Consider the following 223,130-nt stretch of genomic DNA (forward strand, 5'->3'; position numbering starts at 1 on the left):
CGGCCGACGTGTTGCGACCGAACAGCGTGCCCTGCGGGCCGCGCAGCACTTCGACGCGCTCGAGTTCGGGCAGTTCCGAAACGGCGACACCCGCACGGGCGCGGAACACGCCATCGATGAACACGCCGACAGCAGGTTCGAAGCCGGGATTGTCGCCGGCGGTGGTGATGCCGCGGATGTACAGGGTGGTTCCGGTCGCGGACGACTGGCCGGTCGAGCTCTGCAGCGAGGGAGCCAGCTGCTCAAGACCGCGGATATCCTTGACGCCCGCATTGTCGAGCAGTTCGGCAGGGACCGCGGTCACCGCGATCGGCACGTCCTGCACGGTCTCGTTGCGGCGGGTGGCGGTGATCACCACCTCGTTTGCGGACTGATAGTCGTCGGCATCGGCCTGCGCGGCTGGAGCAGCGTCCTGCGCGAACGCAGGAGCAGCCACCATCAGGGCAAGGGCGGACGCGGAATAGAGCTGAAGCTTGCGCATCGATGTCTCCTCTCTCTCGGCGCGCCGGGCGGGGGATGCGTTCCCGGGGCCGTTCTCGTTGTTATTGGGACGCACGCTACGCGCGGCGGAATCCTTACGTCAACGTCAAATCACGCTGGAAATACCGCGGAAATGCGCGCAATTTCTCGTTCCGATACCGCTTGTTGCCGATCGGCAACACCGGTGACGTGCTTGCCGTAGCGTCAAGCGTTAGGATAGGGACCGGGGCAAGATGAACAGCCACGAACATGACGAACCCGCAGATGGCGACATGGTCGCCCCCGCTCCCAAGATCCCCGTGCCCGATGATGTCGCGGACGCGGTGCGCACGTTGCTGCGCTGGGCCGGTGACGACCCGAGTCGCGAAGGATTGATCGATACGCCCAAGCGCGTGGCCCGCGCGTGGAGGGAATATTGCCAGGGCTATGGCGAGGATCCTGCACACCATTTGTCGCGGGTGTTCGAGGAAGTGGGCGGTTATGATGAGATCGTCCTGCTCAAGGACATTCCGTTCCAGTCGCACTGCGAGCATCACATGGCGCCGATCATCGGCAAGGCGTCGATCGCCTATCTGCCCGAAAACCTTGTCGTCGGCATCTCCAAGCTCGCGCGCGTGCTGCATGGTTTCGCGCGCCGGCTGCAGGTGCAGGAGCGGCTCACCGCGCAGGTCGCCGACTGCATCTGGGAGCATCTCAAGCCGCGCGGCGTCGCCGTGGTGATCGAGGCGAGCCATGCCTGCATGACCGCGCGCGGGGTGCGTACGCCGGGCGTCGGCATGGTCACCAGCCGCATGATGGGGACGTTCCGCGAAGATGAGCGCAGCCGCAAGGAAGTCCTCGCGCTGATGGGGTATTGAGCCGCGATGCGCATCCTCGTCACCGGCGGCGCGCGGCGGATCGGGGCGGCGATCGTCCGGCGCCTCGCCGCTGACGGGCATGCGGTTGCGGTGCACCATCATGACTCGCACGACGAGGCTGAGGCGATGGCCGAGGAACTCGGGGTGTCGCTGGTCACCGCCGATCTCGCCGATCCGGCGGAGACGCGCGGTCTGATCGCGGCAGCGGCCAATGCGCTGGGCGGGCCGGTCGAGGGGCTGGTCAACAACGCGTCGCTGTTCGCCTGGGACGCGATCCCGATCGCCGATTATGCGGGGCTCGACCGGCACATGCACGTCAATCTCGGCGCGCCGCTGGTGCTGGCCTCGGCGCTCGCGGCTCAGACGGACCTGGCAGGCGGGGCGATCGTCAACCTGCTCGACCAGAAGCTAGCCAATCCCAATCCCGATTTCCTGACCTATACGCTGAGCAAGGCGGCACTGGCGGAGGCGACGACGCTGCTGGCGATGCGGCTGGCGCCGCGCATCCGGGTGAACGCGGTGTCGCCCGGCCTGTCGCTCCCCAGCGGCGACCAGAGCGAGGCCGAGTTCGCGCGCGTCGCCACCGCCAACCTGCTTCAGCAGCAAGTCGATCTCGACGATCTCGCCACCACCGTCGCGCACCTGCTGACCGCGCGCAGCATCACCGGCCAGAATGTCTTTGTCGATTGCGGGCAGCGCTTCGTGCGGCGCGAAGGCGACGTTATGTTCGACGCGCGGGAGCGCCCGGATGCCTGACTATACCATTCGCCTGGACGGCCTGGTCGTCGAGATCGGTCTCGGCATCCACGACCATGAGCGCGCCGCGCCGCAGCGGGTGGAACTCAGCGTCGCGATGCGCTGCGTTTACGACGACGCGCCGCCGGACCGGATCGATGCGGTGGTCGACTATGATTATCTGCGTACCGGCATCCACGCGCTCGCCGCTCAGGGGCATCTGGAGCTACAGGAAACGCTGTGCGACGCCGTCGCCGGACTCGCGCTTGGCGCCGACCCGCGCATCGCCGAGGTCCGCGTGCGCTCGATGAAGCTCGACGTCTATCCCGACGCTCGTGTCGGCTGCGAAGTGGTGCGGGGTCGAGCAAATTGACGCGGCTCGACCCGCACTTGCCCGATCGCGGGCACGGGGCGCCGGTTCGGCCCGGGAACGATGGCAGGGTGATGCTCCTGATCCTCGCCGCCGGCGCAGCGATCCTGATGGTCTGGGGTGCGGTGGTGTGGGCCATCTCTGCACTCGGTCCGCCGCCGCCTGATCCGGCGCTGGCAAATCGCGAGGCGAGAGTTGCGAGCAGCCCCGGCGGCTGGATAACGCCTGACGATTATCCGATCGACGCGCGCAAGCTCGGCGAGACGGGGCGCGTCGCAGTGACGATGGTGATCAGCCCGCGTGGCCGGGTGACGGGATGCGCAGTGACGCAGAGTTCGGGGTCCGCCAATCTGGATCGTACGACTTGTGAGCTCCTCCAGCGTCGCGGACGCTATTTGCCGGCGCGCGATGCGAGCGGTGCCGCGATCGAAGGAAAGGCGGCCTTGCGCTTTCGCTGGCAGCTGGAGGACTGAACCGTCACGACTCTTTTGGACTTGGAGGAAGGCACCCCAACCCCTATGTCCGCACGGTCCGTCGTTCAGCGCCGGGCAACAAGGGGCCGTTTAACGGGTTTTCGCGTGCAATTGCTGCTGTTCATCTCTGCGCTCCTCGCGAGTCTCACCGGCGCGTTCGCCGGCGACCGTGACCTGCGCGGGATTCAGCAGCGTTCCGACACCCAGATCGCCCGTTCCGCCGATGCCGAGATCGAGGCGGTGGCGACCGTCGCCGCGGCCATCGCCGTGCGCCCTGTGGTCGCACGCGAAGTTCCCGTCGCCGCGTCCTTCGCGCTCCACGATGCTCCGGTCGGTCGTCCCGCCCGCCTGACGAGCGAGCGCCGGCTCGAATAGGCGCGCCGTCGCGCGTCCGTGACCGCGACCGCATCCATTTGGACTTCGAATCGTTCTGCGCTCGCAATCCGGGCGCGCACCCTGCAATTTCACACGACTGGAAATCATCATGTTCGGCGGCTTGGCCAAATCCCTGTTCGGCTCGTCCAACGACCGGTACGTCCGTTCGCTCAACCCCATCCTCGCCAAGATCGCGGGCTTCGAGCCTGCGCTTCAGGCGATGTCCGACGACGATCTCGCGCAGCAGACCGTCAAGTTCCGCGAGCGCCTCGCCAATGGCGAAAAGCTCGACGCGATCCTGCCCGAAGCGTTCGCGACGGTGCGCGAGGCGTCGCGCCGCGTGCTCGGCATGCGCCATTTCGACGTGCAGATGGTCGGCGGCATCGTCCTTCATCGCGGCGAGATCGCGGAGATGCGGACGGGTGAGGGCAAGACGCTGGTGGCGACGCTCGCTACCTATCTCAACGCGCTCCCGGGCAATGGCGTGCATGTCATTACCGTCAACGACTATCTCGCCCGGCGCGACGCGGAATGGATGGGTCAGATCTACCGCTTCCTCGGCCTCACCGTCGGCGTGATCGTCCCCAACCTCGCCGATCATCAGCGGCGCGAGGCGTATGCCTCGGACATCACCTACGGCACGAACAACGAATTCGGCTTTGATTACCTGCGCGACAACATGAAGTACGACCGCGCGTCGATGGTCCAGCGCCCGTTCGCAATGGCGATCGTCGACGAGGTCGACTCGGTCCTGATCGACGAGGCGCGCACCCCGCTCATCATCTCCGGCCCGACCGACGACAAGAGCGAGCTCTATATCGGCGTCGACGCGGTGGTGAAGCAGTTCGACGAGAGCCTGTACGAGAAGGACGAGAAGCAGAAGAACGTCGTCCTGACGGAGGAGGGCATCGAGACCGCCGAACGCGCGCTCGAAGCTGCGGGCCTGCTCCAGGGCGCGAATCTCTACGATTTCGAGAATACCCAGGTGGTCCACCACCTCAACCAGGCGCTGCGCGCGAACGTGCTGTTCAAGCGCGACACCGATTATATCGTCAAGGACGGCAAGGTCGTCATCATCGACGAGTTCACCGGCCGCATGATGGATGGGCGCCGCTGGTCCGACGGCCTGCACCAGGCGGTCGAGGCCAAGGAAGGTGTGACGATCGAGCCGGAGAATCAGACGCTCGCCAGCATCACCTTCCAGAATTATTTCCGCATGTACCCCAAGCTGTCGGGCATGACCGGCACCGCGGCGACCGAGGCGCCCGAATTCTTCGACATCTACAAGATGAACGTCGTCACCATCCCGACCAACGTTCCGGTCAAGCGGATCGACCAGGAGGACGAGTTCTACAAGACGCTGCAGGACAAGTTCATCGCCATCGCCCGCGCGATCAAGGAGCATGCGGCGAAGGGCCAGCCGGTGCTGGTCGGCACCGTGTCGATCGAGAAGTCGGAACTGCTGTCCGAATATCTCACCAAGGAAGGCGTCGACCACTCGGTGCTCAACGCCCGCTTCCACGAACAGGAAGCGCATATCGTGGCGCAGGCTGGACGCCTCGGCGCGGTGACCATCGCCACCAACATGGCGGGCCGCGGCACCGACATCCAGCTGGGCGGCAACCTCGAATTCCGCGTCGAGGCCGAACTGGCCGAGATGCCCGAGGGTCCGGACCGCGACGTCGCGATCGAACAGATCAAGGCCGAGATCGCCGCCGAAAAGCAGCGCGTGCTCGAAGCCGGCGGCCTGTTCGTCCTCGGCACCGAGCGGCATGAAAGCCGTCGCATCGACAACCAGTTGCGTGGTCGTGCGGGCCGTCAGGGCGACCCCGGCCTGTCGCGCTTCTACCTCAGCCTCGACGACGATCTGCTGCGCATCTTCGGCCCGGACACGCTGTTCGCGAAGATGATGCGCAACAACATCGCCGACGGCGAGGCGATCGGCAGCAAGTGGCTGACCAAGGCGATCGAGACCGCGCAGAAGAAGGTCGAGGCGCGCAACTACGACATCCGCAAGCAGGTCGTCGAATATGACGACGTGATGAACGACCAGCGCAAGGTGATCTACGAACAGCGTGCCGACATCATGGACGCCGAAACCGTCGGCGATGTGGTCGAGGATATGCGCGCCGAGGCGGTCAACGACATCGTCGGCCAGGCCTGCCCGCCGGAAAGCTATCCGGAGCAATGGGACGTCGAAGGGCTGAAGGCGCGCGCGCAGGAGATGCTGGGCGTCGAGGCGCCGGTCGAGGATTGGATTGCGGCGCAGGACGGTCTGGAGCCGGAAGACGTCGTCAACCGCATTCTCGAGCTCGCCACCACGCGGGTGACCGCCAAGTCGGACGAGCTGGATCCCGAGACCTGGACTTCGATCGAAAAGTCGATCCTGCTCCAGAATCTCGACCATCACTGGAAGGAGCATCTCGCGATGCTCGATGCGCTGCGCCAGGTCGTCCACCTGCGCGCCTATGCGCAGAAGACGCCGATCAACGAATATAAGCAGGAAGCGTTCGCGATGTTCGAACGGATGCTGATCGCGATCCGCGAAGACGTGACGCGCACGCTCGCCTGGGCCGAATTCCAGATGGCACCCCCGCCGGAACTGCCCGAGCTGCCCGACTTCCTGACCACGCATATCGACGCGCTGACCGGTCTCGACAACAGCGCCGACTGGGATGCCGGCGCCGCCGGTCTCATCTCGAACGAGCTGCCGCCGATGCAGATTCCGCGTCCGCAGGGTGAGGGGCTGAGCGACGATCCGGCGTCGTGGGAAGGTCGCGTCAACCGCAATGCACCATGCCCCTGCGGATCGGGCCGCAAGTACAAGCAGTGTCACGGCGCGGTCGTCTGATCGCGCGGCACTGCCGAATATAAGAAGGGCCGCCCGAACGGATCGGGCGGCCCTTTCTGTATCCGGTGCTCCCGCCTGGCGGGAACATCAGCTTAGCGCGGCCGCGGCGGCGCGATCGACTGGCCCAGATTGGCGATCACTTCGCGCGCGTTGAACGCACGGACATTGTCCGGCTTGCTCCCGCGTCCGACGACGATCTCGGCGCTCGCCTCATAGCGGTCGACCGTGCGCACGTCGACGCGGCGGTCCCAGAACGGATCGCCGCCCCACGGGCTCCACGCGCGCCAGCCCCAGCGCGGGCTGTAATAGCGCCACGACGGGCCCCAATAGCCGAACGGGCCGTCGTCGAACGGCCGGTCGACATAGGTCCGGCTCTTCTTTTCCGTGTCACGGTCGGCGAGCAGGAAATAGTCCCCGCCGCGCTCCACCGTCAGCTGCGCCGCGCGATAGAGCAGATAGCGCTCCACGGTCTCGCGCGACGTCAGGCTGTTGCCGGCAAAGGTGACGCGGAAGCGATCGGATTCGATCTGCTCGTCCCAATATCCGGTGCGATAGGTGCCGGATCCGGTGGCAGGCTGATAGGGGGTGGGCGTCGCGCAGGATGCGAGGACGGAAGCCGATGCGAGGGCGAGCGCAATGCCCGCGACCCGCCGCGGCCTGCGGGAAAGGCTGCTGTGCATGATGTTCCTCCTAAGCACTTGTTTTGCGGCGACTCGTGCCGCCAATGCTGCTGTAACGAATAGCATTGAGCAAATGTCCCTGCGCTGAACGATCCCACCCACCGCAGGGAGTCGCGCAGTCGCAGTGCGCCGCAAGAAGAACCCTGCCCGGCCGCCTCAATGGCTGTCGCGCGAAATGCCCCTGGTCTGTGCGATCCGCTGATAGCGTTCCGATCCTTCCAGAATCGCCCCGCTATCGAGCTGTCCCACCAGATTGCGCTGGATTTCCTGCCACGGCGTTTGCGACGGCGGATAAGGATAGCCACCTTCCGCTTCGAGCGCGGTGCGGCGCGCCGCGAGTTCGGCGTCGGGCACCAGAATGTTCGCGGTGCCCTGTCGGATATCGATCCGCACGCGATCGCCGGTGCGCAGCAGCGCGAGCCCGCCCATCGCCGCCGCTTCGGGGCTTGCATTCAGGATCGACGGGCTGCCGCTGGTCCCGGACTGGCGCCCGTCGCCGATGCAGGGGAGTTCGGTGATGCCTTGGGAGATCAGATAGGTCGGTGCCCGCATGTTCACGACCTCGGCCGCTCCCGGATAGCCGATCGGCCCCGCGCCGCGCATGAACAAGAGCGTTTCCGACGTGACCTCAAGCGACGGGTCGTCGATCCGTGCGTGGTAATCTTCCGGTCCGTCGAACACCAGCGCCGGGCCTTCGAACGCTTCCGGATCGTCGGGATTGCTCAGATAGCGGGCGCGGAAGGCTTCGGAGATCACACAGGTCTTCATGATCGCCGCGTCGAACAGGTTGCCGCGCAGCACGATGAACCCCGCCGCCGGCTTGAGCGGGCGCTCGAACGGGCGGATCACGGCCTCGTCCTCGATCCGGGCGTCGCGGCAATTGTCGCCGATGGTTCTTCCATTGGCAGTGATGACGTCCGCGTCGATCAACCCCTGTCCCATCAGCTGCGCGACGACCGCCGGGACGCCGCCGGCGCGGAAATAATCCTCGCCCAGATATTCGCCCGCCGGTTGCAGATTGACCAGCAGCGGGATGTCGTGCCCGACATCCTGCCAGTCGGTCAGCGGCAGGTCGACGCCGACATGGCGCGCAATGGCGGAAAGGTGGATCGGCGCATTGGTCGACCCGCCGATCGCCGAATTGACGCGGATGGCGTTGTGGAACGCGGCCTTGGTCATGATGTCGGAGGGCTTGAGGTCTTCCGCGACCATCTCGACGATGCGCTTGCCGGTCAGATAGGCCACTTCCTGCCGGTCGCGATGCGGCGCGGGAATCGCCGCCGATCCGGGCAGCGACATGCCCAGCGCCTCGGTCAGCGAGTTCATCGTCGTCGCCGTGCCCATCGTGTTGCAATAGCCGGTCGACGGGGCGGAGGAGGCGACCAGGCGGATGAACTCCTCGTCATCGATCTTGCCCGCCGCGAGCAGTTCGCGCGCCTTCCACACGATCGTGCCCGATCCGGTGCGCTCGCCGCGGTGCCAGCCGTTCAGCATCGGCCCGACCGACAGCGCGATCGCCGGAATGTTGACCGTCGCCGCGGCCATCAATGCAGCAGGAGTGGTCTTGTCGCACCCGATGGTGAGCACCACGCCGTCGAGCGGATAGCCGTACAGCACCTCGACCAGCCCGAGATAGGCGAGGTTGCGGTCGAGCCCCGCAGTCGGGCGCTTGCCGGTCTCCTGGATCGGGTGGACCGGAAACTCCAGGACGATGCCGCCCATCTCGCGTACGCCCTCGCGCACGCGGTCGGCGAGGACGAGGTGATGGCGATTGCAGGGGGACAGGTCGCTTCCGGTCTGGGCAATGCCGATGATCGGCTTGCCCGACCGTAACTCCTTGAGACTGAGCCCGAAATTCAGATAGCGCTCAAGATACAACGCTGTCATGTCGATATTGTCGGGATTGTCGAACCATGCGCGGCTGCGCAACCGAGGTGTGTCGCTCACTCGGCCACCTCGCCGCGCGCGACCGAAACCCGATAGATCATGCGGTGGCGATAGGGCTTGCCCGGTTCGACCCGTGCCGATCCGAAGGCGGGCTGGTTGGGCGTGTCGGGAAATTTCTGCGGCTCGAGCGCGATGCCGTCGCCCATGCGATAGACATGCCCGTTCTTGCCCACCATCGTCCCGTCGAGGAAGTTGCCCGAATAGAATTGCACGCCGGGCTCGGTCGTCAGCACCTCGAGCACGCGGCCCGACCGGGGATCCTCCAGCCGCGCCGCAAGCTGCGGCTCCGCCGTCGCGCCCTTGTCAAGGATCCAGTTATGGTCCCAGCCGCGGCCGATCACGATCTGCGGATCGCGTCCGTCGCGAAGGCCGTCGCTCAACATGCGCCCGTTCCGGAAATCGAAAACCGTCCCCTCGACCGCGCGCCGTTCGCCCGTCGGGATCAGGGCATCGTTTACCGGCAGATACTGGCTGGCCGGGATGGTGAGCCGCTGGCCGAGCGCGCCATAGGGCGATCCTTCGCCCGCCATGTCGAACAGCGCGTGATTGGTCAGGTTGACGATCGTCGGCCGGTCGCTCGTCGCCTGGAAATCGATGCCGAGCGATCCTGCATCGTCGAGCGAATAGGTGACGGTGACGTCCAGCTTCCCTGGATAGCCCTGATCGCCATCGGGGCTGGTCAGCTTCATCGTGACGCTGGCGACAGGGCCGTTCTTGACCTCGGTGATCCGCCACACCGCCTTGTCGAACCCACCCGGTCCGCCATGCAGCGAATTGGCCTTGTCGTTCTGCGCCAGCTGATAGGTCTTGCCGTCGAGCATGAACTTGCCCCCGGCGATGCGGTTGGCATAGCGGCCGATCGTCTGGCCCCAGTAATTGGGCTTGGCGACATAGCTCGCCAGATCGTCATAGCCCAGCGTCACATCGGCGACCTTGCCGTCGCGATCGGGCACTTCGAGCGCCTGAAGCGTCGCGCCGAAGGTGATGATCCGCGCGCGCACGCCGTTCTTGCCGACCAAGGTGACCGCATCGACCACCGTACCGTCGGGCATCTTCCCGAACGTCGCGCGCTCCGCCGTTGCCGCCGCAGCGGCAGCCGGCAGGAGTGCAATCGCGCAGGCTGACAGCAAGAGGCGCGTTCGCATCATTAAACTCTCCTGGAATTCCCCGTCATCCCGCATTGACGAGATGCTTGCCCGGCATATAGTCCTACATTTGAAAGTAACGCAACCCGGTGGTCGCCGGGGCAAAGGGAGAGAGACATGCCGGCTGCCCCGCCCACCACCGGTTCCGCCGGTGCCGTGTCCGATGCGCCACGCAGCTACACGGCGGCGCTGACGTTGCTCGCGTCGCTGTTCTTCATGTGGGGCTTCATCACCGTCATCAACGGAACGCTGTTGCCGCATCTGCGCAGCGTTTTCGACCTCAGCTATTTCGAAGCGACGCTGATCGAGAGCGTGTGGTTCATCGCCTATTTCTTCGCGTCGATCCCGTCGGCGAAGCTGATCGAACGGATCGGCTACCAGAAGTCGCTGGTGACCGGCCTGCTGATCATGGCAGCGGGATCGGCCGGCATGATGCTCGCGGCGAGCCTGCCCTCCTATGGCGTCACATTGTTCATGCTGTTCGTGATCGCGAGCGGCATCACGCTGCTGCAGGTCGCGGCGAACCCCTATGTCGCTGTCGTCGGCAAGCCGGAGACAGCGTCGTCGCGCCTGAATCTCGTCCAGGCGATGAACTCGGCCGGCACGATGCTCGCCCCCTTGTTCGGTGCCTATCTCATCCTCGGTCGCTCGAAGGGGGGTACTGCGGCACAGGGCACGGTGCTTACGCAGGCGGAGCGTCTCGCCGACGCGCAATCCGTGATCCTGCCCTATGGCATCGTCGCGGTCGTCCTCATCCTGCTGGCGATCGTCATCGCGCGTTTCCCGCTTCCCGCCATGGGGCAGGCGACCAACCGGGTCGCGCGCGAGGAGCGGCGCAACCATTCGCTGTGGCGGCACCGCAATCTCGTCCTCGGCGTGCCCGCGATCTTCATCTACCTGATCGCCGAGATCGGCGTCGGCAACCTGTTCGTGAACTTCGTCAGCCGTCCCGATATCGGCAACATGACCAACGAGCGGGCGGGGCATTATCTGACGCTGCTCTGGGGCGGGATGATGGTCGGTCGCTTCCTCGGCGCGCTGCTGATGCAGAAGATCCGGCCCGAGACACTGCTTGCAGCGTTTTCGATCGGCGCGTTCGTGGTGATGATGATCACCGTGTTCGCCAGCGGGCCGGTGGCGATGTGGTCTCTGATCCTGGTCGGACTTTTCCACTCGATCATGTTTCCCACGATCTTCACGCTTGGCATCCGCGGTCTCGGGCCGCTGACCGAAGAGGGTTCCGGGCTGCTGATCATGGCGATCGCGGGCGGCGCGCTGGTGTTCGTGCAGGGGATGCTCGCCGACGCCTATGGCTTGCAGATGTCGTTCCTTCTGACTGCGGCGTGCGAGCTTTATGTGCTGTTCTATGCGCTGTGGGGGGCGAAGCCGACCAATGCGCTGCCCGATGTGGTCGTGGAAGACGCCCCAGCCAATGCCAACTAACTAAGCTGCGCACCTTTTACTCGGACAAATGAATCGGCGACCGCTTCGCCGAAGAGGAGACATTAATGACGCTTCGCCTGTTGCAGCATCGTGCCGATGACGGACATCGTCGGCTGATCCTGGCGGAGGGTGCCGACGCGCTGTTCCTCGATGCTCCCGCCTCGATCGTCGAACTGGCGCAGGCAGCGATTGCCGAAGGGACCTCGCTCGCCGATGCCGCCCGCGCGCGGCGGAGCGGGGAAGGGGTCGATATCGAGGCCGAACTGGCCGCGGGCCGCCTCCTGTCCGCGATCGACCATCCCGATTCGGCGCGGGTGACGCTCTCCGGTACGGGCCTCACCCATCTCGGTTCGGCCGAGGGGCGCGACGCGATGCACAAGGCCGCAGCCAGTGCCGACCGACCCACCGATTCGATGCGCATGTTCCTTGAGGGCGTCGAAGGCGGAAAGCCGGCGGCAGGCGCGGTCGGCCAGCAGCCCGAATGGTTCTACAAGGGCGACGGCCAGCAACTCGTGGCGCCGGGGGCGCCGCTGGTCTCGCCGGCATTCGCACAGGATGGCGGCGAGGAGCCGGAACTGGCCGGCATCTATCTGATCGATGGCGACGGCCGGCCCCGTCGGCTGGGCATCGCGCTCGCCAACGAATTCAGCGACCATGTCACCGAACGTCACAATTATCTGTGGCTCGCCCATTCGAAACTGCGCGCGGCGGCGCTCGGCGCCGAACTGCTGCTCGGCGAGCCCCCGGCCGATATCCGGGGCACCAGCCGCATCGTGCGCGATGGCGCGCCGATTTGGGAAAAGCCCTTCCTGACCGGAGAGGCGAACATGTCGCATCACATCGCCAATCTTGAGGCGCATCACTTCAAATATGCGTGCTTCCGGCGTCCTGGCGACATCCATGTCCACTTCTTCGGCACCGCCACGCTGTCCTTCGCCGACGCAGTGCAGACCCAGGCCGGCGATATATTCGAGATCGCCGCGCCGCCCTTCGCACTTCCGCTGCGCAACCCGCTGGCGATCGCCGAGGCCGAGACTGTGGACGTCATTCCGCTATGAGTCAGCCCATCCGTCTCGCGCTGATCGGCCTCGGCAAGATTGCGCACGACCAGCATCTTCCGGCGATCGCGAACGACCCTGCGTTCGAATTGGTCGCCACGGTCAGCCGGCATGGTGAGGCGATCGGCTCGCTTCCCTTTTTCGCGACGATCGACGCGCTCGCCGAGAGCGGGATCGCGGTCGATGCGGTCGCGCTGTGCACCCCGCCGCAGGTGCGCCGCGCGTTGGCGGCCACGGCAATCGATCGTGGGTGGCATGTGTTCCTCGAAAAGCCGCCGGCCGCATCGCTCGTAGAAGCGTCGGCGCTGCGCGCGCTTGCTGCGGCGAAGGGTGTAAGCCTGTTCGCCAGCTGGCACTCGCGTCATGCGGCCGGTGTCGAACCGGCGCGGGCGTGGCTGGCCGAGCGCATGCTGCGTGATGCCACCATCACCTGGGCGGAGGATGTCCGCCACTGGCACCCGGGGCAGGACTGGATCTTCGAGCCCGGCGGGTTCGGGGTGTTCGATCCGGCGATCAACGCGCTGTCGATCGCCACGCGCATCTTTCCACGCGCGCTGTTCGTGGAGACGGCGGAGATCGAAATCCCCGCTAATCGTGCCGCCGCGATCGCCGCTACCGTTCGGTTTCGCGATGAGGCGGGGAGCGCGATCGACGCCCGGTTCGATTTCCTCAAACAGGGCACGCAGAGCTGGGACATCGTCGCGCATACCGATGGCGGGACGCTGACGCTGAGCGAGGGCGGCACGGCGCTGGCGATCGACGGCGATGCCAAGGCGAGCGGGGCTGATGAACTGGCGAGTGAATACCCCGCGCTGTACCGTCGCTTTGCCGAACTGGTTCGAGCCGGCGAGTCCGAGGTCGATCTTTCCCCGCTCCAACTCGTCGCCGACATCCACCTGAAGGCACGCATCCGGATCGTCGATCCGTTCGCGTGGTAGCGGGGCGTCAGCCGCGCAGCATCCGCATCACCATCGTGCGGATGCGCTGGTAGTTGCCGCCGCCCAGGCTTGCGAGAATCCCCCGGCGCTCTTCCGGCAGGAACCCCAGCGGATGGCCGTCGGGGCGGAAGACATAATGGTCGAACCACGCGCGCCAAGCGTCCCGCTCGGCCGCGGGACGCTCCGCGATCGCGATCATCGCGAGCAGCATCGCCGCATAGGGCTGGTCGGGGCCGCTGGCGAACCCGTCCCACCAGAAATTGGCGAGGACGTTGATGTCGTCGAGCGCCTCGACCTTGTGCCACCATAGTTTGGGGATGTAGATCGCGTCGCCCGGGCCGAGTTCCGCCACCAGTGCCTGGTCCCGGATCGCCTCGAACTTGGGAAAGCGCGGATCGCCGGGAGCGCTGTCGACCGCCAGTGCGACCGGCTGGCCCGCCATGGTGTGATCGACCGGGCCGACATAGAGATCGCCGATCGCCTGGGGCGGGTAGAGCGTGAAACGGCGACGCCCGGCCGTGACGCACGCGACATTGTCCATTATGTCATAATGACAGGCGACGCTGGAGGCATGGCCGATCCAGAAGCGCGGGCAGACCGTGGCGGGCACGAAGGGGAGGGGCGTCAGCGCCTCGGCGCCCGGAAAATAGCGTTCGGACGGCAGCGAGCCCATATAGAGCGTCTCGCCATCGGCATTGCCGGCGCGATCGAGGATGCGCTGCAGTGCATCGCCACAGGCCATCGCTTGCTGCGTGAAGTTGAAGCCCGACAGCGTGGCGTCGTAATAATAGCGACCGCCGGTCTCCGCCGTCCCGACGAACAGCCCGGCCTCCCGCCCGACATCGAAGCCACGCAGCGTGGCGATGACGTCGTGCGCGCCCGGCCGCGCGAGCAGCGGCCATTTAGCCACCGCACCCGGCATGACGACGGGGGTCGCCGCGCGCATCACCTCCGCGCGAAACGTCGCGTCGTCGCGCAACGCCGCGGGATCGACGATGGCGGGCGACACGGTCATGCAGGGGCGGCGGACAGGCGGTCGTTGCGCTGCTTGGCCATGCGCCGGATGTGCTGGATCGAAGCGGTCTGGGCATAGGCGAGCTGCAGGTCGCCGCGACGAAACAGGTCGAGCGCGTCGCGGTCCGACAGGGCGTGGAGCGCGTCGAGGCTGATCGAATAGAGCCCGTCGAGTCGCAGCCGCGACCCGTCATCGAAATTCAGCGCGATATCGATCGGCTCGATCAGCCGCAGCGCCAGGAAGCGCGCGATGATCGCGTCGGTCTCGGGCAGGCCGTGGTGAAGGATATGGGTGGCGCGCTGGACGCCGCGAAGCGCATCGCTCGGCTCCCCGTTCGCCTCGAACAGCGGAGTCCCGTCGGGCGTGAACACCGGTGCGTCCGGATCGATCGCCAGATTGCCTTCCGCGAGGAAAAATCCCTGCCGGACGAGATCGGCCGGTCGGTACGGTTCAACTCCGGCATTGTCCGACAAGGCGTCGCCCGGCTCGAGCGCCAGCAGCGCGCCGGCATAAAACGCGCCGGTTTCGGGGTGTTTGGTGAACAGGATCGGATGGTCCTGCATCGCCTGCAGAAATTCCGACGCCACGATCTGTGCGAAATGCGTGCTGAACCGGGGGGTTAGCCGCAGCCGCAGCCCGGCATGGGCAACCGGGTTCAGAAGTTCCAGCGTGGCCATGCGGCTATTTCCTCCCTGTGACGGCGTGCTGCGTGGCCGCCGCGTCGATTGTGATTTCAGTGATTCATAGCGCGAATGCGTTGAATCAGAAACTCCGACAAATAATTTGCCACGTCTCGGTTTTGCTATATGGTAGCGCTACCCTGACGACGCGACTCCGGCCTGACCATCGCCCGATGGAGTGGAAACCGGTCTGGTGCCGTCATCGACAACGACCAACCTGCACGCAAGCAGGTGGCGGGGAGAGGGAGAAGGACATGCCGGTTTCACAATCCAGAGGTCTGAAAGAATTTGTTAGCGGTACCAGCCTCTCGCTGGGCTGCGCCACCAGCGCGCTTGCGCTCGCATGGGCGGCACCCGCCGCGGCGCGGGAGAGCGTGACGGCCGATCCCCCCGATCAGCCCGCCGCCAGCCAGCCGGTTGCGGCGCAGGACACGCAGGCCACCGCAGGTCAGGCACGCGATGCCCAGGCCGAGGAAATCATCATCACCGGCCTGCGCGGATCGCTCCAGCGCAACCTCGACGTCAAGCGTACCTCGTCGGGCGTGGTCGACGTCATTTCCGCCGAGGATATCGGCAAATTCCCCGATTCGAACGTCGCGGCATCGCTCCAGCGCCTTCCGGGCGTGTCGATCCAGCGCAGCGGCGCGCGCGGCGAGCCGACCGGCATCACCGTTCGCGGCTTCGGCGGCGACTTCAACACCACGCTGTACGACGGCCGTCGCATCTCGACCGCGACCGGTGGCCGCCAGATCGACTTCAGCACCGTCGGCGTCGACTTCATCGGCCAGCTGAGCGTGCTCAAGACCCCGGACGTCACGCTGTCGTCGAGCTCGATCGGCGCCACCGTCGACATCGCCTTCCCCAAGCCCTTCGATCGTCCCGGCTTCCGTGTCGCAGCGACGGCATCGGGATCGGTTCAGGATCGCGCGGACGACATCGTCCCCACCGGCGGCCTGCTGATCAGCAACACCTTCGGTGACACGTTCGGCGTTCTCGGCAGCGTCATCTATACCCGCCGCGATACCGACACCAACCGCGTCTATGTCAACGGTTGGCCAGGCGGCAACTTCGCGCCCTGCCAGCTTCAGGGCAGCACTGCGGCAACCTGCGCGCCGGCGGCGCCCGCACCGGGCGTGACGGCATCGAACGCACGCACCATCCCCGGCTGGTTCCCGCAGCAATATGGTGCCGAGCAGCAACGCGTGAACGACGAGCGTATCGACGCCCGGCTCGCGCTGCAGTGGCAGCCATCGGACAGCGTGATGGTCACGCTCGACAATAATTTCTCGCGCCAGGAAGTGGTGTCCGAGAATTATGCGTTCGGCGTCTGGTTCAACCAGACCGACCTGCGCAACGTCCAGCTCGACGACAACGGCACTGCGATCAACTTCACCCAGGCGGGCAGCCCGACCGACTTCACCTCGGCGCTGAACACCGAAATCCTCAAGACCAACCAGACCGGCCTCAACATCAAGGTCGACGCGTCGGACAGCCTGAAGTTCGAAGTCGATGGCGCCTATGCCAAGAGCTGGCGCAACCCCGACGGCAATATCGGCAGCCAGAATGCCGATATCGGATATGGCGGGGCGCTCGGCACCAACCTGCAGTTCATCGTCGGCGGGGACAGCAGCAACGCCTTCCCCTCGGTCGCCAATTTCGGCCCGGCGGGCAACGGCGCGAACTGGTCGAACCAGGCGCTGATCGGGTCGCACGTCACCGTCAACCAGACGCAGCGCAACACCGACGAACTGTGGCAGTTCCGCGCGGTGGGAACCTGGGAGCAGGACGACCTGACCGTCAAGTTCGGCGGACAATATTATCAGGACACGTTCGACTTCCTCAACCAGAGCACGTTCACCAACAACTTCTGGCAGGCTTATGCCGGCTATGGTGCCCCCTCGGGACGCACCACCGGCATCGCGCCGCTGCCCGCCTCGCTTTATCAGGGCAGCATCAGCCTGTCGGACTTCATCCCCGGCTATGACGGCAACCTGCCGCCGTCGGTGTTCGTGTTCAGCCCGGTTGCGTATCAGAATTACCTGACCGGCCTCGGCAATCCGCAGACCCAGGTCATTCCTGGCTACAACTACGGATCGGTCACCGGCTTCACCGGCACGTTCGACGAGGCGGTCGATCCGGGCAGCGTGCTGAACGTGCGCGAACGGACCTGGTCGCTCTTCATGCGGGTCAATTTCAAGACCGAAATTGCGGGCATGCCGTTCTACTTCAATGCCGGCATCCGCAACGAGACGACCAACCTGCGCTCGACCGGACAGGGGCGCCTGCCGACGTCGATCGCCACCAGCACGGCGGACCCGACGCTGCTCACCGTCTCCTATGGCGCGACCCAGCCGATCGTCAGCGGCAGCGACTATTCCTACTTCCTGCCAAGCGTCGACGCGCGGCTCGAACTCGCGCCGGATTTCCTGGTGCGCGTGAGCGCATCGCGGACACTGACCCGACCCGCGCTCAATCTGCTCAATCCGGTGCTCAACGTGGGCTCGGGCCAGCGCGTCGGTGCGCTCACCGCCAATGGCGGCAATCCCAACCTGCGGCCCTATCTGGCCGACAATTTCGACCTCGCCGCGGAATGGTATTACCAGCGTAACTCCTATTTCTCCGTCAACGCGTTCCTCAAGAACGTCACCAACTTCATCGTCGGCGGCGTGACGACCCAGCAGATCAACGGCGTGGTCGATCCGACCACGGGCCAGCCGGCGATCTTCTCGGTGACGCAGCAGGTCAACGGGCCGGATGCAACGGTGCGCGGCATCGAAGTGGCGTGGCAGCATGTGTTCGGGGATTCGGGCTTCGGCTTCCAGGCCAACGCCACCTTCGTCGATACCAACCGCCCCTATGACGACCAGAACATCTCGCAGACCGGCTTCGCCGTGACGGGCCTTGCCAATTCGGCGAACTTCGTGGGCTTCTACGACAAGAACGGGTTCCAGATCCGCGCCGCGCTCAACTGGCGCGACGAGTATCTGCTTCAGTTCGGACAGAACCAGAATACCGGTTCGTTCGGCGCGGAGCCGACCTTCGTCGACGAGAGCTTCCAGGTCGATCTGAGCACGAGCTACGACTTCAACAAGAATTTCAGCGTCTTCGCCGAAGCGCTGAACCTGACCAACAACCAGCAGAGCACCCACGGGCGCTTCTCGAACCAGCTGCTGGACGTATTCGATTACGGGCGGCGCTACACGCTGGGCATCCGCTTCCGTTACTGACCATCCCCCTGTGGACGGGGCGCATCGCATCGCGCCCCGTCCATTTTTTGCATAGTCTGGGGCGCATGAATCAGGTTCAGCGAATTGTTATCGTCGGAGGCGGCACGGCCGGATGGCTGACCGCGGGGGTCATCGCGGCGCGGCATCAGGCCCGCCGGGCGCACGGGTTCAGCGTGACGCTGGTCGAATCCCCCAATGTGCCGATCATCGGGGTCGGCGAAGGCACCTGGCCGACATTGCGCACCACGCTGCGCAAGATCGGCGTCTCCGAGACTGAATTCTTCCGCCAGTGCGACGGCGCGTTCAAACAGGGCGCGCGCTTCAATCGCTGGACGACCGGGGCCGAGGACGACGGCTATTACCACCCGCTGATGCTGCCGCAGGGTTTCGCGCGCGTGAACCTGGCGCCGCACTGGCTGGCCGAGGGTGAGGGCAGCTTCTGCGACGCGGTGACGCCGCAGGGCCAGTTGTGCGACGCGGGCCTCGCGCCCAAGACGATCGCGACGCCGGAATATGAGGCGCTGGCGAACTACGCCTATCATCTCGATGCCGGTAAATTCTCCGCCTTCCTCCAGCGGCATTGCTGCGAAACGCTCGGCGTCGAGCATGTGCTGGCCGATGTGACGCAGGTGCGCATGGCCGACAATGGCGATGTCGCCGCGCTGGAGACCGCGCAAGGGCCGGTGGTCGAAGGCGACCTGTTCATCGACTGCACGGGGTTCCGCGCGCTGCTGATCGAGGGGGCGATGAACGTGCCCTTCCGCTCCTGCTCGGACGTGCTGTTCTGCGACACGGCGCTCGCGGTGCAGGTGCCCTATGCCGATCCGGCCGACCCGGTCGCGTGCCACACCATCTCGACCGCGCAATCGGCCGGCTGGGTGTGGGACATCGGCCTGCCGACGCGGCGCGGGGTAGGGCATGTCTATTCGAGCAGCCATGTCAGCGACGATCAGGCAGAGCGCGACCTGCGCGCCTATATCGGTCCGGCCGCGGACGGGCTGAACGTTCGCAAGATCCCGATCCGGGCGGGGCATCGCGAGACCTTCTGGAAGGGCAATGTCGTCGCAGTGGGGCTCGCCGCCGGGTTCCTCGAGCCGCTCGAGGCGTCGGCGATCGTGCTGATCGAGCTGTCCGCCAAGATGATCGCCGAGCAGCTGCCGCCCAACCGCGCAGTGATGGACGTACTCGCGCGGCGCTACAATGCGACCACCCACTATCGCTGGGGCCGGATCATCGATTTCCTCAAGCTCCATTACACGCTGACCAAGCGGACCGACACCGACTTCTGGCGCGACAATTGCCGGGCGGAGACGATCCCGGACCGGCTGCGCGAACTGATGGAGCTGTGGAAATATCAGGCGCCGTGGCTGCACGACGAGTTCGACCGCGCCGAGGAAGTCTTCCCCGCGGCGAGCTACCAATATGTCCTCTACGGCATGGGGCACCGCACGCACACGCCGCCGGGCGAGGGCGATGCGGAGGTCGAGCTGGCGCGGCGGGCGTGGCGCGAGAACCGCGTCCAGACCGCGCGGATGATGGAGGGGCTGCCGCGCCATCGCGAGCTGCTGGAGAAGATCGTCCAGCACGGCATGCAGCCGGTTTGAGCCGGATCAGGGAGAGAGAGATGGGACGGGGCATTCGGTATGCGGTGATCGCCGCGCTGAGCGGGGTTATGGCCTTGCCCGTAGCGGCCGGAACGCCGGCGCCGCAGCGGCAGGACGACCGTGCCGACGAGGCGACCCGGCTCGCGAGTGAGCTGGTCGCGAAGATGACGGTCGAGGAGAAGCTGCCGCAGCTGCTCAACACCGCGCCGGCGATTCCGCGCCTCAACATCCCCGCCTATAACTGGTGGACGGAATCGCTGCACGGCGCGCTCGGGCCGATCCCGACGACGAACTTCCCCGAGCCGGTGGGCCTCGCCGCCACGTTCGACGCGCCGCTGGTGCAGCAGGTCGCGGGCGCGATCAGCACCGAAGTCCGCGCGTTCCACACGCTCGCGCGGCAGACCGGGCGGTTGGGACGGATCGGCACCGGGCTCGACACCTGGTCGCCCAACATCAACATCTTCCGCGATCCGCGCTGGGGCCGGGGGCAGGAGACCTATGGCGAGGACCCGTTCCTCACCGCGCAGATCGGCAAGGCCTATATCACCGGCATGCAGGGGCCTAACCCCGACCGTCCGCAGGTGATCGCCACGCCCAAGCATTTCGCGGTGCACAGCGGTCCGGAGGCGACGCGCCATTCGGACAATTTCTACCCGACGCCCTATGATCTGGAGGACACCTACCTTCCCGCCTTTCGCGCTGCGATCGTCGAGGCGAAGGCCGGGTCGATCATGTGCGCGTACAACCGCATCGACGGCCAACCCGCCTGCGCCAGCGACCTGCTGCTCAAGGACCATCTGCGCGAGGCCTGGGGCTTCAGGGGCTATGTCGTGTCCGATTGCGACGCCGTGCGCGACATCGACGAGAATCACAAATATGCGCCCGATCCCGCATCGGGCGTGGCGATCGCGATCCGGTCGGGCGTCGACAGCGAGTGCAACACCAATACTCTATCCGACACCGCGGGGCTCGAGGACCGCTATCGCGACGCGCTCGCCCGCGACCTGCTGACCGAGGCGCAGATCGACGACAGCCTCGTCCTGCTGTTCGCCGCGCGCTATCGCACCGGCGACCTTCCCGGCCTCAAGAACGTGGCCGCGATGGTGCCGACGAGCGCCATCGGCCAAGCCGCGCACCGCGCGCTGACGCTGCAGGCGGCCGAGCGGTCGATGGTACTGCTGAAGAATTCGGGCGTGCTCCCGCTCAAGCCGGGCACCAGGATCGCCGTGATCGGTCCGCATGGCGATGCGACTCGCGTGCTGCGCGGCAACTACTCCTCAGGCCTGTCCGGGCCGCCCATCTCGGTGGTCGACGGCCTGCGCGCGGCGCTGGGCGCGGGCAATGTGACGCTGGTGCCGTTCGGTGAGTCGATCACCGACGGCGATCGCGTGCCGACGTCCGCCCTGCGCACGCCCGACGGCAAGCCCGGCGTGCTCGTCCGCTACTACAGCCCGACCACGCCGGTCCCGGCGAAGTTCGCACCCGGCGCGCGCGACGCATTTCTGGCCAAGGTCAAATATGCCGCCGAGCCGGTAGTGACGCGGATCGAGGCGGATGTGGGCGACCGCCAGCTCGAGCTGGCCAAGGTCTCGGACATTCACCGCCGCACCTTCACCGGTTTCCTGGTGGCGCCGGAGAGCGGCACCTATCGCGTCGGCCTGACCGGGCCGGGCGGGCTGCTGACCTTCGACGGCAAGGTGATCGCCGACCGGCGCAAGAGCCGGTACAATGATTTGCCTACGCTCGTGACGTTCGATCTCGTCGCCGGAAAGCGCTACCCCTTCACGATCGAAGGGGGCGGGTCGGATCTGGTGTGGAAGCGCATCTCGCGCACCCCCGACGCCGACCTCAAGCGTGCCGCCGCCACCGCCGACGCGCTGGTGGCGGTGGTCGGCCTCACGTCCGACATGGAAGCTGAGGAAACCGCCTTCAAGATCGATGGCTTTTCGGGCGGCGACAAGACCTCGCTCGACCTGCCGCGCGACCAGATCGCGATGCTGGACGCGGCGCGCGCGACGGGCAAGCCGATCATCCTCGTCGCGATGAACGGCAGCCCGATCAACCTGCAATGGGGCAAGGACAACGCCGCCGCGGTGATCGAGGCCTGGTATCCCGGCGAGACCGGCGGCACCGCCGCGGCCAACATCCTCACCGGTCGCGCCAATCCGTCGGGGCGCCTGCCGCTCACCTTCTATCGCAGCGTCGACGATCTTCCGCCGTTCGACGACTATTCGATGAGAGGACGCACCTATCGCTACTTCACCGGCACGCCCGTCTATCCGTTCGGGCATGGCCTCAGCTACACCAGCTTCCGCTATGGCGCGCTCGAGGTGCGGCCGGCATCGGGCGGCGCGCAGAACGGCCTCACCGTCACCACGCGCCTGACCAACAGCGGTGCGCGGGCAGGGGACGAGGTGGCGCAGCTCTATCTCGATTTCCCCGATTTGCCCGGCATGCCGCGCCACGCGCTGCGCGGGTTCCAGCGCGTGTCATTGAAGCCCGGAGAGACCAGGACGGTGCGGTTCGATCTGTCGCCGCGCGACCTGTCCAGCGTGACGCCCGAGGGGCTGCGTCGGGTGGCGGTCGGCAGCTATCGCGTGACGGTGGGATCGGGCCAGCCCGGCACCGGCGTCGCGGGCGAGGGCGCCGCCTTCGCGGTCGAAAAAGCGCGGGACCTGCCCAAATGAACCGGCGCCACGTTGCCTTGCTCAGTGCCGCGCTGATCGCGCTGTCCGGCCCCGCCTTCGCCCAGCGCGATCCGCTCGCACCGACCGGTCGCTGGACCGCCAACACCGCCGGGCACGCCCCGGTCCCGCCGATGGGCTGGAATTCGTGGAATGCGTTCAACAGCGATGTCGACGAGGAAAAGGTGCTCGCCTCCGCCCAGGCGCTGGTCGATACCGGCCTGGCGAAGATCGGCTATCGCTACGTCAACATCGATGATGGCTGGTGGCTGAAGCGGCGCGAACGCGATGGCCGACTGATCATCCGCGCCAGCCATTTCCCCTCGGCCGCCACCGGCCCGGATACGAGCTTCCGCCCGCTGACCGACCGCCTCCACGCGATGGGGCTGAAGGCGGGAATCTACAGCGATATCGGCCGCAACAGCTGTGGCCAGATCTATACGCCCGATTTCAAGAACCAGCCCGAAGGCACCCGCGCCGAGCGTGAGGTCGGCCTGTACGGCCATGTCGATCAGGACATCCGCCTGTTCTTCGCCGAGTGGAAGTTCGACTTCATCAAGGTCGATGGCTGCGGCGTGCGCGGTCTTCCGGCGGATGCGCCGCGAGTCAAATCGGGCCTGTACCGCGCGCTGCCGCCGCTGGTCGACATGCAGTCGCTGGGCGCCACGAACATCCCGGCGATGCGCGGACTGTACGAGGAGGTGGGAGCGGCGATCCGGCGCCATGCGACCGGCCCCTATGTCTATTCGCTGTGCCTGTGGGGTTCGGCGAATGTCCGCGCCTGGGGCAAGGATGTCGGCAACATGTCGCGCACCAGCGACGATATCCAGCCGAGCTGGGCGCGGATGCTGACCAATCTCGACACCGTGACCAGCCGCGCACTCTATGCCGGGCCGGGGGCGTGGAACGATGCCGATATGCTGTTCGTCGGCACCGGCGAGTTCGGCGGCGAGGATCTGACGGCGGCGCGCTCGCATTTCTCGCTCTGGGCGATGCTCAATTCGCCGCTGATCATCGGCTACGACCTGCGCAAGCTGACGCCGCAGCTGCGCGCGGTCTTCGGCAATGCGCAGATCGTCGCGCTCAATCAGGACCCGGCGGGCAATCAGGCGGTGCTCGCCTATCAGTCGGACGAGGTGCAGATCTTCGTCAAGACACTGGTGGACGGGACCAAGGCGGTGGCGCTGCTCAACCGCGGTTCGGCGCCGGTCGATGCGACATTGACGGCGGAGCATCTGAAGCTCTCGCCCGACGGCGAAATCGCGCTGCGCGACCTGTGGAGCGGCCAACGCCGCGGTTTCCGCAAGGAGTTGAAGCTGCGCCTCGCCCCGCGCGAGACGCTGGTGTTCCGCGCGACCGGCACGCGGCGGCTGGCGGGCGGCCTGTATCTTTCGGAGATGCCCGGATCGGTCAATCCGGCGGTCGATGGCGTCGTCGTCCCGCAGGTGGACCCGACGATCTTCCAGTCGATCACGCCCTGGATCGGTACGCACGGACCGGGCGAACATGCGCAATATGCCGGATGGGGCGGCGCGGAAGCGGATCGCGCGCCGTTCGGCAAGCTGCTGCGCGTCGCGGGCGCGCCGTTCGACACCGGGATCGGCGTGCTCGCCAATTCGCGGCTGGAGGTGCGCAATTCGGGGTTCCGGCGCTTCACCGCAACGGTGGGCGTCAATGACAGCGGATCGCCGGATGCCGGGGCGGTGGTGTTCGAGATCTGGGGCGACGGTCGGTTGCTCGCGCGCTCGGGGCCAAAGCGCTTCGGCGAGCCTGCCGCGCCGCTCGCTGCAGACGTCGCGGGCGTGAAGATCGTCGAACTGGTTGCGCGCGGACAGGGTGGCGCGCGCGCATGGACGCAAATCCAGCCCGCCACCTGGGGGGATGCCGCGCTGCTGCGCTAGCCCGCAGGGTACCCATTGTGAGTGGCGCCGGGCGGGTTCACGGTTGACTCGACGCCGCGCTTGGCCTTGATCGGGGGGATGAAGAAGGACGAGGCCGCCGCTCGGGCCGGGGACGTTGAAACGGGTGAGCGCGCAGCGCGCGTGCGCGGCCCGGGCCGGCGTTTGCGCGGGGCCGTGGCCAACAAGATCGGTACTGCCATCCTCTCGGGCGAGTTCGCTCCGGGCGACATCCTGTCGGGCGAGATCGCTGCGGCCGAGGCGCTCAACGTCTCGCGCGGTGCCTATCGCGAAGCGATGCAGGTGCTCGCCGCCAAGGGGCTGGTCGAGAGCCGCCCCAAGACCGGCACGCGCGTCCTCCCTCGCGAACGCTGGAACCTGCTGGATCCCGAGGTGCTTGCCTGGGCCTTTGCCGGCGATCCCGATGCGCGGTTGATCCGCAGCCTGTTCGAACTGCGGCTGGTGATCGAGCCTGCCGCCGCCGCCTTCGCCGCGCAGCGCCGCAGCAAGGCCGATATCAAGCGGATGCGCGACGCGCTCAACGGCATGCGGCGCCATTCGCTGGCGACGGCCGAAGGGCGCGCGGCCGACCGCGATTTCCACGACGCGCTGCTCCGCGCGACCAACAACGACGCGCTCGTCGTGATCAGCGCGTCGATCGGCGCGGCGGTTTCCTGGACCACGCATTTCAAGCAGCGCACGCGCGAATTGCCGCGCGATCCCATTCCCGATCACGCCCGCGTGCTCGACGCGATCGTCGCGAGCGATGTCGCGGCGGCGACCGAAGCGATGCGTGCGCTGGTCGAACTGGCGCTCGACGACACGCGCGGGGTCATGGACGACGAGGACATGGCGGGGGAGCCGGCGCCCGCCTGATCACGCGGTCAGCGACGACCCCCGCAACCGAACCGGCTTTCCGGCGGAAAGGGGCACCGACACCGTAATCTTGCCGCACGAAACGCGCCGCGTTCCTTCGATCCCCGCGGTCAGCACGACCTCCTCCAGCGCGCCGTTGCGCCAGCGCAGGTCGACCCGACACTGCCCGCGCGCGCGCAGGCCGCCGACCGATCCATCAGGCCAGGCGGCGGGGAGGGCAGGGAGCAGCGCGATGGCGTCGCCCCGGCTCTGCACCAGCATCTCCGCGATGGCGCGGGTGCCGCCGAAATTGCCATCGATCTGGAATGGCGGGTGGGCATCGAACAGATTGGGATAGGTCCGCCCCGGGCCGAGCAGGAAGGCGAGGATCGCATGCGCGCGGTCTCCGTCGCGCAGCCGCGCCCATAGCGCGATGCGCCACGCCGTCGCCCAACCGGTGGATTCGTCCCCGCGCAGTTCGAGCGAGCGGCGCGCCGCCGCGGCCAGTTCGGGCGTACGCACGGGGTCGATCTGGTCGCTGGGGAACAAGGCGTAGAGGTGCGAGACATGGCGGTGGTCGGGCTCCGGCGCGCGGGCGTCCCAGTCTTCGCGCCATTCCTGCAACTGGCCCTGCGCGCCGATCCGGTCCTCGGGCAGCCGAGCGCGCGCCGCCTTCACCTGCGCCGCGAACTCCGCATCCACGCCCAGGATCGCCGCCGCCTGCGCCACCTGATCGAACAGGTCGCGCAGGATCTGGCTGTCCATCGCCGGCCCCGCGCAGACCGATGCCCCCATCGGATGTCGGTTCTCGGGCGAGATCGACGGGCTGGTGACAAGCGCCCCGGTCGCCGGATCGGTCTGCAGCGTGTCGAGGAAGAACAACGCCGCGCCCTGCATCACCGGATAGATCGCGCGCAGAAAATCGCGGTCGCGGCCATAGTCGTACCGCTCCCACAGATGCGTGCACAGCCACGCGCCACCGGTCGGCCACATGCCCCATTGCGCCCCGTCGATCGGCGCGGTCGCGCGCCACAGGTCGGTATTGTGGTGGCAGACCCAGCCGCGCGCGCCGTACATCTCCCGCGCGGTGCGGGCACCGGTAACCGCCAGTTCGCGCACCATGCGCAGCAGCGGCTCGGTACATTCGGGCAGCGCTGCGACCTCGGCGGGCCAGTAGTTCATCTCGGTATTGATGTTGACGGTATATTTGGACTGCCACGGCGGATCATTGCTGTCGTTCCAGATGCCCTGCAGGTTCGCGGGCTGCGTACCGGGACGCGACGATGCGATCAGCAGATACCGCCCATAATCGAAGTAGAGCGCCGCAAGCGCCGGGTCCTCGGCGGGCCGGTTGCGGCGGACGCGTTCGTCGGTGGGCAGCTGCGCGGCGGGACTCGTGCCGAGGTCGAGGCTGACCCGGCGGAACAGCGCGCGATGCGCCGCAATGGCGTCGCGCCGCAACCGCGCGAACCCACGCCGACGCGCGCGGCGTAGCGTCGCCAGCGTCGCCGCCTCCGGATCGCCCGACACATCGTCGGGGCCGCGATAGCTGGTCGCCATCGCCAGCAGCAGCGTCACCGCGCGCGCGCCGGTCACCGCGATCGCCTTGTCCCGCGCGTCGGTCGCTCCGTCCTCGGCCATGACCGCCACCCGCGCGGCAAAGCGCAGCGCACCCGCGATCCCCGCGCGCTCCGAGTTGCGACCGGTGAGCGTCAGCATGTCGCCCGCTGCAACCGACCGTGCCTCGGGCTGCTCGGACGCGAAGCGGACGGTGAGATCGAACGGCGCGTCGGCACTCAGCCGCACAACGATCACGTCATCGGCTGCCGAGGCGAACGCCTCGCGGCGATGGCCGCTGCCGTCGCGGTCGAAGCTGACGCCGGCGAGCGCGGAGTCGAGATCGAGCTCGCGGCGGAAGCCGGTGACCGCACCCGCGCCGGGCAGGTCGATCAGCAGGTCGCCCAGCGCCTGATAGGCCATCTGCGTACGCGGCGTGCCGATCAGCTTTGCATCGGCCAGCGCCTCGGCCTCGGCATAACGGGCCGCCGCGATCAGCCCGCGCACCTCCGGCAACGCCGCGCGCGCCGCCGGGTTCACCGGGTCATAGGGGCCGCCCGTCCACAGCGTATCCTCGTTGAGCTGCAGCCGCTCCTGCGCCACCCCGCCGAACAGCATCGCGCCGATCCGGCCGTTCCCGATCGGCAGCGCCTGAGTCCATTCCGCCGCGGGTTGCCGATACCATAGTCGCGCACGGTCGCTCGCGGCCGACGCCCCCCCCGCCGCCCCCGCCGCCCCCGGGACGGCAGCGAGCGCGGTCGCGGCTCCCAGCACGGTGCGGCGGGAGACCGCGGTCGGATCGCTCACCGGGTCACCGTAGCTTGAGCACCACGACCGACTTGGCGGGCAGGGTGACGTTGAGCTTGCCGTCGGACACGGTCGCGCCGTCGAACGCGGCCGGCGCGACGACACCGGGTGCGTCGAAGCTGTTATGCGCATCCATCGCTCCGGCGGTCAGGACGCGCCCGCTCGCGCCGCTCGCCGTGATGCCGCCCAGGTCGATGCTGATCGGCTGCGCGCGGTTGGGATCGACATTGACCAGTGCGACATGCACCGCGCCCGCCGTGTCGCGCACCGCCGAGACGCTGACCGCGGGGATCGCGACATCGTCCTTGTGATACCAGGGGCTGTCGAGCGTCACTGGCAGGCTGGTCGCGCCCTGCCACGGTACATACAGGTCGAACACCCAATAGGTCGGCGTCTTCACTATGCGCGGCCCGTCGGTGAGCAGCATCGCCTGCAGCACGTTCACCATCTGCGCGATCGCGGCCATCTTCACGCGTTCGGCGTGCTTGGTGAAGATGTTGATGTTGAGCGCCGCGACCATCGCGTCGCGCAGGCTATTCTGCTGCTGCAGGAAGCCGGGGTTGGAGCCGGGGGCCGGATCGTACCACGTGCCCCATTCGTCGACCGCGAGCATCACGCGCTTGTCGGGATCGTACTTGTCCATGATCGCCGAATGCTTGGCGATATATTCGTCCATCTGCAGCGTGTGCTGCAGCGTCGACGCCCATTCGCTTTCGGGGAAGCCGAGCGCCGGACCCTTGTCCTCCCACTTCTGGTCGCGCGGGCGGGTGTAGAAATGCAGCGCCAGCCCGTCGATATGCTTGGCCGACATGCGCATCATCGTCTCGGTCCACTCGTAATTGGCGTCCGAGGGGCCGCTGGCGATCTTTAGCATCTTGCCGTTGCCCGACTTGGCGAAGGTGATGAAGCGGTTGGTCACGTCGGCGGCATATTCGGGTCGCATGTTGCCGCCACAGCCCCACAGCTCGTTGCCGATGCCAAGATAGTCGAGCTTCCACGGCTCCTTGCGCCCGTTGGCGGCGCGTTCCTTGGCCAGCACGGTCGTGTTCGCCGGCGCGGTGATATAGTCGACCCATTGTGAGGTCTCGGCGGGCGTGCCGCTGCCGACATTGGCAGAGACATAGGTGCGCGCGCCCAGCCGCTGCGCAAAGCCCATGAACTCGTGCGTGCCGAAGCTGTTGTCCTCGTTCACCCCGCCCCAGTTGGTGTTGATCTTGACCGGGCGGCGGCTGCGCGGGCCGATGCCGTCGCGCCAGTGATATTCGTCCGCGAAGCAGCCGCCGGGCCAACGCACCATCGGCACCTTGATCGCGTTCAATGCGTCGAGCACGTCGCGACGATAGCCCGCATCGTTGGGGATCGACGAACGCTCGCCGACCCAGATCCCGCCGTAGATGCCTGTGCCGAGATGCTCCATGAACTGGCCGAAGATGTCGGGATTGACCACCGGGCCGGGGCGATTCGCGTCGATCTTCGCGCTGGCCTCCTGCGCCTGAGCCGGTGTCGCCAGCGGGGCGGTTGCGAGCAGAAGGGCTGAGAACAGCGAAAACCCGCTCAGCCGGCCATAGGTGCGCCGCCGCGCGTTGCTCGACATCATCACCCGCATCTCTCCCTGTCTTCGCTCGGTCCGTGCTGTACGGAAACGGCATTGCATTTGTTGGAGTAGTTTGCGCATTGTCCGCTCGTCAAGTGCGCAGCCGACAATCCCGCCTGCGCGCCCGAAGGAGACCCCGATGCAGCGCGCGCAATCGATCCTGCTGGCCGTTCTGGCACTCTATGGTCCCGCCGTGCCAGCAACCGCGCAATCGCTCCCCTCGGGTCCGGCGCTTCCCCAAATGTCGGTGCCGCCCCGCGATCCTGACGCGCGCCATTCGATCGTCATTCCGATCCGGCCCGCTCCGGAACCGGTGATCCTGCATTTGTCTCCGACCGGCTCGGACAGTGGCGACGGATCCGCGGCACGGCCGGTCGCCGGTTTTGCCCGCGCCCAGGCGCTGGTGCGCAGCTTGAGCGAGACGCACGATGTCACCATCCGCATCGCGCCGGGGACCTATCGCCTGGCCGCGCCGCTGCGCTTCACCGCCGACGATGGCGGACGCAACGGCTTCGTCGTGCGCTGGGAAGGCGCGGCGGGAGCCTACCCGGTGATCTCGGGCGGAGTCCCTGTCACGGGATGGCAGCTTGCCGATCGCGCGCGCGGAATCTGGCGCGCGCGCATCCCCGCCGGGCTCGATCCGCGCCAGCTGACCGTCAATGGCGCCCTGGCGCCGCGGGCGCGCATCGAAATCCCGCGCGCGGCGGTGAGGTTCCATCCATGGGGGCTGGAGATTGTCGACCCGGCATGGCGGTCGCTCGGCGCACTGACCGCCCAGCGCCGCATCGAGGTCGAGGGGATGAGCTGGTTCACCCATCGGCACGCGATGGTCGACCGGATCGACGGCGATCGCATCGTCATGCAGCAACCGGGCTGGCGCAACAATCTGGTGGGCTATGACACGCTCGCGCGGCCGGTATCGGCCGACGTGGCGCGGCTGTTCCTGGTCAACAACATCGCCTTCCTGCGCGAACCCGGCCAATGGGTCGCCGACCCCGCGGCAGGCCTGCTCTACTACCGCCCACGCGTCGGCGAGGACATGGCGAAGGCGGAGATGGTCGCGCCCCGGCTCGATCATCTCATCTCCATCGGCGGGACCATCGATAGGCCGGTCCGCGATCTCGAATTTCGCGGACTGTCCTTCCGTCACACCAGCTGGCTGCAGCCATCCGGCCCCGAAGGCTATGTCAGCCAGCAGAGCGGCGCCTATCTTGCCGGGGAGTTGGCGGGCTATCCCGCCGATCCGATCCGCGACTGCAGCTGGGGCTGCCCGGCGTTCGAGCGGATGCGCAACCAGTGGCGCCAGCAGCCTGCCGCGATCCAGGTCTCCGCCGCCAGCCGCATCGTGTTCGACGACAATCGCTTCGGACAACTCGGCCAGATCGCGCTGGGCATCGGCAACAATCCCGAGGCGAACGCCACCGGCATCGGGCTGGCCGCCACCGCGATCGAGGTGACCGGCAACGAATTCCGCGACCTGGCCGGCGGCGCGATCATGGCGGGCGGAATCTCGCGCGACGCGCACCACCCGTCTCGGCCCGAACTCGCCGTGCGCGACATCCTGATCCGCGACAATCGCATCGCGCACGTGTCCCACGACTATAAGGAACAGGCGGCGGTGCTGGTCACCTACGCCAGCGGCGCCGTCATCACCCACAACGACATTTCCGATGCGCCCTATGACGGGATCGATGTCGGGTGGGGATGGGGCATCAACGATCCCGGCGGCAGCGCGGAATATTACCGCCGCCACCGATCCTATTACGACCAGCCGGGCAATATCGTCTACGATACCCCCACGATTCTGCGCGACACCGTCATCGTCGGCAACCGCGTCGGTCGCGTGAAGCAGTGGTTCCCCGACGGCGGCGCGATCTATCATCTCTCGGCCGACCCCGGTGCTCTGATCGCGCGCAACTATATCTACGACGTCGCCGGGGCGGGGGGCATCGCCATCTATCTCGACGAGGGATCGCGCTATGTGACGGTGCGGGAGAATGTGGTCGACCGCGTCGGCGGTGTATGGCTCACCCTCAATTCGCAGGACGCGATCGCGCCGCGCCGTACCGCGCTCGACAATCGCGCGACTGGCAACTGGTACAACTCGGGGCGCATCCAGGGAAGCTGGACCGACTATCTCAACAATCGCGCCGAAGACAATGTCGCGGTGACGGGCGAAGCCTGGCCGGAAGCGGCGCGCACGGTGATCGCGGAGAGCGGGGTGAGGCCCGCTGCCACCGCCGCACCGTAGCGATTTGCGCTTTAAACTCCGACTAATCTCAAAGCATATTGGCCAAATACGATGTTAGCGCTATCACGGCCGCAACGCCGGTTCAAACCGGTGACTGAGGAGAGAGAGACGATGCGATACAAAACCCTTCCGCTCGTGATTCTGGGGGCGTGCTTGGCAGCCTGCAACGCCGGAACACCGGCGAATCAGGCCGAGCCCGAAGCCAATGCCAGCGTCGCCCGCTCGCCCGAGGGTCGCGAATATCTCGCCCAGCCGCTGGTCAAGGATCTGTTCTTCGCCGACCCCTCGGCGCACGTCTTCGACGGCAAGATCTATGTCTATGCCAGCCACGACATCGATGCGGGCATCGCCGACGACGATCTCGGCAACCAATATGCCATGCGCGACTATCGCGTGCTGCGCATGGACAAGATCGGCGGCCCGGTGACGGTCGGCCCGGTCGCGCTCGACGTAAAGGACGTGCCCTGGGCCTCGCAGCAGATGTGGGCGCCCGACGCCGCGTACAAGAACGGCACCTATTATCTCTATTTCCCGGCACGCGATAAGACCAAGGACAAGAACGGCCTCGGCGCATTCCGCATCGGCGTCGCGACCTCGAAGAACCCGATGGGCCCGTTCAAGCCCGAGCCCAACTACATCCCCGGCAGCTTCTCGATGGACCCTGCCGTCTTCACCGACGCGGACGGCACCAGCTACATGTATTTCGGCGGTATCTGGGGCGGGCAGCTCCAGCGCTGGAAGGACGGCGTCTACGACCCCAACGGCTCCGACACCGATCTGATGCAGGACGACAAGCCCGCCATCTCGGGCAAGGTCGTCAAGATGAACCCCGACATGAAGACCTTTGCCGAGCCGGTGCGCGACGCGGTGATCCTGGACGAGAAGGGCAATCCGATCCTGGGCGGCGACCATGACCGCCGCTTCTTCGAGGCGGCCTGGGTCTTCAAGCGCGGCGGCAAATATTACTACACCTACTCGACCGGCGACACGCACTTCGTGAACTATGCGATCGGCGACAACCCCTATGGCCCGTTCACGTTCAAGGGGCACATCCTCAAGCCCGTGCAGGGCTGGACCTCGCATCACTCGATCGTCGAGTGGAACGGCAAATGGTGGCTGTTCTACCACGATACCCAGCTCAGCGGTAAGAACCACCTGCGCAGCGCCAAGGTGACCGAGCTGAAGTTCAACGACGACGGCACCATCCCCACGATCGATCCCTTCCGCTGATGTTTCTGGGAATCGATATCGGCACGTCGGGGGTGAAGGCGGTGGCGCTCGACGAAACGGGCGCGGTCGCGGGGCAGGGGACGGCCGCGCTCACCGTCCAGCGTCCGCACCCCTGCTGGTCCGAACAGGACCCGGCGGCATGGTGGCTCGCCACGACCGCGGCGGTGCAGGCGATCGACCCGGCCGTTCGCCGCTCGATCCGCGGCGTCGGCATCGCCGGGCAGATGCACGGAGCGACGCTGCTGGGTGCGGACGACAAGCCGCTGCGCCCCGCGATCCTGTGGAACGACGGGCGCTGCGACCTGGAGTGCGAGGAGCTTGAGGCCGCGGTCCCCGACCTGCGCACGGTCACCGGCAACATCGCCATGCCCGGCTTCACCGCGCCGAAACTGCTATGGGTGCGCAAGCACGAGCCGGAGCTGTTCGCGCAGGTCCGCAGCGTGCTGCTGCCCAAGGACTATGTCCGGCTGATGATGACCGGCGACAAGGCGTCGGACCTGTCGGATTCTGCGGGCACTTTGTGGGTCGACGTCGCCCGGCGCGACTGGAGCGACGACATCCTCGCCGCCACCGGCCTGTCCCAGGCGGCGATGCCAAAGCTGTTCGAAGGCAGCGAGGTCACCGGTACGCTGCGTCCGGAGGTCGCGGAACTATGGGGTATGCCCGCAGTGCCGGTGGTCGCGGGCGGCGGCGACAATGCCGCGGGCGCGGTCGGCGTGGGTGTGGTCGGCGATGGCGATGCGCTGCTGTCGCTCGGCACGTCGGGCGTGATCTTCGTCGCGACCAGCGACTTCCGGCCCAATCCGGCGCGCGCGGTCCACGCCTTCTGCCACTGCTTGCCCGGCATGTGGCACCAGATGAGCGTCCACCTCTCGGCTGCCTCGTGCATCGACTGGGTGGCCCGCCTGACCGGCGCGGCCGGCGCGGCCGATCTGTTCGCCCGCGCCGAGGCATCGGGGCCCGGCACCGGCGGCGAGCTGTTCCTGCCCTATCTCTCGGGCGAGCGGACGCCGCACAACGACGCGCAGGTCCGCGGCGCGTTTCTCGGCCTCGACAACGATACCGATCCGGGCCGGCTGGCGCAGGCCGTGCTCGAGGGCGTCGCCTTCGCCCTCGCCGACGGTCTCGACGCCTTGCGCGACGCAGGGACGCAGGTGTCGCAGCTGTCGGTCATCGGCGGCGGCGCGCGCTCGGGCTATTGGGGGCGGATCATCGCCGCCGCGTTCGAAGTGCCGCTGGTCTATCTCAAGGGCGGCGAGGTCGGGCCCGCGCTCGGAGCCGCCCGGCTCGCCCAGCTCGCGGTCGACGGTGGCGATCCTGCCAGCGTCTGCGCCGCGCCGCCCGTGTCGCAGCGGATCGAACCCGAACCCGACCTCATCGATCGCCTCGCCCCGCGCAAGGCGCTGTTCCGCCAAGCCTATCCCCGCATCACGCCCAAGAAAGGTCTCTAAATGCCCGCCGCCAACGATTATTTCGCGCAGTTCCCGACCATCGCCTATGAAGGGCCGGACAGCGACAACGAGCTCGCCTACCGTTTCTACGACAAGAACCGCGTCGTGTTCGGCAAGACGATGGAGGAGTATCTCCGCTTCGCCGTGTGCATGTGGCATACCTTCTGCTGGCCCGGCTCCGACGTGTTCGGCGCGGGCACGTTCGATCGCCCGTGGCAGTCGCACGCCGACGCCACCGAAGCGGCCGCGATGAAGCGCGAGACCGCGCTCGGCTTCGTCCAGAAGCTCGATCTGCCCTTCTACTGTTTCCACGATGTCGATGTGATGGAGCCCGCGAGCGACGTCGCCTCCTACCAGCGCAACTTCGCGACCGCGGTCGACCATCTCGAAACGCTGCAGGGCCAGACCGGGCGCAAGCTGCTGTGGGGCACCGCCAACCTCTTCTCCGACCCGCGCTACGCCGCGGGCGCGGCGACCAGCCCCGATCCCGAAGTCTATGCTTGGGCGGCGCTGCAGGTGCGCTCTGCGCTCGACGCGACCAAGCGGCTGGGCGGCGCCAACTATGTGCTGTGGGGCGGCCGCGAGGGCTATGAGACGCTCACCAACACCGATCTCAAGCGCGAGCTCGACAATTTCGGCCGCTTCCTCAGCCTGGTGGTCGAGCACAAGCACAAGATCGGCTTTACCGGCACGATCCTGATCGAGCCCAAGCCGCACGAGCCGACCAAGCATCAGTACGATTTCGACACGGCGACTGTGTACGGCTTCCTCAAGCGCTACGGGCTCGAGAAGGAAGTGTGCGTGAATATCGAGGCGAACCACGCCACGCTGTCGGGCCACACCTTCGAGCATGAGATCGCGACCGCCGCGGCCTTCGGCATCTTCGGCTCGATCGACGCCAATCGCGGCGATCACCAGAATGGCTGGGACACCGATCAATTCCCCAATTCGGTCGAGGAGACGACGCTGGCGATGCTGGAGATCGTCCGTGCGGGCGGCTTCACCACCGGCGGCTTCAACTTCGACGCCAAGGTGCGCCGCCAGTCGGTCGATGCCGACGATCTGCTCCACGGCCATATCGGCGGGGTCGATGTCGTCGCGGCGGCGCTGCTCAATGCCGAGCGGATCATCGCTGACGGCCGCATCGATGCGTTCAAGAAGGAACGCTATGCCGGCTGGGACGGCGATCTGGGCCAGATGATCCATCGCGACGGCACCAGCCTGTCCGACATCGCCGACCATGCCGTCAGCGCCAACCTGTCGCCCAAGCATCGCTCGGGCAAGCAGGAGCGGCTGGAGAACCTGATCAACCGCTTCGTGTGAGCGACGCGGCGGCTGCGGTCCGGCGGATCGCAGCCGCCGTTCGCATCATGGTTGCATGAACCGCCAGCGCCCCGCGTCGCTGCGCGGATCGAACTTGGCCAGCGTCGGCGTGCTGGTGCCGATCGCCATCAGCGCCAGGTCGGCCTTGGCGCCGCGCTTGGGCGTGATGCGATAGCTGCCGTCGGTCAGCTGATCGATCCGCCACAATTGCGCGTCGGCGCCGGTGAAGGCCGGCACGGCCTCGACCTCGTTCGCTGGCGTCGCCGCCAGTGCGCGTTCGGTGCCGGCGATGGTGATCTTGTAGAACGGCGCGCCGAACCAACCGCCCGCCTCCGGAACGGGCGTGATCGTCCAATGCTGGTTGGGCCGGACCATGTAAGCCGACAGGTCGACCCGCACCGCGTCCTTCGGCCAGCCCGCCTGCACGTCGGCCAGCGTCTGGTCCGCAACCGGCGACACCGGATCGCCCGGCTTGGCCATCCATGCCCGCCGCGCGTCGAACGGGATGCGCACGAAATCGACCTTGAGCTGCAGCGCATTGCCGCTGCGCTCGGACTTGATCTCATAGGTGCCGGGGCGGACATTGCTCCCCGCGACCGGCCAGCCGTCGCGCCACAGCAATGGCTCGATCGCCAGCACGCTGCGCCCGCTGCGATCCATGTCCGCCTCGTAATGCAGCGAGAATTTCTCGATTCCCCCGCCCAGGTCGATCAGGCCGAAATGCCCCGCGCCGATCATCCGACCGCGCGCGCTGACCACCAGCTTCCCGCCGCCCCTGAGAAGGGGAATCCCCATATTGTCGACATAGGGGCCGAGCGGGCTGCGCGACCGGCCGACGCGGATATTATAGGTCGAGTTGGGCCCGTCGCAGCAGGTGCCGTGCGTGCCGAGCAGATAGTACCAGCCGTCGCGATACATCAGCGCGGTGGCTTCCATGTCGATGGCGATCTCGACCGGCTGGTTGCCCGCGACGCGCATGCCCGTTGCGGGATCGAGCTCGATCATCCGGATCGACCCGAAATAGGTGCCGTAGCTCAGCCACAGCCGCCCGTCGTGATAGAGAAAGGCGGGGTCGATCGCGTCGTGATTTTCGACGCCGTCGCTCGACGCGACGATGCCGACCTCGTGATATTTGAAGTCGGGCGACTTGGGGTCGAGCGACTTGGTCCACATGATCTTGACGTCGCTCTTGTGCCCGCCGGACATGCCCCCGCCGCCGACCGCCCAGGCGACATAGTAACGGTCGCCGATCTTGATCACGTCGGGCGCGACGCCCCCGCCGGGGCGCACCGGGCCGCTCGCCCACGTCCACCCGTCGGACGAGACCAACCCGCCGCCACGGGTGCCGAACGTATACCATTTGCCATCGGATTCGACGATCGTGGAGGGGTCGTGGATGAACACCTCGCCGGCCAGCTGGGCCGATGCGGGGGCGGCGAGGGCGAGGGCGAGGCCGAAGCCGAGCGTGAGCGCGATGCGGATCATTTCACATCGATCCGAAGATCGCGGATCGGCCGGCCGTCTTCGTCGACGAAGCGCAGGCAGAAGTCGCTGAGGCCGGGCCCGTTGATCACCGCGCCATACACCAGGTTGCGTCCCTTCTTCAGCGTCACGCGATCCGACAGCACATCGTCCATCACCATGCGCCGGTCGTCGAACAGCGTCGCGGTCTCCTCGCCGTTGAGCCACCAGATCGATGCCGCGTTGGACCCGACCGCCATCCGCACGTTGCGCATCTCGCGCGGGCTGTCGATCACCGTCACCGCCCAGAAGACGACGCCATATTTGGGCTTCCCCAGCGCCTGCGCGAAGTTGAACAATTTGACGTCCCACAACCGCGAATCGAGCGCGTGCCAGCGCAGCGTCCCGCCCGCCTCGACCGTCTGCCCATCGCGCGGCACGGTGCCGAACTGGCCGGGAAAGGTACCGGGATTGAGCGCGGCGCGGACATAGCTGCCGGTGAACACCGTATTGGTCGGATTGGGCTTGACGACCGGTTCGAGCAGCAGCCATCGGCGGATGAACCCGTCCGCGTCGGGCGTCGTCGGGGCGTCCGCCGCCGGCTGGAAGAACGCGGTCAGCGGCGGAACGGCGGGGCTCTGCTGCGCACTCGCGGACATGGCCAGCCCCGCAATCGCCGCGGCCCCCAGTACCGCGCGCACAAGCTGCTGCGCTGTCGGCGTCATACGCTCTCCCTCATTTCCGCACCGTCACGGTGCCGCGCTCCACATAAACCTGACGCAGCGCCTGGCTCTCGTCAACTTGTCGGACAAAATATCCAGCGGTGCGTTAGTTTTACCTTGAAACAATCGCGCGGACCCGTCTTAATTGACCAACAAATAGAGAGGGAGAGTTGCCATGGCCGAACCAGATCACTTCAGCTTCGGAATGCGAAATGCCGGTCGATGGGCGGCGGCGGCGCTGCTCGCGCTGGCCCCGATCGGCACCGCGGCGGCGCAGGACGACCGGATGACCCCGATCGAGATCCCGGCGCAGCCCGGTGCGATCACGCTCGACACCGGCCCGCTTCCCGACGCCAAGGCGAACGAATCCTGGCACAGCCAATATGGCAGCCGGTTCGCGCGCAACGTGACCGTCGCCACGCTCACCCCGTTCCTGCCCGATCCGGCCAAGGCGACCGGCGCCGCGGTCGTCGTCGCGCCGGGCGGCGGCTTCCGCACGCTGTCGATGGAAAATGAGGGCTGGGACGTCGCCAAGGCGCTCGCCGCGCGCGGAGTCGCGGCGTTCGTACTCAAATATCGCCTCAACCAGACCCCCGCCGACATGCCCGGCTTCGAAAAATCGATGCGCGAGATGTTCTCCGGCACCGCCGCGCGTCCGCCGCGCCCCGATCCCGAAACCGCGATGGCGGCGATCGCGCCCCAGATCGCGGATTCGCGCGCCGCGTTCGCGCTGATCCGTCGCCGCGCGGGCGAATGGCGCATCGATCCCGACCGCGTCGGCATGGTCGGCTTTTCGGCAGGCGCGATGCTCACCATGGCGACCGCGCTCGCCGGGCAGGATGCCAAGCCCGCCTTCATCGCCAACATCTATGGCCCGATCGCATCGATGAAGGTGCCCGCCGACGCGCCCCCGCTGTTCGTCGCGCTGGCCGCCGACGATCCGTTCTTCGCTAATAGCGGTTTCGGCCTGATCGACAGCTGGAAGGCCGCAAAGCGCCCGGTCGAATTCCACCTCTACGAACAGGGCGGCCACGGCTTCGGCATGTATCCCAAGGAGACCACCAGCACCGGTTGGTTCGACGCCTTCGCCAACTGGCTGACGATGCGCGGCTATATGAAGCGCGCAAGCTGAACGACAGTGTCGGGAGCGGAGACCTGGCTCGGCTCCCGGCAATTCGTCGAATTCGCGTGGACCCCGATCGCGTTCCGGAAGTTTTTTGGCGGATGGAACGCTTTCGCTTCAATGTGTTCAACCGCACCGGCAACTCGCTCGACGAGGAAGGGAGCATGCTGGATGGCGTCGACGCAGCCCGCCGCAAGGCGATCGACAGCATTCGCTCGATCATCCGTTCGGAAGCGGCCGAAGGCATGATAGACTTGGTCGGCCATATCGAGGTGCTCGACGACGCCGGGAATTGCGTCCTGGACATCTCCTTCGTGGAGGCGTTCGAGCTGCACCTCCCCGGGCCCGAATGATCGAAACGCACTTTGCCCGTATCCGTGCGCGGCACGCGCTGAGCACCGAAGAAGAAGCCGCAATCCGCAGCGCGATGGGCACCTCCCTGTCGTTCGAGGCGCATCATACGTTTGTCGAGGCCGACACGCTGCTCGACGTCAGCATCCTGATCGTCGAGGGGATCGCCGGCCGCTACAAGGATCTGCGCGACGGCCAGCGCCAGATCACCGAACTCCACGTACCCGGCGACTTCACCGACCTGCACAGCTTTACGCTGAAGCGGCTCGACCACAATCTGATCGCGCTGACGCCGTGTCGCGTGGTCCTGTTCCCGCACGCCAAGCTGGCCGAGCTCACCGAACGCTATCCGCGCATCGCCCGGCTCTACTGGTTCTCGACCAATCTCGACGCTGCGATTCATCGCGAATGGGTGCTGTCGATGGGTCGGCGCTCCGCGATCGCGCGGACCGCGCACCTGTTCTGCGAACTGCAGGTGCGGCTGTCGCTCGTGGGCCGGGCGGACCCGGACGGGTTCGACTTCAGGCTCAGCCAGGTCGATCTTGCGGAATGTCTCGGAATGACCTCCGTCCATGTCAACAGGTCGCTCCGGCGCCTGCGCGAATTGGGACTGATGACGTTTCGAAACGGCCGTGCCGAACTGCATGACGTGCCCGGCCTGCGCGAACTCGCCGAGTTCGACCCCTCCTATCTCTACCTGGACCCGCCACCGCTTTAGCGCTGGGCATTTACCCAGATTAATGACGGTCCTTCTGGCCACCGCCTAACTGGGGGTGGGGCGGGCATTGAATGCCGGAGACAGGCCGTGCCGATGGACGACAGGGACTATTACCGTGAACGCGCCGCACGCTCGCGCGAGCTTGCGCAAGCGTCGAAGGATGCGTCGGCGCGGCACGCGCATCTGACGCTCGCGGAGCGCTACGATCGGCTTGCGTCCGGCGAAAAGGTCGAACTCACCATCGTCGAACGCGGCTGAGTCGCGCATCGAAAGACCTGCACGCAAGGAGCATCTTTCAGAGGAAAGCTGGCGATGGGGAGGGGGGCGCGCGCCCGGTCGCGGGCTTCGGGGGAGATCAGGCCGACCGGATCGGCAATGATCGCCCCTGAATGAACGCGCTGGCTCCCTGAGTAGGATTCGAACCTACGACCGTCCGATTAACAGTCGGATGCTCTACCGCTGAGCTATCAGGGAACACCAGCGAGGGCGCGCCTATACGAAGGGGTTTCCCGCATTGCAAGCGGCGAAGAACGTTTTTCGCATGTCGGTCCGGTTAGCGAAACCCACCGATCCAATCACGCGATGAACTGTTCCATCGTGATCCGCTCGTCCAGCGCATGTTCGGGGTCGAACAGCAATGTCAGGTCGCGATGATGGTCGATCTGCACGTCCACCTGCGCCACGTCGCGCACCTCGCGCTGGTCGGCCACCGCGCTCACCGGGCGCTTGCCGGGATCGAGCACGCGCAGCGAGATGCGCGCCTTTTCGGGCAGGATCGCGCCACGCCAGCGGCGGGGGCGGAACGGGCTGATCGGGGTCAGCGCGAGCAGTTGCGACCCCAAAGGCAGGATCGGTCCGTGTGCCGACAGATTGTACGCGGTCGATCCGGCCGGGGTCGCGATCAGAATGCCGTCGCACACCAGTTCGGGCAGCACGACGCGGTCGTTCACCCGCACCTCCAGCTTGGCGGTCTGGCGCGTCTCGCGCAGCAGCGACACCTCGTTGATCGCCGGCATGACATGCGTCTCGCCGTCCATCGTCGTCGCAGTCATCGTCAGCGGGGTCACCTTGAACGGCCGTGCCCGCGCCAGCCGCTCGTCGAGGCCGTCAGGGCGCCAGTCGTTCATCAGAAAGCCGATCGTGCCGAGGTTCATCCCGAACACCGGCACGATCTTCCGCCGCTCCAGCATCGCATGCAGGGTCTGCAGCATGAAGCCGTCCCCGCCCAGCGCGACCAGCATTTCGGCCGCGTCGATGGGCGCCCAGTCGCCGCCCGCCAGCAGTTCGGTCGCCGCCGTCTCGGCGGGCGTGGTGGGGGAGGCGACCAGCGCCCGGCGCGTCTCGCTCATCCGCCGGTCACGCTCATATGCCGCGCCACGGCCGGACTCGCGCCCTGTGAAACATCGAAATCGTGCCGCGCGGGCTTCGCACCCAGCGCCGCGTCGATCGCGGCGTCGACCGCCGCCAGCCCGCCCTCGCGAATCGCCGCGCGCAGGTCGACATGATCGTCATGGCCAAGGCACGAATAGAGCTTGCCGTCGGTGGTCAGCCGCACGCGGTTGCATGTCGCACAGAAGTTGCCGGTGAGCGGCGAGATCAACCCCAGCCGCGTTGCGCTCCCGCCGACGCGCCAGTAACGCGCCGGGCCGCCGCTGTCGTGGCTGTCGGGCGCCAGGTCGAACCGCGCGCGCAGATCATCGAGCACGGCGGTCAGCGGCACGAAGCGGTCGGCACGATCCTCGTTGATCATCCCCAGCGGCATCGTCTCGATCAGCGTCAGGTCCATCCCCTCGCACGCCGCCCAGTCGAGCATCGCCGGGATTTCAGAGTCGTTCAGGCCCTTCAGCGCCACCATGTTGATCTTCACCCTCAGCCCGGCGTCGCGCGCTGCGGCGATCCCGTTCAGCACCTGCGCGACATCGCCATGGCGGGTGATATGACGGAACAGCGCCGGGTCGCGGCTGTCCAGGCTGACATTGATCCGCCGCACCCCGGCATCGGCCAGCGCCTGCGCATGATCGGCCAGCCGCGTGCCGTTGGTAGTCAGCGTCAGTTCGTTCAGCCCATGCCCGACCGATCGCCCGAGCCGCCGCACCAGGTCGAGCGCGTCGCGGCGCACCAGCGGCTCGCCGCCGGTCAGCCGGATCTTGGTCACCCCACGCGCGACGAAGCGTTCGGCGATCAGTGCGATCTCCTCCAGCGCCAGCAATTCGCTGCGCGGCAGGAAGGTCATCTCCTCGGCCATGCAATAGCGGCAGCGCAGGTCGCACCGGTCGGTCACCGATACCCGCAGATAGCGGATCGCACGGCCCTGCCCATCGACAAGGCGCCGATCCACGGGGGACCGATCGGTCGGGGCGGGCACAGGCTCCATCCTCGCGGAGCTAAGCTGTTCGGGGCCGCGCGACAACCCTTTGGTTCCGGATCGCCGTTGCGCTAGGAAGGATGCGATGAGCGATGTCGCGCCCGCCCCAGCACACCCCATGACCGGGCGGGACCGACCGGTCTTCCTGCTGTCCTTCCGTCAGCGCGACGAACTCGCGACGCTCGCTGCGGGCGCGGGGTGGCGCGTGGTCGCGGCGCGCCGGGGGGAGGGGGCCGACCGTCGCTTCCTCGCCAGCGGCGCCAGCGTCGCGGTGGTCGATGCGCGCGGCGCGGTGGACGACGGGTTGGCGGCGGTGCGTGCGCTCGCCGGTGTTACCGGCGCCAATGGCGGCGCGCTGCTCGTGCTGGTGTCGCGCGGCGATGCCGGGCGGCTCGGCGAATTCTACGATGCGGGGGCAACCCAGTTCCTCGCCAGCCCGATGCGCGAGGTCGAATTCGTGCAGGCGCTGCGCTTCGCCGCGCGCCATGCGCAGCGCGTCGCCGGCGATCTGCCGCCGCTCGCCGGCGGGGGTGAGCCGCTCGGCTGGCGCTACGATCCCGCGCTCGGCTCGCTTCAGGTCACGCCCGCGCTCGCGGCGATGCTGGGGTTGTCGCAGGCGCCGTCGCTGCGCGCAGTGCTGCGCCATGTCGAGGCGGTGGACCGCGGCGCGATGCGCGCGGCGCTCGCCCGGCTGCGCGCCGGGATCCAGGCCACCGCCTTCGCCCACGAACTGCCCGGCGCGGGTCGCGTGGTCGAGCATCTCCAGCTCGACGCACGCACCGGCCGCATCCACGCGCTGATCGAGCGATTGGGCGAGGTCGACGCCGGCGCCGTCGTGCGCGACGCGCTCACCGGCGTGCGCGATGCCGCCGCCGCGCGCCGCTGGATCGCGCGCAAGCTCGAATCCGGGGGACAGGTCGGCCTCGCGCTCGCGGCGCTCGGGCGGTTCGAGATGGTCAACACCGCCTATGGCCGCGACGCGGGCGATGCCGTGTTGCGCGCCGCTTCCGCCCGCATCGCAGAAGCCGCGCGCGAGGCGTTGGGCAAGCGCGTGCTGCTGGCGCGGATGGGCGGCGCCGAATTCCTCGTCGCGGTCGAGGGCGTGGAGGAAGCCGAGCTACGCTCGGCGCTGGCGCGGATCGAGGAAGCGCTCGCCCGGCCCTTCGTGATCGGCGACGCGATCGCCCCGATCGGCGCGCGGATCGCGATGACGCTGTCGCGCGACGGCGACGATGCGCCCGCGATGCTGCGCCGCGCGAGCGAAACGCTGGCCGGCACCGGAAGCGAGCAGGGCGCCGCGCCGCTCGACCGCCTCGCGCTCGACCTGCGCCGGGCGATGGATACGGGCGAGATCGAGCTGCGCTTCCAGCCCCAGGTCGCGGTCGCGACCGGCACGATCGTCGGGGTCGAGGCGCTGGCGCGCTGGCGCCACGGCGAATTCGGCGTGGTCGGCGCCGAGACCCTGTTCGCCGCCGCCGAGCGCGCGGGGCTGGAGATCGCGCTGTCCGAACATGTCCAGCGGCTCGCGCTCGCCGATGCCGCGCGCTGGCCTTCGCCGCTCCGCGCGTTGCGCCTCTCGGTCAACGTCACCGCCGCCGATGTCGCGCGCGCGGGCTTTGCCGACCTGTTCCTCGACTGGGTCGACAGCAGCGGCTTTCCGCGCGGGCGCCTCACCGTCGAGATTACCGAAGGCGGCCTGATCGACGATCTCGGCGAAGCCTCGCGCCTGCTCAGCGAGCTGCGCTCGGCCGGGTGTCGCGTCGCGATCGACGATTTCGGCACCGGCTATTCCAGCCTCGCCTATCTCAAGGCGCTCCCGCTCGACTATCTCAAGGTCGATCGTAAGCTCACCCAGGACATCACCGGCAGCGCGCGCGACCGCATCGTCGTGCGCGGCGTGATCGACATGGCCCGCTCGCTCGGGCTCAGCGTGATCGCCGAGGGGGTGGAGAATGGCGAACAGCTCGAATTGCTGGCGAAGGAGGGGTGCCAATATTATCAGGGCTTCCTGTGCGCCGGTCCGCTGACCGCCGCCGAATTGACCGACTTGATGGAAAGCCGATGAACGATCCCCGGGACATGAGCGGCGTGTGGTACGGGCGCTATTTCGCGACCAGCTGGGGCGTGCCTGAGAATGGCTTCATCGCGCATCTCGAGGAAGCGGGCGGGGTGGTCACCGGCATCATCACCGAACCCGACGACAGTGGCCTCGCCGACATCCGCCGCGCCTTCGCCGACGGCAGCCGCAGCGGATCGGCGCTCGACTTCATCAAGCAATACGACCCCGCCGGGCCGCTGGCGCACAGCGTCGCCTATACCGGCACGGTCAGCGACGACGGGACCGAAGTCACCGGCGAATGGCGCTTCTCGGGCTATCACGGCAGCTTCGTGATGAACCGCGAGATCTTCCGCGCCGAGGAGCTGGAGGACGAAGCCGCCGTCGACGAGGACCTCGTCGTCGAACTGGACACTCCGCAGCCGGACCGCTGAGTCCGGTCAGACGGATCAGTGCGCGCGCTGGGGCGTCACGCTCTCGAGCAGGCGGCGAAGCTCGGCGATGTCGGGCGGCTTGGCCATCAGCGCATCGACATTGACCGGCTTGCTCTTCCCCTTGGGCATGTGGTTGCCCCACCCGGTCAGCATGATGACGAAGGTGCCCGGCGCCATCTCCTTGACCGCACTGGCGACGCGGTCGCCATCGATGTGCGGCATGCCCAGATCGGTGATGAGCACGTCGAACGCCTGGCCGGCTGCGACCGCCTGGCTTGCCGCATCGACACCCCGCCGGCCGCCCTCCGCGGCGGTGACGTCGAACCCGATGATCTTCAGGTAATTCGCGGTGGATTCGAGCACCGCCGGATCGTCGTCGACGATCAGGATGCGGATCGCCGGAGTCCCATAGTTGGTCGACAGAACTCCGGCACGCGGATGCGCTGCCACCACCGGGTCCGCCACGGGCAGCGACATGCGCATCGTCGTTCCGCGACCCGGTGCGCTGTCGATCTCGAGCTCTGCGCCATGGCGACGCGCTGCGCCGACCACCATCGCCAGCCCCAGGCCCGTGCCGCGATTCCCCTTGGTGGTGAAAAACGGGTCGAGACAGCGTTCGCGCGTTTCCGCGTCCATGCCATGGCCGCTGTCGGTGACCTCCAGCAGGATGCGGTCGTCCGCCGCCGGGTCGTCGGCTGTTTGCCGGCGGCCGCGTACGAAGATCATCCCGCCGTCAGGCATCGCGTCGACGGCATTGAGCACCAGGTTGGTCAGCGCGTCGCGGATCGACGCCGCATCGATCAGCGCGTGGGGCAGGTCGGCATCGAACTCGGCCTCCACCCCGATCACGATTCCCTGCTGCATCGCCATGTCGCTCCAGCGCGCGCGCGTCAGCTCGATCACGTCCGACGTCAGCTCGCGAAGGTCCACCGAAGACCGCTCCAGCTCGGCATTCTCGGGCCGATAGAAGTCACGCATCCGCGCAATGGTGGCGGACATGTCCCCGATGACGCGATCGACCATCCGCAGATAGGACTGGATTTCGGGCGGCAGGTCGCGACCGCTTTCGCGTAGCGCTTGGGTGTGAATGCTGATCGGGGTCAGGCCGTTGTTCAGATCGTGGGCGATTCCGCTCGCCATCTGGCCGATCGCGGCGAGACGCTCGCGCGCCACCGCCGACGCCTGGCTCATCTTCAGGTCCTCGACCGTCCGCTGCAGCGCTTCGAGCATGATGCTCTGCTGCACCGACAGCCCGATATGATCGACCAGCTGTTTGAAGAACTCGCACTCGGTCGATGTCATCGCAGCCGAATCCCCGCGGCCGGCAATCATCACACCATAGGGAACATCGTCGACCAGGATCGGAACGAGGCAGATCGATCCCATCTGCTTGACGAAGGCGGGGGTCTCCGGCCGTACGTTCTGGGTGCGGCCATCGACATGGATGAGCGTGCGCTGCGCGATGCACTCGGCGACGGGATTGCCCTCGGCGCGGATCAGCCGGCCGATGCTCAGACCGAGTTTCTCCCGGTTCCGATGCGTGGCCGGGCCCATATGCGCCACCTCGACCCTGTCGCTCTTGGGCGGGATCAGGGCGATCACCGATACATCGGCGTTGAACAGGTCCTCGACCGCCACCACTGCTGCCTGAAAGATGCTGGCGATATCCTGGCGCTGCGAGATGGCGCGTGTGATTTCGCCGAGCAGTTTCAGTCGCTGGACCTTGTTCTGCAGCCGGGCGGAAACCGACTTCAGTTCGGTGACGTCGGTCGAGATACCGACGATGCCGCTCGCCGCGCCATGCTCGTCCAGCAACGGTGCCTTGGATGACAGATAATGGTGGTTCCCACCCTGAAACTCGGCATATTCCTCTTCGACGATCGGCTCGCCCGACGCCATCACGCGCGCGTCCACGGCGCGATACGCGTCCGCCAGTTCTGCGGGGAACAGGTCGGCGTCGGTCCTGCCGAGCAGCTCTTCGCTGCTGCGCCCCATCATCTCGGCGAGGTGGCGGTTGACCCGCAGGTAGCGGCCCTCCCGGTCCTTCGCATAGATCAGCGCGGGCGTGTTCTCGACGATCGCGTTCAGCAGGTTCTGGCTCGCCATCGCGGTACTTTCGGCGCGCCGCAATCGCATCGCCACCAGGATGCCGATAATGGAGATGCTCACGACCGTCAGCACGATCGCCACGCCATAGCCGAACGGATAGGCGATCAGATCCAGCGCGCGTCCGCCCTGTACGATTGCGCTGATCGCCAGGGGGAGCGTGAAGGCGACGATCAGGAACCACCGCGCAGTCTGCCCGGAGGCGGACGATCGGGTTACGAATTCCATCCAGCCGCTCGTCGGTCGCAGGAACAGCGCGGCCGGAATCAGCAGGCCGATGCAGAATGTCGCGAACAGCGCCAGTTGCGAGAACATCGGCGTACTGAGCAGTGCGGGGGCATCCAGCCCATATCCGACCAGCGCGGTGAGCAACGCCGGGATCGGCGCCACAAGCAGCGTCGGATAGACATTGGAGGCCTTGAGCCGCTCGGGCAGCAGCAGCGCCGCCGCGATCACTCCGTTGCCGACCGCCGCGGCGGAGGACACGTGCAGCCAACCCGCGCCGAGTAACTCGTCAGCTCCGTCGATCGTGTCGCCATAGCCCAGCAGATGGCGCCCCACGCCGACAACGCCCAGCACCACCGCGATCCAGGCGGGAATCCGCACCCGTCGGGAGAATGCGGAGCGCCCTTGCTCGGTCTCCACGCCCGCCTGATAGAGCGCATAGGCGCAGAGCAGCGACAACAGGATCGCGCCGGGGAGCATCGGGGTACCGAATTGGGCACCGGCCAGGGTCGGAGCATCGAATACCCACCCGCCCAACGCCACGATCGCCAGCGCTGCCGCCAGTCCGATCAAACACCTTTGCACACGCAGAAGCATCGCGCCTCCAGGCTCTATGGTTGCCCTCCGGAGCCGTGCAAAGTCAACATGCGGGGATTAAAATCTTCCCCCATGAACGGGGTAAATATGCCGGATTCGCCCGGATTTGCGTTCTCCGCGCACCCGCGCGGCTTATCCGACCGCCTCGAACGCCCCCGTCTCGAAATCCGCTTCCAGCATCGCCGCGATCCGCTCCGCAACCACCTCGGGCGGTTTGACGCTCTCCGGCGCTTCGCCGGGATAGGCGCGCGCGCGCATCTTGGTGCGGGTGGCGCCGGGGTCGAGCAGCGCGACGCGCACCTTGGTCAGGTTGCGCACCTCGTCGGCATAGCTCAGCAGCAGATTTTCGAACGCCGCCTTGGTCGCGCCGTACAGGCCCCAATAGGCGCGCGGACGCCGCCCGACGCTCGACGTCACGGCGATCACGCGACCGCCATCGGACTTGCGCAGCAGCCCGTCGAACGCCCCGATCAGCGCGGCTTGCGCGCTGACGTTGAGCGCCAGCACCTTCGCCACTTCCTTGGGGTCGAATGCCGAAATTGCCGACAGCGTGCCGAGCGCCGCGGCATTCAGCACCAGAATGTCGAGCTTGCCCCAGCGTTCCGCGACGGCAGCGGCAAGGCGCGGGATCGAGTCGGTCTCGATCAGGTCCATCGGCGCGATCGTCGCCGATCCGCCCGCAGCATGGATCGCCTCTTCGACCTCTTCCAGACCGCCCGCGGTGCGCGCGGTCAGCACGACATGCGCGCCCTGCTTGGCCAGCGCGATCGCGGTCGCCGCGCCGATGCCCCGGCTGGCGCCCGTGACGAGCGCGATGCGCCCCGCAAGCGTCTGTTCGGTCATCGTGTCTCTCTCAGGCGGGGTGGTCGAGCAGGGCGAGCTGGCTGCTCGCCTGTTCGTCATGATCGGTCAGGTCGGTGGGATAGTCGCCGGTGAAGCAGGCGTCGCAATAGCGCGGCAGCACTTCGCCGCGCTTCGCTTCGCCGAGCGCGCGGTACAGGCCGTCGATCGACACGAACGCCAGGCTGTCGGCCTTGATGAACTCGGCCATCTCCGCGACATTGTGCTTCGCCGCCAGCAGCTTGGACCGCTCGGGCGTGTCGACGCCATAGAAACAGCTGTGCGTCGTCGGCGGGCTGGCGATGCGCATATGCACCTCCGCCGCGCCGGCTTCGCGCATCATCTCGACGATCTTCAGGCTGGTGGTCCCGCGCACGATCGAATCGTCGACCAGGATGATGCGCTTGCCCTCGATCAGCGCGCGATTGGCGTTGTGCTTGAGCTTCACGCCCAGCCGCCGCACTTCCGCGCTCGGCTGGATGAAGGTGCGCCCGACATAGTGCGATCGGATGATGCCCAGTTCGAACGGAATGCCCGATTGCTGGGCATAGCCGATCGCGGCGGGGACGCCCGAATCGGGGACGGGGATCACCAGATCGGCATCGACCGGCGATTCGATCGCCAGCTCGGCGCCGATGCCCTTGCGCACGGTATAGACCGACCGGTCCTGCGCGATCGAATCCGGGCGGCTGAAATACACCCATTCGAAGATGCACGGACGCGGCGCGATCGCGGTGAACGGGCGGATCGAGCGCAGATCGCCGTCCTGCACGATCACCAGCTCGCCCGGCTCGACGTCGCGGACATAGGTCGCACCGACCACGTCGAGCGCAACCGTCTCCGACGCGAAGATGAAGCTTTCGCCCAATTTCCCCATGACCAGCGGGCGGATGCCCAGCGGGTCGCGGCACGCGATCATCCCCTCGGGGGTCATGCAGATCAGCGAATAGGCGCCCTCGACCTGCTTGAGCGCATCGATGAAGCGGTCGAGCAGATCGCGATAGCCGCTGGTCGCGACCAGATGGATGATCGTCTCGGTATCCGACGTCGACTGGAAGATCGACCCGCGCCGGATCAGCTCGCGGCGGAGGTGCATCGCGTTCGAGATGTTGCCGTTATGCGCGATCGCGAAGCCGCCGTTCGCCAGTTCGGCGTACAGCGGCTGGACATTGCGCAGCGCGGTCTCGCCGGTGGTCGAATAGCGGACATGGCCGCATGCAACGGTGCCGGCCAGCGCGCGGATCACCTCGTCGCGGTCGAAATTGCCCGCGACATGGCCCATCGCGCGGTGCGTGTGGAAGTTGTGGCCATCCCAGCTGGTGATGCCGGCGGCCTCCTGCCCGCGATGCTGGAGTGCATGGAGCCCCAGCGCGACGAGCGCAGCCGCGCCCTCCGCACCGGAAACACCGAAAACGCCGCACTCTTCGCGCAGCTTGTCGTCATCGAATGGATGTGTGGTCAGCATCGGCCCTTCGGGGGAGTCGTTGGTCGATGGCCGCGCATATAGGGAGCCGATCCGGCTTTGTCGCCTGTTTGTCACATCAAATCGGGGATCATTGTGTTTCTCCGTAGGTTGGTAGCCGGTAAATCGGACAAGGAGACCCCTGATGGCAAAGGACCACGGACCCCAGGTCAAGGACGACGAGATGTACGAAATGCTGCGCGATGCGGGCGCTTCGAAGGAGAAAGCGGCGCGCATCGCCAATGCCCAGGCGAACCATTCGCTCGATCGCAACAGCACCCATCTCGAAAATCGCACCAAGGACGAACTCTATGACGAGGCGCGCGATATCGGCATCGAAGGCCGATCGAACATGACCAAGGACGAGCTGATCAAGGCGATCCGCTCACATTAACTTCGTCACCCCGGCCTTGTGCCGGGGTCCACTGCGCCTCGCGCGCGGCGATTGAGCCTCGAGCTTCACGCCAGCCTCCCGGTGGACCCCGGCACAAGGCCGGGGTGACGAGCAGGTGAAATCCTACCCCGTTCGTCACAATCGATGACACATCGATGACTTGATCGATTTCCTCACTCGCACTGACCTGTTTATCTCGTTTCAGCGCGCTGCACGGCTCCGATAGCTTCTGCACCACACCAACGATGAAAGATGGAGGGATTCCCATGGACGCCAAGACCGGATCGATCGACGGCGGCGGTTGCCCGATGCACAATGGCGGCGTCCGCGCGCTGCTCGGCCGCACCAACAAGGATTGGTGGCCCGAAATGCTGGCGACCGAGATCCTCAACCCCAACGGCGCGTCCAACCCGATGGGCGACGATTTCGACTATGCCGAAGCGTTCAAGTCGCTCGACTATCAGGCGCTGAAGCAGGATCTGCACGCGCTGATGACCGACAGCCAGGACTGGTGGCCGGCCGATTACGGGCATTACGGCCCGTTCTTCATCCGCATGGCGTGGCACGCCGCGGGCACCTATCGCACCGCCGACGGGCGCGGCGGCGCCAATAGCGGGCAGCAGCGCTTCGCCCCGCTCGACAGCTGGCCCGACAACGGCAATCTCGACAAGGCCCGCCGCCTGCTCTGGCCGATCAAGCAGAAATACGGCAGCAAGATCAGCTGGGCCGACCTGTTCATCCTCACCGGCAATGTCGCGATCGAGAGCATGGGCGGCCCGGTGTTCGGCTTCGGCGGCGGCCGCGCCGACGTGTTCGAGCCCGAACGCGACATCTATTGGGGCAGCGAGGACAAATGGGTGAATGAGGGCGTGCAGACCCGCATCGCCCCCGAACACGGCATGCACGAGCTCGAAGGGCCGCTCGCCGCGATCCAGATGGGCCTGATCTACGTCAATCCCGAGGGTCCCGGCGGCAATCCCGATCCGCTCCAGTCGGCGCGCGACATGAAGGCGACGTTCGAGCGCATGGCGATGAACCACGAGGAAACCGTCGCGCTCACCGCCGGCGGCCACACCTTCGGCAAGGCGCACGGCAATGGCGATCCCTCGACGCTCGGCCACGCCCCGGCGGGCGGCGACCTCGTCGCGCAGGGCTTCGGCTGGGTCAGCGGCGAGGAACATGGCGGCCGCGGCGAGCACACCGTCACCAGCGGGATCGAGGGATCGTGGGTCAACACCCCCACCGAATGGTCGGAGAATTACTTTCGCCTCCTGCTCGACTATGAGTATGAACTGGTGAAGTCTCCCGCGGGCGCGCAGCAGTGGCAGCCGGTGAACCAGAAGGAAGAGGACATGGCCCCCGCGGCGTGGGACTCGTCCAAGAAGGTCCCGACGATGATGACCACCGCCGACATGGCGCTCAAGATGGACCCCGAATTCCGCGCGATCAGCGAGAAGTTCCGCAACGATCACGAAGCGTTCAAGGACGCCTTCGCCCGCGCTTGGTTCAAGCTCACCCATCGCGACATGGGGCCCAAGGTCCGCTATCTCGGCCCCGACGTTCCCGCCGAAGACCTGATCTGGCAGGACCCGGTCCCCGCCGGCACCACTCCGTCGGACGACGATGTCGGCGCGCTGAAGGCCAAGATCGCGGACGCCGTTGGTTCTGGGGGCCTCACCGTCAGCCAGCTGATCAAGACCGCCTGGGCCTCGGCCAGCACCTATCGCAAGTCCGACCATCGCGGCGGCGCCAACGGCGCGCGCGTCGCGCTGGCCCCGCAAAAGGACTGGGAGGTCAACGAGCCCGACATGCTCGCCAAGGTGATCGACACCTTGAACGGCCTGCGCGGATCGATGAGCCTCGCCGACGCGATCGTGCTCGGCGGCGTGGTCGGGCTGGAAAAGGCGATCGAGGACGCCGGCTTCAGCGTGCCGGTCCCCTTCACCGGCGGCCGCGGCGATGCGACGCAGGAGCAGACTGACGTCGAGAGCTTCGCGGTGATGGAGCCGGAGGCCGATGCCTTCCGCAACTATGTCGGCAAGAAGAAGCTCGCGGTGAAGACCGAGGAGATGATGCTCGACCGCGCCTCGCTGCTCGGCCTGTCGGTGCCGGAAATGGTGGTGCTGATCGGCGGGCTCCGCGTCCTCGGCGCCAATCACGGCGAACGCGGCCATGGCCATTTCACCAAGCGCTCGGGTCAGCTCACCAACGACTTCTTCGTCAACCTCTACGACATGACCAATGTCTGGCAGGCCGCCGACGACCATGGCGAGGAATATACCGCGACCGACCGCAAGGAAGGCCACACCAAATGGCACGCCACCCGCGCCGACCTGATCTTCGGCTCGAATTCCGAACTGCGCGCGGTCGGCGAAGTCTATGCCGAGAAGGGGCATGAAGAGAAGTTCGTCAAGGACTTCGTCAAGGCATGGACCAAGGTGATGAACGCCGACCGCTTCGACCTGGCGGCGTAATCCTAAAAAACCCTCTCCCCTTCAGGGGAGAGGGTTGGGAGAGGGGCAGTTACAGCCTCGCAGAGAAATGGCCGCGACGGGACACCCCCCGTCGCGGCCGTTTCCTTACCGCCACCGCCCCACACCTATCGTCACCCCGGCCCTGTGCCGGGGTCCACTGCGCCTCCCGCGCATCGATCGAGCCTCAAGCCCCGCGCCCGCCTCCCGGTGGACCCCGGCACAAGGCCGGGGTGACGAACATGAAGATCGTTCAGTCCCAGTTGGCTTCCCAATCGCGCGCCCTTAAACTCTGCCCATGGAATCGATCGGCGGTGACCTCAGCACCATGGCCCCGCGCCCCTTCGCCGGGGCGCACCTCGCCGCAATCCAGGCGATCTCGACCACCCGCACCTACCAGTCCGGCGACATCGTCCTCGAAGCCGGCGCGCCGCAGGACCGCTTCGTGCTGGTCGAGGAAGGCGAGATCGAGATCGTCGATCCCGTCACCGGACAGCGCCTGCACGCATCCACGCTCGGCCCCGGCCAGTTCATGGGCGAGCTCGCCTTCCTCAACGGCGGCCCGCTCACGCTGGCGATGCGCGCGAGCGTCCCCACGCGTACGCTCGAGGCCCCCCGGCCCGACATGCTCCGCCTGATGAGCGCCGTGCCCGAGATCGGCGACCATATCCTCACCGTCTTCTCCGCCCGCCGCCGCCGCATCTTCGAATCCGGCGACAGCGGCCTCGTCGTCCGCGCCGCCGACCGCGACCCTGCGGTCGCGCGCGTCGCCAGCTTCCTCAACCGCAACCGCATCCCGTTCCATGAGGAGGCCGACGGCGAACCGCAGGTGACCTGGTCGGGCAACCCGATCGCCGATCCCACGCCCCGCGCGGTCGCTGCGTATCTCGGCCTCGACCTCAAGGCGCGCTCGACCGACTTGTTCGACCTCATCATCGTCGGCGCCGGTCCCGCCGGCGTCGCCGCGGCGGTCTATGCCGGGTCCGAAGGGCTGCGCGCGCTGGTGATCGAGGATTGCGCCATCGGCGGACAGGCCGGGACGAGCTCGCGCATCGAGAATTATATGGGCTTCCCCACCGGCATCTCCGGCGCCGACCTCACCTTCCGCGGGCAGGTTCAGGCGATGAAGTTCGGCACCTGCTTCGCCATGCCGCGCCGCGTCGAGGCGCTGGCCCGCCGCGACGACGGCTTCTGCGTCACGCTCGATGGCGGCGAGGAATTGTGCGCGCGCGCCGTGCTCGTCGCGACCGGCGTGCAATATCGCCGCCTTCCGCTCGACCGGCTCGAGGCGCTCGAAGGCGCCGGCGTCTATTACGCCGCGACCGAGATGGAGGCGCGGCTATGCGTCGCGACCGAGGCGGTCGTCGTCGGCGGCGGCAACAGCGCGGGGCAGGCGGCGATGTACCTCTCGCGCGTCGCCAAATGCGTCCACCTCGTCGTGCGCGGCGACAGCCTCGCCGACACGATGAGCGCGTATCTGCGCGACCGGCTCGAGGCCGATCCGCGCATCGTCATCCACACCAACAGCCAGCTCGAATGCCTCGAAGGCGACGACCATCTCGAACGCGTCACCTTCTCCCGACCCGCGGGCAGCATGGCAGTCGATTGCCGCGCCCTCTTCATCATGATCGGCGCCGCGCCCAATACCGGCTGGCTCTCGGGCCTGGTCGATCTCGATCGCAACGGCTTCGTCCGCACCGGGCACGAAGTCGGTGCCACGTCGACCTTCGCCACCTCATGCCCCGGCATCTTCGCGGTCGGCGACGTCCGCTCGGGCTCGGTCAAGCGCGTCGCGAGCAGCGTCGGCGAAGGCTCGGTCGTGGTCAGCGCGATCTGGACCCACGTCAACACGCGTCCCCCAGCCGAGGTGGGGATCGGCGGATAGATCCAACCTACACACGATCGTCTTCCGCGTGCCCACCGTGTCAGGGTTCATCTCATTCCAACGAACGCCCAACGGGCTATGACGTGCGGATGGAAACGACTGTCACCGTGATCAGCGACACGCACGGAAGGCATGAGGCGCTAAGCCTGCCCCCCGGCGACCTGCTCATTCATTGTGGCGATATGTTCAATCTGGGCGGCGACTCCGGCTCGATCCGCGAAATGGACGAATGGTTCGGCAGGCAGAAGTTCAAGCTGATCCTGTGCACCGGGGGCAATCATGATCGCGAACTGCAATCCGCACTCGCGCAAAATCCTCAACCCTTCGCCAACGCCCACCTCCTGAGCGATGCGCTCATCCGGTTTCAGGGGCTGAGCATTTATGGAGCACCCTGGGTCCCCGATCTGCCGGGCCACGCATTCTTCCGGAGCGCGGCGGCGCTGGTCGAGCATTGGTCGACCATCCCCGCTTCGCCCGACATCCTCATCACGCACACGCCGCCAAAGGATGTTCTGGACCGATCGAGCAGGGGGCGGTCGCATGGCTGTGGCGCATTGGCGCGCGAGCTGACACGCGTGGCGCCGCGTGTACATTGCTTCGGCCATGTCCACGCCAGCGTCGGCCAATCGAGCATCGGCGAGACGCTCTTCATCAACGCCTCCTCGATCGAAAGTGGGACGGGTCGGTTGAGACGCCCAGCCACATTCTCACTGTCGCCCCGGCCATGATGGCCGTTGGATCATCACGGGCCGGGCGCGGATCGCGGCCGCTGCGCTGAAAGAAGCCGGTCCTCGGCACCGAAGTAGCGGGCGAGCGCCGACCGAGAAGACAAAGTATCCGCACCCCCACGACCACCCGATCTTGGCACCCCCGCCACACCCCCGTAGAATCTCCCCATGCTCGCCCTGATCGCCCTTACGCTCGCCCAGTCCGCACCCGCCGCGACCGATGCCGACACCCGCGCATGGTGGGCGCTCACCGCCGAACTATCGAACGACAGCATGGAGGGACGCGACGCCGGTTCGCCCGGCTATGACCGCGCCGCGCAGCTCGTCGCCGATCGACTCGCCAAGGCAGGCGTAAAGCCACTCGGCAAGGACGGAAGCTGGTTCCAGCCCATCGCGCTGGAGCGCACCGACATCGCCCGCGCCGACATCCGCGCAGGCGGCACGCGGCTGCGCTTCCTCCACGACATCACCGCATCGCCCACCGGTGTCCCCGCCCAACTCGCCGGCAAACTCGCCTATCGCGGCTATTGCGGCGCCGACACGCTCGGCGATGTCCGCGGCAAGGTGGTGATCTGCCACAATACGCGCCGCGCCGGGCTGCCCAGCGCTGACGACCGCGAAAAGGCGCTCACCGCCGCCGGTGCCGCCGCGATGCTCGCCATCGCCGATCCCGGCTTCACCGTCGAACCACCGCGCTGGCCCTTCGCCTATGCGCGCAGCGTGCGCATCGCCGGCACCCCGGTCGCGCCGGTCGGGCTCCCGGTACTCACGATCAACGCCGACGCGCTCGGCAAGCTGGTGGGGAAGGGGCGCGACGCAGCCAGGCTGATCGCCGGCGGCAGCAGCGGCGCGCCGCTCCCCGCATTCGACATCGGCACCGACTTCACCGCGCGCTTCACGCTCGCCCACAGCAAGCTGACCTCGTCCAACGTCATCGGCATCCTGCCCGGCACCGATCCTGCGCTCGCCGATCAGGCGATCGTGCTCACCGCGCATCTCGACGGCTATGGCCATGGCACGCCGGTCGATGGCGACGGCCTCTATAACGGCACGCTCGACGATGCCGCCTATGTGGCGCTGATCGTGCGGCTGGCGGAGCGGCGCGCGGGGCAGGGGTTCCGCCGCCCGATCGTGTTCGCGCTCGTCACCGGCGAGGAAAAGGGGCTGCTCGGCTCGAAATACTTCGTCGCCAACCCGCCGATCCCGCTGTCGCGCATCGCCGGCAACATCAATCTCGATCAGCTGCGCCCGATCTTCCCGCTCGACCTGCTCACCGTCCATGCGCTCGACGACACCACGCTCGGCGACGATGCCCGCGCGGTGGCGACGTCGATGGGGATCGCAGTGCAGAACGATCCCGAGCCCGAACGGCGCCTGCTGATGCGCACCGACCATTGGAATTTCCTCAAGGCCGGCATCCCTGCCGTGAACTTCGTGTTCGGCTATCGCCCCGGCACCAAGAGCGAAGAGATTTACCGCCAATGGTATCGCACCGGCTATCACAAGCCGCAGGACGATCTGAAGCAGCCGATGGACTGGCAGGCAGCGGCCGACTTCAACCGCTTCTTCTACACGCTGACGCAGCGCGTCGCGGATCAGGATGCGCCGCCGCGCTGGAAGCCAGGCAGTACGCTCAGGCCGAAGTCCGACTGACCTCGAAGCGGTTCACTCGTCGCGGTTCGCGGCCGGGTCCCTGCGGGTAAACGTCATCTCGCCGTCCGGGCGGATCAGCGTCAACCGGTCGCCCGCGATCACCGCCTCGGCGCCGGTCAGGTCGACCACGCCGAAATCATTCGGCGTCAGCAGAAAGGTTGCGACCGTCCCGGCCCTGGCGTCGAGCGGCAGCCGTTCGGACCGCACGCGATAGGCGCGCATCGCAAAGGTGACGAAGCGCGGCGTGCGCCGCTCGTCCGCGGGCAGCGTCCACGGCCCGCCCGCCAGATAGGAGTCGATCGCCTCGCCACTGTCGAACTCGATCCGCAGATCGACCCCCGGCACGTCGCGCCCGCCCGGCGTCACCACGCGCAGCGCAAAGGGTTGTCCGGGCGCGGCCGCAATCGCGGCGGGGGTGATCGTCGGCGCGACCGGGCGCGGCACGCTGGTCAGCGCGATCCGGTCGCCCGATCGCGTCCAGCGCCCCTCCGCACGCTCGTCGAGCGATCCGACGGTCAAACCATATTGGAAGCTGCCGTCGGGATTGAGCCGGATGCCCGCGACCAGCTCCATCTCGCTGTGCACATAGTCCCCGGCGACGTCGGCGGGCGCGGCCTGAGGCTGCTCCTGCGCCATGGCGCTCACGGGCAGCCAGCCGAGCGCCAGCACGGCCAGAAGCGCCGTCCGGCATCGGCGGTCGAGCGCGGGGAAGGGTCGGTCATTCCGCATCGGCATGGCGACGACATAGCAGCCGACGCTGCGCGCCTGTCAAACGCATCGGCGTCCGCGCCCGCGCATGGCCGCACAATCGGTTGAAGCCGGGGCGGGGGAGCGGCTAACACCGCGCCATGTCCGAACCCGCCTCCGAACCGCGCGATTCAACGCTCGACCTCAATCCCAAATTCGACGCCGATGGCCTGATCACCGCCGTCGCCACCGATGCCGCGACCGGCGAGCTGCTGATGCTCGCGCACATGAATGCCGACGCGCTGGCGAAGACGCTGGAGAGCGGCGAGGCGTGGTTCTGGTCGCGCAGCCGCCAGCGGCTGTGGAAGAAGGGCGAGAGCAGCGGCAACGTGCTGCGCGTGGTCGAGGCGCGGATCGACTGCGACCAGGACGCGCTGTGGCTCAAGGTCGACGCCGCCGGCCCCGCCTGCCACACCGGCGAACGCAGCTGCTTCTTCCGCCGCGTCGAGAACGGCAAGCTGGTGCGCGGGTGAGGGGACAGCGCCCCCATCAACCCTCCCCCTGGCGGGGGAGGATCATGTCGACCGTCGCCGCCACCCTCCTCCTCGCCGCCTGCTCCGGCGGCGCCCCGCAACCCGCCGCCAGCCCCACACCGCCAAGCCTCGAATCCGCCGCGATCGACCGCGGCCTGATCCGCGACCCCGCCGACACCGACGTCAGCGGCCTGTACGCCCGCGATACCGACCGGGTGTGCGTCGTCCGCCAGGGCACCGCCTACCGCATCGGCGCGTTCGTCGATTATGGCGACGGCTTGAGCTGCACCGGCCGCGGCACCGCCGCGCGCTCCGGCTCCAGCCTCGCGGTCGAGCTCACCGGCAAGGGCGACGCCAGCTGCGCGTTCACCGCGAAGTTCGATGGCGAGCGCATCACCTTCCCCGCGACCCTCCCCGACGCCTGCGCCAAACTCTGCGGCCCGCGCGCCTCCTTCGCCGCGCTCGAAGTCGAACGCCTCAGCGAATCCGCCGCCGAAGCCGAAGCCCTGCGCACCGCCGAGGGCAAGCGCCTCTGCGCGGACTGAGATCGCGGTACCGGCCCGCTCCCCCACCCGGCCACCCATTCCAGACTATCCTGCCGATGGGTGGCCGGGTGGGGGAGCGGGCCGGTACCGAACCCCAAGCAAACAAAGTTGACGTTAACGTCAACCCATCCTAAATTCCCCTTCATGGCAACGAAACTGAAGGCCGTGGCCAGCTTCGCCCCGATCGAAGCCCGCCCGGACAAGGAGAGCTTTTCGATCTCGGACCTGTGCGCCGAGTTCGAGGTCACCGCACGCGCGCTGCGCTTCTACGAGGACGAGGGCCTCATCAGCCCCGAGCGCCGCGGCCTCCAGCGCATCTACTCGCACCGCGACCGCGCCCGGCTCGCCTGGATCCTGCGCGGCAAGCGCGTCGGCTTCAGCCTCGCCGAGATCCGCGAGATGATCGACCTCTACGATGTCGGCGACGAACGCCGCACCCAGCATCAGGTCACGCTCGACAAGTGCCGCGCCCGCATCGCGCTGCTCGAGCGACAAAAGACCGACATCGACGCCGCCATTGCCGAACTCGACGATTTCATCGCGGTCCTCGAAGGCCGCGCCGCCCCGATCAAATAAGAACAGGACCCGAGACGATGCCCCGCTACAATCCCCCCGTCCGCGACACCCGCTTCATCCTCGATCGCGTGCTCAAGCTCGACCGCTACGCCAACCTCCCCGGCTTCGCCGCCGCCACCCCCGACGTGGTCAGCGCGGTGCTGGAGGAGGGCGGCAAGTTCGTCGCCGAAGTCCTGTTCCCGCTCAACCATAGCGGCGACCAGCAGGGCTGCACCCGCCACCCCGACGGCAGCGTCACCACCCCCGACGGCTTCAAGGAAGCGTACAACCAATTCGTCGAGTCCGGCTGGGGCACGCTCGCCGCGCCCGAAGCGCTCGGCGGACAGGGCATGCCGCACGTCGTCTCCACCGCGTTCCAGGAGTATATGATCTCCGCCAACATGGCCTTCGCCATGTACCCCGGCCTCACCCACGGCGCGATCGAAGCGTTGCTCGCCAAGGGCAGCCCCGAGCAGCAGGAGAAATACGTCCCCAAGATGGTCAGCGGCGAATGGGGCGGCACGATGAACCTGACCGAACCGCATTGCGGCACCGATCTCGGCCTCATCAAGACCCGCGCCACCCCCAATGCCGACGGCAGCTGGTCGATCACGGGGACGAAGATCTTCATCTCCTCCGGCGAGCATGACCTCACCAGCAACATCATCCACCTCGTCCTCGCCAAGACCCCCGGCGCGCCGGAGAGCAGCAAGGGCATCAGCCTGTTCGTCGTCCCCAAATTCATGGTCAACGACGACGGCACCCTCGGCGCGCGCAACGCCGTCACCTGCGGCGCGATCGAGCACAAGATGGGCATCCACGCCAACTCCACTTGCGTCATGAACTATGACGGCGCGACGGGCTGGCTGGTCGGCGAGGAGATGAAGGGCCTCGCCGCCATGTTCATCATGATGAACGCCGCCCGCCTCGGCGTCGGCCTCCAGGGCCTCGGCATCGGCGAAGTCGCCTATCAGAACGCCGTCCAGTACGCCCACGACCGGCGTCAGGGCCGCGCGCTCACCGGCGCGCAGGACCCGGAGGAAAAGGCCGACACCCTCTTCGTCCACCCCGATGTCCGCCGCATGCTGATGGAGGGCAAGGCGATGACCGAGGGTCTGCGCGCGCTCTGCCTGTGGGGCGGCCTCCAGGTCGATCTGGCGCACAAGGCGGAGACCGAGGAGGAGCGCCAGCTCGCCGACGACCTCATCGGCCTGCTCACCCCCGTGATCAAGGGCGTCGGCACCGACGCGGGCTACAAGATCGCGACCGACAGCCAGCAGGTCTATGGCGGCCATGGCTACATCGCCGAATGGGGCATGGAGCAGTACGTCCGCGATGCCCGCATCGCGATGATCTATGAAGGCACCAACGGCGTTCAGGCGATGGACCTGGTCGGCCGCAAGCTCGCCCAGAATGGCGGCCGCGCGGTCCAGACCCTGTTCCGCATCGTCGCCGAAGAGGTCGCCGCCGCCAAGGCGAGGCCCGAACTCACCCACCTCGCCGAAGCCCTCGAAAAGGCCAACGGCCAGCTACAGGCCGCGACGATGTGGTTCATGGCCAACGGCATGAAGGACCCCAACCAGGTCGGCGCCGGCGCCTATTCGTACATGGAGCTGATGGGCACCGTCGCGATCGGCCTGATGTGGCTCCGCATGGCCGACGCCGCCGTGCAGGCACTGGCCGAAGGCGACGACGACAAGGCGTTCTACGAAGCCAAGCTGGTCACCGCCCGCTTCTACGCCGACCGCATCATGCCCAACGCCGGCGCGCTCCGCCGCAAGATCGAAAGCGGCGCGGAGACGATCATGGCGCTGCCGGTGGAGGCGTTTGGGGTTTGAGGGGAGGGGGCGGGCGCTTCGACGCTCGCTCGTTCACTCATTCTAAGATGGGCTGCCGACGTCTCGCTCTAAATCCTGAACTTCGTGAGCAATAACGCGGCCGAACTCACGCTGGACCCGTTCGATATCCCAAGTAGAAATCTCTTCTATGGTATGCCGAGTCATTGCTGAAATCGCAGTTGTCATTTGGTTTACGTCGAATTCATCGAAGTTCGGAATGTAAGATGTTTGGCTGAGATTGAATTTTATCTCATGATGCGACTTAACGAAACGCTTCACCTCTGGTCGTTTTTCCACCGGAAATCCGACCCTGGCCAACTGTCTGTCAATAAATATGTCTAAAAATTTCAATTGCGACAGGCACTCGGTGTAGGAAAAAAACATCATCCAGCCGCGTCGTCGTTTATCAACAATGCACCCAGTGATCTTGAGATTAAGGCGAAATAACGTCTTTTCAGTATCTCTCCGGTGCTTGAAGTCAGTTAAAACTCCTTGCAAGTTATTGAACATCCTCTTGTAGGATGATTCTCGAATGGAGACCTTGCCGCGAGTTATTCTGTAGCCCAAGAAGTCTACACCGTCTTGCACAGGCGATATTTCCGTCTTGCCCGCAGTTCCCTTCGCGTGAATTTTTAAACCACGCGCCCTTAACTTCGCAGAGACCGTGCGAAGGAGGTCATCTGCATCCTTCGTCGGGCAAATGTAAAGAATGTCGTCAACATAACGAAAGTATGACGGATTAGACCGTAGTTGCTGTTCGTCAAAGCGAAGCATGTAGAGCGCGGCTAGTGCTCCCGATATACTTAGTCCCTGCGGGACACCTCGATCTGGCAAAGGGCTTGGCGAGCCTGTGGGATTGGTGATTGCCATCGAGCACAGATTCTGAACCAGCGGGATAACGCCCGCCTTCCGAAGTTCCCTCTGCAAAATTGGATGTGAAAGGCTCGGGAAAAAATTCTCGACATCGATTCTCACGAAGGAGTTTGCAGCCTGGTCGCCTTCTCTGATGTGCGCGACAACTCGTTTCACAAGGGTGTGTGGAGTTACGCTACGGGTTGGGGGTATATGATCATGCAAGAGTTGGCAGATCGCACGCAGGGTGAGTCGATCGCGAACGGTGGGAATAGAAATCTGACGTGGTGCACGTTTAGCCCCGCGAAGAATTAGGCGCTCCTTATAGGTCGTAAACCGATAGGTTCCCGCCGAAATCTTTCTTGCGATCAACTGAGCTTCGGTAGCGAGCCTACCCTCAAACGCAGGTACGCGGACGCCGTCTTTTCCCGTGGCCTGAGACCGGACGATTTTTGAAGAGAATAGGTCGCGCAGGAAGGCCGCGTCAAAGTAGGCATCCTGCTCTCGAACAAAGCTTTCCAAATTGAGAATGTCGAGGAGTGTTAGCTGGGCCAAGTTTAGCTCTCAGGAGCGATCGTCACGAGAAATAGAATGATCGGTATTGAGGCTAGGGCAATGAATATTGCGTAGTTCAGTACGATGCGGCCCATGTGTAATGCGAGTGCCCACCCCTCAAATTTGATTGGACCATGTGCGTCGATTAGGTGAGTGCCGCGAACTTTCGCAGAAAGCAAAACGCTATCGTAATCGAAATTTGAATGATTCTCAAAAGGGATGAGTATATCATGATATTTTTTAAGTATGATTTCCGGGTGTTCCGTTGAGTCGTATAGTTCTTGTAATTTTAAATAACATTCTCGAAAACTTGCGGCCCTCAACTCAAAGCGTTGTGAATAAACGAAAACAGATGCGGTCAGCACAAGAACGGAAAGCGATGTTGTGGCAACGCCGCCATCGTTTACTCCGTAAAACGTAGATATGTCAGCCAGAGATACTATAATAATCGCAATTGAGTACCATGCGATCAGAATTTGTGACCAAAACGCGAGCCGATGCATCCGACATTCCGCCGCCACCCTGGCTTTGTAAGTCAGGTAAATCCGCTCCAGCTGACTTCGGTCGTTCACGGTGTGGGGGTGTGTGGTGGGCGCAGACATTGGATCACTGATTCTTCCGAAGAGGAAAGTGTATACTAGGGCGAACCTGGCAATAAGGACAACGGTGCTATGCACCGCTAACGGCTAACCGTTCCGCCCACCACAGTTGCTTGATAGTCAGTGAGTTGCGCTGAAGCAATTGCACTGAAAGCTCAGGACGCAGCATTAGGACCGCTGAGTAAGAACAAAAATAGAACTTTCCTACAGCCCCCGTTCCGGCATACCTAGACGGTCCTCTGCATCCCATCAGCAAAGGACCGGCCCAAATGAACGCTTTCACCGCGCCAGAACCGGCGCCCTACGACGTCTCGACCTTCAACCACGCCAAGTTCCACGAACTCGAACCCGGCGTGCCCGATGCCCAGCGTTACGACGGCTGGACCCCCGAAAAGCAGAAGCGCTTCCTCACCGCCCTGTCGCGCGGGCATAATGTCACGCAAGCCTGCGCCATCGTCGGCATGTCGCGCCAGACCGCCTATGCCCTGCGCGACAGCGCGCGCGGCGCGGCATTCGCGCTGGGGTGGAAGGCGGCTCAGCTGCGCGCCCGCGATTCCCTCGCCGACGAACTGATGGACCGCGCCTTCAACGGCGTGCGCGAAAGCGTCACCGACGATAATGGCCGCATCACGACCCGCCACCGCTACGACAATCAATTGGCGTGGAAGGTGCTGAACCGGCTCGACAAGCGCGCCGACGCCGCCTGTACCGACGGCGACGCCGCCGCCGTCCGCCTCGTCGCGGCCGACTTCGAACAATATCTCGATCTGGTCGAACAATCGGCGGCGCCGGGCCGCGCCGGCCTGTTCCTCGCCGCGCGCTTCGGGGCGGCGGGCATCGCGACCGAGGACGACCTGACCCCGATCCGCACGCTCGCCCGCGCCGATCGCTGGCTGCGCACCCATGTCGATGCCGGCGCCGCCGTGCCCGCCACCGATCTCGACCCCGCCGATCGCGCGACCTGGACCGACGAACAATGGCGCCGCGCCGAAGCCATCGGCCTCGTCGCGCTCGCCGCCGAAGCCCCGCCGGAGGAGGAGGCTGATCGCCCGTCGGAAACCCGCGATTCTTGTCAGGATCGTCCGGACAGTGATGCCGATATCGACGACGAACTCGGCATCTGGTGGAGCGAAGAGGAGGGGGTCTGGCGCACCAGCTTCCCGCCGCCGCCCGATTTCGAGGGCTATGAACGCGGCGACCCCGGCGATTCCGACTATCAGCGCGAACTGAGCGAGGAAGAGGCAGAGGCGCTCGCGGCCGAGGAAGCCGCGGAACGCGCGCCCCGCATCGCCGCCGGCGCAGCCGTCCGCGACGCCTGGATCGCTCGCTGCCGCGCACTGGCGGAGGCGGGGGCATCCCAAAATCCTCCCCCGGAGGGGGAGGGGGACCGCCGCGAAGCGGGGGTGGAGGGGTGTCCCGGGTGAGAGGGCGCGCATCCGCCTCGACGGCGACACCCCTCCGTCGTCGCTGCGCGCCGCCACCTCCCCTTGCAGGGGAGGATCGCTGAGCCAGCCCATACCCCCTTGAGCCTTTCGCTCACCCCGCCATAACGGGGGGATGCTGCTCCCGGACACGCCGCTCCATCCGCTCGAACGCGGCCAGCTCAACGCGATGCGGCTCACCGCCGCCGCCTTCTGGTCGATCGCCACGCTCGTCTCGATCGGCCCGGGCTTTGGCCTCGGCACCGCGTTCGACTGGTTTCCGATGTGGCTGCCGCCGGTGGTCATCGCGCCGCTCGGCATCTGGTCGGTGCTCTATGCCGTCCCGCGCCGCTGGCGCCGCTGGGGCTGGGCGTGGACGGGCCGGGAGCTGCACGTCGCCTCGGGCTGGCTCACCCGGCGCCACACCATCGTCCCCGCCGCGCGCGTCCAGCATATCGACGTCACCGTCGGGCCGGTCGAGCGGATGTTCGGCGTCGCCACGCTGGTGCTGCACACCGCCGGCACCGCCAACAGCGAGGTGCATCTCCCCGGCATCACCCGCGAAACGGCCGAGGAGATTCGCGACGCGATCCGTGAACAGCTCACGGTCGACCCATGGTGACGCAGGACTTGCCCGACACGGCGACCGATGGCGCGGACGACCATCACGCCCGCCGCGTCCATCCGCTGACGATCCTGATCTGGTTCCTGAAGAAGGCGCCACAGAATGTCGTCGGCCTGCCCGCGCTGATCGGCTTCACCTCCGGTCGCGGTCTCGGCTGGATCGCCCTGGCGGCGGCGGTGGTGGGGCTGGGCAGTCTGGTCTGGACCTGGGTCAACTGGCGGCGCTTCACCTATGAGGTGACCGACAGCGAGCTGGTGATCGAACGCGGCCTGCTCAACCGCACCCGCCGCTCGATCCCGCTGGAGCGGATCCAGGATGTCGGGATCGAACAGGGGCCGTTGTCCCGCATCTTCGGCCTCGCCGAAGTCCGGGTGGAGACCGGGGGCGGGGAGAAGGACGAAGCGGTGCTCGACAGCGTGTCGCTGTCCGAAGCCGCGCGCCTTCGCGGAGCGCTGCGCGGCGCCCCGGCTCGCCGGGCGAGCGTCGGGCTCGAAACGGACGAGGGGGTGCTGGCGGCCGAGGACGCGCTGGCCGATGTGTTCGCCATGCCCCCGCAGCGGGTGTTGCTGCTGGGCCTGTTCAGCTTCTCGCTGGTGTGGATCGCCGCGCTGGCCGGTGCGATCCAGTTCATCGGCGATGCGCTGGGCTTCGGCTGGGACGACATCGCCGACCTGGCCCGCACCGCGCGGGGAGAGGTCAGCAACCGGCTGAACTACTCCACCGGCCTCGGCCTGTTCGGGGTGGTGGTGCTGCTGGGGGTAATCACCGGCATCGCCCGCACGGTACTGCGCGACTGGAACTTCAGGCTGCGTGCCGGAGGCGGCCGGTTCCGCCGGACAAGGGGGCTGCTGACCCGCAGCGAAGTGGTCGTGGCGATGCGCCGCATCCAGCTGGCGCTGGTCCAACGGGGTCCGTTCCGCGGGATGCTGGGCTGGAATGCGCTGAGTTTCCAGACACTTGGCGGCAGCAACGATCCCAGCGGTCGGCAGGTCATGGCTCCGCTGGCCCGCGACCACGAAGTCGCCGCGATCATCGACCGCGCCGGCTTGCCCCCCTTCGAAAGGCTCCCCCTCCGCCGCGTCGCCCCCGGCCACGTCCTCCGCGCCACCCTCACCGCCATGCCGTTCCCGGTGACGGTGGTGGCACTCGCCCTGCTGCTCACCCCCCTGGCCTGGCTCGGCTTGGCAGTGGCACTCCCGATGGTCGCCATCGCCCTGCTCCAGCGCAGCTTCCACCGCTACGCCGTCCGCGATTCCAGCCTGCAGGTGATGCGCGGCGTCCTGCTTCAGCAGGACTGGATCGTCCCGGTGGACAATATCCAGGTCGTGACCCTGTCCGAAACCCTGCTCCAGCGGCTGCTGGGTCTGGTGACGGTCCGGGTCGACACCGCCGGAGCCGGCGTCGGTGCCACCCCCGTCGTCGTCGACCTCGCCGCCGCCGATGCCCGGACCCTGGCCCGCGACCTCGCCGCTCGGGTCACTTAGGCCTGGGGGTCGGAACGGGCGATATCACGACCGAAGGCGGTACCATGATCTCACTTTTGCGCCGCACCCCGCTCAGCACCTCCGGCGCCGCCCGACCCGGCACCGCCGTCGGCGCAACCCTCGGAACCAGCGGCAGCCGTTCCGTCGGATCGACTACCACCCGCCGCATGCACTGGATCGGACTGGGCCGCTTGAATTCCCCGCAATTCCACAGCGCCTTGCCATAGCCCTGGGCGTTGTCCCGCAGATAGCTGAACGACATGCTCTCCAACTGTGCCGGGGTCAGCGTGGCGCCAGCCGGAGGTACCTTGCTTCGATCGGTCCAGCCCAGGAACTTGCAATAGGGCCGCTCGCCACAGGTCCGGATCGCCAACGCCGCAAAGCCATCTGCCCCCAGAGACGGGTCCAGAGCCACGTAGAAGCTGTCCCCGCCCACCGCCACAGGCTGAGGAAGCGCCGACTCCGGAATGGCCGCCGGGTCGAGTGTCGCTCCGGTGACGGTCTCCACAGGCTCTCCCGCTCCGGCATGAAATGGCGACAGCCGCGCCATCTTCGCAATCACCGGCTCGGCGCCGGCGTAGCTGCGGCGGAACGCCGGCGGCGTGCCCCACCACCCCGTCCAGCGAAAGAACAGGTGGGTGTTGACCTCCGCGACCTTGTCCAGACTGGCGCTCCAGTACGGCACGACCCAGTCGGTATGATAATGGGTCGAGTGTCCGACCTTTGCATACACAGCGCCGCTGAGCGCCTGGCGGGCGAGCGCCTGAGCCCGCGCCCATGCGGCGGGGGACGGGGTGCGCCGCATCGCGCCGTCGCAGGTGAAGGTGAACTGACATCCGGTGCGCCGTTCCTGCCCCTGGAACACCACCCCGCATACCGACTTCGGGAAAGCGGGGTGCCGCATCCGGTTCAGCACGACCTGCGCGACGGCGCGCTGGCCCACCGGATCGTCGCCCGCCTCGTACCACGTTGCCGCCGCGAGACAGTCGACCGCTCGCCCCTGATCCTCGGGCGTACCCGTCAGGACAAAGGCGCGAGCAGCAGGGTTCGGGGCGGTGGAGAAGGGAACCGCGGCGTTGAATTCCCGCGCTTCGAGCAGCGACAGGTCGGCGAGCACGACCGGCTCGACAGGCGGCAGCTCCGCCTTGGGAACGACGCGCTTGGGACGCGCAATTTCGGCGAGGATCGGCTTGCTCACGACGACACGTGGCGTTGTGGCGATCACCGCCAGCGGGCCTGCGATCGCCATCAGCGCGATGGTCGCGAGCGCCGCCCACAGGCCTGGCGCGATACGGGGTGAAGGTGCCGAAAGCGGAGAGGGCGTCACAGGCGCGCATTATCCTTGAGCGGCATTGGGCGCCAGTCCTTAGCGCAACGTGCGAGTGTGGAAAACAGACGCGCGAGGCCTTTGCGGGATAGCTGCCGCTACTCGCGCCGTCGAGGCTCAGGGCCAGAAGCCCGTTGCCTCGCACAGGTCCCAACTGTCCGCCACCTTCATGCGACACGCGATGTTTGTCGGCCCGCACATCGCATATTCGCGTTCATAGCGCTTGAAGCAGCTCTCCAGCGCTTTGGCCGGCGGAATTTCCGCAGCCCGTACGGACGTACGAATAAGCTTCGCCTCGGCCGCCCGTGCCGCCGGAACCGTTGCCTCCACGGTCGCGGCGCGCACCGCAGCAGCCTCGTTACTGCCGAACACCATCGGCCACGCCAGAAAGATCGCCAGCATGACGCTGACGCAGATCATCGCATCCCTCACGATTTCCCCCCGGAATCCGTGTTCCCCGACTCAGGTCAGCGTAACCGTTCCGGGACAGAATGCGAGTCTTTCAAGCCTCGGGAAGAAAGTCCGGAACGCTCAAATAGCGCTCACCTGTATCATAATTGAACCCCAGCACCCGCTTGCCCGCCGGAAGGTCGCCCAATTTCTTCGCGATCGCAGCCAGAGTGGCGCCGGACGAGATGCCGATCAGCATCCCTTCCTCGCGCGCTGCACGCCGGGCGAACTCTTTGGCATCGGCGGCATCCACCTGGATCGCCCCATCGATCGAATCGGTGTGGAGGTTCTTCGGCACGAAGCCGGCGCCGATTCCCTGGATCGGGTGCGGCCCGGGCTGGCCGCCCGAAATCACGGGCGAGAGTTCCGGTTCGACCGCATAGACCTTCAAATCCGGCCAGCTTTTCTTGAGCGTCTCGGCAACGCCGGTGATATGCCCGCCGGTACCGACACCAGTGACGATCACATCGGGCGGGCTGTCGGCGAAGTCCGCCAGGATCTCCTGCGCGGTGGTGCGGACATGGACGTCGATGTTCGCCGGGTTCTCGAATTGCTGCGGCATCCAGGCGCCCGGCGTCGACTCGACGACTTCGATCGCCCGCTCGATCGCCCCCTTCATCCCCTTTTCACGCGGGGTGAGGTCGAACGTCGCGCCATAGGCCAGCATCAGGCGGCGGCGCTCGATGCTCATGCTTTCGGGCATCACCAGGATCAGCTTGTAGCCCTTGACCGCGGCGACCATCGCCAGACCGACGCCGGTGTTGCCGCTGGTCGGCTCGACGATCGTGCCGCCGGGCTTCAAGCTGCCATCGGCTTCCGCAGCCTCGACCATCGCCAGCGCGATGCGATCCTTGATCGACCCGCCGGGGTTCGAGCGTTCGGACTTGATCCACACTTCCGCGTCCGGAAACAGCCGCTGGACGCGGATATGCGGCGTGTTGCCGATCGTTTCGAGGATCGTGTTCGCTTTCATGCCTTGATCTCCTCTTGCGGGGAATTTTCGAGCGACGCAGGTGGATCGAACGTCCGCGCGCGTCGCAATTCGGGAAAGATACGCGCCCACAGCGCAGTTACCAAGATCGCCGCGAAGCCGCCGCCCACGGTCGCGACCAACGGCCCGATCAACGCGGCGAGAAAGCCCGATCGTGCCTCGCCCAGTTCGTTCGAGCTGGAGATGAACAAGGTCGAGACCGATCCGACGCGACCGCGCATCGCGTCGGGCGTGTGCAACTGGATAAGCGAGGATCGGACATAGACTGAAATCATGTCGAACCCGCCCAACGCGATCAGCGCGCCGATCGACACGAGCACGGCGGGCGCGAGTTCGCTTCCGATCATCGCGGGGCCGAACCAGCGGCTCATCAGCGGCCCGGCCCAGCCGAATACGACCGTGGCCACACCGAAGCCGACCACAGACCACAGCATCTTGGTCCCGACATTCGATTTGAGCGGGCGCCACGAGAGAATCGCCGCGACCGCCACCGCACCGACCGCGGGGGCGGCGCGGAGATGGCCGAGGCCATCGGCACCGATCATCAGAATGTCGCGGGCATAGATGGGGAGCATGGCGGTCGCGCCCCCGAGCAGGACGGCGAACATGTCGAGCGATATCGCGCCGAGGACGAGGCGGTTGCGTCGGACATAGCGCAGGCCATCGACCATCTGGGTGAAGGGGTTGCCGACCTTTGAAAGCGCCGTGCGCGGCACCGGGGTGACCAGCAGCATCATCACGAACGAAAGCGCGAACAGGCCGGTCGACACCCAATAGGGAACCGACGGACCGGCGGCATAGAGATAGCCGCCCATCGCAGGGCCCCCGATCGATCCCACCTGCCAGGCGAGCGCGCTGAGCGCGATGGCGGTCGGGAGCGATGCGGGCGGAACCAGATTGGGCGCCAGCGCCTGCTGCGCAGGACTGACGAACGCGCGCGCGACGCCCAGCAGGGCGGCGATGGCGAAGAGCGCGGGCAGATTGATCGTGTCCGACCAGGTCAGCCAGGCGAGGGAAGCCGCGCAGGCGAGTTCGAGCGCGATCGAACCGCGGATGATCCAGCGCCGATCGAGGCGATCTGCGATCCACCCCGTGACCAGGGTCAGCGCGAGCAGGGGCAGAAACTGGACAAGCCCGACCAGACCGAGCTGAAGCGCAGCCTGTTTGATCCCCATCGTTTCGCGCGCGATGTCATACACCTGCCAACCGATCACCACCACCATGGACAAGCCACCCAGGGTCGAGGCGAGGCGGGCGATCCAGTAGGCGCGATAATTGGGGATGCTGAACGGATGGGCGGCCATAATATCCTGTCCGGCCGCCCATCCCGATGATCGGCAGCTCAGCGGGCCTCTACGGCCAGACCCGGCCGCTGCGCAACGAAGCTTTGATTGCCGCTACCGGCGATCGCCCCATCCCTGGCGGCCCGGATTTGGCGCGCCAGCGATGGAGTCCGATTGTCAGGCGAGCGAAACGTCCGCCACCTTGTCGGAATAATCCGCCTTGGGATCCGCGCCGAGCAGCATCTTGATCCCCGCGAACAGACTGTTCTCGTTGAGCCAAATCTGGCCGTGCTCGGTATCGAGACGCAGCAGTTCGAGGTTCGGATCGTCCTTTCCACCCTCGTACCAGGCAGCGACGAACGGGTTCCACAGGCGGTCGATGGTCTCGCGATCATGGTCGATCGACAGGTTGCCGTGGATCGTCGCCCACACTTCATGTCCCTTGGACGCGAAATGCGCCATCGCGCGATGGCCCTGCGCCAGCGCCGCGACCAGGCCGTTGTCCTTCGTCGTGAAGAACCAGATCGGCCCGCCCGCGCGATCGGTGTCGCGGAGCGCGGTCATCGGCTGGGCATGACCGTCGCGCGCGCCGTCCAGTCCCAGAAAAAGCGTGCGATCGTCATCAAGCGCTTTCCAGAATTTTGCGGCAAGTTCCTGAGGGGTGGGCATGGTTCAGCTCCTTGAAAATGAAAGTCGGAGCGGGAACGGGTGGACGCGGGCGGCGGTTCCGCTGTCGTCGTATCAGGGGCGGTTCGGCGGCGGTACGCGCCCGCGAATATAGGCCGTTGCGGGATGCTGCATCGGAAAGCCCGCCTGCGCCAGCCGCCCGATCAGCTGGCGCGTCCGATTGGCGATCGCAACCCGGCATGCCTCGGCGATGTCATCGTCTGCGACAGGGGCCAGCCCCGCATCTGTCCGTCGCAGAAGGCCCTCCTTCACCAGACCCTCGATATTGCGGGAAGCGGTTGCGTAGGGAAGTCCGAGGATACGGGCCGCGACGCTGGTGCGGATCGCCGGTTCGCTCGTCAGATCGTCGATGCGGGCGCGACGGCTGTGATCCGCCCAATCGATCGCCAGAAGCAGGGCCAACCGCGTCAACTGCGCTTCACGTCTGCCGTGACATTCGACCGCAGCAAGCATCAGATCCAGGGCAATGGCGATGCCCGAACGCGGGTCGTAGGCCGTGTCGGAACGTGGCCCCGGCAACGCGAAGCCCGATGCGCGACAATCTTCGATCAGGCGGACGAGTAGATCGTGAACATGATCGATCAGCCCGGCGATCCTGGGATCGGCGATGGTCTGCATCGTGACCGAAAGGCCGCCGGGCGAGCGGGTCAGAATACCCTGATCGATCAATGCGGTGGCATGGCGTCGAACGGTTTCGAACGGGCGGTCCAGCGATGCCGCAAGCGCATTGATACTTACCGGTCGCCGCCGCGCCGCCGTCTGATCGAAGGGGCCGCACGCCCGGGCCGTCGCGGCGAAGATCAGCGCGCTGTTGAGATTACCGAACGCCTCCACCGCGCCGGCCAATGCGGACGTCGTGAAGTCAAGGATGAGAAGGTCGAATGCGGACCCTTCGAGCGGCTGCGCCGCCCCGTGCTGCGGCTGCTGTTCAGGTGGCATCGTCCCGGTCCGCAGCAATGCAATCGATGAAGGAACGCAGCAAAATCTTCGATTTCTCCCGGTAGCGGGGCAGTGAGCGGGAAATGCGGACCGGCGCAATGCACCAGTTACCCATTCTGCGTCCCTGAATGTCTTCGCTTGCCCGGAATGGATAGGTTTCCCGTTACCCTTGATCGGGGGCGGCTAAAAACGCGGGTTTTACGCGCGTGTATCTACTTAAACGGGCGCAGATTCTCGCGCTAGGCGACAATCATGCCCCTGCGGGAATCAGAAGGGGCACGGCGGCGGGATGAGATATATTAAGCGAGTGCGCCCGCTCAGGTCTGGAGCTTGGCCATGATGGTCATCGCCTGCTCGCCCCCCGATTTGGGAACGATTTCGCCGGAGCGGTCGGTGATCCCGGCCCAGTGCCGGGCAACCCCCTCGGGGCTCAACTCGTCATTGGCCAGACGCACACCCTGGGTCAGGGTAAGATAGGCCGCCTGGAACACGCCGGCCCCCGCTCCGACGATTGCATTGGTCGGCGCATCGTCGCTGACCAGGAACAGCGCAGCGGGAGCCACGCTCTCCGGAGTAAAGGCCTTGAATGCCGCTTCCGGAAAGATATCCTCGGTCATCCGGGTGCCCGCGGTGGGCGCGAGTGTATTGACGCGGATGTCGTATTTGGCGCCTTCCAGATACAGCGTCTTTGCCAGTCCCAGCAGTCCGAGCTTCGCGGCGCCGTAATTGGCCTGGCCGAAGTTTCCGTACAGGCCGCTCGAGGATGCAGTCATCAGGATGCGCCCGTATCGCTGCGCGCGCATCGTTTCCCATACCGCCTTGGTGGCGTTGGCCGAGCCGTTGAGATGAACGTCGACGACGAAGCGGAAATCCTCCGGCTCCATATTCGCGAAGCTCTTGTCGCGGAGTACGCCGGCGTTGTTGATCAGGATGTGCACGCCGCCGAACGCTTCGGTCGCGCGGGCCACCATCTCCCGCATCTGGGCATAGTCGGTGACGCTGCCCCCATTTGCGAGCGCCGTGCCGCCTGCCGCTTCGATCTCGGCGACCACCGCCTCCGCGGCGTCCGAAGCGCCGGTGCCGTCGCGCGATGCGCCAAGGTCGTTGACGACGACGCGCGCTCCGCGCCGTGCGAGTTCGAGCGCATAGGCCCGACCCAATCCGCCGCCCGCGCCAGTCACGATTGCGACGCGCCCCTCGAAACCGATGCTCATATCCACTCCCGCATTGACGTTATCGTCAAGTCATAGAGTCTTTCGGGTGCAGGATACAATCGCAACGCTCACGCGATGAGGCGGTGTCGAATGGGGCGCGGTGAACTCACCGCGCCCCGAACGGTCTTCAACCGCCGCGCTGACGGCAATTGTCGTACTGGCCCTTCTTGCAGATGGGATATTCGGCCATCGGCGGGGGCGGGGGATAGGCCTCGGTCGGCGATTTGGAGGCCTGGAAGATCACCTGCTGGCCCGGCTGGGGCTGCGCGGACATCGCCGGCGTGGTCGGCTGATAGCCGCCCATCGGCTCTTCGACCGTCATGGTCTGCGAAGCGGCGGGGTCGGCAGGCGCGGTGGCATCCTGCGCGAGCGCGGCGCCGCCGGAAAGGGCAAGCGCGGCGGCAAGAGCGATCAGTTTCATCTGGGGTCTCCTGACATTCGTTACGCAATCGGAGCGCAATGCTCGGACCGCCAACGCCTCAGGCCCGGATTTTTTCCCTAGTTGCCCGCGTCGAGCGAATAGCCCGCCGATCGGACCGTTCGAATGATGTCGGGACGGTTGCCGACATTGATCGCCTTGCGCAGCCGGCGGATATGGACGTCGACGGTGCGGCTTTCGATGTCGCTGTCATGACCCCAGACCGCATCGAGCAGCCGCTCGCGCGAGAACACCCAGCCGGGATGCTCGAGGAAATGCTTGAGCAGGCGAAATTCGGTCGGGCCGAGCGGTACGACTTCGCCGCCGCGGCGGACCTTGTGGCCGACCGTGTCCATCTCGATATCGCCATAGGTCAGCGCTTCGCCGGCAAGGGCAGGGCGCACGCGGCGCAGCACCGCGCCGACTCGTGCGACCAGTTCTCGCGGGGAGAAAGGCTTGGTGACGTAGTCGTCGGCGCCGGTCTCGAGCCCGCGCACGCGATCCTCTTCCTCGCCGCGTGCCGTCAGCATGATGATGGGCACGTTCGCCGTCTCGCTCATCCGACGCAGGCGGCGGCACACCTCGATCCCCGACAGGCTCTCGACCATCCAGTCGAGCAGGACGATGTCGGGCGCGCTTTCCTTGGCGAGCAGCAGCGCTTCCTCGCCGTCCGGGGTGTGACGGACGTCGAAGTCCTCACGCTTGAAATGGTAGGTGAGAAGTTCGGCGAGCGCCGCATCATCCTCGACCAGCAGCATCCGGGCGCGGCTCATGTCAGCCCTCCGCCGCGCCGGGCGTCTCGCGCTCGGCCATATAATGGCCGGTCGCGGCGAAATAGACCATCTCTGCGACGTTGGTCGCATGGTCGCCGATGCGCTCGATATTCTTGGCGACGAACAGCAGGTGCGCGACCTCGCTGATCGTGCGCGGGTTTTCGACCATATAGGTCACCAGCGTGCGAAAGATGCTGTCGTAGAAATCGTCGAGCCGATTGTCGCGCTCGCACACCCGGATCGCCGCCTCGGCATCGCGCGCGGAAAAGGCGTCGAGCACGTCGTGGACCATTTCCGAGGCGAGCTGCGCCATCGCCGGGAGCACCGACACCGCGTCGATCCGCTCCTCGCCCTCGATATGGATCTTGGGGACGCGCTTGGCGATGTTCTTAGCATAATCGCCGATGCGCTCGACCACCGCGGCGATCTTGAGCGCGGCGACGACTTCGCGCAGATCGTCCGCCATCGGCGCGCGCAGCGCGATGACGCGGACGGCGAGCTTTTCGACCTCCGCCTCGATCGCGTCGATCGCCTTGTCCTTGTCGCGCACCTCCCGCGCGAGCGCGGTATCGTTGCGCGAGAGCGCCAGCATCGCGTCCCCGATCGCCTGTTCGGCGAGGCCGCCCATCTGCGAGATCAGCGCGCGCAGATGCTTGATGTCCTCGTCGAACGCCTTGACGGTATGTTCGTGGCCGGTCGCCATTATCCGTACCTTCCGGTGATATAGTCCTTGGTGCGCTCCTGCCGGGGCGCGGTGAAGATCTGGTCCGTCTCGCCATATTCGACAAGCGTGCCGAGGTGGAAGAAGGCGGTGCGCTGGCTGACGCGCGCGGCCTGCTGCATGTTATGCGTCACGATCACGATCGCGTATTTGCCGCGCAGCTCGTGGATCAGCTCCTCGATCTTCGCGGTGGCGATGGGGTCGAGCGCCGAGCAGGGCTCGTCCATCAGGATCACTTCGGGATCGACCGCGATGGCGCGCGCGATGCACAGCCGCTGCTGCTGGCCGCCCGACAGCGCGGTGCCGCTGTCCTGCAGCCGGTCCTTCACTTCCTCGAACAGGCCGGCGCGGCGCAGCGATCGCTCGACGATCTGGTCCATGTCGCTCTTGGAGCGCGCCAGCCCGTGAATGCGCGGGCCGTAGGCGACGTTCTCGTAGATCGACTTGGGGAAGGGGTTGGGCTTCTGGAACACCATGCCGACGCGCGCGCGCAGCTGCACCACGTCCATCGACTTATCGTAGATGTCCTCGCCGTCCAGCGTGATCTTGCCCTCGACCCGCGCGCTGGCGACGGTGTCGTTCATGCGGTTGAGCGTGCGCAGGAAGGTCGACTTGCCGCAGCCCGACGGACCGATGAAGGCGGTGACATTGTCCATGTCGACGTCGATCGAGACGTCGTTGATCGCCTGTTTCTCGCCATAGAAGACGTTGACGCCGCGCGCCGCCATCTTGGGGACCGCACCGTTGATCGCCGGTTCGGCGTTGGTCACGGCGGTGTTTGCATAATCGACTTGGGTCATCACCAGCGGGTCTCGAATCGGTTGCGAAGATAGATGGCGACGGCGTTCATCGCGAGGAGGAACACCAGCAGCACGATGATGGCGGCGCTGGTCTTCTCGACGAAGCCGCGACTGACCTGATCGGACCACAGGAAGATCTGCACCGGCAGCACCGTCGCGGGGTCGAATACGCCGCCCGGCGGGGTGACGATGAAGGCGCGCATGCCGATCAGCAGCAGCGGCGCCGTCTCGCCCAGCGCGCGCGCCATGCCGATGATCGTACCGGTGAGGATGCCGGGCAGGGCAAGCGGCAGGACATGGTGGAACACCACCTGGATGCGGCTGGCCCCGATGCCCAGCGCCGCGTCGCGGATCGACGGCGGGACCGCCTTGATCGCGTTGCGCCCGGCAATGACGATCACCGGCATGATCATCAGCGCCAGCGTCATGCCCCCGACCAGCGGCGCCGAACGCGGGAGGTGGAGGAAGTTGAGGAATACCGCGAGCCCGAGCAGGCCGAAGATGATCGACGGGACCGCGGCGAGATTGTTGATCGAGACCTCAATCAGGTCGGTCCAGCGGTTTCGCGGGGCATATTCCTCGAGGTAGATCGCCGAGAACACGCCGATCGGAAACGCGATCAACAGCGTGATCAGCATCGTCAGCAGCGAGCCCTTGAGCGCGCCCCAGATGCCGACCCCGGTCGGATCGGTGGCATCCGACCCGGTCAGGAAATCGATGTTGAAGCCCTGTTTCAGCGTGCCTTCGTCGCGCAGGCGAGCGGCGACCCGGGTCACCGCGGGATCGTTGCCATCGCCCTTCGCGGCGAGCGCGATCGGCGAGGAGGCGGGGACGTCGATCGACGCGCGCCCCTGCAGCAGCTCGGGCCGCGCCTTGAGTTCGTCGCGCACGGTCACCCACGCGCTTTCGGAGATATAGTCGGTGCCGTCAGGCCCGAAAGCCGCGACCGCCGCATTGGCGACGACGTCGTTCAGCCCGGCGCTGGCCAGCGCCAGATCGGCGCCCTTGCCGCGCAGCTGCTCGGGCGTCACCTCGAGCGCGGCGGCCTTGAAGTCGATCGGAAGCGCGATTTCCGCGCGCTGAAACCCGCCAATGCCCTGCCACAGCATCGTGACGAGCAGGAACGCGAGGAAGCCGGCCGAGCCGATGACGGCAGCCAGCCCCCAGAAGCGGAAGCGGCGCTCCTTCGCATAACGCGCGCGAATGCGTTTCTGCATCGCATCGGTCTTCCAGCCGGTCGGGGCCGCACGCGCGGGCTCCTCCGGGCCGGTCGGCAGCTGCGGGACGAGGGTCTCACTCATAGGCTTCGCGATACTTTTTGACGACGCGCAGCGCGACGATGTTGAGGACGAAGGTAATCATGAACAGCGTCAGGCCCAGCGCGAAAGCGGCGAGCGTCTTGGGGCTGTCGAACGCGGTTTCGCCGGTCAGCAGGTCGACGATCTGCTTGGTGACGGTGGTCGCACCCTCGAAGGGGTTGAGCGTGACATTGGCCGCGCCCGACGCCGCCATCACGACGATCATCGTCTCGCCGATCGCGCGGCTGACCGCCAGCAGGATGCCGGCAACCACGCCGGGCAGCGCGGCGGGGATCAGCACGCGCTTGATCGTCTCGCTGGTGGTCGCACCCATGGCGAGCGAGCCGTCGCGCATCGCCGTCGGCACCGCGGCGATCGAATCGTCGGCCATCGACGATACGAACGGAATGATCATGATGCCCATGACGAGGCCCGCCGACAGCGCGCTTTCGGCCGAGGCGAACTGGAACCCCAGCATGACCGCGAAGTCGCGGATCAGTGGCCCGACCGTCAGAGCGGCGAAATAGCCATAGACCACGGTCGGCACGCCGGCGAGGATTTCGAGGATCGGCTTCATCCACGCGCGGAAGCTGCGCGGGGCATATTGGGTGAGGTAGATCGCGCTCATCAGCCCGAACGGGATGGCGATGAGCATCGCGATGACGGCGCCAATGAAGAAGGTGCCCCAGAACAGCGGCAACGCGCCCAGATTCGCGCCGGGATCGTCGGCGCGGATGACCTGCGGGCTCCAGTTCAGGCCGAACAGGAAGTCGGTGATCGGCACGATCGAGAAGAAGCGGACGCTCTCGAAGATCAGCGACAGGAAAATGCCGAGCGTGGTCAGGATCGCGATCAGCGACGCGACCAGCAGCAGCAGCATCACCGCGCGTTCGAACTTGGTGCGCGCACGGAAATCGGGCTTTACCCGGGTGAAGGCCAGCGCGCCGAAGGCGAAGGCGAGGAGCAGCGCGATCGCGGTGCCGATCCAGTTGTAGCGGGCGATCGCCGTCGCATAGGCCGGGGCCAACTGCTCGGAGAGCGGGTAGAAGGCGCCCTGGCTGTTCCCCTGGGCGAGGCTGTAGGCTTCGTTGAGGATCGTTTCGCGTTCGAACCCGAAGCCCGGAAGCTGCGCCGCAGCGGGGGTCGACAGCACCGATTCGGTCACCAGCCCGGGGCTGATATTGGCCCAGACGACGATGAAGATCAGCGCCGGCACCACCGCCCAGGTGGCGACGTACCAGCCATGCTGGCCGGGCAGGCTGTGCAGGCGCCGTGCGGAGGAGGCGCCCGCCATCCGGCTGGCGCGCGCGCGCGCGGTCAGCCAGGCGATCAGCCCGAGGCCGAGGACGAGAAACAGGAGCGCGAAGACGTTCACCGGTCGAAGCCGCCTATCTGGTGACGAGGGGTCGAGCGAAGATGCGCGGGACTATTCAAGATCGCTGCGCTGCATCGCCGTGCCCTGCGCGATGACGTCGCTCGCCTTGGCACGATCCGCGTCCGACGACGCGATCATGCCGCGCTTGGTCAGCGGACCTTCGGGGTCCCACATCTTGATATACTGCGCCAGGAATTCGTTGATCCCCGGCACGGCCTTCAGATGCTGCTTCTTGACATAGATGTACATCGAGCGGGCGCCCGGATACTGGCCCGACGAGATCGCCTCATAGCTCGGCGAGACGCCGTTGATAGGCACGCCCTTCAGGCGACCGGCATTCTCCTCGAGATAGGAATAGCCGAACACGCCGATCGCATTGGGATTAGCCGCCAGCTTCTGAACGATCAGATTGTCGTTCTCGCCCGAGTCGACATAGGCGCCGTCCTCACGCACGCGGGTGCACAGCTCCTTGGCCTTGTCCTTGTCCTGCTTCTCGATCTCCTTGACCTCGGGATACGCTTCTTCGCAGCCGGGATGCATGATCAGCTCGTGCAGCGAATCGCGCGTGCCGCTGGTCGCGGGCGGGCCCATGATCGAGATCGGTACCGCCGGAAGCGCGGGGTTGATGTCCGACCACAGCTTGGCGGTATTGGGCTTGCCCATCGGGTTGGCCGCGAGCGCCTTATAGGCTTCGGCCAGCGTCAGCTGGATCTTCGGGCCGTTAACCGACTCGGCAAAGGCGATGCCATCCTTGCCGACCTGGACTTCCATGATGTCGGTCACGCCGTTGCGCTGGCACAGGTCGAATTCCGACGCGGTCATGCGGCGCGAGGCGTTGGTCATGTCGGGATGCTGCGGGCCGACGCCCGCGCAGAACAGCTTCATGCCGCCGCCGGTGCCGGTCGATTCGATCACCGGGGCCTTGAAGCTGCCCGAGTTGACGAACTGTTCGGCGACCATGGTGGTGAACGGATAGACGGTCGACGAGCCGACGATCTTGATCTGGTCGCGCGACGCCTGGCCGCCGCCTCCACCGCAAGCAGAAAGCGAGAGCGCGGACAGCGCGATCAGGGTGAGGCGGCGCATGTGATGATCCCCAGAATGAAATCGATTCGGCGGGACGACCTATCGGCCCCGCTCGCGCGGCCTCTGTTGCAAATCCGTGACGTTATGATGACACCGACCCAGGAATCGGGTCGGCAACCGGTGCCGTGGGCAGGAGGATGGTGACCGTCGTGCCCTCTCCCACGGTGCTCGCGATGTCGAGGCGGCCCCGGTGGCGTTCGACGATATGCTTGACGATGGCCAGGCCAAGGCCGGTGCCGCCCGCCGCGCGGCTGCGGCTCGAATCGACGCGATAGAAACGCTCGGTGAGGCGGGGCAGGTGTTCGGGCGCGATCCCCTCGCCGACATCGCGCACCGCCAGCCGCACCATCGCGGTGCCGGCACCGCGCAGCCCGACAGTGACCGGATGGCCGGGGCGGCCATATTTCATCGCATTGCCGATGATGTTGTGGAGCAGCTGCGACAGCTGGACCCGGTCGCCGCGCACCGGGGGAACGGCGTCGATGTCGAGCACGATATCGGCGGCGCGAACAGGCGCGAGTGCGGCGATTTCGTCCTTCACCTCGCCGATCAGCCGCGCGAGATCGATCGAATGATCGGGCGCGCGATATTTCTCCGCCTCGATCCGCGACAGCGACATGAGGTCGTCGATCAGCCGCTGCATCCGCCGCGCCTCGGTATCCATCACCTTGAGAAAACGCGAGCGCGTCTCGGGATCGTCGGCGGCATCCTCCAGCGTCTCGATGAAGCCGAGGATCGAGGCGAGCGGGGTGCGCAGCTCGTGGCTGGCATTGGCAACGAAGTCGACGCGGATCCGGTCTGCGGCATGCGCGCCGGTGCGGTCGCTGAGATGCACGATTCGCGTTTCGCGAGACAGGGCGCGGACGCGCATTTCCCAGCGCTGATCACGGGTTCCCAGCCCCACCAGATGGATCGGCGCGCCCGGCGCGCCGTCCTCGGGACTGAGCAGCCGCTCGGCCGCGGCCGGATGGCGGATCGCGACCCGCACATCCTCACCCAGAATATGGTCGCCGAGCAACGCGCGGGCCGCCCCGTTCGCCGCCGCCACGCGCTGCGTATCGACCACCAGCATCGGCTCGAACACCGCTTCGATCGCGTCGGCGATGTCGATGGGTGCGGGCAGGCCGGCCGGTTCGGCGGGGATGCGGGGCGTGTCCTCGGGCGGCGGGGAGGCGATCAGCGCAGCCAGCGCGGCGCCTACCAGCGCGATCGCCCCGGCCTCGGCGCCGGCGGTCAGCCAGGCGGCGATCGCGGTGGCAAGTATGGCGGCAAGGGCAAATAGCGTGCGCGGTTCGGTCAGGCTGGGCATCGGGCCATTCTAAACGATCGTGGCGAACCGGGCGAGCGTCGACGCCGACTCATGTGACGCTTGCGTGCGATTCATGTTTATGAAAGGCACTTGTGCGAGGGAAGGAGCATCATGGCCGACACCACGCCCCCCAAAGGACCGAGCCGGCGCGCGCTGATGCTTGGCGCCGCCAGCGCATCGGCGATCGTCTCGATCAAGCCGGCGCTCGCCCAGAGCGCGGGGTCGGTGCTCAATTGCGAGATCCCGGTTCCCGACGCCGGGCGCGCGGGCAACTATATCGCCGCCGACGGGTCGCTGGTTCCGGCGGGCACGCAGGGTGCGTTTCCGCCCGCAGGTCGGGCGTTCAAGGGGGAAGAGGTCAAGCAGGCGCTGAGCGGCGCGAACTTGCCCGGCACCACCTATGACCAGAGCCGCGCCTACACCAATTACATCCGCCGCCTGCAGCGCGGGACGAGCGGCTTTACCTGCTTCGCATCGCTCCAGATGCCACGCGGGTAATCCCCGCCGTGCGAACTCCCTCAACCGTCACCCCCGCGAAAGCGGGGGCCCATCTCCCGGACCTTTCACGCGACCTACGACTGTCGGTTCGTGGCGCGACGGCAGGAGATAGGTCCCCGCTTTCGCGGGGATGACGATATGGGAACAGCCATACCACGGTATCGCGCCGCGCCCGCCGCGACCCTGCGGGTCGAGCCGCTCGATGCGCTGACCCTGATCTATCACCGCGCGTCGGGCATCACCCATCTCGTAGACTCGCCGGTTCCCGAGCTGCTCGACCTGCTGTCGGGCGATCCGCTGACGCTCGAGCAGGCGCTGGCCGCGCTCGCCGATCGGTTCGATCTGGTCGATCCCGATGCCGGCGCGCTCTCCGCCCGGCTGGACGAGCTGGTCGCGTCGGGTCTGGTGGAGCGCGTGTGATGCGCCATGCCACCATGCTGCGCATCGGCCCGGTCGGTTTCCGCATCGGCAGCGACTGGCGCGCGCCGATCGCCGCGCTTGACGACCTCTATCGCGACTATCCGCAGCCGCAGGATGGAATTCCGGACTTCACCGTACGCCTGTTCGCTGCACGCTTCTGGCGGCGCTGGCTCCGCCCGGCGGTGCATCTGGGGGGCGACTTCGTGATTCCCGAAGCCGCGCCGCTGCCGCTCGCGCAGGGCGTGCTGGCCGCGGAAATGGCGATGAATTTGCAGATGGCGCTGGGGCAGCGGCGCTATCTGCTGCTGCATGCCTCAGCGGTCGAGAAGGACGGGCGCGCGCTGCTGATGACCGGCGAGAGCGGCGCGGGGAAGTCGACGCTGGCCGCATTGCTGATGGCGCGCGGGTGGCGACTGATGGGCGACGAATTCGCGCTGCTCGATCCGGCAACGGGGATGCTGCACGGCTTTCCGCGGCTGATCAGCCTGAAGAACGAAGCGATCGGGGTGATGCAGGGGGCGCTGCCCGATGCGCGCTGGGGGCCGTTGCTCAAGGGAACGCCGAAGGGCGATATCCGCCACCTCGTCCCCGATGCACAGGCGATCGCGGCAATCGACGCGCCGGCGCGGCCCGCGCTGATCCTGTTTCCCGCCTTTGGCCATGCCGTCGCCGAGCGTGCGGTCGAGCCGAGCGAGTGTTTCGTGCGGCTGACCCAGGCATCGACCAACTATGTGACTCTGGGTGAAGCGGGGTTCGATGCGCTGACCGGGCTGGTGCGCGGTGTGCCGGCGCGAGCGATCGATTATCCCGACACGGACGGGGCGATCGCGCTGGTCGAGCGGCTGTGGAGCGAATGGGCGTGAGCGGCGCGCTGGTCGCCCGCGCGTTGCGCGATCCCGCGTCGGTGTCGGCGCTCGATGCCGCGGGCTGGACCGCTTTGCTGTGCGCGGCGCGGGCGGAACAGCTGATCGGCAGCCTGGCGCACCGCGTTGCCGGACTCGAGATCCCCGAGGCGGCGGCGCGGGTATTGGAAGACGCGCGCGCGGCCGCGGAGCAGGGGCGGATGGCGGCGTGGTGGGAAGCGGAGATGGCGCGGCGCGCGCTGGCGCCGTCCGGCATGCCGGTGGTGCTGCTCAAGGGTACTGCCTTCGTCGCGGCAGGATTGTCGGCGGGGCAGGGGCGGCAGATCGGCGATCTCGACATTCTCGTCCCGCGGGAGCGGATCGAGGAGGCGGAGGCACTGCTGCTGGCGGCCGGGTGGGAATGGGTCAAGCCCGATCCCTATGACGACGCCTATTATCGCCGCTGGATGCACGAGCTGCCGCCGCTGATTCATCGCGAACGCGACCGGATGATCGATGTCCACCACACGATCCTGCCGCTGACCGCGCGGGTGACGCCCGACGCGGCGGCGCTGATCGCCGGCGCGGTGCCGCTAGGGAATGGCCTGTCGGTGCTGCCCCCCGAGGGGATGATCGTCCATGGCGCCGCGCATTTGTTCGCCGATGGCGATCTGCAGGGCGGCTTGCGCAATCTGTGGGACATCCACTGCCTCTTCAGCGAGTTCGGCGAGGATGGATTCGATCTCAAGCTGGCTGCCTGCGCGGCGCGGCACGGGCTGACGCGCGAGGTAGAACGGGCGGTGCGGCTGGCGGCGCATCTGTTTGGCGCGGGCGCGCGGCTGAGCCTTGCGGATCGCCCCTATATTCGCCGCCTGCTAGCCCGCGACGGGTGGGGGCAGCAGACGCGCAAGCTGACCGAATTCGCCTTTTACCTGCGCGGCCACTGGCTGCGGATGCCGCCGCTTATGCTGGCGAAGCATCTCTGGACGAAGTGGCGGAAAGGCTATCGCCCAGCCGGATGAGCGCCGGAACGAGTTCGTCATAGCCGTCGATCACCGCGTCCGCGCCGAGTTCCTCGACCGGCTGCATCAGGAAGCCGAAGCTGACCGCGATGCTGGGGATGCCGGCATTCTTCGCTGCCAGGATGTCGTAGATCGAATCGCCGACGAACGCCGCGCGCCCGCCGCCGCAGCGGCGCACCATCTCGTTAATCGGTTCGGGCGAGGGCTTCGAATTGCCGCGTCCCATCGTGTCGCCGCCGATCACGCAGGCAAAGCGGTGCGCCAGCGCGACTTCGCTTACCAGCTTCACCGCGAACCGTTCGAATTTGTTGGTGACGATCGCGACCTTGACCCCGCGCGCCTCGAGATCGTCGAGCGCCTCGCTCAGCCCGGCGAAGGGCACGGTGCCGCGCGACAGGTTGTCGCCATAATATTCGAGCAGCGCCGGGTAGGCCTTCGCCATCACCGCATCGTCATAGCCGCCCGATTCCTCCAACCCCTGTTTGAGCATGTTCTTCGCGCCGCCGCCGATCATCGACTTGATCCGGTCCGGGGCGAGCGTCGGGCGGTCGACCAGCGCCAGCGCATGGTTGGTCGCGGCGAGCAGGTCGGCGCTGGTGTCGAGCAACGTGCCGTCGAGGTCGAACCCGACGATGTCGAAAGGGAAATCGGGCATCGCCGGTCAAATGCCTGTACCACTATGGAAATTGCAACATGTTCATGGCAGTGCGCCCGCCGAGGGGAGTATTGCACCAATGACGACGCGCCCGATCGCCGCGATCATCCTTGCCGCCGGAAGCGGGACGCGGATGAAGTCCGACATGCACAAGGTGCTGCACCCGATCGCCGGCAAGCCGATGCTGCTGCACCTGACCGATACGGTGGCGGGTCTGTCGCCCGAACGCACCGTGGTGGTGGTCGGTGCGCGGCGCGAACAGGTCGAAGCGGCAGTTGCGCCCCGCGGCGTCGCGACCGCGCACCAGGCAGAGCAATTGGGCACCGGCCATGCGGTCGCGCAGGCGCAGACGGCGCTGGACGGGTTCGATGGCGATGTGCTGATCCTCTATGGCGATGTTCCGCTAGTGAGCGCGGAGACGATGCGTCGCATGGTCGACCGGCTGCACGGCGCGGATGCGCCGGCGGCGGTCGTGCTCGGCTTCCGTCCTGCCGACCCGGGCGCCTATGGGCGGGTGATCGCGGACGCGGACGGCCGGATCGCGAAGATGGTCGAATATAAGGACGCCTCGCCCGACGAGCGCGCCGAAACCCTGTGCAATTCGGGGCTGATGGCGGTGCGGTCGGGCGACCTGTTTGACCTCCTGGCGCGGGTCGGCAACGACAATGCCGCGGGTGAATATTATCTGCCCGACATCGTGATGCTTGCCGCGCAGGACGGGCGCGCTTCGGCGGTGATCGAGACGGGCGCGGTCGAAGTGGCCGGAGTCAACAGCCGCGCCGAACTGGCGGCGCTGGAGGCGCAGTGGCAGGCGGCGCGACGGGCGCAGGCAATGGCGGACGGCGTCACGCTGATCGCCCCGGAGACAGTGTGGTTCGCGCACGACACCGTGCTGGGGCGCGACGTGACGGTCGAGCCGAACGTCGTGTTCGGCCCCGGCGTCCGCGTGGCGGACCGCGTCATGATCCGCGCTTTCTGTCACATCGAGGGTGCGGAAATCGCGAGCGGTGCCGAGGTCGGGCCCTATGCGCGTCTGCGCCCCGGCACCGAGCTGGGCGAGCAGAGCAAGGTCGGCAATTTCGTCGAGATCAAGAAGTCGGTGCTGGGCAAGGGCGCGAAGGCCAATCACCTCAGCTATCTGGGCGATGCGCAGGTGGGTGAGGGCGCGAACATCGGCGCGGGCACGATCACCTGCAACTATGACGGCTTTTTCAAATATCCGACCGTGATCGGCGCCGGTGCGTTCATCGGATCGAACAGCGCGCTCGTCGCGCCCGTCAGCATCGGTGACGGCGCGATCGTTGGGGCGGGGAGCGTCGTCACCAAGGATGTCGAGATCGACGCTCTCGCGCTGGTTCGTCCCGAACAGACCTCGCGCGCAGGCTGGGCCAAACGGTTCCGAGCGGCGATGCGTGCACGAAAGGCAGCGAAATGAGCGACATCTACGCCGGAAAGCCGTTCCTGCGGCTGCTCGACAGCTATGTGCTCGACGCGATCGGCGAGCTGGATGCGGAGAGCGACGCAAAGCTGACCTCGATGGAGCCGAAGTTCCGCGAGCTTTTCGGCACGACCGGCGACTGGCGCTCGATGGTCGAGCAGCGCATGCGCTTTCCCGACGGCATGGCGGGCGCCATCAACGAAGTCTGGACCAAGGGGCGGACGAAGTTCATCACCGCCAATGGGCACGAGCCCGACCCCGTAGAATTTACGCGAACGTTCGTTGATACACACTTCCCGCATTGACATGATATCATGATATGATATCAATATATCAATGACCCGCATCCTTGCCGATTTGCCTGATGAGGACATCAAATGGCTAGACCAGCGCGCTGCCGAGCTGGGCAAGTCACGCGCGTCGGTGCTGCGGGAGGCCGTTTCCGCTTATCGCGCCGATGACGTCAGGGATGGAATCGAGCGGTATTTCGGCATCTGGAAAGGTCGTACCGATATCGGCGATGCGGTCGACTGGCAGCGACGATTGCGTGCCGAGAACACGCGCCCTTGGGACGCGGATTACTGGGAAGTTCGCGCCGAATTTCCCGACCTGTTCGACGAGGCGGATGACCGCGAAGCCGAACGGTACCGCAAGTGAGCGAAGCTGTCTTCGACTCCAACATTCTGATCGATACACTCAATGACGTCGCCGAAGCCCAGGCGGAGTTGCTGCGATACAAGCGTCGGTACATCAGCCGAATGACATGGATCGAAGTGCTTACGGGCGCCCTGCCCGATGACGGCGATCGCGCCGAAGGTTTCATGCGCCACTTCACCGTGATCGAAGTGAACGAGGAAATTGGCCGTCGTGCCGCCGTGCTACGATCCGAACGCAAGCGGCTGAAGCTTACGGACTCGATCATCTTGGCGTCGGCTCAGATCTCGGGCCGGATCCTCGTCACCCGCAATACGAAGGATTTTCCGGCGAACATGCCGGGCATCCGCGTCCCCTATACCCTCTAGCGTCGAGAGCAGACCATGTGTGGAATCGTTGGAATTCTGGGCCGCGAAGATGTCGCCGACCGCCTGCTCGATGGTCTCAAGCGGCTCGAATATCGCGGCTATGACTCGGCGGGGATCGCGACGATCGTCGATGGCGGCATTCAGCGCCGTCGTGCCTCGGGCAAGCTGGTCAATCTGGGCAAGGTTCTCGCCGAAAGCCCGCTGCCCGGCACGGTCGGTATCGCCCATACCCGCTGGGCGACGCATGGCGGTCCCACCACCAACAACGCCCATCCGCATGCGACCGGTGAGGTCGCGCTGGTCCACAACGGCATCATCGAGAATTTCAAGCCGCTGCGCGAGGAACTGCTGGCACGCGGCCGCACGTTCGAAAGCGAGACCGATACCGAGATCGTCGCGCATCTGGTGAGCGAACAGGTCGAGGCCGGGCTCGATCCGGTCGCGGCGGTCAAGGCGGTGCTGCCGCGCCTCCATGGTGCCTTCGCGCTCGCGATCCTGTTTCGCAGCCATCCCGACATGCTGATCGGTGCGCGGCTCGGCTCGCCGCTGGTCGTCGGCTATGGCGAGGACGAGACCTATCTCGGCTCCGACGCGCTCGCGCTCGCGCCGCTGACGCAGCGCATCTCCTATCTGGAGGAAGGCGACTGGGTCGTGCTCACCCGCGAGGGCGCGCAAGTTTATGACATCGAGAACAATCCGGTCGAGCGGCCGATCGTCAACTCGGGCGCATCGGGCCAGCTGATCGACAAGGGCAACCATCGCCACTTCATGGCGAAGGAAATCTACGAACAGCCGATCGTCGTGGCGCAGACGCTGCGCGGCTATCTCCAGCGGCTCGAGGAGGAAGTGACGCTTCCGATTCCCGAATTCGACCTGTCCGCCATTCGCCGCGTCACCATCGTTGCGTGCGGGACGAGCTACTATGCCGGCATGGTCGCCAAATACTGGTTCGAACAGTTCGCGCGCGTCGCGGTCGATATCGATGTCGCCAGCGAATTCCGCTACCGCGCGCCGGTGATGGAGCCGGGTGGCCTGATGATCGTCATCAGCCAGTCGGGCGAGACCGCCGACACGCTCGCCGCGCTGCGCCACGCCAAGGTCGAGGGACAGACGATCGCCGCGGTGGTCAACGTGCCGACCAGCACGATGGCGCGCGAGGCGGACCTGCTGCTCCCCACCCATGCCGGGCCGGAGATCGGCGTCGCATCGACCAAGGCATTCACCTGCCAGCTCGCGGTGCTCGCCGCGCTCGCCGCCAATCTCGCCAAGGCCAAGGGCCGGATGACGCGCGACGAGGAGAAGGAGATCGTCCTCCATCTCGCGGAAGCCCCGGCAGCGCTCAACGATGCGCTCAGCCGTGACGAGGCGATCGAGGCGATGGCCGGCGCCGTCGCCGGTGCGCGCGACGTCCTCTATCTCGGCCGCGGCACCGACTATCCGCTGGCGATGGAGGGCGCGCTGAAGCTCAAGGAGATCAGCTATATCCATGCCGAGGGTTATGCCGCGGGCGAGATGAAGCACGGGCCGATCGCGCTGATCGACGAGAACGTGCCCGTCATCGTCATCGCGCCGAGCGGTCCCTTGTTCGAGAAGACTGTCAGCAACATGCAGGAAGTGCAGGCGCGCGGCGGCAAGGTGGTGCTGATCTCGGACGCCGAGGGGATCGCGGCGGCGGGCGACAATTGCCTCGCGACGATCAAGATGCCCCGGGTCCACCCGCTGATCGCACCGATCGTCTATGCCGTGCCGGTGCAGCTTCTCGCCTATCATGTCGCGGTGGCGAAGGGCACCGATGTCGATCAGCCGCGCAACCTCGCCAAATCGGTCACGGTGGAATAGACTCCCGGCCAATGCCCCGCGCTTGACCGGTCGCCCGTGGCGGGCGAGGCGGGTGCATGGCGATTGGAGACTGATGTGACCGCGTATCTCATTTCCCTGGCCGCTGCGCTCGCCGCGGCTCCCGTCCAGGACAAGGCCCCGGATCGGACGGCGCAGGACGACACCCAGGTCATCGTCATCACCGGCCAGGTCGACAGCGCCCGCAAGGAATATGAAGCGTGCCTAGCGCGCAAATGCCCGCCGCTGGAGGACATGGCGGCATCGCTGCGCTACGCCGAGGCGCTGTTCGTCGAGGGCGAGTATCAGGACGCCCGCGGCGTGCTACGCGGTGCGACGGGACGCAATCGCAGCCATGCGCAGGCACATCCGCGCGAGGTGTCGGCCCTCTATCGCGCCGCATCGCGCATCGCCGCGCATCTGGGCGAAGGCCAGGAATATGAGCGGCGCGCCCATGGCATGGTTCGCGCGCTCAAGGCCGGGCTGCCCGAAGCCGCCCCCGAAGTTCTGCTCGCACAGATCGAGGTCGCGCGGACACAGACCAGCCTTGGAAATATTCCGGCCGCCATCGCGGTGCTCGAGGCGGCGCATAACGTCGCCGAGCGTTCGGGCCAGAAGGCGGTGCAGGGGATCGCGGCCGTTCGGCTCGCCGCGCTGGTCCACCTGCGCGGTGGGCGAAGCGATGCGCGCAAATTGCTGGCGCCGCTCCTCGAATGGGATGAGCCGGCGATGTCCCAGATCCGCCTCGCCGCCCGTATTCTCTCGGCGCGGTTCGATCGCGCCGAGGGCAAGCCCGACAATGTCGATGCGCTGATCGCGACGCTGCGCACTCAGCCGGGGCAGGCGCCGATGCTGCTCAAGATGGAGCCGCTCGACATCGAATGGTACGATCCGCGCACCGCGCGCCAGGCGGTCGGCGAGGCGACGACGGTCAAGGTCGAGCATTGGAACGAGCCCAAGGTCGACAAGCGCTGGGCGGACATCGGCTTCTGGGTGCGCCCGGACGGAAGCGTCGACGATATCGAGGTGCTGCGCGACAGCAATGCGTCGAAGGACTGGATCGATCCGGTGATCGCGCAGGTCAAGAGCCGTGTCTATGCCAAGTCCAGCGCGGCAGACGGGCCGGGGACGTACCGCGTCGAGCGCTTTACCCTGACCGCGCTCTGGGGCACCGTCACCGGAACCCATCGTCGCGTGCGCGAGCCCCGCTTCCGGGTCGAGCGACTCGACATGACTGCGGAACCTGCACCGTCGAAGGACAATGGGGGCTAGCGGGCGACTTGCCCGTCGCGGTTATTCGGGCCATAGTTTCCGCGAGCGATTAGCGCCGTTTCGGCGCCAATTCGGAGGGCCGAGTGAATCTGATCCCCGACGTCGCGCTGGCGGATAATACCAGCCAGCGATTGCCCTGCGTCGTCATTCTGGACGGTTCCTCCTCGATGGCGGAGGGCGGCGCGATCGAAGCGTTGAACGAAGGACTCCGGCTGCTCGAATCCGATCTCAAGGCCGACGATGTCGCGCGACAGCGCGTGCGCATCCTGGTGTTGCGGATCGGCGCTCCCAACGATGTTCAGGTGGTGACCGACTGGGTCGACGCGATCGATTTCGAGGCGCCGGAGATCGAGGCGAATGGGACCACCCCGCTCGGCCTCGCGGTGCATCGCGCGCTCGACGAGATCGAGGCCGAGAAGGAGCGCTATCGCGACAACGGTATTCCCTATAACCGGCCGTGGCTGTTCATCCTCACAGATGGTGAGCCGACCGACCTGGGCTGGGAACGCGCGGCCGCCGAATGTTGTGCCGCCGAAGAGGCAGGGCGCGTCAGCGTGTTCGGTGTGGGGGTCGGCGACGCGGGTCTCGACAAGCTTGCGCGCTTTTCCACCCGCCAGCCGCTCCGGCTCAAGGGTCTCGCCTTTCGCGAATTCTTCCTTTGGCTCAGCCGCAGCGCGCGGGTGGGGTCGCAGGCGGCACCGTCTGACGCGATCCAGATGGCCGCTCCGTCCGACTGGGCGGTGGTTCCAGGACGGGGCTGAGCGCGGCCGATGAAACCGCACTGGCGATTTGTCGGAACGTCAGTAGCGGGGCCCAGCCATGCCGCCGCGGGCCAGCCATGCCAGGACAGCCATCGCATCAAGACCACCGCGAACGGCGCATTGATCGCGGTCGTCTCCGACGGAGCGGGGTCGGCGCTATATGGCGGTGAAGGCGCAGCGACGATTTGCAAGCGCGTGATCGCGCATCTGGAGCCGGCGCTGGACTGGGGGCTGATGTGCCGCAGCCCGTTCGGCCAGCTGGCATCGGCTTGTCGCGCCGTCCGCGACGCGGTGATCGACGCGCGGATGCATCTCGCCATGGCAGCGCAGGATCGCGGCGTGGGGATCAATCACTTTCACGCCACGCTGGTCGGCGTCGCGCTGGTGCCTGGACGAGGGGGATTGTCCTTTCATATCGGTGACGGTGCTGCGCTCGCGCTTGCCGACGATTGGCGCTGGCGATTGTCGGCGCCTGCCAATGGCGAATATGCCGACACCACCTATTTCTTCACCGAGCCCGACTGGCGCACGCATCTGCGGTTCGCGCGGATCGATCCGGGGTTCGAAACGGTGTTCGTGATGACCGACGGCGTCACCGATATCGCGCTTCAGCGGCGCGGCGGCGCGAGCGAGCCGCATCGGCCGTTCTTCGAGCCCATCGCCCGGTTCCTGGCGGATGCGAGTTCCGAGGATGGCGAGCGCGCCTTGCACGCGACGCTCGACAGCCCTGCCGTGCGCAGCCGCACCACCGACGACAAGACGCTGGTCTGGGCCAGCATGCGCGCGGGATGAGCGGCGTCACCTTCTTCGCGGGACAGGACCCCGGCGCGCGTCGCATCCGGCTCGGCGAGCGGCTGGGAGAGGGCGCTGCCGGCACTGTCCACACCGTGCGCGGGCAAAAGGGCGTGGCGGCCAAAATCTATCATCCGGGCAAGGGCCTCGACGGGCTCGAGCGCAAGATCGACGCGATGCTCGCGCGCGCGCCCAAACTGCCCCCCGTCGATCACGAGGGGGTCGCCTATCCCCAGATCGCATGGCCTCAGGGCAAGCTCTATGACGGGCGGGGGAAGTTCGCCGGCTTCCTGATGCCCGAAATCGATTTTTCGCGCTCGACCAGCCTGGTGAACCTGCTCCAGCGGTCGAGCCGCCGGGCGGAGGGGCTGTCCGACTATTATGGCTATCGCGTCCTGGTCGCGCGCAATCTCGCATCGGTGTTCGCCCAGCTCCACGGCGCTGGGCATCACATGATCGACATGAAGCCAGCCAATCTGCGCTTCTACCCGGCGCTCAGCTGGATGGCGGTGGTCGATGCCGACGGGTTCAGCATCGCCGGCCGCAGCCGCCGCCTGCCCGCCGATCAGGTCAGCGACGAATATATCGCGCCCGAAAGCTGGCGGCGAAAGCCGGCCGAGCTTGGCGAACCGCAGGATCTGTTCGGGCTGGCGGTCATCATCTTTCAGCTGCTCAACAACGGCCTCCACCCGTTCGCCGGGAGCGGCGACGCGAGCCAGGCGAGCGACCTGCAAAGTCGCGTGCTCGCCGGGCTGTACGGCTATGGCCTGACACGCGTCGACGGCGCGCGTCCGGGCGCTGCGAGCATTCACAAGACGTTTCGCCGGTCGACGCGCATGTTGTTCGACCGCGCCTTCACCACGACCGACGATCGCCCGAGCGCGGCCGAATGGCGCGATCATCTCGACGGGCTCGTGGGGATGCTGATCCCGTGCGAAGCGAAGCCGCTCGAGCATGCGCATTTCGGCGGCGGCTGCGGCTTTTGCGCCCATGAAGCGCGGTTGCTGTCGGCAGCGGCCACCCATCGCGAGCGCGAGCGGCGGCGCGCCAGCGCGCGGGCGGCCGCCCGGCGCCCGGTGCCGCTGCACGGTTCGGGAACTCCCGGTGCGCCGTGGCCGGGCGCCGTCCGGCGGGGCGGCGGAGCGAGCGCCGCCCCGTGGGGGTCGCATCCCGGCACCGCAGCGGGATCGGCGACACCCCGTCCGGGTTCGCGGGTGGCCGCCCTGGTCTCGATCCTGCTTCCTCTCATGGCGCTCAGCGGAGTGATCGGCGGTGCGGCAAGCTTTTCGCGGGACAATCGCGGCGCGAACGTGGAGTCGCTGGACGACGCGTTCGCTATGGAATCGAGCGACATCCTATCGACCGCGCCCGTATCGCTGGAGGCGAGCGAAGGCGAGGCGGCCGTCGCGTCTGACGGATGCGCATCGCTGTCGGGGTGGATCGAAAGACGCCTGTGCGAACGGCCCCAGCTCGCGGCTGCCGAACGACAGGTCAGCGCTCAGTTCGATCGCGCCGCAGCGCGCCGTAGCGGCTGGTCGCGACGTGCGCTCACCGACGAGCATCTGCGCTGGCTCGAACAGCAGGGGCGGTGCGTGCTGATGCCGGACCCCGATCCCTGTCTCGCGAAAAGCTACGCCGAGCGCCTGGCCGTTCTGCAGGAGCGCGAAGCAAGCTGAGTCGAAACGGGTCGGCGCGGCGCTGGAGCGGGTGAAGGGAATCGAACCCTCGTCGTAAGCTTGGGAAGCTTCTGCTCTACCATTGAGCTACACCCGCATTTCAAGCGCCTGACGCCTGATGCCGCAGGCCCGTGCGGGCGTCTGACAGCGACGGCTCGATTGCCACCAAAGCCGCAGATGGTCAACGCACATGTTCGAGCCGAGCACAACCGGGCTCGATCGAGCGCAACCCTAGTCGTCGGTTGGCCTCATCGCGGCGTTTCGTCACGCAGGCGGCGAGGCGGAGTTCGATCCCTCACCCCGCCGTCGTACGATCGTGGCGACCTCGGCGTCGTGATCGGTCCCCCATTCGCAGAGCGGCGCGAGGCGCAGAGCCAGGCTTTGACCGAAATCGGTCAGTTCATATTCGACATGCGGCGGAACGGTCCGGAAATCGATACGGCGAATGACGCCGTCGTCGGTCAGTTCCTTCAAATGCTGGATCAGCATCTTTTCGGTGACGTTGGTAACCAGCCGGCGGAGTTGACCGGTGCGCTTCGGGCCCTCGGCGAGGTGGTACACGATCAGTGGCTTCCACTTTCCGCCAAGGATAGCGAGCACCGCTTCCAGGCCACATCGGAAGTTTCGCCCCGTCATGAAGTCTCCGAAATCCGACACTTACAAAATAGTCTGTACTGTAATTCAAGTCTGCCTCTGCTTACGTCGGTTCGAGGGCGATGTCCACGAACCGCGGCGTAACCGCGCCGCATCACTCTCAACGAGCGGAAGAAAGATTTCATGCCAAAGATCCTCGTCACGGGCGCGACCGGCAACATCGGCCGCCTGACCCTCGAACATCTTCTGAAGCGGGTATCCGCCACCGATATCGTCGGGCTTGCGCGCGATCCGGGGAGAGCAGCGGATCTCGCTGCCAAGGGAATTGAGGTGCGCCGAGGCGACTATTTCGATTCCGAGGGGCTCGTGCGCGCCTTCGACGGAATCGAAAGGATCATGCTCGTCTCGACCACGGCCTTTACCGATCGCAATGTGCAGCACGAAAACGTCATCGACGCGGCGAAACAGGCCGGTGTCCGGCACATCGTCTACATGCCGATCATCCGCAATGGCGGATCGACCTTCCGCCTGCCGCAGGTCACCGAGGAGGATCGGTTCGTCGAGGAAAGGCTGCAGAACTCGGGCCTCGATCACACATTTGTCCGTCATCCCCCATTCCTGGAGAATTTGGAGACCTATATCGGTGGCAATCCCCTGGAGAAAGGCGTGCGCACGCCCGAAGGGTCGGGCAGAGCAGGATATGCCAGCCGTAACGATCTGGCCGAGGCGCAGGCGGTCGTGCTGAGCGAACGCGGCCATGAGGGAAAGGATTACGCGTTGTACGGTGACCCGGCGGTCTCCTTTCGCGACATCGCGCAGATCCTGTCGGATGTCAGTGGCAAGCCGATCCCGCTCAGAACGGTTTCGGATCGCGACTATATCGCCAATCTCATGGAAGCAGGCCTGCCCGAGCCTGCCGCCAGCTTTGTCCGGCTCTGGGTCAAGGGCGTTGCCGCTGGCGAATGGGACGGCCAGACGGGCGATCTCGAGCGACTCCTCGGTCGCAAGCCGATGACCCCGGTCGAATATCTGCGCGCCCGCTATGCCGACCGCGAAACCTGACCTGCGGGGATCTGTTCGGATTCGCGATGTCGCGCGGGACGTGTGGAGCAGCCCTCACCCGCCGACCATGGCCCAACAGTGAAAGGAAAAGCGATGAAAGTCCTGAGATTCGAACCCGCCGATGCCATGTTCGAGCGCTCGCCCGGACAGGATGCCGATATTTTCGCCGCGAACCTGGCGGATCAACGGCAAGGGGGCCCGGTCACCGTCGGATATGGCAAATACGGCCCCGACCAGGTCCTGGAGACCGATATCGTCGTCGACGATGTGATGGTGGTGCTGGAGGGGCGGATTTCGGTCGAATCCGGTGGCGAGACCCTGACCGCTGGACCCGGCGAGATCATCTACATGCCCAAGGGGAACGCCGTGAAAATCCGCTCGCATGCGCACGGGGCTCTGACCGCCTATGTGACCTACCCCCACTGGTCGGAGGCGGAGTAGCAGCGCGCGGAACCCGCGCGGCGCCACCCTCCCGGCCAAGCGCAGCGGTCAATCGATGGTGCGCGCCAGTTCGCGATTGAGCCACAGTGCGACCAGCGTGCCGACCGCGCCGGAGAGCAGATAGGCGCCCGCCGCCAGCAGGCCGAACTGCGCGGACAGCCACAGCGCCGCCAGCGGTGCGAAGCCGGCGCCGAACAGCCAGGCGAGGTCGGACGTGAGCGACGATCCGGTATAGCGATGGCGCTGATGAAAGCTGGCCGACAGCGCGCCCGACGACTGGCCGAACGATAGGCCGAGCAGGACGAAGCCGAGCAGCATGAACGCCGCCTCGCCCGCTTCGCCCATTTCCAGCAATTGCGGCGCGAACCCGCTGAACGCCGCGATCGCGGCGGCGGTGGCGGCCAGGACGGTGCGACGTCCGACCCGGTCGGCGAGATATCCCGACGCGACGATAGCGCCGACGCCGAGCGCTGCGGCGACCGCCTCGATCACGAGAAATCGGACCGGCGATTCCTCTGTGTACAGGAACACCCAGGACAGCGGGAACACCGTGACCATGTGAAACATCGCGAAGCTGGCGAGCGGAGCGAAGGCGCCGAGGATGATCGTGCGCCATTCGGAGCGCATGGTGTCCAGCAGGGGCGCCGGCTGCAGCGCGCGGTTTTCGAACAATTCGGCATATTCGGGCGTCACGACGATGCGCAGTCGCGCGAACAGCGCCACCACGTTGATCGCGAACGCGACGAAAAACGGGTAGCGCCAGCCCCAGGACAGGAAGTCCTGCGCCGGCAGCACCGCGATCAGGAACATGAACAGCAGGCTGGCGACGATCAGGCCGAGCGGCGCGCCGAGCTGCGGGATCATCGCATACCAGCCGCGCTTGCCCTTGGGGGCGTTGAGCGCGAGCAGCGATGCGAGCCCGTCCCACGACCCGCCCAGCGCAACGCCCTGCCCCATGCGGAACAACGCGAGCAGCAACGCCGAGCCAATGCCGATCGTCTCATAGCCGGGCAGGAACGCGATCGCCGCGGTCGACCCGCCGAGCAGGAACAGCGCGATGGTTAGCTTGGCGCCGCGACCATAAGCGCGGTCGATCGCGGTGAAGATCAGCGTGCCGACCGGCCGCGCCATGAAGGCGAGCGCGAAGATCGCGAAGGACCATAGCGTCCCCTGCAGCGGGTCGAGGTGCGGAAACACCAGCGCCGGGAAGACCAGCACAGACGCGATGGCATAGACGAAGAAATCGAAGAATTCGGACGTCCGTCCGACGATGACGCCGATCGCGATCTCGCCCGGATCGATCTTGTGATCGCTCGCCGCGCCATCGGTATTGACCGCGCGCGCATCGCGCTCGGCTTCGGTCGTCGGGACGGTTTCGGCGGTCATTCGGCGTTCCTGCATCTGCGTCGGACGGGGAGAGCGACCTTCCCGCACGCTCAACGCACTGCACCCTAATCGCGTAACGGGGGATTGGACAAAATGTCCAATGGGCCAGCGCCATCCCGCGGCCTAGGCGGAACCATGGCCAAGAACCTGCCCACAGATCGCCTTCGCCTCCGGCCCTTGATCGCCCTTGCCCTGTTGCCACTGCTCGGCGGGTGCGGTCTCGTGGTGCTCGACCCGGCGGGGGAGGTGGCGCGCCAGCAGGGCAATCTGGTGATGATCTCGACCGCGCTGATGCTGTTGATCATCCTCCCGGTGATGGCGCTGACGGTGTTCTTCGCATGGCGGTATCGCGCGTCGAACACGGAAGCGACCTACAAGCCCGACTGGGACCATTCGACCCAGCTCGAACTGGTGATCTGGGCCGCACCGCTGCTCATCATCATTTGTCTCGGCGCGCTGACATGGGTCGGCACGCACCTGCTCGACCCCTATCGCCCGCTGGCCGCGCCCAAGGCCGAGGCCCCCGGTGCGCCGGTGCCGGATGCCGAGAAGCCGCTGGAGGTCCAGGTCGTCGCGCTCGACTGGAAATGGCTGTTCATCTATCCCGAACAGGGGATTGCGACGGTCAACGAATTCGCCGCTCCCGTGGATCGCCCGATCCGTTTCCGCATCGCCTCCTCTTCGGTGATGAACAGCTTCTACATCCCCGCGCTCGCCGGCCAGATTTATGCGATGCCGGGCATGGAAACGAAGCTGCACGGCGTGTTCAATCAGACCGGTGCGTTCACCGGCTTCTCCGCCAATTACTCGGGCGCGGGATTCTCGAACATGCGCTTCGCCGCGAAGAGCCTGGAGCGGGATGCGTTCGACGCCTGGGTCGCACAGGCGAAGGGGCAGGGGACGCCGCTCGATCGCGCGACCTATCTCAAGCTCGAAAAGCCGAGCGAGAAGGAGCCGGTGCGCCGCTTCGCGCAGGTCGAGCCGAACCTGTTCGAGCAGGTCGTCAACCTGTGCGTCGAGCCGGGCAAGATGTGCATGCACGACATGATGGCGATCGACGCACGCGGCGGGATGGGGCGCGATGGCATCTACAACGTCCGCGATCTCGCCTATGACAAGTTCGCCGCGCGCGGCACGCTACCCACCCTCGATACCCGCTATGTCGCCGCGATCTGTACCACGCCGATGGTGCCGGCGATCGCGCCCGATCCCAAGCCGATCGACAGCGCCCCGCTGACCGGCGCGGGCCTGTCGCGCGTGCGTCAGTCCACGCCGTCGCGCACCGCCATGTCCGACCTTCCCGCCCTTCCCGAAAGCTGAAGCCCCGTGTCCGATCTCACCGCGCATCCCGCCCCGTCGGTCGATCCGATCTTCGGCCGCCTGTCGCTCGACGCGATCCCGATTCACGAGCCGATCCTGATCGTCACCTTTGCGGTGGTCGCGCTCGGCGGCCTCGCCATGCTGGCGCTGCTTACCAAATACCGCCTGTGGGGCTATCTCTGGAAAGAGTGGTTCACCAGCGTCGACCACAAGAAGATCGGGATCATGTACATGATCCTGGGCCTCGTCATGTTCCTGCGCGGCTTTGCCGATGCGATCATGATGCGGCTGCAGCAGGCGATGGCGTTCGGCGGGTCCGAGGGGTATCTCAACGCCCACCACTACGACCAGATCTTCACCGCCCATGGCGTGATCATGATCTTCTTCGTGGCGATGCCGTTCATCACCGGCCTGATGAACTATGTTGTCCCGTTGCAGATCGGCGCGCGCGACGTCAGCTTCCCGTTCCTTAACAATTTCAGCTTCTGGATGACCACGGCGGGCGCGGTGCTGTGCATGATCTCGCTGTTCATCGGTGAGTTCGCGCAGACCGGCTGGCTCGCCTATCCGCCGCTGTCTGGGATCGCCTACAGCCCCAATGTCGGCGTCGACTATTATATCTGGTCGCTGCAGATCGCGGGTGTCGGCACGACATTGTCCGGCATCAACCTGATCGTCACCATCCTGAAGCTGCGCGCGCCGGGGATGGGTCTGATGAAGATGCCGGTGTTCACCTGGACGTCGCTGTGCGCCAACATCCTGATCGTCGCCAGCTTCCCGGTGCTGACCGCCGTGCTCGCGCTGCTCGGGCTCGACCGCTACGCCGGGACCAACTTCTTCACGAACGACTTCGGCGGATCGTCGATGATGTATGTGAACCTGATCTGGATCTGGGGCCATCCTGAGGTCTACATCCTGATCCTGCCGCTGTTCGGCGTGTTCAGCGAAGTGACCTCGACCTTCTCCGGCAAGCGGCTCTTCGGCTATACCTCGATGGTCTACGCCACGGTGGTCATCACCATCCTGAGCTACATCGTCTGGCTCCACCATTTCTTCACCATGGGCTCGGGCGCCAGCGTCAACAGCTTCTTCGGCATCACCACCATGGTGATCTCGATCCCCACGGGGGCGAAGCTCTTCAACTGGCTGTTCACCATGTATCGCGGGCGCATCCGCTTCGAGCTGCCGATGATGTGGACCATCGCCTTCATGCTGACTTTCGTCGTGGGGGGCATGACCGGTGTGCTGCTCGCGGTGCCGCCGGCCGATTTCGTGCTCCACAATTCGCTGTTTCTGATCGCGCACTTCCACAACGTCATCATCGGCGGCGTGCTGTTCGGCCTGTTCGCCGCGATCAATTACTGGTGGCCCAAGGCGTTCGGGTTCAAGCTCGACAAGAAATGGGGCCTCGTCTCCTTCTGGTGCTGGGTGGTCGGCTTCTGGCTCGCCTTCATGCCGCTCTACATTCTCGGCTTGATGGGGGTGACGCGGCGGATGCGGGTGTTCGATGATCCCTCGCTGCAGATCTGGTTTGTCATCGCCGGCATCGGCGCGGCGGTGATCGCGGTCGGCATTGCGGCGATGCTGGTCCAGTTCGCGGTCAGCATCTGGAAGCGTGAGGAATTGAAGGAGGAAAGCGGGGATCCCTGGGGCGGCCGCACGCTCGAATGGGCGACCAGCTCGCCCCCGCCCGAATATAACTTCGCCTTCACCCCGCGCATCCACGACCTCGACGCGTGGTACGACATGAAGAACCGCAACGCCGGACGTCCGGTCGAGGGGTTCCGCGACATCCACATGCCGTGCTCGACCGGGGCAGGGGTGATCCTTGCCGGGATCAGCCTGGTGATGGGCTTTGCGCTGGTGTGGCACATCTGGTGGCTGGTGATCGCGGCGTTCGTCGCGCTGATTGCCACGGCGATCGTCCACACTTTCAACTATGACCGCGACTTCCACATCCCGGCGGCGACCGTCACCAAGGTCGAGGAAGCGCGCACCCGCCAGCTCGCCGCCGGAGCCGCCGCATGACCGCCGTGACCGCAGATAACGAAGCCCCCGTCTTCTACGAGCTGGACGAGCATCCCCACCCCGAGGGGCACAGCACGATGCTGGGCTTCTGGATCTATCTGATGAGCGACTGCCTCATCTTCGCGATCCTGTTCGCCTGCTATGCCGTGCTCGGCGGCAATTACGCGGCGGGGCCGGGGCCGAAGGACCTGTTCGACCTCAAGCTGATCGCGCTGAACACCGCGATGCTGCTGTTCTCGTCGATCACCTATGGTTTCGCGATGCTGTCGATGCAGCTGGGGAAGGTGCGCGCGACGCAGGGCTGGCTCGCGGTCACCGGGTTGTTCGGCCTCGCCTTTCTCGGCATCGAACTCTACGAGTTCGCGCACCTGATCCACGAAGGCGCGACGCCGCAGCGCAGCGCCTTCCTCTCGGCCTTCTTCACCCTCGTCGGCACGCACGGCCTGCACGTCACATTCGGCCTCGTGTGGCTTATGACGCTGATGGTGCAGCTGGGGCGCAAGGGGCTGATCCCCGCCAACCAGCGCCGCGTCGCGTGCCTCGGCATGTTCTGGCACTTTCTCGACGTCATCTGGATCGGCGTCTTCACCATCGTCTATCTCATGGGAATGCTGTGATGAGCGACCCCCACGCCCATGACGGCCATCACGCCGTCGCCGAGCTGCCGCACGCGACGTTGCGCGACTATGTGATCGGCTTCGTCCTGTCGGTGATCCTCACCGCCATCCCGTTCTGGCTGGTGATGACGATGCCGCTCAGCGCCGGGGTGACCGCGGCGGTGATCATGGGCTTCGCGATCGTCCAGATCGTCGTCCACATGGTGTTCTTCCTGCACATGACGCCCAAGGCGGAGGGCGGCTGGTCGCTGACCTCGCTGGTGTTCACGATCATCGTGATCGTCATCATGCTCGCCGGGTCGCTATGGGTGATGCACCACCTCAACACCAACATGATGCCGCAGCATATGGAGCAGCAGATTCCGTGACGGGCCTTTCGTGACTCGGGGCCGCGCCGTCCTCGCGGCGCTGCTGCTGGTCTGCGCGCTCGGCTTTGTCGCGCTCGGCGTGTGGCAGGTCGAGCGGCGCGCGTGGAAGCATGCGCTGATCGATGCGGTGACGTCGCGCAGCACTGCCGGGCCGGTCGCGGCGCCGGGGCCGAGCGTCGAACCTCAGCCCTACCGCCGCGTGCATGTTACCGGCCGCTTCCTCCACGACCGCGAGACTTTGGTCCGCGCAGTCAGCAATCTGGGTAGCGGCTATTGGGTCGTCACCCCGCTCGATAACGGGGGCTTCACCGTCCTCGTCAATCGCGGCTTCGTGCCGCCCGAGCGCCGCGATCCGGCGACCCGCGCGGCGGCGAACGGGGCAGGGGAGGCGCGTGTCACCGGCCTGATCCGGCTGACCGAGCCGGGCGGCGGCTTCCTCCGCAGCAACGACCCCGCGTCCGGCAACTGGTATTCGCGCGACGTCGCCGCCATCGCCGCCGCGCGCGGAGTGACCGACGCCGTGCCCTATTTCATCGATGCCGATGCCGCCCCCAACCCCGGCGGCTGGCCGCGCGGCGGACTGACCGTGCTGCGCTTCTCCGACAATCACGCCGTCTATGCGCTGACCTGGTTCGCGCTCGCCCTGATGTCGCTGGCCGGCATCTGGCTGGTGTTGCGCAAACGGACCGATCGGCCGAAATAGGGGCGTGACCCGGCAGATCATCCTGCCGCCCGCCTTTCAACCGGCGGATGCGGGGCGGCGCAACATGCTGCTGCTCACCCAGCTGCGCTGGCTGGCGGTCGGCGGGCAGCTCATGACCGTCGCGGTGGTGCGCTTCGGGCTGGGGATCGAGCTGCCGCTGCTGCAGCTTCTGATGTCCACCGCGACGCTCGCCGCGCTCAACATCGCCAGCCATGTGCTGATCGCCAGCGGCGCGCGCTTCACCGACGGCGCGCTCGCCGGTGCGCTGTTGTTCGACGTGATCGCGCTCACGGTGCAGCTCAGCCTGTCGGGCGGCATCACCAATCCGTTCGCGGCGCTGTTCCTGCTGCATATCGTGCTCGGCGCGGTGCTGCTGCGGCCGCCCTATCCCTGGGGCATCGTCGGCGCGACGCTCATCGCGCTGGGGCTGCTTGCGCTCGATCCGACCCCGCTCGTGCTGCCCGCCGATATGCCGGTCGATCCGGTCCCGCTCTATCTGACCGGCGGCCTCGTCTGCTTCGTCCTGATCGCGGTGCTGCTCGTCATCTTCATCGGCCAGATCAGCCGCAACCTGCGCACCCACGACGCCGCGCTCGCCGCCGTCCGCCAGCGCGCGGCGGAGGAAGATCATATCGTCCGCATGGGCCTGCTCGCCTCGGGCGCCGCGCATGAGCTGGGGACGCCGCTCTCTTTGCTGTCGGTCGCGATCGGCGACTGGCGCGCGATGCCGCGCCTGCGCGACGATAGCGAACTGCAGGAGGAACTGGCCGAGATGGACGGCGCGGTGCGGCGCTGCAAGGCGATCGTCAGCGGCATCCTGATCTCGGCGGGCGAAGCGCGCGGCGTCGCGCCCGAAGTCACCAGCGTGCGCAAATTCCTGACCGGCATCGTCGAGGACTATCGCGCCAGCCTGCTCCCCGGCGCGCTCGATTTCGACGACCGCTTCGGTGCCGACGTCACCATCGTTTCCGATCCCGCGCTGCGCCAGGTGATCGGCAACGTCATCGACAATGCCATTGAGGTGTCACCCGACCGCGTCGCGCTGACCGCCGCGCGTGAGGGACAGGCGCTGGTGCTCGACATCGCCGATCGCGGCCCCGGCTTCGCCCCTGAGATTCTCGAGACCTTCGGCCAGCCCTATCGCTCGACCAAGGGCAAGCCGGGCGGCGGGCTCGGCCTGTTCCTGCTGGTCAACGTGCTGCGCAAGCTGGGCGGGGAGGCGAATGCCGAGAACCGGCTGGACGGCGGTGCGCGTGTGCGGATCGTGCTTCCGCTGGCGGCCCTGGCGATGGAGGGCGCGCGATGAGCGAGCGGCGACTGGTGATCGTCGAGGATGACGAAGCGTTCGCGCGGACCCTGAAACGCTCGTTCGAGCGGCGCGGTTACTCCGTGCTGTGGGCGGCGAACCATGACGAACTGGCGGCGCTGCTCGCCGGGCATCGACCCGATTTCGCGGTGGTCGACCTGAAGCTCGGAGGTGCATCGGGCCTGGCCTGTGTCCAGACGTTGCGCGCGAGCGACGCCGACATGAAGATCGTCGTCCTCACCGGCTTCGCCAGCATCGCGACCGCGGTCGAGGCGATCAAGCTCGGCGCCAATCACTATCTCGCCAAACCGTCGAACACCGACGATATCGAGGCCGCGTTCGCGCGCGTCGACGGCGATGTCGACGCCCCGGTCGACGGCCGCACCTCATCGATCAAGACGGTCGAGTGGGAGCATATCCACCAGACCCTGGTCGAGACCGACTTCAACATCTCCGAAGCCGCGCGGCGGCTGGGCATGCACCGTCGCACGCTCGCGCGGAAGCTGGAGAAGCGGCCGGTGCGGTAGGGGGGAAGCCTATCGACGGCCGCTTTCAGCGAATGGCTGGACGACCTGAATTGGTTGGTTAGCTGCCATTCTGATTTGGGAACCTAAGCGCTAAAAAGTGGTCGTTCATCCAGTCTTGGTAGCCAAGCAGTTCGCCCTCTCTACGCTCCTGCTCGATTCCCCAGGTTAGCGACTTCATAAGCTGAATCATCTCTTCAAACCTCCACTCTTCCCCCGGAAGTGCGAAGAGGATGCGATGCACCGGATAGGCACGCCAATGGTTCGGTGGATCAACGTAGTCTCGCCGAACGATTCTGCCGACAGCTACTTGGCGGTCGAAGCAACGAAGGTACCGCTTCACACACTCAGGGAAGTGACCCTCACGATCCGCGAAGTGCGCTAATGGCTTCTGGTTGGAGAGCATCAAACCCAATTCACGGTTCGTGTGCAAAACATACGGTAGTTCAGCAGCGAACGGGATAGGCATCGCGTGTTTCTACCTCCCTTATGCCGTTCGGCAACGGCGGATATGCGGTGCCAGATCCAGACCACTTGGCGTCCGCAATGGGGTCGTTTGCAGTCAGTCTGCTTTATTCGTCCGGGGCCTAACCATCCTCGCCTTGGCAGGGAAGGATAGATGCCACCCTTGCGGCGCGCGCCTCGCAAAGGCATGGCGCGGCGCGAGAGAGGAAACATCCATGCGCCTGCGCTCCCTGTTGTTCGTCCCCGGCGACCGGCCCGACCGGATGGAAAAGGCGCTGGCGAGCGGCGCCGATGCGCTGATCTTGGACCTCGAGGATTCGGTGACGCCCGAACGCAAGGGCGAGGCGCGCGCGGCTGTCGCGGCCTTTCTGGCGCAGGAACCGACCGCCGTCGCGCGCTGGGTCCGCATCAACCCGCTCGACAGCGGCATGACGCAGGACGACCTCGCCGCCGCGCGCGGGGCCGACGGCATCGTGCTGCCCAAGGCGGCGAGCGGGCAGGACGTCGCCGCGCTCGATGCGATGCTCGCCGGGGCCGCCGCGCACATCCTTCCGATCGCGACCGAGACGCCCGCCGCGATCTTCGGCCTTGGCAGCTATGCCGGCTGCTCGCCGCGCCTCGCCGGGATCACCTGGGGGGCGGAGGACCTGCCCGCCGCGATCGGCGCGCAATCCTCGCGCGAGGCGGACGGGCGCTACACCCCGCCCTATGAGATGATCCGCGGCCTGACCCTGTTCGGCGCGCACGCCGCCGGGGTCGCGCCAATCGAGACCGTCTATCCCGATTTCCGCGATCTCGACGGACTCGCGGCCTATTGCGCCCGCGCGATGCGCGACGGCTTTACCGGGATGATGGCGATCCACCCGGCGCAGGTGCCGGTGATCAACGCCGCCTTCACCCCGTCCGACGCCGCCATCGCGCACGCCCGCGCGGTGGTCGCCGCCTTCACCGCCAATCCCGGCGCGGGCGCGCTGCAGCTCGACGGCAAGATGATCGACGCGCCGCACCTCAAACAGGCGCGCGCGCTGCTCGCCCGCGCGGGAGAGGCATGACGTCGCATTTCCATCGCGAGGACCTGGACCGGCTCGACGCGGCGGGGCGGCTGCGTGCGCTCAGCCCGCGCGCGGGAATCGATTTCGCCTCCAACGACTATCTCGGCCTTGCCAACGATCCGCGCCTGCGTGACGTGGTTGCCGAAGCACTTGCACGCGGCGTCGCGGTCGGTTCGGGCGGCTCGCGGCTTTTGCGCGGCAACGATCCCGAGATCGCCGCGCTGGAGGACGAGGCCGCCGCGCTGTTCGGCGCCGAGGCGTGCCTCTATTTCGCCAACGGCTTCGCCGCCAATGTCGCGCTGCTGTCCACCCTGCCGCAACCCGAAGACCTGATCGTCCATGACGCCATGGCGCATGCCAGCATGCATGACGGTCTGCGCCTCGCCCGCGCGCCGTCGCTCGCCGCCGGGCACAACGACGCTCAGCGCATCGACGACACGATCCGCGGCTGGCGCGCCGAGGGGGGCAGGGGAACGCCGTGGATCGCGGTCGAAACGCTCTATTCGATGGATGGCGACCGCGCGCCGGTGGCGGAGCTGGCCGAGGTCGCGGCGCGGCACGACGCCATGCTGCTGGTCGACGAGGCGCACGCCACCGGCGTGTGGGGACCCAATGGGCGCGGCCTCGCCGAAACGCTCGAAGGCCAGCCCAATGTCATCGCGCTGCACACCTGCGGCAAGGCGCTGGGCTGCCAGGGCGCGCTCGTCACCGCTCCGCGCGTGCTGATCGATTTCCTCATCAACCGCGCGCGTCCCTTCATCTTCTCGACCGCGCCGTCACCCTTGCTCGGCAGCGCCGTCCGCGCCGCGCTGCGCATCGTCACCGACGAGCCCGAACGCCGCACCCGTCTCCACGCTTTGATCGCGCATGCCGAAGCCGCGCTTACCCCGCATGGCGTCACGCCGACCGGGAGCCAGATCATGCCGCTGATCGTCGGCGGGGACGCCGCGACGATGGCCCGCGCCGCTGCGTTGCAGGCACAGGGCTTCGACGTCCGCGGCATCCGCCCGCCGACCGTCGCGCCGGGCACCGCCCGGCTGCGCATCGCGGTCACGCTCAACGTCACCCCCGCCGAGATCGACGCACTGGCGGAGGCGCTGGCATGATCGTCGTCACCGGCACCGATACCGGCATCGGCAAGACCGTCGCCTCCGCCGCACTCGCGCTGCGCCTCGGCGCGAGTTACTGGAAGCCGATTCAGGCGGGCCGTGAGGAGGAAAGCGACCGCGAAGCCGTCGCGCGCCTCGCCGGCGTGCAAACCCATCCCGAAGCCTATTTCCTCGAAACCCCATGCTCGCCGCACCGCGCGGCGGAGATCGACGGCGTCACCATCGAGCCCGCATGCCTCACCCTACCGCCCGGCCGCGTGGTGATCGAAGGGGCAGGGGGCGCGCTCGTCCCGGTCACGCGCGACCTGCTCTACGCCGACCTGTTTGCGCGCTGGGGCCTGCCGGTGGTGGTGGTCGCGCGCACCGCGCTCGGCACGATCAGCCACAGCCTGATGACCGTCGAAGTGTTGCGCGCGCGCGGCGTCACCGTGGCCGGCATCCTGTTCTCGGGCGACGAAGTGACGGACAGCCAGCGCACCATCTGCGACATGGCGGCGGTGCCCGCGCTCGGCCGCCTGCCGATCCTCGATCCGCTCACCCCCGACACGCTGCGCACCGCCGCCGCCGCGCTCGACCTCGGCCCGCTCGCATGACCTCGCCGGTCTGGCATCCGTTCACCCAGCACGGCCTGAACGAGCCGGTGCCGCTGGTGACGCATGCCGAGGGGGCGATCCTCCACACCGCCGATGGCCGCCGCGTGATCGACGCGATCTCGTCCTGGTGGGTGACGACGCACGGCCATTGCCACCCGCGCATCATGGCGGCGATCCGCGACCAGAGCGAACGCCTCGACCAGCTGATCTTCGCCGGCTGGACGCACGAACCCGCCGAGACGCTCGCGCGCGAGCTCACCGCGATCATGCCGCCGCCGCTGACCAAGGTCTTCTTCTCCGACAGCGGATCGACCAGCGTCGAGGTCGCGCTCAAGATGGCGCTCGGCCATTTCGCCAATCGCGGCGAGGATCGTCACCGCATCGTGGTGATGGCGGGCAGCTATCATGGCGACACGATCGGCGGCATGTCGGTCGGCGCGCGCGGCGTGTTCAACAAGAGCTACGCCCCGCTGCTGTTCGACGTCGATGTCATCCCGTTCCCCGAAGCCGGCGCCGAACAGGCGACGCTCGATGCGTTCGAAGCGCTTTGTGCACGGAATCCCGCCGCGCTGATCGTCGAGCCGCTGATCCTCGGCGCGGGCGGCATGCGAATCTATCCGCCGCAGGTGCTGCGCGGCCTGCGCGAGATCTGCGCCGCGCATGGCGTGCTGTTCATCGCCGACGAGGTGATGACCGGCTGGGGCCGCACGGGCACGCTGCTCGCCTGCGAACAGGCGGAGGTGGTCCCCGACCTGCTGTGCCTGTCCAAGGGGCTGACCGGCGGCGCGATCCCGCTCGCGGTCACGCTGGCGACCGAGGAAATCTTCGACAGCCACCGCTCGACCGACCGCGCGCGCATGTTCTTCCACTCGTCGAGCTACACCGCCAACCCGATCGCCTGCGCCGCCGCGGTCGCCAACCTCACCATCTGGCGCGACGAGCCGGTGCGGGAGCGGATCGCCGCCCTTGGCAAACGCCAGACCGAGCTCAGCGCCTCGCTACGCGAAAAAGTCTCGAATCTTCGTCAGATCGGCACGATCGTCGCGATGGAGTTCGATCAGCCGCAGGGCAGCTATCTCTCCACCCTCGGCCCGCAACTGACGGCGTTCTTCCGCGAACGCGACGTGCTGCTGCGCCCGCTCGGCAACACCGTCTATGTCATGCCGCCCTATTGCATCGCCGACGACGATCTCACCCGCATCTACGCCCTGATCGGCGAGGCGGCCGAGCGCTTTTAGGCCGCGCGCAGCTCAGCCAGAAAACCCTGCACCGCGGCGTCCAGCGCCTCCGCCTCGGCGCGAATGCCGCGGGCAAGCCCTCCCATGTCCTGCGCGTTGAGCGACGCCGAGTGCGCACTCCCGCCGATCGCCCCGACATCGTCGGCGATCATCGCGCTCGCGCTCACCGTTTCCTCGACCGTCGTCGCGATCAGTCGGGTCGTCTCGCGCTGCGTCGCCACTGCATCCTCGACCGTGTCGCACAGCCGTGCCATCGCCGCGATCGCGCGCTCGACCTCGCCATGCCCGTCCGCCACCTGCGCGATGCCGGTGCACAGCTCGGCGACTTCCGCGGTGATCCGCCCTGCCGCATGGCCCGCCTGGGTCGCCAGCGCCTTCACCTCGTTCGCCACAACGGTGAAGCCGCGCCCCGCCTCGCCCGCGCGGGCGGCCTCGATCGTCGCGTTGAGCGCGAGCAGGTTCACCTTGCCGGCAATCTCGCCGATCAGCGCGATTACCGTGTCGATCGACTCCGCCGACCGGATCAGCTGACGCATCCGCGCGCCACCCTCGCCGACCAGCCCCACCGCATTCTCCGCCGCCGCCTTGGCGCGTGCCGTATCGTCGTTGATCGCCGCGAATGCCGTGGCCAGCATCCGCCCGCGCTCGGCGATGCCGGTCATGCCGAGGCTGGTCTGCGCCGCCGCCGATGCCACCGCAGCGGCGCGATCGCCGGTGTCGGCGGCGCGCGACGCGGTCGCCCCGGCATTGCCGCCGATCTGCTGCGACAGCGTCGCCAGCGTCCGCGCCAGCACCGCGACCTGCCCCTCGAACCGCGCCGACGCCGCCTCGATCCGCGTCGACCGGCGCAGCTGTGCGCGCGCATGGGCGAGTTCGCGCTCGACCGCCAGGCTGACGATCCGGCGGTTCGCAACCACCGCGAACAGCCGCCCCTGATGCGTCATGATCATGCCCTCCTGCCCGCTCGCGGCGCGATAGGCGTCGAGCACTGCGCCGATCTCCTGATCGACCTCGGTGGTGGGGCACGGGCGGATATGCGCCGCAAGGCCGCTGCCATAGGCCGGGTTGCGCATCAGCGCGTGGCCGAACGGGTTGAGCAGCAGGCGCCGCACGTCCTTTTCGAACAGCGCACCGACGGGGCGATGCCCGGCATCGACCACCGGCAGCAGGCGAAGTTCCATATTGGCTTGGAACATCCCGATCGCGGTGAACAGCGTGTCGGACCGCCGCAGGAAGGGCGGGGTGCGTTCGATCGTCGACAGCCAGTCGCGCGTGCTGGTCGCTTCGGATTTCGGGTCGGGACGCTCGGACAGGAACATGCCGCGGCCCTAGGAGGGGGAGGGTAAATGCGGTGTTAGCCGGGCATGACACTTCAATGACAAATGGCGGTTTTTCGCGGGTTTCGGATGGTTACCCCGCCAATTCCGCGCGATGCCGTGCGACCAGCTCGCCCAGCCAGTCCACAAAGGCAGCGACGGGGGCGAAGTGGCGCGTCTCCTCGTGCGTCACTAGCCAGAAGCTGCGCCGGATCGCGATGTCGGGCAGCACCCGGACCAAATCCGGATCGGCATCTCCGATAAAACAGGGCAGCACCGCGATCCCGGCGCCCTCCGCGGCCATGCGATGCTGCGCATTGATGCTCGAGGAGCGCAACTGCGGCGACGGCGCGCCCGGGATTTCGTCGAGATAGCGCAGCTCGGGCGCATAGAGGATGTCTGGCACATAGCCGATCAACCGATGGTCGCGCAGCTGGTCGGGCGTGGCGAGCCCCGCATGCATCGCGAGATAGCTGCGCGCCGCATAGAGCCGCAGGCCATAGTCGGCGAGCTTGCGCGTCAGCAGCGGCCCCCGCCGCGGGCGGGCGAGAAGCACCGCGACATCGGTCTCGCGCCGCGTCGGATTGAGGAAGCCGCTGCTCGCCACCAGATCGACCGACAGGCCGGGATGGGCCTCCGCCAGCGTACCGAGATGGCGGCTCACGAACCAGGTGCCGAACCCTTCGGACACGCTCGCGCGCACCGTGCCGCGCACCGGCCCGCCGGGATCGCGCTCGCCGATCGCGGCCGCGGCACGCTCCATCGCACGCGCATGGGTCAGCAACCGCTCGCCCGCCGGGGTGAGCGACTGTCCGTCGGCACCCTGTTCGAACAATCGCTCCCCGATCGCCTGTTCGAGGCGACGGAGCCTGCGCCCGGCCGTCGTCGCGTCGATCTGCAGGCTTTGCGCAGCCTTTGCCAACTGCCCCGTCCGCGCGATCGCGAGGAAGATCGGAAGGTCGCTCCAGTCCATTGCCTGCAAATATGCAGCCATGCCCTGCATGTCGATGGGTTGCCCGCATCCGTCGCGCAGGTGCATCACCGTGCGCAAATAGGAGAGGCCCAATGCGCGAGATCACCCATTTCATCGGCGGCGGAGCGACTGCGGGCACCGGCACGCGCCGGTCGGACGTGTTCGATCCCAACAGCGGCAGCGTCCAGGCACAGGTGACGCTCGGCGTGCAGGCCGATCTCGATAAGGCGATGGAAAAGGCGCTCGCGGCACAACCCGGCTGGGCGGCGACCAACCCGCAGCGCCGCGCGCGGGTCATGTTCCGCTTCAAGGAACTGGTCGAGCAGAATATGGACGAGCTGGCGAATCTGCTCAGCTCCGAACATGGCAAGGTCATCGCCGACTCGCGCGGCGACGTGCAGCGCGGGCTCGAGGTGATCGAATTCGCCTGCGGCATCCCGCATGTGCTCAAGGGCGAATATACGCAGGGCGCCGGCCCCGGCATCGACGTCTACTCGATGCGTCAGCCGCTTGGCGTCGTCGCGGGCATCACCCCGTTCAACTTCCCGGCGATGATCCCAATGTGGATGTTCGGCGTCGCGATCGCCTGCGGCAACGCCTTCATCCTCAAGCCCAGCGAGCGCGATCCGAGCGTCCCCGTGCGCCTCGCCGGACTGATGCTCGAAGCCGGCGCGCCCGAGGGCGTGCTGCAGGTCGTGCACGGCGACAAGGAGATGGTCGACGCGATCCTCGACCATCCCGAGATCAAGGCGGTGAGCTTCGTCGGTTCGTCCGACATCGCGCATTATGTCTATCGTCGCGGCGTCGAAGCGGGGAAGCGCGTCCAGGCGATGGGCGGCGCCAAGAACCACGGCATCGTCATGCCCGACGCCGACCTCGATCAGGTAGTCAACGACCTGTCCGGCGCGGCCTTCGGCTCGGCCGGCGAGCGCTGCATGGCGCTGCCGGTCGTCGTGCCGGTCGGCGAAAAGACCGCGACCGCGCTGCGCGAAAAGCTGCTCCCGGCGATCGATGCGCTGCGAGTCGGCGTCTCGACCGACAAGGACGCGCATTACGGCCCGGTGGTTACCGCCGCGCACAAGGCGAAGATCGAAAGCTATATCCAGATGGGCGTCGACGAGGGCGCCGAACTCGTCGTCGACGGCCGCGGCTTCACGCTGCAGGGGCATGAGCAGGGCTTCTTCGTCGGGCCGACTTTGTTCGACCGCGTCACCCCGCAGATGCGCTCCTATCAGGAGGAGATCTTCGGCCCGGTCCTCCAGATGGTCCGCGCCGACAGCTTCGAGGAGGCGGTGCGCCTGCCGAGCGACCACCAGTACGGCAACGGCGTCGCGATCTTCACCCGCAACGGCCATGCCGCGCGCGAATTCGCCGCGCGCGTCAATGTCGGCATGGTCGGCATCAACGTGCCGATCCCGGTGCCGGTCGCCTATCACACCTTCGGCGGCTGGAAGCGCAGCGCGTTCGGCGACACCAACCAGCATGGCATGGAGGGGGTCAAGTTCTTCACCAAGGTGAAGACGGTGACCCAGCGCTGGCCCGATGGCGGGGTCGGCGACGCCGCCAATGCCTTCGTCATTCCCACGATGGGATGATCGATGGTCCGCCGGGTTCGAGAATCGGTTAGCGCCGTGCTAACCATTCCCCCGACTCTGTGGGGGGTGCGGCTTGGTCTGGCTGCTGAGAATGCTGGTGGCGGTCGCGGCGCTCACCTTCATCGCGTGGGCGGCGCCGCTTGCGTTGTCAGCAAGCGAGCCTGAACGCGTGGACAAGCGCATCGCCATCACCTTCGACGATACCCCGCGCGGGGCCGGGGCGTTCCTGACGCTCGACGAGCGCGGGCCAAGGCTGGTCGCCGCGCTCGAGGCGGCAGGCGTGCGTCAGGCGGCGTTCTTCATCAACCCGTGCCGCATGCACGGCGACCGCGACGGCGCGCTGGTCCGCGCCTACGAAACCGCCGGGCACGTCATCGCCGATCACAGCTGTACCCATCCCGGCCTGTCCCGCGTCAGCGCAGAATTTTACCTCGCCGATATCGACCGGTCGCAGGCGTGGTTGCGGACCCGCCCAACCTATCGCCCGTGGTTCCGCTTCCCCTTCCTCGACGAAGGCGGGAGCAACCGCGCCAAGGCGCAGGCGGTGCGCGACGGCCTCGCCGCGCGCGGGCTCAGCAACGGCTATGTCACCGCCGACGGCTATGACTGGAACATGGAGCGGCTGACCATCGCGGCGAGGCGCGCCGGGCGCACCATCGACATGGTGCGGCTGCGCGACCTTTATGTCGAAACGCATGTCGGCGCCGCCGAGTTCGCCGACAGCCTTGCCGTCCGCGCGACCGGTCGCCACCCGGCACAGGTGCTGCTCCTCCATGAGACCGACCTCGCCGCACTCTTCCTGCCTGACATGGTCGCCGGGCTGCGCAAGGCGGGCTGGACCATCGTCACGGCGGACGAGGCGTTCGACGACCCCATCGCGCGCCGCACGCCCGACGTCGCCTTCGCCAACGGTACCCGCATCCAGATGCTCGCCTGGGAGAAGGGGCTTCAGGGCTCGCGCTGGTACGATCGCACCGACGGCCCCACCGCCGACCGCCTGTTCGAAGCGCGCGTGATGCGTCCCCCCGTCGCCACCGGAGCCGCCGCGCAATGAAGCTGGTCACCGCCCTCATCGCCTGCCTGCTGCTCGCGCTTCCCGCGACCGCGCAAAAGCGGATCGCGCTCAGCTTCGACGACGCCCCGCGCGGCGCGGGCGCATTCCTCGATCCCGACACCCGCGCGAAAAAGCTCACCGCCGCGCTGCGCAAGGCCGGGGTGAAGCAGGCGGTGTTCTTCGTGAACCCCGGCAATATCGGCCAGCCCGGCCATGGCGACGGCCTCGCCAATCTCGATCGCTATGTGAAGGCGGGCCATGTCCTCGCTAATCACGGCTGGTCGCACCTCAAGCTCGGCAGCACCGATGCCGACACCTATCTCGCCGATCTCGACCGCGCCGAAGCCTGGCTCAAGCCGCGTCCCGCCTACCGCCCCTGGTTCCGCTTCCCGTTTCTCGACGAGGGCGGCAAGGACAAGGTCAAGCGCGACGCGATCCGCGCCGGGCTCAAGGCGCGCGGCCTCACCAACGGCTATGTCACCGCGGAATCGTCGGACTGGAATATCGAGGCCCTGGCGATCGCCGCGAAACAGGCGGGCAAGCGGATCGACATGAAAGCGCTGCGCGACCTCTATGTCGAAAGCCATGTCGAAGCGGCGGAATTCTACGACGCGCTTGCGATCAAGACGCTAGGCCGCTCGCCTGCCCACGTCATGCTGCTGCACGAAACCGACATCGCCGCTTTATTCATCGGCGATCTGGTCAAGGCGTTGAAGGCCAGGGGCTGGACCATCGTCACCGCGGACGAGGCCTATGCCGACCCGCTCCGCGACTCCGCCCCCGACACGCCGCACGCGCAGGGCACGCTGATCGAGGCGCTGGCCTGGGAAATGGGCCTGCCCGCCCCACGCTGGTACGACCGCAACGACCTGCGCATCGCCAACCCGCTGTTCGCGAAGCGGGTGCTGGGGGAGGGGGAGTGAGCGCGCTACATCGGCTCCTGCCGCCCGATCAGCGTGTCTTCGACCACGCGCTGCTGCGGCGATCCGTAGCGCGGTTTCTGGTCGCGAACGGTGCAGGCGGCGCTGTCCTCGCACACGCCCACCGCAATGGTGTTGAGCCCTTCGGCGGAGGTGCATGCGGCGGCGAGCAGCAACGGCGCGGCGAGCAACAGACGAAGTTTCATGGGACGGCCCCCTAGTGATGCCATCCGGATCGCACGCCTTCACCCGGCGTTCCTCCGACAGGATCAGACAGAGAGAATGATGGACCAGCAATTCGACCTTACCGAAGACCAGCGCGCGATCCAGGAGATGGCGCAGCGCTTCACCGCCGACGCGATCACCCCGCACGCGGCGGAGTGGGACGAGAAGCACATCTTCCCGCGTGAGACGGTGAAGGCCGCCGCCGAACTCGGCTTCGGCGCGATCTATGTCAGCGAGGAGAGCGGCGGGATCGGCCTCGGCCGCCTCGAATCCGCACTGATCATGGAGGCGATGGCCTATGGCTGCCCCGCGACCAGCGCATTCATCTCGATCCACAACATGGCCGCCTGGATGATCGACCGCTTCGGGTCGGCGGCGGTGAAGGACAAATATCTCCCCCGCCTCGTCACCGCCGACTGGCTGGCGAGCTATTGCCTCACCGAACCCTCCTCCGGCTCCGACGCCGCCGCGCTCAAGACGACGGCGAAGCGCGACGGAGACGACTATATCGTCAACGGATCGAAGCAGTTCATCTCCGGCGCGGGCGAGAATGAGCTCTATGTCACCATGGTCCGCACCGGCGTCGACGGCCCCAAGGGCATCTCCTGCCTCGCGATCGAAAAGGACATGCCGGGCGTCAGCTTCGGCGCGAACGAGCGCAAGCTCGGCTGGCACGCCCAGCCGACGCGTCAGGTGATGTTCGACAATGTCCGCGTCCCCGCCGGAAACCTGATCGGCGGCGAGGGCGAGGGGTTCCGCATCGCGATGATGGGCCTCGACGGCGGTCGCCTCAACATCGGCGCCTGCTCGCTGGGCGGTGCGCAGCGCTGCCTCGACGAGGCAATTGTCTATACAAAAGGCCGTAAGCAGTTCGGCAGCGCCGTCGCCGACTTCCAGAACACCCAGTTCACCCTCGCCGACATGGCGACCGAGCTCGAGGCGGCACGCGCGCTGCTCTACCTCGCCGCGGCGAAGGTCACCGCCAACGCGCCCGACAAGACCAAATTCGCGGCAATGGCCAAGCGCTTCGCCACCGACACCGGCTCGTCGGTGGTCGACCGCGCGCTCCAGCTCCATGGCGGCTACGGCTATCTCATGGATTACCCGATCGAACGCTTCTGGCGCGATCTGCGGGTGCATTCGATCCTCGAAGGCACCAATCAGGTCATGCGAATGATCGTGGGACGGGAGCTGACGCGCCAATGAATGATGTTCTGATTTCGACCGAGGGCAAGGTCGGCCGTATCCGGCTCAACCGGCCCAAGGCGATCCACGCGCTCACGACCGCGATGTGCGTCGCGATCCTCGAGGCGCTGGCCGCGTGGCGCGAGGATACGACGGTCGAGGCGGTGATGATCGACCATGCCGCCTCGCCGGATGGCGACCCCAAATACTCGCGCGGCTTCTGTGCCGGCGGCGACATCCGCATGCTTGCGCAGAGCGGCGCCGACGATGGCGCGGCGGCACGCGACTTCTTCCGCGCCGAATATCGGATGAACCACGCGCTGTTCACCTTCGTGAAGCCGATCGTCGCCTTCATGGACGGGATCACGATGGGCGGCGGCGTCGGCATCAGCCAGCCCGCGCGCTACCGCGTCGCGACCGAGAATACGAAGTTCGCGATGCCCGAAACCGGCATCGGCCTGTTCCCCGACGTCGGCGGTGGCTGGTATCTTTCGCGCCTGCCCGGGCGCATCGGCCAGTATCTCGCGGTCACCGGCCAGCGGATCGACGGCGCAGAGTGCCTCGCGCTCGGCCTCGCCAGCCACTATCTTCCTTCCGAAGCATTGGACGAGGCCAAGGCGCGCATCCTCGCCGATCCGCAGGCGATCGACGCGGTGCTCGACGAGCTGTCGGTCCCGGCACCCGACGCGAAGATCGAGGCACACCGCACCGACATCGACCGCCTGTTCGCCTCCGACACGCTCGAGGATATCCTCGCCGCGCTCGCCAGCGACGGCGGCGAGTGGGCCGCGCGACAACTGATGACGCTGGGCGGCAAGTCGCCGCAATCGATGAAGGTCAGCCTCAAGCTGCTGCTCGACGGCGCGACCATGCCGACCTTCGAGGACGAGATGCGCCAGGAGTTCGCGGTCGCGTGCCGCGTCGTCCAGCGCCACGACTTCATCGAAGGCGTGCGCGCGCTGATTGTCGACAAGGACAATGCGCCGCGCTGGAACCCCGCGACGCCCGACGGCGTGAGCGACCACCTGATCGACCAGATCTTCGCGCCATTGCCTGCCGATCAGGCATGGACGCCGCAACAATGACCGTCACCCCAGCGAAAGCTGGGGTCTCGCGCCTCAATAGACCCCAACTTTCGCTGGGGTGACGAATAGGACCGCAGATGACCGACTACACTACCATCCTCGTCGAACAGCGCGACGCCGTCACATTGGTCACGCTCAACCGCCCGCAGGCGCTGAACGCGCTCAACAGCGAAGTGCTGTCCGAACTGCTCGACGCGATGGCCGCGTTCGATGCCGATCCGTCGCAGCGTTGCGCCGTCCTCACCGGCAGCGAAAAGGCGTTCGCTGCCGGGGCGGATATCAAGGAGATGCAGGCGCAGGGCTTTGCCGACATGTACGGCCACAACTTCTTCGCTGGCTGGGACCAGTTCACCCGCACGCGCAAGCCGATCATCGCCGCCGTCTCGGGCTTTGCGCTGGGCGGCGGGTGCGAGCTGGCGATGATGTGCGACTTCATCCTCGCCGCCGACACCGCCAAATTCGGCCAGCCCGAGATCAAGCTGGCGGTCGCGCCGGGGATGGGCGGGTCGCAGCGCCTCACCCGCGCGGTGGGCAAGGCCAAGGCGATGGAGATGTGCCTGACCGGCCGCATGATGGGGGCCGAGGAAGCCGAACGCGCCGGCCTCGTCAGCCGGATTGTCCCCGCCGCCGAGTTGCTCGAGGAGGCGCTCAAGACCGCTGCGAGCATCGCGTCGATGGCCCCGCTCGCGGTGCTGGCGAACAAGGAAATGGTCAACGCCGCGTTCGAGACCGGGCTGGCGCAGGGCGTCCAGTTCGAACGCCGCCTGTTCCACGGCCTGTTTGGCAGCGCCGACCAGAAGGAAGGCATGGCCGCCTTCGTCGAGAAGCGTCCGGGCAACTGGACGGGGAAGTGAACTAGCCGCCGCGACGGCGGACGAAACAGCCGTCACCCCAGCGAAAGCTCGGGTCTCATGCGGCAAAAGACCCCAGCTTTCGCTGGGGTGACGGAAGATGAGAGGAGCGCTGCAATGGCACGCGTAGGATTTATCGGCCTCGGCAATATGGGCGGCGGGATGGCCGCGAACCTGGCAAAGGCCGGACACGACGTCCGCGCCTTCGACTTGAGCGAAGAGGCGCTCGCCCGCGCCAAGGCGGCAGGCTGCCTGCCGGTCGACAGCGCGGCGGCTGCCGCAAAGGGCGCCGAGGCGGTGATCACCATGCTCCCCGCGGGCAAGCACGTCGCGCAAGTCTATGAAGACAGCGTGTTCGGCGCAGCCGATACCGGCGCGATCCTGATCGATTGCTCGACGATCGACGTCGACACCGCGCGCCGCGTCGCCGACGCCGCGGGGGCCAAGGGGCTGCTCGCGGTCGACGCCCCCGTCTCGGGCGGCATCGCGGCGGCGGCGGGCGGTTCGCTGACCTTCATGGTCGGTGGCAGCGACACCGCGTTCGAGCGCGCCGAACCCTTCCTGTCCGACATGGGCAAGGCGGTGATCCATGCCGGCGGCAACGGCGCGGGGCAGGCGGCGAAAATCTGCAACAACATGCTGCTCGGCGCGACGATGGTCGCAACCTGCGAAACGCTGCTGCTCGCGCAGAAGCTCGGACTCGACCCGCAGACCTTCTACGACATCGCCTCGGTCTCTTCCGGCTCGTGCTGGTCGCTCAACACCTATGCCCCGCTGCCCGGCGTCGGCCCGCAAAGCCCCGCCGACAACGACTATCAGGGCGGCTTCGCGGCGGGCCTGATGCTCAAGGACCTCAAGCTCGCGATGGAGGCGGCCGGGAAGGTCCATGCCGACACGCCGATGGGGCAGCGCGCCGCGGAGCTCTACACCCGCTTCGCCGATGCCGGCCATGCCGGGACCGACTTCTCAGGGATCATCCGGATGCTCGCCGAGCGCAGCGAGGGCTGACCGTTTCGGAACCGCATCGGGCCGTCTCCCGTTAGGGGGATATGGATGCCTTAACGATCCTCTGGAAGCAGCTCAACGCGATGTGGGTCGCGGCGGTCGCGTCACTGCCCACGCTGGTGATCGCGCTCCTCGTCCTGATCATCACCTGGGCGGCGGCGCGCTTCGCCAAGAAGATCGCCGACAAGCTTACCGCGCGCACCCACATGCGCGTCAGCCTGCAGCAGCTGGTCGAGACGGTCGTCGGCATCGGCATCTGGGTGATCGGCCTGATGATCGCCGCGACGATCGTGCTGCCCGGCCTGACGCCCGCCAGCCTGCTCGCCGGCCTCGGAATCGGCACGGTCGCGATCGGCTTTGCCTTCCAGGACATTTTCCAGAATTTCCTCGCCGGCGTGCTGATCATGATCCGCAAGAAGATGCGGATCGGCGACCTCATCGAATGCGGCGACATCATGGGCAAGGTCGAGCATATCACGCTGCGCGAGACGCATGTGCGCAAGCTGTCGAACGAGCTGACGATCGTCCCGAATTCGAAGCTGTTCAAGGAGCCGGTCGAGATCATCACCGACGCCGATGAGCGGCGGCACGAAATCATCGCCGGCGTCGCCTACGACACCGATCTGGAACAGGCGCGCGACGTGATCCTCTCGGCGGTAAAGGGCGCGGAGGGCGTGAAGGCCGAACGCGGGATCGACGTGTTCGCACGTGAGTTCAATTCGAGCTCGATCGACTTCACCGTGCGCTGGTGGGCGGGCGCGATGCCCGGCGACATGCACCGCACCCGCGACGCGGTCATCCGCGCGATCAAGCGCGCTTTCGATGCCGAGGGGATCGAAATCCCATTCCCCTATCTCACCCACACCTTCAAGGAGCCGATGCGCATCGCCCGGGCCGATCCCGACGCGATGCGCGAAGCGGCCGAATAGCTCAGCGGCAGGTCGATGCCGGGCCGGGGTCGAGATCCAGGCAGCGCCCGTCGATCTCGCGCTGGTCGATCGGCAAACCGATCACGCTCGCCAGCGTAGGCAGGATGTCGACCGTCTCCACGCCATTTGGCTGCTCGAACGGCTTCATCCCTTTGCGCCAGAACAGGATCGGCACGCGGCGGTCATAGTCCCAGATGCTGCCATGCGTCGCGACCGACCCGCCGGGGACCGGGATCGGCGTGACGCGCGGTTTGAGCGCGACATAGAAGTCGCCCGACCGCCCGGGATAATAGGATGCCCGCACGCGCTGGAGCAGCGTCCAGCTTTCGGGCGGTCCGCTTGGGCTCGCGGCCGCCATGATTTCCGCGCCGCTGAACACCGCCGCAACCTGCGGATGCGCGCGATAGGCGGCCATCGCCTCGACCATCACCTGCTGACGCTGCTTCGCCGGCAGGGCGGGGTCGATATAGATGTCACCGAAATTGCCGCCCCACAGGATCTGCCTGTCGCCCAGCCCCAGCTTCGCCGCGACGGGCTGGCCCATCGCCTTGGCCGACAGCCCGGTGGCGGCCCGCGCCGCGTCGGGGATGGCGTGCAGCATGTTGCGCTCGGGCAGGTCGTGGCCGCCATGGTCAGCGGTGAGCACCACCTGATAGTCCACCCCGCTCGTGTCGAGCAGCTCGAAGAACTTGCCGAGGTCGCGGTCGAGGCTGGCGAGCTGCAGACACATCTCGGTGCCCTGCGTGCCATAGCTGTGGCCGACATAGTCGGTGGCCGACGCGCCGACGATCAGCAGGTCGGTCGCCGCGCCCCTGCCCAGCTTCATCTCCTCGAACTGCGCGGCGGCCAGCGCCAGGATCGCGCCGTCGAACTCGGGTGAGGCGCGGAACGCGCCGCTGTCGCCCGCCTCGCGCGCGAACCGCCCGGTGCCGACCGTGCGGCTGCCCGCGCCGATCGCCTGGTCCTTGGCCTTGCAGAACTCGGGCAGCTCGAGCGCGGGCTGGGCCTGCGCGATCCGCGCGGCGATCGCGGCATTGGCGCGCGCGACCAGTGGCGTCTCGGGCGTGCCGACATAGCTGACAAAGCCCTTGCCGCCCCACCACCAGATCTGGTCGGTGCGTCGGCCGCCCATCATCACCGCGGCGCGGTCCTTGCCCGCGACCGAAACCACGCGGCTCGCCGGATTGGCGGCCTTCATGCGGTCGCCCAGCGTCGGGACCATCAGATGGACCGGCGAAACGGTATAGATCTTGGACGTGCTCCCCGCGACGGTCTCGTCCTCGGCGCAATACACCGTCTTGTCCGCGCGCGCCGTCTTCAGGTCGGTCCAGTCATTGGCGACGATCCCGGTGCGCGACGGGCGGCTGCCGGTCAGGATGGTCGAATGGCCGGGACAGGTCTCGGTCGCGGCATGGCTCTGATAGCCTGACGGAAACACCCCGCCGCGCGCCAGCCGGGCAAGCCCGCCCGTGAAATATTGGCGATATTCCGCGAACAGGTCTGCGGAGAACTGGTCGACCGAGATCGCGACGACCAGCTTGGGCGCGCTCGCCGGGGCCGGAGCGGGGGCGGGGCCAGCCTCCTGCGCCAGCACGGGCGTGGCGACGAGCATGGCAGCGGCGAGCAATCGAGTGAACATGAACCCTCCGGCATGGCAATAACGGCCGCGCCCGCTATGTTCGCTTCATCCCGGTACGGCAAGGATGCGTGATGCGCAGATTCGGTTTCGCGTTGATGACTTGGCTGCTCGCGATCGCGGCACTGCCCGCTGTCGCGCAGCCCGCGGGGCAGGATAACCTCGCGGTCGAGCTGGTCGCCGAATCCGATACCCCCGCACCGGGCAGCGAAGTCGCGGTCGCCTTCGTCGCGAAACCCGATCCGGGCTGGCACGGCTATTGGAAGAACCCCGGCGACGCCGGCCTCGACACCCGACTCGACTGGACGTTGCCACAGGGGGTGACCGCAGGCGAGCTGCGCTACCCGGTCCCGACACGCCTGCTGATCGCCGGGATCATGAACTATGTCTACAAGGGCAGCTACACCCAACTGACGACGCTCAGGATCCCCGCCGGCCTTGCCCCCGGCACCGTGCTGCCGATCGCGGTGCGCGCCGACTATCTCGTCTGCACCGACGAGATCTGCGTGCCCGAGACCGAGAATCTGACGCTGCGCCTCACCGTCGGCGACGGCGCCATCGCGCCCGACCGCCGCGCCCGCTTCGACGAGTGGCGCCGCGAATTTCCCCGGCCTTTGGGCAGCGAGGCGAAGTTCGCCGTCGCCGACGGCAAGCTCCGCGTCGCGATCCCGTTCCCGGCCGATGTCGCGCTCGGCAAGGACGCCTATTTCTTCCCCGAGACGCTCGACGCGATGACCTATGCCGAGCCGCAGAAGATCACCCGCGACGGCGACACGCTGCTGATCGAGGCAAAGGCGGGGATCAAGACGCCCGATCGGCTCGGCGGCGTCCTAGCCACCGGCGAACGCGAAGGCTTCGCGCTCACCGCCGTCCCCGGCGCCGTGACCGCCGCCGCAGCCGGGGCGGGGGGCGCGGCGATCGACTGGTCCGCCGCCCTGCTCGCACTCGGCGGGGCGCTGCTCGGGGGTCTGATCCTCAACATCATGCCCTGCGTCTTCCCGATCCTCAGCCTCAAGGCGCTGAGCCTCGCCAAGAGCGGCACCAGCGAAGCCCATGCCCGTGCCGAGGCGCTCGCCTATACCGCGGGCGTCGTGCTCGTCGTCGTCGCGCTGGGCGGGCTCATGCTCGCCTTGCGGGCGGGCGGCGCCAGCGTCGGCTGGGCGTTCCAGCTGACCGATCCGCGCGTCATCCTGTTCCTCCTGCTCCTCGTCCTCGCCATCGCGCTCAACCTTGCCGGGCTGTTCGAGCTGATGACGCCCAAATTCGTCGGTCGCCTCGCCAGCGGAGGATCGGGCGGCGCGTTCATGACCGGCGCGCTCGCGGCGTTCATCGCCACCCCTTGCACCGGCCCGTTCATGGGGGTCGCGCTCGGCGCCGCGCTGGTGCTGCCCTGGTACGTCGCGCTGCTGATCTTCCTCGGCCTCGGCCTCGGCCTTGCGCTCCCGTTCCTGCTGCTCGGCTTCGTCCCGGCGCTCCGCCGGATGCTGCCGAAACCGGGCGCGTGGATGGACACGTTCCGCAAGGTCCTGTCGGTGCCGATGTTCCTCACCGCCATCGCGCTGGCCTGGGTGCTGGGTGGGCTGAAGGGCGTCAACGGCATGGCGGTCGGGCTGATCGTCGCGCTGGCGGTCGCCGTGGCGCTGTGGATCGCCGGACGGCGGCAGGCCCGCGGTACCGGAACGGGTCCCGCATGGGCGGCCGCAGGGCTGGTCACGCTGGCAGGCATCTGGGCGGTCGCCGCAGTCGAAAAGCCCGCCGCTGCAGCCAGCGCCACCGCAGGCGCCGAACCCTTCACCGAAGCCCGCCTCGCCGCGCTGCAGGCGCAGGGCAAGCCCGTCTTCGCCTATTTCACCGCCGACTGGTGCGTCACCTGCAAGGTCAACGAAAAGGCCGCGATCGAGACCGACGCGGTGCGCACCGCCTTCGCCAGTGCCGGCGTCACCGTGCTCGTCGGCGACTGGACCGACGGCGACCCCGCGCTTGGCCGCTTCATCGAACGCCACAACCGCGCCGGCGTGCCGCTCTATCTCTGGTACCCCAAGGGGGCCGCGGAGCCACAGGTCTTGCCCCAGCTGCTGACCCAAGGCATGTTGACCGGACTGACGGGGGGCACATAACCGCAGTTCAAGGAGATGAGCCGATGCACCGACTGATCCCGATTGGCGCCGCCCTCGTCGCCGCGCTGGCGATCCCCGCCGCCGCCGAACAGACCAACGGCCAGATGGCGACCGACTTCAGGCTGACCGACGCCAGCGGCAAGACCGTCCAGCTCTCCGACTTCAAGGGCAAGACCGTCGTGCTGGAGTGGAACAACCCCGGCTGCCCCTTCGTCCAGCGCCATTACCAGGGCAACATGCAAAAGACCCAAGCCGCGGCAAAGGCGGGCGGCGTCGTGTGGCTGACGATCAACTCGGGCGCTCCGGGCAAGCAGGGCCATATGACCGGCGCCGAGGCGCAGGAATGGGTCGGCGCGCAGAAGGCGACCCCCGCCCATTACCTGCTCGATCCCAGGGGTGTGGTGGGCAAGGGCTATGCCGCCAAGACCACCCCGCACATGTACATCATCGATGCCGCCGGCGTGCTGCGCTACCAGGGCGGCATCGACGACAAGCCCGCCGCGCGCGTCGACGAAATGGGATCGGCCCGCAACCACGTCCTCGCCGCGCTCAATGAGATGAAAGCGGGCAAGCCCGTCTCGGTCGCGCAGTCGACGCCCTATGGCTGCTCGGTCAAATACGCCGAATAGGAGCTTTCCTTCCCTGTGATAGGGGGCAGGGAAGGAGAGAAGGCCGGGGGAAACCCCGGCCTTTTTTGGTGGGACGCGAGCGACCCATGCTGGCCTGCCCCATGACCGCCGGTCAGCCGCCGGTGACGGCGATTCAACGTCCCGCCCGGGAAAACACCACGACGAAGAAGATGGTCGCAAGCGTGAGCGCCAGCAGCCCGCCCTGAACGCGCTGGACCGACCCGGTGAACAACAACATCGCCGACACGATCAGAAGCGCGAGGCTTTCTGCGGTGACGACCATCGCCACGATCTTTTCGGACCGGCGGATGAACGTCTGCGCCCCCACCCCGAAGAAGATCAGGGGTGGAATGCTGATCAGAATTCCAACGATTGCCGCAACGAAGCGCATCCGATCAGACCCCGCGATAAAGGATGATTCAGCGCATCATACCAGAATCCCTTTCGCATCGAGTGCGTGGTCGGCATGGCCAGCTAAGCGCCGTCGTGGGGGCGACGCAGCACGACTGCGTCGGCGCGGTGGATTTGCGGTCGGACGATTGACTCCGACTGGCTGAAATCGGGTGAGAAGCGGCCATCAGTGACGCGACGACGCTGGCGTCCATACACCATCCAGAAAGGCGTTGATCGCGATGCAAGGATCGCCCTGAAGCACCGCATTTCGATGCCAGGTGAATGAACCTGATTTGCCCAAGAGCGGGATATAACCGATCACGTCGATGTGACGATCGAAGCCGCCATGATCAATGACGACGAACCACCTGTCGTTACTACTTCCCGCTGTGACGAATTGTCGGCGGGGCAGTTGACGGTCGAGAATGACGTCAGTCCCCTCGAATGGCTCGCCCGTATCAGCGATCGCTCCAGACTTGAGGATGTCGGCCTTCACCTGAGCTGGCAGATCGCCGAGTGAGGTCGCATACCGGGTGGCGTATCGCACCGGGCAATTGCGGGCAGGCGGCGACCCTGTCTGGACCGCTAGAAGTGCAACTGATGCGAGAAAACCAAACACGTCGATCTCCGCTCCTCGGTCGACTCCAGCATGACGCCAGCATGCTGCTTAGGCCAGTACATATCATTCACGGGATTGGCTTTGTGTCTGACCGCCACTGACTTGCCCACTCAGCGAAAGGCCAAATGCCTATGTGCGTATGGTTCGCCCGGAAATCGGTACCACCCTCGCATTTCATGCAGACATATTGGAATATTCATGATTTGTTCCAGCCATGACATTACCTGCACGCTTGATCCGCTCAGGCCCGGTTATGGGGCTGCTGCGCGGCCGTCGCGTAGAAGTCGCACGGGCGACGCATTTCAGTAGCTGCGGCGACGCGGGCCGAATGCGCTGTGAACGCTACGCCGTCGCGCAGCTGTGGTCGCCGTGTCGCGCGGATGGCGCGTGCCCGTCGCACACCTGTCGCGTTGGTGTCGCGTCGGCGTCGCGAACCCGTCTCAACCCCGTCGCGTCGCAGTCGCTTCGCGCCGAAACAACCCCTTTTTCGTCAGCTTCGTTTGTCAGCCGCCCCATGCCCCCCTTGTGCAACGCAGCAAAGCATTGCAGCATGGAACTTGTCCGGCACTTGGACACTTGGGAGGCTTGATGGGGAAAAGCCGCGCGTTCGACGAGATCTGGGGTCATGGCGGGCCGGATGCGCCGCGTCCCGACTTTGCCGAACTGTCGCGCTGGATGGCCGAAACGCCCCATGCCGAACTCAATCGCCGCCAGCAGGCTGCAGAAGCCACCTTCCGCCAGCTCGGCATCACCTTCGCCGTCTATGGCGAAAGCGAAGCGAGCGAGCGCATCATTCCGTTCGACATCGTGCCCCGCATCTTCCTGCACGACGAATGGCAGCGTCTGTCGGAGGGGCTGGTCCAGCGGGTCGAGGCGATCAACGCCTTTCTCCAGGACATTTACGGCGAGCGCCGCATCCTCAAGGAAGGGGTGCTGCCCCCCGAGCTGGTCCTGATGAACCCGCAATTCCGGCCCGAAGTCGCCGGAATCCGTCCGCCGCACGACATCTTCGCACATATCTGCGGCATCGATCTCGTCCGCACCGGACCCGACGAATTCTTCGTGCTCGAGGATAACGCCCGCACCCCGTCGGGCGTCTCCTACATGCTCGAAAACCGCGAGGCGATGATCCGGTTGTGCCCCGAACTGTTCCGCAGCTTCCGGGTCGCCGCCGTCGACAGCTACAGCGACATGCTGCGCGAAACCATGCGCTCGGTCGCGCCGGAGCGCAGCGGCGCCACCCCGGTCTGCGTCGTGCTGACGCCGGGTCATTTCAACTCTGCCTATTACGAACACAGCTTCCTTGCCGACACGATGGGGGTGGAGCTGGTCGAGGCGGCCGATCTGCTGGTCGATGACGACATCGTCTATATGCAGACCATCGCCGGACGGGTGCGGGTCGATGTCATCTATCGCCGGATCGACGACGATTTCCTCGATCCGCTGGTCTTTCGCCCGGATTCGATGCTCGGCGTGCCCGGCATCATGTCGGCGTACCGCGCCGGGAATGTCGCGCTGATCAACGCGCCGGGCAACGGTATCGCCGACGACAAGGCGATTTACAGCTACATGCCGGAGATCGTGAAATTCTACTCGGGCGCCGAAGCCAAGCTGCCCAATGTCGAGACCTGGCGCTGCCGTGAGCCCGATGCGCTTAACTATGTTCTCGACCATCTCGACGAGGTGGTGGTGAAGCTGGTCGACGGATCGGGCGGCTATGGCATGCTGGTCGGGCCGACCGCGAGCAAGGCGGAGATCGAGGCATTTCGTGCCGCGCTGATCGCCGAGCCTCATCGCTATATCGCCCAGCCCACGCTGGCCCTGTCCACCGTGCCGACGCTGACCGAGAGCGGGCTGGCACCGCGCCATGTCGACTTCCGGCCCTTCGTCCTGACCGGCTCCGACGGCGTCCGGGTCGTTCCCGGCGGCCTGACCCGCGTCGCGCTCAAGGAAGGATCGCTGGTCGTCAATTCCAGCCAGGGTGGCGGGACCAAGGACAGTTTCGTGCTTCTGCCAAAGGGACAGAGCCAGCAGCAGACGCAGGTTCAGTCCTGATGCGCATGCTCTCGCGCACCGCGGCGTCGCTCTACTGGCTCGGCCGCTATGTCGAGAGGGCCGACTTCACCGCCCGGCTGATCGAAGCGACGGTGCGTCTCGACGCGCTCTCGGCCAGCCCCGCCGGCGAGGCTGCCTGGGCCAGCGCGCTCGCCGTCACCTATAACGACAAGGCGTTCGCCGCGACCGGCCACGCGATCAGTCAGCAGCCCGTCGCGCATTTCCTGACGCTGGACATGAGCAACCCCGGCTCGATCGTCCGCTGCCTGGAGCAGGCGCGCAACAATGCCCGTGCCGTTCGCACCGCACTGACGCGCGAGGCGTGGACCGCGATCAACCGGCTCTGGCTGCTGTTCGCCAAGCGCGTCAGCCCCGGCGGCACCGCGACGACGCTCAGCCTGGTCGAGGGGGTCATGGCCGAAGCGCGCGGCTTCGAAGGCGCGATCCATCGGATGATGGCGAATGAGGCGGCAATGCTGATCCAGCTCGGCGCCGCGATCGAGCGATCGGACAACACCGCACGGCTGCTCGACGTCAAATATCACCTCTTGCTGCCCGAGGGCGAGCGGGTGGGCGGGCTGGTCGATCGCGACCAGTGGACCACGATTCTCCAGACCGTCTCGGCCGTCACCGCCTATCGCTGGCTCTACAGCGACGGGCTGCGCCCCTCGAACGTCATCGACCTGCTCATCACGCGCGCCGAACTGCCGCGCAGCCTCGCCGGATGCGTCGAGGAAGTGGTCGAACAGCTCAACGCGCTCGCCAAGCGCACCGGGCTTCAGGGCGAGGCCGACCGGATGGCGCGCGCGCGGATCGCGCGGATGCAGAAGACACGCAGCCATGAGGTGATCGTCAGCGGGCTGCACGAATATCTGCAGGCATTCATTCGCGAGAATGCGATGCTGGACGCCGCTATCGCGCGCCAGTTCCGCTTCATTTAGGATCGGACCATGCGCCTCGCGATCGAACACCAGACCCGTTACCGTTTCAGCCAGCCACAGGGTCGGCTCGTCCAGACGCTGCGACTGACGCCGGGCGATACTCATGACCAGACGGTGGTGGACTGGCGGATCGACGTCGATTGCGATGTCCGGTTGCGCGATTCCGTCGACGGCTTCGGCAACCGCGTGACGATGCTGTTTGCCGAGGGGCCGATCGAGGGGATCGACATCACCGTCGCGGGGCAGGTGCTGACCACCGAATCCAACGGCGTCGTGCGCGGCAGCGCCGAACCGTTGCCGCCGGAGATTTTCCTGAGGACCACGCCGCGCAGCAATGCCTGTGCCGCACTGACCGACTTCGTGCACGAGGGACTGGGGAGCGAGGGCTCCGCACTCGAACGGTTGCACCGCTGGAACTTGGCGCTCGGTCGGCGCTTTCCCAATGTGCCCGACCGGCCCGACAGCGGGGTCACTGCGGCGGAGGCGCTTGCCGGTGGCGATCCCGATTCCCGGGATCTCGCGCATATGTTCATCGCCGGAGCGCGCGCGGCGGAGTTTCCGGCACGCTATGTCAGCGGCTATCGCCAATGCTCCGCCGGCACATGTGCGCCGCATGGCTGGGCCGAAGCCTGGGTCGATCGGCTGGGCTGGGTCGGGTTCGATCCATCGGCGGGGATCAGCCCGGATGCGAACTATGTCCGGGTCGCGGTCGGTCTCGATGCACATGGCGCAGCACCGGTCGCCGGAATCCGCCAGGGCTCGGGTGCCGAGGTGATGACGGTCGAGGTTCAGGTCGAGCGCATGGCGGGCGACGCGTGAACCCGCCTCACGCGAAGGCGGGCTGTTTCTCTGCGACGGGCGCTGCGACGCTTTCGTCCAGCAGCGACCATCCGTTCGGACCGAGCACTTCCATCGGCCGGTAGCGCGTCTTGTACGCCATCCGCTCGCTGCCCTTCACCCAATAGCCCAGATAGACGTAGGGCAGGCTGGCATTCCGGGCCCTGACGATGTGATCCATGATGATAAGATTGCCCAGCCCCTGCCGTTCCGGCCGGTCCGCAGCGAAGAAGCTGTAGATCATCGACAGCCCATCGGCCTGCTGGTCGGTGATGCAGGCCCCGACCAGCTCGCCACCCAGCTCCGCCGGCTCGCGATATTCGATGACATAGGTGCTAACCGGCGACTGCTCGACCATATCGGCATAGTCGCTCTCGTCCATCATCGTCATCCCGCCGCCCGGATGACGGGTGGCGAGGTAGCGGCGGAGGAGTTGATACTGTTCGTCGGTAGCCCAGGGACGGCACGCAGTTACTTCCAGGTCCGAATGGCGGCGGATTAGCTTTCGTTGGCTGCTGTTGGGTTTGAACTCGCCGGTGATGACGCGAACCGACAGGCAAGCGTTGCAGCCGACGCAGCTCGGGCGATAGGCGACGGACTGGCTACGGCGGAAGCCGATGCGGCCGAGCGCATCATTGAGTTCGCCGGCATGCGCCCCATTGAGCTCGGTGAAGATCTTCCGTTCCTGGCGCCCCGGAAGATAGGGGCAAGCCGAGGGGCTGGTTACAAAAAACCGCGGAAATCGGGTCAATGCCGTCACGCTTTGTGCCCCTTATCATCGTTCGCGCCGGGTTTAACGGAGGCCATTATGAAGGGGTCGAATCGTGATGAAAAGCCGATTTACCATGAAAGAGAGTTAACGACTCGCTTTCCAGTTTTAAGGGGTTGCGGGTCGCGAAAGGCGCGCCACTGGGAGGTTATAGCGCGCCTGCGACTCGGCAGGATAGAGTCACGGTCAACGCTTCGTCGTGCGCCTGATTCGCTTCGTCCATAAGCTGTGGACAATTTGGACAGGCGTTAGGCGAGCTCGATCGCGCGCACCTCGTAATCCGCCTTCTGCAACGCGTCGATCAGCCGTTCGAGATGCGCGCGGTCGCGCGTCTCGCACTCGACGTCGAGGCTGAGCCCCTTGGCAGGCAGGTTCGTGAAGATGCGCTGATGCGACAGTTCGAGGATGTTGACCGTCTGCTCCTGGAAAATCCGGGCGACCTGATAGAGTGCGCCGGGGCGATCCTGCAGGCGGATGCGCAGACGGGCCAAGCGGCCGGAGCGGGCGAGGTCGCGCAGCAGGACGTTGGCAAGCAGCCGCGTGTCGATATTCCCCCCGCACAGCACGATGCCGACCGTCCGACCCCGAAAGCGCTCGGGGTTCGAAAGCAGGGCGGCGAGACCGGCCGCGCCGGCGCCTTCGACCACGGTCTTCTCGATCTGGAGCAGCAGGCTGAGCGACTCTTCCAGCGCACGTTCGGTTACCAGCACGATATCGTCGACCAGCGCCTCGACGATCTGCGCGGTGATCGTGCCGGGGTCGCGCACCGCGATCCCCTCAGCGAGCGTGTCGCCGCCGATCGGCAAGCTGGTTCCCTTGATCAGGTTGTACATCGACGGGAAGAGTTCCGCCTCTACCCCGACGACTTCGATCGCATGGTCCGCGGCCTTGGCGACGGTCGACATTCCCGAACTCAGCCCGCCGCCGCCGATCGGGATGATCAGCGTGTCGATGGCCGGGGCGTCGGCCAGCATTTCGAGCGCGACCGTGCCCTGGCCGGCGATGATGCGCGGATCGTCGAACGGATGGACGAATGTATAGCCGTTCGACGCCTCGAGCTGACGGGCATGGGCATAGGCTTCATCGAAGGTCTCGCCCTCGAGGATCACATTCGCGCCGTGCCCTTCAGTCTGGGTCACCTTCACCGTCGGTGTCGGCTTCGGCATGACGATAGTGACCGGAATGCCGAGGCGGTTGCCATGATAGGCAAGCCCCTGGGCATGATTGCCGGCCGAAGCGGCGATCACGCCCTTGGCCCGCGCGGCATCGTCCAGCTGGAGCAACGTATTGAGCGCGCCGCGCTCCTTGTACGCTGCGGTGAACTGCAGATTCTCGAACTTGAGCCACACATCGGCGCCGGTCAGGTCTGACAGCGTCTTGCTGCGCAATGTCGGCGTGCGCACGATCGATCCCATAATCCGCTCGGCCGCCATCTGGACATCGGCCAGGGTGACGGGGAGGGGACGGGGATCGGACGCTACCTGAGTTGCCATCATCAAGACTTTCGTGACCCCGGAACTGCCGCCGGGCCGGTCGAGGCGCCCTAGACCATCTGGCGCGGCGGGGGAACACCGCCTATTCGAAGAAACGATCGAGCCCTGCTTCCTCCCCTTCCGCTTCCGGAGACCCCTGTGCGCCCTTCCGTCCCGCTTGCCCTGATCGCCGCGCTGCTGTTGCCTGCGCCCGCCCTCGCCGATGCGCTGGTCGAGAATGTCGACGGGATGACGCTCACCGCGAAGGGCGAGTTGCAGCGGTTCAACGGCATCGTGATCGATGAGAACGGCAAGGTCGTGAAGCTGCTCAAGCGCGGCGACAAGCGGCCCGAGCGGCCCGACTGGAAGGAGGATCTGAAGGGTCGGACGGTGATCCCCGGCATGGTCGATGCGCATGGCCATGTGATGAACCTCGGCTTTCGTGCGCTCGCGCTCGACCTGTCGGCGACGCGGTCGCTCGCCGAGGCGCAGGATGCGATCCGCCGCTACGCTGCCGAGAACAGCACCCGACGCTGGCTGACGGGGGGGGGCTGGAACCAGGAGGTCTGGAGCCTTGGTCGGTTCCCGACTGCCGCCGAACTGGACGCGGCGACGGGCGAGGTGCCGACCTGGCTGGTGCGCGCCGACGGTCATGCCGGATGGGCCAACAGCGCCGCGATGAAGGCGGCGGGGATCACCGCCGCCACCAAGTCGCCTGCCGGCGGGCGGATCGAGATGATCGCCGGCAAGCCCGGCGGAGTGTTCGTCGATGCGGCAATGGCGCTGATCGAAAAGGCGCTTCCCCAGCCGACCCCGCGCGATCGCAACTCGGCCTTCATCAAGGCGCAGGACATCCTGCTGTCGATGGGCGTCACGGCCAGCGCCGACATGGGCACCAGCCTGGACGACTGGATGACGTTCCGCCGGATGGGCGATCTCGGCATTCTTCGCATGCGGATCATGAGCTATTCGGACGGGGTCGAGACGGCGCTGCGGGTCGGCGGAAGCGGTCCGACGCCGTGGCTGTACGACGACAAGCTGCGGATGGGCGGGATCAAGCTCTACACCGATGGAGCGCTCGGCTCGCGCGGCGCTTGGCTCAAGGCAGCCTATGCCGACGCGCCGGGCAATAGCGGACTGCCGTTCCTGACCGATGCGCAGTTGCTCAACATGATCGTGCGCGGTGCGATGGACGAGTTCCAGTTCGCGATCCATGCGATCGGCGACCGTGCCAACCAGCAGGTCCTGGATGCGATCGACGAGGTATCGGATACCTATAAGGGCGACCGCCGCTGGCGGATCGAGCATGCCCAGATCGTCGATCCGGCAGATCTGCCGCGCTTCGGCAAGCATGGCATCATCGCGTCGATGCAGCCGGTGCACCAGACGAGCGATCGGACGATGGCCGAGGCGCGGCTCGGCCCGCAGCGGCTGGCCGGGGCCTATGCGTGGAAGTCGATGCTGGCGAACGGCGCGACGCTGGTGTTCGGATCGGACTACCCGGTCGAGAGCCCCAATCCGTTCGAGGGCTGGGCGGCCGGCTTCACCCGGCAGGACGGCCAAGGCCAGCCCTTCGGTGGCTGGCGACCGGAAGAGGCGGTGAGCCGCGAACAGGCGTGGCGCGCCTTCACGATCGATGCGGCCTATGCCGGGTTCGGGGAGAAGAAGTTCGGTCATCTGGCGCCGGGAATGCGCGCCGACTTCATCGTCGTGGACCGCGATCCGATGCTTGCCTCGCCCAGCGAATTGCGGGGCACGGTCGTGCTGGAAACCTGGGTCGGGGGGCAGCGGGTGTTCCGCCGGTCGGCCAAGGGCGGCGCCGGGCGCTAAGCTGACGGGCGTCCGACGAAGCTGACGAAAAACGCGGGGATTCAGGCCGACGCGACGGCTTTGCGACTGGAAGACGACTGCGACGCGACGGAGAGGCGACGCCGACGCGACACCCACGCGACAGTGTCGCGACACCGTGTCAGGACGTGTGCGCGCAGATCGGGCGACGGGAAGTGGGACGGGCATCGATCAGTTTATGCGCCCGTCGCCGAGCTGTAGGGAAGTTCTTTTCGACCTTCCGAGGAGCTGCGCGCGCGATACCCGCCGGGCGAGCGGACCCGATTGCGTGCGGGGGCGTTGGTCGGACGGCCGTTGCGGCCGCGACCTGATCGGGGGACGGATGTTCGATAGCCATATTTCCAGCCGAAAGCGCGGATGGCGATCGCGCGCCGCGGCATCGCTGGGGGCGTTCGCCGTTCTCGCGATCGCGGGCGTCGCGGCGCCTGCGCATGCCACGCTTTTAGCGGGCGCAGCGCCCGGGCCGAGCGCATCCGCGACCCCGACGCAGGGGGCAACGATCGGGGACGTGAGCGAAGCCGGCGCGGACGAACGCATCGCGCGACGGATTGAGGGGATTTTCGCCGCGGTTCCGGCGCTACGCGGCGTCCGCGTCGTCGCGAACCAAGGTGTGGTGACGCTGGAGGGCAAGGTCGCCGCACCCGAGGATATCGCGCGCGCCGAAGAGATCGCGTCGCGCATCCAAGGCGTGGTCACGGTCGAGAACAATGTGGTTCGGGACCTGTCGGTGCAGGAAAGCGTGCAGTCGATCGGCGCGCTGTCGGGCAAGGCGACGGGGCTGATCCGCATGCTGCCCCTGATCGGCGTGGCACTCGCGGTGGCGTTCGGGATCGCGCTGATCGGCTATCTGCTCGCGTCGCTGACGTGGCTGTGGCGGCGGTTCGCGCCCAACAGCTTCCTCGCCGAACTGATCGCCAGTGCGATCCGCTTCGTGTTCGTGATCGGCGGAATCGTGATCGGCCTGCAGATCGTCGGCGCCGGGGCGTTGCTCGGCGCGGTGCTGGGCGGGGCGGGGATCATCGGCATCGCGCTGGGCTTTGCGATGCGCGACACGATCGAGAATTACGTCGCGTCGATCCTTCTGTCGATCCGTCAGCCGTTCCGCGCCAACGATCTGGTCGTGATCGACCAATATGAGGGGCGGGTGATCCGGCTGACCAGCCGTGCGACGATCCTGATGACACTGGACGGCAACCATCTGCGCATTCCCAACAGCACCGTCTTCAAGGCGGTAATCCTGAACTATACCCGCAATCCGCAGCGCCGGTTCGACTTCGAACTGGGAATCGACGCCGACTCGGATCCGACGCTGGCGCGCCACATCGGCGTCGCGACGCTGCAGCAGCTGGATTTCGTGCTGGACGCGCCGGCGCCGTCGGCGCGCGTGGAGCAGGTGGGCGATTCCAATATCGTGATCCGCTTCCTCGGCTGGATCGATCAGGAGCGGACCGACTGGTACAAGGCGCGCAGCCGCGCGATACCGGCGGTCAAGAGCGCGCTGGAGACGGCAGGGTTCGCATTGCCGGAACCCATCTACCGGCTTCGTTTCGATCAGGGCGCCCCGTTCGCGGCTGGCGGGGCGAGCGCTGCGCCCGCTGCACGCCCGCGTCCCGAGCCAGCGACCACGGGTGCCGATCAAATCGCCGACACGGAGCATGTCGCGCCGGAGAACGAGATCGCCGAGATGGTCGACAAGGAGCGCGCGCAGGACGGATCGGCGGGCGAGGATCTGCTGAGTTCGCGCCGCCCGGTGGAGTAGCGCCACAACGGAAAGGGGCCGCGGCGTCCCCCCGGATGCCGCGGCCCCATGCCCCGCTCGACGAACTGGTTCAGGCGACCGCGCTGGCGGGCGTCACAACCTCTTCCGGTTCGCGCAGCACATAGCCGCGGCCCCAGACGGTCTCGATGTAATTCTCGCCCTCGCACGCCATGCTGAGCTTCTTGCGCAGCTTGCAGATGAAGACGTCGATGATCTTGAGTTCGGGCTCGTCCATCCCGCCATAGAGATGGTTGAGGAACATTTCCTTGGTGAGCGTCGTGCCCTTGCGGAGCGAGAGCAGCTCCAGCATCGCATATTCCTTGCCGGTCAGATGGACGCGCGCGCCGTCGACTTCGACCGTCTTCGCGTCGAGGTTGACCGCCAGCTTACCGGTGCGGATGACCGACTGGCTGTGGCCCTTGCTGCGGCGGACGACGGCGTGGATGCGTGCAATCAGCTCTTCGCGATGGAACGGCTTGGTGACGTAATCGTCGGCGCCGAAGCCGAACGAGCGCACCTTGCTGTCCATCTCGTTGATGCCGGAGAGGATCAGGACCGGGGTCTGGACGCGGGCGACGCGCAGTTTCTTGAGCACGTCATAGCCGTGCATGTCGGGCAGATTGAGGTCCAGCAGGATGATGTCGTAATCATACAGCTTGCCCAGATCGAGGCCTTCCTCGCCCAGATCGGTCGTGTAGACATTGAAGCCTTCGGTGTTGAGCATCAGATCGATCGCCTTGGCGGTCGTCGGCTCGTCTTCGATCAGCAGCACGCGCATCGGCCGTTCCCCTGTGCCCGTTACATGCCCCCTGCGACATGCAACGCGACTGATTCATTAACCTAAGCTGGAATGAAGGCAAAAGGTTAATTTTGAGCTAACCGGCCTCGATCCACGAGTCGCGGCCTTGTCGGAAGCCGATCCGGTGCGGATAGGCAGGGCGGGCGGGATCGTGACGCCATCGAAATTTTGCGATGAGCTATAGATACAGGTTATGGCCGTCGCCGCTATTTTGCGTTTGCGAAGGAATCGGATGCGTGGTTACCTTCCCAATTCCGGGGCTGTGACGCGATTACGCGCACTAAACATTTCAATTGGGGGGTCTTATGAGAACGAAAGCTGCGCTATTTGTCACCGCATGCAGCCTGGCATTTCCTGCCATCGCGCAAGAGGCTCCCACGACACCCCCGGCGCAGAGCGAGGGCGAGAGCACCGAAGTTCTGATCACCGGATCGCGCATCAAGCAGGATCCTAGCCGCAGCGCGCTTCCGCTTGAAATCTTCACCACCGAGGATTTCACGCGCGAGGGCATCAATAGTCCCGAACAGCTCGTTTCGCTGCTGAGCACGAACGGCAACGGCGCGGACAATCTCGCGTCAAACACCGACGTGGTGAGCGGCGCGCAGCGCGGCACCAACGGCCTGTCGGCGGCGAACCTGCGCGGGCAGGGCAGCGCGGCCACGCTGGTGCTGCTGAACGGTCGCCGGGTCGCGGCGCACGGCCTTCAGGGCTCGGCGGTCGACGTCAACCAGATCCCCTTCGCCGCGATCGAGCGGGTCGAGGTGCTGAAGGACGGCGCATCGGCGATCTATGGCACCGACGCGATCGGCGGCGTGATGAACTTCATCACCAAGACCGATTTCGAAGGGCTGGCGCTCAACGGCTTCACCGACATCACCGAGCGCGGCGACTCGCCGATCTATCGCCTGTCGGCGACCGCCGGCTATGGCGACCTGAAGTCGGACGGCTTCAACGTGATGGCCGCGGTCAGCAAGAGCTGGAACGGCATCCTGCGCGGATCGAGCCGCGATTTCGTCAACGGCAACCAGCCCGATCGCGGCCTTTCGGTCGATACACGCGGTACGCCGATCGCAACGATGTTCGCCAACGGACCGAACGCGATCTTCGCGCCGACGGGCAGCCTGCTCAGCGGCGTGCCGCTGCTGATCCCGGGCACGACGATCACTGCCAATGGCGGCATCAACATCCTGGACCTGCCGGGCGGCGCTGGATGCGAATCCTTCGACGGCGGCATGGCCTATGACGATGCGCTTTGGGCGAACGCGAGCGCGCGCTATGCCTGCGCATGGGATACCGGCCGTGCGGCGATCCTGCAGCAGCCGCTGGAGACGCTTACCTATTACAGCCGTGCGACGGTCGCGCTCGGAAAGCACACGCTGTTCGCCGAGGTCACCGGATCGGACGCGGATTCGTCCAAGCAGTTCTCGTCGAACCAGTATGCGGGCAACACCAGCACAACGCCGCTCTATTATCCGCTGAACGCGCTGACCCAGTCGACCTATAACGAGGTCTATAACGCGTTGCTGGCCGTGTTCCCGGGGATCGCGGCGAACTATGGCAAGCCGATTGCCTATCGCTGGCGGTGCGAGGCGTGCGGGCCGCGCGAATATGAGACCAACACCAAGACCCTGCGCGCCGCGATCGGCATCGACGGGCCGCTGTTCGGCGGGTGGGACTATCGCGCGGGCGCTTCCTATGCGCGCAGCGAATCGACGTCGGTGCTGGGCACCGGCTATTCCTATCGCGGCATCTTCTCGTCGAGCGCCCGTGCTACGGCGTCGGGCGTGCCGGGCGCCACGTCCGGGAGCATCGATCCGCGCGCGCCGACCGCGCCCGGCGCGACGGCTCCGGGTATTGTCGGTCTGCTCAACAGCGGCATCATCAATCCATTTTCGCTGACCCAGACGCCGGAGGCGATGGCCGCCCTGGATGCCGTATCCGCCAAGGGCGTCAGGCTCTACGGCGGCCGGTACGAGGTGCGTCAGTTCGACGCGTCGATCTCGGGTTCGCTGTTCAACCTGCCCGGTGGCGCGGTGCAGATGGCGGTCGGCATCGACTATCGGCGCGAGAGCTACAGCTTCAACGGGTCGGCCGATGCCGAACTCGACCGGCCGGAAATCTTCAACGTCGCGTTCGACAATGCCAATGCGCTGACGGAGAAGAGCCGCGACGTGAAGGCGGCCTATGCCGAAGTGCTGATCCCGATCTTCGAACCGCTGGAGATCACGGTCGCCGGGCGCGTCGACGATTACACCGGCTTTGGCAGCACGTTCAATCCGAAGGTCTCGGCGCGCTTCACGCCGGTCGACTGGCTGATGTTCCGCGGTTCGTACAATACCGGTTTCCGCGTGCCGACGTTCAACCAGATCTTCAACGGCCAGACACTGAGTCCCAACCCGACCACCAACTCGCTGGTCGATCCGTCGACCTGCCCGAGCGGCGTGGTCAGCACCACCGACCCCAACTGCGCGGCGATCAACCCGGATACGCTGAGCGGCGGCAACCCGAATGTGGGGCCGGAAACGTCCGACCAATATTCGATCGGCGTCGTGTTCCGCCCCGCACCCCGCTTCAGCGCTTCGGTCGATTTCTGGTCGATCGCGGTCGACGACACGATCGGTGCGCTGACGCTTCGCCAGCTGTTCGACAATTACCAGTTCTTCGGGGATCGGATCATCCGGACTGGGGGCATCATCACGCAGGTCGACCTGACCGCCGACAATATCGGATCGCGGCGCACCAAGGGGCTCGAGTTCGCGCTGCGCGGCGGGTTCGACGGCCTGGGCGGGATGTTCGATATCGGCATGAACGGCACCTGGCTGCTCGAGAAGAAGGAGCGCTTCCTGCCGACCGCACCGTATACCGACATCGTCGGGGTGTTCAGCTATGCCGGCGACCTGGGCCTCGAGTGGAAGCATAACGCCTGGGTGAGCTTCGCCACCGAGGATACGTCGGTGACCTTCTCGCAAATCTATCGCAGCGGATACGAGAATAACGGCCTGCCGAGCCTGGCCAACAACCAGAGCGCGACCCGGCCGAACTATAACGAGCGCGTCGACGCCTATATCATCTACAACCTCTCGGTGACGCAGCGCGTCCGCGATGGGTTCAAGCTGACGGCGGGTATTCGCAACGTATTCGACACCGATCCGCCGTTCGCGATCACCTATGACAGCAACACCGGCGCGGGCAGCTCGTGGGAGCCGCGCGTTGCGGACCCGCGTGGCCGGTCGTTCACGATCGCGGCCGAGGTGAAGTTCTAAACGGGTTCGATCACCGACCCAGGCGAGGGGCCGGTTCGCAGCGCTGCGGACCGGCCCCTTTTTTTGGATTGCCGACGCCGCTCGCGCTTAACCGCGCGTGCAGAGGTTGCGGAAACGCTGGGCAAAAAAGTCGATCACCAGCTCGACCCGGGCCGGGCGCAAGGTGCTGGGTGGGGTGAGCAGGTGGAGCGCGATGTTCATCGGCGACCAGTCCTGCAGAATCTCGACCAGCTTGCCCGCGGCGAGTTCGCGGTCGATGATGAAATCGGGCAGGCGGGCGATGCCCAGGCCTGCCAATAGCGCCGGGAGCATCGCGTCGCCATTGTCTGTGGTGAGCGGCCCGGCGGGGCGCACCGCCGCTTCCTCGCCATCCGCCTTGCGGAAATGCCAGGTGCCGATCGCGTTGGCGTAGAGGAAACAGGCGTGGTGGGCGAGGTCGGCCGGATGGCGCGGCGTGCCGTGCGCTTCGAGATAGGCGGGCGCTGCGACGACGCGCGCGGTGACCGGGGCGAGGCGGCGGGCGCGCAGCGAACTGTCGGGCAGGTCGGCGATGCGCAATGCGATGTCGAACCCGTCCGCGACGATATCGACGCGCGCGTCGGACAGGCGCAGGTCGATCTCGATCCCCGGATGTTCGGCGATGAGGTCTGCGATGGCATCGGCGACGAAGCGGATGCCGAAGGTGATCGGCGCGGCGATGCGCACGAGGCCGGTGGGCGCCTTGGCTGAATCGATCGCCGCCTCTTCGGCCGACTGTGCCTCGGCGAGAATGCGTCCGGCGCGCTCGGCGAGAGCGGTGCCGCTGTCGGTGAGCGTCAGGCGGCGCGAGGTGCGGTGGAACAGCGCGGTGCCGAGCTGTGCCTCGAGCCGGGCGATCGCCTTGGACACTGTGGCCTTGCTCACCCCGATTGCTGCAGCGGCGCCGCTGAACGAGCGGTGCTCAACGACGCAGGCGAAGATCGCCCAGGCTTCGAAATCAGGGAGGCGCATCGGTCAGCTCCATCAAGATGCGCCACGTATATTCTAGAAACGATCCGTTTCAAACGTTTCCGTTTACGGCGCGATCGGGCGCCCTATCTTGGGTCCAACAAGGAGGCAGCAATGATCGACAAACGTTCGTTCGACAGCCTGGGCCATGCCGATCACGGGTGGCTCAACGCCCGTCACCATTTCAGCTTTGCCAATTACTATGATCCCGCCCGCATGGGATGGGGTGCGATCCGCGTGTGGAACGACGACGAGATTGCGCCGAACAGCGGCTTTCCGCCGCATCCGCACAAGGACATGGAAATCATCACCTATGTCCGGACCGGGGCGATCACGCACCAGGATTCGATGGGCAATACCGGGAAGACCGGGGCCGGCGACGTCCAGGTGATGAGCGCGGGCACCGGCGTGCGCCATGCCGAATATAATCTGGAGGGCGAGAAGACCACGCTGTTCCAGATCTGGATTCAGCCGCGCGAGGCCGGCGGTGCGCCGAGCTGGGGCGCCAAGCCGTTCCCCAAGGGCGAGCGGTCGGGCCGGTTCGTGACGCTAGCGAGCGGCTATGCCGAGGACAGCGAGGCGCTGCCGATCCGGGCGAATGCCCGCGTGCTGGGCGCGACGATCAAGGCCGGCGAGAGCGTAACGCACAGCGTGGGCGACGGGCGGCATGCCTATCTCGTCCCCGCGGTGGGACGGATCGAAATCGACGGAAAGCCGTTCGACGCCCGTGACGGCGCTGCGTTGAGCGGCGGCCAGACGGTGACGATCACCGCGATCGAGGACGCCGAAATCGTCCTGGTCGATTCAGACTGACAGACCCCCCGGAGCGGTCCGCCTACCTCCCCCTCCCGAGGCGGGCCGCTCCACCCCCTTCCACGATCAGACAAGGAGACACGCCATGACCAAGGTTCTGGTGCTCTATTACTCGTCCTACGGCCATATCGAACAGATGGCGGAAGCCGTGGCGGAAGGCGCGCGCGCGACCGGCGCGCAGGTCGATATCCGCCGCGTTCCCGAAACCGCACCCGAGGCGGTGGTCAAGGCGGCAGGATTCAAGACCGATACCGCGCATCCGGTGATCGAGGGCCCCGACGCGCTGGCCGAGTATGACGCGATCATCGTTGGCTCGCCGACCCGCTTCGGTCGCATGTCGAGCCAGATGGCCGCGTTCTGGGACACCGCCGGCGGGCTGTGGTTCAAGGGCACGCTGCACGGCAAGGTCGGTGGCGCCTTCACCTCGACCGCGACCCAGCATGGCGGCAACGAGATGACGGTGATGAACATCATCACCAACCTGCTGCATTTCGGCCTGACCATCGTCGGACTGGACTATGGCCATGCCGACCAGATGAAGATCGACCAGGTCCTGGGCGGCACGCCCTATGGCGCGTCGACCATCGCCGGCGGCGACGGCAGCCGTCAGCCGAGCGAGATCGACCTGGCCGGCGCGCGCTATCAGGGCCGCCGCATCGCCGAAGTCGCGGCCAAACTGGCTGCCTGACATGACGCGCGCCGTGCAACCCGCATTGTTCGTGTCGCACGGTTCGCCGATGATCCTGTTCGAACCCAGCCCGGCGCGGGATTTTCTCGCCGGGCTGGCGTCGCAGGTGGCGCGGCCCGATGCGATCCTGATGATCTCCGCGCATCACGACATGGCGGAGGCGGTGGTGACCGGGTCGCCCGCACCGCCGACGATCCATGATTTCGGCGGATTTCCGCAAAAGCTGTTCGATGTGCGCTATCCCGCGCCGGGCGCTCCGGCGCTGGCGGAAGAGGTGGCGCGGCTGATCGCGGAAGCCGGGCATCCGGTGTTTCTCGATCCGCAACGGGGGCTGGATCATGGCGCATGGGTGCCGCTGGCGCTTGCCTGGCCCTACGCCGATATCCCGATCGTCCAGCTGTCGATCAGCAGCGCGCATCCGGCCGAATGGCATTACCGCATCGGCCAGGCCGTCGCCCCGCTGCGCGATCGCAACGTCCTGATCATCGGATCGGGCAGCCTGACCCATAATCTGCGCGCGATCTTCGCCGAGGGCCGCGACCATGACGCAGCGGTGCCCGACTGGGTGTCCGACTTTGCCGACTGGGTGAGGGCGCGGTTGGATGCGGGCGACACCGATGCGGTGCTGCATGCGGTGGAGCGCGGACCGCATGGGCGGCGCAACCATCCGACGCCGGATCATATCCTGCCGCTGTTCGCCGCGATGGGCGCAGGCGGGGCGCAGGCCGAGCGCCTGCACCACAGCTATACCTATGGCGTGCTGGCGATGGACGCTTATCGCTTCGGGCAGGGTCCGGACTTCTAGGGGAGTTCGGCCCCTAAGGCTGGCGTCGCGGGCGCGGCGGTGGCAAGGCGCGGAGATGATACAAGACCAGGTACTTTTCATCGACGGCGAGGCGATCGTTCTCGACAAGCCCGCCGGGCTTCCGGTCGACCGGCCGCGCGACGGGTCGATCAGCCTGGAAAATCACCTCGGCAACCTGACCTTCGGGTTCCAGCGCTGGCCGACGCCGGTCCACCGGCTCGACCGCGATACCAGCGGGTGCCTGTTGCTCGCGCGCAATCCCAAGGCGCATGCGCGGTTCCAGCAGGCGTTCGAGGCGGGGCAGGTCACCAAACGCTATCTCGCGGTGATCGACGGGATTCCCGACGCGTTGTCGGGGATGATCGACCTGCCGCTGGTCAAGATCTCCAGCGCCGAGCGCGGCTGGCGCATGACCGGCAGGGCGGACGGCAAGTCGGCGCGGACGCGCTGGCGGATGCTGGCGAGCAAGGACGGGCGCGCGTTCATCGCCTTTTATCCAGAGACCGGCCGCACGCATCAGATCCGCGTCCATGCCGCCGAGGGGCTGGGCTTTCCGATCACCGGCGATCCCGTCTATGGCGTCGCCAACGGACGCACGATGATGCTGCACGCCGCGCAACTGACCGTGCCGCGCCCGGGCAAGCCCGACATCCATGCCGAGGCCCCGACGCCCGAAGCGTTCCGCACGCTCGGCTTTGCCGGCGGGACACCAGCCGATGAGTCGGGCGACGATGCCGATTGACCTGCCCGAGGACGCGATCGTCGAGGAGAAGTTCCTCGCCGCGTCGGGGCCGGGCGGGCAGAATGTCAACAAGGTCGCGACCGCGGTGCAGCTGCGCATCGACGTGTTCCGGCTGGGGCTGCCGCCTTATGCCTATGCCAGGCTAAAGGAGCTGGCGGGGAGCCGGATGACGTCGGGCGGCGAACTGGTGGTGACCGCGCGCCGCTTTCGCACGCAGGAGGCGAACCGGCAAGATGCGCGCGAGCGGGTGACCGAATTGATCGAGAAGGCGCATGAGCGACAGGCGCGGCGGGTGAAGACCAAGCCGAGCAAGGCGGCGAAGGCACGGCGCGTCGACGCGAAGAAGGGCCGATCGGCAATCAAGGCGGGGCGGGGACGCGTACAGATCGACTGACCCGCGCAACGATCGGCGCGCTTTGGCGTTTGCCCGGCATGAACAGACTGATCCCCTGCGCCCTGCTTGCCCCGCTCGCCCTGCTTGCCGCCTGTTCGGGGGAGCCGGTGCTGAACGACGTCACCCAGAACAATGCGCAGGAGATGGAGCCGCTGAGCCTGCCCGATCCGGTCGAGCCCGCCCCCACGCCCAGCGCGAGTGCAAGCACGGCCGCGGTCGCCGCGGAAATCCCGGAGGCGTTTCGCGGGCGGTGGAGCGGAAAGGCGGGCGATTGCGGCAAGGGCAGCGACATCACCCGGCTCGAGATCACGCCGGCGGAACTGCGCTTCTACGAGAGCAGCGGCACGGTGACGGGTATCGAGGGTGAGGGCGCGGAAATCGCGGTGACGGCGCGCTATACGGGCGAGGGCGAGGCCTGGACCGCAACGCGCAGCTTCGAACTGTCGCCGGACGGGAAGACCCTGACGTCCGAGGGTATGGCGCGCGTGCGCTGCCCATAGGCTCTTGCAACCGCGCATGCGGAAGGCCAACTGCGGCGCATGTACAATTTCGACATCGCCGCCGGGTCCAAGGCCGAACTCTATCGCGATCTTCTTGCCGCGCTCGATGCGCTGACGGCGGGGGAAAGCGACGCGATCGCGAACATGGCCAACGCCGCTTCGCTGATCGGGCAGTATCTGCCCGACCTCAATTGGGCGGGCTTTTACCGCAATGTCGGCGGCGAGCTGGTGCTCGGCCCGTTTCAGGGGAAGGCGGCGTGCATCCGCATTGCGTTCGGCAGGGGCGTGTGCGGCGCGGCTGCGGCGACGCGCGAGACCCAGCTGGTCGCCGACGTCCACGCCTTTCCGGGGCATATCGCATGCGATGCCGCGAGCAATTCCGAACTGGTGGTCCCGATCGTTCACGACGGCGCGTTGATCGGTGTGCTCGACCTCGATAGTCCGCTGACGGGCCGGTTCGGTGCGGAGGATGCGGCGGGGTGCGAGGCGCTGGTCGCGTTGCTCGCCCCGCGCGTTGCCGGATCGGCGGACTGATCCGTTCCGGGACGACACGGTCTGCTGGTCCCTTAACGCATTGCCCCGGATCGGGACTTTCTTAACCATGTGTCGTGGTAGAGATGGCTGCCCGCGACTGTTAAGAAACCGTGAAGAGACGCGACCTTTCGTCCCTGCTCGGATGGCCGCGTCTCACTGGAGATGCATGTCGTGACCAAGCGTAACCTGACCTTGTTGGCCCTTTCGATCGCGGGTGTTTCGCTCGCGCTTCCGGCAGAGGCGCAGCGCGTGTGGCGCGACGGGAAATGGGAAACGCGGCAGCGCGCGTCCGCGCGCTATCCCGAGCGTTCGGTGCCGACGACGCGGATCGAGGCGCCCCGGACGCGGGTGGACGGGCCGCGCTCGCGCATCGAGTCGCCGCGCACGTCGGGCCGCTGGGGCCGCACCATCGGCGGCCGCTGGGAAGGCGGGATGCGCGCGCCCGGCGGGTGGGGCGCCTATCGCCGCCCGGTGCGCGGCTGGACGCTGCCAAGCTACTGGATCGGCGGAAGTTTCGGGATCAGCGACTGGTCGAGCTGGGGGCTGAGCCGCCCGCCCTATGGCTATGGCTGGATCCGCTATTATGACGACGCCGTACTCGCCGACCGCAGCGGTCGGGTGTGGGATTCGGTGAGTGGGATCGACTGGTACGGCGGCGGTGCGGCAAGCGCCTATGCCGGTGACGGCTATGCCGCGGCCGCTGCTGCTGGCGGCGGCGGGGGCGGCTATGGCGCCAGCTATGACGCGCCCGGCTATGACGACGACTACGGATATGACGATGAGTACCGCCGGGAGCCGATTCCGGCCGAGCCATACCCGGGGGGGTATGCGCCGCCGCCGCCGCGTTATGCAGCGCCGGCGGCGCAAAGCCCCTGTGCCGCGCAGTGTGGCGGGGGCTATGCGCAGCGGGGTTATGGCTACGGATCGGGCTATGGCTATGGCAGCGGCTATTACATGGCCGGGCCGACGGTGACGACGATCGTCATCCAGTCGGGAGCGACCACCACGAGCACCGTCACCGAAGAGGTGTATGGAGAGGTCGAGGAGGCCAAGACGGTCCGCACCTATCGTGCGCCGACCAAGACCGTGCGGCGCTATCCGAGCAAGCTGGTGCGGCGTTCGACCAAGGATTGCTGCCGCTGATTTGAGGGGGAGCGAAGACCCCGTTTGCCCTGAGCTTGTCGAAGGGCCTCAAGTGACACGCTTGCTGGGGTCGGCCCTTCGACAGGCTCAGGGCAAACGGACGTTGGGACGTGCACGCCCTGGCCTTAGTTCCGCGGCGGCCTCGTTCCGAAGGTGACGATGCTCTCGCTGCCGTCCGCTGCGATCGACGACACGCCGATGAAATGATCGTCGACCACCACATCCTTGAGCGTGGTTTCGGTGAGACCGGCGACGCCGCGCACGTCGGTCCAGTCCTGCTTGTCGTTGCGGCGCCAATAGACGCGATAGCCGCGCGCCCCGGGGACGGCGTTCCACTTGACCCTGGTATCCGCGCTCAATGCGCCGTCGAGCACGACCGAGGACGGGGCCGAGGGCGCGTTGGCGAGGCGGCGGATCGTCGCGACGTTGAGCGCGGTGACCTTCGCCAGATAGGGGAAGTCCATCTTGTCGACCGTGTCGCCATAGACGCGGCCGTTTTCGGTGCGCAGGTCCTGGTGTTGCTGGTCGTAATTCTCCGCGCCGACCGAGAAGCGGATGGCGGGATAGCCGAGCTTCAGGAACGGTTCGTGATCGCCGCCGCGCCCGAAGCGGTCGGGGCGGCGGACGACGAAGACGTCGAGCGCGTCCTTGTCCTTCTCGCGCATGCCATCGGCGACCTTGTCGATCGCCTTGGCCAGTGCGCGGCTGGGTCCGTCATCCTCGCCGCCATCGGCGCGGCGGGCAAGCTGGCCGGGCAGGTCTTCGGAAGCGCGGATGCCTTCGGAGAAGACGCGGACGCGATCGGCGACGCGCACGCCGTTCTGGCCCATCGTGTTGCCGACGATGTCGTTGTTGAGGACGGCGATGACCTCCCAGCCGCGTTCCTTCGCGGTTTCGGCGAGCAAAGTGCCGCCCCACAGCCCCTGTTCCTCGCCCGATAGCAGGGCATAGACGATCGTCGCCTTGTGCTTTTCGCGCGAGAGGATGCGAGCGGCCTCGATCACCAGCGCGGTGCCCGATGCGTCGTCATTGGCGCCGGGTGCGTCGCTGGTGATGTCCATCACGTCGCTGACGCGCGAATCGATATGGCCCTGGACGATGATGACGCGCTTGGCGTCCTCGCCCTGCTGGAAGCCGAGGACGTTGACCACCTCGACCCCATTGGGCGCGCGCGGGCCGGTGAAGGTGCGGCCGACCCGGGCGACCTTGATGCACTCGCCGCACGCTGCGCCGATGCGGTCGAGCTCCTCCGCGCCCCATTTGCGCGCCGCGCCGATGCCGCGCACGGGATCGTCGGGGGAGGAGAGGGTGTGGCGGGTGCCGAAGCTGACCAGCTTTTCCACATCCGCCTTGAGCCGTTCGGGGCTGGGGGCTTCGGCGGGCTTTTGCTGGGCGAGGGCGGGGGCTGCGAGGAGCAGCGCGGGAAGGATGAGCTGGCGCATCGCCGCAGCGTGGCCGCATCGCGATGCGATCTCAAGTCCCGCGTTCGTCCGGTTGCTGTTGTCTCCGGCGCTCTGCCCGGCGCTGCCGGCGCCGTTCGCGCTCGCGGGCGCGCACTTTGGCCCAATAGGCGCGATGCCGCCTTTGCCAGAAGAGGTTGACGATGGCGAAGGGGATGGGGACCCACAAGGCGACGAAGAGCAGCCATCCCCACACGCCCTCGCGGAGCAGATACGGGCTGCAGGGATAGGTGAGCGCCATGCGGATCGCGGCCCCCGCCTTGCGGCCGCCCTCGATCGGGTGCCCCGTGCAGTTGAGATAGAGGTCGCGGACGGTCGATCCTGCCAGGATCAGGGCGAGGCCGATCGCCGGAATGTGCCAGAAGCGGCCGAACGGGATGCCCGCGCCGATCTTGCGAAAGCGGCGCTCCTCGTCGGTCAGGCGCGCCATGCGGTCAGCTCAGGCGATCGATCGCCTCGCGGTCGAGGCTTCCCGGCACGATCATCAGCGGGACGGGCAGGGCGGACGCTTCGCCGGCAAAGTGCGAGACGAGCGGCCCCGGCGCACCTTCCGCCGCAGCGCCGAGCACGAGCGCGGCGATATCGGGATTGTCCGCGATCAATTCGCGGATGATCTTGGGACCGTTACCCTCCCGCACGGTGATGCGCGGCTTGAGCCCCGACTCCGCGATCAGCGTGCCCGCCGCGCCGGCGACCAGCGCTTCGGCGCGCTGGCGCGCCTCTTCCTCGATCGTCGCCATCACCCCGCCCCACTGGACGAAATCGGGCTTGGCGATCAGCGCCAGGATTTCGACTCCGCCGCCGGTCTTGACCGCACGGCGCGCGGCGAAGCGGAGTGCGATCTGCGCCTCCGGGCTTTCGTCGACCACGACCAGATAGGTACGCATGAAACCAGTTCCCCCTCCGTTGGGGACAGGTGGTGACGTGTCGGCGCCGGAAGCGCAAGGGGCGGGCTTGACCCGCGCCGTGCATCGCGCAAGGAGGGCGCGACCCATTCATCACCCCACGACAGGATCCTCCCCACCCATGTCGATCGAAATCAAGATGCCCGCGCTTTCCCCGACGATGGAGGAGGGCACGCTCGCCAAATGGCTGGTGAAGGAGGGCGATACCGTCAAGGCCGGCGACCTGATGGCGGAGATCGAGACCGACAAGGCGACGATGGAATTCGAGGCAGTCGATGAGGGCGTGATCGCCAAGATCGTGGTGGCCGAGGGGACCGATGGCGTGAAGGTTGGCACCGTCATCGCGGTGCTGGCGGGCGAGGGGGAGGATGCGTCGTCGGTGTCCGCGCCGACTTCTTCCCCTCTCCCGGCGGGAGAGGGGCAAGGCGCGCAAGCGCCGCGGGGTGAGGGTGAGCGCGAGACGGTCGCGGCCCCTGCCCCGTCACCCTCACCCCCCGCCGCCGCTGTCGCGTCGGCTCCCCCCTCTCCCGATGGGAGAGGGGAAGAAAGGGTGAAGGCGAGCCCACTGGCGCGCCGCATCGCGGCGGAAAAGGGTGTCGACCTGTCGAGCGTGACCGGTTCTGGCCCCAATGGCCGCATCGTCAAGGCGGACGTGGCCGACGCGAAGCCCGGTGCTGCGCCTGCGCCCAAGGCCGACGCGCCCGCCGCGGCTGCGCCGGCCGCCGCCGCGCCTGCCGCTGCCCCGGCGTCGGTCTGGTATGACGAGAGCATCCCGCACGAGGTCGAGAAGCTCAGCAACATCCGCAAGACGATCGCGCGCCGCCTGACCGAGGCGAAGCAGACGATTCCGCACATCTACCTGACCGTCGATATCCAGCTCGACGCACTGCTCAAGCTGCGCGGCCAGCTTAACAAGAGCCTGGAAGGGCGCGGGGTGAAGCTGTCGGTCAACGACATGCTGATCAAGGCGCTCGCGGTCGCGCTGGCGCAGGTGCCCAAGTGCAACGTGACCTATGCCGGCGACAAGCTGGTCAAATATAGCCGCTCCGACATCTCGGTGGCCGTTTCCACGCCGACCGGGCTGATCACTCCAATCATCCGCGACGCGGCAAATATCGGCCTGGCGTCGATCTCGACCCAGATGAGGGAGCTGGCCGAGCGCGCCAAGGAAGGCAAGCTCAAGCCCGAGGAATATCAGGGCGGCACCGCCAGCATCTCGAACATGGGCATGTTCGGGATCAAGCAGTTCGACGCGGTGATCAACCCGCCGCAGGCGATGATCCTGGCGGTCGGCGCGGGCGAGAAGCGTCCCTATATCGTCGACGACGCGCTGGGTGTCGCGACGGTGATGTCGGCGACCGGCAGCTTCGATCACCGCGCGGTCGACGGGGCGGATGGCGCCGAGCTGATGAAGGTGCTGAAGGCGCTGATCGAATCGCCCATGGGCCTGCTGGCCTGAGGGCCAAGGGAGGCCGCAGATGGGCGTTCTGGTCGAAGCATTGCATATCGCCGCGGGCATTGCGGTTGCGCTGCTGATCGGTGCGCTGGCGAGCTGGGCCTATCCGCTGGCGCGGCAGGACGTGTGGCTGGTGACCGGCATCGCGATCCTGTGCATCATCGCGATGGGCATCGGGCCGATGCGGCGCGCGATGTGGTTGCAGCGCAACCCGCAGGCACACCCCCCGGAGTCCGACGATGCCTGACCGTGCCCCACCGACGAGCGAGCCGACGATCCGCGTCAGCACGATGCCGGCCGACGCCAATGCCTATGGCGACATCTTCGGCGGCTGGCTGGTCGGGCAGATGGACATGGCCGCGGGACTGGTCGCGGCGCGCCGCGCGCGCGGCCGGGCGGTGACGATCGCGATGGACGGGATGCAGTTCCATGCGCCGGTTTTCGTCGGCGACGAGGTGTCGGTCTATGCCGATCTGGTGAAGGTCGGGCGCAGCTCGATGCAGATCGCGGTCGAGGCGTGGCGCCGCGACCGGCATGGCGAGGAGCGGCAGCTGGTGACGCAGGCGGTGTTCACCTTCGTCGCGGTGGGCGAGGATCGCAAGCCGCGCGCGGTGGCGGCGGAATGAGCATCTTGTCGGCGTTTCTTCTGACCATCCCCGTCGTGATCGCGGCACCGCTGCTGATCTATGCGGTCGTATTTCTTGTCGCACTTATTCTGATGCCGTTTCCTGCCGAGGCCTTGAGACAGGCGTTAGGGCACTTCATTCTCGGCAGCGTCGTGTTCATCCCGGCGCTATTGGCGGCCAGCTTCTGGCCGGCTCTGCTGGGGTTCGGTGCGTCGATCCTCTCGCCGATCGCCGGTTATGCCGTCACGATCCTGCTCGCGATGCCGTCGGCGTGGCTGGTCGTCCGGATACTCGACCGACAAATGCGACAGGTCGGCGGTTTCCGGGACACCAATGTTTTTTTTATCACGGCGGCAGCGAACATGATGCTGATCCTGTTGTCGATCTACCGGCTCAACCTTTTCTCGCGCACCTGACGAAGGACTTTTCCTGTGGCTGAAACCTATGACGTGATCGTGCTCGGCTCCGGACCCGGCGGCTATGTCGCCGCGATCCGCGCGAGCCAGCTCGGTCTCAAGACCGCGATCGTCGAGCGCGAACTGCTCGGCGGCATCTGTCTCAACTGGGGCTGCATCCCGACCAAGGCGCTGCTGCGCTCGGCCGAAATCTTCCACTTCATGCAGCATGCCAAGGACTATGGCCTCGCCGCGGAGAAGATCAGCGCCGATCTCGACGCGGTCGTCAAACGCTCGCGCGGGGTGGCCAAGCAGCTCAATCAGGGCGTCACGCACCTGATGAAGAAGAACAAGGTCGCGGTGCACATGGGCACCGGCAAGCTGACCGGGAAGGGGAAGCTGTCGGTCACGGGCGCGGACGGGAAGACGACCGAGCTGACCGCGAAGAACATCATCGTCGCGACCGGTGCGCGCGCGCGCGACCTGCCGGGCCTGCCCGCCGATGGCGAGCGGGTATGGACCTATCGCCATGCGATGACGCCCAAGGAAATGCCGAAGAAGCTGCTGGTGATCGGATCGGGCGCGATCGGGATCGAATTCGCGAGCTTCTACAACGACATGGGCGCCGAGGTGACGGTGGTCGAGATGCTTGACCGGATCGTGCCGGTCGAGGACAAGGACATCTCCGCGCATCTGGAGAAGGCGCTCAAGAAGCAGGGCATGACGATCATGACCGGCGCCAAGATCGACAAGATCGCGGCGGACAAGAACGGCGTGAAGGCGACGATCACCGGCAAGGACGGCAAGGCGGTCGATGGCCACTTCAGCCATGTCATCGTCGCGATCGGTATTGTGCCCAACACCGCCGATATCGGCCTGAAGGAACTGGGCGTCGACATCGACGATCGCGGCTTTCTCAAGACCGACGGCGCGTGCCGCACCAATGTCGAGGGACTCTGGGCGATCGGCGACATCACCGCGCCGCCCTGGCTGGCGCACAAGGCGAGCCATGAGGGCGTGATCGCGGCCGAAGCGATTTCGGGCAAGCATCCGCACGCGATGGACCCGCGTAACATCCCGGGCTGCACCTATTGCCACCCGCAGATCGCCAGCGTCGGCCTGACCGAAGCAAAGGCGAAGGAAGCGGGTTACGAGGTCAAGGTCGGCAACTTCCCGTTCATTGGCAACGGCAAGGCGATCGCGCTGGGCGAGCCCGAGGGCTTCGTGAAGACGGTGTTCGACGCCAAGACCGGCGAGCTGCTGGGTGCGCACATGATCGGCGCGGAAGTGACCGAGATGATCCAGGGTTATGTCGTCGGCAAGACGCTGGAGACCACCGAGGCCGAGCTGATCGAGACGGTGTTCCCGCACCCGACGATCAGCGAGTCGATGCATGAGAGCGTCCTTGCCGCCTATGGGCGGGTGATCCACGTCTGACGCGGTGCGATCAGGCGTTCGCCTGCGCGAATGCCTGCATCAGCCGGGGATAGTCGGCGGGCTCGGGAAAGGTCTCGAAGCTGTGCGCTGCCCCGGTCTGTGCCCAGGGCAGCTTTTCGCTGGTATAGGTTTCCATGAAGGGCGCGAACCAGCCGGGATCGTCCAGCATCGTGGCGCGGACATTGATCGCGCCATATTCGGGCGGCAGCCGGGTGAACAGCCAGCTCTTGCACCAGTTGCAGTGGTGATGCCGTGCCTCATCGCCGTGCAGGCCGCCGATCACCGGCTCGCCCGCGAGGATCGTGAGCGCGTCGGCGGGCAGCGTGATCGTGGTGGAAAATGCGCTGGCGGTCATGCGCTGACAGCCCCGGCAGTGGCATACGGCGGTCACGAGCGGTTCGGCGTCGATCCGGAACCGCACCTTGCCGCAGCGGCATCCACCTTCCGATCCAGTCAGCATTCCATCCTCCGCTTTACTCGAACGACGCCCCGCGTCACCTTGGCGCAACGAGGCTGATGGGGGAAGTTTTCATGGGCATGGCGATTCTCTGGCCGACGATCGCGCTGGTCGGGCTGATCTTCATCGTGTTCGCGACGATGTTCGTGACGCGCGCGCGCCATATCCGCGCCAATCCCCCGCGCCGGGAAACGTTCGCAAGCAGCGAGGCGGCGATGCGCTATTTCGAGCCGATCGAGATGCCCGCCAACAATTATCGCAACCTGTTCGAGATGCCGGTGCTCTATTTCGCGCTGGTGCCACTGCTGCTGATCACCAGTCTCGACAGCCGCATTCAGGTGATCCTCGCCTGGATCTATGTCGCGATCCGGATCGCGCACAGCTTCGTCCATATCGGGCCGAAGAAGGTGCCGGTGCGCGCGATGCTGTTCGTCGCGTCGGGCGCCGTGCTGATGGCGATGTGGATCGGCTTTGCAATCGATCTGGGCAGCGCGCAGGTCGCGTTCGATCGCGCGACCGACGGCATCGGCGCGGCGTGACCGCAATCTTTTAAAGGAAACCGGAATGGCTGGCGGGTCGAACCGTGTCATCCTGATCGCCCTTGCGGCCAATCTGGGCGTCGCCGCCGCGAAGTTCGTGGCGGCGGGGATTACCGGGTCGTCCGCGATGCTGACCGAGGGTGTTCACAGCCTGGTCGACAGCGCCAACCATGTGCTGCTGCTCTATGGGACCAAGCGATCGCATCGTCCCGCCGATGCGATTCACCCGTTCGGCTATGGCCGCGAACTCTATTTCTGGAGTTTCGTGGTCGCGATCCTCGTCTTCTCACTGGGGGCGGGGGTCGCGTTGTACGAGGGCATCCTGCATATCCTCGAGCCGGAGCCGGCGGGCGATACGCTGATCGCCTATATCGTGCTGGGAATCGCGTTCCTGCTCGAGGGCTGGTCCTCGCTGGCGGCGTTGCGGACGTTCAATGCGGCGCGGGGCGACACCAATGTGTGGGCGGCGATCCGGTCGTCGAAGGATACGCCGACGCTGATCGTCCTGCTGGAAAATACCGGCGCACTGGCGGGCATCGTGCTCGCGGCGGTCGGCATCTGGCTCTCGCATTGGACCGGCAATCCGGTGTGGGACGGGGTCGCCTCCGTCCTGATCGGCGGTGTGCTCGCCGCGGTCGCGATCCTGCTGATCGTCGAGGCGAAGGGCCTGCTGATCGGTGAGAGTGCGGATCCTGCGCTGATTGGCGCGCTGCGGCGGCTGACCGAGGGGCATGACGGCGTCGATCGCGTGCACGATGTGATGACGGTGCATCAGGCGCCCGATCAGGTCGTGTCGGTCATCAGCGCCGATTTCGACGACGCGATCAGCGCGGGTGACGTCGAGCGCATCATCCGTGACATCGAAGCGCTGGTCGCGGTCGAATTCCCGATCGTGACGCGCATCTACATTCGCCCGGCCTCGACGCCGGACCGCGCCGGCGGAGACCGGTCCTTGATCCAGGGAGACTGAATGATGCGGTACCGGTTTGTTGCGGCGGCGGTGGCGATGTGCCTTGCGCAGCCGGTCTGTGCGCAGACGGTGGTGGTGACTGCCGAGAAGATGATCGACGTGGTGAAGGGGACCGTGGTCGACTACCCCGCCGTGTTCATCACGGACGGGCGGATCACCAGCGTCGCCGATGCGCGCACGGTGCGCTGGGGTAGTGACGTCACGCACATCAATCTGGAGGGCAAGACCATCCTGCCCGGGCTGATCGACATGCACGTCCATCTCGACAGCAACCCGCTGTATGGCGGCTATACCGGGCTGCAGTTCACCGACAGCTTCTGGGCGATCCAGGGGACCGCGAATGCGCGCGCGATGCTCAAGGCCGGATTCACAACGATCCGTAACGTCGGGTCGGAGAACTATGCCGATGTAGGCTACAAGCAGGCGATCGACGAAGGGCTGATCGCCGGGCCGCGCATCGTGCCGGCGGCGCATGCGCTCGGCGCGACGGGCGGACATTGCGACAGCACTTATCTGCCGCCCTCGTACAAGGCGAAGGGCGTTGCGGTCGGCGACGGGGCGCAGGAGCTGCGGCGGATCGTGCGCGAGCAGCGGAAATATGGCGCGGAAGTGATCAAGATCTGCGCGACCGGCGGCGTCTTTTCGCGCAATACCGAGCCGGGGCAGCAGCAGCTGTCCGAGGAAGAGATGCGCGCGATCGCGGACGAGGCGCATCAATGGGGCCTCAAGGTCGCCGCGCATGCGCATGGCGCGGCGGGGATCAAGGCGGCGATCCGCGCGGGGATCGATACGATCGAGCATGCCAGCCTGGTCGATGAGGAGGGGATCAGACTGGCGGTCGCGCGCAAGCAGCCGGTGTGGTTCTCGATGGATATCTACAATACCGACTATACCCAGTCCGAGGGCGCCAAGAACGGCGTGCTGGAGGACAATCTGCGCAAGGATCGCGAGATCGCGCAGATCCAGCGCGACAATTTCCGCAAGGCGCATGCCGCCGGGGTGAGGATGGTGTTCGGCACCGATGCGGGGGTGATGCCCCACGGTACGGCGGCGGGCCAGTTCCGCGTGATGGTCGAATATGGGATGACGCCGATGGAGGCGATCCGCGCCGCGACGCTCAATGCCGCGCAGGCGCTGGGGCGGAGCGGCGATGTCGGGGCGATCGAGGCGGGCCGCTATGGCGACATCATCGCGGTCGAGGGCGATCCGCTGAAGGATGTGAGTGTGCTGACGCGGGTGACCGACGTGATCAAGGGCGGCGCGCGCGTCGCCGAATAGGAGGGAATTGGCCGGAGCCGCATGACGCGGCCCCGGCGAGTTCGGTCAGGCGGCGCCGTGGCCGTAGCTGGACGAGACGACCGATGCGACCGACACGGCCGGCTGCACCGGTTCGGCACGCAGCGGCGTCGCGGCGATCGCGCTCATATGCTTGAGGCGACCGTCGATATGGCCGCCATTCTCGATCGTGATATTTTCATATTCGACGTCGCCGGTGATGCGCGCCGACCGTTCCACGGTAAGCTGCTTGACCCGAACCGTTCCCTCGATCGCGCCGGCGAGGCGGGCGCTGTCCGCATTCACGCTGCCGAAAATCTGGCTGTCCGCGCCCTGCGCGAGCGTGCCGCAATCGACGTCGCCCTCGATCCGGCCCTCGATATGCAGCTCGCTGCTCGCCTTCACATTGCCGGTGATGACGATGTCCGGTCCGATGACCGAGAACATGCCGCGCTTCGACGAGCCGCCGCTGCTGGGCTGCATCGGCGGCGCCGGCGGCATGGCAGGACGGTCATCACGCGAACGATTGTTGTTGAACATACCCCTACTCCCCATTTCCCCGGAACCTGAGTCGCCCATCAATATCATAGGGGACGACGCGCCGCAGCAGGGTTGGTCGTGGAGTCCGTCCCGCGGGGGGATTGTCGTTTGCATTGGGATTGGCAAGCGGCCGGGCCGCGAGCCAGGTTGCTGCGATCATGCACGACGCCCCCACCGCCACCATCGGCGCGCCAAGACCCAGATACCCGACAATCGCGGCGAAGGAGCCGAGCTGGACTAGCGCCGCCAGCGCGAACGCGGAGCGGGTTCCGCGCGCGATGGCGAAGGCGAGGATCAGCAGGTCGGCGAGCATGAAATAGCGCTCGTGCATGCGCGGCAGCAGCCCGGCGCTGAGCAGCGCGGCGAGCGCGGCCATGCCGACCAGCCCGGCATGGCCGAAGCGCACGATCTGCATCTTCGCCACGAACCAGGCGGCGGCACCCAGTGCGGCGGCGAGTGCCAGGCCGAACAGTCGCGGCGCGAAGTCGGGCGCGACCATCCCGGCGAGCGACCAGATATTGGGCGCGTTTCGAGCGATATCGTTGCTGAATGTCTCCGCCTGCCGGAAATAGATTGTGGCGAGATCGGCGGGAGGCCAGCCGGCAAGCAGGGCGGGGAGCATCAGAGCCAGCAGCGCAGCGGGTGCGGCGAGCCATTGGGCGGGCGATACCCGTCGCTGGATCGCCACGGCGAGGAAGAAAGGCGCGACCAGCACGGCCTGCGCCTTGAACGCCACCGCGACGCCGCACCACAGGAACATCGCGAAATGTCGCCGCTCGATGGCCATGGCCACGGCCATCAGGCAGGCGGCGACGTAGATCGCATCGCACTGGCCCATCAGCAGCGCGTTGAACGCGACCGAGGGGAGGGCGACGACCAGCGCCGCCCAGCGCGCGCGCTCCGACACCTGCAACGCGCCGAGCAGGCGGTGCATCGCCAGCGCCAGCGCCGCGGTTCCGGCGACCGACAGCAGCTTGATGACGCTCATCGGATCGAGCCAGGCCGCAAGCGGACTGAACACGGCGAGCAGATAGAGGTAGCTCGGCATATAGTTCGAGAAGGGCTGGGCGAAGGCGTCCAGCACCCCGCGCGCGCGTATCGTTTCGAGCCAGGGGATGAGATAGGCCGTCATGTCGGGTGTGAAGAGCGGCCACAGCAACCAGGCTTGCCCCGCGGCGGCGAGCACCACCAGCCAGGGCGCGGGGGCGCGAAGCTTCGCCTGGACGTTGGTGGACGACATGGCGCCGTCTTCGCCCGTGCGCCTGAAAATCGCGTTAACCCTCGCGGCGGACAGGGTGAGCCAGCGACGCAGAAATGGTGCGGCATGATGCCGATGCCGTCCTTGCTGCCCGCGACGCGGGGCGCGCGGATCGCATGCGATTCGAGGCGGCGGTCCTGCTCACGACCGACGCGCGATGGATCGACGTCGTCACCATGTATCTGCCGCTCGAAGTCAATCTGCGACTGAGGCCGCGATTGGTCGAACAGCTGCGCCCCGGGACCCGAGTCGTCAGCCATGCATTCGACATGGGCGACCGGAAACCCGACGCAAAACCGCGGGCGGGCGGCTCAACGGTCTATAGGTGGCGAATTCCCGATACGCCGCCGGAACTGGCAGAGCGGGATCACGCGCGACCCCGTTGACCCGTGCGGGCCGCGCGGTTATAGGCCGCCGCGCCTGACGGGATTCCGTCCTGCGGGCAATTTTGAGCTGAACGTTGTTGGAGACGCCAGGGCCCGGAGGCCGCGCTAAGGCCGCCAGGGTCCTTTCGTATTTTCCGGAATCATGGCTCCAGCAAAGTAACCATTGGAAGGTGAAGGGCTTCATGCCGACGATCAACCAGCTGGTCCGCAAGGGCCGCGTTTTGCAGAAGACCAAGTCGAAGGTCCCTGCGATGGAGCAGAACCCGCAGAAGCGCGGCGTTTGCACCCGTGTCTATACCACGACCCCGAAGAAGCCGAACTCGGCGCTTCGCAAGGTGGCCAAGGTCCGTCTGACCAACAGCCGCGAGGTCATCTCGTACATCCCCGGCGAGGGGCACAACCTGCAGGAGCACTCGGTGGTGCTGATCCGCGGCGGCCGCGTTCGCGACCTTCCCGGCGTCCGCTATCACGTGCTGCGCGGCGTGCTCGACACCCAGGGTGTCAAGGACCGCAAGCAGAGCCGCTCGAAGTACGGCGCGAAGCGTCCGAAGTAAGCCAGAGTAAGCCCCGGACAGGTTCCGGAACCGGCTGAAGTTTTAGAAGGAAATTCAAGATGGCACGTCGTCGTCGTCCCGAAAAGCGGGAAATCCTGCCCGATCCCGTCTATGGTGATCAGGTTCTGTCGAAGTTCATGAACAGCGTGATGCTGGACGGCAAGAAGGCCGTCGCCGAGGGCATCGTCTATTCGGCGCTCGAGGTTGTCGAGCAGCGCGCGAAGAAGGACCCGATCGGCGTCTTTCACGAAGCGCTCAACAACATCAAGCCGGGCATCGAGGTCCGCAGCCGCCGCGTCGGCGGTGCGACCTATCAGGTCCCCGTCGAGGTGCGCCCCGAGCGCGCCCAGGCGCTGGCGATCCGCTGGCTGATCAGCTCGGCCCGCAACCGCAGCGAGAACACCATGTCGGCACGCCTGTCGGGCGAGCTGATGGATGCGGCGAACAATCGCGGCAACGCGGTGAAGAAGCGCGAGGACACGCACCGCATGGCGGAAGCGAACCGCGCGTTCAGCCACTACCGCTGGTAATTTTTCTACCTACATAATGGGGAGCCGGATTGTCCGGCTCCCCAACTTCTCAAGGAACCCCGATCATGGCCCGCAGCCATCCGCTCGAGCGTTATCGCAATATCGGTATCATGGCGCATATCGACGCCGGCAAGACCACGACGACCGAGCGCATCCTCTATTACACCGGCAAGTCCTACAAGATCGGCGAAGTGCATGAAGGCACGGCGACGATGGACTGGATGGAGCAGGAGCAGGAGCGCGGGATCACGATCACGTCCGCGGCGACCACGTGCAAGTGGAAGGCCGAGGACGGCAAGGGTGAAGAGCACCTGATCAACATCATTGACACGCCGGGCCACGTCGACTTCACGATCGAAGTCGAGCGTTCGCTGCGCGTGCTCGACGGCGCGGTTGCGTGCTTCGACGGCGTTGCCGGCGTTGAGCCGCAGTCGGAGACGGTGTGGCGCCAGGCGGACAAGTACAAGGTTCCGCGGATGTGCTTCGTCAACAAGCTCGACCGCACCGGCGCCGACTTCTATTTCTGCGTCGACACGATCGTCGAGCGCCTGGGCGCGCGTCCGGCCGTGCTGTACCTTCCGATCGGCATGGAAGGCGGCTTCAAGGGCTTGGTGGACCTGGTCAACAACCGCGCGATCATCTGGCTCGAAGAGTCGCTCGGCGCGAAGTTCGAATATCAGGACATCCCCGATGACCTGAAGGAAAAGGCCGCGAAGTATCGCAGCGACCTGATCGAGATGGCCGTCGAGCAGGACGACGACGCCATGGAGGCGTATCTGGAGGGCAACGAGCCCGACGTCGCGACGCTGAAGAAGCTGATCCGCAAGGGCACGCTGGAGATGGCGTTCGTGCCGATCCTGTGCGGCTCGGCGTTCAAGAACAAGGGCGTTCAGCCGCTGCTCGACGCCGTCGTCGACTATCTGCCGAGCCCGCTCGACATTCCGGACGTCCAGGGCGTGAAGCTCGACGGCGAAACCCCGGATTCGCGTCCGGCGTCGGACACGGCGCCGCTGTCGCTGCTGGCGTTCAAGATCATGAACGATCCGTTCGTCGGCTCGCTGACCTTCGCCCGCATCTATTCGGGTACCCTGACCAAGGGTTCGTATCTGAACTCGGTCAAGGACAAGAAGGAAAAGATCGGCCGTATGCTCCTCATGCACGCGAATTCGCGTGAGGACATCGACGAGGCCCGTGCCGGCGACATCGTTGCGATCGCGGGTCTCAAGGAAACGACGACCGGCGACACGCTGTGCGACACGGCCAACCCGATCATCCTCGAGCGCATGGAGTTCCCGGAACCAGTGATCGAGCTGTCGGTGGAACCGAAGACCAAGGCCGACCAGGAAAAGATGGGCATCGCGCTCAACCGCCTGGCCGCCGAGGATCCCTCGTTCCGCGTTTCGACCGATCACGAATCGGGCCAGACCATCATCAAGGGGATGGGCGAGCTCCACCTCGAGATCCTGGTCGACCGCATGAAGCGCGAGTTCAAGGTTGAGGCGAATGTCGGCGCGCCGCAGGTGGCGTATCGCGAATACCTCAAGAAGCCGGTCGACATCGACTACACGCACAAGAAGCAGTCGGGCGGCACCGGCCAGTTCGGTCGCGTCAAGGTGAAGCTGACGCCGGGCGAGCGCGGTTCGGGCTTCGTCTTCAAGGACGAGATCAAGGGCGGTAACATTCCGAAGGAATATATCCCCGCGATCGAAAAGGGCTTCCGCGAGACCGCGCAGACGGGTTCGCTGGTCGGGTTCCCGATCATCGACTTCGAAGTGCTGCTGTATGACGGTGCGTACCACGACGTCGACTCGTCGGCGCTGGCGTTCGAAATCTGTGCCCGTGGCGCGATGCGCGAAGCGGCCCAGAAGTCGGGCATCACGCTGCTCGAGCCGGTGATGAAGGTGGAAGTCGTGACCCCCGAGGACTATCTCGGCGACGTGATCGGCGACATCAACAGCCGCCGTGGTCAGATCCAGGGCACCGACAGCCGCGGTAACGCGCAGACCGTCGATGCCATGGTGCCGCTGGCGAACATGTTCGGATATGTGAACCAGCTCCGCTCGTTCACGCAGGGGCGCGCGCAGTACAGCATGCAGTTCTCGCACTATGACGAAGTGCCGCCGAACGTGGCTGACGAAGTGAAGGCAAAGCTGGCCTAAGGCTGGCGTTATCCAAAATCTCCCGCTATGGGGCCGCGTTCTCGTGAGTCCCATGGCGGTCCGGGAAATAGACTCAGAAGGTAGGAAACAATGGCGAAGGCAAAATTCGAGCGGAACAAGCCGCACCTCAACATCGGCACCATCGGTCACGTCGACCATGGCAAGACCTCGCTGACCGCGGCGATCACCAAGGTGCTCGCAGAAACCGGCGGCGGCACCGCCGTTGACTTCGCGAACATCGACAAGGCTCCCGAAGAGCGCGAGCGCGGCATCACCATCTCGACCGCGCACGTCGAGTATGAGACGGACAGCCGTCACTATGCGCACGTCGACTGCCCGGGCCACGCCGACTATGTGAAGAACATGATCACCGGCGCGGCGCAGATGGACGGCGCGATCCTGGTGGTGTCGGCCGCTGACGGCCCGATGCCGCAGACCAAGGAGCACATCCTGCTCGCCAAGCAGGTCGGCGTGCCTACCATGGTCGTTTTCCTCAACAAGGTCGACCAGGTCGACGACGAGGAAATCCTCGAGCTCGTCGAGATGGAAATCCGCGAAGAGCTGAGCAAGCGCGACTTCGACGGCGACAATATTCCGATCATCCGTGGTTCGGCGCTGGCCGCTCTGGAAGATCGCGACCGCAACATCGGCCACGACCAGATCGTCGCACTGATGAAGGCCGTCGACGAGTCGATCCCGCAGCCGGATCGTCCGCTCGACAAGCCGTTCATGATGCCGATCGAAGACGTGTTCTCGATCTCGGGCCGCGGCACCGTGGTGACCGGCCGCGTTGAGACCGGCATCATCAAGGTTGGTGAAGAAGTCGAGATCGTCGGCATCCAGCCGGCCGTCCGCAAGACCACCGTGACCGGCGTCGAAATGTTCCGCAAGCTGCTCGACCAGGGCCAGGCCGGCGACAACATCGGTGCGCTGATCCGCGGCGTTGCGCGCGACGAAGTCGAGCGTGGCCAGGTGCTCGCGAAGCCGGGTTCGATCACCCCGCACACCGAGTTCAAGTCGGAAGTGTACGTCCTGTCGAAGGACGAGGGTGGCCGTCACACGCCGTTCTTCGCGAACTATCGTCCGCAGTTCTACTTCCGCACGACCGACGTCACCGGCACGATCGAGCTGCCCGAGGGCACCGAGATGGTCATGCCCGGCGACAACGTCGCGCTCGGCATCAAGCTGATCGCGCCGATCGCCATGGACGTCGGCCAGCGCTTCACGATCCGCGAAGGCGGCCGCACCGTGGGTGCCGGCGTCGTCAGCGAAATCCAGAAGTAATCGAGGCCCTTCGGGGCTGAGACTGAAGAGCCCGGCTTCCCCCAGGGGAGGCCGGGCTTTTTTTGTCGGTTAAGTGGGCAGGGTTGCCTGCACGAGGTGTTGATGCTGACGATCGTGGCTAGACGTGGACAGGTCGAGTTGCGCGCTCGGGCAGTCACTCAGGCAATCATCACGTCGGCGCCATGGGCGGAACATGCAGATGGGGTGGCCGCGCTATCGTGGACGGACCGTCGCGAGCTGGTTCGCTGGGTTTTTGATGACCTGGAGGGACTCGAAGACGAGAACTGGCTTGGTATTCTAGAATGGGGCGTCATCACGACCATGGAACATCTTGGGCGATCTTTCTCGGATGACGCCGCGACCATAGCCGCGATTCTGTCATTCGTCGGCGGTCATCCAGATATGAGCGTTGTCGAGTAGCGCCGATCCGCGAAATTTCTCCCCCGCACCCCTTGCCAACCGTGCGCTCCCGCTGTAGTGGCGCGCCTTCGTTTTAGCGTATGAACCAGCAAGAGGCGTGTTTCACGCGCCCCGCTCTTTCGCATTGGTAGGGACATGGACAACAATATCCGCATTCGCCTGAAGGCGTTCGACCACCGCGTGCTCGATCAGGCCGCCAGCGATATCGCCGACACCGCGCGCCGCACCGGCGCCATGATCCGTGGCCCGATCCCGCTCCCGACCCACATCGACAAGTTCACGGTCAACCGTGGCCCGCACATCGACAAGAAGTCGCGCGAGCAGTTCGAGACGCGCACCTACAAGCGCCTGCTCGACATCGTTCAGCCCACCGCCCAGACCGTCGACGCGCTGATGAAGCTCGACCTGGCCGCCGGCGTGGACGTCGAGATCAAGCTCGCCTGAGCGGGCCGAACCAGCCCCGATCAACGGTCGGGGCTGTTTCCATTCCGGTTTCCGGCAAAAGCCGGGGCAGGGGGTGGACAGGGAAGTGAAGCTGACGTAAAGGCCGCGCTCTCCCACGAGATTCGTGATCCCATCGGGATCACGCAGGCAGGCCGGATCGATCCCGATCCGATGTTCCAGCCGGAGCGAAAGCTCAAACGACATAGGGATACCGCCGGGTCAGGCTCCGCAAGGAAAATGGCCCGGGACTGCGTCCCCCGTCTTTTCCGCCCTCGGGCGGGAATTCAGCCCGGACGGGGGCTCGCATCGCATATTCGGGCTGAGTCGGGCTCCCGCCAAAGTAATACTTTGGTAGGCGCCCATCACGCACCCTTCGGAATGGTCCGTGGGGTGCCTCTGTAGTGAGGAGCAGTTGATCATGCGCACTGGCGTGATCGCGAAGAAACTGGGGATGACCCGCCTGTTCAAGGACGACGGCCGCCACGTGCCGGTCACCGTCCTGAGCCTCGAAGGCGTTCAGGTCGTCGCCCGTCGCGAAATGGACAAGGACGGCTACACCGCCGTGCAGCTGGGCGCTGGCAGCGCCAAGGCGAAGAACGTCGCCAAGCCGCAGCGCGGCCAGTTCGGCAAGGCCGAAGTGGAGCCCAAGGCGGTTCTCGCGGAGTTCCGCGTGGACGAGGACGGTCTGCTGGACGTGGGCGCCGAGATTTCGGCCGACCATTATGTCGCAGGCCAGTTCGTCGACATCCAGGGTCGTACGCAGGGCAAGGGCTTTGCGGGCGGCATGAAGCGCTGGGGCTTCGGCGGTATGCGCGCCACCCACGGCGTGTCGATCAGCCACCGTGCGCTGGGTTCGACGGGTAACCGTCAGGATCCGGGTCGCGTCTTCAAGAACAAGAAGATGGCCGGCCACATGGGCGACAAGAACCGCACGCAGCAGAATCTCGAGATCGTCGGCACCGACGTCGAGCGCGGCCTGATCTTCGTCAAGGGTTCGGTCCCTGGCTCGAAGGGTGGCTGGCTGTTCGTCAAGGACTCGGTGAAGGTCGCGCGTCACGCCGACGCGCCGTTCCCGGCCGGCATCAAGGCTGCCAACAGCAACAACGACACCGCCGCGGCGGACACCCCGGCTGAAGAAGCTGCGGCGCCCGAGGCGACCGAAGGCCAGGAGGGCTGAACGTGAAGGTCAAGGTTCAAACCCTCGATGCGAAGGCGTCGGGCGACATCGAGCTGAACGACGAAGTGTTCGGCATCGAGCCGCGCGCCGATATCCTTCATCGCGTCGTCACCTGGCAGCTCTGGAATCGCCGCGGCACCGCCCGTCCGACGCGTGAGCGTTCGGAAGTCTCGCGCACCGGCAAGAAGTTCGGTCGCCAGAAGGGTGGCGGCACCGCCCGTCACGGCGACCGCGCCGCACCGATCTTCATCGGCGGTGGTAAGGCACACGGCGCCCGTATGCGCGACTTCAACATCTCGCTGAACAAGAAGGTTCGCGCGCTGGGCCTGAAGATGGCGCTGTCGAGCCATGCCAAGGCGGGTTCGCTGATCGTGCTGGACGGCTTCGAAGCCACCAAGACTTCGGCGCTGAAGGGTCAGTTCGCTGGCCTGAACGTCGGCAAGACCGCGCTGGTGATCGACGGCGAGGCCGGTGACGGCTTCCTGGCGGCACGCAACCTGGTGGGCGTCAACGTCCTGCCGGCGGCCGGCGCCAATGTGTACGATATCCTGAAGCACGACACGCTGGTCCTGACCCGCGCTGCCGTCGAAAAGCTGGAGGCGCGCTTCAATGGCTAAGAAGCAGGAGCAGATCGACGTCCGTCACTATGACGTGATCGTCGCGCCGCACATCACCGAGAAGTCGACGCTCGTCTCCGAGGCGAACGCGGTGGTCTTCAAGGTCGCCAACGACGCGACCAAGCCGCAGATCAAGGCGGCGGTCGAGGCGATCTTCGGCGTCGGTGTCACCGCGGTGAACACCATCGTCCAGAAGGGCAAGACGAAGCGCTGGAAGGGCAAGCCCTACACGCGCACCGACATCAAGAAGGCGATCGTCACGTTGAAGGACGGTGACTCGATCGACGTGACGCAGGGGGTCAACTGACCATGGCGCTCAAGAATTACAACCCGACCTCGCCGGCGCGGCGTGGCCTGATCCTGGTGGACCGTTCCGGTCTGCACAAGGGCGGCCCCGTCAAGGCGCTGACCGAGGGCAAGCGCAAGACCGGCGGCCGCAACAACAAGGGCCACGTGACTTCGCGCGGCATCGCGGGCGGCCACAAGCAGCGCTATCGCATGATCGACTTCAAGCGTCGGTTGTGGGATGTCGAGGGCACGGTCGAGCGGATCGAGTACGATCCCAACCGCACCGCCTTCATCGCGCTGATCAGCTATGGCGCGGACGAGAACGGCAAGGATCGCCTTGCCTATATCATCGCGCCGCAGCGCCTCGCCGTTGGGGACAAGGTGCTGGCAGCCAAGAAGACCGACGTGAAGCCGGGCAACGCGATGGAAATCGGCCAGGTTCCGGTCGGCACGATCGTCCATAATGTGGAGATGAAGCCGGGCAAGGGTGGTCAGATCGCACGGTCGGCCGGCACCTATGTCCAGGTCGTCGGTCGTGACCGCGGGATGGTGATCGTTCGCCTGAACTCGGGCGAGCAGCGCTACATCCGTGGCGAGTGCATGGCGACCGTGGGTGCGGTGTCGAACCCCGACAACGGCAACACCAACCTCGCCAAGGCTGGCCGCAACCGCTGGAAGGGCATCCGCCCGCTGACCCGCGGTGTCGCCAAGAACCCGGTCGACCACCCGCACGGCGGTGGTGAAGGCCGGACCTCGGGCGGTCGTCATCCGGTCACCCCGTGGGGCAAGCCGACCAAGGGTGCGCGCACCCGTCACAACAAGGCGACGGACAAGTTCATCATCCGCAGCCGCCACGCGAAGAAGAAGGGCTAACCTATGGCTCGCTCCGTTTGGAAGGGTCCGTTCGTGGACCTTCACCTCCTGAAGAAGGCGGAAGTCGCTCAGGAGAATTCGGGCCGCGGTGGTCCGATCAAGACCTGGTCGCGTCGTTCGACCATCCTGCCGCAGTTCGTCGGCCTGACCTTCAACGTCTACAACGGCCGCAAGTTCGTGCCGGTGTCGGTGAACGAGGACATGGTCGGCATGAAGCTCGGCGAGTTCGCCCCGACCCGGTATTTCCCGGGCCACGCGGCCGACAAGAAGGGTAAGCGCTAAGATGTCGAAGCCCAAGGCTCCCCGTCGCGTCGGCGACAATGAGGCGCTGTCGGTCGGCACGCAGATCCGTGGTTCGGCGCAGAAGCTGAACCTGGTTGCGGGCCTGATCCGCGGCAAGAAGGCCGGCGACGCGCTCAACATCCTGACCTTCAGCAAGAAGGCGATGGCGGTTGATGCGCGCAAGGTTCTGGCCTCGGCCATCGCCAATGCCGAGAACAACCACAATCTCGACGTCGACGCGCTCGTCGTCGCCGAGGCGTCGGTCGGCAAGTCGATCACCATGAAGCGGTTCCACACCCGTGGCCGCGGCAAGTCCACGCGCATCCTGAAGCCGTTCTCGCGCCTTCGGATCGTGGTGCGCGAAGTGCAGGAAGAGGCGTAACTCATGGGTCACAAGAGCAACCCGATCGGTCTGCGCCTGCAGATCAACCGCACCTGGGACAGCCGCTGGTTCGCGGAAGGCGCCGACTATGGCCGCCTGCTGCTCGAGGATCTCAAGATCCGCCAGTACATCATGAAGACGCTGCCGCAGGCGGCGATCTCCAAGGTGGTGATCGAGCGTCCGGCCAAGCTGTGCCGCGTCAGCATCTTTGCCGCGCGCCCCGGCGTGATCATCGGCAAAAAGGGCTCGGACATCGAGAAGCTTCGCAAGAAGCTGGCGTCGATGACCAGCTCGGACGTGTCGCTGAACATCGTCGAAATCCGCAAGCCCGAAGTCGACGCCAAGCTCGTCGCGCAGGGCATCGCCGACCAGCTGGAGCGCCGTATCGCGTTCCGCCGCGCCATGAAGCGCGCCGTTCAGTCGGCGATGCGTCTCGGCGCGGAAGGCATCCGCATCAACTGCGGCGGCCGTCTGGGCGGCGCGGAAATCGCGCGGTCGGAATGGTACCGCGAGGGCCGCGTTCCGCTGCACACGCTGCGCGCGAACATCGACCATGCCGAGGCGCAGGCCCACACCGCCTATGGCGTGTGCGGCGTCAAGGTCTGGATCTTCAAGGGCGAGATCCTGGGCCATGATCCGATGGCGACCGATCGCCTGAACATGGAATCGCAGACGACGGGCGTTCGCCCGGCGCGCGATGACCGTCGCTAAGGGTTAGGCAGATGCTGCAACCGAAAAAGACCAAGTTCCGCAAGGCCTTCAAGGGCCGGATCAAGGGCGAGGCCAAGGGCGGCGCGACGCTGAACTTCGGGTCGTACGGCCTGAAGGCGATGGAGCCGGAGCGGATCACCGCACGCCAGATCGAGGCGGCTCGCCGCGCGATCACGCGTCACATCAAGCGCCAGGGGCGCTTGTGGATCCGCGTGTTCCCCGACGTTCCGGTGTCGAGCAAGCCGGCCGAAGTCCGCATGGGCTCGGGCAAGGGCGGCCTGGAATATTGGGCAGCCCGCGTGAAGCCGGGTCGCATCCTGTTCGAGCTGGACGGCGTTCCCGGGCCGCTCGCGGCGGAAGCGTTCGAGCGTGCGGCGATGAAGCTGCCGATCAAGACCAAGGTCGTGGCGCGCCTCGGCGACACGTCGCACTTGGAGGGTTGATAGAAATGACCAAGGCAACCGATCTGCGCGCGAAGAGCGACGATCAGCTGACCGAAGAGCTGGGCAACCTGAAGCGCGAGGCGTTCAACCTGCGTTTCCAGGCCGCGACCAGCCAGCTGGAAAAGCCGAGCCGCGTGAAGGAAGTCCGCAAGGACATCGCCCGCATCAAGACGCTGCAGAACGAGCGCTCGCGCTCGGCTGCGAAGTAAGAGGACACGAGACATGCCGAAGCGCGTGCTGACCGGGCAGATCGTGTCCGACAAGGGCGACAAGACGGTGGTCGTGAACGTGGAGCGCAAGGTCAAGCACCCGCTCTACGGCAAGATCATCCGCCGCTCGAAGAAGTATCACGCCCATGACGAGGGCAACGAGTACAAGGCCGGCGAGACGGTGCGGATCGAAGAGACCGCGCCGATCAGCAAGCTGAAGACCTGGAAGGTGATCGAGCGGGTGGATACCCACGCGACGCCCGAACGGGCCGATAACGCTTAAGCTTTTCTGGGCCTAAGCCGCCAGGCTTTATCGCTTTAACTGGAACCGCCGGGCATTCGTCCCGGTAGGCCGAACGAGAAGGAACCGGATCGATGATCCAGATGCAATCCAATCTCGACGTCGCAGACAATAGCGGCGCGAAGCGGGTGCAGTGCATCAAGGTGCTGGGCGGGTCGAAGCGTCGCTTCGCCGGCGTGGGCGACGTCATCGTCGTCAGCATCAAGGAAGCACAGCCCCGCGGCAAGGTGAAGAAGGGTGACGTGCATCGCGCGGTCATCGTTCGCACCGCCAAGGACGTCCGCCGCGCCGATGGCTCGGTGATCCGCTTCGACGGCAATGCCGCCGTCCTGGTCAACAAGAACGAGGAGCCGATCGGCACCCGTATCTTTGGCCCGGTGGTCCGCGAGCTGCGCTCGAAGGGCTTCATGAAGATCATTTCGCTCGCTCCCGAGGTGCTGTGATGGCTGCTGCAAGGATCAAGAAAGGCGACCAGGTCATCGTCCTGTCCGGCAAGGACAAGGGCAAGACCGGCGAAGTCGTCCGCGCGATGCCCAAGGACGACAAGGTCGTCGTTTCGGGCGTCAACATCGCCGTGCGCCACACCAAGCCGAGCCAGGGCGACCCGCAGGGTGGCCTGAAGCGCGCCGAGGCGCCGCTGCACGTCTCGAAGGTCGCGCACGTGACCAAGGACGGCAAGGCGACCCGCGTCCGCTTCGAAGAGCGCGACGGCAAGAAGGTCCGCGTTGCGGTCAAGACCGGAGATGTCATCTGATGGCTGACACCTACACCCCCCGCATGAAGTCGAAGTACGACGCGGAAATCGTCAAGGCGATGACCAAGAAGTTCGGCTACAAGAATGCGATGGAAGTGCCGAAGATCCAGAAGATCGTGCTCAACATGGGCGTCGGCGAGGCAACCCAGGACAAGAAGAAGGTCGAGCAGGCTGCTTCCGAAATGGAGCTGATCGCCGGCCAGAAGCCTGTCGTGACCAAGGCCAAGAAGTCGATCGCGCAGTTCAAGCTGCGTGAAGGCATGGCAATCGGTTGCAAGGTGACGCTGCGTCGCGAGCGGATGTACGAATTCCTCGACCGCTTCATCACGATCGCGCTGCCGCGCGTTCGCGACTTCCGCGGGCTCTCCGACAAGTCGTTTGACGGTCGCGGCAACTATGCCTGCGGCATCAAGGAACAGATCGTGTTCCCCGAGATCAACTATGACCGCATCGACAAGGTGCGCGGCATGGACGTGATCGTGACCACCACCGCCAGGACCGACGAGGAAGCTCGCGAGCTTCTCCGTCTCTTCGGTTTCCCGTTCCCCATCGAGGCGGACGGCGAAGCGAAGCAGGCTGCGTAAGGGAAAGAGAACTTAAGTCATGGCGAAACTGAGTTCCGTGCTCAAGAACGAGCGTCGCAAGAAGCTGGTCAAGAGATATGCCGGCCAATATGCGAAGCTGAAGGCAATCGCGAACGACAAGTCGCTCGATGAGACCGAGCGTCTGATCGCGCGCCTGAAGATGGCGGAAATTCCCCGCAACGGGAATCCGACCCGCATTCGCAACCGGTGCGAGCTGACCGGCCGTCCGCGCGGCTATTACCGCAAGTTCCGTCTGGCGCGCGTGATGCTGCGCGATCTGGCCAATAAGGGCCTGATCCCCGGTGTCACCAAGTCGAGCTGGTAAGGATTAGAAGATGGCATTGACCGATCCTTTGGGTGATATGCTCACCCGCATCCGCAACGGCCAGCGCGCGCGCAAGGACAGCGTCCTGACGCCTGCGTCGAAGCTGCGCACCCGCGTGCTCGACGTGCTTCAGCGCGAAGGCTATATCCGTGGCTACAGCGAAGAGCAGATGGGCCCCGCGGCCGGCATCCGCATTGAGCTGAAGTATTTCGAGGGCCAGCCCGCGATCAAGTCGATCGCGCGCGTCTCGAAGCCGGGTCGCCGCGTCTATTCGGGCAGCAAGGAGCTCCCGACGGTTCGCAACGGCCTGGGCATCACCATCGTTTCGACGCCTCGCGGCGTTCTGTCCGACGCCGAAGCGCGTGAGCAGAATGTCGGCGGCGAAGTGCTGGCGGAGGTGTTCTGATGAGCCGCACCGGTAAGAAGCCGATCACCGTTCCCGCCGGCGTCACCGCCAGCGTCGAGAGCGGCAAGATCAGCGTCAAGGGCCCCAAGGGTACCCTGACGATGCCGACCGCCGACGACATCGCTTACGAAGTGGGCGATGGCACGATCACGGTGAAGCCTGCGAACGACACCAAGCGCGCCAAGGCGTTCTGGGGCATGCAGCGCACGCTGGTGCAGAACCTGGTCACCGGCGTGACCGAGGGTTTCACCAAGAAGCTGCTGATCACCGGCGTCGGCTATCGTGCCAACGCGCAGGGTCGCAAGCTGAAGCTGCAGCTCGGCTATTCGCACGACGTCGATCTGGACGTGCCGGAAGGTGTCGAGGTGAAGACCCCGGACCAGACCACCGTCGAGATCTCGGGCAACGACAAGCAGGCCGTCGGCCAGTTTGCCGCGGAAATCCGTCGCTGGCGTAAGCCCGAGCCGTACAAGGGCAAGGGCATCAAGTACGACGGCGAGTTCATCTTCCGCAAGGAAGGGAAGAAGAAGTAATGAGCAAGGGTCTCTCTCTCTTCGAGAAGCGGCGCCGCCGCAACCGTACCGCGCTCAAGGCGCGCGCGGGCAGCCGTCCCCGGCTGTCGGTGCACCGTTCGGGCAAGCATATCTATGTGCAGGTGATCGACGACGCGCAGGGCAAGACGCTCGCCGCTGCTTCGACGCTGGACAAGGACGTGCGCGGCCAGAACGGCGCGAATATCGATGCGGCCAAGGCCGTCGGCACCCGCATCGCGGAAGCCGCGAAGAAGGCCGGCGTGACGCAGGTCGTGTTCGATCGTGGCGGTTTCCTGTTCCACGGACGCGTCAAGGCGCTGGCGGATGCCGCGCGTGAAGGCGGATTGGAGTTCTAAGATGGCTGACGAACAGAACCAGACGCCCGTCGAGGGCGCACCCGAAGCCACCAACGAGGCTCCCCGTCGTGGTCGTGGCGGCCGTGGTGGCGACAATCGCGGCGGTGGCCGTGACAATCGCGGTGGCCGTGGCCGTCGTGACGATCGTCGCGGGCAGGGCGCCGACGATGGCGGCGAAGAGCTGATCGAGAAGCTCGTCCACATCAACCGCGTCAGCAAGACCGTGAAGGGCGGCAAGCGCTTCGGCTTTGCGGCACTGGTTGTGGTGGGCGACGGCAAGGGCCGCGTCGGCTTCGGTCATGGCAAGGCGCGCGAAGTGCCGGAAGCGATCAGCAAGGCGACCGCGGCTGCCAAGAAGAAGATGGTCCGCGTGCCGCTGCGCGAGGGCCGGACGCTGCACCATGACGGTCGGGGCCATTTCGGCGCCGGCAAGGTCACGGTCCGCTCGGCACCTGCCGGTACCGGCATCATCGCCGGTGGCCCGATGCGCGCCGTGTTCGAGAGCCTGGGCGTCGCTGACGTGGTGACCAAGTCGGTCGGTACGTCGAACCCCTACAACATGATCCGCGCCACTTTCGAGGCACTGGGCGACCAGTATTCCCCGAAGGCGGTGGCCCAGCGTCGCGGCAAGAAGATTGCCGACCTGCTTGGCCGTGGCGGCTCGCAGACCGCCGAGGCTGATGCCGCGGCGATCACGGAGTAAGTCAGATGGCGAAGATCAAGGTGAAGCAGATCGGATCGCCGATCCGCCGGACCAAGGACCAGCGCGCGACGCTGATCGGTCTGGGCCTCAACAAGATGCACAAGGTCAGCGAGCTCGAGGATAGCCCCGAGGTCCGCGGCATGATCCGCAAGCTGCCCCACATGGTCGAGGTCGTCGAGGGCTGAGCCCCCGGCACCTTTTCCAGGTGACAGACAAGGGAGAGGGGGCTATCGGCCCCCTTTCCGATTTTCCGGGAAACCGGTTTTTCCAGCGCGACAAAAGCGAAAGCGAGTGCACGACATGAAACTGAACGATCTCACCGACAATGAAGGCGCCCGCAAGGGCCGGATGCGCGTCGGACGCGGCATCGGCTCGGGCAAGGGCAAGACCGCAGGCCGCGGCCAGAAGGGTGCCAAGGCACGCTCGGGCGTCGCGATCAACGGCTTCGAGGGCGGCCAGATGCCGCTCCACATGCGTCTGCCGAAGCGCGGCTTCAACAATCCGTTCGGCAAGGACTACGCCGAGGTCAATCTGGGCGCGATCCAGAAGCTGGTCGATGCCGGCAAGCTGACCGCGACCGAGATCGATCACGCGGCGCTGAAGGCCGTTGGCCTTGCCCGTGGCGGCAAGGACGGTGTCCGCCTGCTGGGCAAGGGCGAGCTCAAGGCGAAGCTCGCCTTCACCGTCGCCGGTGCGTCGAAGGGCGCGATCGAGGCGGTCGAGAAGGCCGGTGGCAGCGTCACCATCCCGACGATCGTTCCCGCTGCAGAGAAGCATGCTGCCAAGCATCGCGTGAAGCAGAAGGAAATCGCCGCCAAGAAGGCCGGTAAGGCCTGACTTTAACTGTGGACGGGGCGCTGCGCCGCATTGCCCTGATCCATCAGTAACCTATATGGGCGGCGGGGTGGCGGTTAACGCTTCTCCGCCGCTTTGGTTTCCAGGATATTCGCTCAATGGCATCCGCAGCCGATCAATTCGCTACCGGCCTCAACCTGTCCAAGTTCGGACAGGCCACCGAACTCAAGAAGCGCCTGTGGTTCACGCTGGGCGCGCTGATCATCTTCCGGATGCTGAGCTTCGTGCCGCTGCCGGGCATCGACCCGACCCAGCTCAACCTGCTGGCACAGCGCACGCAGGGCGGCGTGCTCGATTTCTTCAACACCTTCTCGGGCGGCGCGCTGGAGCGCATGTCGGTGATCGCGCTGGGCGTGATGCCGTACATCACCGCATCGATCGTCGTGCAGCTCGCGACCTCGCTGTCGCCGGCGCTCGCCGCGATCAAGAAGGAAGGCGAGAGCGGGCGCAAGAAGCTCAACCAGTACACGCGCTACGGCACGGTCGCGCTGACCGCGATCCAGGGCTATTTCATCGCCGTCGGACTTGAGGCGCTGGGCGCGACCCAGGGGCTGGCGCCGGTGGTGGAGCCGGGCATGCTGTTCCGCGTCGCTGCGGTCATCAGCCTGATCGGCGGCACGATGTTCCTGATGTGGCTGGGCGAGCAGATCACCAGCCGTGGCGTGGGCAACGGCATCAGCCTGATCATCATGGCCGGTATCGTCGCGCATCTGCCGACGACGCTGGTCCAGCTGTTCGAGGGCGGTCGTACCGGTTCGATGAACCCGGTGACGCTGTTCGCGATCCTGGCGGCGGTTGCTGGCCTGATCCTGTTCATCTGCTTCATGGAACGGGCGCAGCGCCGCATCCTGATCCAGTATCCCAAGCGCCAGACGCAGCGCGGGGTGCAGTCGGAGCGCAGCCACCTGCCGCTCAAGATCAACACCGCCGGCGTGATTCCGCCGATCTTCGCCTCGTCGCTGCTGCTGATGCCGCTGACGATCAGCCAGTTCGCTGGTCAGCAGCAGGCCGGGCAGGGCTGGGCGAGCGACTTCATCATCAGCCTCAATCAGTATCTCCAGCATGGATCGCTGGTGTACATGGCGCTCTACGGCGCCGGCATCATCTTCTTCTCCTTCTTCTACACCGCAGTGGTGTTCAATCCGGAGGAGACGGCGGACAATCTGAAGAAATATGGCGGCTTCATCCCCGGCATCCGCCCGGGCAAGAACACCGAGGCCTATTTCGATTATGTCCTGACGCGCATCACCGTGATCGGCGCCGCATACCTGACCTTCATCTGCCTCGTGCCGGAATATCTTGTGTCCGCGCTCTCGATCCCCTTCTATCTGGGCGGCACCAGCCTGCTCATCGTCGTGAACGTGACGATGGACACGGTGACCCAGATCCAGTCGCACCTGCTGGCCCACCAGTATGGCGATCTGATCAAGAAGGCGAAGCTGAAGGGCGGCCGCCTGCGCTAAAAGGCGAGGCGGCGAATGAGGGGAAGCGGTTTGAACATCATCCTGTTGGGGCCTCCGGGCGCGGGCAAGGGCACCCAGGCGGCACGGCTCGAGAGCGAGCGCGGCATGGTCCAGCTGTCGACCGGCGACATGCTGCGCGCCGCGGTGAAGGCGGGCACGCCGATCGGCCTGAAGGCCAAGGCAGTGATGGACGCGGGCGAGCTGGTCAGCGACGCGATCGTCAGCGGGATCATCGGCGACCGGCTCGACGAACTGGGCGATGCCAAGGGCGCGATTTTCGACGGATATCCCCGTACGGCGGCGCAGGCGGAATCGCTCGACGCGATCCTGGCCGAGCGCGGCCGGACGCTGGACCATGTCATCGAATTGGTGGTCGATGAGGACGCGCTCGTCGCGCGCATCACCGGGCGGTTCAGCTGTGCCAAGTGCGGCGCGAATTACCATGACAGCTTCAAGCAGCCCAAGGTCGCCGGCGTGTGTGACGTGTGCGGCTCGACCGAGTTCAAGCGCCGGCCCGACGACAATGAGGAAACGGTGCGCACGCGCATGGCCGAATATCGCGCCAAGACCGCCCCGATCCTGCCGATCTACGAAGCACGCGGCTTGGTGAAGCGGGTGGACGGCATGGCCGATATCGACGCCGTTACCGCTGCGATCGAAGCGATCCTGGACGGACGTTAGTCGAGCGCAGGGCGCCGCGTATCGGCGGGTCAGGCCGCGCGTTTCTCGTCGCTGCGCAGCGTCAGGACCTCGACACCCGTCGCGGTGACGGCGACGGTATGCTCGAACTGCGCGGAGAGCTTGCCGTCGCGCGTGACGACGGTCCAGCCATCGTCCAGCGCCACGGTCTTGCGACTGCCCTGATTGAGCATCGGCTCGATCGTGAAGACCATGCCCTCGCGCAGCTTCATCCCGGTGCCGGGCCGCCCAAAGTTGAGAACCGAGGGCTCTTCGTGCATCTCGCGGCCGATGCCGTGCCCGCAATAGTCGCGGACGACCGAATAGCCGTTCTTCTTGGCATGCTCCTCGATCGCCGCGCCGATGTCGCCGAGATGCGCGCCGGGGCGGACCTGTCCGATCCCCTTCCACATCGCCTCCTGCGTCACGCGCACTAGTCGCCGCGCGGCGGGGGAGACGGTGCCGACCATATAGGTTTTGCTGGAGTCGGCGATGAAGCCGTTCTTCTCCAGCGTGATGTCGAGGTTGATGATGTCGCCGTCGCGGATGACCTGCGCGGCATCGGGCACGCCGTGGCAGACGACATGGTTGATCGAGCAGTTCAGGACATATTCGAAACCGTACTGCCCCTTGCTCGCAGGGCGCGCTTCGAGGTCGGCGGTGATGAACCGATCGACCAGGTCGTTGACCTGCAGGGTCGACATGCCGGCCAGATTCACCGTGTCGAGCATCTCGAAGACAGACGCCAGCAGCCGTCCGGAAATCCGCATCAGCGCCAGCTCTTCGGCAGTCTTGACCATCTCAGGCGGCAGTCCGTTCGTCAGCCGGCGCATCGGCGGCGGCGTCGAGCTGGATCCGGACGATGTCGCTGAAAGACAGCGTCGGACTGGCTTCGGCGAGCATGCCGATCTTCATCCAGAATTCGGCCTGGGCGTTGATCGATCGGCACATCACCGTGCTGGCGCGGCGGACCTGTTCGTGCAGATCCTCGTCGATCTTGACGATGCCCATAACCAACCTCCGGAGCGGGTGAATATGCGAAGCATATACGTTTCGTATACGCTATCGTCAATCACGCCGCTCCGGCGGCAGTCCGGATTAGCCCCTGCTCAGCGGCGCGCGCGGCGCTTGAACTGGTCGAGGCTCACCACATTGGTCGGACGCTCGATCGCGATGCCCGAATAGAGCGTCGCCATCGGTTCGTCGGTGACGGTGTGGACGATGTCCGACCCGAAACCGTTGAACGCGGTGCGCATGGCACAGCCATAGGCGCCGAGCATCCCGACCTCGATATAGTCGCCGGCCTGGATGTCCGTGGGCAGCTCGAACGGGCCGGCCATGTGATCCATGTCGTCGCAGGTCGGGCCGTAGAAGCTGTATTCGGTCATCTCGGCCGCTTCGTCGGCATCGTCGCGCAGTACGCGGACCGGGAAGCGCCAGCCGACATGCGCGGCATCGAACAGCGCGCCATAGGCACCGTCGTTGATGTACAGCTCGTCGCCACGGCGCTTTTCGACGCGGACGATCAGCGAGCTGTACTCGGCGCACAGCGCACGGCCCGGCTCGCACCACAATTCGGCGCTGTACGAGATCGGCAGATTCTCGAACGCGTTGTGGATGACGCCGAAATAGGCGTCGAGCGGCGGGGGCTCCATGCCCGGATAGGTCGACGGGAAGCCGCCCCCGACATCGACGATGTCGACGGTTACCGACGAGGCGACGATCGCCGCGCGGACGCGCTCCATCGCCTCGGCATAGGCGGCCGGGGTCATCGCCTGGCTGCCGACATGGAAGCAGATGCCCAGCGCGTCGGCGACCTGACGGGTCGCGACCAGAAGATCGGCGACATCCTCAGGCTCCGCGCCGAACTTGGCGGCGAGGCTCAGCTTCGAATGGTCGGACGACACGCGGATGCGGACGCACAGGTTGAGGTCGGTCGCGTTGCGGGTCGCGCGGACGATCTTCTCCAGCTCGTCCATCGTGTCGAGGCTGAAGGTGCGGACGCCGTGAACGAAATAGGCTTCCTCGATCGCTTCCTCGGCCTTGACCGGGTGCATGAAGCACAGGGTCGCCTTGGGCAGGGTGCGGCGCGCCATGCGCACTTCACCGATCGACGCGACGTCGTAATGCGTCACGCCGCTATCCCACAGGATCTGCAGCAATTCGGGAGAGGGGTTCGCCTTGACCGCGTAGAGCACCGTTCCCGGAAACTTCTCGACGAAGAATCGGGCAGCTCGCTTTGCAGCGTGCGGACGAACGAGCGTTACCGGCTCGACGGGACGAAGGGCTTTCGCTAGCCCCAGCGCGCTATGATGCTTGTGCAACTCAAGGGACCTCCAATTGGCTTGCGCCGTACGGTGAAACACTGCCTTGCGGTGGAAGTCCCATGGGGCAGCGGACGGCTCACATAGGGTCGGGATGCCCCCTTGTAAAGCGAGAAGCGGCGGAAACCAGCGATGCGGGGTGAGATGTGACTATCGTAAGACAGCCGACACGGGCCGGGGTGCGGGACGCGGCGGCGAAGGTGGCAGCGATCCTGCCGCCTACCCCTTTGTTCGTGGCCGAGATTCGCGGCGTGCCGGTGATGTTCAAGGCGGAGTCGCTCCAGCCGATCGGGGCGTTCAAGATCCGCGGCGCGTGGCATCGCCTGACGGCGCTAGACGCCGGGCAACGGTCCAAGGGGGTGGTCGGCTTCTCGTCCGGCAACCATGCGCAGGGGGTGGCCTGGGCCGCGAAGCGACTCGGCATCCCGGCGGTGATCGTGATGCCGAGCGATGCACCCGCGCTGAAGCGCGAGGCGACGCTGGCGCTGGGCGCAGAGGTCGTCAGCTATGATCGGATGACCGAGAATCGCGACAAGATCGCGGCGCATCTCGCCCATGCGCGCGGCGCGACGCTGGTGCCGCCGTTCGACGATCCGTGGGTGATCGAAGGGCAGGGGAGCATCGGGATCGAGGTGCTGACCCAGGCCGCCGAGATGAACCTGCCAGATCCGGCGCAGATGGTGGTGCCATGTGGCGGGGGCGGGCTGGCATCGGGCATCGCACTGGCATTGCCCGATGCACAGGTCGTGGTGGTGGAACCGGAGGGCTGGGATGATATGTGCCGCAGTCTGGAGGCAGGGTGGATCGAGCCCGTGGTGGATAACCCGCCCGCGACGGCGTGCGATTCGCTGCAGACGCTGCGCGTCTCTCCACTGACGTTCGACGTCCTGTCGCGACGCGGCGCCACGGGCGTGCGCGTGAGCGAAGCCGAGGTACGGGCGGCGCAACGCTGGGCGGCGCGCAAATTGCGACTGGTGGTCGAGCCCGGCGGATCGGCGGCGCTCGCCGCGATCCTTGCGGGGAAGGTCGATCCCCGCCCCGACATGCTGGTCGTCCTGAGCGGCGGCAATGCCGATCCGGGGGCCTATGCCGAGGTACTGGGGAGGGATGACTGAGGACGCACCCTAGGACGCCTATAGTGCGTCAGCCGTCGGGCCGGTCCTTGGGATAATCCTCAGGGTCGACGCTGCCGACCATCGGGCGGTCATCGACGGGCTCTTGCGCCTGTCCGCCCGGCGTGCCGTCGTCGTTGCTGTGCGCGCGATCGCGACGGTCCGGGTCGGTCGCGCGGGGCTCGTCGCTCGCGGCAGTCGCGGTTGCCTGCTCTGCTGGATGTTCGCCGGCCATCGGGCGCTCCTCAATCCTGATCCGCTTCGGGTTGGGCCATTCCGCGATGCATCTCGGCCAGCACCGACTGAGGGGCGAGACCGGACGCGGCAACCTGGAGCTTGTTCGACCAGCCCGATACGATATGGCCCTTGCCGTCCATCATCGCATCCCAGCCGTCCTTGGCGACCTTGGCCGGGTCTGCCTTGTTCTCGTCGCGGCCGACGGGGGTATCGAGCATGCCGGCGCGTTCGAAGAAGGGCGTGTCGGTGGGACCGGGCATCAGGGTGGTGAGCGTAACGCCCTCCACCTCCTTCAATTCGTTGCGCAGCGCCTCGGTGAAGTTGTCGATAAACGCCTTGGTCGCGTTGTAGATGGCGTTGAACGAGCCGGGAATATAGCCGGCGATCGATCCGGTCACGAGAACCTTGCCATCGCCACGCGCGACCATCTCCTTGAGCATCTTCTGCAGCAGGTAGACGGTGCCGGTGACGTTCGTGTCGATCGAATGACGCCAGCTGGCGACGTCCTGGTCGAGGAACGGGCCGCCGGTACCGACCCCGGCATTGGCTACGAGTATGTCGACGCGGCGTCCGGCGGCCGCGGCCAGTAGCCGGTCGACACCCTCGATCGCCGAAAGATCGGCTTCGAGCGATTCGACCGTCACGCCGGTCTGGCCGAAATCGCGCGCGGCGGCTTCGATCAACGGCTCGTTCGCCACGACGATCAGGTCATATCCATCCTTGGCTGCAAGGGCCGCGAGCTCGTATCCAATTCCGGTCGATGCGCCGGTGACGATTGCCAACTTGTTGGTCATGCTGGTTACTCCGCTGCCATCGCGGTTTCCAGGCCGGGCTTCAGCACGACCTTGGTCACCTCGTTCTGATTGTCGTGGAACATCTTGTACCCCTCGGCCGCCTGTTCGAGCGGAAGGGTGTGGCTGATCAGGAAAGTCGTGTCGATCTTCCCTTCCAGGATCGCCTGGAGCAGCCCGGGCATGTAATGCTGGACATGGGTCTGGCCGGTCTTGAGCGTCAGCCCCTTCTCCATCAGCGCGCCGAGCGGGAATTTGTCGACGAAGCCGCCATAGACCGCCGGCATCGAGACGCGCCCGCCCTTGCGGCAGGCGAGGATCGCCTGGCGGATCGCGTGCGCACGATCGGTGCCAAGGAAGGTCGATGCCTTGATCTGATCGATCACATTGTCGACGAAGAAGCCATGCGCCTCCAGCCCCACCGCGTCGATACACGCGTCGGGACCTATGCCGCCGGTCATCTCCATCAGCGCTTCATAGGTCTTGCTGTCCTCGAAATTGATCGTCTCGGCGCCGAAGCGCTTCGCGAGTTCGAGGCGGTGCGGGAAATGGTCGATCGCGATGACGCGCTCGGCGCCCATCAGGAAAGCGGACTGGACCGCAAACAGCCCGACCGGACCGCAGCCCCAGACGGCGACGGTATCGCCCGGCTCGATTTCGGCATTTTCCGCCGCCATCCAGCCGGTCGGCAGAATGTCGGAGAGGAACAGCACCTTCTCGTCCTCGACCCCATCGGGAATGACGATCGGCCCGACGTCGCTGAACGGGATGCGGACATATTCCGCCTGTCCGCCCGAATAGCCGCCGGTCATGTGGCTGTATCCGAACAGGCCGGCCATCGGCTGACCGTAGAGTTCCTGCGCGATGTCCTGGTTATCGGCGGGGAGGCCGTTGTCGCACGCCGAATATTGATGCTTGCCGCAATGGTAGCAGGCACCGCATGCGATGGTGAACGGCACCACCACGCGCTGCCCCTTTTTCAGGGTCGATTTCGGGCCGGTCTCGACCACTTCGCCCATGAATTCATGGCCGAGGATGTCGCCCGACTTCATCGTCGGGATATAGCCGTCATAGAGATGCAGGTCTGACCCGCAGATCGCGGTCGCGGTCACCTTGATGATCGCATCGCGCGGGTTGAGGATTTCGGGATCGTCGACGGTGTCGACACGCACGTCGTGCTTTCCGTGCCAGGCGAGTGCGCGCATCAGTTCTTCCCTTCTTCCATCTGGGCGCGGCTGCGCGCGCCTGTCGCGATTTCGCCGGTTTCCATCAGTTGCTTGAATCGGCGCAGGTCGCGTCGAGCCTGGATCGCGGGTTCGCGCTGAAACATCTTCGCGATGACCTTGCCGATGATGCCGGCCGGCGGATCGTAGAGGATCGTCGCGGTGACGATCGTACCGCGGTCGCCCTGGGCATCGCGAAAGTCGATACGGCCGCTATTGGGCACGTCGGCGCCATCTTCCGAGGCCCAGGCGATCACCTCACCATCCCGCTCCTCGGTGATGACGGAGGTCCACTCGACGGTCTTGCCGCCGGGCGCCTTCACCACCCAGTGCGACCGTTTGTCGTCGAGCATCTCGATCCGCTCGACATTCTCCATGAAGGTCGGGAGCCGCGTGAAGTCGCGCCAATAGGCGAACAGTTCGGCACGCGGGCGGTTGATCGTGACGGTGCGGCCCACCAATGTGTCGGCATCGCCTTCACCCGGCTTGTCGACGAGTGTCTGAACCGCGCTGTCGACTGCGGCATCGCGATGTTTCGAGGACGCAAGCGGGGCGTCGTCCGCACGCGCGGGATCGATCGTGTCGGCCATAGCTTATCCTTGCTGAAATCTGCTGCGTCAACGAAGTCCGCGCGGCGCCTGTTCCGCGTGCCGGGCACAAAAAGTCCCGTCGCTTACGTAGGTTAAGGATCGAGAAGGGTGGCGCGCGGCGCGTCGCAAGGCCCCGGATCGTCCGGTCCCGGATTGCAGCGCGGCGCATACCGTCACGCAAAGCGCCGGTTCTCCGGCATCGTTTCGGTCTCGCGATTTTTGAAAGTTGTCGGACGGCTAGTCCGGCGCGGTGGCTTTGGTGGCCCTCCGGGACTCTCTAGCCGCGCATGCGTCCGTCCGAGGCGAGCTTGACCACCTGCCCGGACCTTGCCGAGGCGTAGATCGCCTCGACCAGGCGCAAGTCGCGCAGGCCCATCTCACCGCCGGTCAGGATCGGGGTATTCTCGCGAATCGCGCTGGTGAAATGGTTGAGCTGCCCGGCGAACTGGGTCGTGGGATCGCCCGGGGTCAAGGCGACCGCGCCGGAGCCTTCGATCCGCATGTTCAGTCCGGAATAGTTGGTGGCGGGATCCATGATGAGCGTGCCTTCGGTGCCGCGCACCTGGGCAAGGTTGGCATTGGCGGAATCGTAGGAGGTCGCGAGTTGCGCGACGGCGCCCGATGGGAAGCGCCACTGCGACGCGACATGGGCGAAGATTTCGGTGAAGCGGGGGTCGCCGTCCGGGCGGAAGGTGGTCGCGCTGATGCTTTCGGGCATCTCGCCGCTGAGATAGAGCGCGGACTGAACGCCGTAGAGGCCGTAATCCTCGAGCGGGCCGCCGCCCGCCAGTGCGCGGTTGAAGCGCCAGTTCTGCGCCGGGGTCGTGGGACCGGCGCGATAGGATTGTTCGGTGCGAATCAGCCGGACGGTGCCGACCGCCCTTTCGCGCATCAGGCGCATCGCCATGACATTGTACGGCTCGAAATGGCAGCGATAGGCGATCATCAGCTTGCGGTCGGCGCGGCGGCCGGCGGCGATCATCGCTGCGCACTGCGCGCTGGAGAGCGCCATCGGCTTTTCGCACAATACATGCTTGCCAGCAGCGAAGGCGCGGATCGCGAAGTCGGCGTGGAATGCGGTGGGCAGGACGATATAGACGGCGTCGATGCGGTCGTCCGCGGCGATCTTCGCGAAGTCTTCATAGAAATAGCGCGCATCCGCGGGCACGCCATAGGCATCGCCGACCTGCGCCAGCTTATCGGGATTGCCGGAAACGAGCGCGCTGATGTGTGCCCGGTCGGCCTGATCGAAGCGCGGCATCATCTGACGCAGCGCATAATCGCCCAGCCCGACGATCGCGAAACCGACGCTGTCCCCGGGCCTGCGGCGGGGCGGAGTGGCGGGGAGGCGCAGGTTTGCGGGGAGAGGCTGCCCCTTAAGCCGGGCGTCGGTGGACTGGCGAAACGGGCTGGCGGCGCCGGCGGTCGCGGTCAGCGCGGCGCCGAGGGCCCCGGTAGCTTCGATGAAGCTGCGTCGTGACAGGGGGGTGTCCGGCATCGCCATATTCTCCATAAATTATCTGGAGAGCATAGCGGCATGCGGATGATAGCGCTACCACCCCGGAGGAACTTTGCTCACGCCGACCTTAGCCGGGCGCGATAGATGGTCAGCCGACGAACGCGCGTTCGATGACGTAGTGACCTGGCTTGCTGTTCGAACCTTCATCGAACCCCATGCCATCGAGCATCGCGGAGAGATCCTTGATCATCTCCATGCTGCCACACAGCATGATGCGGTCGGTTTCGGGGTCGAGCCGCTTCTCGCCTGCCATGTTCGGGCCCGTGAACAGCGCCCCGCTTTCGATCAGCGTGCCGATACGCTGGCTGGTCGGAAATGGCTCGCGGGTGACGGTGGGCAGGTAGCTGAACTGGACCAGCGCCTGATCCTGCACCAGCGGGTCGCCAGCGAGCTGTGCCTCAAGCTCCTCGCGGAAAGCGAGGTCGCTGACGCGGCGGACCGAGTGGACCAGCTGGATTTGGTCGAACATCTCATAGACGTCGGGATCGCGCGCAAGGCTGAGGAACGGCGCGAGGCCGGTGCCGGTGGAGAGGAAGAACAGGCGCTTGCCGGGAAGCAGCGCGTCGGTGACGAGCGTGCCGGTCGGCTTGCGGCCGAGGAACAGCTGGTCGCCGGGCTGAATCAACTGGAGCTTGGACGTCAGCGGGCCGTCGGGCACCTTGATCGAGAGGAATTCCAGCTCCTCGGCCCAGGCGGGGCTGGCGATCGAATAGGCGCGCAGCAGCGGACGGCCCTCACCCGGAAGGCCGAGCATCACGAATTCGCCCGAGCGAAAGCGGAAGCTCTGCGGCCGGGTGATGGTGAAGCTGAACAGATGCTCGTTCCAGTGGCGCACGCTGGTGACGGTTTCCACGGTCAGCGCGGCGGACGGGGCGAGCGGGATGGCGTTACGGTCAGACATTGCGGGGTCCGGTATAAGTGGGGGCGATGGCGCGCAACCCATTCAACGCTAAAGCGGTCGATGCTTTATCTATTCTATGGGCGAGCGTGAAGTGAAGTGGTAGCATTTAGGCTAATGCGAGGCAATCGCGTTTATTGGATCGGCTCGACGTAACTGCGGCGATTGTGCATGGGGGCGGGATGCGATCCGAACTGTCTACCGCCGCGACGACGCTGTTGTCCCTGCTGATGCTTGCGGCGGGCGGGCTCGTCTGGGGAGGCGTGACGATGATCCGCAGGGGCGACCGGACCAAGGGCGTACTGATGATCATATGTGCGGCGGTTCTGGTCGGGAACGTACTGATCTGGACGGTCTGACACTCCCCACTGATTTCGCTTTCGATTTCCGCGCGTTGGCGGCAGGATCGCGAAAAGGGGGGCCTTATGAAGCGTTGGATGATGGTGATGGCGGCCGTGCTGGCGGCGCCGGGAATTCCGGTTGCGCGTGCGGATGACGACGCGGTGGTCGCGAAGGCCGTCTCGGCCTTCCAGAACCAGGACTGCCCGACGACGCTGCGGTTGCTGAAGCCTTTGGTCAAGCCGGGCGTAGCCGAGAAGCTGTCCGAACCGCTGGGCGTCCACGCGCTGTACCTTGCGGCTGTGTGCGAATCCTATGACGGGCGATTTGCGGAGGCTCAGGCGCTCGCAGTGCGCGCCACCGCTTACTCCGAGGTGACGGACGAGTTGTGGCATTTTCGCCTCTTTGCCGGTCTGAACGCGAAGGACGCCGAGGGCGCCGCCGCAACGGTGCTGGCGATGCGCGAAGGGCGCGGCGGGGCGCTGAACACCACCGATATCGCATGGCTGTATCGCGCCGACGCGCTGCTGCGTGAGGCAAAGCGCGATGCGCTTCGCGAGCGGGTCCTCCAGGCGCTGGTCGACAATGCGTATGACCCTGAAGATCCGGTCGCGAGCAAAGACGGTTTCTATCAGCGGTTGATGCGAATCCGACTGGAGCGGGGCGACGTAGCCGGGGCGCGCGAGATGGCTGGGCGGATCGAGACTGCTCCGATGCTGCTCAACATCACGCTCGATCCGCGCTATCGCGATGTGGCGCCGCGCGATCTGGATATACGCGCAGCGGTGGAGCGCCAGCTTTCCAAGACCCGGGACGCGATCGCGCGCAACCCCGGTCGCCTGACGCCGCTGATCAACGCGGCGCGGCTGCTACGCGCGTTGGGGCAGCCCAAGGCAGCGCTCGAAATTCTCGAAAAGGCGCGCGCGCCGGGACGGACCCCGGAGTCGCATGTCGACGGCCAGGAAATGGCGCCGTGGTGGTGGAACTCGCTGGCCGAGACGCATATCATGCTCGGCGATGCGGATGCGGCGATCGCCGCGATGCGCGAGGGCAGCAAGCCAGATGCCGGCGGGGTGCCGCAGGTCAGCCAGCTCATCAATCTCGCCAGCACCCAGATCCAGTTCCGGCGCTATGCCGATGCGCTGAAGGCGCTGCCTGCCGACGATGCGAAGCTGCCGCTGAGCCCCTTTGGCGCGATGCAGATCCGGCTGGTGCGGCTGTGCGCCAATGCGGGGCTGGGCAACACGGCCGCCTTGGCTGCGGATCGCAGTTACATCGAGGCGAAGAGCGCGGACGACGGCAAGGCGTTGAGCGAGATGTTTCTGTGCCTGGACGATCGTGATGCGGCGGCCAAGGCGCTGATCGCCGAGTTGGAGGATCCCGACCGTCGCGTCGCGGCGCTGACCCGGCTGAGCAACTATGATCCGCCGTTGCCGGGCAGTCCGGTGAGTATCGCCGAGGTGCGCGAGGCGGAAGTCAAGCAGCGTCCCGATGTGCAAGCGGCGCTGGAGAAAGCGGGTGGTGCGCGGCGGATCCCGTTGCAGGAGGGCGAGCTCTAGATCGGACGTCAGTCGCGATCGGGCGCTTGATTGTTGCTCGACGCGATTGCGGTCGCCCAATCGGCATCCTGATCCTCGGTCGCGCCGATGTCTTCGAGCGTCGGGAGGCTGTCGAACCACGGCAGGCGCGATTCGCTGCCCATCTGGCGGCGCGGCGGGAAGGCGGCCGGGTCGTCGAGTGAGCCGATGGTGAGGTTGGTGTGCTTGCCCTGAAGGTCGCGATAGGTGAGCGGGGCGCCGCATGCGGCGCAGAAGCCGCGATCGACATGGTCGGAGCTGCGGAAGGCGGCGGGCGTGCCGCGCGTCCACTCGAGCGCGTCGTTAGGCGCCGCAACGAGCGCCGAGAACAGACCGCCGGTCGCCTTCTGGCACATGCGGCAATGGCACAGATGCGCATTGTCGAGCATTGCGGTGGCGCGATAGCGGACCGCACCGCACTGGCAGCCGCCGGTGACCGTGATGTCGATGCGCTTCATTCGGGCCCCGGCTCGTGTTGCGTGATGCGTAGCGCCCAGCGGTCGTAGCCCAGCGCCTCGATCCGCCGGAACAGTGTTTGGAGCTGGTCGGCGGCGGGGTGCGGATCGCGGCTGAGCAGCCAGAGATAGCGGCCGCCGGGTTCGCCGACGATCGACCAGTCATAGTCGTCGCCATGGTCGAGTACCCAATAGTCGCCGGTGTAGAGCGGGCCGAAGAAGGAGACCTTGAGCTTCGCGCCGGTTTCCGTGTCGGCGACGATCGCCTGGCCCCGGGCAATGTCGCGTTCGTCCTCGCCCGCGCGCAGGCCGCTGTTGACGATGCCGACCTTGCCGCCGGGTTCGAGCGCGTATTCGGCGGTGACCGCGTCCATGTTCTTCTGAAAGCGGTTTTCGTGGCGCGCGAGTTCGTACCACAGGCCGGTATAACGCGTTAGGTCGACCGGCTTGGCCGGCTGCGGCACCTTTGCGTTGATCACGGGCGGGCGCGTGGCGCGTGAATAGAGGAACAGGCCGCCAATGGCGGCGGCGGCGACGCCGGTGGCGATCTTGATCGCAGTGGTTTGCTTCATCCCGCGATCATGCGGCGGGGTCGGCCGAAAAGCAAAGGGCCGGAGCGATGCCCCGGCCCTTTCCCATGATCAGATGCGCTTGGCGCGCTTCACCGGATCGGCGAGTTCGGGTCCAGCCGCATATCGAGATATTTGTCCACGCTGCCCATCAGCTGGTCCATTTCATGCTCGAAGAAATGGTTCGCACCGGGGATGGTGTCGTGGTGGATGGTGATGTGCTTTTGCGTGCGCAGCTTGTCGACCAGCTTCTGCACCGCGCCGGGGGTGACGACCTCGTCATTCTCGCCCTGGATGATGATGCCCGACGAGGGGCAGGGGGCGAGGAAGGTGAAGTCGAACATGTTCGCCGGCGGCGCGACCGAGATGAAGCCGCGAATCTCCGGGCGACGCATCAGCAGCTGCATGCCGATCCACGCGCCGAAGCCGAAACCCGCGACCCAGGTGGTCGACGCCTCGGGGTGAAAGCTCTGCACCCAGTCGAGCGCGGACGCGGCGTCCGAAAGCTCGCCGATGCCGTTGTCAAAGGTGCCCTGGCTCTTGCCGACGCCGCGGAAATTGAAGCGCAGCGTCGCGAATCCACGGCGCTGGAAGGTCTTGTACAGCTCCTGCACGATGCGGTTGTTCATCGTGCCGCCGGCGTTGGGATGCGGATGCAGGATCATCGCAACCGGTGCGCGGGGGCGGGGAGCGGGGGCGAAACGCCCTTCGAGGCGGCCTTCGGGACCGGGGATGATGACTTCGGGCAAAGTGGACCTGCTCTTTGGCTGTGGCGCGGTAGCGCGGAAACGGGTGCAGGCTATATAGTCCGGAAGCCCCGACAAGCAATTGGAACGATTCTCCTGACCGACCGCATCTATCTGGACCATGCCGCGACCACGCCGATGCTGCCGGAGGCGCAGGCCGCGGTGATCGAGGGCATGACCCGCTGGGCCAACCCGTCGTCGCCCCATGCCGAGGGGCGTGCGGCACGCGCCGCGCTGGAGGCGGCGCGGCGCGCGGTCGCCGGCGCCTATGGCTGGCCGCACGAGCTGATCTTCACCAGCGGGGCGAGCGAGGCGCTGCACATCGCGCTGCGCCGGGGCATGGCGCGGACGACGCTGATCACTGCGGTCGAGCACGACGCGGTATTACGCTTGGCCGAAGGCGCGCGGACGCTGCCGGTCGACGCGCAGGGCATCATCGACCGCGACGCGCTGACGGGTGCCGTCGGGCCGGATACTGCGTTGTGCGTGCAATGGGCCAATAGCGAGACGGGCGTGCGCCAGCCGATCGCCGAGATTGCGGGCATCGTCCATACCGCGGGCGGAACGCTGATCGTCGATGCCGCACAGATGCCGGCGGGCGCCGATCCCGAGATCAAGCAGGCCGATCTGGTGGTGGTATCGGCGCACAAGCGCGGTGGTCCGCCGGGCATGGGCGCGCTGCTGGTCCGCGACTTCGCCACGCTGATCCCGACGGGGGGGCAGGAAAAGGGCTATCGCGCCGGGACCGAGAATCTGCCGGGCGCGCTGGGCTATGCCGCGGCGCTGGCGGTGCCCGAGGATCTGGCGGCGATGGCACGACTGCGCGCACGGCTGGAGGCGGCGCTGCCCGGAGTCGAGGTGATCGGCGGGGGGAGCGCGCGAAGCCCGCTGATCGGTGCGTATCGCATGCCGGGCGTGTCGTCGGCGGCGCAGCTGATCCGGTTCGACATGGCCGGGATTTCGGTGTCGGCGGGCAGCGCCTGCGCGTCCGGCAGCCTGCGCCCCAGCCATGTGCTGAGCGCGATGGGGTTGGAGGAGCCGGCGCTGCGCGAAGTGGTGCGGGTGAGCTTCGGGCGCGGGACGAGCGAGGCGGAGGTGGACGCGTTCGCCGCCGCCTGGCGCGAGATCGCTCAGGACGCGCGGGCGCGGGCGGCATGACCTATCTCGACTATCAGGCGACCACTCCGCTCGCGCCCGAGGCACTGGCGGCGATGGCGCCATGGATGACGGACAATTTCGCCAACCCGCATTCGGCGCACGCCGCCGGGCGCAAGGCGAAGGCGGCGGTCGAGGCGGCACGGGAGCAGGTCGCCGGGCTGATGCCCGATGGTGGGACGGTGAGTTTCACCTCGGGCGCGACCGAGGCTTTGAACTGGGCGATCAAGGGTACGACCGGCGGAATCGTGACCATCGCGACGGAACATGCCGCGGTGCTGGACACGGTGGCGGCCGAGGCGCGGCGTGGGCGGGCGGTGACGGTGCTGCCGGTCGGTCCGGAGGGGCTGATCGACCTCAATGCGGCGCGCGAAGCGATCCGCCCCGGCATTGGGCTGGTCGCAGCGATGCTGGTCAACAACGAGATCGGGGTGATCCAGCCGGTCGAGGAGATTGCCGAGCTGGCCAAGGCGGCGGGCGCGCTGATGTTGTGTGATGCGGTGCAGGGCTTTGGGCGCGAGATTATTCCCGACGCCTGCGATCTGGTCGCGGTGTCGGCGCACAAGATCCATGGGCCGAAGGGGATCGGGGCGCTGTGGGTGCGGGACGGCGTCACGCTCGAGCCGCTGCTGCATGGCGGCGGGCAGGAGCAGGGCGGGCGTTCCGGAACGATGGCGCCGGCGCTGTGTGCCGGGTTCGGCGCCGCCGCCGCGCTGGCCAAGCAGCGCTTCGGCGCGGATCGGGCGCATGTCGCGCAACTGTTTCGTGCGGCGCACCGCGCGCTGGGCGGGGCCGGGTGGGAGCTCAACGGCTCACTCGACGAGCGCTATCCCGGCAATCTCAACATGCGGCGCGTGGGGCTGGACGTCGCGCGGCTGATGTCCGATCTGCGCGACATCGCCTTTTCGGCGGGATCGGCCTGCGCTAGCGGGTCGGGGCGGCCGAGCCATGTGTTGAAGGCGCTGGGACTGAGCGACGCAGAGGCGCGGTCGAGCGTTCGGCTCGGGTTCGGGCGCTATACCACCGAGGAGGAATTGTTGGCGGCAATCGAACGGATCGACGAAGCGGCGCGCGCGCAGACGGTGACGGCATGATCCGGGTGCGCTTCCTGACGCCCGAGGGCGATGTGGCGGCGGAGACCGAGGGCGCGGAGGGCGACCGGCTGCTCGAACTGGGGCAGGCGAAGGGCATGCCGCTGGAAGGGACGTGCGAGGGGCAGATGGCGTGCTCCACCTGCCACGTCATCGTCGCGACGGAGGATTTCGACCGGCTGCCGCGCGCGAGCGAGGAGGAGGAGGACATGCTCGACCTCGCCATCGGCGCGACGCGGACCAGCCGGTTGTCGTGCCAGATCGTGTTGACCCCCGATCTCGACGGGCTGACGGTCAGCCTGCCTTCAGAACATCGCGATATGCAGGGACGATGATGACTTTAACGACAAACCGCCGCACCCTGATCGCGGGCGGGGCCGCGCTCGCCAGCCTGCCCGCCTTCGCACAGGGCAAGGGGCCGTTCGACCGCATCCGGGCCGAGACCGGCGGGCGGCTGGGACTGGCGGTGTACGATACCGGCTCCGGGCGGCGCTATTTCGACGGGGCCGAGGCGCGCTTTGCCATGTGCTCGACGTTCAAGGTGCCGCTGGTCGCGGCGGTGCTGGCGCGGGTGGACCGCGGCGAGCTCGACCTGGCGCGCGAGATCCGGTTCAGCGAGGCGGATCTGCTGGACTATGCGCCGTTGGTGAAGGCCAACCTGGCCAAGGGCGCGCTGTCGATCGAAGCGCTGTGCGAAGCAGCGGTGGTGATGAGCGACAACAGCGCCGCCAACCTGCTGTTCGGCCAGGTCGCCGGCGCGCGCGGGCTCACCAAATTCATCCGCGAGGCGGGGGACGCGATCACGCGGTCCGATCGCTACGAGCCGGAGCTCAACAATGTGCGCAATGGCGAGGTGCGCGATACGACGACGCCCGAGGCGATGTTGTGGCTGATGAACCGCCTGCTGCTCGGCGACGTGCTCTCGCCCGCGTCGCGTGCGAAGCTGATCGGCTGGATGGAGGCGTCGCCGACCGGCAAGGACCGACTGCGTGCCGGGCTGCCCAAAAGCTGGCGCGTCGGCGACAAGACGGGGACGAGCGGAGAGGGCTATTTCAACACCATCGCCATCGCGACGCCGCCGGGGCGCAAGCCTATCCTGATCACCTGCTATCTCGACGCGCCCGGGCTGGACTCGGCCAAGGCAAATGCGGCGCACGCGAAGGTGGGGGAGCTGATCGGGCTGTTGTTCGCCTGATCTTGCGTCCGGCGACCACTTCCCCCATATGCGCCGCGGGAGTCGGGCGGACGATGCCGTCGCCAACCCGGTCAGGTCCGGAAGGAAGCAGCCGTAACGATTTTCGTGTCGGGTCGTCCCGGCTCCCACCTTCCCTACATGACGTGACCGGCCGGAGCCGCTAGGGTCTTCCGCAATGTCCGATTCATTTCTTGGCCTCGACGAACCCCTGCAGCCGCGCGACAGCGTGTATCGCGTGCTCGCGCGCAAATATCGCCCGCAGACCTTTGCCGAGCTGATCGGGCAGGATGCGATGGTGCAGACGCTGGGCAATGCGATCAAGCGCGATCGGCTGGCGCATGCATTCCTGCTGACCGGCGTGCGCGGGGTCGGCAAGACGTCGACCGCGCGGCTGATCGCCAAGGCATTGAACTGCATCGGGCCGGACGGGCAGGGCGGGCCGACGATCGACCCGTGCGGGGTGTGCGAGCCGTGCCGCGCGATTGCCGAGGGGCGGCATATCGACGTGATCGAGATGGACGCCGCGAGCCATACCGGCGTCGACGACGTCCGCGAGATCATCGATGCGTCGCGCTATGCGGCGGTGAGCGCGCGGTACAAAATCTACATCATCGACGAAGTTCATATGCTGTCGAAGAATGCGTTCAACGCGCTTCTGAAGACGCTGGAAGAGCCGCCGGGGCATGTGAAATTCCTGTTCGCGACGACCGAGGTGCAGAAGGTGCCGGTGACGGTGCTGTCGCGCTGTCAGCGGTTCGATCTTCGGCGGATTCCGGCGGAAAAGCTCGCCGCGCATTTCGGCGAGGTGGTCGAGAAGGAAGGCGCGGAGGCGGAGCCCGAGGCGCTGGCGATGATCGCGCGCGCAGCGGAAGGCTCGGCACGCGACGGGCTTTCAATCCTGGATCAGGCGATTGCGCATGCCGGCATGGAAGGCGGGGCGGTCACGGCGGACGCGGTGCGCGACATGCTCGGCCTTTCGGACCGCAACGCGATCCGTGACCTGTTCGGGCTGGTGATCGCGGGCGACGCGCCGGGTGCGCTCGCGGCGCTGCGCGGGCAGTATGATCTGGGGGTCGATCCGCAGGCGGTGCTCAAATCGCTGCTGGAGACCGTGCATCGCGTGACGCTGGCGAAGCTGGGCAATGACGTGATTCCGGGGCAGGCGGCGGAAGAGAGCGCCGCGCTGGCCGACTGGGCGGCGAAGCTGGGGTTTCCGGCGTTGCACCGGCTGTGGCAGTTGCTGCTGAAGGGCCATGACGAGGTAATCCGTGCCGCGCTGCCGATCGAGGCGTGCGAGATGGCGCTGTTGCGCGTGATCCACGCATCGACGCTGCCCGATCCCGGCGAACTGGCGCGCAAGATAGCCGAGGGCGTACCGATGGGTGGCGCCACCCCTGCGGCTGCCCCCGCAGCGCCGGCCGAACCGGCGGCGCCGCGCAACATCGCTGAGGTCGTGGAGCGGCTCTCCGCCGCGCATGAAGAGCATCTGGCAGCACGCGTGCGGAACCTTGTCCGCCCGATCCGGTTGGAGGAACCCGTGGTCGAGGTGAGCAGCCAGGGCCTGCCCGCCGATCTGGTGCATGATTTCGAAAACGCGCTGCGGCGCGTACTCGGCAAGCGCTGGTCGCTTCGCGTGACCGATGCGCCGGGCCAGCCCACGCTGAACGAGGAGCGGGCGGCACTGGAGGCGGCCGAGCGCGACGCAGTGCTCAACTCTCCGGTCGTTGCCGCCGCGCTCGAAGCCTTTCCCGACGCCGAACTGATCGGCTGGACCCGCGATAACAGGAGGTTTGGATGAAGAGTATCGAAGATATCATGGCGATGGCGCAGAACGTCCAGAACGAACTGTCCAAAGCGCAATCGACGCTCGATACGATCGAGGTGGAAGGCGGCTCGGGCGGCGGGCTGGTCAAGGTCAAGGCAAGCGCCAAGGGCCGGATCATCGGCGTCGATATCGACGAATCGCTGCTTGCGCCGTCCGAAAAGCAGATGCTGGAGGACTTGATCGCCGCGGCGCTGAACGATGCCCGGGCGAAGGCCGATGCCGCGGCACAGGCTGAAATGTCGAAGCTTTCGAGCGGCATCCCGCTGCCGCCGGGATTCAAGCTGCCGTTCTGAGCCGCGCCTGAACATTTCACAACGGGAACAATGGCTGCAGCCCCGGCGTTGGGCCGCCAATGTTCAAGGTTGGAGATGCGAAATGGCTGATGAACGGATTGTCGAACGCGATGATGGCGTGACCGCGGAGCGCGTGACCGAGCGCAATGGCGGCGGCGGTACGACTGTGATCGAGCGTCGCGGTGGCGGCGGCGGGCTGATCCTGGGGATCATCGCGCTGCTGATCGTCGTGGTCGGCGCCTTCTATTTCCTGAGCAATAATTCCGAGACGCGCAAGGACGCGGCGATCACCGAAGCGGCTCAGGCTGTCGGGGACACTGCCGAGAAAGCCGGCGACGCGATCGAGAAGTCGGCTCCGGCCGAGTAACTCAGCGGAGGCAGGCGTCCAGCGCATCGCGCTGGACGATGCCGATGCGGGCGGCGATGGAATTGCCGTAACGGCGGGTGAAGCCCTTCGGGGCGACACCCGCCCTTTTCTTGGGCAGCGGCAGCACGGCGGCAATGCGCGCCGCTTCGTTGCGGGTGAGGTTGCCCGCGCCCTTCTTGAAATAGCGACGCGCGCCCGCCTCGGCCCCATAGGTGCCGATGCCGGTTTCGGCGACGTTGAGATAGACTTCCATGATGCGGCGCTTGCCCCAGATCGTCTCGATCAGCAGCGTGAACCACGCCTCCAGCGCCTTGCGGAAATAGCCGCCCCCTTGCCATAGAAAGACGTTCTTCGCGGTCTGCTGACTGATCGTGGAGCCGCCGCGCAGCACCTTGCCGCCCTTGGCGTTGCGCAGCATCGCCGCCGCCATCGAATCATAGTCGAAGCCCGAATGGCTGCAGAAGCTGCTGTCCTCGGCCGCGATCGCGGCGCGGGCCATGTCGGCGTCGATGCGTGAGAGCGGCACCCAGGTCTTGGTCACGCCATGTCCCGAAAATACGTCGCCCAGCATCGTCAGCGTAAAGGGCGGGGGCACGAAGCGGTAGAGGGTGACCATTGCGACCGAGACGAGCACGAAGGCCAGCGCGCCCTTGAACAGCCAGCCGACGAAGCGCCGACCGATCGATTTGCGGGGTTTGGCAGGCTTCACGGGTTGAATGCCGATTCCGTCGAGATGGTCGAGGTCGGGGAGGGGGTGGGGCCCGAGCGGCGGAACCGAGCGTGACGACGCGGACATCGCCGGGCGCTGAGCACCCGGCGCCGCCGCATCCTTATCGTCGATCGGATCGCTCACCCGCCCCCGGCGACGCGTCAGCCGACGGTCAGCAGGCGACGGTCGCCCGCCAGCCGCATCATCGCCTTTTGCAGCTTTTCGAAGGCGCGAACCTCGATCTGACGGACGCGCTCGCGGCTGACGCCATAGACCTGGCTCAGTTCCTCGAGCGTCTTGGGATCGTCGGTGAGGCGGCGTTCGGTGAGAATGTGCTGCTCACGATCGTTGAGTTCGTCCATCGCCTCGACAAGCAGCGAGTGGCGGACATCCGCTTCCTGCGCCTCGGCGACGACTTCGTCCTGAAGCGCGCCGTCGTCCTGCAGCCAATCCTGCCACTGGCTCTCGCCGTCCTCGCGCACGGGGACGTTGAGCGAGGTGTCGCCCCCCATCGCCATGCGGCGGTTCATGCTGACGACCTCGTCCTCGGTTACGCCGAGATCGTGGGCGATCTTGGCCACGTCCTCGGGCTTGAGATCGCCGTCCTCGAATGCGTCGAGCTTCGCCTTCATCCGGCGCAGGTTGAAGAACAGCTTCTTCTGCGCGGCGGTGGTGCCCATCTTCACGAGGCTCCACGAGCGCAGGATGAATTCTTGAATCGACGCGCGGATCCACCACATCGCATAGGTGGCGAGGCGGAAGCCGCGATCGGGCTCGAACTTCTTCACGCCCTGCATCAGGCCGATATTGCCCTCGGAGATCAGTTCGCTGACCGGCAAGCCATAGCCGCGATAGCCCATCGCGATCTTCGCCACGAGGCGCAGATGCGAGGTGACCAGCTGCGCGGCCGCTTCGGGATCGCCATGCTCCTGAAAGCGCTTCGCGAGCATATATTCCTGCTCGGGCGCGAGGATCGGAAACTTCTTGATCTCCGCCAGGTAGCGGTTGAGGCTCGCCTCACCACCAAGGGCTGGGATCGTCGCGGGGACGTTGCTTCCGGTTGCCATGGTCACTTACTCCCTTTCTGATGGCTTCCCCCCTGTAGCGGCAGGGATGCCGGTCGACTCTCCATTCGGACGAGTCAGAAAACTATACGATGAGGTTATCCATCAGTTCCTGCATGTCCGCAGGCATTTCGCTATCGAACGCCAAAGCGTTACTATTGATAGGATGGATGAACCCCAGACGGGCGGCGTGCAAGGCCTGACGGCGGAAACCCATGGTTTCCAATACCTCCCGATGTTCTTTTTTCGTTCTACCGTAAATCGGGTCGCCAATCAACGGATGACCGAGCGACGCCATGTGCACGCGCACCTGATGCGTGCGGCCGGTTTCGAGCCGGCATTCGACCAGCGCGGCTTCGTACAATGGCCGGACCAGCGTCCAGTGAGTGACCGCCCGCTTGCCGCCCGCCTGGACGGCGATCTTCTTGCGGTTTTGTGGCGATCGCGCAAGCGCCGCGTCCACGGTTCCGCCTGACGTTTTCGGTCGGCCCGAGACGATCGCCTGGTACCGCCGGTCGATCGAGTGATCCTTGAACTGGCGGGCGAGGCCGACATGCGCGCGATCGGTCTTCGCGGCGACCATCAGGCCCGACGTGTCCTTGTCGATGCGATGGACGATGCCCGGCCGCGCCACGCCGCCGATGCCCGACAGGCTGCCCTGGCAATGGTGCAGCAGCGCGTTGACGAGCGTGCCGTCGAAATTGCCCGCAGCGGGGTGGACGACGAGGCCGGCCTGCTTGTCGATGACGATCAGATGCTCGTCCTCGAACACCACGTTGAGCGCGATGTCCTGTGCCTCGTTATGCGCCGGTTCGGGGTCAGGCACGTTGAGGGTGAAGGTCGCCCCGCCGGGTGCCTTTTTCTTGGGATCGCGGATCAGACCGTCAGGTCCGGTGACATTGCCGGTGGAGATCAGCGCCTTGATCCGCTCACGCGACAGCGTGGGGAGCGCATCCGCCAAAGCCCGGTCGAGCCGCCAGCCATCTGCCGTGTCCGCGATCCGCGCTTCGAGTGTGGAAACCCCCCGGTTCATTGTTCTAGAGAAATGGGGATGGGTTTGCGGATTTCAAGCTGTGTTATCGCACTAATCCAGCGGGCGGCGGAGGAGGCCGCGCCGCTGGAGGCTTGCGGGCTTTTGTTCGGCGCCGATCGGGTCGAGCGTGCGAGCATCGAGGTCAATGTAGCAAACGACCCAAGCCGCCGGTTCGAGATCGATCCAGGCGCGCTGATCGCTGCGTTGCGGGCCGAGCGCGGCGGTGGGGAGAGGGTGATCGGATACTGGCATTCGCATCCATCGGGAGTTGCGTTGCCATCGCTGACCGATGCCGAAATGGCGGCGGAGGACGGGAATATCTGGGTGATCGTGGCCGGTGACGAGGTGACGGCGTGGCGCGCGGGAGCGAGCGGAGTACATGGCCGATTCGCGCGCGTGACGATCGAACCAGACTGACGGATCGCCGTTTTCCGCCCGCCGACGCGGGCCGTGCGGAACGTTTCGGCTGCGACCTGGTTATTCCTTTGAACCAAAAGGGGAATACATATGCTCTGGACGATCGCCGTCATTCTGCTGATCCTGTGGCTGCTGGGCTTTTCGCTCAACGTCGCGGGTGGCCTGATCCACCTTATCCTCGTCGTCGCGCTGATCGTGATCGTGGTCCAGTTCCTGCGCGGGCGAAGCGGGGTTTGATCCCCTAAGGGCGGCGGGCTAGTGCCCGCTGCCCTTCGCCATTGCCGTGACCGCCGCAAGCGCGGCGTCGAAGCGGCCTTCCGCCTCCGCATTGCGGAGGAACTTCACATTTTCCACCAGCACTTCGTTTGGTGTGGGGGCCTGTCTCAAGAGGGCCATCACCTCGTCCGCGAATGCGTCGAGCGGCTGATAGCCCGGTCGCGTCCGCTGTCCCGGGGTAAGATCCGTCTGCACCGCGGGCGGGGCGAGTTCGATGACCTCCACGGATCCGGCAAGCGCATCGCGTAGCGAGATGGTGAAGCTGTGCAGTGCCGCCTTGGTCGCGTTGTAGGTGGCGGTCGTGACCAGCGGCACGAAGGCGAGGCCCGAGGTGACATTGACGATGGCAGCATCTGCCTGTCCCTTCAGATGATCAACCAGCGCGTTGGTGAGGCGGATCGGGCCGAGCAGGTTGGTCGTGATCGTCGCCTCCGCGTCGGCGAGATCGCGACGGGCCGAGAGGTCCTCGAAGCGCATGATCCCGGCATTGTTGATCACCACGTTGAGCGCCGGATGGGCGGCGATCAGGTCGTGCGCAAAGCTCTCGATCGCCTCGGCGCTCTCGATGTCGAGCGTCATGCCGTGCATGTTTTCCCGCCCCGCGATCGCGGCGTCGAGCGCCGCGCGGCGGCGACCTGCGACGATTACGGTATTGCCAGCGTCGTGCAGGCGGTGGGCCAGTGCCTCGCCGATCCCCGAACCGCCGCCAGTGATGAGAATGGTGTTCCCGCTCTGCTTCATCTTCGTCTCCTGCGTCTAACGATGACGGCGATCTAGGATGCTGCTATCCACGCGAAAGAAGGCACCCGAAAGATTTATACTTACCGGAAAGAGAGTATTGGAAATGGGCAATGGCGAATGGCACGCGGACGACCCGCGCGTCGATGCGCTGGTCTATGAACTGATCGGCGCCGTTGCGGACAAATGGACGATGATCGTGCTCGAAACGCTCGACGAGCAGGGCGAGTTGCGGTTCACGCAAATTGCGAAAGCGATTCCCGGCATCAGCCAAAAGATGCTGACGCAGACGCTGCGGCGGATGGAGCGGGACGGATTCGTGACGCGCACCGTGCATGCGGTCGTGCCGCCGCGCGTGGACTATCGGCTGACACCGCTGGGCGAGAGCCTGGGCGAGGCGTTTTGCGGGGTATGGATGTGGGCGGAGGCGCATCTGGAGAAAGTGGCGGCGGCGCGCACGGCGTTCGATGGAGCAGCGCTTTCCTCCGTTCCGCACCAGTCCTAAGTAGTTGCGATGGCTGACGCGACTCCGATCGATCCAATCACCGCTCCGCCGCTTCCAGCATCGCCCCTGTCCGTTCCCATCTTTCGCCGGGTGTGGCTGGCGAGCATGGCATCGAACTTTGGCGGTCTGATCCAGTCGGTCGGCGCATCCTGGATGATGATCCAGCTGGGGGCGCCGCCGCAGATGGTTGCGCTCGTTTCCGCGTCGGTAACGTTGCCGATCATGCTGCTCGCGCTTTGGGCCGGCGCGGTCGCGGACAATCTCGACCGGCGCAAAGTGATGCTGGCGGCGCAGGGTTTCATGCTGCTGGTGTCGCTGACGCTGTCGATCTGCGCTTGGGCCGGGGTGCTGACGCCGTGGCTGCTGCTGGGCTTTACCTTCCTGATCGGGTGCGGCGTGGCGGTGAACGGTCCGTCCTGGCAGGCATCGGTGGGCGAGATGGTGCCGCGATCGGTGCTGCCACAGGCGGTGGCGTACAACAGCATGGGGTTTAACATCGCCCGCAGCCTGGGCCCGGCGCTGGGCGGTGCGATCGTTGCGGCGGCTGGCGCGGCGGCGGCGTTCGCGATCAATGCCGTCAGCTATCTCGGCCTGATCGCGGTGCTGGCGCGCTGGCGCCCGGCCGTGCCGGAACGCGTGCTGCCGCGCGAGCGGATCGGCATGGCGATGGCGGCGGGGGTGCGATACGTCCTGCTGTCGCCCAATATTCTGGCGGTATTGTTGCGCGCGGGGCTATTCGGGCTGTCGGCGAGTGCGATCACCGCATTGATGCCGTTGATCGCGCGCGATCTGATCGGCGGCGGGCCGCTGACCTATGGTCTGTTGCTGGGCGGGTTCGGCGTGGGTGCCGTGAGCGGTGCGCTGCTGAGCGGGCGGCTGCGCCAGCGGATGAGCACCGAGACTCTGGTGCGGATGGCATCGATCGCGCTGGCAGCGGGCGCTGGAGTTGCGGCGGTGAGCGGATCACTGTTCCTGACGCTGCCCGTGCTCGCGCTGGCGGGGGCCGGATGGGTGCTTGCACTGTCGAGCTTCAACGTGACGGTCCAGCTGTCGACCCCGCGCTGGGTCGTGGGGCGCGCACTGGCGCTGTACCAGATGACGGCGTTCGGCGGCATGGCGGGGGGAAGCTGGCTGTTTGGCTGGCTGACAAATCATCATGGCGTTGCGGTTGCGCTGCTGGTCGCGGCGGGCGCGCAGTTGCTCAGTGCTGCCGCGGGCATGTTGGTGCCGCTGCCGCGCATCGAGGAGATCGACCTCGATCCGCGCGGGACGTGGCATGAGCCGGATACGCAGGTTCCGGTCGAGGCGCGCAGCGGGCCGGTGGTGGTGACGATCGACTATCGCATCGAACCCGCCGACATCCCGAGCTTCCTGCGCGTGATGAGCGAGCGGCGGCGCATCCGCGAGCGGGACGGAGCGCGCGGCTGGTCGCTGCTGCGCGACCTCGCCGACCCGATGCTGTGGATCGAGCGGTATCACGTGCCGACCTGGCTGGACTATGTGCGGCACAACCAGCGCCGGACCAATGCCGACACCGCGAACAGCGAGGGGATCGCGGCGCTTCATCGCGGGCCGGAGCCGCCGCGCGTGCACCGGATGATCGAGCGGTCGACCGGGACGTTGCCGGGCATTCGCCTGCCATCGGCGCGCGAGCTGGCCGATCCGCTCACCGATCCGGCGCGCTCGGCCTAGTTTGCTCGGCTGACGCCGAGGCGGCACCGGCCCGCTCCCCCACCCCGCCACCCAGCGACAGTGTATTCTATGGGTGGCCGGGTGGGGGAGCGGGCCGGTGCCGCCGATCAGAACCGATACGGTACCGGCGCGCGTTCGTCGGGGTCGATGCGCAGCTCCCCCGCGGCGGGCGGGAAGGCGCGCTGATCGCAGTCGCGGCGCGGGCAGATGCGGCAGCTGGTGCCGATCGGGGTGGCGACGCCGCCGGGGCGCAGCGTGTCGGCATAGACGAAGCCGGGGGCATGGACCTCCTCGCACCCCAGGGCGACGGCATAGCGGCGCGGCGGCCGATCGAAGCTGGCGGAAGGTTTCACCAGCCCCTTGGCCATCATCACATAGCGCGCGCCGTCGGGCATTTCGGCGAGCTGGGTGAGGATGCGGTCGGGGATCGCCACCGCCTCGTGCACCAGCCACAAGGGACAGGCACCGCCGAAGCGGGCGAATTCGAGCGGGGTGGCCGAATGGCGCTTGGTGATGTTGCCCGCCATATCGACGCGGCAGAAGAAGAAGGGGATGCCCTGCGCTCCGGGGCGCTGGAGCGTCGAGAGGCGGTGGCACGCCTGTTCGAAGCTGGCGCCGAAGCGCTGGCGCAGCCGATCGATATCGTGGCGCAGATCGAGCGCGGCGTCGCGATAGCGGGTGTAGGGCATCAGCAGCGCGCCGGCGGCATAGTTGGCGAGGCCGAGCGAAAGGAGCTCGCGCGCGGCCGGGGAGGCGAGGCCGCTATCGGCGCTGACCGCTCGAATCTCGTCGCGGAATTCGAGCAGGGCCAGGCGATGGGCGAGCAGGAAGGCGCGGCTTTCGGGCGGGATCACGCTGCCCAGGATCAGGCGGCGATGGTCGGCATCGAAGCGCGACAGCCGTGTGTCGTCGTCGCGCGCTTCCTCGATCGCGATGCCGTGCCGGCCGCGCAGCCGCTCCTCGAGCGCGCGGGGATGGTCGAAACTTTCCGCCAGCGCCTCGGCCGCACGGTCGATCGGGTCGATATAGTTTCCCTCGGCCTGGAACCAGTCGCGCACTTCCTCCCATGGCAGCGCGCCGCCGCTGCCCGCGCCGCTTTCGATCTTGTCGTCGAGCACGCGCAGTTGCGCCTGGCTGCGCCGCCAGGCGTCGTGCAGCGCGACCATGCGGCGGGCGAGGGCAGGGTGCTTCTCCACCCCGCGCTGGACCGCCGCCGGATCGAGCGGGTCGGCGGCGATGCTGCTGTCGGTCGCCGCGTCGATCGCGCGGACCAGTTCGGTGGTGTCGTCGTCGCTGTCGACATCGCGCCAGTGATCGGGAAATTCGCGGGTGAGCGCGATCAGTACCGGGGGCGTGAGCGGGCGTTCCTCGTTCTCGATTTGCGAGAGATAGCTGACCGAGACGCCGAGCCTAGCCGCCATCGCCGCCTGTGGCAGCGCGAGGCGCCTGCGCAGGTCGCGGACCCGGGCTCCGGCGAAGAGGCGGCGGCGTTGCATCGTCCCCTAATATCTGCAGATATGAACGATGCAACTTCACAACATTGCATTTGCAAGGGGGACCGTGTCCTGTGAAGGCACGCGGCTGAGGAGAAATGCATGTCTTCGACGATCGAGGAACTCGAACGGCGGCGCGCCGGTGCCCGGCTGGGCGGCGGACAGAAGCGGATCGACGCGCAGCACGCCAAGGGCAAGCTGACCGCGCGCGAGCGGCTCGAGGTGCTCCTGGACGAGGGATCGTTCGAAGAGCTCGACATGTATGTCGAGCACAACTGCGTCGATTTCGGCATGCCCGACCAGATCGTTCCCGGCGACGGCGTCGTCACCGGCTCAGGTACGATCAACGGTCGGCTCGTCTTCGTGTTCAGCCAGGACTTCACCGTGTTCGGCGGATCGCTGTCGGAGCGGCACGCGCAGAAGATCTGCAAGATCATGGACATGGCGATGAAGGTCGGCGCGCCCGTGATCGGCCTGAACGACAGCGGCGGCGCGCGCATTCAGGAGGGCGTCGCAAGCCTCGCCGGCTATGCCGAGGTATTCCAGCGCAACGTACTGGCGAGCGGCGTGGTGCCGCAGATTTCATTGATCATGGGGCCGTGCGCTGGTGGCGCGGTCTATTCTCCCGCGATGACCGACTTCATCTTCATGGTGAAGGATTCATCGTACATGTTCGTCACCGGCCCGGATGTAGTGAAGACCGTTACCAACGAGATCGTCACGCAGGAGGAACTGGGTGGAGCGGTGACGCATACCACGAAGTCGGGGGTCGCCGACGTGGCCTTCGAGAACGATATCGAGGCGCTGCTGGCGGCCCGCGACTTCGTGGATTTCCTTCCCGCGAGCAATCGCGAACCGGTGCCCGAGCGGCCGTGCAGCGACCCGTGGGACCGCATCGAGCCCAGCCTCGACACGCTGATCCCGCCGAGCGCGAACCAGCCGTACGACATGCATGAGCTGATCCGGAAGACGGTGGACGAGGGCGATTTCTTCGAGGTGCAGCCGACGCATGCCGGTAACATCCTGATCGGCTTCGGCCGGATCGAGGGGCGCACGGTCGGCATCGTCGCCAACCAGCCGATGGTGCTGGCGGGGGTGCTCGACATCAATTCGTCCAAGAAGGCGGCGCGGTTCGTGCGCTTCTGCGACGCGTTCGAGATTCCGATCGTGACGTTCGTCGACGTGCCGGGGTTCCTGCCGGGCGTCGGGCAGGAGCATAGCGGCATCATCAAGCATGGCGCGAAATTGCTGTTCGCCTATGCCGAGGCAACGGTGCCCAAGATCACGGTGATCACGCGCAAGGCCTATGGCGGCGCCTATGACGTGATGGCGTCGAAGCATCTGCGCGGCGATTTGAACTATGCCTGGCCGACCGCCGAGATCGCGGTGATGGGGGCGAAGGGCGCGGTCGAGATCATCTTTCGCGGGCGCACGCCGGAAGAGATCGCGGAGAAAACCGCCGAATATGAGGCGCGCTTCGCCAACCCGTTCGTTGCGGCGAGCAAGGGGTTCGTCGACGAGGTGATCATGCCGCATTCGACCCGGCGGCGGATCGCGCTGGGGCTACGGAAGTTGAGGAACAAGAGCCTCGAAAATCCGTGGAAGAAGCATGACAATATTCCGCTGTGAGTGACGAGCCGCTTCTGCTGATTCTCGGGGGGCTCGCCGCGCTGGCATTGGCGATCGGCACCGCGCTGTTTCGTGCCCGCGAGGCGGATCGGTCGGGAGAGCTGAGATTTCGGGTCCGGGGGGTTTTTGGTGAGCATGTGATCAGGCGATCGGACGATCCGGTCCGGTTCGATCTCGAACTCAAGATCTTGAGGGCCGTGCCGTGGTTTGGCCTTACCGGGTTGGCGCTAGCGGTACTGATGATGGGATATTTCGCATGAAGCCCCGCCGTCTCAATTATATCGGCCTTGTCGTGACAGGCTCGCTTATGCTGCTCGCTGGATGCCAACAGGCGCCCGATAACGGCAACGCGACCGCGCCGACGCCCTCTGCCACCCCGACGGCGACCGGCGTGCGCGCCTTGCCCGAGGCGGAGCAGCTCAAGCTCGCCTTTCGCACCGCCTATGGCGCGGATGGCGCGGCGCAGGTGCGGGAGGGCGATTCCGACGTGATCAATGTGAAGCCCGGGCGGTTGGTGTGGATGGGCGAAACCGCCGCGCTGCTGAGCCCCGGCGCGAACGCGTCCGACTGCCATGCCTGTTCCGGCGCACTCGCGATCGCCTATCTCAAGCCGCAGGACAACGGCTTCGAAGTGACCGGAAAGTGGCCGACGCTGGTGCGTGGCTCCGGCTGGGGCGCCGAGCCGGAGTGGCGGGTGACTGAGGAGTTTACCGACAACCCCGCCATCTATGTCGAAAGCGGCTGGTCGGGGCAGGGCTATTCGTGCGGTGGCGCGTCGATCACCGAGTTGAAGCCGGACGGGCCTGTGCAGTCGGAGCGCGTGTGGCTGTCGGCGTCGAACGAGGGCGCGGTCGATGAGACGACTGGCAAGACCTTTGGCGGCGAACCGCTGAGCAACCTCGACGGGAAGATCGTCGACATCGTCAAGGGCAAGTCGTTCGCGGTGCAGGCGAGCGGGACGGCGAAGTTCGTCGAACGCTACGAATATCGCGGGGGCAAGTTCGTGCCGCTCCAGAAGGAGTCGCGCCTGTCGTGCTGAAATCGGGAATGAAGTCATGAAACTCGGCCGCCTCAACCATATCGGCGTTGCGACGCCGTCGATCGAGGACTCGCTCGCTTTGTACTGCGATCTAATGGGCGCGGAGTTGGCGCACACGCCGTTCGACCTGCCCGCCCAGGGGGTTAAGGTGTGTTTCGTCGATACGCCCAACACGCAGATCGAGCTGATCGAGCCGCTGGGCGAGGATTCGCCGATCCATGGCTTTCTCGCGAAAAACCCGGCGGGGGGGCAGCATCATGTCTGTTACGAGGTGCCCGACATCCACGAAGCCAAGGCGTGGTTCGAGGAAAAGGGAGCGCGGGTGCTGGGCGAGCCGCGGATCGGGGCGCATGGTACGCTGATCTTCTTCGTCCATCCGCGCGACATGGGCGGGGTGCTGACCGAGATCATGGAGAGCCCGCGTGACGACCTGCATTGATCGACTTGTTCTCCTGCGAGCGCAGGAGCCCAGGGCAAGGCGCGACACCCTTTGTGGCTCTGGGCTCCTGCTTTCGCAGGGGAACAGTGGAGGAAGAGATGACTGACGAAACCGTCCTTTACGACCTCGACAACGGCGTCGCGACGATCCGGCTCAATCGGCCCGACCGGCTGAATGCCGTGACACTCGACATGCTCGACCTGATCCGCACGTCGTTGCTGCGTGCGGCGAACGAGGGTGCGCGGGCCGTGCTGCTGACGGGCGAGGGGCGCGGATTCTGCTCGGGTGCGGAACTGGCGGGACGGGCCTCAAGCGACGGGAGAACGAGCGCCGATCCGGCCGACAATCTTGAATATCACTACAACCCTCTGGCCGAGACGCTGTCGAAGCTGCCGATCCCTATCGTCACCGCTATCAATGGTCCTGCGGCCGGGGCGGGCGTCGGCATCGCGCTGGGCGGCGATATCGTGGTGATGGCGAAGAGCGCCTATCTGCTGCTCGCGTTCAGCAATATCGGGCTGGTGCCCGATTGCGGCGCGACCTGGCTGGTTGCCAAGTCGGCGGGGCGTGCCAAGGCGCTGGAAATGGCGTTGCTGGGCGAGAAGATGTTCGCCGATGACGCCAAGGATGCGGGGCTGGTCGCGCGCGTGGTCGAGGACGACGCGCTGATGGATGAGGCGGGGAAGCTCGCCGCGACGCTCGCCGCCAAGCCGACGATCGCGCTGGGCCTGATTCGCGCGCAGATCAAGGCAGCGCTCAACAATACGTTGTCGGAGACGCTGAGTGTCGAGGCGGTGCATCAGAGGATCGCGGGCAGGACCGAGGATTTTCGCGAAGGCGTCGCCGCGTTCCTCGGCAAGCGGGCGCCGGAGTTCAAGGGTAAGTAATGACCGAAAAGCCAAGCCTCGACGCGTGGAAGGCGCTTGCCGACAAGGAAGTGAAGGGCCGCGACCTGATGTGGCGCACTCCGGAGGGAATCGACGTCAAGCCGCTCTACACCGCGGACGATGTGACGACCGATCCCGGACTGCCCGGTCTCGCGCCCTATCGGCGCGGCGTGAAGGCGTCGATGTACGCCGGTCGGCCGTGGACGATCCGGCAATATGCGGGCTTTTCGACCGCCGAGGAATCGAATGCCTTTTACCGCCGCAATCTGGCCGCGGGGCAGAAGGGCCTGTCGGTGGCATTCGATCTGGCGACGCATCGCGGATACGACAGCGACCATCCGCGGGTGACCGGCGACGTCGGCAAGGCCGGGGTCGCGATCGACAGCGTCGAGGATATGAAGATCCTGTTCGACGGCATCCCGCTCGACAAGATGTCGGTGTCGATGACGATGAACGGCGCGGTGATCCCGATCCTCGCCTTTTTCATCGTCGCGGGGGAGGAGCAGGGGGTCGAAAAGAGCCTGCTCGACGGGACCATCCAGAACGACATCCTCAAGGAGTTCATGGTCCGCAACACGTACATCTATCCGCCAGAGCCGAGCATGCGGATCATCTCGGACATTTTCGCATATACTTCAGCCAACATGCCGAAATTCAACAGCATTTCGATTTCCGGCTATCATATGCAGGAGGCCGGGGCGACGCAGGTGCAGGAACTGGCCTTCACCATCGCCGATGGCATGGAATATGTGAAATACGGCGTCGCCAGCGGCCTCGACATCGACAAGTTCGCCGGCCGGCTCTCCTTCTTCTTCGCGATCGGGATGAACTTCTTCATGGAAGTCGCGAAATTGCGGGCGGCGCGCGTGCTGTGGCATCGCGTGATGACGCAGCTGGGCGCGAAGGATGAGCGCAGCAAGATGCTGCGCACCCACTGCCAGACCAGCGGCGTGTCGTTGACCGAGCAGGACCCGTATAACAACGTCATCCGCACGACGATCGAGGCGATGGCGGCAATGCTGGGTGGCACCCAGTCGCTGCACACCAACGCGCTGGACGAAGCGATCGCGCTGCCGACCGACTTTTCCGCGCGGATCGCGCGCAACACGCAGCTGGTGATCCAGGAAGAGACCGGGATGACCAATGTCGTCGATCCTCTGGGAGGCTCCTATTATGTCGAGGCGCTGACGCAGGAGCTGGTCGATAAGGCGTGGGAGATCATCGAGCGCGTCGAGGCCGAGGGCGGCATGGCCAAGGCGGTCGCCGCCGGCTGGCCCAAGGCGATGATCGAGGAAGCCAGCGCCGCGACGGCTGCTCGGATCGACCAGGGCGAGCAGGTGATCGTCGGGGTCAACAAGTACCGCAAGGCGGAGGAAGACCCGATCGACATCCTCGATGTCGACAACCACGCGGTGCGCGAGGCGCAGGTGGCGCGGATCGCCAGGGTGAAGGCATTGCGCGACGACGCGGCGTGCCGGGCGGCGCTGGACGCGCTGCGCGAGGGCGCGCGCGGGGACGGCAACCTGCTCGAACTGGCGGTCGAGGCGGCGCGGCATCGTGCGACGCTGGGCGAAATCAGCCTGGCGATGGAGGACGTGTTCGGCCGTCACGGCACCGTGCCGACGCCGGTCAAGGGCGTCTATGGCGGCGCGCACGACGCGGATGCGCGCTGGGAGCAGCTCAAGGAAGGGGTCGCCGCAACCGAACGGCGGCTGGGCCGCAAGCCGCGGATGATGGTCGCGAAGATGGGGCAGGACGGGCATGACCGCGGCGCCAACCTCGTCTCCTCCGCATTCGGCGATCTGGGGTTCGACGTCGTGCCGGGCCCGCTGTTCCAGACGCCGCAGGAGGCTGCGGAGCTGGCGGTGGCGGAGGATGTCGATATCGTCGGCGCGTCCAGTCTGGCCGCAGGGCACAAGACGCTGATCCCGCAGATGATCGGCTATCTCAAGGATGCTGGCCGGTCGGACATCAAGGTGATCGCGGGGGGAGTGATCCCGGCGCAGGACTATCAGTTCCTGCGCGACGCGGGCGTGCAGGCGATCTTCGGGCCGGGCACGAATCTTGTCAAAGCGGCCGAAGAGGTGCTGACGCTGCTCGGCCATAACATGCCGCCGGAAAGCGAGGCTGCCGAATGATCGACCAGGACGATACCCCCGGGGGCGAGCTGCCCTTCGGGCGCGCCTATGATTTTTTCAAGCACATGACCGGGATCGCGCTGATCTCGATTGGCGGCGTGTTTGCGCTGATGGATAACACGGCGGCGAAGTTGGACGGTCTGAGCCTCGTCATCGTGCTCGGCGCGCTTGCCCTTTCCGGCGTTACCGCGCTGCTCATGGCCAATTCGCTCGTCACGCTCGAAGTGAAGCCCGAGCCGCACGCGAAGATGGTGCGCAACGTTCGCATCGGTCTCGTCATGAGCACGTTCTTCCTAGCCGTCGGCCTTGGTGCCTTCGTTCCCTCCTTTGCATCGGCGATCCTGAAATGACCCGTACCGACTGGACCCGCGACGAGATCGCCGCGCTGTTCGACCTGCCGTTTACCGAGCTGCTATTCCAGGCCGCGACCGTCCACCGCGCGCATTTTGCGGCGGACGAGGTGCAGATGTCGACCTTGCTCAGCATCAAGACCGGCGGCTGTCCGGAGGATTGCGGGTACTGCAACCAGTCGACCCATGCCGAGACCGGCCTCAAGGCGACCAAGCTGATGGACGTGCGCGCGGTGCTGCAGGCGGCGGCGCAGGCGAAGGACAATGGCTCGTCGCGCTTCTGCATGGGTGCCGCCTGGCGCAATCCCAAGGACCGCGACATGCCCGCCATCGTCGAGATGGTAAAGGGCGTGCGCCAGATGGGCATGGAAACCTGCATGACGCTCGGCATGCTGACCGAGACGCAGGCCGACATGCTCGCCGAGGCGGGGCTGGATTATTACAACCACAATATCGACACCTCGCCCGAGCGCTATGGCGAGGTGATCACGACGCGGACGTTCGCGGACCGGCTGGAGACGCTGGACCATGTGCGCGAGGCGGGGATCAACGTGTGCTGCGGCGGGATCGTCGGAATGGGCGAGACGCGCGGCGATCGCGTGGGATTTATCCATGCGTTGGCGACTTTGCCCAAGCATCCCGAGAGCGTGCCGGTGAACGCGCTGGTGCCGGTCAAGGGCACGGTGCTGGGCGACATGCTGCACGACACGCCGCTGGCGAAGATCGACGAGATCGAGTTCGTGCGCACGGTCGCGGTGGCGCGGATCACGATGCCGGAGTCGATGGTACGGCTGTCCGCCGGGCGCGAGAGCATGAGCGATGAGACGCAGGCCTTGTGCTTCATGGCGGGGGCGAACTCGATCTTCACCGGCGACAAGCTGCTGACCACCGGCAATGCCGGCGACGACAAGGACGCGGCGCTGTTCGCGCGGTTGGGGATGCGCGCGATGGCGGGCGAGGTGAAGGCGGAGCTGGAGGCGGCGGAGTGATGCGTGTTTGGCTGGCTTCGCTGGAACTCGCGCTGGAGCCGATTTTTAGATCGAAGCTGGTTTTAATCGCGTTTCTGTCCGCCTTCTGCGTCGTCGCTAGGTTCGAGGTGGACGACGCTCTCAAAGTTCCCGGCGTCGATTCTGGTGCGATCTTCAATGCAATGGCAGTCGCGTTTCTAAAAACAGCTGCTGTGGCGGTCGCGCTTTGCGCAATCTGGGCCGTGCCGGCGATGATCTGGACTCGTTTGTCGATCGCGCGCTCCAACAGGGTGAAGCCAAAATCATGATCAACAAAATTCTGGTCGCCAATCGCGGCGAGATCGCGTGTCGCGTGTTCCGCACCGCCAAGCGGATGGGGATCGCCACTGTCGCGGTTTATTCCGATGCCGATGCGCGGGCGCCGCATGTGTTGATGGCCGACGAGGCGGTGCGGCTGGGGCCGGCACCCGCAGCCGAATCCTACCTCAAGGCCGATCTGATCCTCGCGGCGGCAAAGGCGACGGGGGCTGATGCGATCCATCCCGGATACGGCTTCCTCTCGGAGCGGGAGAGCTTTGCGAAGGCGTGCGCGGAGGCGGGGATCGCCTTTGTCGGGCCTCCGGCCAATGCGATCGCGGCGATGGGGGACAAGATCGAGTCCAAGAAGCTCGCCAAGGCGGCGGGGGTCAATGTCGTTCCCGGCTTCGTCGGGGTGATCGACGATACCGAGCATGCGGTGCGCATCTCGAACGAGATCGGCTATCCGGTGATGATGAAGGCGTCGGCGGGCGGTGGTGGCAAGGGCATGCGACTCGCCTGGTCCGAGACCGATGTGCGCGAAGGCTTCGAGGCGACCAAGCGCGAGGGGCTGGCATCGTTCGGCGACGACCGCGTGTTTATCGAGAAGTTCATCGAGAGCCCGCGCCATATCGAGATCCAGGTGCTGGGCGACCAGCATGGCAATATCGTCTATCTCGGCGAGCGCGAATGCTCGATCCAGCCGCGCCACCAGAAGGTGGTCGAGGAAGCGCCGTCGCCCTTCGTCACGCCCGAGATGCGGCGCAAGATGGGCGAGCAGGCGGTCGCACTGTCGCGTGCGGTCGGCTATTACAGCGCGGGCACGGTCGAGCTGATTGTCAGCGGCGCCGACAAGACCGGGGAGGGCTTCTACTTCCTCGAGATGAACACCCGGCTGCAGGTCGAGCATCCGGTGACCGAGGCGGTGACGGGGCTCGATCTGGTCGAGCAGATGATCCGTGTAGCGGCGGGCGAGAAGCTCGCGTTCACGCAGGATGAGGTGACGCTGACCGGCTGGGCGATCGAGAATCGCGTCTATGCCGAGGATCCGTATCGCGGCTTCCTGCCGAGCACCGGGCGACTGGTGCGCTATGCGCCGCCCGAGGCGCAGGATACGCCCTATGGCGATGTCGGCGGCGACGGATACGTCCGCGTCGACGATGGCGTCGCCGAGGGGGGCGAGGTCAGCATGTTCTATGACCCGATGATCGCCAAGCTGATAACCTGGGGACCGACGCGTGACGAAGCGGCGGATTTGCAGGTGGCGGCGCTCGACCAATTCGCGATCGACGGGCTGGGCCACAATGTCGATTTCCTGTCCGCGCTGATGCAGCATCCGCGCTTTCGTTCGGGCGAGCTGACCACCGGGTTCATTGCGGAGGAATATCCGGAAGGGTTCGAGGGCGCGCCGCTGGGCGCTGAACTGCGGCAGACGCTGGCCGCGATCGCAGCTGAATTGTCCCGGCGACAGGGGGAGCGTGCGGCGCAGATTTCGGGTCAGCTCGGTGCGCCGCGCGAGATTTCGTGCGACTGGGTCGTGCGGATCGGCGAGATCGAGCATGAGGTGACGCTGGGCGAGGACATGCTGGTCGACGGTGCGCTGGTGGAAGGCGAACTCGACTGGAGCCCCGGCGATCGGCTGGCGGTGATGCGGCGGGGCGACGAGACGCTCGCGGTGCGCGTCGCACGCACGCGGGCGGGCTGGGCGCTGACCACACGCGGTGCGACGCACAAGCTGGACGTGTTCCATTCGCGCGTGGCGCAACTGGCGCGGCACATGATCGCGAAGATCCCGCCGGACATGAGCAAGTTCCTGCTCGCGCCGATGCCGGGGCTGCTGACGCGGCTGGAAGTGGGCGAGGGCGACAGGGTCGAGGCCGGGCAGCCGCTCGCGGTGGTCGAGGCGATGAAGATGGAGAACATCCTGCGCGCCGAAAAGGCGGGGGTGATCAAGGCGATCAACTTCGCGCCGGGCGACAGCCTGGCGGTGGACGCGGCGATCCTGGAGTTCGAACAGGGGTGATGATGCATAAATCGATGTGGATGGCGGTCGCGGCATGCGGCGCGATGGTGGCCGTCGCGGTAGGCGCGCAGCAGGCGCCGGACCGCTCGCAGGATGCGGCGTGGCATAACCGCCAGCAGCTGGCAATCGCGCAACTCAAACCGGCGGACGGGTGGCGCGGGCTGCCGGGCAACATCCGCTGGCGGCGAATCGCTGGCGACGGCGCCGGCAAGCACCCGACGGTCGCCGACACGGTGACGCTGCATTATGCGGGCACGCTGATCGACGGCACGCCGTTTGACAGCTCGTACAAACGCGGCGAGCCGGCGACCTTTCCGCTCGGTCGGCTGATCAAGGGATGGCAGGTGGCGGTGCCGGAGATGGGCGTTGGCGACACGATCGAGGTCGCGATCCCTGCCGCGCAGGCCTATGGCCCGATTGGCAAGGGACCGATCCCGGGCGGCGCGACGCTGATGTTCAAGATCGAGCTACTCGGCATCGAATGACGCCGGTTCGCGCGCTTGAAGTCAGATTCAGCTGCGCTGAATCGCGGCACCAGCCCGCTCCCCCACCCGGCCACCCACAACGTATCCTGATTGGGTGGCCGGGTGGGGGAGCGGGCTGGTGCCGCAACCGGTTCAGCTGTGCTGAACCAAACTCTACGCCGTTGGTGGCGTGGCGGGGAGGATCACGGTGATGCGCAGGCCGCCGATCGGCGAGTTGCTCGCTTCGATCCGGCCGTGATGCCCCTCGACGATCGCGCGGGCGGTGGCGAGGCTCAGGCCCGATCCGCCGGGCATGTCCGCGGCATTGGCGCGGTAGAAGGGCTCGAACAGTTGCTGGGCCAGATCGACGTCGATGCCCGGGGCATTGTCGTCGACGATCAGTCGCCAGGCATCGCGCTGGCTTTCGAGGCCGAGGACGATGCGACCGCCGCGCGACACGTAGCGCATGCTGTTTTCGATCAGTGCGCCGAAGAGCTGTTCGATCCGCTCCGCGTCCCACTTGACCAGGATCGTGTAGGGCGGGAGGTTGCTCGTTTCGAGGCTGACCCCCGCGGCCTGTGCGCGTTTGCCATGGCTCCAGATCGTGTTGTGGATCAGCGCGCGCGGATCGACATCGGCGAAGCGCAGCGGCAGCCGCCCGAGGTCGGCGAGCGCGACCGCGTGGAGATCCTGCGCCATGCGGGCCAGGCGTGCCTGATCGGCTTCGATTTCCGCCTTGAACTCGGGATCGGCGGATAGCGCTTCCTGCAATATTTCGAGCCGCTGCCCGAGCGTCGCGATCGGTTCGCGCAGTTCCTCGGCGATCATTACGAGCCAGGTGCGGCGTGCCGTTTCGATCCGGTCAAAGCGACTGGCAACGCGGCGCAGGTTGCGCATCGTGGCCACGGTCTCGCTCGGGCCGTTCTCGTCGAAATGGATATCGCCTTCGCCATCGGCCACTTCCTGGCTCAGGCGCAGCAATTCGCGTTGCGGCCGCGACCAGCGCTGGGCGAGCCAGTAAGCACCGCCGAGCAGAAGCGCGAGCATGGCCAGCAGGACCGCACCGATCCCGAGATAATGATCGCGCAGCAGGATGCGGTCGCGGTCGGTAAGCTGGGGCGGGGCGATGATGCGCGCGGTCGCGACCTGGCGATCGTTGGCGGTGACAGGCTGTTCCATCCGCGAGGGGCCGGCAGTGGCTCCTGCGAGCAGGCGGCCACCGGCATCGACGATCGCCACGCGACCGCCGAGGATGACAGGATCACGCTTGTCCAGTTCGGCGATGATGGTGGGATAGGGCTTGCCTGCGGCGGCTGATTCCCCTGCCAGCGCGGCAAATGTGCTGAGGTGCTCGGCATCGCGATTTTCGATCAGCCGCGTGCTGGTGGTGTAGGCATTCCACAGCAGCAATCCGCCCGGCACCACGACGATGAGCACGGCCTGCGCCGCCAATGCTGTGAACATCCCCCGAAACAGCCGCACCCCAACCTCCCCGTTCGGGCCGCCCCCACGGCCCCTGAAAGCGCCTATTCGATACCGGTGTCGAGCGAATCCAGAATTCGCGCGCCTGCCATGAACACCGCGATGGGGCACGCGGCGAACAGCAGCCATCCCCCCCATCCCGGATATTGCTCCAGATAGTGCATTCCGCGCTCGACCGCGCCGAGACCGAGGCCATAGATGACGAGAAAAGCCTCGAACCGGGTCTTGATCGTGAACAAGCGTTTGATGCGTGTGAGCATGATAGCCTTAACGCAAGTCACGGGCCAAGGGCGGAAATCGCCGGTTTCGCGTTAAATGTTGTGGTTAACTGTCAAGCAACTCGACAGTTTGAAGCGTCTTGAGCAGGGCCGTGCGCGCTGCGGCGATCCGGGTGAGGAATGCCGGATCGGCGATGTCGTCTAGGGCGACGGCTTCGGGCCAATGCGTATCGATCACCGATGCGACGCGGTCGAGCTTTGCATCATCGACGAGGAAGCGGGGATCGACGTCCGCCGGGTCGGTGACGACGCGCAGCCGCAGGCAGGCGGGGCCGCCGCCATTGGCCATAGACTGGCGGACATCGACAACCTCGAGCTTCCGGATCGGACCGTTGCCCGCCACATGATCCTGCAGCCACGCCCAGACCGACGGCGTCTCGCGAGCCTCGCTCGGCAGGACCAGGCCGGTCTCGCCGCCCGGGAGCGTCACCAGTTGCGCGTTGAAAAGGTAGGAGGAGATCGTATCGGCGAGGCTGACCTGCGCGGCGGGAACCTCGACGATCTCGACCTCGGGCATCAGGCGTTGGAGGTCGGTGTAGAACGCATCCTTGTCGGCAAAGGCGTGTTCGTGCGCGAACAAAACGCGACCGTTGGCGACCGCGACGACGTCGTTGTGGAACGCGCCGGCAGCGATCGCTTCCTCCGATTGCTGGACGAACAGCGTGCGGGCCGGATCGAGGCCGTGCTGCCGCGCGACTGCGGCGCTCGCCTCGCGATGCTGGCGGGCGGGGAAGGGACCGCCCGAGACGCCATAGACGAAGATCTCGATCCCCGGCGCATCGTGCGCGGGCGCCAGCCGCATATGGTTGGCCGCGCCCTCGTCGCCGAAGGGGGCGGGAACGGGGCCGTGGACGCGAAAGGCGTCGTGCGCGAAGGCGAGGCGGAGCTGGGCCAGCGTTTCTGGCCATTCATGGCTGCGGTGAGGCATCGTCACGAGGTTGGCGACGGTGAGGTGGCAACGGCCGTCCGCGGTGTCGGGCGCGGGGGAGACGGTGGCGGCGTTGGCTGCCCACATCGCCGAGGCGGACAGCGCCTGCGCCTGAAGGTGGGGGGGCGCATCGGCATAATTCGTCGACAACGTCTCGAGCCAGCGATGGTCGGGGCGGGCATGGGGCAGCAATATGCCCTGATGCAGCCCGAGCGCGAGGTTGGCGCGCATCTTGGCGATGCCCTGCAGCGCGGCGGCGCGGGGTTGGGACACGGCGCCGCGGTTGCGCGTGGCGGCGAGGTTGCCGGGGCTCAGCCCTGCATAATTGTGGCTGGGGCCGATGATGCCGTCGAAATTGATCTCAACGCGGGGCATGGCGGATGTCCTGCCCGGTTGCGACGTCGAGCAGCCTTGCCGCGACGGGATCGAGGGTGATGCCGCTATCCGAGCTGCCGATGCGGGCATGGCAGGCGCGGAAGGAGTCGAGCTGGCCGCGCGCCGCGATGCACGGCTCGCCGCCCGGCGCGATGTCGACCAGCTTGCTGGTGCGGCAGTCGCGGATCGTCGCCACATTATCAGTGCGCGCGGTCATCGTCGGGCCGCCGTCGAAAATGTCGACGTAATTCTCGTAGGCAAACCCTTCATGCTCGAGCATCCGCATCGCCGCGCGGCCCGAGGGGTGCGGGACGCCGATGACGCTGCGCGCGCTTTCGGGCAACATCGCAGTGTAGACCGGGTGGCGCGGCATCAGGTCGGCGATGAACTGGTTGCCATGGATCGCGTTGAATTCATCCGCCTGCTGGAAACTCATCCCGAAGAAGCGGCCCGCGACGCCATCCCAGAAGGGCGAACCCGCCGCCTCGTCGATCACGCCGCGCAGTTCGGCGAGGATGCGGTCCGCGAAGCGCGCGCGGTGCATCGCGATGAACAGATAGCGGCTGCGCGCGAGCAGCATGCCCAGGCCGCCGGCACGCTCGCCGGGGTGCAGGAACAGGCCGCCGACTTCGCTCGATCCTTCCAGATCGTTGACGAGGTTGAGGATTTCGGCGCGGAAGGTACGGTTGAGCGCCTCGCTATGCTTGGTCACCGTGCCGAGCCGATAGGAATAGAAGGGCCAGCGTTGGCCCACCTGGGTGAAGATCTGGCAGGTGCCGCGCACTTCGCCCGTGTCGACATTTTCGAGGACCAGAACGAACAATTCGTCTTTCATCGCGTCGTCGGTGCGCGAAAAAGCCTCGGCACTGCGCTCGAGTTTTGCCTGTAGCGAGGGCTTTTCCGGCGGCAGGTTGGTAAACCCGCCGCCGGTCAGCTTTGCCATCTCATAGAGGTGCTGGAGATCATCGGCACGCGCCGGACGGATGACAAAGCTCATACGCCGCCCTTTTCGATGATGCGGAGAATGGTGAGCGCCGACAGCGCGGCGCGTTCGGGCAGACTTTCGGGGATCAGAAATTCCTCCTGAGAATGGATGGCGCCGCCGCGCGCGCCCATCGTGTCGACGACGGGGACGCCGCACGCGGCGATGTTGTTGCCGTCGCACACCCCGCCGGTCGCCTTCCACGCGACGGGGATGGCGAGATCGGCGCCGGCTTGCTTGACCAGGCCGAACAGCCGCTCGGCGCCGGGATCGAGCGGCTTGGGCGGGCGGTTGAAGCCGCCATGGACGTGGACCTGCACGTCGTGCGTAGCGGCGACTTCCGAAGCGATGCGGTGCACGGCGTCCCCGGCGCGTTCGATCGCGTCGGGCGATGCGGGGCGGAAGTTGATGCGCAGGATCGCGAGGTCGGGAACGACGTTGTTCGGCCCGCCGCCTTCGATCCGTGCGGGGTTCACCGACAGGTCGTCGGTCATCAAAGCGGCGAGGCGCAGTGCGAGATCGGACGCGGCGACGATCGCGTTGCGCCCGTCGCGCGGGTTGCGACCGGCATGTGCGCTGCGCCCGCGGACCGTGATCGAAAAGTTTCCGGTGCCGCCGCGCGCGCCCGCCAGCGTGCCGTCGGGCAGTGCCGGTTCATAGGTGAGCGCGGCGACCTTGCCCTTCGCCGCCTCTGCGATCAGCGCTGCGGACGCGAAGGAGCCGGTTTCTTCGTCCGAATTGATCACTACTTCATAGCCGAAGCGTGCGGCGGCGGGTGTCGTTTCGACCGCGCGAAGGGCCGCTAACATCAGCGACAGCCCGCCCTTCATGTCCGCGGCCCCGGGCGCATTGAGGCTACCGTCGGGGAGCCATGATGCGGTCTGGAACGGGTGATCGACGGGGAAGACCGTGTCCATATGCCCGGTGAACAGCATCTGCACCGGGGCATCAGGCCGGACGCGCAGGTGCAGGTGCCGGCCATGCGCAATCGACTGGACCGTGCCGGTGCCGTCGACCGTCTCGACCGGCGCCGGTTCGATCAATGCGAGATCGCCGGAAAGCGCAGAAAAGGCGTCGGCGAGCAGCCCCGCCATCGTCGCCAGTCCGTCGAGGTTGCGCGTGCCGCTGTTCACCGCGACCCAGCGCTCGACCTGTTCGAGCATCGGCGCGGCGCGCGCGGCTTGGACGGCGGCGGTTTCGATTGTGGTGAGACCCATGACAGGGGTGTATCGGCTGACACGCCGCGGGTGAACCCCCGCTGGGAAAGTATCGGGTGATACGGTCAGAACAGCCGGGTGAGCATGTAAAACAGTGCACCGACCGCGGCTGACGCCGGAATGGTGATGACCCAGGCGACGATGACATTCTGTGCGACGCCCCACCGTACCGCGCTCGCACGGCGCGCCGTGCCCGCGCCGATGATGCTCCCGGTGATGGTGTGCGTGGTCGAGACGGGGATGCCGAGCAGTGAGGCGGAGAAGACCATGATCGAGCCGCCGGTCGAGGCGCTGAACCCCTGGTGCTGCGACAATTTGGTGATGCGGGTGCCCATCGTCTCGATGATCTTCCATCCGCCCGACAGCGTTCCGAGCGCGATCGCGATATAGCAGGAGATCGCGACCCAATGCGGGATGTGAAACTCGCCGGACAGATAGCCGGTCGAATAGAGCAGCACGGTGATGATCCCCATCGTCTTTTGCGCGTCGTTCAGCCCGTGGCTGGTCGAATAGGCGGCTGAAGAGACGAGGTGGAGCCAGCGGAAGCTCTTTTCGGCCGTGCGGTTGCTGACCCGGTGCAGCGCCCAGCTCGACAGCAGCATGATGAGCATCGCCAGCAGCATGCCGAGGAGCGGCGAGAGGACGATCGCGATCAGCGTCTTGTTGAGCCCGCTCCACTGGATGCCGGTGAAGCCCGCATGCGCGACCCCCGCGCCGACGAGCCCGCCGACGAGTGCATGGCTGGAGGACGATGGAATGCCCTTGAGCCAGGTTACGACGTTCCAGAACATTGCGCCGACCAGCGCGCCGAACACCACCGCCGGGGTCACCAGATCCTTGTCGATCAGGCCCTTGCCGATCGTTTCCGCCACCTTGTGCAGTTCGGGCCAGACGAGCGTGAGGAAATAGGCTGCGAAGTTGAAGAATGCGGCGAAGCCGACAGCCTGCACCGGGCCGAGCAGGCGTGTTGCGACGACCGTTGCGATCGAATTGGCGGCATCGTGCAGCCCGTTCAGGAAATCAAACGCCAGCGCGACGAGGATCAGGCCGACGAGCAGCGGAAAGGCGAGTTCGTGCATCGGGCGGGTTACGCGTGATCGATCACGATGCCGTCGATCTCGTTCGCCACATCCTCGAGCGCGTCGGCGATCCGTTCGAGATGCTTGTAGATTTCGCGCGCGACGATGAACTTCATCGGCGCGTCGCCATGCTCCTTGAACGCGCGCCGCACGCCTGCATCATGGATCTCGTCGGCATGGCCCTCCATGCGGACCAGTCGTTCGGTCAGTTCATGCAGGCGCGCGCCATTCTTTGCTACGTCGCGCAGCAGGGGCATGGCTTCGGCGGTGAGCCGCGCTGCATCGACGATGATCGCGACCATGTCGCGCATTTCGGGTTCGAACTCGGTCACCTGATACAGATCGACTGCCGCCGCTGCAGCGTTCATCTCGTCGATCGCATCGTCCATGGCGCCGATCAGGCTGGTGATCGCGCTGCGATCGAACGGGGTGAGGAAGGTCTTGCGCACCGTCTGCAGCACTTCGCGGATGATGCCGTCGGCGTCATGTTCGCGCTCCATGATCTCCCGGATGTGATCCTGGGTCGGCCCGCCGCCCTGGAACAGGCGGGACAAAGCGTCGGCCGCAGCGGTGATCGTGACCGCATGCGCCTCGAACAACTCGAAGAAATTCCCGGTCTTGGGGAGCAGGCGCTGGAACCAGGCGAACATGTGGGTGAACCTCGATTTTTCGGCGACTGCGGTCAGCATGCCGGTGCGGCGCGTGGCCGCGTTGAATTCGGTGGGGCCGAAGCTGCGGATCAGGTCGCTGAGATCGGGCTCGTCGACCGCATCGGCGGCATCGGCGAGAGTGAACCAGCGCCGCTCGCGCTGGCTCTGTTCCTTCCAGCGGGTGAGTTCTGCGGTGACGGCGAGCGGAAAGACCTCGACATCGGCCATCAGTTTGGCGCCGTTGCCGCGCCGCTTGCGGTAGCGATAGGCGCCGATCGGGGTCGGGCAGACGGCGCCGACCACGCCTGCCTCCTCCTCGGCCTCCTCGGCAGCGGCGACATGCGGCAACGCGCCATTGGGAACATTGCCCTTGGGAATGACCCAGCGCCCCGTCCCGCGCGACGTGACGAGCAGCACGCGCACGGGGGCATCGATGGCGGACCCGTCGGTCCGGTAGGGTAGGGCGGCAATCTGGCGAATGGCTATGGCTCCGGTTGGCAGCCCGATGCCCGATTTCGCCGAATGTTACAATCTTGTGAAGTTACCGTGACAAACTAGCGACGCGTCAGAAATCCACGAGCAGCGATGCACGCGTGGTCGTATCGGTCGTCTTGCGCCCTACCGGCGGCAAGCTTTCGTAATTCACCGCGTAGGACATCTGGGTCGAGAAAGGGCCGAACAGCTTGACGCGTAGCGCGCTCTTGCCCTGGATGGTGCTATTCGCGTCCTGGATATAGGCCGACGCGTCCTGGCTGAACGTCACGCCCTTGCTCAGCTTCCAGTCGAGGTCGAGCTTGCCGCGCGCCGCGACATTGCGTTCGATCGTGTCGTCGGTGAACGCCGTGTGGCGGAATGCCGGACCGAGTTCGAGGTCGAGCTTGACAGTGGACGACTTGACCGCGGTGTAGCCCGCCCCGGCCGAGACCGAGACGCGATCGTAATAGCCGAGGAACCGGTCGCTTTCATATTGGGCGGCGCCATAGACATAGGCGCGGTCGTCGATCTTGAAATTGGGTTCATAGGCCGCGAGGTAGCGTTCGCGCACGGTCTGGCCGAGGCTTTCCTGATAGTCCGCCTGAAGCCGCAGCTTGTGGCGCCAGCGCAGAGCCTCGCGCTTGACGTCGACCACGCCCGTCAGGCCGATCGTCTCGGTATTGCCGGTGGTGACATAGCCGCCCAGTTCGGCACGGCCCTTCACCAGATCGAGAAACTTTGCCTCACGGATGCGCCGCTCGGCTGCCTCGCGGCGCTCGCGCTTCCAGTTGGCCGCGGCCTTTTCGAACTGTGCTGCGCGTTCCTTGTCGGCCGCCTTGGCATATTTCACGATCGCGTTGACCCCGGCCTCGTCCCCCGCCTTCATCGCCGCGTCGAGCATCGCCTTCACTTCAGACGATTGCTCGACCGAGCTGGGCGCGGCCTCCTGCGTCTCCGTTTGCGGCGCGTCGGCCGTCGGCACCGGATCCGACGTCGACACCGGCGTGATCTCGGCGTTGGCGAGCAACAGCGGGGCGAGGAGCAGGGGGAGGAGACGCATGGACGGCTACCTATTCAATTTTGGCCGGGAAATCGAGTGCTGCACCGCGTCATCGACCTTGGAGGCCGAGGGGTTCAGCGAAGATTTCGAGCAGCCGGACGTACAGATCGCGCTTGAACGGGACGATCACGTCGGGAAGCTCGCGCGGGTCGAGCCAGCGCCAGGCGCGGAATTCGGGCTCGGCGGTGGCGATGTCGATCGCGTCATCCCCGGCGTCGAGGCGGAACAGGAACCAGCGCTGACGCTGGCCGCGCCACTTGCCTTTCCAGACCTTGCCGAGAAGGTCGTCGGGCAGGTCATACTCCAGTTCTTCGTCGGGCGCGGCGAGGAGTTCGACATGCTCGCGGCGCACGCCGGTTTCTTCCCATAATTCGCGATATGCGGCGTCGAGTGGGTCCTCGCCCGGGTCGATCCCACCCTGGGGCATCTGCCATGCCTCAAGCGTGGAATCGAGGCGCTGGCCGACGAACACCTGGCCGTCGGCGTTGAGCAGGATGACGCCAGCACACGGGCGATAAGGGAGTGCGTTACGATCGATCACGCCGCTGCCTGCATCATGACGCGGTTGGCCTCCGCTTCGGTGAGGAGCGATCGGAACGCGACGAGCGCACCGGCGACGTCACCCTGTCCCGACGGGATGGCGCGTCGCAGCGTGATGAATCCGTGGATGTTTCCGACCGCTTCGCGATAGGTGACCGGCACGCCGGCCGCGATCAGTGCGCCGGCATAGGCGCGACCCTGATCGCGGATCGGATCGAGACCGGCGGTGAGGATGAGTGCGGGGGGAAGCCCCGCAAGCGCAGCGTGGCGCATGGGCGAGGCTCGCGGGTGATCGGCATCGGCAGCATAGCATTCGTTGAACCAAGCCATGCCCCGCGCGGTGAGCAGATAGCCTTCACCGAACGCCTCGGTGGAGGGATAGTCGCCTGCAAAGTCGGTGGCGGGATAGATCAGCAGCTGCCCGATCACGGGGACGGCGGCTGGCTCGTCGCGCAGGTCGATCGCGGCGACTGCGGCGATCTGCCCCCCGGCACTGTCGCCGGCAAGCGCGATCGCGGTGACCGCGCGGCCGAGTTCGACTGGACCCGATGCGACCCACCGCGCCGCAGCTTCGCAATCGTCCGACGCGGCGGGCCAGGGATGTTCCGGAGCGAGCCGATAGTCGATCGAGACGACCGGAAGGTCGAGCATCCGGCTCATCTCCGCGGTGAAGCTCGCATGGCTGTCGATATTGCCGATGACGAAACCGCCGCCGTGGAAGAACAGGACGACCGGTCCGGGCTCGCGGTTTTCGCGGACATCGAACAGTCGCGCGGGGATCGCGCCCGCAGGACCCGGAATGCTGAGATCGCGGATCGTGGCGAGATCGCCGACGGGCATGTCGACCATGTCCTTCATCGCCAGATATTGCGCGCGGTAAACATCCGGCTGGGGTGGCCAGTCCGGTTGAGGCATCGCCGCGAGCATGTCGAGAAAGGCGCGCACATCGGGGCGGACGAAGGGGGTGGCCAAGATCGCTTCTCCTGTCAGGCGGCGAATTTCATAGGCGAGGGGACCGCGCGGCGTCCACCGACCAACGAACCGCTTGCCGCAACGAAAGAAGAATTTTCCTGTCACTTGCGTAACGGAACTGCTAGAGCGGTCACCATGTTTCGAAAACGGGCCATTATCACCACCCGGACCGCGACCCGCCGCTGATCGGCCGGGCGCGTCGACCGGGTGTGCGCCGCGAAACAATTCCGCCAGCTCCCCGTTGGGAACGCTGACTTCCAATCGAACAATGACTATGTCGCCGCCCGGACGCCGGAGCGGCGCGACCGTATGAAAGGGTCTTTATGGGTTACCGTGTCGTAGTTGCAGGCGCCACCGGCAATGTCGGGCGCGAAATGCTCGCCATCCTGGCAGAGCGCGAATTTCCGATCGACGAACTGGCGGTGCTCGCCAGTGCACGCTCGACCGGCGACATGGTCGATTTCGGCGAGACCGGGAAACAGTACAAGATCCAGAATATCGAGCATTTCGACCCCACCGGCTGGGACATGGCGCTGTTCGCGATCGGCAGCGATGCGACCAAGGTCCATGCCCCGCGCTTCGCCGCGGCGGGCTGCACGGTGATCGACAACAGCTCGCTCTATCGCATGGACCCCGACGTGCCGCTGATCGTGCCGGAGGTGAACCCCGAGGCCATCGACGGATACAAGGCGAAGAACATCATCGCCAACCCGAATTGCTCGACCGCGCAGATGGTCGTCGCGCTCAAGCCGCTCCACGACGCGGCGAAGGTCAAGCGCGTGGTCGTGTCGACCTATCAGTCGGTGTCCGGCGCCGGCAAGGCGGGGATGGACGAACTGTTCGAGCAGTCGCGCAACATCTTCGTCGGCGATTCTGCCGAACCCAAGAAGTTCACCAAGCAGATCGCGTTCAACGTGATCCCGCACATCGACGTTTTTCTGGAGGACGGGTCCACCAAGGAAGAGTGGAAGATGGTGGTCGAGACCAAGAAGATCCTCGACCCCAAGGTCAAGGTCGTCGCGACCTGCGTCCGCGTTCCGGTGTTCGTCGGGCACAGCGAGTCGGTGAATGTCGAGCTGGAGAACGAGCTGTCGGCCGAGGATGCGCAGAAGGTTCTGCGCGAGGCGCCGGGCATCATGCTGGTCGATAAGCGGGAAGATGGCGGCTATGTCACCCCGGTCGAGTGCGTCGGCGATTATGCGACCTTCGTGAGCCGTGTGCGCGACGACTCCACCGTCGAGAATGGCTTGGCCTTCTGGTGTGTGAGCGACAATCTGCGCAAGGGCGCGGCGCTCAACGCGGTGCAGATCGCCGAACTGCTCGGGCGGCGGCACCTGAAGAAGGGCTGATCGACTGCGGACAGGCCTTCCCACCGCGCAGCGCTGGTGGCTGCTCGCATGCCTTGCGGGCGCGCCTCTGAGCGCGGTGGGAGCGGCCTATCCGCCCAACACCTGGTTGCAGGTCGGCCCGGTCGTGGCTGGCGTGCCGCTGGCCTGGTGGGCGCTCAGGCGCTGGCCGCTGAGCAGCGCGAGCGTTGGCTGGGGATGTGCGTTCGTGTTGCTGCATCTGTTCGCAGCGCGCTGGACCTATAGCAGCGTTCCGTACGACGCCTGGGGGCGCACGTTGACGGGCATCAGCATCGACGCAGCGTTCGGTTTCGACCGGAATATGTTCGACCGGCTGGTCCATTTTGCATCGGGACTGTGCTTCGTCCGGCCGTTGGTCGAGATCGGCATGCGCCATGCGGGGCTGGCCCGGCGGCTTGCTGTCATCGTCATGCTGCTCGGCATCATGGCGATCGGCGCACTTTACGAGATCTTCGAATGGTCCCTGACGCTTGGCCTCAGTCCCGAAGCGGCGGATCAGTATAACGGGCAACAGGGCGACATGTTCGACGCGCCCAAGGACATGGCGATGGCGCTGCTCGGGGCGCTTGCCGGCCTTGCCGCCGGGTTGGGCAGGCCGCGGGCGATCAGCGGACCGTCGCGGCCCGCCTGACCGCCGCAGCGATCCGTCAGAACTCGTCCCAATCGTCCATCGCCGCTGCAGTAGCGAGACCGGTGCCGCTGCCATTGACCACGATGGGGAGCGTCGGTCGGACGAGAGGGGCGGGCGCTGACGCCGCTTTCGCCCGAGTGGGCTTGGGACGCGCCGGCGGTTGCTGAAGCGGTCGCGCGCTGGCCGCG

Annotated in this window: 230 protein-coding genes, 2 tRNA genes, 1 other RNA gene and 1 pseudogene (2 of these 234 only partly in view); 152 read left to right on the forward strand and 82 right to left on the reverse strand. The window is 66.3% G+C overall.

All coding sequences use genetic code 11. The features are described from left to right. Positions 1-481: the 5' end (the start) of a TonB-dependent receptor gene (locus ABS767_RS15505; RefSeq protein WP_408079983.1), read on the reverse strand. It extends 2,192 nt beyond the left edge of the window; 481 of the gene's 2,673 nt are visible here — the first part of the coding sequence; the start codon lies at positions 479-481; the stop codon falls past the left edge of the window. Between the two features lie 232 nt (positions 482-713). On the opposite strand from ABS767_RS15505, the gene folE reads away from it, so the two are divergent. The 7 genes and pseudogenes from folE (at position 714) to ABS767_RS15540 (ending at position 6,141) form a co-directional block, all read left to right on the forward strand. Then, entirely contained in the window at positions 714-1,337 is a 624-nt protein-coding gene (folE, locus tag ABS767_RS15510) for a GTP cyclohydrolase I FolE (protein WP_408079985.1), read from the forward strand. A 6-nt stretch (positions 1,338-1,343) separates the two neighbouring features. Beyond that, positions 1,344-2,093 carry an SDR family oxidoreductase gene (locus tag ABS767_RS15515; RefSeq protein ID WP_408079987.1) on the forward strand — a complete coding sequence of 250 codons (750 nt, stop codon included), beginning with the start codon at positions 1,344-1,346 and terminating at the stop codon, positions 2,091-2,093. Further along, positions 2,086-2,445 carry a dihydroneopterin aldolase gene (locus ABS767_RS15520; protein ID WP_408079989.1) on the forward strand — a complete coding sequence of 120 codons (360 nt, stop codon included), beginning with the start codon at positions 2,086-2,088 and terminating at the stop codon, positions 2,443-2,445. The genes ABS767_RS15515 and ABS767_RS15520 overlap by 8 nt, the downstream gene beginning before the upstream one ends. 71 nt (positions 2,446-2,516) lie before the next feature. Continuing rightward, positions 2,517-2,915, forward strand: a complete 399-nt coding sequence (locus tag ABS767_RS15525; RefSeq protein ID WP_408080737.1) for an energy transducer TonB — start codon at positions 2,517-2,519, stop codon at positions 2,913-2,915. A gap of 105 nt (positions 2,916-3,020) precedes the next feature. After that, positions 3,021-3,290: a hypothetical protein gene (locus tag ABS767_RS15530; RefSeq protein ID WP_408079991.1), complete on the forward strand. Its 270-nt coding sequence runs from the start codon at positions 3,021-3,023 to the stop codon at positions 3,288-3,290. A 109-nt stretch (positions 3,291-3,399) separates the two neighbouring features. After that, positions 3,400-5,983, forward strand: a pseudogene (gene secA / locus ABS767_RS15535) (preprotein translocase subunit SecA); the annotation flags it as partial. Positions 5,984-6,006: 23 nt separating this feature from the next. After that, positions 6,007-6,141: an SEC-C metal-binding domain-containing protein gene (locus tag ABS767_RS15540; protein ID WP_408080739.1), complete on the forward strand. Its 135-nt coding sequence runs from the start codon at positions 6,007-6,009 to the stop codon at positions 6,139-6,141. A gap of 92 nt (positions 6,142-6,233) precedes the next feature. On the opposite strand, the gene ABS767_RS15545 is transcribed toward ABS767_RS15540, so the two are convergent. From ABS767_RS15545 to ABS767_RS15555, 3 genes are all read right to left on the reverse strand, one after another. Continuing rightward, positions 6,234-6,821, reverse strand: a complete 588-nt coding sequence (locus tag ABS767_RS15545) for a CC0125/CC1285 family lipoprotein (RefSeq protein ID WP_408079993.1) — start codon at positions 6,819-6,821, stop codon at positions 6,234-6,236. Positions 6,822-6,977: 156 nt separating this feature from the next. Then, the gene (locus ABS767_RS15550) at positions 6,978-8,768 is read right to left on the reverse strand and encodes an IlvD/Edd family dehydratase (RefSeq protein ID WP_408079995.1); all 1,791 of its coding nucleotides are present in this window, start codon (positions 8,766-8,768) and stop codon (positions 6,978-6,980) included. Next, positions 8,765-9,913 carry an aldose epimerase family protein gene (locus tag ABS767_RS15555; RefSeq protein ID WP_408079997.1) on the reverse strand — a complete coding sequence of 383 codons (1,149 nt, stop codon included), beginning with the start codon at positions 9,911-9,913 and terminating at the stop codon, positions 8,765-8,767. Before ABS767_RS15555 ends, ABS767_RS15550 begins: the two co-directional genes overlap by 4 nt. 117 nt (positions 9,914-10,030) lie before the next feature. On the opposite strand from ABS767_RS15555, the gene ABS767_RS15560 reads away from it, so the two are divergent. The 3 genes from ABS767_RS15560 to ABS767_RS15570 all read left to right on the forward strand — a co-directional run bounded on the left by ABS767_RS15560 (position 10,031) and on the right by ABS767_RS15570 (position 13,352). Next, positions 10,031-11,356, forward strand: coding sequence for a sugar MFS transporter (locus ABS767_RS15560; RefSeq protein WP_408079999.1), 1,326 nt, complete (start codon positions 10,031-10,033; stop codon positions 11,354-11,356). 65 nt (positions 11,357-11,421) lie between these two features. Next, a complete protein-coding gene (gene araD1, locus ABS767_RS15565) occupies positions 11,422-12,414 on the forward strand; it encodes an AraD1 family protein (RefSeq protein WP_408080001.1) in 993 nt (330 codons plus the stop codon). Continuing rightward, complete coding sequence (locus tag ABS767_RS15570) at positions 12,411-13,352, forward strand: Gfo/Idh/MocA family protein (RefSeq protein ID WP_408080003.1); 942 nt, start codon at positions 12,411-12,413, stop codon at positions 13,350-13,352. The genes araD1 and ABS767_RS15570 overlap by 4 nt, the downstream gene beginning before the upstream one ends. 7 nt (positions 13,353-13,359) lie before the next feature. Here ABS767_RS15570 and ABS767_RS15575 read toward each other — a convergent pair whose 3' ends face one another. Both ABS767_RS15575 and ABS767_RS15580 read right to left on the reverse strand, forming a co-directional pair. Then, the gene (locus ABS767_RS15575; RefSeq protein ID WP_408080005.1) at positions 13,360-14,367 is read right to left on the reverse strand and encodes a cupin-like domain-containing protein; all 1,008 of its coding nucleotides are present in this window, start codon (positions 14,365-14,367) and stop codon (positions 13,360-13,362) included. After that, complete coding sequence (locus ABS767_RS15580; RefSeq protein WP_408080007.1) at positions 14,364-15,044, reverse strand: SapC family protein; 681 nt, start codon at positions 15,042-15,044, stop codon at positions 14,364-14,366. Before ABS767_RS15580 ends, ABS767_RS15575 begins: the two co-directional genes overlap by 4 nt. A gap of 257 nt (positions 15,045-15,301) precedes the next feature. Here ABS767_RS15580 and ABS767_RS15585 point away from each other — a divergent pair, with 257 nt between their 5' ends. From ABS767_RS15585 to ABS767_RS15605, 5 genes are all read left to right on the forward strand, one after another. Further along, entirely contained in the window at positions 15,302-18,274 is a 2,973-nt protein-coding gene (locus tag ABS767_RS15585; RefSeq protein WP_408080009.1) for a TonB-dependent receptor, read from the forward strand. 65 nt (positions 18,275-18,339) lie between these two features. Beyond that, positions 18,340-19,878, forward strand: a complete 1,539-nt coding sequence (locus ABS767_RS15590) for a tryptophan halogenase family protein (RefSeq protein WP_408080011.1) — start codon at positions 18,340-18,342, stop codon at positions 19,876-19,878. Positions 19,879-19,898: 20 nt separating this feature from the next. Continuing rightward, complete coding sequence (locus tag ABS767_RS15595; protein WP_408080013.1) at positions 19,899-22,565, forward strand: glycoside hydrolase family 3 C-terminal domain-containing protein; 2,667 nt, start codon at positions 19,899-19,901, stop codon at positions 22,563-22,565. Next, on the forward strand, positions 22,562-24,463 hold the full coding sequence (locus ABS767_RS15600) for an NPCBM/NEW2 domain-containing protein (protein ID WP_408080015.1): 1,902 nt from the start codon (positions 22,562-22,564) through the stop codon (positions 24,461-24,463). Before ABS767_RS15595 ends, ABS767_RS15600 begins: the two co-directional genes overlap by 4 nt. 78 nt (positions 24,464-24,541) lie before the next feature. After that, positions 24,542-25,336: a FadR/GntR family transcriptional regulator gene (locus ABS767_RS15605; RefSeq protein ID WP_408080017.1), complete on the forward strand. Its 795-nt coding sequence runs from the start codon at positions 24,542-24,544 to the stop codon at positions 25,334-25,336. Here ABS767_RS15605 and ABS767_RS15610 read toward each other — a convergent pair whose 3' ends face one another. Beyond that, positions 25,337-27,679: a glycoside hydrolase family 95 protein gene (locus ABS767_RS15610; RefSeq protein ID WP_408080019.1), complete on the reverse strand. Its 2,343-nt coding sequence runs from the start codon at positions 27,677-27,679 to the stop codon at positions 25,337-25,339. A gap of 4 nt (positions 27,680-27,683) precedes the next feature. Continuing rightward, positions 27,684-29,273, reverse strand: a complete 1,590-nt coding sequence (locus ABS767_RS15615; protein ID WP_408080741.1) for an alpha-N-arabinofuranosidase — start codon at positions 29,271-29,273, stop codon at positions 27,684-27,686. A gap of 139 nt (positions 29,274-29,412) precedes the next feature. Here ABS767_RS15615 and ABS767_RS15620 point away from each other — a divergent pair, with 139 nt between their 5' ends. The 4 genes from ABS767_RS15620 to xylA all read left to right on the forward strand — a co-directional run bounded on the left by ABS767_RS15620 (position 29,413) and on the right by xylA (position 35,528). Continuing rightward, positions 29,413-31,524, forward strand: coding sequence for a right-handed parallel beta-helix repeat-containing protein (locus ABS767_RS15620; protein ID WP_408080021.1), 2,112 nt, complete (start codon positions 29,413-29,415; stop codon positions 31,522-31,524). Positions 31,525-31,635: 111 nt separating this feature from the next. Next, positions 31,636-32,754 (forward strand): glycoside hydrolase family 43 protein, encoded by a 1,119-nt coding sequence (locus ABS767_RS15625; RefSeq protein WP_408080023.1) that lies wholly within the window; start codon positions 31,636-31,638, stop codon positions 32,752-32,754. Further along, complete coding sequence (xylB, locus tag ABS767_RS15630; protein WP_408080025.1) at positions 32,754-34,205, forward strand: xylulokinase; 1,452 nt, start codon at positions 32,754-32,756, stop codon at positions 34,203-34,205. The genes ABS767_RS15625 and xylB overlap by 1 nt, the downstream gene beginning before the upstream one ends. Beyond that, a complete protein-coding gene (gene xylA / locus ABS767_RS15635) occupies positions 34,206-35,528 on the forward strand; it encodes a xylose isomerase (RefSeq protein WP_408080027.1) in 1,323 nt (440 codons plus the stop codon). It begins immediately after the preceding gene. A 45-nt stretch (positions 35,529-35,573) separates the two neighbouring features. Here the strand turns inward: xylA and ABS767_RS15640 are convergent, their stop codons facing one another. Together ABS767_RS15640 and ABS767_RS15645 are read right to left on the reverse strand one after the other, a co-directional pair. Further along, complete coding sequence (locus tag ABS767_RS15640; RefSeq protein WP_408080029.1) at positions 35,574-37,013, reverse strand: family 43 glycosylhydrolase; 1,440 nt, start codon at positions 37,011-37,013, stop codon at positions 35,574-35,576. Continuing rightward, positions 37,010-37,714 (reverse strand): acetylxylan esterase, encoded by a 705-nt coding sequence (locus ABS767_RS15645; RefSeq protein WP_408080031.1) that lies wholly within the window; start codon positions 37,712-37,714, stop codon positions 37,010-37,012. Before ABS767_RS15645 ends, ABS767_RS15640 begins: the two co-directional genes overlap by 4 nt. A 172-nt stretch (positions 37,715-37,886) precedes the next feature. On the opposite strand from ABS767_RS15645, the gene ABS767_RS15650 reads away from it, so the two are divergent. The 4 genes from ABS767_RS15650 (at position 37,887) to ABS767_RS15665 (ending at position 40,161) form a co-directional block, all read left to right on the forward strand. Continuing rightward, a complete protein-coding gene (locus ABS767_RS15650) occupies positions 37,887-38,843 on the forward strand; it encodes an alpha/beta hydrolase (protein ID WP_408080033.1) in 957 nt (318 codons plus the stop codon). Between the two features lie 92 nt (positions 38,844-38,935). Continuing rightward, positions 38,936-39,187 carry a DUF6894 family protein gene (locus ABS767_RS15655; RefSeq protein ID WP_408080035.1) on the forward strand — a complete coding sequence of 84 codons (252 nt, stop codon included), beginning with the start codon at positions 38,936-38,938 and terminating at the stop codon, positions 39,185-39,187. After that, positions 39,184-39,903: a Crp/Fnr family transcriptional regulator gene (locus ABS767_RS15660; protein WP_408080037.1), complete on the forward strand. Its 720-nt coding sequence runs from the start codon at positions 39,184-39,186 to the stop codon at positions 39,901-39,903. The genes ABS767_RS15655 and ABS767_RS15660 overlap by 4 nt, the downstream gene beginning before the upstream one ends. Positions 39,904-39,996: 93 nt before the next feature. Then, positions 39,997-40,161 (forward strand): hypothetical protein, encoded by a 165-nt coding sequence (locus ABS767_RS15665; protein WP_408080039.1) that lies wholly within the window; start codon positions 39,997-39,999, stop codon positions 40,159-40,161. Positions 40,162-40,302: 141 nt separating this feature from the next. Here ABS767_RS15665 and ABS767_RS15670 read toward each other — a convergent pair. From ABS767_RS15670 to moaA, 3 genes are all read right to left on the reverse strand, one after another. Further along, a tRNA-Asn gene (locus ABS767_RS15670) sits at positions 40,303-40,377 on the reverse strand. Between the two features lie 101 nt (positions 40,378-40,478). Continuing rightward, positions 40,479-41,252: an NAD kinase gene (locus ABS767_RS15675; RefSeq protein ID WP_408080041.1), complete on the reverse strand. Its 774-nt coding sequence runs from the start codon at positions 41,250-41,252 to the stop codon at positions 40,479-40,481. Beyond that, positions 41,249-42,277, reverse strand: a complete 1,029-nt coding sequence (moaA, locus tag ABS767_RS15680; RefSeq protein ID WP_408080042.1) for a GTP 3',8-cyclase MoaA — start codon at positions 42,275-42,277, stop codon at positions 41,249-41,251. Before moaA ends, ABS767_RS15675 begins: the two co-directional genes overlap by 4 nt. A 76-nt stretch (positions 42,278-42,353) precedes the next feature. Between moaA and ABS767_RS15685 the strand changes: the two genes are divergently transcribed. Continuing rightward, positions 42,354-44,333, forward strand: a complete 1,980-nt coding sequence (locus tag ABS767_RS15685; protein WP_408080044.1) for a putative bifunctional diguanylate cyclase/phosphodiesterase — start codon at positions 42,354-42,356, stop codon at positions 44,331-44,333. Next, entirely contained in the window at positions 44,330-44,758 is a 429-nt protein-coding gene (locus ABS767_RS15690; RefSeq protein ID WP_408080046.1) for a hypothetical protein, read from the forward strand. The genes ABS767_RS15685 and ABS767_RS15690 overlap by 4 nt, the downstream gene beginning before the upstream one ends. 15 nt (positions 44,759-44,773) lie before the next feature. Here ABS767_RS15690 and ABS767_RS15695 read toward each other — a convergent pair whose 3' ends face one another. The 3 genes from ABS767_RS15695 to purF form a co-directional block, all read right to left on the reverse strand. Then, a complete protein-coding gene (locus tag ABS767_RS15695) occupies positions 44,774-47,662 on the reverse strand; it encodes a PAS domain-containing protein (RefSeq protein WP_408080048.1) in 2,889 nt (962 codons plus the stop codon). A gap of 156 nt (positions 47,663-47,818) precedes the next feature. Next, positions 47,819-48,529, reverse strand: a complete 711-nt coding sequence (locus ABS767_RS15700; RefSeq protein WP_408080050.1) for an SDR family NAD(P)-dependent oxidoreductase — start codon at positions 48,527-48,529, stop codon at positions 47,819-47,821. Positions 48,530-48,539: 10 nt separating this feature from the next. Then, positions 48,540-49,991, reverse strand: a complete 1,452-nt coding sequence (purF, locus tag ABS767_RS15705) for an amidophosphoribosyltransferase (RefSeq protein WP_408080052.1) — start codon at positions 49,989-49,991, stop codon at positions 48,540-48,542. 142 nt (positions 49,992-50,133) lie between these two features. Here purF and ABS767_RS15710 point away from each other — a divergent pair, with 142 nt between their 5' ends. The 5 genes from ABS767_RS15710 (at position 50,134) to ABS767_RS15730 (ending at position 57,119) form a co-directional block, all read left to right on the forward strand. Then, positions 50,134-50,382, forward strand: coding sequence for a DUF7218 family protein (locus ABS767_RS15710; protein WP_408080054.1), 249 nt, complete (start codon positions 50,134-50,136; stop codon positions 50,380-50,382). Positions 50,383-50,648: 266 nt separating this feature from the next. Continuing rightward, positions 50,649-52,856, forward strand: coding sequence for a catalase/peroxidase HPI (katG, locus tag ABS767_RS15715; RefSeq protein ID WP_408080056.1), 2,208 nt, complete (start codon positions 50,649-50,651; stop codon positions 52,854-52,856). 295 nt (positions 52,857-53,151) lie between these two features. Next, on the forward strand, positions 53,152-54,738 hold the full coding sequence (locus tag ABS767_RS15720; RefSeq protein WP_408080058.1) for an FAD-dependent oxidoreductase: 1,587 nt from the start codon (positions 53,152-53,154) through the stop codon (positions 54,736-54,738). Positions 54,739-54,845: 107 nt separating this feature from the next. Then, on the forward strand, positions 54,846-55,466 hold the full coding sequence (locus ABS767_RS15725) for a metallophosphatase domain-containing protein (RefSeq protein ID WP_408080060.1): 621 nt from the start codon (positions 54,846-54,848) through the stop codon (positions 55,464-55,466). Positions 55,467-55,634: 168 nt separating this feature from the next. Next, on the forward strand, positions 55,635-57,119 hold the full coding sequence (locus ABS767_RS15730) for a M28 family peptidase (RefSeq protein ID WP_408080062.1): 1,485 nt from the start codon (positions 55,635-55,637) through the stop codon (positions 57,117-57,119). Between the two features lie 12 nt (positions 57,120-57,131). Here the strand turns inward: ABS767_RS15730 and ABS767_RS15735 are convergent, their stop codons facing one another. Then, a complete protein-coding gene (locus ABS767_RS15735; RefSeq protein WP_408080064.1) occupies positions 57,132-57,854 on the reverse strand; it encodes a hypothetical protein in 723 nt (240 codons plus the stop codon). A gap of 113 nt (positions 57,855-57,967) precedes the next feature. On the opposite strand from ABS767_RS15735, the gene hisI reads away from it, so the two are divergent. From hisI to ABS767_RS15755, 4 genes are all read left to right on the forward strand, one after another. After that, a complete protein-coding gene (gene hisI / locus ABS767_RS15740) occupies positions 57,968-58,339 on the forward strand; it encodes a phosphoribosyl-AMP cyclohydrolase (RefSeq protein ID WP_408080066.1) in 372 nt (123 codons plus the stop codon). A 44-nt stretch (positions 58,340-58,383) separates the two neighbouring features. Next, a complete protein-coding gene (locus ABS767_RS15745; protein WP_408080068.1) occupies positions 58,384-58,884 on the forward strand; it encodes a hypothetical protein in 501 nt (166 codons plus the stop codon). Positions 58,885-59,028: 144 nt separating this feature from the next. Continuing rightward, entirely contained in the window at positions 59,029-59,460 is a 432-nt protein-coding gene (locus tag ABS767_RS15750) for a MerR family transcriptional regulator (RefSeq protein ID WP_408080070.1), read from the forward strand. Positions 59,461-59,477: 17 nt separating this feature from the next. Then, on the forward strand, positions 59,478-61,277 hold the full coding sequence (locus ABS767_RS15755) for an acyl-CoA dehydrogenase C-terminal domain-containing protein (protein WP_408080072.1): 1,800 nt from the start codon (positions 59,478-59,480) through the stop codon (positions 61,275-61,277). Positions 61,278-61,319: 42 nt separating this feature from the next. Here ABS767_RS15755 and ABS767_RS15760 read toward each other — a convergent pair whose 3' ends face one another. Beyond that, the gene (locus tag ABS767_RS15760) at positions 61,320-62,684 is read right to left on the reverse strand and encodes a reverse transcriptase domain-containing protein (RefSeq protein WP_408080074.1); all 1,365 of its coding nucleotides are present in this window, start codon (positions 62,682-62,684) and stop codon (positions 61,320-61,322) included. A 2-nt stretch (positions 62,685-62,686) separates the two neighbouring features. Further along, entirely contained in the window at positions 62,687-63,256 is a 570-nt protein-coding gene (locus tag ABS767_RS15765; protein ID WP_408080076.1) for an SLATT domain-containing protein, read from the reverse strand. A gap of 296 nt (positions 63,257-63,552) precedes the next feature. Between ABS767_RS15765 and ABS767_RS15770 the strand changes: the two genes are divergently transcribed. The 3 genes from ABS767_RS15770 to ABS767_RS15780 all read left to right on the forward strand — a co-directional run bounded on the left by ABS767_RS15770 (position 63,553) and on the right by ABS767_RS15780 (position 66,813). Further along, positions 63,553-64,707 (forward strand): hypothetical protein, encoded by a 1,155-nt coding sequence (locus ABS767_RS15770; protein WP_408080078.1) that lies wholly within the window; start codon positions 63,553-63,555, stop codon positions 64,705-64,707. A 133-nt stretch (positions 64,708-64,840) separates the two neighbouring features. Next, entirely contained in the window at positions 64,841-65,326 is a 486-nt protein-coding gene (locus ABS767_RS15775) for a PH domain-containing protein (protein ID WP_408080080.1), read from the forward strand. Continuing rightward, a complete protein-coding gene (locus ABS767_RS15780) occupies positions 65,320-66,813 on the forward strand; it encodes a PH domain-containing protein (protein ID WP_408080082.1) in 1,494 nt (497 codons plus the stop codon). Before ABS767_RS15775 ends, ABS767_RS15780 begins: the two co-directional genes overlap by 7 nt. On the opposite strand, the gene ABS767_RS15785 is transcribed toward ABS767_RS15780, so the two are convergent. The 15 genes from ABS767_RS15785 to ABS767_RS15855 form a co-directional block, all read right to left on the reverse strand. Then, positions 66,806-68,140, reverse strand: coding sequence for a cell wall hydrolase (locus ABS767_RS15785; RefSeq protein WP_408080084.1), 1,335 nt, complete (start codon positions 68,138-68,140; stop codon positions 66,806-66,808). The two genes, ABS767_RS15780 and ABS767_RS15785, sit on opposite strands and share 8 nt — an antisense overlap. A gap of 117 nt (positions 68,141-68,257) precedes the next feature. Beyond that, on the reverse strand, positions 68,258-68,572 hold the full coding sequence (locus tag ABS767_RS15790; RefSeq protein ID WP_408080086.1) for a hypothetical protein: 315 nt from the start codon (positions 68,570-68,572) through the stop codon (positions 68,258-68,260). Positions 68,573-68,642: 70 nt separating this feature from the next. Next, positions 68,643-69,563, reverse strand: a complete 921-nt coding sequence (gene cysK / locus ABS767_RS15795; protein ID WP_408080088.1) for a cysteine synthase A — start codon at positions 69,561-69,563, stop codon at positions 68,643-68,645. Next, positions 69,560-70,885 carry an MFS transporter gene (locus tag ABS767_RS15800; protein ID WP_408080090.1) on the reverse strand — a complete coding sequence of 442 codons (1,326 nt, stop codon included), beginning with the start codon at positions 70,883-70,885 and terminating at the stop codon, positions 69,560-69,562. The genes cysK and ABS767_RS15800 overlap by 4 nt, the downstream gene beginning before the upstream one ends. Before the next feature lie 156 nt (positions 70,886-71,041). Then, positions 71,042-71,533, reverse strand: coding sequence for a pyridoxamine 5'-phosphate oxidase family protein (locus ABS767_RS15805; protein ID WP_408080092.1), 492 nt, complete (start codon positions 71,531-71,533; stop codon positions 71,042-71,044). A 72-nt stretch (positions 71,534-71,605) separates the two neighbouring features. After that, complete coding sequence (locus tag ABS767_RS15810; protein ID WP_408080094.1) at positions 71,606-72,490, reverse strand: Fic family protein; 885 nt, start codon at positions 72,488-72,490, stop codon at positions 71,606-71,608. 317 nt (positions 72,491-72,807) lie between these two features. Beyond that, positions 72,808-73,704, reverse strand: a complete 897-nt coding sequence (locus ABS767_RS15815) for an SDR family NAD(P)-dependent oxidoreductase (protein ID WP_408080096.1) — start codon at positions 73,702-73,704, stop codon at positions 72,808-72,810. A 127-nt stretch (positions 73,705-73,831) separates the two neighbouring features. Beyond that, positions 73,832-74,125 carry a hypothetical protein gene (locus tag ABS767_RS15820; RefSeq protein WP_408080098.1) on the reverse strand — a complete coding sequence of 98 codons (294 nt, stop codon included), beginning with the start codon at positions 74,123-74,125 and terminating at the stop codon, positions 73,832-73,834. 77 nt (positions 74,126-74,202) lie between these two features. Continuing rightward, positions 74,203-74,895: a phosphate regulon transcriptional regulator PhoB gene (gene phoB, locus ABS767_RS15825; protein ID WP_408080100.1), complete on the reverse strand. Its 693-nt coding sequence runs from the start codon at positions 74,893-74,895 to the stop codon at positions 74,203-74,205. 1 nt (position 74,896) lies between these two features. Beyond that, entirely contained in the window at positions 74,897-75,598 is a 702-nt protein-coding gene (gene phoU, locus ABS767_RS15830; RefSeq protein ID WP_408080102.1) for a phosphate signaling complex protein PhoU, read from the reverse strand. After that, positions 75,598-76,416: a phosphate ABC transporter ATP-binding protein PstB gene (gene pstB, locus ABS767_RS15835; protein ID WP_408080104.1), complete on the reverse strand. Its 819-nt coding sequence runs from the start codon at positions 76,414-76,416 to the stop codon at positions 75,598-75,600. Before pstB ends, phoU begins: the two co-directional genes overlap by 1 nt. Further along, positions 76,416-77,717: a phosphate ABC transporter permease PstA gene (pstA, locus tag ABS767_RS15840; RefSeq protein WP_408080106.1), complete on the reverse strand. Its 1,302-nt coding sequence runs from the start codon at positions 77,715-77,717 to the stop codon at positions 76,416-76,418. The genes pstB and pstA overlap by 1 nt, the downstream gene beginning before the upstream one ends. Beyond that, a complete protein-coding gene (pstC, locus tag ABS767_RS15845) occupies positions 77,710-79,089 on the reverse strand; it encodes a phosphate ABC transporter permease subunit PstC (protein WP_408080108.1) in 1,380 nt (459 codons plus the stop codon). The genes pstA and pstC overlap by 8 nt, the downstream gene beginning before the upstream one ends. Positions 79,090-79,140: 51 nt before the next feature. Beyond that, positions 79,141-80,175 carry a substrate-binding domain-containing protein gene (locus tag ABS767_RS15850; protein WP_408080110.1) on the reverse strand — a complete coding sequence of 345 codons (1,035 nt, stop codon included), beginning with the start codon at positions 80,173-80,175 and terminating at the stop codon, positions 79,141-79,143. Positions 80,176-80,257: 82 nt separating this feature from the next. Then, positions 80,258-81,484 (reverse strand): ATP-binding protein, encoded by a 1,227-nt coding sequence (locus tag ABS767_RS15855; protein WP_408080112.1) that lies wholly within the window; start codon positions 81,482-81,484, stop codon positions 80,258-80,260. A gap of 111 nt (positions 81,485-81,595) precedes the next feature. Between ABS767_RS15855 and ABS767_RS15860 the strand changes: the two genes are divergently transcribed. The 4 genes from ABS767_RS15860 to ABS767_RS15875 all read left to right on the forward strand — a co-directional run bounded on the left by ABS767_RS15860 (position 81,596) and on the right by ABS767_RS15875 (position 84,266). Beyond that, the gene (locus tag ABS767_RS15860) at positions 81,596-81,982 is read left to right on the forward strand and encodes a hypothetical protein (protein ID WP_408080114.1); all 387 of its coding nucleotides are present in this window, start codon (positions 81,596-81,598) and stop codon (positions 81,980-81,982) included. Positions 81,983-82,120: 138 nt separating this feature from the next. Next, positions 82,121-82,402, forward strand: a complete 282-nt coding sequence (locus ABS767_RS15865; RefSeq protein ID WP_408080116.1) for an HPr-rel-A system PqqD family peptide chaperone — start codon at positions 82,121-82,123, stop codon at positions 82,400-82,402. Then, positions 82,402-83,265 carry an HprK-related kinase A gene (locus ABS767_RS15870; protein ID WP_408080118.1) on the forward strand — a complete coding sequence of 288 codons (864 nt, stop codon included), beginning with the start codon at positions 82,402-82,404 and terminating at the stop codon, positions 83,263-83,265. The genes ABS767_RS15865 and ABS767_RS15870 overlap by 1 nt, the downstream gene beginning before the upstream one ends. After that, positions 83,262-84,266 carry a nucleotidyltransferase domain-containing protein gene (locus tag ABS767_RS15875; protein ID WP_408080120.1) on the forward strand — a complete coding sequence of 335 codons (1,005 nt, stop codon included), beginning with the start codon at positions 83,262-83,264 and terminating at the stop codon, positions 84,264-84,266. The genes ABS767_RS15870 and ABS767_RS15875 overlap by 4 nt, the downstream gene beginning before the upstream one ends. Here ABS767_RS15875 and ABS767_RS15880 read toward each other — a convergent pair. Then, positions 84,208-84,921: an HAD-IA family hydrolase gene (locus tag ABS767_RS15880; RefSeq protein ID WP_408080121.1), complete on the reverse strand. Its 714-nt coding sequence runs from the start codon at positions 84,919-84,921 to the stop codon at positions 84,208-84,210. The two genes, ABS767_RS15875 and ABS767_RS15880, sit on opposite strands and share 59 nt — an antisense overlap. 79 nt (positions 84,922-85,000) lie before the next feature. On the opposite strand from ABS767_RS15880, the gene glmU reads away from it, so the two are divergent. The 9 genes from glmU (at position 85,001) to ABS767_RS15925 (ending at position 93,718) form a co-directional block, all read left to right on the forward strand. After that, positions 85,001-86,356, forward strand: coding sequence for a bifunctional UDP-N-acetylglucosamine diphosphorylase/glucosamine-1-phosphate N-acetyltransferase GlmU (glmU, locus tag ABS767_RS15885; protein ID WP_408080123.1), 1,356 nt, complete (start codon positions 85,001-85,003; stop codon positions 86,354-86,356). Continuing rightward, complete coding sequence (locus ABS767_RS15890; protein WP_408080125.1) at positions 86,353-86,664, forward strand: hypothetical protein; 312 nt, start codon at positions 86,353-86,355, stop codon at positions 86,662-86,664. The genes glmU and ABS767_RS15890 overlap by 4 nt, the downstream gene beginning before the upstream one ends. 31 nt (positions 86,665-86,695) lie before the next feature. Further along, complete coding sequence (locus tag ABS767_RS15895) at positions 86,696-87,016, forward strand: ribbon-helix-helix protein, CopG family (RefSeq protein WP_408080127.1); 321 nt, start codon at positions 86,696-86,698, stop codon at positions 87,014-87,016. Next, the gene (locus ABS767_RS15900; RefSeq protein WP_408080129.1) at positions 87,013-87,381 is read left to right on the forward strand and encodes a type II toxin-antitoxin system VapC family toxin; all 369 of its coding nucleotides are present in this window, start codon (positions 87,013-87,015) and stop codon (positions 87,379-87,381) included. Before ABS767_RS15895 ends, ABS767_RS15900 begins: the two co-directional genes overlap by 4 nt. Before the next feature lie 15 nt (positions 87,382-87,396). Then, positions 87,397-89,220, forward strand: a complete 1,824-nt coding sequence (glmS, locus tag ABS767_RS15905; protein ID WP_408080131.1) for a glutamine--fructose-6-phosphate transaminase (isomerizing) — start codon at positions 87,397-87,399, stop codon at positions 89,218-89,220. A gap of 75 nt (positions 89,221-89,295) precedes the next feature. After that, positions 89,296-90,489, forward strand: coding sequence for a tetratricopeptide repeat protein (locus ABS767_RS15910; protein WP_408080133.1), 1,194 nt, complete (start codon positions 89,296-89,298; stop codon positions 90,487-90,489). Between the two features lie 83 nt (positions 90,490-90,572). Further along, the gene (locus ABS767_RS15915) at positions 90,573-91,250 is read left to right on the forward strand and encodes a vWA domain-containing protein (RefSeq protein ID WP_408080135.1); all 678 of its coding nucleotides are present in this window, start codon (positions 90,573-90,575) and stop codon (positions 91,248-91,250) included. A gap of 9 nt (positions 91,251-91,259) precedes the next feature. Continuing rightward, entirely contained in the window at positions 91,260-92,042 is a 783-nt protein-coding gene (locus tag ABS767_RS15920; protein WP_408080137.1) for a PP2C family serine/threonine-protein phosphatase, read from the forward strand. Continuing rightward, on the forward strand, positions 92,039-93,718 hold the full coding sequence (locus ABS767_RS15925) for a hypothetical protein (RefSeq protein WP_408080139.1): 1,680 nt from the start codon (positions 92,039-92,041) through the stop codon (positions 93,716-93,718). The genes ABS767_RS15920 and ABS767_RS15925 overlap by 4 nt, the downstream gene beginning before the upstream one ends. Positions 93,719-93,741: 23 nt before the next feature. On the opposite strand, the gene ABS767_RS15930 is transcribed toward ABS767_RS15925, so the two are convergent. Further along, positions 93,742-93,815: transfer RNA gene (locus tag ABS767_RS15930), tRNA-Gly, on the reverse strand. Between the two features lie 167 nt (positions 93,816-93,982). After that, positions 93,983-94,318, reverse strand: coding sequence for a winged helix-turn-helix transcriptional regulator (locus ABS767_RS15935; RefSeq protein WP_408080141.1), 336 nt, complete (start codon positions 94,316-94,318; stop codon positions 93,983-93,985). A 177-nt stretch (positions 94,319-94,495) separates the two neighbouring features. Here ABS767_RS15935 and ABS767_RS15940 point away from each other — a divergent pair, with 177 nt between their 5' ends. Next, entirely contained in the window at positions 94,496-95,374 is an 879-nt protein-coding gene (locus ABS767_RS15940) for an SDR family oxidoreductase (RefSeq protein ID WP_408080143.1), read from the forward strand. 93 nt (positions 95,375-95,467) lie between these two features. Further along, on the forward strand, positions 95,468-95,815 hold the full coding sequence (locus tag ABS767_RS15945; protein WP_408080145.1) for a hypothetical protein: 348 nt from the start codon (positions 95,468-95,470) through the stop codon (positions 95,813-95,815). A gap of 48 nt (positions 95,816-95,863) precedes the next feature. Here ABS767_RS15945 and ABS767_RS15950 read toward each other — a convergent pair whose 3' ends face one another. Continuing rightward, positions 95,864-97,201 carry an MFS transporter gene (locus tag ABS767_RS15950; RefSeq protein WP_408080147.1) on the reverse strand — a complete coding sequence of 446 codons (1,338 nt, stop codon included), beginning with the start codon at positions 97,199-97,201 and terminating at the stop codon, positions 95,864-95,866. A gap of 135 nt (positions 97,202-97,336) precedes the next feature. Between ABS767_RS15950 and cyoA the strand changes: the two genes are divergently transcribed. The 11 genes from cyoA (at position 97,337) to ABS767_RS16005 (ending at position 108,524) form a co-directional block, all read left to right on the forward strand. Next, positions 97,337-98,521, forward strand: coding sequence for a ubiquinol oxidase subunit II (cyoA, locus tag ABS767_RS15955; RefSeq protein WP_408080149.1), 1,185 nt, complete (start codon positions 97,337-97,339; stop codon positions 98,519-98,521). 6 nt (positions 98,522-98,527) lie between these two features. Further along, positions 98,528-100,549 carry a cytochrome o ubiquinol oxidase subunit I gene (gene cyoB / locus ABS767_RS15960; RefSeq protein WP_408080151.1) on the forward strand — a complete coding sequence of 674 codons (2,022 nt, stop codon included), beginning with the start codon at positions 98,528-98,530 and terminating at the stop codon, positions 100,547-100,549. Continuing rightward, positions 100,546-101,166, forward strand: a complete 621-nt coding sequence (gene cyoC / locus ABS767_RS15965) for a cytochrome o ubiquinol oxidase subunit III (RefSeq protein WP_408080153.1) — start codon at positions 100,546-100,548, stop codon at positions 101,164-101,166. Before cyoB ends, cyoC begins: the two co-directional genes overlap by 4 nt. Continuing rightward, positions 101,166-101,534 (forward strand): cytochrome o ubiquinol oxidase subunit IV, encoded by a 369-nt coding sequence (cyoD, locus tag ABS767_RS15970; protein ID WP_408080155.1) that lies wholly within the window; start codon positions 101,166-101,168, stop codon positions 101,532-101,534. Before cyoC ends, cyoD begins: the two co-directional genes overlap by 1 nt. Before the next feature lie 10 nt (positions 101,535-101,544). Beyond that, on the forward strand, positions 101,545-102,237 hold the full coding sequence (locus ABS767_RS15975) for an SURF1 family protein (RefSeq protein WP_408080157.1): 693 nt from the start codon (positions 101,545-101,547) through the stop codon (positions 102,235-102,237). 4 nt (positions 102,238-102,241) lie between these two features. After that, the gene (locus ABS767_RS15980; RefSeq protein WP_408080159.1) at positions 102,242-103,543 is read left to right on the forward strand and encodes an ATP-binding protein; all 1,302 of its coding nucleotides are present in this window, start codon (positions 102,242-102,244) and stop codon (positions 103,541-103,543) included. Continuing rightward, a complete protein-coding gene (locus ABS767_RS15985) occupies positions 103,540-104,070 on the forward strand; it encodes a response regulator transcription factor (RefSeq protein ID WP_408080161.1) in 531 nt (176 codons plus the stop codon). The genes ABS767_RS15980 and ABS767_RS15985 overlap by 4 nt, the downstream gene beginning before the upstream one ends. 677 nt (positions 104,071-104,747) lie before the next feature. Beyond that, positions 104,748-105,584, forward strand: coding sequence for an HpcH/HpaI aldolase/citrate lyase family protein (locus ABS767_RS15990; protein ID WP_408080163.1), 837 nt, complete (start codon positions 104,748-104,750; stop codon positions 105,582-105,584). Next, entirely contained in the window at positions 105,581-106,690 is a 1,110-nt protein-coding gene (locus ABS767_RS15995) for an 8-amino-7-oxononanoate synthase (RefSeq protein WP_408080165.1), read from the forward strand. Before ABS767_RS15990 ends, ABS767_RS15995 begins: the two co-directional genes overlap by 4 nt. Next, positions 106,687-107,286, forward strand: a complete 600-nt coding sequence (gene bioD, locus ABS767_RS16000; protein ID WP_408080167.1) for a dethiobiotin synthase — start codon at positions 106,687-106,689, stop codon at positions 107,284-107,286. The genes ABS767_RS15995 and bioD overlap by 4 nt, the downstream gene beginning before the upstream one ends. After that, positions 107,283-108,524, forward strand: coding sequence for an adenosylmethionine--8-amino-7-oxononanoate transaminase (locus tag ABS767_RS16005; protein WP_408080169.1), 1,242 nt, complete (start codon positions 107,283-107,285; stop codon positions 108,522-108,524). The genes bioD and ABS767_RS16005 overlap by 4 nt, the downstream gene beginning before the upstream one ends. On the opposite strand, the gene ABS767_RS16010 is transcribed toward ABS767_RS16005, so the two are convergent. Next, positions 108,521-109,843, reverse strand: a complete 1,323-nt coding sequence (locus ABS767_RS16010; RefSeq protein WP_408080171.1) for a methyl-accepting chemotaxis protein — start codon at positions 109,841-109,843, stop codon at positions 108,521-108,523. The two genes, ABS767_RS16005 and ABS767_RS16010, sit on opposite strands and share 4 nt — an antisense overlap. A gap of 91 nt (positions 109,844-109,934) precedes the next feature. Beyond that, positions 109,935-110,813, reverse strand: a complete 879-nt coding sequence (locus tag ABS767_RS16015) for a LysR family transcriptional regulator (protein WP_408080173.1) — start codon at positions 110,811-110,813, stop codon at positions 109,935-109,937. A gap of 92 nt (positions 110,814-110,905) precedes the next feature. On the opposite strand from ABS767_RS16015, the gene ABS767_RS16020 reads away from it, so the two are divergent. From ABS767_RS16020 to ABS767_RS16030, 3 genes are all read left to right on the forward strand, one after another. Further along, entirely contained in the window at positions 110,906-112,408 is a 1,503-nt protein-coding gene (locus ABS767_RS16020; protein ID WP_408080175.1) for a CoA-acylating methylmalonate-semialdehyde dehydrogenase, read from the forward strand. Between the two features lie 73 nt (positions 112,409-112,481). Then, on the forward strand, positions 112,482-113,462 hold the full coding sequence (locus ABS767_RS16025) for a polysaccharide deacetylase family protein (protein WP_408080177.1): 981 nt from the start codon (positions 112,482-112,484) through the stop codon (positions 113,460-113,462). Next, a complete protein-coding gene (locus ABS767_RS16030; RefSeq protein WP_408080179.1) occupies positions 113,459-114,385 on the forward strand; it encodes a polysaccharide deacetylase family protein in 927 nt (308 codons plus the stop codon). The genes ABS767_RS16025 and ABS767_RS16030 overlap by 4 nt, the downstream gene beginning before the upstream one ends. A 5-nt stretch (positions 114,386-114,390) precedes the next feature. Here the strand turns inward: ABS767_RS16030 and ABS767_RS16035 are convergent, their stop codons facing one another. Further along, positions 114,391-114,588 carry a hypothetical protein gene (locus ABS767_RS16035; protein ID WP_408080181.1) on the reverse strand — a complete coding sequence of 66 codons (198 nt, stop codon included), beginning with the start codon at positions 114,586-114,588 and terminating at the stop codon, positions 114,391-114,393. Between the two features lie 79 nt (positions 114,589-114,667). On the opposite strand from ABS767_RS16035, the gene ABS767_RS16040 reads away from it, so the two are divergent. The 5 genes from ABS767_RS16040 to ABS767_RS16060 all read left to right on the forward strand — a co-directional run bounded on the left by ABS767_RS16040 (position 114,668) and on the right by ABS767_RS16060 (position 119,662). After that, on the forward strand, positions 114,668-115,813 hold the full coding sequence (locus ABS767_RS16040; RefSeq protein ID WP_408080743.1) for an acyl-CoA dehydrogenase family protein: 1,146 nt from the start codon (positions 114,668-114,670) through the stop codon (positions 115,811-115,813). Then, positions 115,810-116,877, forward strand: a complete 1,068-nt coding sequence (locus ABS767_RS16045; protein ID WP_408080183.1) for an enoyl-CoA hydratase/isomerase family protein — start codon at positions 115,810-115,812, stop codon at positions 116,875-116,877. The genes ABS767_RS16040 and ABS767_RS16045 overlap by 4 nt, the downstream gene beginning before the upstream one ends. 77 nt (positions 116,878-116,954) lie before the next feature. After that, positions 116,955-117,731, forward strand: coding sequence for an enoyl-CoA hydratase (locus tag ABS767_RS16050; protein WP_408080185.1), 777 nt, complete (start codon positions 116,955-116,957; stop codon positions 117,729-117,731). 57 nt (positions 117,732-117,788) lie between these two features. Next, a complete protein-coding gene (mmsB, locus tag ABS767_RS16055) occupies positions 117,789-118,736 on the forward strand; it encodes a 3-hydroxyisobutyrate dehydrogenase (protein WP_408080187.1) in 948 nt (315 codons plus the stop codon). Positions 118,737-118,777: 41 nt separating this feature from the next. Next, the gene (locus ABS767_RS16060) at positions 118,778-119,662 is read left to right on the forward strand and encodes a mechanosensitive ion channel family protein (RefSeq protein ID WP_408080189.1); all 885 of its coding nucleotides are present in this window, start codon (positions 118,778-118,780) and stop codon (positions 119,660-119,662) included. A gap of 1 nt (position 119,663) precedes the next feature. Here the strand turns inward: ABS767_RS16060 and ABS767_RS16065 are convergent, their stop codons facing one another. Further along, positions 119,664-121,301 carry an alkaline phosphatase family protein gene (locus ABS767_RS16065; RefSeq protein WP_408080191.1) on the reverse strand — a complete coding sequence of 546 codons (1,638 nt, stop codon included), beginning with the start codon at positions 121,299-121,301 and terminating at the stop codon, positions 119,664-119,666. Between the two features lie 71 nt (positions 121,302-121,372). On the opposite strand from ABS767_RS16065, the gene ABS767_RS16070 reads away from it, so the two are divergent. Together ABS767_RS16070 and ABS767_RS16075 are read left to right on the forward strand one after the other, a co-directional pair. After that, positions 121,373-123,415 (forward strand): protein-disulfide reductase DsbD family protein, encoded by a 2,043-nt coding sequence (locus tag ABS767_RS16070; protein ID WP_408080193.1) that lies wholly within the window; start codon positions 121,373-121,375, stop codon positions 123,413-123,415. Between the two features lie 23 nt (positions 123,416-123,438). Continuing rightward, positions 123,439-124,044, forward strand: a complete 606-nt coding sequence (locus tag ABS767_RS16075; RefSeq protein WP_408080195.1) for a redoxin domain-containing protein — start codon at positions 123,439-123,441, stop codon at positions 124,042-124,044. Positions 124,045-124,177: 133 nt separating this feature from the next. Here ABS767_RS16075 and ABS767_RS16080 read toward each other — a convergent pair whose 3' ends face one another. Both ABS767_RS16080 and ABS767_RS16085 read right to left on the reverse strand, forming a co-directional pair. Next, positions 124,178-124,435, reverse strand: coding sequence for a hypothetical protein (locus ABS767_RS16080; RefSeq protein ID WP_408080197.1), 258 nt, complete (start codon positions 124,433-124,435; stop codon positions 124,178-124,180). A gap of 186 nt (positions 124,436-124,621) precedes the next feature. Beyond that, positions 124,622-125,056, reverse strand: coding sequence for a hypothetical protein (locus ABS767_RS16085; protein ID WP_408080199.1), 435 nt, complete (start codon positions 125,054-125,056; stop codon positions 124,622-124,624). Between the two features lie 588 nt (positions 125,057-125,644). Here ABS767_RS16085 and ABS767_RS16090 point away from each other — a divergent pair. Genes ABS767_RS16090 through ABS767_RS16100 form a run of 3 tightly spaced genes read left to right on the forward strand, consistent with a single transcriptional unit; the run spans position 125,645 to position 128,871 of the window. Continuing rightward, positions 125,645-127,111 (forward strand): circularly permuted type 2 ATP-grasp protein, encoded by a 1,467-nt coding sequence (locus ABS767_RS16090; RefSeq protein ID WP_408080201.1) that lies wholly within the window; start codon positions 125,645-125,647, stop codon positions 127,109-127,111. 5 nt (positions 127,112-127,116) lie between these two features. Beyond that, complete coding sequence (locus ABS767_RS16095; protein ID WP_408080745.1) at positions 127,117-128,052, forward strand: alpha-E domain-containing protein; 936 nt, start codon at positions 127,117-127,119, stop codon at positions 128,050-128,052. Between the two features lie 9 nt (positions 128,053-128,061). After that, positions 128,062-128,871 (forward strand): transglutaminase family protein, encoded by an 810-nt coding sequence (locus ABS767_RS16100; RefSeq protein WP_408080203.1) that lies wholly within the window; start codon positions 128,062-128,064, stop codon positions 128,869-128,871. Between the two features lie 7 nt (positions 128,872-128,878). Here the strand turns inward: ABS767_RS16100 and ABS767_RS16105 are convergent, their stop codons facing one another. Both ABS767_RS16105 and ABS767_RS16110 read right to left on the reverse strand, forming a co-directional pair. Further along, a complete protein-coding gene (locus tag ABS767_RS16105) occupies positions 128,879-129,649 on the reverse strand; it encodes an arginyltransferase (protein WP_408080205.1) in 771 nt (256 codons plus the stop codon). A 257-nt stretch (positions 129,650-129,906) separates the two neighbouring features. Further along, positions 129,907-131,151 carry a threonine ammonia-lyase gene (locus tag ABS767_RS16110; protein ID WP_408080207.1) on the reverse strand — a complete coding sequence of 415 codons (1,245 nt, stop codon included), beginning with the start codon at positions 131,149-131,151 and terminating at the stop codon, positions 129,907-129,909. Between the two features lie 138 nt (positions 131,152-131,289). Here ABS767_RS16110 and ABS767_RS16115 point away from each other — a divergent pair, with 138 nt between their 5' ends. Further along, on the forward strand, positions 131,290-132,960 hold the full coding sequence (locus tag ABS767_RS16115) for an amidohydrolase (protein WP_408080209.1): 1,671 nt from the start codon (positions 131,290-131,292) through the stop codon (positions 132,958-132,960). Positions 132,961-133,486: 526 nt separating this feature from the next. Next, positions 133,487-134,737 (forward strand): mechanosensitive ion channel domain-containing protein, encoded by a 1,251-nt coding sequence (locus ABS767_RS16120; RefSeq protein ID WP_408080211.1) that lies wholly within the window; start codon positions 133,487-133,489, stop codon positions 134,735-134,737. 70 nt (positions 134,738-134,807) lie between these two features. On the opposite strand, the gene ctrA is transcribed toward ABS767_RS16120, so the two are convergent. Further along, positions 134,808-135,515, reverse strand: a complete 708-nt coding sequence (gene ctrA, locus ABS767_RS16125; RefSeq protein ID WP_408080213.1) for a response regulator transcription factor CtrA — start codon at positions 135,513-135,515, stop codon at positions 134,808-134,810. Positions 135,516-135,841: 326 nt separating this feature from the next. Here ctrA and ABS767_RS16130 point away from each other — a divergent pair, with 326 nt between their 5' ends. Then, complete coding sequence (locus ABS767_RS16130) at positions 135,842-138,799, forward strand: TonB-dependent receptor domain-containing protein (protein WP_408080215.1); 2,958 nt, start codon at positions 135,842-135,844, stop codon at positions 138,797-138,799. A gap of 87 nt (positions 138,800-138,886) precedes the next feature. Here ABS767_RS16130 and ABS767_RS16135 read toward each other — a convergent pair whose 3' ends face one another. Next, positions 138,887-139,789, reverse strand: coding sequence for a LysR family transcriptional regulator (locus ABS767_RS16135; protein WP_408080217.1), 903 nt, complete (start codon positions 139,787-139,789; stop codon positions 138,887-138,889). 111 nt (positions 139,790-139,900) lie between these two features. Here ABS767_RS16135 and ABS767_RS16140 point away from each other — a divergent pair, with 111 nt between their 5' ends. The 8 genes from ABS767_RS16140 to ABS767_RS16175 all read left to right on the forward strand — a co-directional run bounded on the left by ABS767_RS16140 (position 139,901) and on the right by ABS767_RS16175 (position 145,405). Beyond that, positions 139,901-140,599 carry a pirin family protein gene (locus ABS767_RS16140; RefSeq protein WP_408080219.1) on the forward strand — a complete coding sequence of 233 codons (699 nt, stop codon included), beginning with the start codon at positions 139,901-139,903 and terminating at the stop codon, positions 140,597-140,599. 85 nt (positions 140,600-140,684) lie between these two features. After that, positions 140,685-141,287: an NAD(P)H:quinone oxidoreductase gene (wrbA, locus tag ABS767_RS16145; protein WP_408080221.1), complete on the forward strand. Its 603-nt coding sequence runs from the start codon at positions 140,685-140,687 to the stop codon at positions 141,285-141,287. Position 141,288: 1 nt separating this feature from the next. After that, a complete protein-coding gene (locus ABS767_RS16150; protein WP_408080223.1) occupies positions 141,289-142,092 on the forward strand; it encodes a dioxygenase family protein in 804 nt (267 codons plus the stop codon). Between the two features lie 55 nt (positions 142,093-142,147). Next, entirely contained in the window at positions 142,148-142,834 is a 687-nt protein-coding gene (locus tag ABS767_RS16155; protein ID WP_408080225.1) for an RluA family pseudouridine synthase, read from the forward strand. After that, positions 142,824-143,228, forward strand: coding sequence for an alternative ribosome rescue aminoacyl-tRNA hydrolase ArfB (gene arfB, locus ABS767_RS16160; RefSeq protein WP_408080227.1), 405 nt, complete (start codon positions 142,824-142,826; stop codon positions 143,226-143,228). The genes ABS767_RS16155 and arfB overlap by 11 nt, the downstream gene beginning before the upstream one ends. Before the next feature lie 38 nt (positions 143,229-143,266). After that, the gene (locus ABS767_RS16165; RefSeq protein WP_408080229.1) at positions 143,267-143,728 is read left to right on the forward strand and encodes a hypothetical protein; all 462 of its coding nucleotides are present in this window, start codon (positions 143,267-143,269) and stop codon (positions 143,726-143,728) included. Between the two features lie 39 nt (positions 143,729-143,767). Next, positions 143,768-144,262, forward strand: a complete 495-nt coding sequence (locus ABS767_RS16170; protein WP_408080231.1) for a GAF domain-containing protein — start codon at positions 143,768-143,770, stop codon at positions 144,260-144,262. Between the two features lie 171 nt (positions 144,263-144,433). After that, positions 144,434-145,405: an RcnB family protein gene (locus tag ABS767_RS16175; protein ID WP_408080233.1), complete on the forward strand. Its 972-nt coding sequence runs from the start codon at positions 144,434-144,436 to the stop codon at positions 145,403-145,405. A gap of 125 nt (positions 145,406-145,530) precedes the next feature. On the opposite strand, the gene ABS767_RS16180 is transcribed toward ABS767_RS16175, so the two are convergent. The 3 genes from ABS767_RS16180 to ABS767_RS16190 are packed head-to-tail and all read right to left on the reverse strand — an operon-like array spanning position 145,531 to position 147,752. Then, positions 145,531-146,847, reverse strand: a complete 1,317-nt coding sequence (locus ABS767_RS16180; RefSeq protein WP_408080235.1) for a M28 family peptidase — start codon at positions 146,845-146,847, stop codon at positions 145,531-145,533. A 31-nt stretch (positions 146,848-146,878) separates the two neighbouring features. After that, the gene (locus ABS767_RS16185) at positions 146,879-147,295 is read right to left on the reverse strand and encodes a hypothetical protein (protein ID WP_408080237.1); all 417 of its coding nucleotides are present in this window, start codon (positions 147,293-147,295) and stop codon (positions 146,879-146,881) included. Between the two features lie 4 nt (positions 147,296-147,299). Then, positions 147,300-147,752 (reverse strand): universal stress protein, encoded by a 453-nt coding sequence (locus tag ABS767_RS16190; protein WP_408080239.1) that lies wholly within the window; start codon positions 147,750-147,752, stop codon positions 147,300-147,302. Positions 147,753-147,891: 139 nt separating this feature from the next. Between ABS767_RS16190 and ABS767_RS16195 the strand changes: the two genes are divergently transcribed. Genes ABS767_RS16195 through lpdA form a run of 5 tightly spaced genes read left to right on the forward strand, consistent with a single transcriptional unit; the run spans position 147,892 to position 151,684 of the window. Then, complete coding sequence (locus tag ABS767_RS16195) at positions 147,892-149,229, forward strand: pyruvate dehydrogenase complex dihydrolipoamide acetyltransferase (RefSeq protein WP_408080241.1); 1,338 nt, start codon at positions 147,892-147,894, stop codon at positions 149,227-149,229. Between the two features lie 19 nt (positions 149,230-149,248). Continuing rightward, on the forward strand, positions 149,249-149,473 hold the full coding sequence (locus ABS767_RS16200) for a hypothetical protein (protein WP_408080243.1): 225 nt from the start codon (positions 149,249-149,251) through the stop codon (positions 149,471-149,473). Next, positions 149,466-149,852, forward strand: a complete 387-nt coding sequence (locus ABS767_RS16205; protein ID WP_408080245.1) for an acyl-CoA thioesterase — start codon at positions 149,466-149,468, stop codon at positions 149,850-149,852. Before ABS767_RS16200 ends, ABS767_RS16205 begins: the two co-directional genes overlap by 8 nt. Further along, on the forward strand, positions 149,849-150,268 hold the full coding sequence (locus ABS767_RS16210; protein ID WP_408080247.1) for a hypothetical protein: 420 nt from the start codon (positions 149,849-149,851) through the stop codon (positions 150,266-150,268). Before ABS767_RS16205 ends, ABS767_RS16210 begins: the two co-directional genes overlap by 4 nt. A gap of 15 nt (positions 150,269-150,283) precedes the next feature. Then, positions 150,284-151,684 carry a dihydrolipoyl dehydrogenase gene (gene lpdA, locus ABS767_RS16215; RefSeq protein WP_408080249.1) on the forward strand — a complete coding sequence of 467 codons (1,401 nt, stop codon included), beginning with the start codon at positions 150,284-150,286 and terminating at the stop codon, positions 151,682-151,684. Positions 151,685-151,694: 10 nt separating this feature from the next. On the opposite strand, the gene ABS767_RS16220 is transcribed toward lpdA, so the two are convergent. Continuing rightward, positions 151,695-152,144 carry a GFA family protein gene (locus ABS767_RS16220; protein WP_408080251.1) on the reverse strand — a complete coding sequence of 150 codons (450 nt, stop codon included), beginning with the start codon at positions 152,142-152,144 and terminating at the stop codon, positions 151,695-151,697. A gap of 56 nt (positions 152,145-152,200) precedes the next feature. Here ABS767_RS16220 and ABS767_RS16225 point away from each other — a divergent pair, with 56 nt between their 5' ends. Genes ABS767_RS16225 through ABS767_RS16235 form a run of 3 tightly spaced genes read left to right on the forward strand, consistent with a single transcriptional unit; the run spans position 152,201 to position 154,928 of the window. Beyond that, on the forward strand, positions 152,201-152,680 hold the full coding sequence (locus ABS767_RS16225; RefSeq protein ID WP_408080253.1) for an MAPEG family protein: 480 nt from the start codon (positions 152,201-152,203) through the stop codon (positions 152,678-152,680). 25 nt (positions 152,681-152,705) lie between these two features. Beyond that, the gene (locus tag ABS767_RS16230) at positions 152,706-153,650 is read left to right on the forward strand and encodes a cation diffusion facilitator family transporter (protein ID WP_408080255.1); all 945 of its coding nucleotides are present in this window, start codon (positions 152,706-152,708) and stop codon (positions 153,648-153,650) included. Then, positions 153,651-154,928, forward strand: a complete 1,278-nt coding sequence (locus ABS767_RS16235; RefSeq protein ID WP_408080257.1) for a Xaa-Pro dipeptidase — start codon at positions 153,651-153,653, stop codon at positions 154,926-154,928. It begins immediately after the preceding gene. A 45-nt stretch (positions 154,929-154,973) separates the two neighbouring features. Here the strand turns inward: ABS767_RS16235 and ABS767_RS16240 are convergent, their stop codons facing one another. Further along, on the reverse strand, positions 154,974-155,408 hold the full coding sequence (locus ABS767_RS16240; protein WP_408080259.1) for a bactofilin family protein: 435 nt from the start codon (positions 155,406-155,408) through the stop codon (positions 154,974-154,976). Positions 155,409-155,469: 61 nt separating this feature from the next. Further along, positions 155,470-156,705, reverse strand: coding sequence for a glycosyltransferase 87 family protein (locus tag ABS767_RS16245; RefSeq protein ID WP_408080261.1), 1,236 nt, complete (start codon positions 156,703-156,705; stop codon positions 155,470-155,472). Positions 156,706-156,779: 74 nt separating this feature from the next. On the opposite strand from ABS767_RS16245, the gene ABS767_RS16250 reads away from it, so the two are divergent. The 29 genes from ABS767_RS16250 (at position 156,780) to ABS767_RS16390 (ending at position 174,443) form a co-directional block, all read left to right on the forward strand. Next, positions 156,780-157,109 carry a hypothetical protein gene (locus tag ABS767_RS16250; RefSeq protein WP_408080263.1) on the forward strand — a complete coding sequence of 110 codons (330 nt, stop codon included), beginning with the start codon at positions 156,780-156,782 and terminating at the stop codon, positions 157,107-157,109. Positions 157,110-157,291: 182 nt separating this feature from the next. After that, positions 157,292-157,663: a 30S ribosomal protein S12 gene (rpsL, locus tag ABS767_RS16255; RefSeq protein WP_066664461.1), complete on the forward strand. Its 372-nt coding sequence runs from the start codon at positions 157,292-157,294 to the stop codon at positions 157,661-157,663. Between the two features lie 59 nt (positions 157,664-157,722). After that, positions 157,723-158,193, forward strand: a complete 471-nt coding sequence (gene rpsG / locus ABS767_RS16260; RefSeq protein ID WP_408080266.1) for a 30S ribosomal protein S7 — start codon at positions 157,723-157,725, stop codon at positions 158,191-158,193. Between the two features lie 65 nt (positions 158,194-158,258). Next, a complete protein-coding gene (fusA, locus tag ABS767_RS16265; protein WP_408080268.1) occupies positions 158,259-160,352 on the forward strand; it encodes an elongation factor G in 2,094 nt (697 codons plus the stop codon). Between the two features lie 90 nt (positions 160,353-160,442). Beyond that, the gene (gene tuf, locus ABS767_RS16270) at positions 160,443-161,636 is read left to right on the forward strand and encodes an elongation factor Tu (RefSeq protein WP_408080270.1); all 1,194 of its coding nucleotides are present in this window, start codon (positions 160,443-160,445) and stop codon (positions 161,634-161,636) included. 102 nt (positions 161,637-161,738) lie between these two features. After that, the gene (locus tag ABS767_RS16275) at positions 161,739-162,056 is read left to right on the forward strand and encodes a hypothetical protein (RefSeq protein ID WP_408080272.1); all 318 of its coding nucleotides are present in this window, start codon (positions 161,739-161,741) and stop codon (positions 162,054-162,056) included. Between the two features lie 135 nt (positions 162,057-162,191). Then, complete coding sequence (rpsJ, locus tag ABS767_RS16280; protein ID WP_066664400.1) at positions 162,192-162,500, forward strand: 30S ribosomal protein S10; 309 nt, start codon at positions 162,192-162,194, stop codon at positions 162,498-162,500. Between the two features lie 418 nt (positions 162,501-162,918). Further along, the gene (gene rplC / locus ABS767_RS16285; RefSeq protein WP_408080274.1) at positions 162,919-163,677 is read left to right on the forward strand and encodes a 50S ribosomal protein L3; all 759 of its coding nucleotides are present in this window, start codon (positions 162,919-162,921) and stop codon (positions 163,675-163,677) included. A gap of 2 nt (positions 163,678-163,679) precedes the next feature. Beyond that, positions 163,680-164,294 (forward strand): 50S ribosomal protein L4, encoded by a 615-nt coding sequence (gene rplD, locus ABS767_RS16290; protein ID WP_408080276.1) that lies wholly within the window; start codon positions 163,680-163,682, stop codon positions 164,292-164,294. Next, positions 164,287-164,601, forward strand: a complete 315-nt coding sequence (locus ABS767_RS16295; RefSeq protein WP_343521371.1) for a 50S ribosomal protein L23 — start codon at positions 164,287-164,289, stop codon at positions 164,599-164,601. The genes rplD and ABS767_RS16295 overlap by 8 nt, the downstream gene beginning before the upstream one ends. Positions 164,602-164,603: 2 nt before the next feature. Next, entirely contained in the window at positions 164,604-165,455 is an 852-nt protein-coding gene (gene rplB, locus ABS767_RS16300) for a 50S ribosomal protein L2 (RefSeq protein WP_408080279.1), read from the forward strand. Between the two features lie 3 nt (positions 165,456-165,458). After that, on the forward strand, positions 165,459-165,737 hold the full coding sequence (rpsS, locus tag ABS767_RS16305; RefSeq protein ID WP_066664409.1) for a 30S ribosomal protein S19: 279 nt from the start codon (positions 165,459-165,461) through the stop codon (positions 165,735-165,737). Position 165,738: 1 nt separating this feature from the next. Then, positions 165,739-166,119 carry a 50S ribosomal protein L22 gene (rplV, locus tag ABS767_RS16310; RefSeq protein WP_408080281.1) on the forward strand — a complete coding sequence of 127 codons (381 nt, stop codon included), beginning with the start codon at positions 165,739-165,741 and terminating at the stop codon, positions 166,117-166,119. A gap of 3 nt (positions 166,120-166,122) precedes the next feature. After that, positions 166,123-166,830: a 30S ribosomal protein S3 gene (gene rpsC / locus ABS767_RS16315; protein ID WP_145844367.1), complete on the forward strand. Its 708-nt coding sequence runs from the start codon at positions 166,123-166,125 to the stop codon at positions 166,828-166,830. An 11-nt stretch (positions 166,831-166,841) separates the two neighbouring features. Next, positions 166,842-167,273 (forward strand): 50S ribosomal protein L16, encoded by a 432-nt coding sequence (gene rplP, locus ABS767_RS16320; protein ID WP_331029833.1) that lies wholly within the window; start codon positions 166,842-166,844, stop codon positions 167,271-167,273. A 5-nt stretch (positions 167,274-167,278) separates the two neighbouring features. Continuing rightward, positions 167,279-167,482, forward strand: coding sequence for a 50S ribosomal protein L29 (gene rpmC / locus ABS767_RS16325; protein ID WP_331029832.1), 204 nt, complete (start codon positions 167,279-167,281; stop codon positions 167,480-167,482). Positions 167,483-167,495: 13 nt separating this feature from the next. Beyond that, positions 167,496-167,765 carry a 30S ribosomal protein S17 gene (gene rpsQ, locus ABS767_RS16330; RefSeq protein WP_408080284.1) on the forward strand — a complete coding sequence of 90 codons (270 nt, stop codon included), beginning with the start codon at positions 167,496-167,498 and terminating at the stop codon, positions 167,763-167,765. Between the two features lie 92 nt (positions 167,766-167,857). Next, positions 167,858-168,226 carry a 50S ribosomal protein L14 gene (gene rplN / locus ABS767_RS16335; protein ID WP_066574426.1) on the forward strand — a complete coding sequence of 123 codons (369 nt, stop codon included), beginning with the start codon at positions 167,858-167,860 and terminating at the stop codon, positions 168,224-168,226. After that, positions 168,226-168,537 carry a 50S ribosomal protein L24 gene (rplX, locus tag ABS767_RS16340; protein WP_408080288.1) on the forward strand — a complete coding sequence of 104 codons (312 nt, stop codon included), beginning with the start codon at positions 168,226-168,228 and terminating at the stop codon, positions 168,535-168,537. The genes rplN and rplX overlap by 1 nt, the downstream gene beginning before the upstream one ends. Then, positions 168,537-169,121, forward strand: coding sequence for a 50S ribosomal protein L5 (gene rplE, locus ABS767_RS16345; RefSeq protein ID WP_408080290.1), 585 nt, complete (start codon positions 168,537-168,539; stop codon positions 169,119-169,121). The genes rplX and rplE overlap by 1 nt, the downstream gene beginning before the upstream one ends. 19 nt (positions 169,122-169,140) lie before the next feature. Beyond that, a complete protein-coding gene (gene rpsN, locus ABS767_RS16350) occupies positions 169,141-169,446 on the forward strand; it encodes a 30S ribosomal protein S14 (protein WP_408080292.1) in 306 nt (101 codons plus the stop codon). A 10-nt stretch (positions 169,447-169,456) separates the two neighbouring features. After that, entirely contained in the window at positions 169,457-169,852 is a 396-nt protein-coding gene (gene rpsH / locus ABS767_RS16355) for a 30S ribosomal protein S8 (RefSeq protein WP_408080294.1), read from the forward strand. Beyond that, positions 169,852-170,385, forward strand: coding sequence for a 50S ribosomal protein L6 (gene rplF / locus ABS767_RS16360; RefSeq protein ID WP_408080296.1), 534 nt, complete (start codon positions 169,852-169,854; stop codon positions 170,383-170,385). The genes rpsH and rplF overlap by 1 nt, the downstream gene beginning before the upstream one ends. After that, positions 170,385-170,741, forward strand: coding sequence for a 50S ribosomal protein L18 (rplR, locus tag ABS767_RS16365; protein ID WP_408080298.1), 357 nt, complete (start codon positions 170,385-170,387; stop codon positions 170,739-170,741). The genes rplF and rplR overlap by 1 nt, the downstream gene beginning before the upstream one ends. A 1-nt stretch (position 170,742) precedes the next feature. Further along, positions 170,743-171,444, forward strand: a complete 702-nt coding sequence (gene rpsE / locus ABS767_RS16370) for a 30S ribosomal protein S5 (RefSeq protein WP_408080300.1) — start codon at positions 170,743-170,745, stop codon at positions 171,442-171,444. Between the two features lie 5 nt (positions 171,445-171,449). Then, positions 171,450-171,629 carry a 50S ribosomal protein L30 gene (rpmD, locus tag ABS767_RS16375; RefSeq protein ID WP_408080302.1) on the forward strand — a complete coding sequence of 60 codons (180 nt, stop codon included), beginning with the start codon at positions 171,450-171,452 and terminating at the stop codon, positions 171,627-171,629. A gap of 115 nt (positions 171,630-171,744) precedes the next feature. Continuing rightward, positions 171,745-172,281, forward strand: a complete 537-nt coding sequence (rplO, locus tag ABS767_RS16380; protein WP_408080304.1) for a 50S ribosomal protein L15 — start codon at positions 171,745-171,747, stop codon at positions 172,279-172,281. Between the two features lie 116 nt (positions 172,282-172,397). Further along, positions 172,398-173,762, forward strand: a complete 1,365-nt coding sequence (secY, locus tag ABS767_RS16385) for a preprotein translocase subunit SecY (protein ID WP_408080306.1) — start codon at positions 172,398-172,400, stop codon at positions 173,760-173,762. Between the two features lie 30 nt (positions 173,763-173,792). Further along, the gene (locus ABS767_RS16390) at positions 173,793-174,443 is read left to right on the forward strand and encodes an adenylate kinase (RefSeq protein ID WP_408080747.1); all 651 of its coding nucleotides are present in this window, start codon (positions 173,793-173,795) and stop codon (positions 174,441-174,443) included. A 29-nt stretch (positions 174,444-174,472) separates the two neighbouring features. On the opposite strand, the gene map is transcribed toward ABS767_RS16390, so the two are convergent. The 3 genes from map to ABS767_RS16405 form a co-directional block, all read right to left on the reverse strand. Then, entirely contained in the window at positions 174,473-175,240 is a 768-nt protein-coding gene (gene map, locus ABS767_RS16395) for a type I methionyl aminopeptidase (protein WP_408080749.1), read from the reverse strand. A 1-nt stretch (position 175,241) separates the two neighbouring features. Further along, positions 175,242-175,451 (reverse strand): ParD-like family protein, encoded by a 210-nt coding sequence (locus tag ABS767_RS16400; RefSeq protein ID WP_408080308.1) that lies wholly within the window; start codon positions 175,449-175,451, stop codon positions 175,242-175,244. 98 nt (positions 175,452-175,549) lie between these two features. Next, complete coding sequence (locus ABS767_RS16405) at positions 175,550-176,764, reverse strand: type III PLP-dependent enzyme (RefSeq protein WP_408080310.1); 1,215 nt, start codon at positions 176,762-176,764, stop codon at positions 175,550-175,552. Positions 176,765-176,910: 146 nt separating this feature from the next. Here ABS767_RS16405 and ABS767_RS16410 point away from each other — a divergent pair, with 146 nt between their 5' ends. Then, a complete protein-coding gene (locus tag ABS767_RS16410) occupies positions 176,911-177,879 on the forward strand; it encodes a threonine ammonia-lyase (RefSeq protein WP_408080312.1) in 969 nt (322 codons plus the stop codon). A 28-nt stretch (positions 177,880-177,907) separates the two neighbouring features. Here the strand turns inward: ABS767_RS16410 and ABS767_RS16415 are convergent, their stop codons facing one another. From ABS767_RS16415 to ABS767_RS16440, 6 genes are all read right to left on the reverse strand, one after another. Further along, complete coding sequence (locus ABS767_RS16415) at positions 177,908-178,111, reverse strand: hypothetical protein (protein ID WP_408080314.1); 204 nt, start codon at positions 178,109-178,111, stop codon at positions 177,908-177,910. Positions 178,112-178,121: 10 nt separating this feature from the next. After that, the gene (locus tag ABS767_RS16420; RefSeq protein ID WP_408080316.1) at positions 178,122-178,907 is read right to left on the reverse strand and encodes an SDR family NAD(P)-dependent oxidoreductase; all 786 of its coding nucleotides are present in this window, start codon (positions 178,905-178,907) and stop codon (positions 178,122-178,124) included. Positions 178,908-178,912: 5 nt separating this feature from the next. Further along, positions 178,913-180,109 carry a zinc-dependent alcohol dehydrogenase gene (locus ABS767_RS16425; RefSeq protein ID WP_408080318.1) on the reverse strand — a complete coding sequence of 399 codons (1,197 nt, stop codon included), beginning with the start codon at positions 180,107-180,109 and terminating at the stop codon, positions 178,913-178,915. Beyond that, positions 180,109-180,717: an SRPBCC family protein gene (locus ABS767_RS16430; RefSeq protein WP_408080320.1), complete on the reverse strand. Its 609-nt coding sequence runs from the start codon at positions 180,715-180,717 to the stop codon at positions 180,109-180,111. Before ABS767_RS16430 ends, ABS767_RS16425 begins: the two co-directional genes overlap by 1 nt. A gap of 277 nt (positions 180,718-180,994) precedes the next feature. Beyond that, positions 180,995-182,215: a Gfo/Idh/MocA family protein gene (locus ABS767_RS16435; RefSeq protein ID WP_408080322.1), complete on the reverse strand. Its 1,221-nt coding sequence runs from the start codon at positions 182,213-182,215 to the stop codon at positions 180,995-180,997. Positions 182,216-182,324: 109 nt separating this feature from the next. Then, positions 182,325-183,137 (reverse strand): ferredoxin--NADP reductase, encoded by an 813-nt coding sequence (locus ABS767_RS16440; RefSeq protein WP_408080324.1) that lies wholly within the window; start codon positions 183,135-183,137, stop codon positions 182,325-182,327. A gap of 179 nt (positions 183,138-183,316) precedes the next feature. Between ABS767_RS16440 and ABS767_RS16445 the strand changes: the two genes are divergently transcribed. Together ABS767_RS16445 and ABS767_RS16450 are read left to right on the forward strand one after the other, a co-directional pair. After that, positions 183,317-183,493, forward strand: coding sequence for a hypothetical protein (locus tag ABS767_RS16445; RefSeq protein WP_408080326.1), 177 nt, complete (start codon positions 183,317-183,319; stop codon positions 183,491-183,493). Positions 183,494-183,559: 66 nt separating this feature from the next. Then, on the forward strand, positions 183,560-185,032 hold the full coding sequence (locus ABS767_RS16450; RefSeq protein ID WP_408080328.1) for a hypothetical protein: 1,473 nt from the start codon (positions 183,560-183,562) through the stop codon (positions 185,030-185,032). Positions 185,033-185,040: 8 nt separating this feature from the next. Here ABS767_RS16450 and ABS767_RS16455 read toward each other — a convergent pair whose 3' ends face one another. The 3 genes from ABS767_RS16455 to ABS767_RS16465 all read right to left on the reverse strand — a co-directional run bounded on the left by ABS767_RS16455 (position 185,041) and on the right by ABS767_RS16465 (position 186,823). Beyond that, positions 185,041-185,508 carry a GFA family protein gene (locus tag ABS767_RS16455; protein ID WP_408080330.1) on the reverse strand — a complete coding sequence of 156 codons (468 nt, stop codon included), beginning with the start codon at positions 185,506-185,508 and terminating at the stop codon, positions 185,041-185,043. Continuing rightward, positions 185,505-186,077: a lipocalin family protein gene (locus tag ABS767_RS16460; protein ID WP_408080332.1), complete on the reverse strand. Its 573-nt coding sequence runs from the start codon at positions 186,075-186,077 to the stop codon at positions 185,505-185,507. The genes ABS767_RS16455 and ABS767_RS16460 overlap by 4 nt, the downstream gene beginning before the upstream one ends. An 89-nt stretch (positions 186,078-186,166) precedes the next feature. After that, the gene (locus ABS767_RS16465) at positions 186,167-186,823 is read right to left on the reverse strand and encodes an alpha/beta hydrolase (RefSeq protein ID WP_408080334.1); all 657 of its coding nucleotides are present in this window, start codon (positions 186,821-186,823) and stop codon (positions 186,167-186,169) included. 93 nt (positions 186,824-186,916) lie between these two features. Here ABS767_RS16465 and ABS767_RS16470 point away from each other — a divergent pair, with 93 nt between their 5' ends. The 8 genes from ABS767_RS16470 (at position 186,917) to ABS767_RS16505 (ending at position 192,746) form a co-directional block, all read left to right on the forward strand. Next, a complete protein-coding gene (locus ABS767_RS16470) occupies positions 186,917-187,978 on the forward strand; it encodes a cysteine desulfurase family protein (RefSeq protein ID WP_408080751.1) in 1,062 nt (353 codons plus the stop codon). Beyond that, positions 187,975-189,069 carry a cysteine desulfurase family protein gene (locus tag ABS767_RS16475; RefSeq protein ID WP_408080336.1) on the forward strand — a complete coding sequence of 365 codons (1,095 nt, stop codon included), beginning with the start codon at positions 187,975-187,977 and terminating at the stop codon, positions 189,067-189,069. Before ABS767_RS16470 ends, ABS767_RS16475 begins: the two co-directional genes overlap by 4 nt. Then, entirely contained in the window at positions 189,066-189,401 is a 336-nt protein-coding gene (locus tag ABS767_RS16480; RefSeq protein ID WP_408080338.1) for a 2Fe-2S iron-sulfur cluster-binding protein, read from the forward strand. Before ABS767_RS16475 ends, ABS767_RS16480 begins: the two co-directional genes overlap by 4 nt. Then, on the forward strand, positions 189,401-190,261 hold the full coding sequence (gene bla / locus ABS767_RS16485; protein ID WP_408080340.1) for a class A beta-lactamase: 861 nt from the start codon (positions 189,401-189,403) through the stop codon (positions 190,259-190,261). Before ABS767_RS16480 ends, bla begins: the two co-directional genes overlap by 1 nt. Before the next feature lie 34 nt (positions 190,262-190,295). Then, positions 190,296-190,394, forward strand: an RNA gene (gene ffs, locus ABS767_RS16490) — signal recognition particle sRNA small type. 42 nt (positions 190,395-190,436) lie between these two features. Continuing rightward, on the forward strand, positions 190,437-192,059 hold the full coding sequence (locus ABS767_RS16495) for a DNA polymerase III subunit gamma/tau (protein ID WP_408080342.1): 1,623 nt from the start codon (positions 190,437-190,439) through the stop codon (positions 192,057-192,059). Further along, positions 192,056-192,379, forward strand: coding sequence for a YbaB/EbfC family nucleoid-associated protein (locus ABS767_RS16500; RefSeq protein WP_408080344.1), 324 nt, complete (start codon positions 192,056-192,058; stop codon positions 192,377-192,379). Before ABS767_RS16495 ends, ABS767_RS16500 begins: the two co-directional genes overlap by 4 nt. Before the next feature lie 82 nt (positions 192,380-192,461). Then, entirely contained in the window at positions 192,462-192,746 is a 285-nt protein-coding gene (locus ABS767_RS16505) for a hypothetical protein (protein WP_408080346.1), read from the forward strand. Between the two features lies 1 nt (position 192,747). Here the strand turns inward: ABS767_RS16505 and mtgA are convergent, their stop codons facing one another. The 3 genes from mtgA to ABS767_RS16520 form a co-directional block, all read right to left on the reverse strand. Then, on the reverse strand, positions 192,748-193,464 hold the full coding sequence (gene mtgA, locus ABS767_RS16510) for a monofunctional biosynthetic peptidoglycan transglycosylase (RefSeq protein WP_408080753.1): 717 nt from the start codon (positions 193,462-193,464) through the stop codon (positions 192,748-192,750). Positions 193,465-193,616: 152 nt separating this feature from the next. Beyond that, complete coding sequence (gene rpoH / locus ABS767_RS16515; RefSeq protein WP_408080348.1) at positions 193,617-194,522, reverse strand: RNA polymerase sigma factor RpoH; 906 nt, start codon at positions 194,520-194,522, stop codon at positions 193,617-193,619. A gap of 82 nt (positions 194,523-194,604) precedes the next feature. Then, complete coding sequence (locus ABS767_RS16520; protein WP_408080350.1) at positions 194,605-195,552, reverse strand: RluA family pseudouridine synthase; 948 nt, start codon at positions 195,550-195,552, stop codon at positions 194,605-194,607. A gap of 18 nt (positions 195,553-195,570) precedes the next feature. Between ABS767_RS16520 and ABS767_RS16525 the strand changes: the two genes are divergently transcribed. Both ABS767_RS16525 and ABS767_RS16530 read left to right on the forward strand, forming a co-directional pair. Then, entirely contained in the window at positions 195,571-195,969 is a 399-nt protein-coding gene (locus ABS767_RS16525; protein WP_408080352.1) for a M67 family metallopeptidase, read from the forward strand. Between the two features lie 90 nt (positions 195,970-196,059). After that, entirely contained in the window at positions 196,060-196,206 is a 147-nt protein-coding gene (locus ABS767_RS16530) for a lmo0937 family membrane protein (RefSeq protein WP_408080354.1), read from the forward strand. Positions 196,207-196,224: 18 nt separating this feature from the next. Here the strand turns inward: ABS767_RS16530 and ABS767_RS16535 are convergent, their stop codons facing one another. Next, on the reverse strand, positions 196,225-196,986 hold the full coding sequence (locus tag ABS767_RS16535; RefSeq protein WP_408080356.1) for an SDR family oxidoreductase: 762 nt from the start codon (positions 196,984-196,986) through the stop codon (positions 196,225-196,227). 103 nt (positions 196,987-197,089) lie between these two features. Between ABS767_RS16535 and ABS767_RS16540 the strand changes: the two genes are divergently transcribed. Together ABS767_RS16540 and ABS767_RS16545 are read left to right on the forward strand one after the other, a co-directional pair. Continuing rightward, the gene (locus ABS767_RS16540) at positions 197,090-197,488 is read left to right on the forward strand and encodes a winged helix-turn-helix transcriptional regulator (RefSeq protein ID WP_408080358.1); all 399 of its coding nucleotides are present in this window, start codon (positions 197,090-197,092) and stop codon (positions 197,486-197,488) included. Positions 197,489-197,497: 9 nt separating this feature from the next. Next, a complete protein-coding gene (locus ABS767_RS16545) occupies positions 197,498-199,180 on the forward strand; it encodes an MFS transporter (protein WP_408080360.1) in 1,683 nt (560 codons plus the stop codon). 107 nt (positions 199,181-199,287) lie between these two features. Here ABS767_RS16545 and ABS767_RS16550 read toward each other — a convergent pair whose 3' ends face one another. Then, entirely contained in the window at positions 199,288-200,676 is a 1,389-nt protein-coding gene (locus ABS767_RS16550; protein WP_408080362.1) for a helix-turn-helix domain-containing protein, read from the reverse strand. A 99-nt stretch (positions 200,677-200,775) separates the two neighbouring features. Between ABS767_RS16550 and ABS767_RS16555 the strand changes: the two genes are divergently transcribed. The 11 genes from ABS767_RS16555 (at position 200,776) to ABS767_RS16605 (ending at position 210,928) form a co-directional block, all read left to right on the forward strand. Next, entirely contained in the window at positions 200,776-202,302 is a 1,527-nt protein-coding gene (locus ABS767_RS16555; protein ID WP_408080364.1) for an acyl-CoA carboxylase subunit beta, read from the forward strand. Continuing rightward, complete coding sequence (locus ABS767_RS16560; RefSeq protein WP_408080366.1) at positions 202,299-202,562, forward strand: hypothetical protein; 264 nt, start codon at positions 202,299-202,301, stop codon at positions 202,560-202,562. Before ABS767_RS16555 ends, ABS767_RS16560 begins: the two co-directional genes overlap by 4 nt. Beyond that, on the forward strand, positions 202,559-203,341 hold the full coding sequence (locus tag ABS767_RS16565; protein WP_408080368.1) for a hypothetical protein: 783 nt from the start codon (positions 202,559-202,561) through the stop codon (positions 203,339-203,341). Before ABS767_RS16560 ends, ABS767_RS16565 begins: the two co-directional genes overlap by 4 nt. Positions 203,342-203,357: 16 nt before the next feature. Then, on the forward strand, positions 203,358-203,780 hold the full coding sequence (mce, locus tag ABS767_RS16570; RefSeq protein WP_408080370.1) for a methylmalonyl-CoA epimerase: 423 nt from the start codon (positions 203,358-203,360) through the stop codon (positions 203,778-203,780). A 98-nt stretch (positions 203,781-203,878) separates the two neighbouring features. After that, positions 203,879-204,667: an enoyl-CoA hydratase-related protein gene (locus ABS767_RS16575; protein WP_408080372.1), complete on the forward strand. Its 789-nt coding sequence runs from the start codon at positions 203,879-203,881 to the stop codon at positions 204,665-204,667. After that, a complete protein-coding gene (gene scpA, locus ABS767_RS16580) occupies positions 204,667-206,805 on the forward strand; it encodes a methylmalonyl-CoA mutase (RefSeq protein WP_408080374.1) in 2,139 nt (712 codons plus the stop codon). The genes ABS767_RS16575 and scpA overlap by 1 nt, the downstream gene beginning before the upstream one ends. Further along, on the forward strand, positions 206,802-207,155 hold the full coding sequence (locus ABS767_RS16585; protein ID WP_408080376.1) for a hypothetical protein: 354 nt from the start codon (positions 206,802-206,804) through the stop codon (positions 207,153-207,155). Before scpA ends, ABS767_RS16585 begins: the two co-directional genes overlap by 4 nt. Then, entirely contained in the window at positions 207,152-208,144 is a 993-nt protein-coding gene (bioB, locus tag ABS767_RS16590) for a biotin synthase BioB (RefSeq protein WP_408080378.1), read from the forward strand. Before ABS767_RS16585 ends, bioB begins: the two co-directional genes overlap by 4 nt. Next, positions 208,144-208,431 carry a hypothetical protein gene (locus ABS767_RS16595; protein WP_408080380.1) on the forward strand — a complete coding sequence of 96 codons (288 nt, stop codon included), beginning with the start codon at positions 208,144-208,146 and terminating at the stop codon, positions 208,429-208,431. The genes bioB and ABS767_RS16595 overlap by 1 nt, the downstream gene beginning before the upstream one ends. Next, positions 208,428-210,443 carry an ATP-binding protein gene (locus ABS767_RS16600; protein WP_408080382.1) on the forward strand — a complete coding sequence of 672 codons (2,016 nt, stop codon included), beginning with the start codon at positions 208,428-208,430 and terminating at the stop codon, positions 210,441-210,443. The genes ABS767_RS16595 and ABS767_RS16600 overlap by 4 nt, the downstream gene beginning before the upstream one ends. Before the next feature lie 2 nt (positions 210,444-210,445). After that, on the forward strand, positions 210,446-210,928 hold the full coding sequence (locus ABS767_RS16605; RefSeq protein ID WP_408080384.1) for an FKBP-type peptidyl-prolyl cis-trans isomerase: 483 nt from the start codon (positions 210,446-210,448) through the stop codon (positions 210,926-210,928). A 153-nt stretch (positions 210,929-211,081) separates the two neighbouring features. On the opposite strand, the gene ABS767_RS16610 is transcribed toward ABS767_RS16605, so the two are convergent. The 10 genes from ABS767_RS16610 to ABS767_RS16655 form a co-directional block, all read right to left on the reverse strand. Next, the gene (locus ABS767_RS16610) at positions 211,082-212,371 is read right to left on the reverse strand and encodes a sensor histidine kinase (RefSeq protein ID WP_408080386.1); all 1,290 of its coding nucleotides are present in this window, start codon (positions 212,369-212,371) and stop codon (positions 211,082-211,084) included. Between the two features lie 62 nt (positions 212,372-212,433). Beyond that, positions 212,434-212,649 (reverse strand): hypothetical protein, encoded by a 216-nt coding sequence (locus ABS767_RS16615; protein ID WP_408080388.1) that lies wholly within the window; start codon positions 212,647-212,649, stop codon positions 212,434-212,436. 64 nt (positions 212,650-212,713) lie between these two features. Next, on the reverse strand, positions 212,714-213,970 hold the full coding sequence (locus ABS767_RS16620) for an N-succinylarginine dihydrolase (RefSeq protein WP_408080390.1): 1,257 nt from the start codon (positions 213,968-213,970) through the stop codon (positions 212,714-212,716). Continuing rightward, entirely contained in the window at positions 213,957-214,967 is a 1,011-nt protein-coding gene (locus ABS767_RS16625; protein ID WP_408080392.1) for an arginine N-succinyltransferase, read from the reverse strand. Before ABS767_RS16625 ends, ABS767_RS16620 begins: the two co-directional genes overlap by 14 nt. Next, positions 214,964-216,169, reverse strand: coding sequence for a hydrolase (locus ABS767_RS16630; RefSeq protein ID WP_408080394.1), 1,206 nt, complete (start codon positions 216,167-216,169; stop codon positions 214,964-214,966). Before ABS767_RS16630 ends, ABS767_RS16625 begins: the two co-directional genes overlap by 4 nt. A gap of 65 nt (positions 216,170-216,234) precedes the next feature. Then, positions 216,235-217,248: an inorganic phosphate transporter gene (locus tag ABS767_RS16635; protein WP_408080396.1), complete on the reverse strand. Its 1,014-nt coding sequence runs from the start codon at positions 217,246-217,248 to the stop codon at positions 216,235-216,237. 8 nt (positions 217,249-217,256) lie between these two features. After that, entirely contained in the window at positions 217,257-218,321 is a 1,065-nt protein-coding gene (locus ABS767_RS16640) for a DUF47 family protein (RefSeq protein ID WP_408080398.1), read from the reverse strand. 142 nt (positions 218,322-218,463) lie between these two features. Further along, positions 218,464-219,432, reverse strand: a complete 969-nt coding sequence (locus tag ABS767_RS16645) for a DUF481 domain-containing protein (protein WP_408080400.1) — start codon at positions 219,430-219,432, stop codon at positions 218,464-218,466. 49 nt (positions 219,433-219,481) lie between these two features. Continuing rightward, positions 219,482-219,973, reverse strand: a complete 492-nt coding sequence (locus tag ABS767_RS16650; RefSeq protein WP_408080402.1) for an RNA pyrophosphohydrolase — start codon at positions 219,971-219,973, stop codon at positions 219,482-219,484. Then, positions 219,970-220,944 carry an alpha/beta hydrolase gene (locus ABS767_RS16655; protein WP_408080404.1) on the reverse strand — a complete coding sequence of 325 codons (975 nt, stop codon included), beginning with the start codon at positions 220,942-220,944 and terminating at the stop codon, positions 219,970-219,972. Before ABS767_RS16655 ends, ABS767_RS16650 begins: the two co-directional genes overlap by 4 nt. Before the next feature lie 323 nt (positions 220,945-221,267). Between ABS767_RS16655 and ABS767_RS16660 the strand changes: the two genes are divergently transcribed. Then, complete coding sequence (locus tag ABS767_RS16660) at positions 221,268-222,293, forward strand: aspartate-semialdehyde dehydrogenase (RefSeq protein WP_408080406.1); 1,026 nt, start codon at positions 221,268-221,270, stop codon at positions 222,291-222,293. 76 nt (positions 222,294-222,369) lie between these two features. Further along, positions 222,370-222,942 carry a DUF2238 domain-containing protein gene (locus ABS767_RS16665; protein WP_408080408.1) on the forward strand — a complete coding sequence of 191 codons (573 nt, stop codon included), beginning with the start codon at positions 222,370-222,372 and terminating at the stop codon, positions 222,940-222,942. A gap of 16 nt (positions 222,943-222,958) precedes the next feature. Here ABS767_RS16665 and ABS767_RS16670 read toward each other — a convergent pair whose 3' ends face one another. Beyond that, positions 222,959-223,130: the 3' end of a methyl-accepting chemotaxis protein gene (locus ABS767_RS16670; protein ID WP_408080410.1), read on the reverse strand. 1,694 nt of this gene lie beyond the right edge of the window; only the last 172 of its 1,866 coding nucleotides appear in the window; its start codon lies beyond the right edge, outside the window; the stop codon is at positions 222,959-222,961.

It is taken from the genome of Sphingomonas plantiphila, assembly GCF_046000505.1.
In the GTDB taxonomy this organism is placed as follows: domain Bacteria; phylum Pseudomonadota; class Alphaproteobacteria; order Sphingomonadales; family Sphingomonadaceae; genus Sphingomonas; species Sphingomonas plantiphila.

What these genes read in the sequence shown, in the direction of transcription:
- rplX (WP_408080288.1), top strand. Translation starts at nt 168,226, where the DNA reads ATGGCTGCTGCAAGGATCAAGAAAGGCGACCAGGTCATCGTCCTGTCC.
- ABS767_RS16420 (WP_408080316.1), bottom strand. Translation starts at nt 178,907, where the DNA reads ATGACCAACAAGTTGGCAATCGTCACCGGCGCATCGACCGGAATTGGA.
- ABS767_RS16460 (WP_408080332.1), bottom strand. Translation starts at nt 186,077, where the DNA reads ATGAAGCAAACCACTGCGATCAAGATCGCCACCGGCGTCGCCGCCGCC.
- ABS767_RS15570 (WP_408080003.1), top strand. Translation starts at nt 12,411, where the DNA reads ATGAGTCAGCCCATCCGTCTCGCGCTGATCGGCCTCGGCAAGATTGCG.
- ABS767_RS15850 (WP_408080110.1), bottom strand. Translation starts at nt 80,175, where the DNA reads ATGCGCCGCCTCACCCTGATCGCGCTGTCCGCGCTCTCGCTTTCTGCT.
- ABS767_RS15855 (WP_408080112.1), bottom strand. Translation starts at nt 81,484, where the DNA reads ATGCCCAGCCTGACCGAACCGCGCACGCTATTTGCCCTTGCCGCCATA.
- xylA (WP_408080027.1), top strand. Translation starts at nt 34,206, where the DNA reads ATGCCCGCCGCCAACGATTATTTCGCGCAGTTCCCGACCATCGCCTAT.
- ABS767_RS16220 (WP_408080251.1), bottom strand. Translation starts at nt 152,144, where the DNA reads ATGCTGACTGGATCGGAAGGTGGATGCCGCTGCGGCAAGGTGCGGTTC.
- ABS767_RS16475 (WP_408080336.1), top strand. Translation starts at nt 187,975, where the DNA reads ATGACCTATCTCGACTATCAGGCGACCACTCCGCTCGCGCCCGAGGCA.
- pstB (WP_408080104.1), bottom strand. Translation starts at nt 76,416, where the DNA reads ATGACCCAAGTCGATTATGCAAACACCGCCGTGACCAACGCCGAACCG.
- katG (WP_408080056.1), top strand. Translation starts at nt 50,649, where the DNA reads ATGGACGCCAAGACCGGATCGATCGACGGCGGCGGTTGCCCGATGCAC.
- ABS767_RS16400 (WP_408080308.1), bottom strand. Translation starts at nt 175,451, where the DNA reads ATGGGCATCGTCAAGATCGACGAGGATCTGCACGAACAGGTCCGCCGC.
- bla (WP_408080340.1), top strand. Translation starts at nt 189,401, where the DNA reads ATGACTTTAACGACAAACCGCCGCACCCTGATCGCGGGCGGGGCCGCG.
- rplR (WP_408080298.1), top strand. Translation starts at nt 170,385, where the DNA reads ATGAGCAAGGGTCTCTCTCTCTTCGAGAAGCGGCGCCGCCGCAACCGT.
- ABS767_RS16070 (WP_408080193.1), top strand. Translation starts at nt 121,373, where the DNA reads ATGCGCAGATTCGGTTTCGCGTTGATGACTTGGCTGCTCGCGATCGCG.
- cyoD (WP_408080155.1), top strand. Translation starts at nt 101,166, where the DNA reads ATGAGCGACCCCCACGCCCATGACGGCCATCACGCCGTCGCCGAGCTG.
- ABS767_RS16075 (WP_408080195.1), top strand. Translation starts at nt 123,439, where the DNA reads ATGCACCGACTGATCCCGATTGGCGCCGCCCTCGTCGCCGCGCTGGCG.
- ABS767_RS16190 (WP_408080239.1), bottom strand. Translation starts at nt 147,752, where the DNA reads ATGCGTACCTATCTGGTCGTGGTCGACGAAAGCCCGGAGGCGCAGATC.
- ABS767_RS16645 (WP_408080400.1), bottom strand. Translation starts at nt 219,432, where the DNA reads ATGCGTCTCCTCCCCCTGCTCCTCGCCCCGCTGTTGCTCGCCAACGCC.
- ABS767_RS16425 (WP_408080318.1), bottom strand. Translation starts at nt 180,109, where the DNA reads ATGCGCGCACTCGCCTGGCACGGAAAGCACGACGTGCGTGTCGACACC.
- ABS767_RS15985 (WP_408080161.1), top strand. Translation starts at nt 103,540, where the DNA reads ATGAGCGAGCGGCGACTGGTGATCGTCGAGGATGACGAAGCGTTCGCG.
- rpsQ (WP_408080284.1), top strand. Translation starts at nt 167,496, where the DNA reads ATGCCGAAGCGCGTGCTGACCGGGCAGATCGTGTCCGACAAGGGCGAC.
- ABS767_RS15865 (WP_408080116.1), top strand. Translation starts at nt 82,121, where the DNA reads ATGGGAACAGCCATACCACGGTATCGCGCCGCGCCCGCCGCGACCCTG.
- ABS767_RS16540 (WP_408080358.1), top strand. Translation starts at nt 197,090, where the DNA reads ATGGGCAATGGCGAATGGCACGCGGACGACCCGCGCGTCGATGCGCTG.
- ABS767_RS15650 (WP_408080033.1), top strand. Translation starts at nt 37,887, where the DNA reads ATGGCCGAACCAGATCACTTCAGCTTCGGAATGCGAAATGCCGGTCGA.
- mce (WP_408080370.1), top strand. Translation starts at nt 203,358, where the DNA reads ATGAAACTCGGCCGCCTCAACCATATCGGCGTTGCGACGCCGTCGATC.
- glmS (WP_408080131.1), top strand. Translation starts at nt 87,397, where the DNA reads ATGTGTGGAATCGTTGGAATTCTGGGCCGCGAAGATGTCGCCGACCGC.
- ABS767_RS15605 (WP_408080017.1), top strand. Translation starts at nt 24,542, where the DNA reads ATGAAGAAGGACGAGGCCGCCGCTCGGGCCGGGGACGTTGAAACGGGT.
- ABS767_RS15735 (WP_408080064.1), bottom strand. Translation starts at nt 57,854, where the DNA reads ATGCCGATGCGGAATGACCGACCCTTCCCCGCGCTCGACCGCCGATGC.
- ABS767_RS16445 (WP_408080326.1), top strand. Translation starts at nt 183,317, where the DNA reads ATGCGATCCGAACTGTCTACCGCCGCGACGACGCTGTTGTCCCTGCTG.
- ABS767_RS15625 (WP_408080023.1), top strand. Translation starts at nt 31,636, where the DNA reads ATGCGATACAAAACCCTTCCGCTCGTGATTCTGGGGGCGTGCTTGGCA.
- secY (WP_408080306.1), top strand. Translation starts at nt 172,398, where the DNA reads ATGGCATCCGCAGCCGATCAATTCGCTACCGGCCTCAACCTGTCCAAG.
- rplN (WP_066574426.1), top strand. Translation starts at nt 167,858, where the DNA reads ATGATCCAGATGCAATCCAATCTCGACGTCGCAGACAATAGCGGCGCG.
- folE (WP_408079985.1), top strand. Translation starts at nt 714, where the DNA reads ATGAACAGCCACGAACATGACGAACCCGCAGATGGCGACATGGTCGCC.
- ABS767_RS16080 (WP_408080197.1), bottom strand. Translation starts at nt 124,435, where the DNA reads ATGCGCTTCGTTGCGGCAATCGTTGGAATTCTGATCAGCATTCCACCC.
- rplF (WP_408080296.1), top strand. Translation starts at nt 169,852, where the DNA reads ATGAGCCGCACCGGTAAGAAGCCGATCACCGTTCCCGCCGGCGTCACC.
- bioB (WP_408080378.1), top strand. Translation starts at nt 207,152, where the DNA reads ATGACCCGTACCGACTGGACCCGCGACGAGATCGCCGCGCTGTTCGAC.
- phoU (WP_408080102.1), bottom strand. Translation starts at nt 75,598, where the DNA reads ATGGCGACCGGCCACGAACATACCGTCAAGGCGTTCGACGAGGACATC.
- phoB (WP_408080100.1), bottom strand. Translation starts at nt 74,895, where the DNA reads ATGAGCCGCGCCCGGATGCTGCTGGTCGAGGATGATGCGGCGCTCGCC.
- ABS767_RS16240 (WP_408080259.1), bottom strand. Translation starts at nt 155,408, where the DNA reads ATGCAGCCCAGCAGCGGCGGCTCGTCGAAGCGCGGCATGTTCTCGGTC.
- ABS767_RS16505 (WP_408080346.1), top strand. Translation starts at nt 192,462, where the DNA reads ATGGCTGATGAACGGATTGTCGAACGCGATGATGGCGTGACCGCGGAG.
- ABS767_RS15545 (WP_408079993.1), bottom strand. Translation starts at nt 6,821, where the DNA reads ATGCACAGCAGCCTTTCCCGCAGGCCGCGGCGGGTCGCGGGCATTGCG.
- ABS767_RS16015 (WP_408080173.1), bottom strand. Translation starts at nt 110,813, where the DNA reads ATGGACTGGAGCGACCTTCCGATCTTCCTCGCGATCGCGCGGACGGGG.
- ABS767_RS16525 (WP_408080352.1), top strand. Translation starts at nt 195,571, where the DNA reads ATGGGTTTGCGGATTTCAAGCTGTGTTATCGCACTAATCCAGCGGGCG.
- ABS767_RS15595 (WP_408080013.1), top strand. Translation starts at nt 19,899, where the DNA reads ATGGGACGGGGCATTCGGTATGCGGTGATCGCCGCGCTGAGCGGGGTT.
- ABS767_RS16040 (WP_408080743.1), top strand. Translation starts at nt 114,668, where the DNA reads ATGGACCAGCAATTCGACCTTACCGAAGACCAGCGCGCGATCCAGGAG.
- ABS767_RS16435 (WP_408080322.1), bottom strand. Translation starts at nt 182,215, where the DNA reads ATGCCGGACACCCCCCTGTCACGACGCAGCTTCATCGAAGCTACCGGG.
- ABS767_RS15895 (WP_408080127.1), top strand. Translation starts at nt 86,696, where the DNA reads ATGACCCGCATCCTTGCCGATTTGCCTGATGAGGACATCAAATGGCTA.
- ABS767_RS16605 (WP_408080384.1), top strand. Translation starts at nt 210,446, where the DNA reads ATGCATAAATCGATGTGGATGGCGGTCGCGGCATGCGGCGCGATGGTG.
- ABS767_RS15750 (WP_408080070.1), top strand. Translation starts at nt 59,029, where the DNA reads ATGGCAACGAAACTGAAGGCCGTGGCCAGCTTCGCCCCGATCGAAGCC.
- ABS767_RS15770 (WP_408080078.1), top strand. Translation starts at nt 63,553, where the DNA reads ATGAACGCTTTCACCGCGCCAGAACCGGCGCCCTACGACGTCTCGACC.
- ABS767_RS16155 (WP_408080225.1), top strand. Translation starts at nt 142,148, where the DNA reads ATGATACAAGACCAGGTACTTTTCATCGACGGCGAGGCGATCGTTCTC.
- ABS767_RS15685 (WP_408080044.1), top strand. Translation starts at nt 42,354, where the DNA reads ATGAGCGATGTCGCGCCCGCCCCAGCACACCCCATGACCGGGCGGGAC.
- ABS767_RS16060 (WP_408080189.1), top strand. Translation starts at nt 118,778, where the DNA reads ATGGATGCCTTAACGATCCTCTGGAAGCAGCTCAACGCGATGTGGGTC.
- ABS767_RS15805 (WP_408080092.1), bottom strand. Translation starts at nt 71,533, where the DNA reads ATGCCCACCCCTCAGGAACTTGCCGCAAAATTCTGGAAAGCGCTTGAT.
- ABS767_RS16635 (WP_408080396.1), bottom strand. Translation starts at nt 217,248, where the DNA reads ATGCACGAACTCGCCTTTCCGCTGCTCGTCGGCCTGATCCTCGTCGCG.
- ABS767_RS16595 (WP_408080380.1), top strand. Translation starts at nt 208,144, where the DNA reads ATGCGTGTTTGGCTGGCTTCGCTGGAACTCGCGCTGGAGCCGATTTTT.
- ABS767_RS16180 (WP_408080235.1), bottom strand. Translation starts at nt 146,847, where the DNA reads ATGCGCCAGCTCATCCTTCCCGCGCTGCTCCTCGCAGCCCCCGCCCTC.
- ABS767_RS15690 (WP_408080046.1), top strand. Translation starts at nt 44,330, where the DNA reads ATGAACGATCCCCGGGACATGAGCGGCGTGTGGTACGGGCGCTATTTC.
- ABS767_RS15720 (WP_408080058.1), top strand. Translation starts at nt 53,152, where the DNA reads ATGGAATCGATCGGCGGTGACCTCAGCACCATGGCCCCGCGCCCCTTC.
- ABS767_RS15800 (WP_408080090.1), bottom strand. Translation starts at nt 70,885, where the DNA reads ATGGCCGCCCATCCGTTCAGCATCCCCAATTATCGCGCCTACTGGATC.
- ABS767_RS16630 (WP_408080394.1), bottom strand. Translation starts at nt 216,169, where the DNA reads ATGGGTCTCACCACAATCGAAACCGCCGCCGTCCAAGCCGCGCGCGCC.
- rplV (WP_408080281.1), top strand. Translation starts at nt 165,739, where the DNA reads ATGTCGAAGCCCAAGGCTCCCCGTCGCGTCGGCGACAATGAGGCGCTG.
- ABS767_RS16225 (WP_408080253.1), top strand. Translation starts at nt 152,201, where the DNA reads ATGGGGGAAGTTTTCATGGGCATGGCGATTCTCTGGCCGACGATCGCG.
- ABS767_RS16030 (WP_408080179.1), top strand. Translation starts at nt 113,459, where the DNA reads ATGAAGCTGGTCACCGCCCTCATCGCCTGCCTGCTGCTCGCGCTTCCC.
- ABS767_RS16205 (WP_408080245.1), top strand. Translation starts at nt 149,466, where the DNA reads ATGCCTGACCGTGCCCCACCGACGAGCGAGCCGACGATCCGCGTCAGC.
- ABS767_RS16455 (WP_408080330.1), bottom strand. Translation starts at nt 185,508, where the DNA reads ATGAAGCGCATCGACATCACGGTCACCGGCGGCTGCCAGTGCGGTGCG.
- ABS767_RS15950 (WP_408080147.1), bottom strand. Translation starts at nt 97,201, where the DNA reads ATGACCGCCGAAACCGTCCCGACGACCGAAGCCGAGCGCGATGCGCGC.
- ABS767_RS15920 (WP_408080137.1), top strand. Translation starts at nt 91,260, where the DNA reads ATGAAACCGCACTGGCGATTTGTCGGAACGTCAGTAGCGGGGCCCAGC.
- cyoC (WP_408080153.1), top strand. Translation starts at nt 100,546, where the DNA reads ATGACCGCCGTGACCGCAGATAACGAAGCCCCCGTCTTCTACGAGCTG.
- araD1 (WP_408080001.1), top strand. Translation starts at nt 11,422, where the DNA reads ATGACGCTTCGCCTGTTGCAGCATCGTGCCGATGACGGACATCGTCGG.
- ABS767_RS16010 (WP_408080171.1), bottom strand. Translation starts at nt 109,843, where the DNA reads ATGTTCCTGTCCGAGCGTCCCGACCCGAAATCCGAAGCGACCAGCACG.
- cyoA (WP_408080149.1), top strand. Translation starts at nt 97,337, where the DNA reads ATGGCCAAGAACCTGCCCACAGATCGCCTTCGCCTCCGGCCCTTGATC.
- ABS767_RS15555 (WP_408079997.1), bottom strand. Translation starts at nt 9,913, where the DNA reads ATGCGAACGCGCCTCTTGCTGTCAGCCTGCGCGATTGCACTCCTGCCG.
- ABS767_RS15710 (WP_408080054.1), top strand. Translation starts at nt 50,134, where the DNA reads ATGGCAAAGGACCACGGACCCCAGGTCAAGGACGACGAGATGTACGAA.
- ABS767_RS16065 (WP_408080191.1), bottom strand. Translation starts at nt 121,301, where the DNA reads ATGTTCACTCGATTGCTCGCCGCTGCCATGCTCGTCGCCACGCCCGTG.
- ABS767_RS16230 (WP_408080255.1), top strand. Translation starts at nt 152,706, where the DNA reads ATGGCTGGCGGGTCGAACCGTGTCATCCTGATCGCCCTTGCGGCCAAT.
- ABS767_RS16545 (WP_408080360.1), top strand. Translation starts at nt 197,498, where the DNA reads ATGGCTGACGCGACTCCGATCGATCCAATCACCGCTCCGCCGCTTCCA.
- rpsE (WP_408080300.1), top strand. Translation starts at nt 170,743, where the DNA reads ATGGCTGACGAACAGAACCAGACGCCCGTCGAGGGCGCACCCGAAGCC.
- ABS767_RS15820 (WP_408080098.1), bottom strand. Translation starts at nt 74,125, where the DNA reads ATGAAACTGATCGCTCTTGCCGCCGCGCTTGCCCTTTCCGGCGGCGCC.
- ABS767_RS15995 (WP_408080165.1), top strand. Translation starts at nt 105,581, where the DNA reads ATGACGTCGCATTTCCATCGCGAGGACCTGGACCGGCTCGACGCGGCG.
- ABS767_RS16200 (WP_408080243.1), top strand. Translation starts at nt 149,249, where the DNA reads ATGGGCGTTCTGGTCGAAGCATTGCATATCGCCGCGGGCATTGCGGTT.
- ABS767_RS16610 (WP_408080386.1), bottom strand. Translation starts at nt 212,371, where the DNA reads ATGTTCACAGCATTGGCGGCGCAGGCCGTGCTCATCGTCGTGGTGCCG.
- ABS767_RS15585 (WP_408080009.1), top strand. Translation starts at nt 15,302, where the DNA reads ATGCCGGTTTCACAATCCAGAGGTCTGAAAGAATTTGTTAGCGGTACC.
- ABS767_RS16555 (WP_408080364.1), top strand. Translation starts at nt 200,776, where the DNA reads ATGTCTTCGACGATCGAGGAACTCGAACGGCGGCGCGCCGGTGCCCGG.
- rplO (WP_408080304.1), top strand. Translation starts at nt 171,745, where the DNA reads ATGAAACTGAACGATCTCACCGACAATGAAGGCGCCCGCAAGGGCCGG.
- ABS767_RS16450 (WP_408080328.1), top strand. Translation starts at nt 183,560, where the DNA reads ATGAAGCGTTGGATGATGGTGATGGCGGCCGTGCTGGCGGCGCCGGGA.
- scpA (WP_408080374.1), top strand. Translation starts at nt 204,667, where the DNA reads ATGACCGAAAAGCCAAGCCTCGACGCGTGGAAGGCGCTTGCCGACAAG.
- ABS767_RS16660 (WP_408080406.1), top strand. Translation starts at nt 221,268, where the DNA reads ATGGGTTACCGTGTCGTAGTTGCAGGCGCCACCGGCAATGTCGGGCGC.
- ABS767_RS16170 (WP_408080231.1), top strand. Translation starts at nt 143,768, where the DNA reads ATGTACAATTTCGACATCGCCGCCGGGTCCAAGGCCGAACTCTATCGC.
- purF (WP_408080052.1), bottom strand. Translation starts at nt 49,991, where the DNA reads ATGCTGACCACACATCCATTCGATGACGACAAGCTGCGCGAAGAGTGC.
- moaA (WP_408080042.1), bottom strand. Translation starts at nt 42,277, where the DNA reads ATGGAGCCTGTGCCCGCCCCGACCGATCGGTCCCCCGTGGATCGGCGC.
- ABS767_RS15645 (WP_408080031.1), bottom strand. Translation starts at nt 37,714, where the DNA reads ATGACGCCGACAGCGCAGCAGCTTGTGCGCGCGGTACTGGGGGCCGCG.
- ABS767_RS16550 (WP_408080362.1), bottom strand. Translation starts at nt 200,676, where the DNA reads ATGCAACGCCGCCGCCTCTTCGCCGGAGCCCGGGTCCGCGACCTGCGC.
- ABS767_RS16185 (WP_408080237.1), bottom strand. Translation starts at nt 147,295, where the DNA reads ATGGCGCGCCTGACCGACGAGGAGCGCCGCTTTCGCAAGATCGGCGCG.
- rplE (WP_408080290.1), top strand. Translation starts at nt 168,537, where the DNA reads ATGGCTGACACCTACACCCCCCGCATGAAGTCGAAGTACGACGCGGAA.
- wrbA (WP_408080221.1), top strand. Translation starts at nt 140,685, where the DNA reads ATGACCAAGGTTCTGGTGCTCTATTACTCGTCCTACGGCCATATCGAA.
- ABS767_RS16500 (WP_408080344.1), top strand. Translation starts at nt 192,056, where the DNA reads ATGAAGAGTATCGAAGATATCATGGCGATGGCGCAGAACGTCCAGAAC.
- ABS767_RS15940 (WP_408080143.1), top strand. Translation starts at nt 94,496, where the DNA reads ATGCCAAAGATCCTCGTCACGGGCGCGACCGGCAACATCGGCCGCCTG.
- rplC (WP_408080274.1), top strand. Translation starts at nt 162,919, where the DNA reads ATGCGCACTGGCGTGATCGCGAAGAAACTGGGGATGACCCGCCTGTTC.
- arfB (WP_408080227.1), top strand. Translation starts at nt 142,824, where the DNA reads ATGCCGATTGACCTGCCCGAGGACGCGATCGTCGAGGAGAAGTTCCTC.
- ABS767_RS16295 (WP_343521371.1), top strand. Translation starts at nt 164,287, where the DNA reads ATGGCTAAGAAGCAGGAGCAGATCGACGTCCGTCACTATGACGTGATC.
- ABS767_RS16600 (WP_408080382.1), top strand. Translation starts at nt 208,428, where the DNA reads ATGATCAACAAAATTCTGGTCGCCAATCGCGGCGAGATCGCGTGTCGC.
- ABS767_RS15860 (WP_408080114.1), top strand. Translation starts at nt 81,596, where the DNA reads ATGGCCGACACCACGCCCCCCAAAGGACCGAGCCGGCGCGCGCTGATG.
- ABS767_RS15775 (WP_408080080.1), top strand. Translation starts at nt 64,841, where the DNA reads ATGCTGCTCCCGGACACGCCGCTCCATCCGCTCGAACGCGGCCAGCTC.
- ABS767_RS16430 (WP_408080320.1), bottom strand. Translation starts at nt 180,717, where the DNA reads ATGGCCGACACGATCGATCCCGCGCGTGCGGACGACGCCCCGCTTGCG.
- ABS767_RS15560 (WP_408079999.1), top strand. Translation starts at nt 10,031, where the DNA reads ATGCCGGCTGCCCCGCCCACCACCGGTTCCGCCGGTGCCGTGTCCGAT.
- ABS767_RS16245 (WP_408080261.1), bottom strand. Translation starts at nt 156,705, where the DNA reads ATGTCGTCCACCAACGTCCAGGCGAAGCTTCGCGCCCCCGCGCCCTGG.
- rpmD (WP_408080302.1), top strand. Translation starts at nt 171,450, where the DNA reads ATGGCGAAGATCAAGGTGAAGCAGATCGGATCGCCGATCCGCCGGACC.
- ABS767_RS15755 (WP_408080072.1), top strand. Translation starts at nt 59,478, where the DNA reads ATGCCCCGCTACAATCCCCCCGTCCGCGACACCCGCTTCATCCTCGAT.
- ABS767_RS16575 (WP_408080372.1), top strand. Translation starts at nt 203,879, where the DNA reads ATGACTGACGAAACCGTCCTTTACGACCTCGACAACGGCGTCGCGACG.
- ABS767_RS16440 (WP_408080324.1), bottom strand. Translation starts at nt 183,137, where the DNA reads ATGTCTGACCGTAACGCCATCCCGCTCGCCCCGTCCGCCGCGCTGACC.
- ABS767_RS16035 (WP_408080181.1), bottom strand. Translation starts at nt 114,588, where the DNA reads ATGAAACTTCGTCTGTTGCTCGCCGCGCCGTTGCTGCTCGCCGCCGCA.
- ABS767_RS16130 (WP_408080215.1), top strand. Translation starts at nt 135,842, where the DNA reads ATGAGAACGAAAGCTGCGCTATTTGTCACCGCATGCAGCCTGGCATTT.
- ABS767_RS15870 (WP_408080118.1), top strand. Translation starts at nt 82,402, where the DNA reads ATGCGCCATGCCACCATGCTGCGCATCGGCCCGGTCGGTTTCCGCATC.
- ABS767_RS15615 (WP_408080741.1), bottom strand. Translation starts at nt 29,273, where the DNA reads ATGTCGAGCAACGCGCGGCGGCGCACCTATGGCCGGCTGAGCGGGTTT.
- fusA (WP_408080268.1), top strand. Translation starts at nt 158,259, where the DNA reads ATGGCCCGCAGCCATCCGCTCGAGCGTTATCGCAATATCGGTATCATG.
- ABS767_RS16195 (WP_408080241.1), top strand. Translation starts at nt 147,892, where the DNA reads ATGTCGATCGAAATCAAGATGCCCGCGCTTTCCCCGACGATGGAGGAG.
- ABS767_RS16275 (WP_408080272.1), top strand. Translation starts at nt 161,739, where the DNA reads ATGCTGACGATCGTGGCTAGACGTGGACAGGTCGAGTTGCGCGCTCGG.
- rpmC (WP_331029832.1), top strand. Translation starts at nt 167,279, where the DNA reads ATGACCAAGGCAACCGATCTGCGCGCGAAGAGCGACGATCAGCTGACC.
- rpsJ (WP_066664400.1), top strand. Translation starts at nt 162,192, where the DNA reads ATGGACAACAATATCCGCATTCGCCTGAAGGCGTTCGACCACCGCGTG.
- ABS767_RS15810 (WP_408080094.1), bottom strand. Translation starts at nt 72,490, where the DNA reads ATGCCACCTGAACAGCAGCCGCAGCACGGGGCGGCGCAGCCGCTCGAA.
- ABS767_RS16050 (WP_408080185.1), top strand. Translation starts at nt 116,955, where the DNA reads ATGACCGACTACACTACCATCCTCGTCGAACAGCGCGACGCCGTCACA.
- ABS767_RS15580 (WP_408080007.1), bottom strand. Translation starts at nt 15,044, where the DNA reads ATGGCCACGCTGGAACTTCTGAACCCGGTTGCCCATGCCGGGCTGCGG.
- ABS767_RS16100 (WP_408080203.1), top strand. Translation starts at nt 128,062, where the DNA reads ATGCGCCTCGCGATCGAACACCAGACCCGTTACCGTTTCAGCCAGCCA.
- ABS767_RS16165 (WP_408080229.1), top strand. Translation starts at nt 143,267, where the DNA reads ATGAACAGACTGATCCCCTGCGCCCTGCTTGCCCCGCTCGCCCTGCTT.
- ABS767_RS15780 (WP_408080082.1), top strand. Translation starts at nt 65,320, where the DNA reads ATGGTGACGCAGGACTTGCCCGACACGGCGACCGATGGCGCGGACGAC.
- ABS767_RS16020 (WP_408080175.1), top strand. Translation starts at nt 110,906, where the DNA reads ATGCGCGAGATCACCCATTTCATCGGCGGCGGAGCGACTGCGGGCACC.
- ABS767_RS16235 (WP_408080257.1), top strand. Translation starts at nt 153,651, where the DNA reads ATGATGCGGTACCGGTTTGTTGCGGCGGCGGTGGCGATGTGCCTTGCG.
- ABS767_RS15620 (WP_408080021.1), top strand. Translation starts at nt 29,413, where the DNA reads ATGCAGCGCGCGCAATCGATCCTGCTGGCCGTTCTGGCACTCTATGGT.
- ABS767_RS16110 (WP_408080207.1), bottom strand. Translation starts at nt 131,151, where the DNA reads ATGGCAACTCAGGTAGCGTCCGATCCCCGTCCCCTCCCCGTCACCCTG.
- ABS767_RS15655 (WP_408080035.1), top strand. Translation starts at nt 38,936, where the DNA reads ATGGAACGCTTTCGCTTCAATGTGTTCAACCGCACCGGCAACTCGCTC.
- ABS767_RS15990 (WP_408080163.1), top strand. Translation starts at nt 104,748, where the DNA reads ATGCGCCTGCGCTCCCTGTTGTTCGTCCCCGGCGACCGGCCCGACCGG.
- ABS767_RS16095 (WP_408080745.1), top strand. Translation starts at nt 127,117, where the DNA reads ATGCTCTCGCGCACCGCGGCGTCGCTCTACTGGCTCGGCCGCTATGTC.
- ABS767_RS15515 (WP_408079987.1), top strand. Translation starts at nt 1,344, where the DNA reads ATGCGCATCCTCGTCACCGGCGGCGCGCGGCGGATCGGGGCGGCGATC.
- ABS767_RS16135 (WP_408080217.1), bottom strand. Translation starts at nt 139,789, where the DNA reads ATGCGCCTCCCTGATTTCGAAGCCTGGGCGATCTTCGCCTGCGTCGTT.
- ABS767_RS16535 (WP_408080356.1), bottom strand. Translation starts at nt 196,986, where the DNA reads ATGAAGCAGAGCGGGAACACCATTCTCATCACTGGCGGCGGTTCGGGG.
- map (WP_408080749.1), bottom strand. Translation starts at nt 175,240, where the DNA reads ATGGTCAAGACTGCCGAAGAGCTGGCGCTGATGCGGATTTCCGGACGG.
- rpsS (WP_066664409.1), top strand. Translation starts at nt 165,459, where the DNA reads ATGGCTCGCTCCGTTTGGAAGGGTCCGTTCGTGGACCTTCACCTCCTG.
- ABS767_RS16585 (WP_408080376.1), top strand. Translation starts at nt 206,802, where the DNA reads ATGATCGACCAGGACGATACCCCCGGGGGCGAGCTGCCCTTCGGGCGC.
- ABS767_RS16005 (WP_408080169.1), top strand. Translation starts at nt 107,283, where the DNA reads ATGACCTCGCCGGTCTGGCATCCGTTCACCCAGCACGGCCTGAACGAG.
- ABS767_RS15520 (WP_408079989.1), top strand. Translation starts at nt 2,086, where the DNA reads ATGCCTGACTATACCATTCGCCTGGACGGCCTGGTCGTCGAGATCGGT.
- rpsN (WP_408080292.1), top strand. Translation starts at nt 169,141, where the DNA reads ATGGCGAAACTGAGTTCCGTGCTCAAGAACGAGCGTCGCAAGAAGCTG.
- pstA (WP_408080106.1), bottom strand. Translation starts at nt 77,717, where the DNA reads ATGAGTGAGACCCTCGTCCCGCAGCTGCCGACCGGCCCGGAGGAGCCC.
- ABS767_RS16565 (WP_408080368.1), top strand. Translation starts at nt 202,559, where the DNA reads ATGAAGCCCCGCCGTCTCAATTATATCGGCCTTGTCGTGACAGGCTCG.
- ABS767_RS15730 (WP_408080062.1), top strand. Translation starts at nt 55,635, where the DNA reads ATGCTCGCCCTGATCGCCCTTACGCTCGCCCAGTCCGCACCCGCCGCG.
- ABS767_RS16250 (WP_408080263.1), top strand. Translation starts at nt 156,780, where the DNA reads ATGGTGCGGCATGATGCCGATGCCGTCCTTGCTGCCCGCGACGCGGGG.
- ABS767_RS16090 (WP_408080201.1), top strand. Translation starts at nt 125,645, where the DNA reads ATGGGGAAAAGCCGCGCGTTCGACGAGATCTGGGGTCATGGCGGGCCG.
- rplP (WP_331029833.1), top strand. Translation starts at nt 166,842, where the DNA reads ATGCTGCAACCGAAAAAGACCAAGTTCCGCAAGGCCTTCAAGGGCCGG.
- ABS767_RS15600 (WP_408080015.1), top strand. Translation starts at nt 22,562, where the DNA reads ATGAACCGGCGCCACGTTGCCTTGCTCAGTGCCGCGCTGATCGCGCTG.
- ABS767_RS16045 (WP_408080183.1), top strand. Translation starts at nt 115,810, where the DNA reads ATGAATGATGTTCTGATTTCGACCGAGGGCAAGGTCGGCCGTATCCGG.
- ABS767_RS15700 (WP_408080050.1), bottom strand. Translation starts at nt 48,529, where the DNA reads ATGACCGAACAGACGCTTGCGGGGCGCATCGCGCTCGTCACGGGCGCC.
- rpsC (WP_145844367.1), top strand. Translation starts at nt 166,123, where the DNA reads ATGGGTCACAAGAGCAACCCGATCGGTCTGCGCCTGCAGATCAACCGC.
- ABS767_RS15815 (WP_408080096.1), bottom strand. Translation starts at nt 73,704, where the DNA reads ATGAGCATCGGTTTCGAGGGGCGCGTCGCAATCGTGACTGGCGCGGGC.
- ABS767_RS15590 (WP_408080011.1), top strand. Translation starts at nt 18,340, where the DNA reads ATGAATCAGGTTCAGCGAATTGTTATCGTCGGAGGCGGCACGGCCGGA.
- ABS767_RS16495 (WP_408080342.1), top strand. Translation starts at nt 190,437, where the DNA reads ATGTCCGATTCATTTCTTGGCCTCGACGAACCCCTGCAGCCGCGCGAC.
- cysK (WP_408080088.1), bottom strand. Translation starts at nt 69,563, where the DNA reads ATGAAAGCGAACACGATCCTCGAAACGATCGGCAACACGCCGCATATC.
- xylB (WP_408080025.1), top strand. Translation starts at nt 32,754, where the DNA reads ATGTTTCTGGGAATCGATATCGGCACGTCGGGGGTGAAGGCGGTGGCG.
- ABS767_RS15890 (WP_408080125.1), top strand. Translation starts at nt 86,353, where the DNA reads ATGAGCGACATCTACGCCGGAAAGCCGTTCCTGCGGCTGCTCGACAGC.
- ABS767_RS16140 (WP_408080219.1), top strand. Translation starts at nt 139,901, where the DNA reads ATGATCGACAAACGTTCGTTCGACAGCCTGGGCCATGCCGATCACGGG.
- ABS767_RS15575 (WP_408080005.1), bottom strand. Translation starts at nt 14,367, where the DNA reads ATGACCGTGTCGCCCGCCATCGTCGATCCCGCGGCGTTGCGCGACGAC.
- ABS767_RS16150 (WP_408080223.1), top strand. Translation starts at nt 141,289, where the DNA reads ATGACGCGCGCCGTGCAACCCGCATTGTTCGTGTCGCACGGTTCGCCG.
- ABS767_RS16480 (WP_408080338.1), top strand. Translation starts at nt 189,066, where the DNA reads ATGATCCGGGTGCGCTTCCTGACGCCCGAGGGCGATGTGGCGGCGGAG.
- ABS767_RS15745 (WP_408080068.1), top strand. Translation starts at nt 58,384, where the DNA reads ATGTCGACCGTCGCCGCCACCCTCCTCCTCGCCGCCTGCTCCGGCGGC.
- ABS767_RS16530 (WP_408080354.1), top strand. Translation starts at nt 196,060, where the DNA reads ATGCTCTGGACGATCGCCGTCATTCTGCTGATCCTGTGGCTGCTGGGC.
- rpoH (WP_408080348.1), bottom strand. Translation starts at nt 194,522, where the DNA reads ATGGCAACCGGAAGCAACGTCCCCGCGACGATCCCAGCCCTTGGTGGT.
- hisI (WP_408080066.1), top strand. Translation starts at nt 57,968, where the DNA reads ATGTCCGAACCCGCCTCCGAACCGCGCGATTCAACGCTCGACCTCAAT.
- rplB (WP_408080279.1), top strand. Translation starts at nt 164,604, where the DNA reads ATGGCGCTCAAGAATTACAACCCGACCTCGCCGGCGCGGCGTGGCCTG.
- bioD (WP_408080167.1), top strand. Translation starts at nt 106,687, where the DNA reads ATGATCGTCGTCACCGGCACCGATACCGGCATCGGCAAGACCGTCGCC.
- ABS767_RS15880 (WP_408080121.1), bottom strand. Translation starts at nt 84,921, where the DNA reads ATGCCCGATTTCCCTTTCGACATCGTCGGGTTCGACCTCGACGGCACG.
- ctrA (WP_408080213.1), bottom strand. Translation starts at nt 135,515, where the DNA reads ATGCGCGTGCTGCTGATCGAAGACGAGCCGACGACCGCCAAGGCGATC.
- rpsG (WP_408080266.1), top strand. Translation starts at nt 157,723, where the DNA reads ATGGCACGTCGTCGTCGTCCCGAAAAGCGGGAAATCCTGCCCGATCCC.
- glmU (WP_408080123.1), top strand. Translation starts at nt 85,001, where the DNA reads ATGACGACGCGCCCGATCGCCGCGATCATCCTTGCCGCCGGAAGCGGG.
- ABS767_RS15675 (WP_408080041.1), bottom strand. Translation starts at nt 41,252, where the DNA reads ATGAGCGAGACGCGCCGGGCGCTGGTCGCCTCCCCCACCACGCCCGCC.
- ABS767_RS16615 (WP_408080388.1), bottom strand. Translation starts at nt 212,649, where the DNA reads ATGCTCACACGCATCAAACGCTTGTTCACGATCAAGACCCGGTTCGAG.
- ABS767_RS15640 (WP_408080029.1), bottom strand. Translation starts at nt 37,013, where the DNA reads ATGATCCGCATCGCGCTCACGCTCGGCTTCGGCCTCGCCCTCGCCCTC.
- rpsL (WP_066664461.1), top strand. Translation starts at nt 157,292, where the DNA reads ATGCCGACGATCAACCAGCTGGTCCGCAAGGGCCGCGTTTTGCAGAAG.
- ABS767_RS16620 (WP_408080390.1), bottom strand. Translation starts at nt 213,970, where the DNA reads ATGCCCCGCGTTGAGATCAATTTCGACGGCATCATCGGCCCCAGCCAC.
- ABS767_RS16210 (WP_408080247.1), top strand. Translation starts at nt 149,849, where the DNA reads ATGAGCATCTTGTCGGCGTTTCTTCTGACCATCCCCGTCGTGATCGCG.
- ABS767_RS16625 (WP_408080392.1), bottom strand. Translation starts at nt 214,967, where the DNA reads ATGAGCTTTGTCATCCGTCCGGCGCGTGCCGATGATCTCCAGCACCTC.
- ABS767_RS16415 (WP_408080314.1), bottom strand. Translation starts at nt 178,111, where the DNA reads ATGGCCGGCGAACATCCAGCAGAGCAGGCAACCGCGACTGCCGCGAGC.
- ABS767_RS15925 (WP_408080139.1), top strand. Translation starts at nt 92,039, where the DNA reads ATGAGCGGCGTCACCTTCTTCGCGGGACAGGACCCCGGCGCGCGTCGC.
- ABS767_RS15540 (WP_408080739.1), top strand. Translation starts at nt 6,007, where the DNA reads ATGCAGATTCCGCGTCCGCAGGGTGAGGGGCTGAGCGACGATCCGGCG.
- ABS767_RS15525 (WP_408080737.1), top strand. Translation starts at nt 2,517, where the DNA reads ATGCTCCTGATCCTCGCCGCCGGCGCAGCGATCCTGATGGTCTGGGGT.
- ABS767_RS15665 (WP_408080039.1), top strand. Translation starts at nt 39,997, where the DNA reads ATGGACGACAGGGACTATTACCGTGAACGCGCCGCACGCTCGCGCGAG.
- ABS767_RS15660 (WP_408080037.1), top strand. Translation starts at nt 39,184, where the DNA reads ATGATCGAAACGCACTTTGCCCGTATCCGTGCGCGGCACGCGCTGAGC.
- ABS767_RS15945 (WP_408080145.1), top strand. Translation starts at nt 95,468, where the DNA reads ATGAAAGTCCTGAGATTCGAACCCGCCGATGCCATGTTCGAGCGCTCG.
- tuf (WP_408080270.1), top strand. Translation starts at nt 160,443, where the DNA reads ATGGCGAAGGCAAAATTCGAGCGGAACAAGCCGCACCTCAACATCGGC.
- mmsB (WP_408080187.1), top strand. Translation starts at nt 117,789, where the DNA reads ATGCGGCAAAAGACCCCAGCTTTCGCTGGGGTGACGGAAGATGAGAGG.
- ABS767_RS16520 (WP_408080350.1), bottom strand. Translation starts at nt 195,552, where the DNA reads ATGAACCGGGGGGTTTCCACACTCGAAGCGCGGATCGCGGACACGGCA.
- rpsH (WP_408080294.1), top strand. Translation starts at nt 169,457, where the DNA reads ATGGCATTGACCGATCCTTTGGGTGATATGCTCACCCGCATCCGCAAC.